We start from the raw sequence: 161501 nt of genomic DNA on the forward strand, positions 1-161501 counted from the left end.
TCGCCGAGCAGCTACTGGGGCTGCCCCGGGACCCGGCGATGCCGACGACCGTGGAAAGGGCGCGATGAGAGCCGCACGCTGCACGGAGTACGGGCCGCCCGGTGGTCTCTCGGTCGTTGAACTCGACGAACTCCGGCCCGGCCCGGGCGAAGTGCTGGTCCGCGTGCACGCGGCCGCGGTCAACTTCCCGGACGTGCTGATCGTGGCGAACAGCTACCAGGTGCCCGCGCCGCTGCCGTTCACCCCGGGCAGCGAATTCGCCGGTGTGGTGGCCGAGTTGGGGCCCGGTGTCACCGGCCCGCCCGTCGGCTCACCGGTGGCCGGGGCGGTGCTCACCGGTGCGTTCGCCGAGCAGGTCGTGGTGCCCGTCGCAGGTCTGCGCCAGGTTCCCGAGGGGCTCGACATGGTGCACGCCGCCGCGTTCCACGTCACGTACGCCACCGCCTACCACTCCCTCGTCACCGTCGGACAGGGCGGCGCGGGGGAGTGGGTGGCGGTGCTCGGCGCGGCGGGCGGGGTCGGCTCGGCCGCGGTCGACATCGCGACCCGGCTCGGGATGCGGGTGGTCGCCGCCGCGTCGAGCCAGGAGCGGCTGACGGTCGCCCGCAAGCTGGGTGCCGAGGCCGGCGTCGACTACGTCCACGAGGATCTCAAGCTCCGCACAAGGGAGTTGACCGGTGGCGAGGGCGTTCACCTCGTGATCGATCCGGTGGGCGGCGACCACGCGGAGGCCGCCCTGCGCGCGCTGCGCCGGGGTGGCCGGTTCGTCACGGTCGGGTACGCCGACGGGAAGATCCCGCGCATCCCGCTGAACCTGGTGCTGCTCAAGGACCTGGTCGTCCGGGGCTTCGAGATCCGTACGGTCCGCCAGTACGCCCCGGACGCGGTGGCCGCCGCCGACCGCGCCCTCGCCGGAATGGTCCGGGACGGGATGCGCCCGCTCGTCTCCCGCGTCCATCCGCTCGCCGACGTCGCGACCGCTCTGACCGACGTCGCCGAACGCAGGACCACCGGCAAGGTGGTCCTGGACATGACCGGTCGGGAGTGAACAGCAGTCAGAACGTGGGGAGTTGGGGGCGCTTGCGCACGTACCCGCCCGCGTCGACCCGCATCTGCATCCCGGTGACGTAGCGGGACTCGTCGGAGACCAGGAAGAGCACGGTGTCGGAGACGTCCTCGGGCTCGACGTAGGGGATGTCCATGCCGGTCGTCGCCGGGAACGACAGCAGCGCGTCCTCACGGGTCGGGTTGTCGAGGTCGGGCCGGAACGAGCGGTACATGATGTCGCTGTTGAGCATGTCCGTGTTGACGTTGGTGGGGTGCAGCGCGTTGACCCGGATCCGCCGGGACAGCAGCACCGTCGCCAAGTCGTGGACGAACGCGGCCACTTGGCGCTTGGCGAAGGAGTAGCCGAGCCCTCCGGGGCCGTTGGACGGGTTGTCGACGGTCGCCGGGGTCAGCGCCGCGATGGAGCCGGTCGCCACGATCGAGGCGCCGTCCGGCAGATGGGGCAGGGCGGCCTCGACGGCGTGCACGACACCGTTGAAGTCGACGGTGACGGCGTCGATGAAGGCCTGAATGCCCTGTTGGGGACCCAGCGGGGCGATACCGGCCTGGGCGACGACGGCGTCCAGCCGCCCCAACTCGGCCACCCCGTCCGCCACGGCAGCCTTGAGCGCCGCCGGATCGCGTACGTCCGCCTTGCGCGCCACGATGCGCCGGCCGAGCTTCTCGACCTGCCGCACGGTCTCGTCCAGGTCGTCCTGAGTGGCCAGCGGATACGCATTCGTGGCGATGTCCTCGCACAGGTCGACGGCGATGATGTCGGCGCCCTCCGCGGCGAGCCGGAGCGCGTGGGCGCGGCCCTGTCCGCGCGCGGCGCCGGTGATGAAGACGACCTTGTCCTGTACTCGGCCCATCGTGGGACTCCTTCCGCCGGAGATAAAAGAGTAGCCTGAATGATGCTGAGTGAGGCTGCTCGTGATCCATGATCGGGGTCAACTGGGGCAGTCGGTGGCCTGTTTCCGTTCAGTGGGACACGAACAGTGCACACAATTCGGCCGGTGCTAGAGAGTCCGTGAGATCGAGGGAGCACATCGATGCCATTGCAGCCATGGATGAAGTTGCTGTCGACCGACGACCACCTGATCGAGCCGCCACGCCTGTGGGCCGACCGCCTGCCGGCGAAGTACCGGGAGGCCGGACCGCGGATCGTGGAGCAGGCGCGCGGAGAGGGCCAGGCCCCGGCCGAGGTGTGGAACTACGAGGGCCGCATCTACCCGTACATCGGCCTGAACGCCGTCGCGGGCAAGTCACCCGAGGAGTTCGGCCTCGAACCGACCCGCTACGACGAGATGATCCCGGGCTGCTACGACCCGAAGGCCCGCCTGCGCGACATGGACCTGGACGGCGTCTGGGGCGCGTTGTGCTTCCCGTCGTTCCCGCGCTTCGCCGGCACGATCTTCCTGGACGGCCAGGACCGTCAACTCGCCCTGCTGTGCGTCCAGGCGTGGAACGACTTCGTGCTCGACGAGTGGTGCGCCACCGCCCCCGGCCGGCTCATCCCGCTGGTCATCCTGCCGCTGTGGGACGTCGACGCCTGCGCGGCCGAGATCCGGCGTACGGCGGCCAAGGGCGCCAAGGCGATCTCGTTCCCGGAGAACCCGGTGCCGCTGGGCCTGCCGTCGTTCCACACCGACCACTGGGACCCGGTGTTCACGGCGGCCGTGGAGACCGACATGCCGCTGTGCCTGCACTTCGGCACCTCCGGCGCGGCCCCCAAGACCGCGCCGGAGGCACCCTTCGCGGTGACCATCTCCCTGTTCGGCTGCAACTCCATGTACGCCACCGCCGACCTGATCTTCTCGCCGGTGTTCCACAACCACCCCGGCCTCAAGGTGGGGCTGTCGGAGGGAGGTATCGGCTGGATCCCCTACCTGCTGGAGCGGATGGACGGCACCTGGGAGCGGCACCGCTTCTACCAGAACGTCAACCAGACCGTGCGGCCCTCGGAGCTGTTCCACAAGCACATGCACGGCTGCTTCATCGACGACCGGTTCGGCGTGGACGTACGCCATCACATCGGCGTCGACAAGATCACCTGGGAGTGCGACTACCCGCACTCCGACTCCTACTGGCCCAAGAGCCGTGCCTACGCCGCCGAGGTCCTCGCCGACGTACCCGACGAAGAGGTGCACAAGATCGTGGAGTTGAACACCCGCCGCCTCTACAACCTCCCCGCATGAGCGGGCGCCCGGAGTCCGAGCGCTCCGACTGGACCGACCTCGACCTGCTGACCCGTGACGAGGCGTACGGCCGCCTCCAGGAGGAGATCGCGCTCACCGCCCGCCGGCTGGCCGAACTCGGCGCGGGCGACGAGGCCGAGCGCGAACTCCTCGCCACGCGGCTGCGCGCCCTGCGTGAGGCCGCCGAGGACCTGAATGTCCGCTGAGCGAAAGGGAGTTGGCGTGGGGCGAGTCGAAGGAATGGTCGCGCTCGTCACGGGGGCGGCCCGTGGTCAGGGCCGTTCCCACGCCGTGCGGTTGGCGGAGGAGGGGGCCGATGTCGTCGTCACCGACGTGTGCCACGACATCAGTGATGAGCTGCCGTATCCACTGGCGTCGAAGGAACAGCTCGAAGAGACCGCGGAGTTGGTGCGGGGGACGGGGCGGCGGTGCGTCGCGGTCCAGGCCGATGTGCGGTCGGTGGGGGAGATGCGGGCCGCCGTCGACGCGGCGCGGGAGGAGTTCGGGCGGCTCGACACGGTCGTCGCCAACGCCGGTGTGATGAGCATCGGCGCCGCGTGGGAACTGTCCGAGGAGGCCTGGGGCGTCGTCATGGACGTCAATCTCAAGGGCCCCTGGAACACGGTGCGTGCCGCCATCCCCTGGATGATCGAGGCGGGGCAGGGCGGTTCCGTCATCATCACCAGTTCGGCCGCCGGTATCCGCGGCCATGTGCCGTACGCCCACTACGTGGCCAGCAAGCACGGTGTCGTGGGCCTGATGAAGGCGCTCTCGAACGAACTCGCCCCGCACCGCATCCGGGTGAACACCGTGCACCCCACCGGCGTCAGCGACACGGGCATCACCGTCGGCGTCCCGATCGAGGAACTCGCCGCGCGGGAACCGCTGTTCGCGCTGGCCGCGATGAACCCCCTTGCCCCGTACGTCGAACCGCGCGACGTGTCGAACGCGGTGCTGTTCCTGGCCTCGGACGAGGCGCGGTACGTCACGGGTCTCCAGTTCACCGTCGACGCGGGCTCGACGAACAAGCCGTAGAACGGAGTTGTGCATGAAGATCACGATCGACTCGTCGCTGTGCTCCGGGCACGCGCGATGTGCGGCGGCGGCGCCGGAGGTGTTCCGGCTCGATGACGACGGCTATGCGCTGCCCTTCGACGGCGAGGTGCCTGCGGAACTCGAACAGGCCGCCAGGGACGGGGAGTTGGCCTGCCCTGAGCGGGCCATCACCGTCGAGCTGTGACGCAGAGGAGCCCCACGGCCGTAGACCGTGGGGCTCCTGTCGTGCTTCTCGGGTCAGCCGGCGGGCTGCGGCGGCGGGGTGAAGTGGTGGCCCCAGAACGCACCGTCGGTGATCTCGTAGACGGGCACCGGCTCCGGCACCTGCAGGCCGTTCCAGCCGAACTCGACGGCGTAGTTCTCCGGGGACCACACGTAGAAGGACACCATGTGGTCGTTGGTGTGCTTGCCGAGCGAGTGCATCATCGGGACGTCGAGTTTCGCGGCCCGGTCCAGGGCGCGGCCCACGTCGTCCAACGTCCTGCCCTCGACCATGAAGTGCAGCAGCCGCCCGGGGCCGGGCGCCGGAGTGACGCCCAGGGTGTGGTGGCGGGGGTTGCAGCCCATGAACCACGTGGTGCCGCCCGGTGAGCGCATCGTGTTGCGCTCGATGAAGCCGAGGGTGTTGACGTAGAAGTCGAAGGTGCCCCGCGCGTCCTCGGCGGAGACGATCGCGTGCCCGAAGCCCATGTCACCGGTCAGGAAGCCCGAGACCAGCGGCGTGTGCACCGGGACATGGTCGAGGATCGCGCCGTAGAACAGCTCGACCGGGTTGCCGCCCGGGTCGTTGAACTTGACGAAGCCGGTGACCCTGCGTTCGGCCGCCTCGTCCTCGGTGCCGGCGGTCACCTTGATGCCGGTCTTCTCGACGTCGGCGACGAGCCGCGCCAACTCCCGCTCGTCGATGACCTCGAAGCCGAGCGCGGTCATCCCGCTCTGCGAACCGGGGGAGACCACGATGCGCGCCGGATAGTCGTCCATCCGGTAGTAGAGGGATTCCGGGTCGCCGCCCTCAACTGGCATGAGGCCGAGGAAATCCGCCCCGAACACCTTCCATTTCCCGATGTCGCTGGACTCCAGCCGTACATACCCGAGTGAGCGCACACCCATCAGGTTCTCCCATCACCGTCGTCAACTCCTGGCAGCCCGACGCTAATCAGCGCGGCGGACCAGGTGCCGTGCACGTCCCACTGATCGGGAGGAGTCGGGCGCCCGGCCGGGACGCGGTGGCACGGTGACGGTCGCCTGTCATCCCGCGACCGGAGGCCACGCACCGTCATGACACTCACCGCTGAGGACACGCTGCGCGAACTGCGCACCGCCGAGGGTACGTTGCGCTACCACGAGGCGGGCGACGGGCCGCCCCTGCTCCTGTTGCACGGCTCGGGTCCGGGCGTCACCGGCTGGCGCAACTACCGGGGAAATCTCCCGGTGTTCGCGCAGCACTTCCGCTGCCTCGCCCTGGAATTCCCCGGGTTCGGGGTCAGCGATCCGACCGACGAGAACCCCATGATGGCGGCGCCCAAGGCCGTCCTGCGCTTCCTCGACGGCCTCGGCCTCGACCGCGTCGACGTCATCGGGAACTCCATGGGCGGCTTCGTCGCCGCCGGACTCGCCGTTGCCCACAAGGACTTGTTCCGCAGGGTCGTCACCATCGGCGGCGTGGGCCGCAACATCCTCTCGCCGGGCCCCAGCGAAGGCCTCAACCTGCTGGTCGAGTTCGCCGAGAACCCGACCCGCGAGAACCTGGTCCAGTGGTTGCGGTCGATGGTCCACGACCCGGCCCTCCTCACCGAGGAACTCGTCGAGGAACGCTGGCAGACCGCCACCGTCCCCGCGACCCTGGAGGCCTCCCGCCGGATCTACGGCCGTCAGGCCATGGCCGCGATGCAGGCCGCGCAGGCGCACTCCGACCAGCCCATCTGGGCCGCTCTCCACAAGATCACCGCGCCGACTCTGCTGACGTGGGGCCGCGACGACCGGGTCACTCCGCTGGAGAGCGCGCTGATCCCGATGCGTACGATTCCGAAAGCGGAACTGCATGTGCTGCCCGACTGCGGCCACTGGGCCATGATCGAGCAGAAGGAGGCCTGGGAGAGCGCCGTCCTGGCCTTCCTGACCCGCTCCGAGGCATCCTGAGCGTCGGCGGGAGCACCGGACGACATGGGGGGCGACGTGGCGAGACCCGCTGAGGGACGGCAGCCCGCGGCCCCGATGTCGAGCAGCCAGATCGCCCGCCGGGTCCGCATCCTCCGCGCCGCCTCCGAACTCGGCGCCCGCGAGGGCCTCGCCAGTGTGCAGATGCACGACGTGGCCAAGGAGGCCGGCGTCGCCATCGCCACGCTGTACCGCTACTTCCCGTCCAAGCCGTACCTGTTCATGGCCGTCCTGGAGTGGCACATCGAGCAGTATCTCGGCAGCCACGAGCACATGGCTGCCGCCGAAGGCACGGACGCCGCCGCCGAGGTCGCCGAGTTGCTCATCACGCTGAGTGTGAAGCTGCTGGACAGCCCCCTGCTCGCCTCGGCCGTGGCGCTCTCGTCGTTCACCGAGTACGCGACCGCCGTCCCGGCCCGCATCGACATCGTCGACAGCGCCCTGGGACAGGCCATCCTGCGCCTCCTCGGCGCCGACGAGGCCTCGGAGACCGACCGCAGCAGGGCGCGGCTGCTCATCTACGGCTGGTGGGGTCTGTTCGTGGCCATGCTCACCGAGGAGATCTCCACCGAAGAGGCGGAGACCAACATGCGCCTGGCCGCGCGGCTGCTCCTCACGCCGTAGCCGGCCGAACGGTGCCCGCGGAGAATGTGAAGCAATTCTTACGTCCCCCCGGTCGCGGGGTCATTTCCCGTATTCCGTAGGTAGCTTGGTTCCCGTCGGCGGCAGCCCGTTCCTCTTGCCGCCGATTCCCAGCGGAATCAAGAACAGGAAGTTCGGCATGCGGAAAATCGGGTTTGTCGGCGTGGCTCTCGTTGCCCTTTCCTTCACGCTCACGGCGTGCGGCGGGTCCGACAACAGCGACTCCACCTCGAAAGCGGCGCCCACCATGTCGGCCACGAAGGCGGCTGTGCAGTCGGCGGACAGGACGGGAATGTTCGCGGGCCTCAACGGCAAGAAGGTGACCGGCGCCGCGAAGGTGAGCGATTCGGGCGTCACGCTCTCCGGCTTCTCCTCCGACGAGGGCCCGGACCTGCACGTCTACCTCACGAACGGCACGGATGAGGCTGCCGTGTCGGCGGGCAAGCAGCTCGGAGCCGTCAAGTTCGACGAGAAGTCCCAGATGTTCGCGCTCAACGGCGTCGACGCGGCCATGTACACCAACGTGGTCATCCACTGCGACAAGGCGAAGGCGGTATTCGGCGCCGCGAAACTGTCATGAAGACGTTCTTTTCGCGCCCGACTCTGATCGCGTCGGCTGTTGTCGGCGCGGCCAGAGTCGCCCTCGGCGTCCTCTGGCTCCATGAGGGGACGTTGAAATACCGGGCGCATTTCGGCGCGGCGGACATCTTGCTGGTGGCGAACAGTGCGAAGTCGAACAGTCGGGTTCCGGGTTTCTTCAAAAGCTTCGCGGATTTCGCTCTCGCCGGCTGGCCGCATTTCTTCGGCTTCGCGATGCCCCTTCTGGAGACAACGCTGGGCGTCGTCCTGGTGATGGGGGTGTTCTCGCTGCCCGCGTCTCTGATGTCCGCCTTCACACTGCTGACGTACTGGAGCGCGGACCAGCTCATCACCGAGTATCCGGTGATGGCGGCCCTGTCGATGGTGGTCATCGCCTGGCCGCTGCTGGCCTCACGCTTCTCCGTGACGACTCTCGCGGAGAGGGCGGTGGTCCGGAGGCGTCCTGACCTGGTGGTGTTCCAGGAGCCGTTCCGCCGCTGGCTCTGAGCGTCAGGTCGTAGCGCTCGCGATGTCCAGCACCGCCAGATAGGAGAACGCGACACTCGAACCGATCGGCGTTCCCGCGCCCGGGTACACGCGTCCCGACATCGCGGCGGCCGTGTTCCCGGACGCGTACAGGCCGTCGATCGGGGTGCCGTCCGGGCGCAGCACGCGCGCGTGCTCGTCGATCCTCAGGCCGCCCTTGGTGCCGATGTCGGAAGGGAGGATGGTCGCCACGTAGTACGGCGGAGTGTCGAGCGGCAGCAGCAGGGGGTTGGGCCAGTCCGGGGTGGGCGGTGCCGGGTAGTTGAGTTCGGGAAGGGCGGGGAAGCCCAGCACGTGGTGGGCGATCCGGTCCCAGGGCGTCTCGCCGCGGTGGAACTTCTCGTCGATCCCGGCGTGCGCGTAGCCGTTGAACTCCTCGACGGTCGCGCGCAGGGCATCGAGCGGTACGTCGATCAGCTTCGCCAACTCCTCAAGGGAATCAGCCCTCTTGAGCGCGCCGGATGCGAACCACTCGGCGCGGACCGGCTCGTCGTACGGGCCGCCGAAGCCGTCCCGGTCCAGCTGGCGTTGGTCGATGATCCAGTGGGCGGGGATGTGCGAAACCCCTGTCGTGGTGTGCAGGCGGACGATCTCGCGGCCCGCCTGGTCGTAGGGGCGGGCCTCGTTGACGAAGCGTTCGCCCGCCGCGTTGACCCAGATTCCGCCCCGCGTGCCGGTGTGGAACAGCGGGAGGCCGTCCGGCCACACCAGTCCCGGCACATACCAGGCCGCGTCGAGCAGATCGGTGTCGGCGCCGATCGCCATTCCGGCCCGGAGCGCGTCGCCCGTGTTGCCCGGCGCGCCGTGCGTCCACTCGCTCGCGCGCTCCGGAACCGGCTGGTACTTCTCGCGCAGCTCCTGGTCGCGCTCGAAACCGCCGGCCGCGAGGATCACCCCGCCCGTGGCACGGAACGTGACCGGTTCGCCGTCGCTCACCGCCCGCACACCGACGACCCGGCCGTTCTCGACGACCAGGCTCTCGAACGCGGTGTTGAGGCGCAGCGAACCGTGGCCCGTCTCCAGGAAGGCCGCGAGCGTCCGGCCGATCAGTGCGCGGCCGCCGCTGAGGACCGGGCCTTCGGCGCGTCCCCATCGCTCGGCGGGCAGACAGGTGCGCACCAGCGGTGCGTGCTCGCCGAGTTCGGCGACGGTGACCTGAGGCGGGAAGATGGTGTGGCCCGCGGGGGAGGCGCCGTCGATCTCCGGGTAGTAGTCCGGCACCGGTCCGTACTCGAACGACCGGAACCACGGGTTCTGCTCCAGCTCGTCGATCACTTGGGCACCGGCCCGCAGATACGCGTCCTGAAGCGGCTCCCGGGAGTCGTCGTCGACGACGGTGCGCAGATACGCCCTTGCGTCTTCGATGCTCTCGTCCAGACCGGCCCGCCTCAGCGGCGCGGAGCCGGGGAACCACAGACCGGCACCGGAGTAGGCGGTCGTGCCGCCGACCTGGTCGGTCTTCTCGACGACGAGCGTGCGCAGGCCGCGCGACGCCGCGGCACAGGCACCGACCAGACCCCCGCCCGACCCGACGACGATCACGTCGTAGATGTCCTCGTTGCTGGTCATCCTGACCTCCTCAGGTGTGCTGACGAACTCGACGGCCGAGCGCGGCTCAACGCCACAACCTTTCGCGATGTGCCGGCGACGGTATCGAGCCACTTCGACGGCTCCGGCCGGTCATCTCGCTGAGCGAGACCGGTTGTCCACGCGCGGAGCGAGTCCCGGTGAGCGGAACGCGCGGGACCGCGATCGGGCACGGATGCCCAGGCTGGAGACCATCACGAGGTGAGGATGCGAATGACTGACATCTGGGAACCGAGGGCCGTGGCGGACCGTGAGGCGGCGGTGGCCGAGGCGGTCGTACGACTCACCCGCGCCGCCCGTGACCGCCAACCCTGCCCGCCCGTACGGGACTTGCTCGGCGCGAGCGACATCAGCCTCGCCTACGCCGTCCAACAGCGCGTCGTGGCCGACCGGATCGCGGCCGGAGCACGCGTCGTCGGCCGCAAGATCGGGCTGACCTCCGAGGCGGTACAGCGCCAAGTGGGCGTCGACCGGCCCGACTTCGGGGTGCTCCTCGCCGACATGGACGTCAGCGCACTGCCGGCCGTGCCGAGCGGGCGGCTGCTGCAGCCCCGGGTCGAGGCGGAGATCGCCTTCGTCCTCGCCGCCGACCTCGACGACGACGGTCTCGACATCGAGCGGGTCCGCTCCGCCGTCGCGTACGCGGTCGCCGCGTTGGAGATCGTGGACAGCCGGGTCGCCGAATGGGACATCGCGATCACGGACACCGTCGCCGACAACGCGTCCAGCGGTCTGTTCGTACTGGGCGCCGAACAGGTCGAGTTGAAGGCGTTCGAACCCCGGGACGTGACCATGCGGCTGTACGCCGACGGCAAGCTCGCGTCGGCGGGCGACGGCACCGCCTGCCTCGGCGACCCGCTTGCCGCGCTGCTCTGGCTGGCGCGCACCGCCCGGGAGTTCGGCGACCCGCTGCGGGCGGGTCAGGTCGTGCTCTCCGGCGCGCTCGGCCCGCTCGTCCCCACCCCGCCAGGAACCACCGTACGGGCCGAACTGACGGGCCTCGGCACGGTGGCCGCGACCTTCTCACCCAAGGACCGAGGATGACGAAGACCAAGGTGGCCGTCATCGGCTCCGGCAACATCGGAACCGACCTGATGATCAAGGTGCTACGCCTGTCCGACACCCTGGAGATGGCCGCGATGGTGGGCATCGACCCGGACTCGGACGGCCTCGCCCGCGCCGCGCGCCTGAAGGTGCCCATCACGCACGAGGGCGTGGACGGGCTGATCCGGATGGACGGCTTCGACGACATCGAGATCGTCTTCGACGCGACCTCGGCGAAGGCGCACGTCGAGAACGCCAAGTGCCTTGCCCCGTACGGCAAACGGCTCGTCGACCTCACCCCTGCCGCCATCGGTCCGTACGTCGTACCGCCGGTGAACCTCGACGAGCACCTCGCCAACGATGTCGACAACCTCAACCTGGTCACCTGCGGCGGCCAGGCCACCATCCCGATCGTGCACGCGGTCAGCCGGATCACACCCGTGCCCTACGCCGAGATCGTCGCCTCGATCGCCTCGAAGTCCGCCGGACCCGGAACCCGCGCCAACATCGACGAGTTCACCGAGACCACCTCCGCCGCGATCGAGAAGGTGGGCGGTGCCCGGCGGGGCAAGGCGATCATCGTGCTCAACCCGGCCGAACCTCCGTTGATCATGCGGGACACGGTGTACTGCCTGATCGGTGACGCGGACCAGGAGCAGATCCGGGCCTCGGTCGAGGGCATGGTGGACGCGGTCGCCGAGTACGTGCCCGGCTACCGGCTCAAGCAGCAGGTGCAGTTCACCCCGATACCGGCCGGCGATCCGATCCACACGCTCTTCAGCGGCGACGCCTCCGAGGTCACCACCAAGGTGTCCGTCTTCCTCGAAGTCGAGGGCGCCGCCCACTACTTGCCCGCCTACGCCGGCAACCTCGACATCATGACCTCGGCCGCCCTGCGGGTCGCCGAACGCATCGCCCGGAGCTTCTCCAGCGAGGTGACCCGGTGACCCCCAGGCTCTACGTCCAGGACGTCACCCTGCGGGACGGCATGCACGCCATCCGGCACCGGATCACGCCCGCGAACGTGGCCGCCATCAGCGCGGCCCTGGACCGGGCGGGCGTGGACGCCATCGAAGTCGCCCACGGCGACGGCCTGTCGGGCGGCAGCCTCAACTACGGCCCCGGCAGCAACACCGACTGGGAGTGGATCGAGGCGGCTGCCGGCGCCATCCACCGCGCGACCCTGACGTCCCTGCTGCTGCCCGGCATCGGCACCATCGCCGAACTCAAGCAGGCGTACTCCCTCGGCGTCCGCTCGGTCCGCGTCGCCACCCACTGCACCGAGGCCGACGTGGCGGCCCAGCACATCGCCATCGCCCGCGAACTCGGCATGGACGTCTCCGGCTTCCTGATGATGGCCCACATGACCGACCCCGCCGAACTCGCCCGCCAGGCACGGCTGATGGAGTCCTACGGCGCACACTGCGTCTACGTCACCGACTCCGGCGGCCGGCTGACCATGGACGGCGTACGCGACCGTATCCGCGCCTACCGCGACGTGCTCGACCCGGACACCCAGATCGGCATCCACGCGCACGAGAACCTCTCCCTCTCGGTCGCCAACTCGGTGACGGCGGTGGAGGAAGGCGTGACCCGGGTGGACGCGTCCCTGGCCGGACAGGGCGCGGGCGCCGGCAACTGCCCGATCGAGCCCTTCGTCGCCGTCGCCAACCTCCTTGGCTGGGAGCACGGTTGTGACCTGTTCGCCCTCCAGGACGCCGCCGACGACCTGGTGCGCCCGCTCCAGGACCGCCCGGTGCGCGTCGACCGGGAGACCCTGACCCTCGGCTACGCGGGCGCCTACTCCAGCTTCCTGCGGCATGCCGAGACGGCGGCCGGACAGTACGGCCTAGACGCCCGCACGATCCTTCAGGAGGTCGGCAGGCGGGGGCTGGTCGGCGGGCAGGAGGACATGATCGTGGACATCGCGCTCGACCTGACGCGCGGCTGTTGATCGCGCGTTGTCGCTGAGCCGCTCCCCGGGTTCGTGCACCGGGGAGCGGCATTTTCGTGCATTGTTTAGACCGGGCGTACCAATAAACTCGTGCACGCCTCTTGGCCGGGCTCCGATGCCATTGATACGTTGACGCAGGCGCCGAACTAGAATTGATTTCAGTTTGAGCAGAGAGGCATTGACGATGACGTCTGCCCTTCGCCTGGACCCGCGATACGAGGCCGACCGGCATGCGCTGCCGCCGTCGATGATGGAGCGCGTGACGCTGATCATGGACCTCTTCGAGCGGCCCCAGACACACCTCACCCTCGAAGTGGTGTCCCGCCGGACCCACCTCCCGCGCTCCACCACCCACCGGATCCTCGACCAACTGGTGCGCCTGGACTGGCTGCACCACACGGTCGCCGGGTACGCGCTCGGGCCGCGCGCACTCGGTCTGGGCGGGCGGGAGATCGGGCACAGCACGCTGCGCGCGGCGGCAGCACCCCAACTCCTCGACCTGGCCGTCCGGACGAAGATGGTCGTCCATCTCGCCGTGCTCGACGGCCCGGAGATCTACTACCTCGACAAGGTGGGCGGCCGGGCGGCGGTCGACATCCCCTCCCGGGTCGGCGGGCGGGCGGTCGCCCACTGCACCGGTCTCGGCAAGGCGATGCTGGCCTGGCTGAGTCCGGAGGAGATCGACGCCCGGTACCAGAAGGCGATGGAGTGCCGCACTTCGCACAGCATCGGCCGACTCGACCTCCTGCACCGGGAGTTGGGCACCGTACGCCGTCGCAACGGGCTGGCGATCGACCGGGGCGAGTGTTTCCCCGACCTCGGCTGCGTGGGCCTCGCCCTGCGCGGACCCGACGGTCCGGTCGGCGCGATCTCGGTCGTCGGGGACGGCCGCGCCCCGCTGGAACTGGTCGCTCCGCTGGTCGTGAATGCAGTGCGGGCCGTGTCCGAGGAGTTGTTCGGGGGCGGGGAGACGTACCGGCGGGAGGTGGTGGAGGCGGTGACCTCGTAGCCGGGCGGGCGGGTCAGGCCGCCGCGGGGTGCACGGAGAGCAGGTCCGCGAGGTCGACGCGGGTCAGGAACTCGCGGCGGATGCGGTCGGCCACGACGGAGACCACCTCGGAGCCGTCCTCGGCCGGGTCGATGTGCACCCGGTACGGACGCTGTCCGGAGGGGAGCGCGACGATGCGGGCGATCTCGTCCGAGACCAATGAGGCGTCCGCGCCCTCGGGCTCCAACGCGGCGAGCTTCTCGGCGACTTGACTCATCAGGCCGGTGTACCGCGTCTCGTACTCCGCCTCGACCGCGCCGTCCGCCGGGTGCCCGGAGTGGGCGAAGTGGTTCGTGCCGCTGGTGAACGAACCGGGCACCACGATGGACGTCTCCACACCCCAACGGGCCAGCTCGGCCGCGTAACTGACGGCGAGGGAGTCCATCGCGGCCTTGGCGGCGAAGTACGGCGCCAGATACGGCGGCGTGCCGCCCTTGACGCTCGAACTCGACACCCAGATCACCAGACCCCGGCCGGCCTCGCGCAGATGGGGCAGCGCGGCGCGGTTGACGCGCTGGGTGGAGAGGACGTTGACGTCGTACAGCTCGGCGAGCTGTTCCGGCGTGAAGGCCTCGGCCGGTCCGGTGACCATGTGGCCGGCGTTGTGGATCAGGACGTCGATGCGGCCGTGTTCGGAGACGACCTGGTCGATCGCCGCGTCGACGGAGGCCTGCGCGTTCACGTCGAGTTCTATGGAGCGCAGGTCGACACCGTGTTCCTTCGCGTAGGCGGCGGCTGCCTGGACCTGCGGCGCGTTACGGGTGCCGGTCTGGCGCATGCCGGCGTAGACGATGCTGCCCCGGCGCGCGAGAGTGCGGGCGGTGAGGGCGCCGAAGCCGCTGGACGCGCCGGTGATGACGACGATGTTGTTCATGGGATTCGCTCCTTGAAGGGGGTGGCTCAGGCCAGCCCGCCGTTGGCGTACAGGACCTGGCCGTTGATCCAGCGGGCCGGGCCCGCGAGGAAGGCGACCGACTCCGCGATGTCGTCCGGGGCGCCGAGGCGCTCCAGCGGGGCGGCCTTGGCGAGGTTCTGGATCGTTGCCTCGTCCTTGCCGTCGAGGAAGAGGGATGTCGCGGTGGGGCCGGGGGCGACCGTGTTGACGGTGATGTCCTTGCCGCGCAGCTCGCGGGCCAGGACCAGGGTCATCGCCTCGACCGCGGCCTTGCTCGCCACGTAGCCGCCGTACGTCGGGAACTTGGTGCGGGTGACGGTGGTGGAGAAGTTGATGATCGCGCCGCCCGCGCGCACCCGGCGGGCCGCCTGCTGGGAGACGACGAACGTGCCGCGGATGTTGGTGCGGTGCATGCGGTCGAGGTCGTCGAGGTCCATGGTCGCGATGGGGGAGAGGACCATGATCCCGGCGGTGTTGACGACCACGTCGATGCCGCCGAACTCCGCCTCGACCGCGTCGAAGGCGGCGGCCATCTCCTGCTCGTCGGCCACGTCGCCGCCGACCGGGACGGCCCGGCCGCCGGCCGCGGTGATCGCGGCGACCGTCTCGTCGGCGCGGGACTTGTTGCCGGCGTAGTGCACGCCGACCGCGATGCCGTCCTTGGCGAGGCGCTCGGCGACCGCGCGGCCGATGCCGCCGGAGCCGCCGGTGATCAGGGCGACGCGGGTGGGGGTGGCGGTGTCAGTCATGGTGAGGGGCCTTCCGTGAGGCGGGGTGCTGCGGGGAGACGGGGATCTGCGTGAGCCACTGCCCGAGCAGGGCCGACTCCGCCGGGGTGAACGGTTCGGGGGTGAGGTCGTCGAGGGACGAGAGCAGCGTGGTCGCGGCGGCGGCGCGGGTGTCAGCGGCCGTGGTGTCCGCCGCGGGGTCGAGCAGGATCGCCTGGTGGATCGCGTCGCGGACCAGCCTCGACAGGCCGGAGTCCGGATACAGCGTGGGACGAGTGATCAGCGCCAGGGACACCCCGGTGTTCGCCGACATGACCATGCGTGCCGCGATCTCCGGTGCGACCCGGAGACGGCCCTGCGCGGCGAGCCGCTCAAGGTCCCCGCGGAGGATGCGCATCGCCTCCTCCGCCGCCGCGGGCACGGAACGGAGCGCCGGGGCGAACATCAGCTTGTAGGCGTTGGGGTGCGCCAGTGCGAACGCGGTGTGGCTGTCCCAGCCGGCCCGGAGGTCCCGCAGTGGGTCCTCGGACTTCTCCGCGGCCCGCTTCGTCTCCAGGTACTGGTCCCACACGTGGTCGACCGTCGCCGCCAGCAGCCCGTCCTTGTCGCCGAACAGCCGGTACAGCACGGGCTGTTGGACCCCCGCCGCCTCACACACCGCACGCGTCGAGACGTCGCCGCTCGGCGACTGGGCGATCAGCTCCGCCGCCGCCTCGATTATCAGCGATCTCGTGTTCATGTAATCGACGATAACAGGGATCCGTATCGCTGACAACAGTCTTCTGTTAGCGGTGAAAATGCGGGCGGCGGTCGGAGCCGGGAGGCAGGGGAGGGGAGAACAAAGGGGCGCCCCCGCCGCATCGACACGCGATACGACGGAGGCGCCCCTGGTCGCCGGACAGGCTCAGGACTGCACGGCGAGTTGGAAGGCCTGCGCGGTGGAGCCGTCGCAGGTCCGTTGGGTGAGCTGGACACTGTTCGTCGCCGCCGTGGCGGCGGTCAGGCACTTACCGCTGTGCCGGGCGACGAAGTGGTAGGCCCCGCTCGTCTCCTTCACGGGCTGCCACTGCTGGTTCGTGCCACCGGAGTACGCCCACAGCTGCAACGGCGCGTTGTCCGCCGTCGAGCGGTCGGTCACGTCGATGACCTGAGCCGGGTTGCCGCGCGCGGTGATCTCCATGTACCCGCTGTCGGTGGAGCGGAACTGGTACTGCTGTGCCGCCGTGCCGTTGCAGGCGTACTGCTGGATCGCCGTCCCGTTGGCCGTGGCCGCCGAACGGGCGTCGACGCACGTGCTGTTGCCGCTGTTCTTCACGGAATACCACGAGGTCTCCGAGATCGGGGTGTCCGTCGGCGGCGTCGAAGTGTCGCCCCCGCCCAGCCACTTGAGCCCGTTCAGCAGGAACTGATTCTGGGTGGCGCTCGCGAACGTCGACGACAGCCGCGTGTTGGTCGTGTAGTTCATCGCGTTGTGGCCGAAGTTCGCGTACAGCATCTTGTACTTCGTGTTGGTCCAGATGATCGGGTAATACCCGCTGTACCAGGACTGGTTGGGATCCGTGCCGACCGGGAAGCTGCTCGGGTCGATCGACGCCAGGATCTTGATGTCCGGATTCTGCCGCAGGTCGTTGGACCAGCTGTACCACTCGCTGACCGACGAGGTGAACGTGGCCGGCAGGTTCGCGGTGGGCGGGATCGAGTGGTCCTCCACCTTCAGGGTGACCGCGGTCGGACCCCAGGTGTTGGACACGAAGTTCCCCGAGCCGAGGAACGTGTTGTGGTACCAGGACCAGCTCGCCGCGTCCGTCGTGAAGGCGGAGACATGGAAGCCCATGAAGCCGCCGCCGTTTCTCATGTACGTCTCGAAACCGGTGCGTTGGGCGGACGTCTGCGGCAAGTCGTCGAGGAACAGCACGACTTGGTAGGCATTGACCCCGCCGTTGGCGAGCAGGTCCCAGTTGGTGCTGGACGTGTAGGTGAAGCCGTTCGCCGCGGCCTGCTGCGGGAACCAGACGTTCGCCTCCTTCTCGAAGTCGATGTGCGCCGCGTCGTACGTCCCGCTGTACAGGCCGAGAACCTTGAACGGCGTGGCCGCGGTGCTCGCGTGGGCGGCGGGCGGTGCCACCGCGAAGCCCAGCACCGTCGCCAGGAGGAGCAGGACCCGCAGGGCCGCGCGGGTGGAACCGGATCTGATGGTGTTCATCTGGTGATCGATCCTTTCCCTGCGGTCTACGGGTAGTTGGTCAAGTAGGCGACGTTGGTACTGGAGTTGGACGGTCCGCCGGTGCTGTTGATGATGTGGCTGATCGTGCCGACCCCGCCCAGCGAGACGGTCACCATGTCGTGGAACTTGACCCCGGACACGCTCGGCACCTCGAAGGAGTGGTCGGCGACCACGCTGGAGTTGGAGCTGAAGTAGCAGTAGCTGCCAAGTCCCCATGCCTCATGGGTGGTTACGTTGGCGGCGACCTTGTAGGCGGGGTAGCCCTTGCCGCTGCCGTTCATCCACGAGGCCTGGTTCGGCGGGTCGTAGGGCATCTCGTTCTGGAAGAAGTACGTTCTGCCGCCGTTGCCGTTCCAGACGACCTGGGTCTTCTGGAAGTGCTCGACGAAGAGGCCGTAGGCCGTGACGTTGGCGCCGTTGACGATCAGCCCGGTGTCCGCCGTGTTCGTGGTCCAGCCGACCGTGCCCGAGTTGCCGTGGTCGGCGCGCCAGATCCAGGTGTGGTCGATGATCGTGTTGGCGCTGTTGATGACAAGGGAGTTGGTGGCCTTGCCGACGGTGGCGCCGCCGATGCGGACGAAGACATCGGACAACTGCGTCGGGTCGGACGCATGCGTGGCGGTCGAACCGGACGGGCCGATCTGCACCAGCGTCCCGGAGTTGGTGGTGCCCGCGTCGATCAGCAGGCCCGCCAGCTCGATGCCGTCCACGTCGGCGGTGGAGATCGCGGTGATCCCGCCGTCCGGCACGAAGGTGGCCAATCCCATGCCCAGCACGACCGTGTCGGGGCGCGTGATGTTGATCGTCTGGTTGAGGTGGTAGACGCCCGGGGTGACCAGCAGGTTCTTGCCGGCCGCGAGCGCGGTGTTCATGTCGGCCGCGGTGGCACCGGGCTTGACGATGTAGAACTGGTCGATCGGCAGGGACTTGCCCGCCGGGGTCTTCCCGCTCCACGTCGTGCCGACGGCGTTGGACTGCAACCCCGGTACGAACACCTGGTAGTTGCCCGCGCTGTCGACGTACAGGAAGGGCTTCTCACGGATCGTCGGGGAGCTGGCCACGTTGGTGTACGTCGGGAAGGACTGGGCGGGTGCGCCCTGGTCGCCGACGAAGACCATGTTCCAGTTGGAGCCGGACCAACTGCCCATCGTGGAGTTCCTGGTGAGGAACTGCTGCTGGGAGCCGGACTGGATCTGGCCGTCGACCTTGGTGTCGGAGATGAAGCCGCCGCTGGACCAACCGCCGTCGTCCAGCGCCAGGTTGCCCCGCACGTGCATGCGTCGGTACGGCGCGGCCTGCGAGACGGCCCAACGGTCGGTCCCACCAGTGGGGTTGACCGACAGGTTCTCGGCGTCGCGCCAGAAGTTCTGCGTCGCGTTGCCCTGGAACCAGTCCGCCTCCGCGTGCACCGCGCCGTTGATCGTCACGTCGTCCGGCGAGAAGCCGAGACCGGCGACCTGCGTGTAGAAGCCGACGTTGGCGTTGGCGCTGTACGTGCCCGGCTTGAACAGCAGGGCCTGGCGGGCCGAGCCGAACTGGTTGGTCTCCTGCTGGGAGAAGACCGAGTCCAGCTTGGACTGGATGCTGGAGGCCGACATCGACGGGTCGAACACCGTCACGTTGGGGCCGAAGTCCGGAGTGCCCGGCGGGTTCGTCGTGGCGCCCCCCAGGGTGAAGGACTGCGCGGCCGTCCCGTTGCAGGTGTACTGCGCCAACTGCACGCTGTCGGCGGTGGATGCGCTCGGGACGTCCAGGCACTTGCCGCTGTTGCGGTTGACGAAGTGGTAGGCGCCGTCGGCCTCGGCGACCGGCAGCCACTGCTGGTTGGCGCCGCTGGAGTACGTCCACAGCTGGACGAGCGCGGAGTCGGCGGTCGAGACGCCGGTGACGTCCCAGGCCTCGGCCGCGTTCAGATTGCTGTTCACGCGGTAGTAGCCGCCGTCGGTGGCGACCAACTGCCAGTTCTGCGCGGTGCTTCCGTTGCAGGTGTACTGCTGGACGGCGGTGCCGTCGGCACTCGCGGCCGAACGGGCGTCGACACATTTGCCGCTGCCCTTGTTGACCACGGTGGTGTAGCCGGTCGGTATCGCCGCGGCTGCCGTGCTCGCCGCACTCGCCGAGCCCTGCGCGGCGAACTCGATTCCGGTCACGGTGGTCGCCACGAGCGCGACGGCCGTGAGCGCTCTCGGTATGGGGTGGCGGCCGGTCAGTCTCTTCCGTCTGAGCACGGATTCTCCTGTGGTGATGGGGGGGGTTGGGGAGAAAAGGTCGGAGGGGGCGGCCGTCAGCCGGTGTACTGGGCGAAGATGCTGGTGAACTGCCAGTTGCTCTGGCTCACGCCCGAGCACGTGTCGTCGTTCGGGTAGGCGCCGGGGCAGGGACGGTCACGGTTGGCCGACCAGAACGTCAGCCGCGCCAGGTGGTGCGCCTGCGCGTAGGCCAGGATCGTCTGGAAGTCGGCGGTGGTGACGGTCTCGCTGTTGTCGGTGATGCCGTTCATGGACGAGATGCCCATGTCCCGGTAAGCCGCGTCGTCGCTGTAGCCGTACGCGTTCTTCAGCGCGGTCTTCAGGCCCTCGGCCGCCCGCTGGGTGAGCGTGCCCATGTTCTGGCCGGCGCCGCCGAAGTCGAACGGCATGATCGTCCAGGCGTCCACGGTCAGCCCGGAGGACGCGGCCCGGTTGATGAGGCTGGTGTCGGGACCGCTCTGCCCGGTGCCGATGGTGACGTACACCTTGATGCCCGGGTTGTTGGCCTTGACGGTCTTCAGCGCGTCCACGGTCCGCTGCTGCACGGTCCCGTTGCTGTACGCGTCGGCCTCGATGTCGATGTCGATGGCCTTGAGCGAGTAGGCGCTGATGACCTTCTGGTAGGCCGCCGCCAGTTCACTCGCGCTGGAGCAGGAGCTCTCCAGCTTGTTGCCGCTGTAGCCGCCGAAGGACGGGACGACGTCGCCGCCGTTGGCGCGCACGGTGTTGATGGTCGACTGGTCGACCCCGCCGGTCAGCGCCCGGCCGCCGTCCCACTGCGGATTGCAGTAGCCGTTGCTCAGGACGAACGCCAGCGTGAACCACTTCACGCCGGTCGCGTTCATGACAGTCGTAGGGCTGGGCGGGTTCCCCCAGCCGTTGTACAGGTACGGGGCCACGGCCATCGGCGCGGTCGTGGGCGGGGTCGTGCCGCCGGCGGCGGGGGCGGTCCACTTCTGGTTGGCGGCGCCTGAGCAGGTCCAGATCTGGGTGCGGGTGCCGTTGGCCGTGGAACTGCCGGTGACGTCGAGGCACTTGTTGGCGGCCGGGTTCACGATGTCGCGTGCGGCGCTGACCGTCCACTGCTGGTTGGCGCTGCCGGCACACGTCCACAGCTGGAGCTGGGCGCCGTTGGCCGTCGAATTGCCGGTGACGTCGAGGCACTTGCCGAGGGCTCGGATGGTTCCGTCGGTGCCGACCGTCCACTGCTGGGCGGCCGTTCCGTTGCAGTCGTAGATCTGTACGGCCGTGCCGTCGGCGGAACTCGCGCCGGCGACGTCGAGACACTTGCCGCCGAGTCCGGTGATGGTGCCGGTCGCGGCCGAGGCGGAGGGGGCTCCGAGGGTGCCGAGGGCGGTGAGGCCGAGGGAGAGCGCGAGGGCGCAGCGCAGGGCGAGGCGTTGCATGACGAGGGCCCTTTCGTCCTGGGGTGGGGGGTGGACGCCGCCGGCTGGAGGGCGGTGAGAGGTGAACACGCGTGTTCACATATGTGAGCGTGGAATGCATTCATGGGAGGTCTGTTGGCTGGTGAACCTAAAGGTCTGCACCAAAGCCGTCAAGAGGTGCGACCGGAGAAGTCCCGCACGTCCTGCCTGAGTTGAGAAGTTGTAGGCGAAGGAAAAGAAATCACCAGGACCATTGAGCGGCCGGTTCTCACAGGTCACACTGTGCGGGATTCGTGATGATCGTCGGGGCGGCGTGTCGGAGGAACCATGACCACAACGGGGACCGCAGAGGTTGCGGTGCGGCACATACTCAGCGACAAGGTCACGGGCGGATTCCTCACACCGAAGACGCGCACGATCACCTGGACCTCCGCGCACTACACCGTCAAGCGGCCCCCGTCGGGCAAGCACACGGTGGAGCTGACCTGCACCGAGTGCTCGGCGTCCCTGCTCGCCGAGGTCCGCGACCAGTCCACCACCCGCACGCTCGCGGCTCTCATGCGTGTCATCGGGATCGTGTGCGGGGTCGTGTTCTTCGCCGCCCTCGCCTACGCGATCCACGAGGGCGGCAAGACCCTCCCCGAGGGCCAGTCGCTCCCGGTGCTCTTCCCGATCAGCGTCGTCGCCGTCGTCGTCACCTTCGTCGCCGGGCCCGTGTTCTACCTCCACGGCCGCAACTACAACGGCGTCAGCATGCTCGACGCCCCCAAGCCGCGCCGCGGGCACCAGATCAGGCCCGTGAAGGCGGCGCGGACGCGCGTACGAACTCGCCGATGAGCCTGGCGAGTTGGGTGGGCCGGTCCAGCGGGAGCAGCGTGTAGCCGTCGGCCACCTCCACCAGCCGTCCCTGCGGCAGGAGTTCGGCCAGTCGGCGCCCGTGCTCCGGCGGCATCACCCGGTCCTCGCTCGCCCACACCACGAGCGCGGGACGGTCGAACTCCCGCAGCCGCAGGGCGGTTTGCTCCAGCAGCCGGCGCCCGTCCGCCGACGCGGCGCGCAGCACCCGTACGGCGTCACGGCGGATCCCCGGCTGCCGCCGGACCGGCTCCGTCCAGCGCGCGGTGACCGCGTCCCCGCGCTTGGTCAGCCACCCGAACGCGAACGGCAGGCGGCGCAGGGCCCGCACCCGCATCTGCCGCATGAACTGCCCGAACAGCCACGGCGACAGACGCCCCGCGAGTACGAGCGTGCGGCCTGTCAGACCCGGCGGGAAGTTGTCGAACGCCTCGCACGAGACCAGCACCACCCGCCCCACGCGCGCGGACCCCTCCGCCATCAGCAACTGCACCAGCGCCCCGCCGGTGTCGTTCCCGACGAGCGTGACGTCCCGCAGATCCAGCTGGTCGAGGAGTTCGACGATGAGCCGCGCCACCCCGGGCAGCGACAGATCGGCGTCCGCGCGCATCGGGTGGCGGTGGGCGCCGAGCGGGAGGGTCGGGGCCACGCACCGGTGGGCGGCGGACAGGTCGGCGATCGGTCCGGCCCACAGCGAGGCGTCCATCAACAGCCCGTGCAGCAGCACCAGGACGGGACCATCGCCGCCGGTGTCCTCGTACGCGACGGGCCCGGCCGAGAGTTCGATCAGGTGCTGCGTGGTCGTGCCGGCCGATTCGGTCCTGGTCATGAGCGCCTCCCGTGAGTGTCCGCACTCAAGAGGGCGACGGAGGGCCGATGTGTGACACCGGTACGGGAGTTGGCCCCGAGTGGCACAATCGGCGACGTGGACCGGGGGATCCTCGAACGCGAGCCCGAGTTGGCACGACTGGCCTCGGCCGCACGTGAGGCGGCGGACGGAGCCGGCTCCGTGGCGCTCGTCTTCGGCGAGGCCGGCATCGGCAAGTCGAGCCTGGTGAAGGCCATGCCGGACCGGCTGCCGCACCGCACCCGCATCCTCCTGGGCCAGTGCGACGACCTCGCCACCCGCCGCCCCCTGGGTCCGTTCCGCGACCTCGTCGGCAGCGTCGGCACCGAACTCGCCCGGGCCGTCATGGAGGGCGGCGACCGCCACCGCGTCCACGAAGCCCTGCAAGGGGAGTTGGCGGGTGTACCGCATCCGGCGGTGCTCGTCGTGGAGGACGTCCACTGGGCCGACGAGGCCTCGCTGGACGCCCTGCGCTTCCTGGTCCGGCGCATGGAGCAGCTGCCCGCCGTACTCGTCCTCACCTACCGCGACGACGAGTTGAGCCGCGAGCACCCGCTGCGGCACCTCCTCGGACAGGTCTCCCGTACGGACCGCGTGCACCGGCTGCCGCTGGCCCGCCTGTCCAAGTCGGCCGTCCGCACGCTGAGTTCGACCAGTGGGCTCGATCCGGCCGAGGTGTACGAGGTGACCTCGGGCAACCCCTTCTTCGTCACCGAGGTCCTCGCGGCGGGCGGCACCGGGGGAGTGCCCCCGACGGTCGTCGACGCGGTACTGGCCCGGCTGCGCGGACTCGACGGCCGGACCGTCGACGCGCTGGAGCAGCTCGCCGTCGTGCCCTCCGCCGTCGAACGGTCCCTCGTGGACACGCTGTTGATCGGCGGCGTCGCCGTGCTGGCCGCGGCCGAACAGTGCGGGCTCCTTACGGTGACGCCCGAACGGGTCGTGTTCCGGCACGAGTTGATCCGCCGCGCCGTCGTCGACTCCCTGCCCGCGGCCCGGCGGATCGACCTCAACCGCAAGGTGCTCACCGCCCTCATGCTCCGGCCGGGCTCCGACCCGGCGCGCGTCGTCCACCACGCCGCACAGGTCGGCGACCAGGACGCCATCGCCCGCTACGGCCCCCGCGCGGCCCGGGACGCCACCGAGGCGGGCGCCCACCGCGAGGCCGCCGCCCATCTCCGGCTCGTGCTGCGGCAACGACAGCGCTACACCCCCGCCGAACTCGCCGACCTGCTCGAACGCTACGCGGTGGAGTGCTACACCATCGCCGACTCCGTTGAGGCCGTCGCCGCCCAGCGCGACGCCGTGGCCCTGCGCCGCTCCCTCGGCGACACCCTCACCCTCGGCGCCGATCTGCGCTGGCTGTCCCGCATCCACTGGTGGGCGGGCCACGCGGCAGAAGCCCAGGACGCCGCGAAGGAAGCCATCGCCGTCCTCGAACACGCCGGAGACGACCGGCTGTTGGCCCTCGCGCTCAGCAACACCGCCCAGCTGCGGATGCTCTCCGACCGGTACGCCGAGGCCGTCGCGCACGGCGAGCGCGCCATCGCCCTGGCCCGTCGCGCGGGCGACGCGGCGATCCTGGCCCACGCCCTCAACAACGTGGGCACCGCCCGCTGGCGCAGCGGCGACCCCAACGGGCGACGACAGGTCGAGGAGAGCCTCACGGTGGCACTGGCCGCGGGCGAGGTCGAACACGCCTGCCGGTCCTACGCCAACATCATCTGGTCCCTCCTCGACAACCTCCGCTACACCGAGGCCGACTGCTATCTGCCCCCGGCCATGGAACTCGCCGACCGCGCCGAGCACTTGGGGTTCCTCAACTACCTCCACGTCGAGCAGGCCATGCGCCGGCTCGCCGCCGCCGACTGGGACGGCGCCGAGCGGCACGCCGAGTACGGGATGCACGACTTCGTACCGGCCCGCTGTCCCGCGCTCACCGTCCTGGCCCGGGTACGCGTCCGGCGCGGCAGGCCGGGCGCCGACGAACTCCTCGTCCAGGCGCGGGAGATCGCCGTACGGACCGGGGAGCTCCAGCGCACCGGCCCGGTGGCGGCCGCTCAGGCGGAGGCGGCGTGGCTGCGGGGCGACCACGCGGCGGTGGCCGAGGCGGCGGCGCCCGTCCACGCGCAGGCCGCCCACCTCGACTACGGGCCGTACCGGGCCGAACTCGGCTACTGGCTCAGCAGAGTCGGGCACCCGGTGGCCGCCGACGCCAGCGATCATCCGTACGCCCTGCAGGCCGCCGGGGAGTGGAAGCGGGCGGCGGACCTGTGGCAGCAGGCGGGCTGTCCCTACGAACGCGCCGCCGCGCTCGCGGAGAGCCCCGACCCGGCCGACAAGCTCACCGCCCTCGCCGAACTCGACGCGCTCGGCGCCGAACCCCTCGCCCGTCTCGTCCGCGCCGAACTGCGCGGGCTCGGCGTCCGCCGTATCCCGCGCGGCCCGCACGCGGCGACCCGGGGCAACCCGGGCGGTCTCACCGGGCGCCAACTCCAGGTCGTACGGCTGCTGGTGGACGGTCTGACGAACCCGGAGATCGCCGACCGGCTCGTGGTGTCGGTCCGTACCGTCGACAACCACGTGCGGGCCGTGCTGGAGAAACTCGACGCGCCCACCAGGCGGCAGGCCGCTGCCCGGGCCACGGAACTCGGGCTGGTGCCGAACGGCGAAACGTAGGTAGCAGGTGCCGCCGAGCTGGGTGACGGGCACGGATGTCCGCGCGGTTCCGGGCGGCGTAGAACGAGCGGGTCATCCAGAGCACCATGAATCGGGGGACCGCATGTCCAGCACGCCCGTACAAGCCGCTCGCCGTGAACTGACCGATTTCGCAGGGGAGTTGATCGGTCCGGACGACTCAGGCTACCCGGAGGCCCGTGCCGTCTACAACGCGATGATCGACAAAAGGCCTGCCCTCATCGCCCGTTGCGCCGACGCGGACGCCGTGGCCCGCGTGATCGCCTTCGCCCGCGCCCATGACCTGCCGCTCGCGGTACGCGGCGGCGGGCACCACGGGGCCGGACTCGGCACCGCCGAGGGGGGAGTGGTCGCCGACCTGTCACCGCTGAAGAGCATCCAGGTGGACCCCGAGGCGCGCACCGTCCGGGTCGGCGGGGGCTGTGTGTGGGGCGAGGTGGACCGGGCCACCAACGCGCACGGACTCGCCACGCCCAGCGGCATCATCTCCACCACCGGCGTCGGCGGACTCACCACCGGCGGCGGGCTCGGACACCTCACCCGCAAGTGCGGGCTGACCATCGACAATCTGCTGGCGGCCGACCTCGTGCTGGCCGACGGCAGCCGGGTGCGGGCCAGTTCGGACGAGAACACCGACCTGTTCTGGGCGGTCCGGGGCGGTGGCGGCAACTTCGGGGTCGTCACCTCGTTCCTGTTCCGGCTGCACGAGGTGAGCACGGTCGTCGCCGGACCCACCTTCTGGCCGGTCGAGATCAGCGCACAGGTCCTCGCCGCCTACCGGGACTTCCTGCCGAACGCGCCCCGCGAACTGAACGCCTTCTTCCTGCACGGCAGCGTTCCGCCCGCCCCGCCGTTCCCCGAGGAGATCCAGCTGCGCAAGACGGCCGGGGTCGTGTGGTGCTACACCGGCGGAGACACCGAGGCCGCCGCCCGCGCGATGGCACCCCTGCTCGACGCACTGCCCGCACCCCTCCTGCACGCGGCCGGACCGATGCAACACCCGGACATGCAGGGCATGTTCGACGGGCTCTACCCGCCCGGCGACCAGTGGTACTGGCGCGCCGACTTCGTCAACGACATCCCCGACGAGGCCGTGGAACTGCATGCCAAGTTCGGCGCGGAGGTCCCGACCCCGCAGTCGACGATGCACCTCTACCCGATCGACGGCGCGGCCCACGACGTCGGCAACGACGAGACCCCGTGGGCCTATCGCGACGCACGCTGGGCGTCCGTCTTCGCGGGCGTCGACCGGGACCCCGCCAACGCGGGCGTCATCAAGCAGTGGACGGTCGACTACTTCGAGGCCCTGCACCCGTACTCGGCGGGCGGCGCCTACGTGAACATGATGATGGACGAGGGACAGGAGCGTGTCCGGGCCAGTTACCGGGGCAACTACGACCGGCTGGCCCGCATCAAGGCCGACCGCGACCCGGACAACGTCTTCCGCCTCAACCAGAACATCCACCCGGCCCCGAAACCGCGCTACGAGACCCGCCCGTGATGCCGGTTCCGAGGCCGGGCCGACGTCACGCGTTCGGGTCGAACGAGATGCCGGACGGCTCCGCGATGGACAGGGCGTAGTTGAAGTCGCTGTCCCTGATCTTCAGGGTGGCCGAGCCGAAGTCGGCGGCCAGGAGCTTGTCCTTGAGGCCGGCCGGGTAGCCGTTCCAGCCCACCAGGCGCGGGTAGAACCAGTTGCCGGTGGCGTTCTCGGCGGGCTCGTCGTTGGTGTTGGCGAAGCGGAAGTCGTGCGAGCCGATGCCGTCCTTGTGGTAGACGATCTTGGGGTGTGTGCCGTCGAAGCGCACCCCCGAGGCCGCCGACACCTGGTACGCGGAGTGCTGCGACACCGACACGTACTGGACCGTGTTGTCCTTGATCCACACCACGACGTGTTCCCAGTCGTGGGTGTGACCGATCGCCGCCGGACCCAGCGTGACCTGGTCCTTCTCGAAGTAGCTGGCGTACATCACCGCACACCAGTCGTTGTTGCACTTCTCGCGGGAGTACGTGTTGGAGTTGTTCAGCTGGGCGAGGTCGTGGCAGTGCCCGTTGACGTCGCCGCCGAGCTTCAGCCCGGGGTTGATGGTGCCGTCGGTGCCGATGGCAGCCGTGGCGTAGCAACCGTCGCCGTCGTAGTCGTAGGCCGGCGAGAAGGTCTGCTCCAGGCCGTCCGCGTTCTGCGGGAGCGCCGTCAGTACGGAGGCCTGGGCGGCCGTCGCCTGACCGACCACGAGGGCCAGCGCACCGAGGACGGTGACGATCGCGGAACGGCGAAGACGCCGGCCCCGGGGCTTCGTGGTTCTCGTGGAGCTGTCGGTGGGGGGTGTCAGTTCAGGCACGCCGACTCCAGTTCTGGGCTGTGGGGGCGCTACTGGATGCGCCAGGTCCAGACCTTCGCAGTCAGGTGTGTGCACGTCAACACCCTTGCGATGTACGGGTCTTGGCCCACCGCTGAACTTTCCGGCCTGTGCTTTTGCTGTGCTCCGGCGGCTCTCGGCGCGACCATGGCTCTCGGCGAACAAGTGCGCTAATTTGAGGGCCAGGGCACAGGTGAATGGGCACCCGTGGCGAGTGCGGGAGGTTCTTTGACCCCGGCGCAACTACGGGCTTTCGCGGCGACCGTACGCCTCGGTTCCGTGAAGGCCGCCGCTGCCGATCTCGCGGTCACCGAGTCCGCCGTCTCCATCCACATCGCGCATCTGCGCAGGGAACTCGGCGACAAACTCTTCGCCCGCACGGCCAACGGACTCGCGTTCACCCCCGGCGGGCTGCGGCTGGCCAGCCGTGCCGCCGAGATGCTGGGGCTGCAGGACCGGACGATCCTCGAAGTGAAACAGGCCGGCTCGGGCCGACGACTGCTGCGCGTCGCCGCGTCGAGCCTGTTCGCCGAACATGCCGCTCCCGGTCTGATCGAACTGTTCGCGGGGCGCGCCGACGACCTCGACGTCGAACTCAGCGTGCACGGCCCGCAGGAATTCGCCTCCCTGCTGCTGACCCGCTCCGTGGACGTGGCCATCGGACCCCGCCCCGCCACCCTCGACGACACCATGACCTGCACGCACTTCCTCAACTACCAGGTGATCGCCGTCGTAGGGCCCGACCATCCGCTCGCGGCGGCGGCGAGTGCCGGGACGGCCGAACTGCGCGGGCAGACCTGGTTGTTGGGTCCCTCGGCGGTCGGGCGGAGCGGGATGGTGCCGTCGGTGCTGCGGCGGCTGGGCATTCCCGAACACAATCAGCGGATCTTTCAGAGTCATGCCGCGTCCGTCGATGAGGCCAAGCGGGGTAAGGGAGTTGCTCTCGCGGTCGCCTTCGCCGTGACGAAGGATCTTGCCGAGGGTGACCTCCGGCGGCTGAACGGGCCCCAACTGCCCGCCCGGGGTTCGTGGAACCTGCTCACCCTTCCCGACCGCGAAGCGCCGCCCGCTGCCGCGGAGTTGCGGCGGTTCGTCACCACGCCGCGGGCTACGCAGGCGATGTTGCGTGGGGCGGGGGTTACGGCGGGGCGGTTTCGGCCGGCGATTCATGTGACGTTGTGGAGTTGAATGCTCCGATGGCTCTGTAGTCGTTCTTCTGCGGGCCGGTGGGGGCTGGGCGCGCCCACGCGGCGGAGCCGCAAATCGGTACAGCCCCGCGCCCCTGTGGGGCGCTTACCGAACCGTGCGATTTCGCTCGGCACCCGCAGCAGCGCGCCGAAGCTGTCGGCCGGCAGGAGCAGGTCGACGTACGGCAGGGCCGCCGTCATCGTCGTCGTGCGGGGGGCGAAACCGGGGGCGGCGGCGCGGGGGTTGAGCCAGATCACCGTGTGGGCGCGGCGCCGTAGCCTCGCCATGGCCGTGGCGAGCCGGTGTGGCGGATCGCCGTCCCAGCCGTCCGAGGCGATCAGCACGACCGCGCCGCGCAGGGTGCCGCCGTGGTGCGAGGCGAGGAGAGTGCCCAGGCAGTGGGCGATGCGGGTGCCGCCGAACCGGTCGGCGACCCGCTCCGTCGCCTCGTCGAACGCCTCCTGGGCCGAGCGGTGCGCGAGCACCGTGGTGAGCCTGGTCAACGACGTGGCGAACGCGAAGACCTCGGCTTGCGTCGTCAGCGCGAGGGCCCGCATCAGATGCAGATACGCCACCGCCTGCGCCTGCATCGACCGGCTCACGTCGCACAGCACGACGACCCGGCGCGGTCGGTCCACCGGCCCGGACCGGACGAGCCGTACCGGTTCCCAGCCGGTTCGCCGGGCCCGGGCCACGGTCTCCCGGATCGCCACCCGGTTACCGCTCGCCCGCACGGTGTGACGCCGGGTACGGCGTACGGGCCAGTCCCGCAGCCGTGCTTCGAGCCAACGGCCGAGCAACTCGGCCTGTTCTGCGTCCAGTTCGCCGAACGGAGTGTCCGCGGCGGACGCCAGCTCGCTCGGCAGACGTTCGGGCACGGTCTGGTCGTGATCCTCTCGCTGCTCCGCAGTGTCCACGGCGGGCGGCAGGGTCACCCACGGCACACCGGAACCACTCACCGGCGCACCCTGGTGAGCGTCGGCACGAGCCGCCTCGCGACCGTTGACACCCGCCCAACCGTGCCCGTCGCGGCGGGCGTTCGGGTCGAGAGCGAGCACGGACTGCCCGAAGACCGCGTCGAAGACCTCGTCGAAGCGGGCCAGTTCGGGACGGTCCCGTACGAGGGTGACGCGGGCCGTCCAGTAAAGCGAGGTCCGTGTCCTGGGCGGGGCCGCGGCGAGCGCGTCCACGAAGTCCCGGGTGGCGGTGAGGCCCACCGGTACGCCGTGTTCCCTGAGCCGTGTGGCCAGCGCGGTGGCGAAGGCCGCCCGGTCGACGGCGGGCAGCAGCGGACCGCTCGGTGTCATCGGACCAGCAGATAGATCACCACGGCGATGACGACGGCCACGCCGACGGCGGGGAGCAGCCGCTTGTACACCGACGCACCGGCGACCTGCATGAGGTCCAGCGGCACGCTCGGCGCCGGCCGCGGTACGGATGCCACCGGGGCCGCCTCCGGCTTCGGTTCCCTCTCCGGCCCCGGTTCCGTCGCCCGTACCGGTTCCGCCTCCGGTTCCTCCTCCCGCGTCGCCAGCAACTGCGTCTCCACGTTCGCCACGAACTGCGCGAACAGCTTCTCCGAGATCTCCTTGATCATGCCGCTGCCGAACTGGGCCAGCCTGCCGCTGATATTCAGGTCCGTGCTGACCGTCACGACCGTGCCCGCGCCCTCGCCGCGCAGCCGGGCATCGACCGTCGCGGACGCGTTGCCGCCCCCGCGCATGTCCTTGCCGGCCGCGCTGATCACGGCGTGATGGGCGCTCTCGTCCCGCTCCACGAAGCGTGCCGTCCCCGCGAACTGGCTGACCATGGGCCCGACTTTGACCCTGACCTTGCCCCGGTGGACGTCGCCGTCGACGCCGGTGAGTTCGGCACCGGGCATGCACGGGGCGAGGGCCTCCAGATCGGTGAGCGCCTGCCACGCCCGCTCGACCGGCACACCGACGCTGAACTCGTTGTCGATCCTCATGGTGTCCTCGCTTCTTCGGGATAGCCGAGTGCGTCGAGGGCTCCGACGACGGCGGTGCGGTCGTCGGGGCTCTTGGCGACCGTGCTGAGCGTGCGGACGATGTCGTCGCGGGCCAGTCGCGCGACCCGCAGCGCCGCCAGGGCGGAGACCCAGTCGATGGCCTCCGCCATGCCGGGCGCCTTGTCGAGGTCCAACTCGCGCACCCGGCCGATGAATTCGGTCGTGGACGCGATCAGCGGCTCGTTCGCCGCCGGTACCGTGCGGCGCAGGATCTCCGCGGTGCGTTCCGGCGTCGGGAACTCGATCCAGTGGTAGAGGCAGCGCCTCCGCAGCGCGTCGTGCAGCTCCCGGCTGCGGTTGGAGGTCAGCACCACGACGGGCGGCCGTACGGCGGTGAAGGTGCCCAACTCCGGGATGCTGATGGCGGATTCGCCCAGGAACTCGAAGAGCAGCGCCTCGAACTCGTCGTCGGCCCGGTCGATCTCGTCGATTAACAGCACGGGCGGCAGCGGACCTTGATGGCGCACAGCCCGCAACAGGGGCCGATCGAGCAGGAACTCCTCGGTGAACAGGTCGGCGTCGGACAGCTCCCTTCCGTGTGCCTCGGTGAGCCGGACGGCGAGCAGCTGGCGCTGGTAGTTCCACTCGTACAGCGCCTCGCCCGCCGTCAGCCCCTCGTAGCACTGGAGCCGGATCAGTGGAGTGTCCAGCGCCTTGGCGAGTGCCTTCGCGGCACTGGTCTTGCCCACGCCGGGCTCGCCCTCCAGCAGCAGCGGCCGGTCGAGCAGCGTGGCCAGGAGGAGGGCGGTCGCCGTACCGTCGTCGACGAGGTGGCCGACCTCGCCGAGCCGCCGCCGTACGTCGTCGGCGTCGGCGAACAGTCCGCTCACTCCGTGGTCCGCCCGGTCGGGGACCAGCGGTCCCGGCAGCCCGTCCCGCAGAACCAGAACTCTCCCTCCCCGGTGGTGAGGTGGGGTGTGCCGGCGCGTACGGTCACGGTCATTCCGCACACCGGGTCCACGGCCTGGGACGGGCGCTCGGGCACGGGGGTCTTCGCCGCATGGACGACTCGCACCACGTCCGCGAGGATCGACAGCGCGATCTCGGCCGGAGTACGGGCGCCGATGTCCAGCCCGGCCGGCGCCTGGACGCGGGCCCGTTCCGCCTCGGTCAGGCCGAGTTCGTCGAGGAGGGCGGCGGCCCGGCGGTGGCTGGCGACCAGCGCGATGTGACCGACACCCGCGTCGAGGGCGGCGCGCAGGGACTCCGCGTCGCCGTGGCCCTGCCCGGCCACGATCACCGCCGACGTGTGGTCGGTGGGCGGGTGGTCGGGCAGGGAGCGTGCCGTGGCGTAGCCGAGCAGACCGGCGAAGGCGATACATGCCTCTGCGACGGGTGTGGTCCCGACGACCTCGATCAGCGGCGGCGGCAGCACCGGCTCCAGGAAGATCTCCAACGCGCCTCCGGACAGGCAGGGGTTGACCACGACCCGCGCCCCCGGCGTCTCGGGGAACTCGGCGTCGCCCAGCGGCAGGACGCGCAGGAGCAGTGGCCCGCCGTCGTGCAGTGCGCCGAGCGCTGCCGTACGCACCGAGCCCTCGGCGCACTGGCCGCCGACGAAGCCGTCGATGGTGCCGTCGCCGTGCACGATGGCCTCGTCGCCCGGGTGTGCCGAGGCGGGTGCCTGGGCCCGCACCACGCGCGCGTGGACGAACGGCACGCGCCGCTCGGTGAGTTCGAGCGCGCGGGCACTCAACTTGCCGGTCATCACAGCCACCTTCAGATGGGCGGAGTCGGTCGGCCCTGCATCGCCTCCCACACCCGCGAGGGCGTGAGCGGCATGTCCGCGTGCCGGATGCCGTACGGCTTCAGGGCGTCGACCACCGCGTTGACGATCGCGGGCGGCGAGCCGACCGTCGCGGACTCGCCGACCCCTTTGGCGCCGATGGGGTGGTGCGGGGAGGGCGTGACGGTGAACCCGGTCTCCCAGTCGGGGACTTCGAGCGAGGTGGGGATCAGATAGTCCATGAGCGAGCCGCTGAGGCAGTTGCCGTCCTCGTCGAAGGAGATCATCTCCATCAGCGCCATGCCGACCCCGTCGGTGAGCCCGCCGTGCACCTGCCCCTCGATGATCATCGGGTTGATGCGGGTGCCGCAGTCGTCGACCGCGACGAAGCGGCGGACGGTCACCTTCGCCGTGCCCGGGTCGATGTCGACGACGCAGATGTAGGCGCCGTGCGGGTAGGTGAGGTTCTCCGGGTTGTAGCAGATCTGCGCCTCAAGACCGCCCTCCACGCCCTCGGGCAGATCGCCCGCGCCGTGCGCCCGCATCGCGATGGCCTGGATGGTGACCGAGGCCTCGGGGTCGCCCGCGACATGGAAGGAGCCCTTCTCCCACTCCAGGTCGGCGACCGACACCTCCAGCATCCCGGAGGCGATCAGCCGTGCCTTGTCCCGCACCTTGCGGGCGACCAGCGCGGCGGCGGCACCCGAGACGGGGGTGGACCGGCTGCCGTAGGTGCCCAGGCCGAACGGCGTCTGGTCGGTGTCGCCGTGCACCACGTCGATGTCCTGCGGCGGGATGCCGAGTTCCTCGGCGACGATCTGCGCGAACGTCGTCTCGTGCCCCTGCCCCTGCGACTGCACCGAGAGCCGTACGACCGCCTTGCCGGTGGGATGCACCCGCAGTTCGCAGCCGTCGGCCATGCCGAGGCCGAGGATGTCCATGTCCTTGCGGGGTCCCGCGCCGACCGCCTCGGTGAAGAACGAGACGCCGATGCCCATGAGTTCACCGCGGGCCCGCTTCTCGGCCTGCTCGACGCGCAGCGCGTCGTAGCCCGCGAGTTCCTTCGCCAGCTCCATGGTGGGCGCGTAGTTGCCGGAGTCGTAGACCCAGCCCGTCTTGGTGCGGAAGGGGAACTGTTCGGGCCGGATGAAGTTCTTCATCCTCAACTCGACTGGATCCATGGCCAGTTCGTACGCCAGGCAGTCGACGATCCGCTCGATCAGGTACACGGCCTCGGTGATGCGGAAGGAACAGGCGTAAGCGACCCCGCCCGGTGCCTTGTTGGTGTAGACGGCGGTCATCTTGCAGTGGGCGGCCTCGATGTCGTAACTGCCGGTGAAGACACCGAAGAAGCCGGCCGGGTACTTCACCGGCGCGGCCGTGCCGTTGAACGCGCCGTGGTCGGCGAGGACTTGGGTGCGGACGGCGAGGATGCGTCCGTCGCGGGTGGCGGCGATCTCGCCGCGCATCACGTAGTCGCGGGCGAAACCGGTGCTGATGAGGTTCTCCGCGCGGTCCTCCATCCATTTCACCGGTTTGCCGATGAGCAGCGAGCCCACGATCGCGCACACGTAACCGGGGTAGATCGGCACCTTGTTGCCGAAGCCGCCGCCGATGTCGGGGGAGACGACCCGGATCTTGTGCTCGGGCAGTCCGGCTACGATCGCGTAGAGGGTGCGGTGGGCGTGCGGCGCCTGGGTGGTGGACCACAGGGTGAGGCGGCCGTCGACCTGGTCGTAGTCCGCGACCGCGCCGCACGTCTCCATCGGTGCCGGGTGCACACGTGGGTACACGATGTCCTCGGTGACCACGACGTCCGCGCGGGCGAAGACAGCCTCGGTCGCGGCCTCGTCACCGGTCTCCCAGTCGAAGCAGTGGTTGTCGGCCTTGCCCTCCAGGTCGTCGCGGATGACGGGCGCGTCGGGGGAGAGGGCGGTGCGGACGTCGATCACCGGGTCCAGTGGCTCGTACTCGACGTCGATCAACTCCAGGGCGTCCCGGGCCGCGTAGCGGTCCTCCGCGACGACGAAGGCGACCTCCTGGCCCTGGAAGCGGACCTTGTCGGTGGCGAGGACCGCCTGCACGTCGTTCGAGAGGGTCGGCATCCACGCCAGGCCCTTTTCGGCGAGCATCGCGCCGGTGACGACCAGGCGGACCTTCGGGTGGGCCTCGGCGAGGGTGGTGTCGACGGAGAGGACGCGGGCGTGTGCGAACGGCGAGCGCAGGATGGCCAGATGGAGCATGCCGGGCAGGTCGAGGTCGTCGACGTAGCGGCCCTTGCCGCGGACGAAGCGGGGGTCCTCCTTGCGGAGCATCCGGCCGTGGCCGCAGGGCTTCTTGTCGTTGTCGACGAACGCTGTGCGGTGGCCGTTCGGGGAGACGGTGGTCATGAGGTACCCCCTGAGACGATCTCCGGGGTCGTGGTTCGCGTTCCGGACTGCTCGGCGGCCGCCCACCGGATCGAGCGGACGATGGTGGCATAGCCTGTGCAGCGGCAGATCTGCCCGGAGATCGCCTCGCGGATCTCCGTGTCGGAGGGGTCGGGGTTGCGGTCCAGGAGCGCACGTGCCGTCATCATCATGCCGGGCGTGCAGAAGCCGCACTGGAGACCGTGGCACTCGACGAACCCGCGCTGCACCGGGTCGAGTTCACCGTTCTGCTCAAGTCCCTCCACGGTGCGCACCTCGTGCCCGCCCGCCATCGCGGCAAGAACGGTGCAGGATTTGACCGGCTCTCCGTCCAACCACACCACGCATGTACCGCAGTTGCTGGTGTCGCACCCCCAGTGGGTGCCGGTCAGCCGCAGGTGGTCGCGCAGGAAGTGGACCAGCAGCAGCCGCCCCTCTATCTCCCGGGTGGCCTCTTCGCCGTTGACGACCATGCTGACCTGCACGATCACACCTCCTGTCCGTCGATGCGGGCCACGGCCCGGCGCAGCACGCGCATGGTCAACTCCCGCGCCAGATGCCGCTTGTACTCGGCACTGCCGCGCCGGTCGGTCACCGGGGAACAGGCCTCGGCCGCGATGTCCCCGGCCTGTCCGTACAGTTCCTCGGTCGGCCTGCGTCCGCGCAGGGCGTCGGCGATGCCGGGGATGCCGGCCGTGTTCGGTCCCACGGCGGCAAGCCCCACCCGGGCGTCGGCGATCAGGCCGTCGCCGTTCAGCCACACCGCAGCCCCGGCCGAGACCACCGCCCAGTCACCGGCCCGGCGTTCGACCTTCTCGTAGGCGCTGGACCCGTTCGGGCGGACCGGGAGGCGGACCTCGGTGAGGATCTCGGCGTCGCCCACGGCGGTCTCGTACGGGCCCCGGTGGAAGTCCTCCATGGACACCACCCGTTCGCCGTCCATGCCCCGGATCACGCAACTCGCGTCGAGCGTCGTACACACGGCGGACAGGTCCTCGGACGGGTCGGCCTGGCAGAGGGAGCCGCCGAGTGTGCCCCGGTTGCGCACCACGGGGTCGGCGATGACGCGTTCGGCGTCACGGAACACCGGGAAGGCGGCGGCGAGTTCGTCCGACTCCAGCAGCTCGCGGTGGCGGGTCATCGCGCCGATGCGGATCAGCCCGGGTTCGACGCGGACGTAACCCAGTTCGTCGTGCAGGTCGTTGATGTCGATCAGGTACTCGAAGTTGGCCAGCCGCAACTTCATCATCGGGATCAGACTGTGCCCCCCGGCCACCAGCCGTGCCGTCTCGCCCAGCCGGTCGAGCAGCGCGACCGCCTCACCGATGCTGCCGACCCGCTGGTACTCGAACGGAGCGGGAACCTGCATACCGCAATCCCCCTGTCCTGCACGGCAGTTGGCCGGTCGGCCGAGCGCCGTGTCCGGGCCCCATTGGGTGCCCGGGGGACAGGGGTGTCAACGGCTGGTTAACCGTTCACTTAAGTCGCTCGTCACGGAGAAGCGGGCAGGTCGTCCAGAAAGTCCGCGGACGGGACGTGGAAAAGACTTCCGGTGACGGCCGTCGAGAAGTCCAGGATGCGGTCGTGGGACGCGGAGTCGGTGCCCAGGAACATGTTGCGCAGCATCTGCTCGGTGACCGAGGGCGTCCGGGAGTACCCGATGAAGTAGGTGCCGAACTCGCCTTGCCCCGCGCTGCCGAACGGCATGTTGTCGCGCAGGATCTTCCGCTCGGTGCCGTCCGGGCCGGTGATGACGTTCAGCGCGATGTGCGAGTCGGCCGGCTTGACGTCGTCGTCCATCTCCATGTTGGTCAACTTGCTGCGCCCGATGGCCCGTTCCTGCTGCTCCACCGGCAGCGCGTTCCAGGCCGCCATGTCGTGGACGTACTTCTGCACGATCACATAGCTGCCGCCCGCGAACTCAGGGTCCTCGCCGCCGATCACCACCGCCTCGCGGGCCGCCCGCCCGACGGGATTCTCCGTGCCGTCGACGAAGCCCAGCAGATCGCGCACGTCGAAGTACTGGAACCCGGACACCTCGTCGGCCACGGAGACCGCACCGCCCAGCCGCCCCATGATCTCGGTCGCCAACTCGAAGCACAGATCGGCCCGGACGGCCTTGATGTGGAACAGCAGGTCGCCGGGGGTGGAGACCGCGGTGTGGCGCTCGCCGACGAGTTCGCGGAACGGATGCAGCTCGGCGGGGCGGGGTCCGGCGAACAGCCGGTCCCACACCTCCGACCCGATGCCCGTCACACAGCTGAGCCGCCCGTCCGGCGCGCGGAACCCGATGGACCGGATCAACCCGCCCAGATCTTCGAGGAGTTGGCGTGTCGTCTCCTCGCCACCCGGCTCCACGGTGACGACGAGAAAGGTCGCGCTGGGGGTCAGGGACTCCAGCACCGCCTGCGTGGTCGGGACGGTCCCCTCGCCGCCGACGGTGCCGTCCATGCCCTCGACCGAGCCGTCAACTGTCATGTACTCCACGCCTCCGCTGTGTCCTGGGAGGTGCCGGCCGGCACCTTGAACGTCAGCCGAGTTTCCCAGTCCGCGCGTCCTGCCACAGATCCACCCCGCCGTCGACGGCGTACGAGTCGATCTCCGTCAGCTCCTCGGCGCTGAAGTCGAGGTTGTCCAGCGCGGCCACGTTCTGTTCGAGCTGCTCCGTGCGGGACGCGCCGATGACCAGCGAGGTGACCCGCTCGTCGCGCAGCGCCCAGGCGAGCGCCATCTGCGCCAGGGTCTGCCCGCGCTTGGCCGCGATGTCGTTGAGCGCGCGCAGCCGGCGCACCATGTCCTCGGTCAGCCAGCCCGCGTCGAACGACGTCCCCTGCGCGGCCCGCGACCCCTCCGGAATCCCGTCCAGATACCGCCCGGTCAGCAGCCCCTGCGCCAGCGCGGTGAAACCGATGACCCCGAAGCCCTCGTCCTGCGCGGCATCCAACAGGCCGTCGTTCTCGATCCAGCGGTTGAGCATGCTGTACGACGGCTGGTGGATGAGGAGCGGCGTGCCCAGCTCGCGGAGGATCGCGGCGGCCTCACGGGACCGCTCGGCGTCGTAGGACGAGATGCCGACGTAGAGCGCCTTGCCCTGGCGGACGGCGGTGTCCAGTGCGCCCATCGTCTCTTCGAGCGGGGTGCCCGCGTCGAGGCGGTGGGAGTAGAAGATGTCGACGTAGTCGAGGCCCGTGCGCTTCAGCGACTGGTCGAGTGAGGCCAGGACGTACTTGCGGGAGCCGCCGCCCTGGCCGTAGGGGCCGGGCCACATGTCCCAGCCGGCCTTGGTGGAGACCACCAGCTCGTCGCGGTACGGCGCGAGGTCCTGCTTCAGCAGGCGGCCGAAGTTGGACTCGGCGGCGCCGTAGGGCGGGCCGTAGTTGTTGGCCAGGTCGTGGTGGGTGATGCCGAGGTCGAAGGCGCGCAGCGCGATCTCGCGCTGGGTCTCGAAGGGACGGTCGTCACCGAAGTTGTGCCAGTAGCCCAGCGACAGCAGGGGCAGGTCGAGCCCCGAGCGGCCGGTGCGGCGGTAGCGCATCGTGCTGTCGTAGCGCCCCGGATCTGCGATGTGGTTCACGACGCCAACTGTGCCCGCGCCCGCCGTGCGCGTCCAACCGATCCCTTGCATCGGATTAAGCAGCGCCGACGCATAATCCGGCAGCGGATCGCTGAGCGGACCGCTGCTGTTCGACGGCCCCTCGTTCGTCCCTAGGGTCTTCCTCATGAACTGCGACATATCGGCGGGCGTCGACGAGGTACCGCTGCGCATCGGCGTGCGCATCCCGCCCTGCGACCGGGCGGACCGCGTGGCCCGGGCCGTACGGCGGGCCGAGGAGCTGGGCTTCGACCAAGTGTGGTTCCCCGACTCGCAGTTGCTGTGGCGGGACGTGTTCACCACGCTCACCGCCGCGGCCTTCGCCACCGAGCGGATCGGCCTCGGCACCGCCGTCACCAACCTGGCGACCCGGCATCCGTCCGTCGTCGCGTCGGCCGCGCGCAGCGTCGCCGAACTCGCGCCGGGCAGGTTCACCCTCGGCCTCGGCGTGGGCAACAGCTCGGTCGCGCCCATCGGCCTGCGGCAGACCGGATCGGCCCAACTGCGCGCAGGACTCGGCATGTTGAGGGCCCTGCTGGACGGGCGCGAGTGGGACTTCGAGGGCAAGGTCCGCTCCCGGCTGCGCGACCCCCAGCCGACTGTGCCGCTGCACCTGGCGGCGAGCGGGCCGCGCAACCTGCGGCTCGCCGGAGAGATCGCCGACGGGATCATCCTGCTCAGCGGTGTCTCACCGCGCACCCTGGCCGCCGCCACCGCCCGGGTGCGCGAGGGCGCCGAGGCGGCCGGCCGGAGCGCCGACACCCTCCCGGTGACGGTGTCAGCGTTCTGCGCGGTGACCGACGACATCGCGGCCGAGGCCCGCCTGATCAAACCGATCTGCGCCTCGATCGCCCAGAACGGAGGCGCGTCCTTCCTCGCCCTCGCCGGCATCCACGTGGACGTCCCGGAGACGGTCGAGGGCGTCTACCCGGATCTCGTGCACGCCGAGGACTGGGACGCGGCCGTCGACATCTGCTCGGCCTGGATCAGCGACGAGGCGGCCGTCCGCTTCGCCGAGGAGTTCTGCCTCTTCGGCACCCCCGCGCAGATCACCCAACGCCTGCGCACCCTGAGGGAGTTGGGCGTGACCGACGTGTTCCTCCAGCACGTCGGCTCCTACGACCTGCCCACCGACCTGATCGAGACCGTCGGCGCCGCGGTCCTGCCCGCCGTCCGCCGGGGATGAGACCGTCAGCGGGTTCCCGCCGCGGGCAGCAGATCCTTGCGTACGACGCCGTCCTGGACGACACACACGATGTTGCCGGGATCGCCGAGCACGCCGATGTCCGTGAGCGGGTCGCCGTCGCACAGGATCAGGTCGGCGGTCTTGCCCACCGTCAGTGTGCCCAACCGGTCGGACAGGCCCAGGAGTTCGGCGGAGACACGGGTACCGGCGACGATCGCGGTCATCGGGTCCATGCCCAGGTCCACGAGGAAGCGCAGCTCCAGCAGGTTCTGGCCGTGCGGGCAGACCGCCGCGTCGGTGCCGAGCGCGATGCGGGCGCCCTGGTCGATGGCGCGGGCGATGTTCTCCTTGGTGATGCCCGACCAGCGGACCTTCTTCTGGTAGTGGTGCTCCGGCATCAGGCTCTTGTCGATGCCCGCGAACACCGTGGACAGCGTCGGCACGACGAAGGTGCCCCGCTCGCCCGCCAGGTCCAGTGCCCGCTCGTCCAGTCCGTAGCCGTGCTCGATGCTGGTGACACCGCCGCGGATGGCGTTGAGGATGCCCGCGGTGCCCTGGGCGTGCGCGGCGACCGGCTTGCCGCCGTGGCGCCGGCACTCGTCCACCACGGCCCGGATCTCCTCCTCCATCAGCCCCTCGTCCTCGGGCTGGTCGTAAGGGCTGGCCATGCCGCCGGACGCGCAGATCTTGACCACGTCGGCACCCGCGCGGATCACCTTGCGCACGGCGAGCCGGGACTCGTCCACGGTGTCGGCCAGTTCGGCCATCTCGCCGCCACTGAGGTCGGTGCCGTCCAGCATGCGGAAGTCGGCGTGCCCGCCGGTGTGGCTGATGATCCGTACGGCGGTGTGCAGCCGGGGTCCCACGATCCGGCCGGTCTCCACGGCCGTACGGAACCCGGTGGACAGTCCGCCCAGGTCACGGGCGGTGGTGATGCCCGCGTCCAGGGTCTGCCGCAGCCGGGTCGCGGTGTCGTAGGTCACCAGGACCGGATCGAGCTCGCCGCGCCGCCCGGGCGGCGAGCCCTGCGCGTACGCGAGGTGGGTGTGGCAGTCGAAGAACCCGGGGAGCACGGTCCGGCCGCCGGCGTCGATGATCCGGACCGGGGAGCCGTCCGATGGGACGGGTGGGGCCGTAGCCGCTGGTCCGGCGTAGGTGAGCGTTCCCTCCGCGTCCGCGACGACGACGGCGTCGGTCACCGGGAGGGCACCGGTACCGTCGATGAGGCGGGCGTTCTCGACGCGCAAAATGGTCCGAAAGGTCTCTTGCGTCTTGGCATCCGTCATGGTGGGGCCGAATCACTCCTCGGTATCAGGAACCTCGGTGTCGGGGAACCTCGCTATCAGGAACAAGCGAAAGGGAGTCTGCAATGGACGAGATGACCCCGCGCTACGGTGCAGCTTCCGATCCCGATTTCACTCGGGCGCGCAGGAATACGCCGTCCCAGGAGGCGCAGGATTTCGCTGCCGCCGATCTCGACGAACTGGACCGGGGCGTCGTGCACGCGCTGCAGATCCACCCCCGGGCCCCCTGGACCCTCGTCGGCGATGTGCTCGGCGTGAATCCGGTGACGGTCGCCCGGCGCTGGCAGCGGCTTGAGGAGGCGGGCCTCGCGTGGGTGACCGCCTACCCAAGGCTGTCGGACTCGCGGATCGTGGTGACGGGCATCGTGGAGGTCGACACCGAACCGGGTGTCGCGGAGGACGTGGCCCGCGCCCTCGCCGCCGAACACGCGGTGGCCAACGTCAAGATCACGGCCGGCGGCCGGGACGTCGTGACCGCCGTACAGACCAGGGACCTCGACGAACTCGCCCACCTCACCACCCGGCTCTTCCAGCAGACCCCCGGCGTCCGCGCCACCCGCACCCACGTCTCCACCGGTGTCCCCACCGAGGGCAGCCGCTGGCGCCTGCGCAGCCTGGACGCGGCGCAGTGCGCCCGCATCGAGGCGAGCCACGCCTCCGACATACCGCCCGACCCGGGCACCGGGACCACCGCGCCCTGGGACGCCCTGGACGCGCAGATCCTCGAACTCCTCAGCTCCGACGGCCGGATGTCGATCCGCGCCCTGGCCACCGCCACCGGCGTCGGTCTGACCACGGTCCGCCGCAGACTCCAGTCGCTGCTGGCCTCCCGCGTGAGCCTGCGCTGCGACCTGGCCCGGCGGCTGTCCGGCTGGCCGCTGTCGGCGGTGTACTTCGCGTCCGTGCCCGCCCAGTACCTGGAGGAGACCAGCCGCGTCCTGTCCGGCGTACGGGAGGTCCGCTCCTGCGCGATCACGGCGGGCCCGCACAACCTCGTGATCGACGTCTGGCTGCGCGCTCTGGCCGACGTGCACACCTTCGAGGCCCACCTTTCGCGCCGGCTGCCGCGTCTGGTGATCGACGACCGCTCGGTGGTCCTGCGCACGGTGAAGCACATGGGCCGCATCCTGGACCGGGACGGCCGCTGCGTCGGCGTCGTACCGCTGCGCGAACCCCAGGGAACCCACACCCCGGCCGACCAGCTGCTCGCCGTCCCGGACGACAGGTCCCGCTGGCGATGACGCCCCGAACTCCCCTTGCCGTCAAGACTGTTGAGGAGCACTGATGCGGTCCACGTACCTCCCCGGCGCGGGCGGCCACCTGCGCTGGATCGACATCCCGGGCGACGGCCCCGCGCGGGTGTACCTCCACGGACTGGGCTGCGCGGGCTCGGCCGACTTCACGGGAATCGCCGCGCATCCGGCGCTCCACGGCGGACGCGCGATCGTCGTCGACCTCCTCGGCCACGGCTTCAGCGACGGCCCGCGGGACTTCCCCGGCACGCTGGAGGCGCACGCGGAGACGGTCGCGGCTCTCCTCGACGACGAGGGCGTCAAGGACGCCGTCCTCGTCGGACACTCGATGGGCGGCGCCGTCGCGATCACCCTCGCCGCGACCCGCCCGGACCTGGCCTCCCGCCTCGTCCTCGCCGAGCCCAACCTCCGCACGGGCGGCGGCCTGTACAGCGGACCCATCGCCGCCCAGCGCGAGGACGACTTCGTCAGCCACGGATTCCGTACGGTCCTGTCGACCCTGGACCCCGAGTACGCGGCCCGCGTCCGCACGGCCGACCCCGCGATCCTCCACCGCAGCGCCGTGAGCCTGGTCCACGGGACCACTCCCGGCACGGCGGAACGCTTCTACGGCCTTCCCCAGCCACGGGTGATGCTGATCGGCGCCCGCAGCCGCCCCTACGCGGACGAGCCCGCCGTACGGCAGGCCGGCATCCCGGTCGTCGAGGTCCCCGACGCGGGCCACCACATGATGCGCGACAACCCCGCGGGGTTTGCGGCGGCCTTGGTCGAGAGCGGCGTGGGGCCCGCCGTCAATCTGGAACGCGGAGGGACTCGTACCGAGCGAGTCGGGTCGTGATGACGGCCGATGCCCGGGTGAGGGCGGTGAGCAGCCGGGTGATCCTGCTGCCCGCCGTGGGCGCGATGACCGACAGCGCACCCAGATAGGCCCCGCCGGTGCCGCGCACGGGCACCGCGACGGCGAGATAACCGAGGCGCCGCTCCTCCACCTCCACGGCGTAGCCCTCCTCCCGAATACGCCTGAGTTCACCGGGCAGTTGGGCGGGGCCGAGCGTGTGCGGGGTGCACCGGACGGCCAGGGGCAGGACGCTTGCCAGCGGGTACTGCTCGGGGAGCAGCGCCAGGGTGAGCTTGCCCGCGGCGGTGCTGTGCAGCTGCAGGCGGCGGCCGTCGGCGGTGGAGCGGGCGTGGTTGCGGTGCGTGCCGAGGTTCTCGACGCAGAGCAGCTCGGAGTCGTGCGGGATCGCCAGGATCACGGCGTTGTCCAGGTTCTGCGCGAGACCCTCGATGACCGGCCTGGCCGCCTCGCGCAGCGTGCGCTGGTGGGGCGAGCGCAGGCCCATCGCGTAAAGCCGTACGCCCAGGCGGTAGTTGCAGCCGTCCCGCTCCAGGAAGTCGGTGGCCACCAGCTCCTGGCACAGCCGGTGCACGGTGGCCTTCGCGATGCCGGTGCGCGACCTCAGCTCGGCGAGGCCCAGCGAGAAGTCGTCGTCACCGAAGGCCGACAGGATCAGACTCACCTTGCCGAGCACCGAGTTGGGCCGCTCACCGGAGTCCCGGACCGCGCCGGCGGTGGTCATCCCGCCGCCACCCAGTCGAGGATGTGCCGGGAGAACTCCTCAGGAAGCTGCTCCGGCACGGGGACATGCCCACCGGGAATGACCCGCGTCTCACAGCCGATCGCCTCGGCGAACCGCTCCAGACCCGGCATGGAGAAGTGGTCCCCGGAAGCGCACACGGCGAGGGTGCGCGCGGTGACGAGAGGCAGCCGCTGGTCCATCATCGAACCGCGCACCGCCACATGCCCTTCCTCCACCCGGTCCAGCACGGTCAGCGCGTCGATCATGAACCGGTTGAGGGCGGCCTCCTCGCCGGGCTCGTAGAACTCCCGCCTGCGGTTCCACAGTTCGATCAGGTGCGAGCCGTCCGGCTGCGGTACGACGTGGTCAACTGCCTTGCGCTGGTCCGCCGAACGCCGCTTCTCTTCATCGATGAACGGCGTCGCGGACAGGAACAGACTCGCGACCCGCTTCTGGTGGCGCGCGGCGAGTTCCACCGCGATCACCCCGCCGGTGTGATGGCCCACGAGATGGAAGCGCTCCAGGCCGAGTTCCTCGATCAACGCGTCGGCCGCGTCGGCCCACCGCTCGATCGTGTGCGGCCCCTCGGGTTTCGCGGAGGCGCCGAAACCCAGGGTGTCCATGGCGATGGCCCGGTGCGTGGCCCCGACGCGGGGGAGTACATCCAGGTACTCGGTCCAGGAGCGCGGTGTCTGATGGAGCATCAGAACCGGTTCGCCCGAGCCGCATTCGACATAGTGCAGCTGGCCGAACGGGCTGGATACATAGCCGCGGTGCAGTGTGTCCGTCATGAGTGACCCCCTGGTTTGTGACAGGCCGTCAGATGGCCGGGTGTCTGTTCGGTGAGTGCGGGGCGTTCGCTGCGGCAGTGGCCGTCGGCCAGCCAGCAGCGCGAGGAGAAGGGACAGCCGGTCGGAATGTCGGTCGGTGAGGGCAACTCGCCCTTGAGGACGATCTGTTCGCCCGGACCGGTGTCGTCGCCGGGTTCCAGGACGGACGAGAGCAGGGCCATCGAGTACGGGTGCTGCGGAGCCTCGAACAACTGCCGCGCCGGGGCGATCTCGACGATCGACCCGAGGTACATCACGGCGACCCTTTGGCTCAGGTGACGAACCACGCCGAGGTTGTGCGAGATGAACAAGTAGGCGATGCGGTCCCGCTGTTGGATCTCCTGGAGCAGATTGAGGATCTGCGCCTGGATGGAGACGTCCAGTGCCGACGTCGGTTCGTCGAGGACGATCACCGACGGCCGCGGGGCCAACGCCCGGGCGAGCGCGAGGCGTTGACGCTGGCCGCCGGAGAACTCGTGCGGGTAACGGCCGGCGGCCGCCGCGTCGAGGCCGACCTCCTCCAGGACCTCCGCCAACCGGGTGCGCCGCTCGGCGCGCTGGACCCCGCGTGCGCGCAACGGCTCCTCGATGCTCGCGCCCACCGGCAGGCGGGGGTTGAGCGAGCCGTTGGGATCCTGGAACACCATCTGCACCGCACGCCGGAACGCCTTGAGGTCGGCGCTCTTCGGCTGGTGCGTCATGTCCTTGCCCTCGAAGCGCACGGCGCCCCGCGTGGGCCGGTACAGCCTGGTCGCGATCCGGCCGAGCGTGCTCTTGCCGCACCCGGACTCGCCGACCAGGCCGACCGTCTCACCGGGGTTCAGGGCGAGCGAGATGTCGTCCACGGCCCGGACACCCGAACGGCCCGGGCGGCGTCCGAACTCGTGGCCGATACCGGCGAGTTCGAGCAGCGGCACCTCGGTGTCCGCGGCGGTCGGGTCCAGCTGTGCTTCAGTCATCGTCTCCTCCGGCTGCGGTCGGGGCGTCGTCGAGGTCACGCCAGCAGCGCGACACCCACCCGTCGCCGACGGGGCGCAACGGCTGGGGCTCGGCGCAGGCGTCGGCGGCCAGCGGACAGCGCGGCGCGAAGCGGCACCCGGGCAACGTGCGGGCGTCGTCGGTGAGTTGGCCGCGGATCGCGGTGAGCGGGGTGCCGTCGCCCTCCCGCATCCGGGGCACCGCCGCGAGCAGCGCCCGCGTGTACGGATGCCGGGGCGCGTTCAGCACCTGCTCGACCGTGCCGGACTCCACCGCCTGACCGGCGTACATCACCTGCACCCGGCTGCACATCGCGGTGATGACACCGAGGTCGTGCGAGATGAGCAGCATCCCCATGCCGTGCTCCTCCTGGAGCGAGCGCAGCAGCCGGAGGATCTCGGCCTGCACGGTGACGTCGAGGGCGGTCGTCGGTTCGTCGGCCAGCAGCAGGCGCGGGTTGCCCGCCATGGCGATGGCGATGACCACGCGCTGGCGCATGCCGCCGGAGAGTTCGTGCGGGAACTGCTTGGCGCGGCGCTCGGGGGAGGGGATCTCCACCAGGCGCAGCAGGTCAACTGCCCGCTCCTGTGCTTCCTTCCGGCCGGCCTTGCCGTGGATGCGCAGCACCTCGGCGACCTGCGCGCCGACCCGCATGCACGGGTTGAGCGAGGTCATCGGCTCCTGGAAGACCATGGCCACGCGGTCGCCGCGCAGGCTCTCCAGTTCGGCGGGGCGGCTGCCCAGCAGATCCGTGCCGCAGGCCTTCAGCCGGTCGGCGCGGACGTCGGCGCCGGAGCCCAGCAGCCCCATGGCGGCGAGGGCGACGCTGGACTTGCCGCAGCCGCTCTCGCCGATCAGGCCCACCACTTCGCCCTGTTCGACGCGGAGATCCACACCGGAGACGACGTCCGAGCCGCCGAATCCGATGTGCAGTCCCGAGACATCGAGGACCGGGCCCGTGCCGTCGGACTCGGTGGCGGCACGGGCGGGCGTCAAGGTGTCGGCTTTCACGCGGACAGCCAGGCGTTCTTGAGGTTGAGCCGGGTCGCCGTGGCGTCCGGCTGGTAGCCGTGCAGCTTGTCGCTCCACGCCTCGCCGCGTACCGCCTTGGCGTACGGCACCAGGAGGTAGGCCTCGTCTGCGATGTACTGGGCGAGCTGGTGGTAGAGCGTGATCCGCTTGGCGTTGTTCTGCTCGGCCTTCGCGGCGGCCATCAGGTCCCACAGGTGCTGGTCCTTGACCTTGGTCGCCGGACTGCCCTTGGCGAACCACAGGTCCAGGTACTGGCTCGGGTCGGCGTTGAGCACGCTGGTCATCATCACCATGTCGGTGTACTCGCCGGCCAACACCTTCGGCACGACGCTCGCGAACGGCACGAGCTTGAGGTTGAGGGTGATGCCCACCTTGGACAGCTGCGCCTTCATCAGCTCCATGGCGGAGATGTCGGGGCCGTAGGCCGGGTCGCTGGGGGCGAGCAGCTCGATGGTGACCTTGCTCTTGCCGGCCTCCTTGAGCAGGGCAATCGCCTTGCTCTGGTTCTGCGTGTACATCGGGTCGGAGGCCGTGGGCGTGATGCCGTACGGGTCCTGCGGCGGGATGACGTAGCCGAAGGTGGCGGAGCCGCTGCCCAGCGTCTTGATCAGGGTCTTGCGGTCGATGGCGAGGTTGAACGCCTCGCGGACCCGCTTGTCGGCGAGCGGTCCGCTGAGGGTGTTCATGTTCAGCCAGACACTGGAGACGATCGGCCCGTTCGCCTCGGTGACACCGGTCGTGGTCTTGACGTCGCTGACCATGCGCAGGTCGCGGAAGGACAGCAGCTGCACCGAGTTGGAGCGCAGCGAGGCGACGCGCGAGGTCTCGTCGGGGATGAGCCGGTAGATCACCGTGTCGAGATACGGCTTCGGCTTGTCCCAGTAGCCCTTGTGGCCGGAGAGCTCGATGGAGATGCCCTTCGACCACTTCTTCAGCGCGAAGGGGCCGGTGCCGTTCTCCGTCTGCTTGAGCTGGTTCCCGGTGCGGGACGTCGTCCACTTCTTGCTCATGATGGCGCCGCTCCACGGGCGGGCCAGGAAGTTGTACAGCGACGGCTGCGGGGTGCTCAGCTTGATCTCGACCGTGCTCGCGTCCACGGCGGTCACCGTCTTGATCTTGTACTGCTGGGTGTACGGCGACTTGATCGCGGGATCCATCAGCCGCTCCAGGCTGAAGATGACGTCGTCGGTGGTGAGCTTGGTGCCGTCGTGGAAGGTGACGCCGTCGCGGAGCGTGAACCGGTGCGTGGTCGGGTCCACCTGTTGGTAGCTCTTGGCGAGCCCGGGCTTGATCTGGCCCTTGCTGTCCAGGCTCAGCAGGCCCTCGTAGAACTGCGCGACGATCTGCTGGTCGAAGTAGGCCTGCGCCACCTGCGGGTCGAAGCCGACCGTGGGCTCCCCGTCGAGCCCGATGGTGAGGGTGCCGCCGCTGACCGGCTTCCCGGAGGTCTTGCTCGCCGTGGTGGCCGTACCGCCGCAGGCCGCCAGCATCAGGCCGGCCAGGGTGCTGCCGCCGAGGGCCAGCGCGTTTCTGCGGGAGAGGGTGTGGTTCGTCATCAGGACCGCCTGTTTCTCAAGAACGTGAGGGTGAAGTGACGTGGTGCGGGCGCCTGTTCAGGGCGTGCGGCGCTTGCCGCGCGGGTTGAGCTGTTCCTGGAGGCCGTCGGAGATGAGGCCGAAGGCCGCGGTGGCGATGGCCAGGGTGATGCCGGGGACGATCACCAGCAGCGGGTCGTCCTTCATATAGCGCTGGCCCTCGAAGATCATCCGGCCCCAACTGGGCGTCGGCGGCTGGATACCGAGGCCCAGATAGCTCAGGGACGCCTCGACCAGGACGCAGGTCGCGGCCGTGTTGGCGTACTGGACGAGCGCGGAGGACAGCACGTTCGGCAGCACATGGCGGCCGATGATCACCGGGGTCGGTACGCCCGCGATGCGCGCCGCCGACACGAAGTCCCGCTCGCGCACGGTGAGCGCCGGAGCCCGCACGATCCGCGCGAAGTACGGCACGAAGATCAGCCCCATGCCCCCGATGAGGACCCACATGCCCGGGCTGAAGACCGACACGAGCACAAGTGCCAGCAGCACGGAGGGAATGGACATCGCGGTGTCCATCGCGGCCATCAGCACCGCGTCCAGCCGCCGGGCGTTGTAGCCCGCGACGAGACCGATCGGGACGCCGATCAGCGCGGCGAGCGTGGTCGCCCCGAAGGCCACCATCAGGGACTGCCGGGCCGCCCCGAAGGTCCGGGTGAACAGGTCGCGGCCGAGGTTGTCGGTGCCCAGCCAGTGGCTCCCGGACGGACCGGTGAGCAGCGTGTCGCTCACGTCCTCCGTCGAGTAGCTGCCGAAGGCGCCGATGAGCAGGGCCAGCACCACGATCGCGCCGAGGATGCAGACACCGGTGGTGAGTGTCGGGTTCCAGCCGAGTCGGGGCCTGCGCCGTCGGGCCGTGGGGACGGTGACGGCAGGCGCGGTGGATTCAACCGTCACGGCGAGCTCCAGTCGTCCGGATGCGAGGGTCGATGAGGGGGTAGACCAGGTCGGTCACCAGGTTGATCAGCACATAGGAGGCGCCCAGCGCGAGGATCGCGCCCTGGATCACCGTGAAGTCGTGCTGCGTGATGGAGTTGACGATCAGCGAGCCCAGGCCGGGCAGCGCGAAGACCTGCTCGACGATGACCGTGCCGCCGACCAGCACCCCGAGCTGGAGACCGCCGGCGGTGACCACGGGCACCAGTGCGTTGCGCAGCGCGTGCCGCAGCATCAGCCGCCGGCGCCCCGCGCCCTTCGCCGCCGCCGTCCGCATGAAGTCCTGGCCCTCCACGTCGAGGACGGCGGCCCGCATGTAGCGGCAGAGCGTCGCCCCGAACGGGATGCCCAGCGCGACGGCCGGGAGCAGCAGCACCTGGAGATTGAGCAGCGGGTCCTGGGAGAACGGCACGAACGAGAACAGCGGCCAGGCCGGAGCCAGCGTGCTCACCAGGAGGACCATCACCGTGCCGACCACGAACGGCGGCACCGCGAGGCCCATGAAGGCCGCGCTGTTGACCACCCGGTCCTTGGCCCGCCCCTGGTGCATCGCCGACCAGATGCCCGCCGGGATGCCCCACAGGACCGCGATCACCGCGGCGTAGACGGCGAGTTCGAGGCTCACCGGGAGACGGGCGGCGACCTGTGTGCCGACGCTCTGCCCGTCCAGCAGGGACGAGCCGAGGTCGCCCCGGACGGCGTGCCCGATCCAGCTCAGGTACTGCGACCACACGGGCTGGTCGAGGCCTAGCTGCTGGGTGATCTGGGCGCGCAGCTGGGGCGTCGAGTTCTCGCCGGCGATCAGGGCCGCCGGATCACCGGGGACCAGATGCGCCAGGGCGAACACGATGGCGCTGAGGCAGAGGACCACCGCGAGCGAGCGGAGCACACGGATCGACAGATAACGCAGCACTGGGTCTCTCCCCTTCAGATCGCGGCGGCCGGCGCCGACGCCCGGGGCGTCGTACGGGTCGGTTCGGAGGGACGGAGTCGCGCGGCCAGCGCGCCGGGGACGGCATCGGCGGCGTTCGGGTCGAAGGCCCGGCCCTCGCGGAACACCGCGCGCAGCCGCCGCCGGTCGGCCAGCACGCCCAGATCGGCGAGCGGGTCACCGTCCACCAGCAGCAGGTCCGCCCATTTGCCCGGGGCGACCGTCCCGGTCCTGGCCCCGAGACCGAGGGCCTCGGCGGCGGCCGAGGTCGCCGAGACCAGGACCTCTGCCGGTGTCATGCCGATCTGCTCGTGCAGCAGCACCAGTTCACGGGCGTGGTTCCCGAAGCGCATCGTGTTGGAGGAGTCGCTGCCCGCGATGATCCGCACCCCGGCCCGATAGGCACGGCGTACGGACATGAGCCGGCGCTCGCGGAGCAGCTCCGCCTTGTCCAACTGCTCGGTGACCAGGCCGCGTTGGCGCCCGTGCTCCGTCATGAACTCGCTGATCGACAGCGTCGGGCACAGGAACGTGCCCTGTTCCAGCATCAGTTCGACGAGATCCTCGTCGAGGTCGGAGCCGTGCTCCAGGGTGTCCACCCCGGCGACCAGCGCCGCCGTGATCCCGGCCCGGGTGTGCGCGTGGGCCGCGACCCGCAGGTCCAGGGCGTGCGCCTCGTCGACGATCGCGTCGATCTCGGCGTCCGTGTAGTTGCGCCACGAGGTCTTGTCGCCCACGGAAAGCGTGCCGCCGCTCGTGCAGATCTTGATCAGGTCCACGCCCATCCGGGCGTACTCCCGGACCCGCTTGCGGCACTCGTCCGCGCCGTCGGCCGGCGGCCACATCCGCTTCTCGTCGAGGGTCGCCGGGCAGAACATGTCGCCGTGCCCCGCCGTCATCCCCACAAGCCCTGACGCGACGACCCGCGCCCCGTCGAGGACGTGCTCGTCCATCACGTGCTTGACCGCCACCTCGGGCAGCGACCCGGCCGTGTCCCGGACCGTGGTGAACCCGGACCGCAGCGCCTCACGGGCGTTGGCCGCCGCGTGCAGGGTCTGCTCCTCGACCGACGTGAGCATGTTCCACAGCTGCACGTCCTGCGGCCGAGTGCCCGCGTTGGAACGCAGGTGCACATGGCAGTCGACGAGGCCGGGCAGCAGGGTCGTCCCCCGCAGGTCGTACACCGTGTCCGACGGGTTCGTCGTCACGGTGTCCGTGTCACCCACCTCGGTGATCACGGCGCCGTCGATCACCACGGTCGCGTTCGGCCGTGCGGCACCTCCGGTGCCGTCGATCAGCGTCATTCCGGCCAGGACTGTTCGCTCCGTCATAGGACCGTGTTCACTCCTCTCCGCGGAACTGGTAAGGAGGAGTGTGGGCGGGCGATGGTATGGCCGTGTTGCGGTGCAGCTTTCGCTTGGAATTCCCTCGGGGCGCGCAGGATTGCGCCACCCCTGGAGACGCAGATTTGCGCCACTCGCCGAAGATCACAGCGAGTTCACGAAGGCCGTGTCGGCGCCCACCGGTCCCAGCGCTGTCGCCCCGCCGGGCGTGCCGAGCGGTGCCGTACGGCCGGACAGGGGCTCCTCGAAGAAGCGGCGGTTGTCGGCGCGGAACTCCGGGTCGGCGAGCCGGTCGACGGTGATCGCCTGCTCCGGGCAGGCCGTCTCGCAGGCGCCGCAGTCGATGCACTCCACGGGGTTGATGTAGAGCTTGCGCTCGCCCTCGTAGATGCAGTCGACCGGGCACTCCTCCATGCAGGACCGGTCCATGATGTCGACGCAGGCCGATCCGATGACGTAGGCCATGACTAGTTCTCCTTCTCGGTGGAATGGCCGGGGAACAGCGCGGCCTCGGGGTCGATGACGGTGGCCGCGTTGTTCACGGCGGTGGCGGCCTCGCCGAATCCGACGGAGATCAGCCGCACCTTGCCGGGGTAGTCGGTGATGTCCCCGGCGGCGAACACGCGCGGCAGATTGGTCGCCATCCGCGTGTCCACGGCGATCCGCCGCGCCTGGAGTTCGAGCCCCCAGGTCTGGAGCGGTCCAAGATCGGCGATGAAGCCGAGCGCGGCGACGACGGTACGGGCGGGCAGCAGCCGGACGGACTTCTCCACCCGGTGCCGCACCTCGACCCGTTCGACCCCCAACTCGCCGTGCAGCGCGCTCACTTCGGAGTCGGTGACGATCTCGATGCCGAGCGCGCGCACCTTCTCCACGCTCGCCGCGTGCGCCCGGAACCGCGCACTGCGATGGACCAGGGTGACGGACTTGGCGATCGGGGCGAGCAGCGCCGCCCAGTCGAAAGCACTGTCCCCGCCACCGACGACGACCACGTCATGACCGGCGTGCTCGGCCGGATCCGGCACGAAGTACACCTGCCCGCGCCCGAGATACGCCTCGCCCGCCGGCAGCGGCCTGGGCGTGAACGTCCCCACCCCGCCCGTGATCACAACTGCCTCCGCCCGTACGGCGGTTCCCGTGTCGGTTCGGACGACGGGACGGCCCTCGCGGTCGTGGGCCAGATCGACCGCCCGTTCCCCGAGGAGATACCGGACGCCGTACGGCGCGGCCTGCGCGACCAGGTTGTCGACGAGGTCGCGCCCCCGCACCGACGGGAACCCGGCGATGTCGAAGATGGGCTTCTCCGGGTACATCGCGCTGATCTGGCCGCCGCACTGGGGGAGGACGTCCAGCACCGTGACGCGCAGTCCGCGGAACCCGGCGTAGTAGGCGCCGTAGAGGCCGGACGGGCCGGCGCCGATGATCAGGATGTCGGTCTCGATCACCGGTGACTCGACCGGTTCATCAATAGGAACGCTCATGTTCAGGAGCGTAGGAACGGACCGCTCCCCGCCCAATGGAACCGGTCCGGCTGCCGGGACGGGGGATCAGACGAGGGCGAGTCGGACCGTTCCCGTCACGCACGGAGTGCCGTCGGCCTTGAGGACGGCGACCTCCAGGGACACCCGTGCGCCCTCCACCGTAAGGACGGTCCCGGTCCAGGTGAGGGGTTCATCGGCCACGGCGGTCGTACGGTTGCGCCAACTCAGCGTCTCCAGACGGGAGTCGGGCCCCGCCCACGCCAACGCGTACCGGGTGAGGGTCTCGCCGTGCAGCGTGGACTGGACGACGGCGCCCGGGAAGCCCTCCGAGGCCGCGAACCCGGCGTCGTAGTGGATGCGGTGGGAGTTCCACGACACGGCGCTGAAGCGGAAGAGCTGGACCGTGCTGTGCGTGTACCGCTGCGGCGGGCAGATGTCACCGGCGACGGGCGGGTTCATGCGGCTCCGGGGGAGTCGAGTGCTTCCATCACGACGATCGTCTCGTCGACGGCGGTCAGTTCGGTGCCGTCCGTCGAGGTGAAGCGGGTGGTGAGGCCGAGCAGGACGAAGGAGCCGGAGCGGCCCTGCTTGCGTTCGGCGGAGATGAGTGCGCGCGAGGCGGTGACACGGTTGCCTGCGACCGGGGCCTTGAGCAGCCGTACGGTCTGGCCGCCGTGTACCTGGCGTACCGGCAGGCCCATGGTGCACGGCGACTCACGGGCGGCGAGCCCGTCGGGCCTCAACTCCCGTTCGGTGGGGCCGTCTTCCCAGCTCATGGTGGCCGCGAGGAAGAGGGCCGGAGCCTGGACCGGCTCACCCGTCGCCTCCCGTTTCCGGGCCCGGTCGATGTAGTCGGCGTCGTTCAGCGCGGCGGCGTAGCGGCAGAAGTCCTTGACGGTGATCGTGCCGCAGTCCTCGTCCTCCCACCGGCCGACGAGATTTCGGGCCCGGGTCAGCACCTCGTCGAGGGCGTTCACAGGGCCGACCGCAGCGACCTGCCGATGCCCAGACCAGCGGTGCGCAGCGCGCTCGCGTGTGCGGCGGCGTCCACGCGGTAGGTCGGGGCGGTGATCGAGAGGGCGCCGGCGAGGGTGTTCTGGCGGCCGAAGACGGGCACGGCCATGCTCATGTAACCGAGTCTGACCTCCTCCGCCTCGGTCGCTATGCCCTCCTCCCGGATGCGCTCCACCTGGCCGCGCAGCCGCCCGGGAGAGGTGATCGTGTGCCGGGTGAACGGTTTCAGCCCGTTCCTGACCACCTCCCCGAACAGCGTGGCGGGGGAGAAGGCCAGGATCGCCTTGCCGGTGGCCGTGCAGTAGAGCGGCAGCCGCCCCGCCACCCGGGACTCCTCGCTCAGGCCCCGGTGCGGCAGGATCTTCTCCAGATAGACGACATCGAGACCGTCGTGGATCGCGAAGTGGATCGTCTCCTGCGTGGCGAGGAGCAGATCCTCCATGTACGGCTGCGCCACCTCGCGCAGGATCCGCTGCCGGTGCACCCGCTGACCGATCTCGAAGAGTCTGAGCCCGAGCCGGTAGTCGCACCCCGCCCGCTCCAGCAGCCCCCAGACCACCAGCTCCTGGCAGAGCCGGTGCACCGTGGCCTTGGCGACCCCCGTACGGCGCACGAGATCCGCGAGGGAGAGCGACTCGTCGTCGACGGTGAACGCCTCCAGGATGGGCCGCACCTTGCCGAGGACGGAGTTCATCGAGTCCGGAGACGCGGACGCGGAGGCAGCGGCGACAGGAGGCGGGGGAGTGTAGGCCGCGGCGCGGGCGATCGGGACGACGGTCATGGCGGGCACCTCACGGTCAACGGTTACGGCGGAATCTCACTGTCAGTGGGCGGACGACGACTCTGCGAGGAACGCGAGACTCAGCGGGTTGTACAGGGTGGCCTTCTCATGTTGCGGCCAATGTCCGCATTCTGTGAAGATCTCCAGCCGCGCTCCCGGGATCGCGGCGGCGATCGCCTCGGCCTCCGGTACGTCCCCGAGCGGGTTCTTGTTGCCCCACACCACCAGCGTCGGCGCCTTGATCCGCGCCATGCGGTCGGGCCGCAGCAGATTCCGCTCGCGCGCCTCGACCTCCTGGAGCGCCAGCAGGTTGTGCAGGTTCTCCTGGAAGTCGGGGTGGTGGTAGATCTCGTAGCGCACCTGGGTCAGCTCCTCGCCCAGGTCCTCGTCCCACGCGGCCCACAGCAGCGCCAGCCGGTCGCGGGTGTACGAGATCTCCGGCTCCATGGCGGCGGCGCGCGTCGAGGTCTTCAGCCGCTCCATCACCGCCGGGTTGATCTTCGTGCCGCCCATGCACAGCAGTTGGAGGGAGGAGACCCGGTCCGGGTACTCGCTCGCCGCCCAGGAACCGACCCACCCGCCCAGCGACTCGCCGACCAGGTGCGCGCGTTCGGCACCCACGGCATCGAGGTACGCCATCAAGTGGTCTACGTACGCAGGGATTTCACCGGGACGGTCGGGCTTGCCGGTGTAGCCGTGGCCGAGCATGTCGATGGCGTGGCAGCGGTAGCCGGCCTCGGCGTGCGCCGGGATGTTGCGGACGAACGCCTCCAGATGACCGGTCGTGCCGTGCAGGAACACGACGTGCTCGCCGTCCTCGGGGCCGGCCTGGAGGGCACGGGTGGTGACATCGCCGGTCTCGACGTACGCGTGGCGGTAGTCGATGCCCGAGAGTTCGGTCCAGATGCTCATGACTGCCTTACTGCCTTTCGGTGGGGGCCTGTTGGGGGTCCAGGACGGCTACGCCCATCCCGGTGAGCCACTCGGGCATCGGTTCGTACGCCAGCCTGCGGCCGGGCACGTGGTCGAGTACGGCCGACATCAGCAGCCAAGTGCGCAGCTCCTGCGCCCCGTTGCCGGCGACCTTCTCCAACTCCTCGGTGCTGTACGCCGTGATCCGTCGGACCTCGCCCTGCTCGACTAGGGACAGGAAGTCGTCGTCGAACTCCGGGTTGAGCGCGGCCTCTGCGGCGCGGATGATCTCGCGGCGCCGGACGTCGTAGTCCTGCCAGTTCTCCCGGCCGTTCAGCCAGGCGCCGACCATGAACTCCTCGTCGTCGCCGTGTGGTTCGCGCCAGTCCGGCCAGGGCAGCCGGTGCGAGAGACCGCCCGAGCCGACCACCGCGACACGGCGGTCGCCGGGGAAGGCGAGGACGGCGTCCCGGATCGCGCGGCCCAGCTCCTCGCAGCGGGTGAGGGTGGGCAGGGGCGGGGCGAAGACGTTCACGACGATCGGCACGATCTCCACGTCCAGGCCCTCGAAGAGGTACTGGATGGCGTGCGACTGACCGTGGTCGATCTGAAGCCTGGCCGAGAACGCCGGGTCGAAACCGCCGCTCTCCACAAGGGAGTTGGCGATGTGCCGGGCCAGCGGGACGTCCACCGGCTGCGGGCCCTTCGGGGTACCCGACTCACCGCTGGCGATGCACTCGCCGACCCCGATCGTGAAGCTCGGGATCAGGTCCAGCCAGAAGCCCCGGAAGTGGTTGGAGCCGATCAGGATCACCGTGTCGGGGCGGGCCGCGAGGAGCGCCTCCCGGGCTTCCGCGAGCGCGTCGCGGAACCGCTCGGCCCGGTCCTTGTGGAAGGTCTCCTCCCAGTGGGTGTTCATCAGCGTGCTGTGCGAGGCGCCCACGCCCAGGACGATCTCGGTCATGCTGCTGTCCCTTCGACCTCGGCGCGGGAGCGCGTGACGGTGTCGACCGCCGTACGGATCAGATGGCGCGTGAGCTTCTCCATCGCCCGCACGGAGACGGTGTTCATGCCGCGCGCGAAGTCGATGTCGAACAGCGAGTCCGTGACCTTCGGCATGCCGACCCGCACGGTCGGGATCCCGCGCCCGCGCAGGATGTTGGCGTCGGTGGCCCCGCTGTTGCCCCGGATCACCTCGTGCTCGCGCCCCTCGAACGCGGCCCAACTCGCCGTCGCGCTACGGCAGATCCAGCTCTCCGGGTCGGTGCGGGTGCTGGGGATGGACAGGACCATGTCGGCGGAGACGTCGATGCCCGGGTTCTTCTCGCGCAGGGCGTCGAGGGCGCTCATGAACTCCCGCTTGGCCTGCATCGGGGTCGTCTCCGGGGCGATGCGCAGGTCCACCATGAGGGTGCAGGACGCCGGTGTCACCGCCGCCATCCGGGGCCAACCTCCTTGTATCGAGGAGACGATGCCCTGCGGTGCGACCGTGCCGCTCGTGTGCCGGTCGGCGTACTCGACGAACCACTCCTCCAGATGCCGGGCGACCTCGCCGGCGCGGGCGACGGCGTTGTCGTAGGGGAGGCGGTGGCGGGAGCCGACGTAGGTGTGGGTGCCGTGCACCGTCACCCTGAACCAGACCAGGCCGACCTCGTCCCAGGAGACCGTCCAGCCGGGCTTGGCGATGAGGGCGTAGTCGGTCCACACGCCCTGTTCCAGGAGGAACGAACAGCCCGCGCCCTGGCCGGTGTTGAGGCGGACGCTGCCGGGGCGGGCGTTGGTGGGCATGCCGCCCGCGCCGAACGCCGCGACCAGGTCGCCGGTGAGGGGGACGCCGGCCAGGGCGATCGCCTCGGCCGCCATCATCACGCAGGCCGCGTGGCCCTTCGGGTTGGAGGCGCCGAGGCCGACGACGAGGTCGTCGTGGACCGTGGCCCGCGGACGCATGTCGTCCCGCAACTCCGGCCCGATCCACGGGAGATCCTCGCTCTCCTCGCCCACCGTCAGGGTGTCGATCGGTGCGTAGAGCATGAGATCGGGGCCGGTGCCGTCGCCGGACAGCCGGGCCCAGGCGTTGGCCTGCCGGTCGTCCAGCGGCTGGACCTGACCACGGCAGCCGGCGGCCGTGAGGGTCGCGGCGATGTGCTCGGCGAGAGGGCGCTCGTCGCCGGTGGGGCTCGGGATGTCGACGAGCCCGGTGATCAGTTCGCGCAGCCGGTCGCCGGAGACCTGCCGCCAGGCGTCCTCGACCCAGCCGCGCCGACGGTCGTCGAGACCGGTCAACTCGCTTGCCGTGGTCACTGGTTGATCCTGTGGACCTGGGTCATGGTGGTGCGCTCGAAGCGCTTCTTGGCGAGCGGGAGCCCGAGGGCGATACCGGCTCCGATCAGCAGGGTGAGCAGGGTGAGCAGGGTGCGGCCCATGGTCATGCCTTCTTCTCGTCGGAAACGGTGCCGGTGTCGGTGCCGGCGAGTTTCTTGCCGTACTCCTCCTCGCTGAGGTTCCGCCAGGCGGTCAGCGAGATGTCGGGGCGGTAGAGCTTCTCCGGGGGCGCGTCGGTGATGTCGACCATCCACGCGTCCTGGCCGGAGAACTGGCCGTGGAACAACCACCGGATCGCACCGAGGTACTTGGCGTAGAAACGCAGGGTGTCCCAGCCCTCGGTGAAGTTGACCATCACGCCGACATAGCGGTGGTTGTCCTCGTCGACGGGGACGTAGAACTCGTAGTGGATGAAGTTCGGGTACGCGATGCGCAGCACGCCCGGCATCGACAGGGACGCGAAGCCGGGGAACTCCTGGGCCTCGATCGTCGGGTTCACCTTGTCGGGCTTGCCCGTGTTGCCGATGTTGAAGGTCTCCTTCGGCGGCCGGGTCTTCCACCAGCGTTTGTTGGTCCAGCGGCCGACGCCGGGGAAGTCCGCCTCCCAGTACACCTCGTCCTGGACCCGGTAGATCCAGCGGCCCTTGGGGACGACGCGGGTGATGTTCCAGGTCGGCATCGGCTTGAAAAGGCGCCAAAGTGCCGTGCGGTGAAGGTACTTGGCGTGTCCCTCGTCGAAGCCGTTCTCGCAGGCGAAGCGCCAGTTGCCGCTGCGCGGGTCGATCCGGCCGCCCATCACGAAGGCGTTCTCGACGAGTTCCTCGGGCAACTGCGAGTCGATGGAGTGCGGTTCCTCGTCGGCGAGGGGGATGTACACCCACACCATGCCGAGGCGCTCCTCCACCGGGTACGTCCGCACCGAGACCTTGCCGGTCAGCCGGCAGCCGGGCCCGTCGGTGATGACCGCGGCGAGCTTGCCGGTCGGCAGGTCGAAGGTCCAGCCGTGGTACGGGCAGCTGATCGTGCCCGGGAACTGCTGGTCACCCTCGGAGAGCGGGACGCCGCGGTGCGGGCAGCGGTTGTGCAGCGCGTAGGCTGTGCCGCCGTCGCGGATCAGGGTGATCTTCTCGCCGCAGATCGTGAACGGGAGCGGGTCGCCCGTGATCTGGCTCGACCAGGTCACCGGGTACCAGTAGCCGCGGAAGCCCGCGCCCGCCGCGTCGTAGTGCGGCCACGACTTCCAGTCCTGGCGGCCGGGCTCACCCGTGGGTCTGCGGCGGCTCCGGACCGGTGGCTGGGTGTCGGGAGAGTCGTCGACCGTCATCGTGCGCGTCCTCCTGCTGCCGGGATGCCTGTCCGGCGAGCATGCGACGGACCGCCGGATCCGCCCAAGGGACCCGTCCCGCTGAGCAGACCGCACCCCGCGGACGTGCCGGGAGACCGGGTCTCACCTGCGCGTCCCGGTCAGCGGACCCTCGTCGATGCGTGGAGGCCACCCGCCGTTCTACGGTGCGCCAAATCCCGTGCCGCCCCCCACCGACCAGCCGAAGCCGGCGGTCTCCCATCGACCTCTGAGGTACTCATGGAGACACGGTCCACGACACGCCACCCCCTCGCAGGCCCCACCGCCCTCGCCGTCGCACTCCTCACCCTCACCGCGTGCGGCGCGGGCACCACCGACTCGGCCGCGGGCTCCGGCTCCGGCAAGAACGCCGCGGGCCCCACCATCCGTATCGGCGTCGGCATCGACGCCTCGTACGCGCCCTTCTTCCTCGCCGACGCGAAAGGCCTCTGGGCCAAGCACGGAGTGAACGTCCAGCTGGTCCAGTTCGGGCAGGGCAGCGAGGGCGTCAACAACCTCGTCGCCGGCCAGGTCCAGCTGTCCGGCAACTCCGACACCACCACGATCAGCATGCTGCCCCAGGACCCGGACCTGCGTTCCCTGTTGGTCTACGAGCAGTCCGGCAAGTACCTCAAGGTCGTCCTCGGCCCGAAGGTCAAGTCCCCTTCGCAGATACGGAAGATGGCCGTGGCGCCCGGACTCTCCGAGCTCGCGGCCACCCGCTTCCTGGAGTCGAAGAACATCGACCCGAAGTCGGTCAAGTTCATCACCGCCGACCCGCCCGAGATCCCGGCCCTGATGCAGAAGGGCGACGTCGACGCGTACGTCCTGTGGGAACCCTGGCCCACGAAGGGCGTCGCGCAGGGCGGCCACATCCTGGAGAACACCGGTGCCTACGGCCTGAGTTACTCCCAGTGGCTGCTCACCAGCGCGGCCTGGCTGAAGGCCAATCCCGACACCGCCACCAAGGTCGCGCAGACCCTGGAGGAGGCGGCCCGGCTCACCGAGAGCGACCCGAAAGCCGCGGCCGACGCGACCGAGAAGGCCGTGAAGGTACCGGCCGCCCAGACCCTGACCGCCATCAAGGAAATCGACTTCGGGACCCGCGACTTCACCGACACGGACCTCAAGGGGTACGCGGACACGGCCAAGTTCTTCGTCGACACCGGCAAGGTCAAGGCCCAGCCCGATGTCACGACGGCGGTCCAACGCGGTTGGTTCACCCAGCACTTGAAGGGAACGTCATGACGGAGGTCGTGGACACCGCCCTGCCGAAGGTCCGTGGCGCCGCCCTGTGCGCGGACGGCGTCGGCATCCGCTTCGACTCCTTCCAGGCCGTCCGGGACATCTCCCTCGACATAGCCGCCGGCGAGTTCCTGTGCCTGCTCGGCCCGAGCGGCTGCGGCAAGTCAACCCTGCTGTCGGCCATGGCCGGCTTCGTGACCGTGGACGAGGGCAGCCTCAGCGTCGGCGGGACCCGGATCACCGGCCCCGACCCGGAGTTGGGCATGGTCTTCCAGAGCAGCGAGGCCCTCTTCGACTGGATGACGGTCCGTCAGAACGTGGCCTACGGCCCGCGCATGCGCGGCGCCTCACGCGCCGAACAGGCGAAACTGGCCGACGAATACCTCGGCCTGGTCGGCCTACGCCACTGCGCGGACCGCTTCCCGGGCCAACTCAGTGGCGGCATGCGTCAACGCGTCCAGATCGCCCGGGTGTTGGCGAACGAACCCGGCGTAGTCCTGATGGACGAACCCTTCGGCGCACTCGACGCACAGACCCGGCAAGTCATGCAGGAGGAGACCGACCGCATCTGGCGTGCCTCGGGCTGCACCGTCGTCTTCGTCACCCACGACATCGACGAGGCGATCCTGCTCGCCGACCGCATCGCCGTGATGACGGCGGGCCCGGCGGCCTCGGTGAAGTGCGTCTACCCCGTCGACCTGCCCAGGCCGCGCGACGAGGACGACCCGGCCGCCGTCGAACTCCGCCGCCAACTCCGGGCGGACATCGGCGAAGAGGTCCGCAAGTCCCTGCGCGACCAGGGCCTCGACGCCCCGTCGCCCGACACCGAGGAGGACGCCCGATGACCGTCGCGACGGCCGCCGCCACAGGAAGCGCGGAGACCAGGAAACACCCGGCCCGGGCGACCGCGGGCCGCCTGCGCGCACTCGGCATGTACACCCTGTCCGTCCTCATCGGCCTCGCCGTCTGGCAACTGCTGGCGACGGCCTACGGCTCCTCGCTGGTCGCCTCGCCGGGCGAAACCCTCAGCGCGGCACGGCAGTTGGCGTCGGACGGCACGCTGACCAACTCGATCATCGCCTCCAGCCGCCGCATCCTGATCGGCTGGGGACTCGGCGTCCTCGTCGGCGCACCGGTGGGCCTGCTCGTCGGACAGGTCCCGGTCGTACGCCAACTCCTGGAGCCCTACATCGAGTTCTTCCGCTTCATCCCGCCGGTCGCCTTCGTGACCCTGGCGGTCGTGTGGCTCGGCATCGGCGAGTCGTCGAAGGTCGTCCTGATCTTCTACACGGCCGTCTTCATCGTCACGGTCAACACCAGCGCCGGTGTCATGGCGGTGAGCGAGTCCAAGCTGCGCGCGGCCCGGAACCTGGGCGCGAACCGCCGCCAGATCCTCCAGAGCATCGTGCTGCCCTCGACCGTGCCGCACATCGTCACCGGCGCCCGCCTCGCCATGGGCAACAGCTTCCTGACCATCGTCTCCGCCGAGATCGTCGCCTCCCAGGTCGGTCTCGGCTCGCTGATCTGGACCTCCCGCAACTACGGGCGGATCGACTGGGTCTTCGTCGGCATCATCACCCTGGGAATCCTCGGGTTCGTCTTCGACCGCGTCCTGCGGATCGTCGCGTCCCGCGTACTGCGTCGATACGGAGTCAAGTTGTGACGACCGCCAAGTCCCGCGCCCTGGTCCTGGAGAGCTTCGGCTCGCTGCCCCGCCTGGTGGAGCGGCCGGTGCCGGAACCCCGCCCCGGCCACACCCTCGTACGGATGCGGGCGGCCCAGGTCGGTCACCTCGATCTGAACGTCGTGGACGGCAAGTTCGGCATCCTCCCCGACCTGCCGGCCGTACCGGGCACCACGGGCTGCGGGGTCGTCCTCGCCTCGGACACCCACCCCGAGGGCGCCCTGGTCCGGCTCGGCGGCAAGGCCCTCGGCCTGCGCCGCGACGGCTGCTGGGCGGAGCACGCGCTGGTGCCGGACGCCGCCGCGGAAGCGGTCGCGGAGGGCACGGACCCTGCGCTGGCGTGCAGTTGGTTCTCGCCGGCGGGCACGGCGTGGGCGGCGGTGCACGCGGTCGCGCAAGTCCAGCCGGGGGAGCGGGTGTTGGTGACCGGCGCGGCGGGCGCGGTCGGCGCGATGACCGTACAGGTCGCCGCGCGGGCGGGCGCCGAGGTGATCGGCGTGGTCGGTCGCTCGGCCAAGCTCGCCCACGTCCCGGCCCCCGCGAAGTCCGTCCTCGCCTCCGACCTGTCCGCCGAGTCGGTGGGCGGCCCGGTCGACGTGGTCGTCGACACGGTCGGCGGCCCGGTCCTGCGTGACGCGCTCCCGCTCGTCCGTCCGCGCGGCCGGGTCGCGCTCGTCGGCTACACCGCCGGACGCGAACTCACCGTCGACCTCGCGGACTTCCTGCTCGCCGATGTGTCCCTGCTGCCGGTGAATCTGATGACGCGGGGCAAGGAGGTCGCGGCCGATGCGGAGGGGCTGTTGGCCGAACTGCGGTCCGGGGAGCTGACGTTGGAGATCGAGAGGCATGGCATCGACGCGTTCGCCGAGGCGGCGGAGCGGCTGCGGAGTGGGGAGGCGGTGGGGAAGGTGGTGCTGGAACTGGGGTGAAGTGCCTGACGAACGCCGACAAGGGCGCCGCCCGCCCGGACCCGGCCCCCGCTACTCCCCGTGCGGGCGCAGCTGATGCTCGTACGCGAAGATCACGACCTGCACCCGGTCGCGGAGCCGCAGTTTCGTGAGGATGCGGGTGATGTGGGTCTTGACGGTGGCCTCGGTGAGGAAGAGGCGCTCCGCGATCTCGGCGTTCGAGAGGCCGGCGGCGATGAGGTGGAACACGTCCTTCTCGCGGGGCGTCAGTAGGGCGAAGAGGGCGCCCGCGTCGTCGGCGTGGGGCCAGGGGGCGATCTGGGCGAAGCGGTCGACGAGACCTCGGGTGATGCGCGGGGTGAGGACGGCGTCGCCGGAGGCCACGGACCGGATCGCCGCCCGCAGCACGGTCGGGACGACGTCCTTGAGGAGGAATCCGCAGGCTCCCGCGCGGAGGCCCTCGAAGGCGTATTCGTCGAGGTCGAAGGTGGTGAGGATCAGAACGCGTGAGGCTGTCGCGGCGGTGATGCGCCGGGTCGCCTCGATGCCGTCCATGACCGGCATGCGTACGTCCATGAGCACCACGTCCGGCAGTGTGCGCCGCGCGAGGTCGACCGCCTCCTGCCCGTCGGCGGCTTCGCCGAGGACGGTGATGTCCGGCATCGTGTCGAGCAGGCTGCGGAAGGCCATGCGGACGAGTGCCTGGTCGTCGGCGAGGAGGACCGAGATCGTCATCGCGGTTCTCCCAGCTTCAGTTCACCCGACACGACCCATCCGGACGGGGTGGGCCCCGCCCGGAGGTCACCGTCGAACATCGCGACCCGTTCCCGTATCCCGGTCAGTCCGTTGCCGGCCTTTCCCTCCGCCCCGGTGTCGGACCCGGGGGACGCCTTACCGTCGTCGGTGACGCTGAAGCCGACCAGGTCACCGTCGCGGAGCAGGACGACATCCACCCTTGACGCGTCCCGGGCGTGCTTGACGACGTTCGTGAGTGACTCCTGGAGGATCCGGTAGAGCGTCGTCTGCGCCTCCGCGCTCAGGGTCGTGCGGTCGCCGGTCTCGGTCAGCCGGACGTCCAGGCCGGTGCCGCGGGTCTCGTCCACCAGGGCATCGAGCGAGCCGAGGTCGGGCTGCGGGGCACGGTCGCCACCGTCCTCGGCCCGCAGGACGCCGAGGAGCCGACGCATTCCGGCGAGGGACTGCCGGCCGGTCGACGCGGCCAGGAGCATCTTTCCCCGGGCGCCCTCCGGATCGGTCGCCGTGGTCGCCGCCGCTGCCTCGGAGAGGGCTACGACGACCACCAGTCCGTGGGCCACGATGTCGTGCATCTCCCGCGCGATCCGGGTGCGTTCGGCCGCTGCCGCGAGCTGCGCCTGCTGGGCGCGTTCCTGTTCGAGCCGCTGCGCGCGGTCCTCGATGGAGGCGAGGTAGCGGCGCTGGGCGCGCACGGTGGTGCCGAGGAAGAACGCCGCCGCGGCCAGTCCGCTGAGGATGACGAAGGCGTCGTTGACGCTCGCGGCCGGAGCGAACCGTACCGCCACCAGCACGACGCCGAGCTCGACGGCCGTCGCGGCACCGAGCGAGTGCCGCAGACCGCGGTGGGCGGCCACGGTGTAGAGGGCGACGAGCACCGCGAACTCGGAGAACGAGACCGTGCCGAGCGTCCAGGTCGCCATCGCTGCGGCCCAGCAGAACCAGAACACGGCGACGGGAGCCCGGCGGCGCAGCAGGAGGGGACAGATCACCGCGGCCGCGAGCACCCAGTCCAGCACCCCGGACCGGTTGTAGAGCAACTCGTGCGACGCGGCGACAGCGCACAGGACGGGCGGCCCGAGGAGCAGGACGAGGGACAGGGACGGGCGGTCCCGGGACGGTCGGTGCGCCGGTCGGAGGTGCTTCACCCCGCCGACAGTACGGAAGGGCGGTCCCGGCGGCATCAATCGAAGGTCTTACATCCGCCGGAAAGTGGCCACCATTGTCGGATGTGCCGCTCCCGGGGCCGCTTTTAGCGTCACGGCATGAGAACACGACCAGCGACCATGGCCATGAAAGTGCCGGAGATCACCCTCATCTTCTGGATCGCGAAACTGTGCACCACCGGGTTCGGCGAGTCCTTCTCGGACTACGTCTTCTTCAACGACTACATCGGACAGCATGCCGCGATGCTGATGGGGCTGGGCCTGCTCCTCATATGCCTGGCCGTGCAGATGAGCACCACGAAATACGTCCCGTGGGTGTATTGGCTCGCGGTGACGGCGGTGAGCATATTCGGGACGATGTCGGCGGACTTCCTGAACAAGGATCTGGGGATGCCGCTCTACGCCTCCACTCTGATGCTGGTGGCCGTCCAGATCGGCGTCTTCGCCGCCTGGTACGCGACACAGCGCACCCTGGACGTGCACAGCATCGACAACCGTCTGCGGGAGCTGTTCTACTGGCTGACCGTTCTGTGCACCTTCGCTCTGGGAACAGCCGCGGGTGATTTCGCGGCCGTGACCCTGGGACTCGGCACGTTGGCCTCGTCCTTCGTCTTCTTCGGAATCATTCTGATTCCGGCGGTCGGATATCGCTGGTTCCGTCTCAACGAGGTCCTGGCTTTCTGGTTCGCCTACACCATCACCCGTCCCCTGGGTGCCTCCGTCGCGGACTGGCTTTCCGTACCCGCCCCTTATGGGGACGGACTGCAATTGAGTACGGGACCGATCAGCCTGGTCCTCGGGATTCTCCTCGCGGGAGTCATCACGGTGATCGCATCACGACACCGCCGGTCCGATCCCCCGAAAGCGGCACCCCCGAACAGCGTGGAAGGCGTTCAGGAAACGTTCAGGAACTGACCGACCGGACCGCGGACCGCAGGGCCCCGGCTGCCCGGCCGGCGCTGCGGCCGTCCGGTCCAGGACGGTGAATTCCCGTCCCGGGTAAACGAGTTGGGCGCTCACGGCTGTATCAGGGTGTCACTGCTCCGATCCTGTGGAAGGGACCCTGAGATGGTTGTCGAACCTGTGGTGGTGGTCGTGGTGCCGGCCTGTACTCAGTTGGTGTACGCGCTGGCGGTGCTGTGGACGCAGCCGGTGCGGGACCGCGCGTGGGCGCACGCGCTGGCCGCGGTCGTGCGGGCGGCCGGGCCCGGCGGCACGGTCGAGGTCACGCGCGCCGACGGCCGGACGCTGATCGCCCGTCCGGCGTCGTCGACGGCCGCCGAGCCGGTCGGGGCTGACCACCGGTGAGCGCGGAACAGGCCCTGGGGCAAAGGGACTTCGAGACCTTCTTCACCTGCGCGTACGGACGTGTCCTGGCACAGGTGATCATGCTCTGCGGCAGTCGCGAGGACGCCGAGGACGTCACCCAGGAGGCGTTCCTGGAGGCCTACCGGTCCTGGGACCGCATCGCGGAGTACGACCTGCCCGAGGCGTGGGCGTACCGGGTCGCGGTCCAGCGACTGTGGAAGACACAGCGCAGGCGCAGAACGGGCCAGGACCGGCTGCCGGACGTGCCGGTGCCGGTCCGGGCGAGCCCCGAACAGAGCGCGGAGGCGCGCGAGGTGCTGCGGTTGCTGGCCGCCCTGCCGCCGCGGCAGCGGGTCACCATGGTGCTGTTCTGTCTGCACGGCTGGTCCCAGAGCGAGATCGCCAAGACGCTGCGGATGACGCGCGGCGGCGTCGCCGCGAACATCTCCAAGGCGCGCCGGACGCTCAAGGAGGCACTGGACATGGCCGCGGACGACACGAGCAGGCACGACCCGTTCATGGCCGGCCCGCAGCCGGCCGGTCCCGGACGCGCGGACCCGAGCCGCGTCGGCCTCGGGCGTGACCCCCTCGTCAGGGCCCTGCGCACCACGGAGGCATGGCTGCGGGCGGCCGTCGAGGCGGATGCGGAAGGGCTCGACCGGGCGCGGGCGGCGCTGGCCCGCAGACGAGGAGAGAGCCGGTGACCGCGGTCCTGGGATGGTTACGCGGGCTGTTCGCCGTGGGGATGCTCGCCGGGTTCTACGTCGTGGCGTTCACTCTCCTGGTGGTCGACACGGCACTCGTCGTCCTCACGCTGTGGGTGATGGTCGAAAACCCCTCACAGGCCGGCAACTGGTCGCTCGCCCTCGGCGGCAGTATCCCGGCAGCCTCCGCCCTGCTGTACGGGATAGCCACGGTGAGCCGCACCGAGGCGCCCCCGCCCGACGCGGTTCTCCTGCGCCGCGCCGACGCCCCCGGCCTGTGGCGGCTGGTCGAGGAGCTGGCCGGGCAGTTGCGCACCCGGCCGCCCAGCCGCATCTACCTGACAGCGCAGGCCAACGCGTCGGTGTCGGAGGACGCGCGGCTGCTCGGCTTCGCGGTCGGGGAGCGGACCATGAGCCTGGGCGTGCCGCTGCTCCGCTGGCTGCAGCCCCTGGAGCTGCGGGCCGTGCTCTGCCATGAACTCGGCCACTACGCGGGCCGGCACACCCGGTTCGGCGCGATCACCTACCGGGGGGCCGCGTCGCTGCGTTCCACCCTGTTCCGGCTGCGCATGACCGCACGGTCCGACCAGGGCCGGGTCGGGTACGCCTGGCTGTACCAGGCGGCGATCGGTGCCTACGCCTGGGTGTATCTGCGCTTGTCGCTGGCGGTGCGCCGACGCCAGGAACTGGAGGCGGACGCGGAGGCGGCCTCGATTGTCGGCCCGGAGGCGACCGCCCAGGCGCTGCGCGCCGTCCACGCGCTCGGCGTCACCTGGGCCGGGTTCGAGAGCCGGTATCTACGGCCCGTGCAGCGGCTCGGGTTCGTGCCCGAGGACGTCTTCGAGGCGTTCGCCGCCATGGTGGGCGACCCGCCGGTGCGGACGCGGATGGCCGAACTGCGAGCGCACCCGGTCGAGTTGGGCCGTTCCCCGCTGGACTCCCATCCACCGTTGGCCCGACGGCTGGCCCTGCTCGAAGCGCTGCCCGCCGGGCACCCCGGGACCGTCGTCGAGGACGAGCCGCTGGTCGCCGACCCGTCACCGGTGCCGAGGGTGCAGCGCAAGATGCTCGGCGAGGCCGGACACTCGGCGACGGCACTGCCCCGGGCGGAGTGGGCCGACCTGGCCGCCGAGGCGTTCGCCGTCGAACTCGCGAGCCTCCTGCTCGACGCGGCACGCGACACCCGCACGACCGAGCGCCCCACGCTCGCCACCGTTCTCGATCTGCTGGAACGAGGAGAGGGGACGGGCCTGATCCGCCGTCTCACCGACGCTCCCGAGCCCGAGGAACAGCTCACCGAGGCCCTGTACGCGCTGACCGGGCAGGCACTGGCCGGCGCGGGCCGTGCGCGCTGGATACTCAGCTGGACCCGGGGCTACTTCCTGGACTGCCCTCGCGACCGGCACGGGCACCTGGACGATCTCGTCGCGGCCGCCGCACGCGACCGTACGGCGGTCCCGGCCCTGCGCGGTGAACTCGCGCGCCTCGGCCTGGACATCGAGGCACCGGTCGTCCTGGCCCTGCGTACCGTGGCCGCACCGGCCGGCCGGACAACGGCCCGGCGGAGTACCAGGAGCGCGCCGGACCTGATCACCCAGGAACTCGCGCGGCAACGCACGGTCGCCAAGGTGACCATGGGTGCCTTGGCCGTCGCGATGGTGGTGTGGGGGGTCGCCCTGCTCGGCTCCGACTCCTCCCAGCCCTACCCGCAGACCTACCGACCGGGGCTGGAGCTGCCGACCACGGAGGCCTCGCCGTACGAGCCGTGGTCCCACTCCACCTATCTGCAGCCGGAGCCGAGCTACGCCGCGTCGCTGCCCGCACCGTTCATCACCCGGCCCCTGATCCCGCTCCCGGTGGCCGATCTCCTGCTCGGCATCCATCACGTCGTATCCGGTGACACGCTCTCCGGCATCGCCTGCGAGTACGGCACCACCGTCAAGGACTTGCAGGAACTCAACGACTTGGGGAAGAGCACCGCCCTCGCGGTGGGACAGACCCTGCTGATCCCGGCGCAAGGGCAGAGTTCCGGGAGCAGGGCCGTCGGCTGCCGGTGACCGGAGCGGGTCAGCGACGGCGTCGGCGTCGCTTCGGCGGCGGTTCGTCGACGGGACTCCACCAGGCGAACCGGTCGGCCCGCCGCCACGAAGAGCCCGGATCGTGCGCCGGGAAGAAACCCTCGTGCATCCCCTGGTCACGGACGGGGCCCGAGGGGCCACCCGTGCGAGGGCCGGCACCGGAGGCCCACTCGAAGGGGTCGGCCGCAGGCGCCGGCTCGGCAGTGGTTCCGGGCGCGCTCCGTGGCACAGCCGCGCGGCGGCGGTCGTACGCCGCACGCCGCACGGGGTCGGACAGCACCTCGTAGGCCCGGCGCACGTCCTGGAAGGCTTCCGCGTCGCCGCCACGGTCAGGATGGTGGGTCAGCGCCCTGCGGCGGAACGCGCGCACGATCTCACCTTTGGCGGCATAGGCCGGGACGCCGAGCACCAGATAGAAGTCCGGTTCGTCCGCCGCGCTCACCGCACCGCCACCTCGGCCTGCCGGCAGACCAGCCGCCACGAGGCGCGGTGCGCGGGACCGGACAGACCCGAGCCGTGCCCGGACACGAAGGTCACCCACCGGCGTCCGGCCAGGTAGCACCAGACGTCCAGCTCGTCGTCGTTGCCGGAGTAGAAGCAGTCCCCCCGGTCGAACACATCGCCGTTCACGAACGGCCACTGCAACCGTGACTGCGCCTCCACGGGCAGATTGCCGAGAAACCCGCGTAACCGCGCCGGCAGCGGCAGTTCCTCCTCCAACCCACGTGGCGCGTCGCCCGCCGACAACGCGGGACGACCGGGGCGCGGCCGTCTCGGCTTCCGCACCACCACCGCGTGCCGCAACGACGACGGTACGAAGGGCACGACCGTGAGCAACTGCGCGGGCCCGCCACGGTCGTTGACGGTCGGCGTGGCCACGGCGAGACCCCGCTCACCGAACACCACCGCGTACGGCCGCTCGTCGTCCGCGCGGTGGCAGTACGCCCACCACTCGACGATCGGACCGACCCTGGTGACCATCCGGTCGCGGGCCGCCTCGCTCAGCCGATGCCACCAGTACTCGCGGCCGGGCCGGTCGACGAACCCGAGCGTCGCGGCGTCGTGCACGGGAGCGTCCACGCTCGCGGCGCGTCCCGGAACTGGAAGCGGCCCGGGCCGACGATCCACCGCACCGCCCGTACCGCCCTCACCGGCCTTCCGCCGAGGCACAGGACTGGACGGCATTCGGCACCTCCCGGGGCTCGGATCCGCCGACACCGGCCGTCCATTGTGACCGTGCCGCCTCCGCCGGGGGAAGGGGTTCACCTCACCCGGGGACCACCACGGCACGCCCCCGGCAACACACCACGTCACCGGCACCGCAGCGTTCGACCAGATCCAGAGTGACCGCACCACTGACCGCGTCCACAGACCGCACCGTGCCCGTCACCACCAGCCGATCCCCGGCATACGCCGGCGCCCGGTTCCGCCACCCCACCTCCCGCACCTCTCCACCCACACCCGCGAACTCCACGGCGGCACGGTGAAACAGACACCCGTGCAGCTGAGCCATGACGACCGCCCCCGCCAGCCCCTCCGACCGCGCGAACTCGGCGTCGTAGTGGATGCGATGGGCATTGCGGGTGACCGCCCCGAACCGCAGCAGACTGATCGCGTCGGGTGTCAGCTCGACGGGCAACACGGCCTGCCCCACGACGACTTGGCGTTTCTGACGGCCTGTCACCGGACGATGAACCTTTCTGTGACTTCGATCAACGTGCCCCGTTCCGCGCCGTAGACCTTCTCCACCGTGAGGAGAAGGAAGCCTTCGCCAACTCCCTTGCGCTCTACGGCAGTCAGCGCGCGCCGCAGCTCGATCAGGTCACCCGCCCGCACCGCGCCGACCCACCGCACGTCCTGCCCGCCGGCCATCAGCCGCACGTCGAGTCCGTCGGTGCCGGGGACCTCGTCGCGGTACATGCCGTCCGGCCGGAACTCCGCCGCATCGGCGCCGGGCGCCCCGCGCAGCAGGCTCACCGCATACATGGGGTGGACGGCGAAGTCGGCGCGAGCGGGATCGACGAAGTGCGGTGCGCGTTCTCCGGCCGCCCGCGCGAACTCCGCCGCGTCCTCGGCCCGTACGACCCCCAACGACCGTTGCTCCCACTTCCCCAACGACGCCCGGGCCCGCTCCTCGACCAGCTCCAACGCGGCGCTCCTGATCATGAGTTGCCTCCCCTCCGGTGCCCGGACGGTAAGGACGGTCCGCCCCCGGCCGCCACGGAACCGGCCCGCTCAGCGGACCGTTCCGCTTGGGCGGAGATCGCCGCCGTCCCACCATCGGGACATGGACCTCATGGACATCCAGGCGCCCCCGGAGGGCACCTACGCGGAAGCGGACGGCGTCAAGTACCACTACGTCGAGCTGGGGAAGGGCAGTCCCGCGGTCAGCCCGACGGTCTTCCTGCACGGCGGCGGCCCGGGCTGCACCGGCTGGTCGGACTTCGGGCAGGTGGCACCGCTCTTCGCGACGGACCGTCGCTGCCTGCTCGTCGACATCCTCCAGTACGGCAAGTCCGCCAAGCCCGTCATCGAGGGCCCCATGTGGGACTACCACGCGGCCAAGACCGTGGCCCTGCTCGACGAACTCGGCATCGACCGCGCCGACTTCGTCTGCAACTCCTGGGGCGGCACCATCGCCCTCAACCTCGCCGCCAAGTACCCCGACCGCGTACGGTCGTTGGTCATCACCGGCAGCATGCCCGTCTTCTACGGCCCGCTCGCGCCGCTCCCGGAAGGCGGCCGGCGTGGCCGCAACGCCCGCGACGTGTACTACGGCGGCACCGGCCCCTCGTGGCAGAAGATGCGTGAACTCATCGCCCGCCTGGAGTGGTTCGACCCGGACGCCATCCCCGACGGCACCGTCACCCTGCGCTACGAGCAGAGCCTCGACCCCGAGGAGACCGCGCTCGCCGGCGCCTCCGACAACCCGCGCGGCGACTGGCAGGACCTCACCGCCGAACTCGGGCAGATCGCCGCGCCGACGCTGTTCCTGTGGGGCATGCAGGACGCGTTCCTGACCCCGGACTACCCGCTGATGCTGGCCCGCATGATCCCCAAGGGCAACCTGCACGTGATGAGCGAGGCCTCGCACCACCCGCAGGAGGAACGGCCCTACGACTACCACAGCGTCGTCTCCGGCTTCCTGAACCAGCAGCACAACTGACTCTCCGGGGAGGAGACACGTGAGCGAGTCCGTGCCGCGCGTCGTCGAACTGTCCAGCCCCTTCACCCGGTTCGCCGGCCGACTGCTGGTCGGCCTCGGCTACGAGGTCGTGCTCGTCGAACCTCCGGAAGGCGACGAGACCCGACGCGAACTCGACGGCGACGCGTTCGTCCACTGGCACGCGGGGAAGCGGTCGGTCGTCCCCGCCTCGCCCGAAGAGCTGCGCGCTCTCCTCACCACCGCCGACGTGCTGCTCGACGGGAGCCCGAACGGCGCCGAGGAGATCGTGGCCGGCCTCGACGACCTCGTCCACGTCCGCGTCACCCCCTTCGGCCTGCTCGGCCCCCGCACCGACTGGCAGGGCACCGACCTCGTCGTGGCCGCGCTGGGCGGAATGCTCGCCCAGGTCGGCGCCCCCGACGGCCCGCCGCTACGGCTCCCTGAGCAGCAGGCCGAGCAACTCGCCGGTGTGAACGCGGCGATCGCCGCCCTGCTCGGTCTCCGCGCCCGGCGCACCGGCCCGGGACAACTCGTCGACGTCTCCGCGCAGGCGTGCGTGGCGGCCGCCCTGGAGGCCGGAACCCTCGCTTACCTCCACGAGGACCGGGTTCCGCCACGCCCCGGCAGCGTCCATCCCCTCGTCCCGCACGGCCTGTTCAGGTCCGCCGACGGTTACCTGGGCGGTGGGCTCGGCGGCAGCCCGCGCATGTGGGACGCGCTGCTCGATTGGCTGCGCGAGGAGGGCGCGGCGGCCGACCTGACGGAACCGCGCTGGCAGGACCCGGTCGAACGCAAGAAACACCAGGAGCACGTGTTCAAGGTCGTCCAGGACTTCGTGGGCACCTGGCCGAAGGCCGAGTTCGCGGAGCGCGCCCAGGCCAGGAAACTGCCCTGGGCCGCCGTCGACCTGCCCCACGAACTCCCCGACAACCCCCAGCTCACAGCCCGCGACTTCTTCACCCGGGTACGGACACCGGAGGGCGAGCGAACCGACCTGGGCTTCCCCTTCGCGTTCCCCGAAGGCCACCGGATACGGGAGTTGGACGTCCCCGCGTTGGGCGCGGACCAGGAGATGCTCGCGGAACACCGCCCGAGGCCCACCCCCGCGGTCGTGAACACCCAGGCCCCTGCCCTCCACGGCATCCGCGTCCTCGACCTGACCTGGGTCCTCGCCGGCCCGTACTGCACCAAGGTCCTCGCCGACCACGGCGCCGACGTCATCAAGGTCGAGTCCATGGGCCGCCCCGACCCCACCCGCTTCGCCCCCTTCATGCACCTCTCCCGCGGCCCCCACACGGACCCGAACACCAACGGCTACTTCAACGAGGTCAACCGCAACAAACGCAGCATCGCCCTCGACACCCGCACCGACGAAGGCGTCGCGGTCCTCCGCGAACTCATCGCCCGGTCCGACGTCCTCGTGGAGAACTTCAGCTCCACCGTCATGCGCAAACTCGGCCTGGGCTACGAGGAGTTGCGCCGCATCAACCCGGACCTCGTCTACGTCAGCATGTCGGGCATGGGCCACACCGGCCCGCGCAACGGCTGGGTGTCGTACGCCGACACGGTCTCGGCGAGCGCGGGCCTGACCGGACTGACCGGCTGGGGCCCGGACCACGTGGTCGGGGTGATCTACGGCCACGGCGACATCGTCGCGGGACTGCAGGCGGCTCTCGCCACGGTCGCCGCACTGGAGCACCGCTCCGTCACCGGACGCGGACAGCACATCGACCTCTCTCAACTAGAGGCGATAGCCGCCCACATGGGCACCAGCCTCCTCGGCGGACCGGCGGTCACACCAAGCGGCAACACCCACCCGAGCTGGAGCCCGCAGGGCGTCTACCGCTGCCTCGGCACCGACCGCTGGCTGGCCGTCAGCGTGCGCGACGACACCGAGTGGGCCGCGCTGTGCGAAGTGATCGGCCGCCCCGAACTCGCCATCGACGTAAGGACCTTGACGGCCGAGGCGCGCAGGGAGTCGGCGCACCTGGTCGACGCCGCGCTGGGGGAGTGGACCCGCACCCTGCCCGCCGACATGGCCGCCGAGGCGCTCCAGGCCCACGGCGTCCCGGCCGGAGCCGTGCAGGACGGGCGTGAACTCGTCGAGCACGACCCGCAGTTGAGGGCCCGCGGCTTCTACGTACGCAAGGAACACCCGATCGCCGGCGCCTTCCTCCACGAGGGCGTCCCCATCCGCCTGACCCGTACGCCCGGCGGGATCCGCGAGGCCGCGCCCGTGCTCGGCGCCGACACCGACGCCGTACTGAGCGAGGTGGCGGGGTTCTCGACGGAGCGCATCCAGCGGCTCCGGGAGGCCGGAGTCCTGCGGTGAACGACACCATCGCCGGCCTCCTCGACGCGGCGGCCGGGGAGTTCGGCGAACGGTCCTTCCTGCGGGTCGGGGGCGTGACGCGGACGTACGCGGAGACCCGTACGGCCGCCGCCACGATGGCCGGAGCGCTCGCCGAGCGCGGCTGTCGTGCGGGTGACCGTGTCGCCGTCATGGCCGACAACCGGATCGAGGTCGTCGACCTCATCCTCGGCTGTGCCTGGCTGGGCGCGGTGCTGATCCCGCTCAACACCGGTCTGCGGGGCGGTGGGCTTCGGGAGGTACTGCGGGCGGCGGGGCCTCAATTCCTGTTGGTTGAGGAGGAGTTGGCGGAGCGGGGCGTAGCGGCCGGGTTTCAGGGGGAGTTGTGGGTCGTCGGCAGGGACGACGTACCGACGCCTGGCGCCGCTCCCGCCCTGCCGGCGGCCCAAGTGCGCCCGGACGACACCGCGTTCGTGTTGTTTACGTCCGGCACCACGGGGGTGGCGCGCGGTGTGCGCTGTCCCCATGCGCAGACCGTCTGGTGGGGGCGCAATGTCTCGGACTCGCTGCGGCTCACCTCCGACGACGTGCTGTACACCTGTCTTCCGCTGTTCCACACCAACGCGCTGAACACCCTCGCGCACGCCATGGCCGTGGGGGCGAGCTGTGTGATCGGTGAGCGGTTCTCCGCCACGCGGTACTGGGAGCGGGTGGCGGAGGCCGGGGCGACCGTCGTCTATCTGCTGGGCGCGATGGTGCCCATGCTGCTGGCCCAGCCGCCGAGCGCCGGTGACCGTGCGCATCGGGCCTGGCGCGGGCTTTCCCCTGCCACTCCCGGCTCGGCGTGGGAGCCGTTTCGGGAGCGGTTCGGGGTGACGCTCGTCGACGGGTTCGGGTCGACGGAGACGAACCTCGTCATCGGGTCGACGCCCGAGGAGCAGCGGCCCGGTTACGTCGGTACCGTGCGCGACGGGTTCTGTGCGCGGGTGGTCGACGAGCGGCTCGATCCCGTCGCGGACGGGGTCGCCGGTGAGCTGGTGGTCCGTAGCGCGCACGAATTCGCCTTCTGCACCGGGTACTTGGGGGAGCCCGAGCCCGGACCCACCGCGTGGCGGCGCACCGGTGACCGGGTGGTGCGGGAGGCCGACGGGTGGTTCCGGTTCGTCGACCGGATCAAGGACGTGATCCGGCGGCGCGGGGAGAACATCTCCTCGCAGGAGGTGGAGGCCGCTGTCCGCTCGCATCCGGCGGTCGCCGATGCGGCCGCTTTTCCGGTGCCCTCGGAGCTGGCCGAGGACGAGGTCATGGTCGCGGTCGTCTCCCGGCCGGGTCAGGTGCTGGACCCGCTGGACCTCGTACGGCACTGCGGGGACGAGCTGCCTGCCTTCGCGGTGCCGCGCTACATCGACACCGTGCGTGAGCTCCCGCTCACCGAGACCGGCAAGGTTCGCAAGGGCGTACTGCGCGAACGTGGGGTCACCCCCACCACCTGGGACCGCTCCACATCACCCACCCCGGCACGACATCAAACTTGAACCGTTTGTTTTCTTGAATCACTCGTGTTTATGGCTGTAGGTTGAGCTCCATGACCGCATCCCAGCCACCGACCACCGCCGAGGAGCTGCGCGGTGCCGGCCTGCGGGTGACGGCAGCCCGCGTCGCGCTGCTGGAGACCGTTCGGCACGGCGACCACCTCGATGTCGAGGCGGTCGCGTCCGGGGTCCGTGAGCGCGTAGGACACATATCGCTCCAGGCCGTGTACGACGCTCTCCACGCGCTGACCTCGGCCGGACTCATACGCCGTATCGAACCGGCAGGCAGTCCCGCCCGCTTCGAAGGACGCGTCGGCGACAACCACCACCACCTCATGTGCAGGTCGTGCGGTGTCGTCGCCGATGTCGACTGCGCGGTCGGCGAGGCACCCTGCCTGACCGCCGCCGACGACCAAGGCTTCTCGATCGACGAGGCCGAGGTCATCTACTGGGGTCTGTGCCCCGCCTGTACCGCGGTCCCCAGTTCCTGAGCCACGTGTTCCACCCCGTTTTGGAAGGATTCCCATGTCTGAGAACCACGACGCAATCGTCACGGACGCGAAGTCGGAGGACGCCGGGGGCTGCCCCGTCGCGCACGGGCGCGCCGCGCACCCCACCCAGGGTGGCGGTAACCGTCAGTGGTGGCCGGAGCGCCTCAACCTGAAGATCCTCGCCAAGGACCCGGTCGTCGCGAACCCGCTCGGCGGGGACTTCGACTACGCCGCGGCGTTCGGTGCCCTCGACCTGGCCGCCGTCAAACAGGACATCGCCGAGGTACTGACCACCTCGCAGGACTGGTGGCCGGCGGACTTCGGCAACTACGGCCCGCTGATGGTCCGTATGGCCTGGCACAGCGCCGGCACCTACCGCATCAGCGACGGCCGCGGCGGTGGCGGCCGCGGTCAGCAGCGCTTCGCGCCGCTGAACAGCTGGCCGGACAACGGCAACCTGGACAAGGCCCGCCGTCTGCTGTGGCCGGTCAAGAAGAAGTACGGCCAGTCCATCTCCTGGGCCGACCTCCTGATCCTCACGGGCAACGTGGCGCTGGAGACGATGGGCTTCGAGACCTTCGGCTTCGCCGGCGGCCGCGCCGACGTCTGGGAGGCCGACGAGGACGTCTACTGGGGTCCCGAGACCACCTGGCTCGACGACCAGCGCTACACCGGCGACCGCGAGCTGGAGAACCCGCTCGGCGCCGTCCAGATGGGCCTCATCTACGTCAACCCCGAGGGCCCCAACGGCAACCCGGACCCGCTGGCCTCGGCCCGCGACATCCGTGAGACCTTCCGCCGGATGGCGATGAACGACGAGGAGACCGTCGCCCTCATCGCCGGTGGCCACACCTTCGGCAAGACCCACGGCGCCGGCCCGGCCGAGTCGGTCGGCGACGACCCCGAGGCCGCCCCGCTGGAGGCGCAGGGCCTCGGCTGGAAGTCCACCTACGGCACCGGCAAGGGCGGCGACGCGATCACCTCCGGCCTTGAGGTCACCTGGACCACCAAGCCCACCCAGTGGAGCAACGACTTCTTCGACATCCTCTTCGGCTACGAGTGGGAGCTGACCCAGAGCCCCGCCGGCGCCAACCAGTGGGTGGCCAAGGACGCCGAGGCGATCATCCCCGACGCCCACAGCGACGCCAAGAAGCTGCCCACGATGCTCACCACCGACCTCGCGCTCCGCTTCGACCCGATCTACGGCGAGATCTCGAAGCGCTTCCACGAGAACCCGGCGCAGTTCGCCGACGCCTTCTCCCGCGCGTGGTTCAAGCTGACCCACCGTGACCTGGGCCCGAAGTCCCTGTACCTCGGCCCGGAGGTCCCCGCGGAGACCCTGCTGTGGCAGGACCCGCTGCCGCAGGCCGAGGGCGAGGCCATCGACGCCGCCGACGTCACGGCCCTCAAGGCGAAGATCCTCGCCTCGGAGCTGACCGTCTCGCAGCTCGTGTCCACCGCGTGGGCGTCCGCCTCCACCTTCCGGGGCAGCGACAAGCGCGGCGGTGCCAACGGCGCCCGTATCCGCCTTGAGCCGCAGCGCGGCTGGGAGGCCAACGACCCCGACCAGCTCGCGTCTGTGCTGCGGGTCCTCGAAGGCATCCAGGCGGAGTTCAACTCCGGCGCCAAGAAGGTCTCCCTGGCCGACCTGATCGTCCTCGGTGGCGTAGCCGCGGTCGAGAAGGCCGCCAAGGACGGCGGCGTCGACGTGGAGGTCCCCTTCACGCCGGGCCGTGTCGACGCGACCGAGGAGCACACGGACGTCGAGTCGTTCGCCGCGCTGGAGCCGACCGTCGACGGTTTCCGCAACTACCTCGGCAAGGGCAACCGCCTTCCCGCCGAGTACCTGCTGCTCGACCGCGCCAACCTGCTCACGCTGAGCGCCCCCGAGCTGACCGTCCTCGTCGGCGGCCTGCGCGTCCTGGGCGCCAACCAGGGCCAGTCCACGCACGGTGTCCTCACGGACAAGGTCGGCACGCTGACCAACGACTTCTTCGTGAACCTGCTCGACCTGGGCACCACGTGGTCGTCGACCTCCGCGGACCAGCAGACCTTCGAGGCCCGTGACGCCTCCGGCGCGGTCAAGTGGACCGGCACCCGTGCTGACCTGGTCTTCGGCTCGAACTCCGAGCTGCGCGCGCTCGCCGAGGTCTACGCGAGCGACGACGCGAAGGAGAAGTTCGTGAAGGACTTCGTCGACGCGTGGGTCAAGGTCTCCAACCTGGACCGCTTCGACCTGATCTGAGCACTCCGCACCACCTGACGTCCGGGTCGGCCCTCGCGGGTCGGCCCGGACGTTTCTCATCTCCTGAACTCGCGGCACAGGCGTGCACGTTCGTCACATAAGCTCCTCCGCATGAACGAGGGGGAGCCCGACAGACGGGTCGTCGACGGCCGCTTCGAGCTGGAATCACGGCTCGGCGGCGGTGGCATGGGCACGGTGTGGCGCGCCCAGGACTTGCTGCTGCACCGCTATGTCGCGGTCAAGGAGGTCCGGCCGCCGGACATCGACCTCGCCGAGTACGACCCCGACGCGGCCGAGATGCTGCGCCAGCGGGTCCTGCGCGAGGCGCGTGCCCTGGCCCGGGTCGAGCACCCGAACGTGGTGACGATCCATCACATCGTCGACGAAGGTGTGGGCACCTACCCCTGGCTCGTCATGGAACTCGTCCAAGGCGGCTCGCTCGCCGACCGGTTGGCCCGTGGACCCATGGCCCCCGCCGAGGCCGCCCACCTCGGCATCGGCGTGCTCGACGCCCTCAACGCGGCGCACCAGGCGGGCGTCCAGCACCGCGACGTGAAGCCCGCCAACGTCCTGCTGCGCACCGACGGCCGCCCCGTCCTCACCGACTTCGGCATCGCCGCCATCCGCGACGCCACCGCCCTCACCGCCACCGGCTCGATCATCGGCACCCCCGACTACATGGCCCCGGAACGGGTCTCGGGCCAGAGCGGCGGTCCCGCCGCCGACCTGTGGTCGCTGGCGATGATGCTGTACGTCGCCGTCGAGGGCTACCACCCGCTCCAGCGCGGTACGACCCTGGCCACCCTGGCCGCCGTACTCCAGGAGGATGTGCCGCCACCGGTACGGGCCGGATCGCTGACGCCGGTGCTGTCCTGTGTGCTGGTCCGCGATCCCGAGACGCGGCCGGACGCCGGGACCGTCGGCCGGATGCTGGCCGCCGCCGCTGTACAACCCGAGGACCGCCGCCCCGAGACCACCTCGTACCGGCTCGCACCGCCGATGCCTCCGTCGCTGCCGCCCACCGACGGCATGCAGACGGCGAATCGGCGGCGGCGCCCGGCGAAGCGGAACCGGGGCATCGCCATCGCCTCCAGCGTCGTAGGCGTCCTGCTCATCGGCACGCTCGCCTGGAAGGTGCTGCCGGGCGGGAACGACAAGAACGACACGAGTACGTCCCCGGGGGCCACCGGTCAGACGCAGCAGCAGAGCACGCCCACCGTCTCGGCGACGCAGAGCAGCGCCGCCGTGAAGACCCAGGACATGCTCACCCCGGCCGGCATCCGGACCGCGATCAAGGCGTTCAAGGAGAAGACGGGCAGCGACCGCTTCGCCGACTTCTCCGTCTATCCGGGGTATGTCATCGCGGACGTGATGGTGAAGGGCAGCCAGACCAAGTACCAGAGCTACACCTACCGTTCCGGCACCGGGTTCGACCCGGACGGCAGCAAGGGGCTGCTGTCGGACGGTGAGGAGTCCGTGGACCTGGACACCTTCAACTGGGACGCCGTACCCGCGCTGTTGAAGACCGCGAAGAAGGAGCTGAAGGTCGACAAGCCGGCGAGCCAGTACCTGCTGCTCCGGCAACCGAACACCATCGAGGGCTCGTCGGCGGGCATGGCGATCTATCTGAGCGACGACTACGGCGCCGGTGGCTTTGTGGACGCCAACACCAAGGGCACCGTGACCAGGGTGGTGCGGTGACGGGTAGGTTCGGCCCGTGCCCACCTTGTTGATCGTGCATCACACCCCCTCGCCCAACTGTCAGGCGATGTTCGAGGCTGTCGTCTCGGGCGCTACGACACCGGAGATCGAGGACGTGCGCGTCGTACGGCGTGCCGCCCTGTCCGCGACCGTGTCGGACGTGCTGGCCGCCGACGGTTTTCTGCTGGGCACGCCCGCGAACCTCGGTTACATGTCCGGGGCGCTCAAGCATTTCTTCGACCAGATCTACTACCCGTGCCTGGACGAGACCCGGGGCCGGCCCTTCGGCTACTACGTGCACGGCGGGAACGACGTGACGGGAGCCGTGCGCGGCATCGACTCGATCACGACCGGGCTGGGCTGGCGGCGGGCCGCGGACCCGGTGACGCTGACCGGCGAGCCGGACAGGGGCGGCGTCGAGGCGTGCTGGGAACTCGGGGCGACGGTCGCCGCCGGACTGACGGGCTGAGCGGGGGGCGGCCCGGGCCAGGGGGCGCCACCCGTTTGGACCCCGAAGAGTGTCGTGACCCCCCGAAGCACCCTCAGCGTGGAGGGACATGCCCCTCTGAGTGACAGGAGTTCTTCATGAGGAAGCGTCTGACGGCCGCGGTGGGTCTGGCGGGTGCGGCGTTGCTGCTGTGCGCCGGTACGGCGAGCGCGGACCCGGAGCCTGTCGGTACCGCCAGCGACAGCCCGGGCGTGCTCTCCGGAAACGTCGTTCAGGTCCCGATCGACCTGGACCTCAACCTGTGCGGCAACTCCATCGACGTCATCGGTCTGCTGAACCCCGCGCTGGGCAACCACTGCGAGACCTCGGACTGACGAGCCGTGCCGTGAACGAGCCGTGGGCCCCGCGTCCGCGGCTCGTTCCGTGTGTCAGGAGACTTGTCGGGAGACGGGTCGGGGGTCGGGTCAGGGGACTTCGGGCAGCCGGTGCAGCGGAGTGCCGTGGGCCCAGCGCCGCAGGCGTGAGCCGTCGATGAGCTGGACGCCGCCCTGCCTGCGCGCCCACTGCACGTCCCGTCGGCTGAAGGTGCCCCGGTGGACGACGAGGCGGAGGTGCGGTCCGGAGCCGACCGAGCGGGCGGAGCGCGTCGGTGTGTCCTCGTCGGGCAGCGGTTCGGCGACCGGGCGGAAGGCCACCTCCAGACGTCGGCCGAGGCGGTCGCGGGCACGGACACGGGGCTGGCCCTGCGCGTCGGGCCGGGCGAGCGCCCGCCAGCCGTCCCGGCGCAGCATCCGGGACACGGCCAGGGCGAGCCCCTCAACATCCAGATCGGCGATCTCCTCGGGCGTGTAGTAGCCCAGGCGGCGACGGGCCAGCGGCTTGTTGTGCCGGACCGCGGCCGCCGTGATCACGGCGAGCAGGGCAAGGCCGGCGGCGAGGGCACCGGTACCGAGAGCGCGGTACGCCTCGGCGAGACCGGCCACGATCCCGCACACGACGAGGACCACCCCGACGAGCGCGGGCAGCACCTCGCGCAGTCCGGGGCCGTAGCGGCCCTGGGCGCGCAGCACGCGGATCGCCTCGCGCCTTCGTGAGCGCCAGGACCCGCGCTTCTCGTGCCTCCGCAGCCTCTGCGGCAACAGAGCCAACTCCCCCCACCCCCAAGCGCGTTGACGCCTGCGGTAGGGATACCCGCCCGATGTGGTCCGCGTGCGCGGGGACGGGAACCGGCCACCAAACCGGCCGAACTGTTTCGGCGGGCGACGTGACACTTCGGGCAGTGAACTCGTCCCTCCTGACCCCTGGCCCCAAGTACCTACCGCCCGGTATACAAGGCCAGTTGAACGAGAGACGACCGCATCGGGTGTGTCCCGTCGCACCGTCTCGTACCTGGGGAGGAACCTCATGAAGCGTGAGACGCATCCGGCCGCGACGGCGCATCACCGGGGCAGGACCGTGGCGGTCGCCGCAGCGGTCAGTGGCTGTGCCCTCGTCGTCGCGTCCGCGGCACCGGCGGCGGCCCACAACTCGGGCCACGGGCACGGCAGTTCCACTCAGTACGTGGCGCTCGGCGACTCCTACACCTCGGGCCCGTACATACCGACCCAGGTGGACGCCAACTGCGCCCGCTCCGACCACAATTACCCCTCGCTGGTGGCGGCGGACCGCAGAGGGACCGTGCTCAAGGACGTCAGCTGCAGCGGCGCGACGACCGCCGAGATGTGGAAGGCGCAGGGCACGAACGGGCCCCAACTCGACGCCGTGCAGCGGAACACGGACCTGGTGACCTTGCAGATCGGCGGCAACGACATCGGGTTCAGCACCATCATCGGCACCTGTGCCAAGCTCAGCGCCACCGACCTGACCGGCAACCCGTGCCAGCGCTACTACACCTCCTCCGGCGTCGACCAGTTGGCGCTGGCCGTCCTCAACACCGCGCCGAAGGTCACCAAGGTCCTCCGTGCGGTGCACAAGCAGGCACCCCACGCGCGCGTGGTCGTCGTCGGCTACCCGGACCTGCTGCCCGACGACGGCAGCGGCTGCTACCCCTCGGTGCCGTTCGCCGCCAAGGACTTCCCCTACCTCCGGGACACCGGCAAGCGCCTCAACCTGATGCTCCGTGTGGTGGCCGCGCTCAACGGCGCGGAGTACGTGGACACTTACGGCCCGACCGTCGGCCACGACATGTGCAAGGCACCGGCCGACCGCTGGATAGAGCCGCTCCAGCCCGCCTCCCCGGCGGCTCCGGCGCACCCCAACGCGAAGGGCGAGGCGGCCATGGCGGGCGCGGTGCTGAAGCAGCTGGACCGGCACCACCGGTACTGACGGACAGCGGCGGCCGGGGTTTTCCACAGGCGGAGGGGGTGTACTCGCTAAACGCGCCCCTGACGAGGAAAGATGGGGCCGTACGCGAAGTCGGTCGATACGGAGGAGCGGGCCACCATGGCACACGAGCGAGCGGGCGAACAGGCCCGCGCGGAAGATCTCGTCGACGTAGCCCGTCTGGTGACCGCGTACTACGCGCTGCACCCGGACCCCGCCGAGCCGGGGCAGCGCGTCGCGTTCGGCACCTCCGGGCACCGGGGCTCGTCCCTGGCGACCGCGTTCAACGAGGACCACATCGCGGCGACCAGCCAGGCCATCTGTGAGTACCGCGCGGACCAGGGCACCGACGGGCCGCTCTTCCTGGGGGCCGACACGCACGCGCTGTCGGAGCCCGCGAAGGTCACCGCGCTGGAGGTGTTCGCCGCCAACGAGGTCACGGTCCTCATCGACAGCGCGGACGGCTACACGCCCACCCCGGCGGTGTCCCACGCGATCCTCGCCCACAACCGCGGCCGCACCTCGGGCCTCGCGGACGGCGTGGTGGTCACCCCGTCCCACAACCCGCCCGCCGACGGCGGCTTCAAGTACAACCCGCCGAACGGCGGCCCGGCCGGTTCCGAGGCCACCTCCTGGATCCAGGACCGCGCCAACGACATCATCGCGGGCGGCCTGAAGGACGTCCGCCGCATCCCGTACACCCGCGCGCTCGCCGCCCCCGGCACGGGCCGCTACGACTTCCTCGGCACGTATGTCGCCGACCTGCCCAGCGTCCTCGACCTGGACGCGATCCGTACGGCGGGTGTGCGGATCGGCGCCGACCCGCTGGGCGGGGCGTCCGTCGCCTACTGGGGCCGGATCGCCGAGGAGCACCGGCTCGACCTGACCGTGGTCAACCCGCTCACGGACCCGACCTGGCGGTTCATGACGTTGGACTGGGACGGCAAGATCCGTATGGACTGCTCCTCGCCGTACGCGATGGCCTCGCTGATCGCGCAGCGGGACCGGTTCGACATCGCCACCGGCAACGACGCCGACTCCGACCGGCACGGGATCGTCACCCCGGACGCGGGGCTGATGAACCCGAACCACTACCTGGCCGCCGCGATCGCCTACCTCTACGCCCACCGCGAGCAGTGGCCCGCCGACGCGGGCGTGGGCAAGACGCTGGTTTCCTCGTCGATGATCGACCGGGTCGCCGCCGACCTCGGGCGCCGGCTCGTCGAGGTGCCCGTCGGCTTCAAGTGGTTCGTGGACGGACTGGTCGACGGCTCGCTCGGCTTCGGCGGCGAGGAGTCGGCCGGTGCCTCCTTCCTGCGCCGGGACGGCTCCGTGTGGACCACCGACAAGGACGGCATCATCCTGGCGCTGCTCGCCAGCGAGATCACCGCGGTCACCGGGAAGACGCCGTCCCAGCACTACAAGGCGCTCACGGACCGCTTCGGCTCGCCTGCCTACGCCCGGATCGACGCCCCGGCGTCGCGCGAGGAGAAGGCGCTCCTCTCCCAGCTCTCGCCCGCGCAGGTCACCGCCGACACCCTGGCCGGCGAGCCCGTCACCGGCGTCCTCACCGAGGCACCCGGCAACGGCGCGGCCCTCGGCGGCATCAAGGTGACCACCGCCAACGCCTGGTTCGCGGCGCGGCCCTCCGGCACCGAGGATGTCTACAAGATCTACGCCGAGTCCTTCCACGGCCCCGACCACCTCGGCCAGGTCCAGGAGGAGGCGAAGGCCGTGGTCGGAGCGGCGCTGGGCGGCTGACCCGGGCTGTCGGCCCCGGCGCCTCCTGTTGCCGGAATGAATGGCGGGACAGCAGGTGTTGGGCCGACACATGAGTCACGACGCAAGGTGGATGTGAGCCCCGTATGTCCTTCGAAACGACCGACTACATGGGGCAGACCTCGTGCGGGGAGGACTCGCACTCCCCGCTGCGCGACTTCCTGCGGACCGAGACCGGCAGCGCCGCCGTGCTGGTGGCGGCGGCGCTCGTCGCGCTCCTGTGGGCCAACGTCACACCATCGGCGTACGAGACGTTCTGGGAGACCCACCTCTCCGTGCGGCTCGGTTCGCACGGGGTCTCGCTCGATCTGCGCGAGTGGGTCAACAGCGGGCTGATGACGCTGTTCTTCCTCGTCGTCGGGCTGGAGGCGCGCCGCGAGTTCGACATGGGCGAGCTGCGCGAACGGCGGCGGCTGGCCCTGCCGATGGTCGCGGGCGCCAGCGGGATGCTCGTGCCGATCGCCATCTACCTGGCGATCAACAGCGGGCACGGGACGGCGAACGGCTGGGGCGCGGTGATGTCCACCGACACGGCGTTCGCGCTGGGCATGCTCGCCGTTGTCGGCCGTCACATGCCGCCCGGGCTGCGGGTCTTCCTCCTCACGATCACCGTCGTCGACGACTTCCTCGCGCTCGTGGTGATCGCCGTCTTCTACAGCGACCACATCGCCGTACCGGCCCTCGCGGTCGCCGTGGCCGCGTTCGCCGTCATCGTGGTGCTCCGGCGGTTCCGGGTGCGCCGGGGCCCGCTGTACGCGCTGCTCGGGCTGGTCGCCTGGGTCGCGCTGCTGAAGTCGGGCGTGGACCCCGTCGTCATCGGGCTCGCCATGGGGCTGATCACGTACGCCTATCCGGCGGGCCGCGACGACCTGGAGCGCGCGACCGGTCTGTTCCGGCTGTTCCGCGAGCAGCCCACACCCGAGCTGGAACGCGACGTACGCGCCGGGATCGCGGCGTCGATCTCCCCGAACGACCGTCTCCAGCGCATCTACCACCCGTGGGCCAGCTACGCCGTCGTCCCGCTGTTCGCGCTGGCCAATGCCGGGCTGCATCTCAGCGGGGAGCAACTGGCCAGGGCCTTCACCTCGCCCGTCGCGCTGGGCATCCTCATCGGGTACGTCGTCGGCAAGCCGCTCGGCATCGTCTCCTCGACCGCGCTGACCAGCGTCCTGTCCCGGGGCCGGATCCGTCCGCCGGTCGGCTGGGGCGCGGTGACCGCGGGCGGCACGCTGGCCGGCGTCGGCTTCACGGTCTCCCTGCTGATCGCGACCCTTGCCTTCGACGGGACCACCCTGGAGGACGCGAAGACGGGCATCCTCAGTGCCGTCATCGGCTCGTTCCTGGTCGGCCGGCTGGTCACGGGGGTGATCGGTCTGCTGCCGCCGCAGATCCGGCCCCGGGTGTTGTTCGGCAGGGCGGAGACCATCGTCGACCTGTCGGTCCCGGTCGACCCCGACCGCGATCACCTGCGCGGCCCGAGGCACGCCCCGGTGACCGTGGTGGAGTACGGCGACTACGAATGCCCGTACTGCGGGCAGGCCGAGCCGGTCGTGCGTGAGCTGCTTGGCTCCTTCGGGGACGAGGTGCGGTACGTGTGGCGGCACCTTCCGCTCGTCGACGTCCACGAGCACGCCCAGCTCGCCGCCGAGGCCGCGGAGGCCGCCGCATTGCAGGGCGCTTACTGGGAGATGCACGACCTGCTCATGAGCCACCAGGGCGCCCTGCGCTTCAAGGACCTGCGGGCCTACGCCGAACAGATCGGCCTGGACACCGCCCGCTTCGCCCGCGACATGCGGGCCCACGAGGGGGCGGGCCATGTCGCCGAGGACGTGGAGTCGGCCGACCTGAGCGGGGTCGCGGGCACGCCGACCTTCTTCGTGAACGGCCGTAGACACCATGGCGCGTACGACATCGAGAGTCTCTCGCAGGCGGTGCGGGCGGCTCGGGAGCGGGCGGCGGTGGTGGCGGCGTAGGCCGTCCCGGGCCGTAGGGACACCGCTCCGGTCGGCGGACAGAGCAGGGAATGGACCGAGGGGTACCGGTGTTGAGACGCATGTAGCTGACATGCTCGGGACAATCTCCCGGGATGTGGGCGGAAGGAGGTCCTCATGGCACGCACCACGAACCGTCGCGTCGTCACCCTGAAGTCGACGGCCGGAACCGGCGTCACCTACGTGACGCGCAAGAGCCGTCGCAACGACCCCGACCGGCTGGTCCTGCGCAAGTACGACCCGGTGGCGGGGGAGCACGTCGACTTCCGCGAGGAGCGTTGAGCCCGAGCGGAGCTGCTGTCCCTCGAACGAAGCAGAGCGGCCGTCCGGAAGTGGACGGCCTGAGGAAGGAAGCACCATGAGGTCTGGCATCCACCCCGTGTCCCGTCCGGTCGTCTTCCGCGACCGTGCGGCGGACACCGCGTTTCTCACCACCTCGACCGCGCAGTCGGCGCGCACGATCGAGTGGGCGGACGGGAACACCTACCCGCTGATCGACGTCGAGATCTCGTCGGCCAGCCACCCGTTCTACACCGGCAACACGCGCGTCGTGGACACCGCGGGCCGTGTGGAGCGCTTCGAGCGACGCTACGGGAGGCAGTCATGAAGGTCCGCAATTCCCTCCGCGCACTGAAGGCCAAGCCTGGCGCGCAGGTGGTGCGCCGTCGTGGCGTGACGTTCGTGATCAACAAGAAGGACCCGCGCTTCAAGGCCCGCCAGGGCTGACGCGGCGCGCACGACCGACGGACCGAACGGCCCGGCCCCGCTTCTCGCGGTGGCCGGGCCGTTGTCGTACGTCCTGTTTGTGCGTGTTTCCGAGGGAAGAAAATCCGTTCTTTATGCTTATAGCGGTATCAACCCCCTTGGAGTGGTCAATGTCCCGCAAGCACCCCATGGACGACGGTGACGAACTGCTGGCCAGACTCGGGACGCTGACCGCCCAGGCACGCGAGCGGGCGGAGCTCCAGCGCTCCCTGCTGGAACTGGCCGTCGCCCTGCAGCGCGGCATGCTGCCCGGGGACATGCCCATCACCCCCCGCTTCCACCTCGCGGTCAGGTACGCGCCCGCCAACCACGGCCTCAACGTGGGCGGCGACTGGTACGACGCGTTCACGATGCCCGACGGGCGCATAGGGCTGTCCATCGGCGACGTCCAGGGGCACAACATCGAGGCGGCCGCGTTCATGGGCCAGGTCAGGGTCGGCCTGCGGGCGCTGGCCTCCGTGACCAGCGAGCCCGGCGAACTCCTCTGCCTCACGAACGACCTGCTGCTCTCCCTCGGCACCGAACTCTTCGCGACCTGTACCTTCATGCGCCTGGACCCGATCACCGGGGTGCTGGAGAGCGCGCGGGCCGGACACATACCCTCCGTCTGGGCCACCGCCGACGGCCGCTCCGGCATCACCGACGACGAGGGCGGACCGCCCCTCGGCATCGTCGCCGGGCAGCGGTACCCGGTCACCGAGCACCGGCTCACCACCGGCGGCGTCTTCGTCCTGGTGACCGACGGCGTGGTGGAAGGTCCCTCGATGAGCGTCGACGAGGGCCTCGACCAGGTGATGCGCCTCGCCGGAGTAGCCGCCGTGGCGGGCATGGAGGCGAGCTCACTCGCGGCCGCCGTGATCAAGGGAGCCGAGCGTGTGGGGCACGAGGACGACGCGGCGGTACTGGTCGTGGGGCACGATGCGCCCGACATCGGGGCGTAGGGCCCGTCCGGCGGGGTGCGGCCCGGCTGTCGCTGACGTCGCTGACGGCGGTGGCATACGCCGAAGCCGCCACCGGAGCGCCTCGACCGTCTTACGGCCGCTCGCGCCGTGCCCCGCTCACAAGCACCGGTCGGATGCCGATTGCCTCCCGCGCGGCTTCACCCCGTGCCGCTCGCCTCGCCGACACGGCCCGGTCAGTGTCTGATGGCTGCTGTGGTGGGTTTCGATGATCTGCGGCGACCGGCCGGGTACGCCCTCCTGACGCTGGCCGTCGCCGGCAGCTACTTCGCCGCGGGGCGGCTCGGCCTGCTGCGGGAGCTCGTCGTCGAGGGCGCCGTGTTCACCCCCATCTGGCCGCCCACCGGCGTCGCGGTGGCCTGCCTGCTGATCTTCGGGCTGCGGGTGCTGCCCGGCATCGCCCTCGGCGTGCTCTTCGTGATCATGTCGATCACCTCGCTCCAGCCGACCGTGCTCGTCGTCCTGGCGGGCAACACCGTGGCGCCCGCCGTCGCCTGCCTCATGCTGCGCCGGGTGGGCTTCCGCACCGACCTCGGCCGGCTGCGTGACGGCCTCGCCCTGGTGTTCCTCGGCGCCCTGAGCGCGATGCTGATCAGCGCGACCTGCGGGGTCGGCATGCTGGTCGTCACCGACAAGCTGGCCGCGCACTCCTTCTGGCCGGTCTGGCTCGGCTGGTGGGTGGGCGACGCGATGGGCGTGCTGATCGTCACCCCGCTCCTGCTCATGCTGCGTACCGTGCGACTGCCCCTGGACCTGCACCGCTGGAAGGAGGCCCTGCTCCTCGCGGCCACCATCGGCGTGATCGTCCCCCTCGTCACCCACAACCACGTCAGCCTGCTGTTCCTGATCTATCCGCTGCTGATCTGGGCGGCGCTGCGGTTCCGGTTCGCCGGCAGCATGCTGTGCGCCCTGTTCGCCTCCGTCATGGCCACCATCGCGGCGACCCAGGAGACGGGCCCCTTCGCCGAGCTGACCCACGTCGAGGTCATGGTGAAACTCCAGGCCTTCAACGGCACGATGGCCCTCACCGCCCTGCTGCTGTCCTCGGTCATCACCGAGCAGCGCAACACCCGGCTCTCGGTGGAGAAGGCCTGCCAGGAACTGGCCGAGGTCCTCGAACACCTCACCGCGGGCGACCCCCGCCAGGGCGGCCGCCCCTGACCCGACGGTCAGGAGAGGCCCGGGTCGCCCCGTCTGCGCAGCACCAGCAGCGCGGTGTCGTCGCGGGGCGTGCCCGCCGTGTGGCGGCGCAGATCGCCGTAGACGGTGGCCGGCACGTCCGTCGGAGGGATGTCGCCCCAGGCCGCCGCCCGCTCCTCCAGGGGATAGAACACGCCGGCCGGATCGCGCGCCTCGGTGACCCCGTCCGTGCAGAGCAGCAGCGTGCCGTCCGACGGGAACGCGAACCATTCGACGGTACGAGGCTCAGGGGCCAGCGCGTCGAGGCCCAGCGGAACGCAGGGCTCCTGCCGCAGCACCGGCTCGGCTCGCTCCCCGTGCAGCAGTAGCGGCGCCACATGACCGCAGTTGATCGCCTGGACCTCCTCCTCGCCGTCGATGCCCAGCACGAGCGCCGTCACGAACCGCTCCCGCTCACCGGTCTGCGCCGCGAAGGAGTTGTGCCGCAGCACCGCCTCCTCCAGGGCGTCGACCACGGCGGTGAGCGTGGGCTCGGCCACGGCCGCCTCGCGGAAGGCGCCGAGCACGGCGAACGCGGCGCTGATCGCCTGGAGGCCCTTGCCCTGGACGTCGGCGATGAAGACCCGGCTGCCGTACGGCGAGGAGACGACCTCGTAGACGTCGCCGCCGACCCGGCTGTCCTCCTCCACCGGCTGGTAGAGGCCGTGGACCAGCAGCTGGTCGGTCATCAGGGGGAACGGGCGCAGGATCTGGCGCTGCAGGGCGGCCGCCGCCGAGCGCAGCCGGGCGATCTCGCCCTCCCAGCGGATCCGCTGCGCGGCCCGCGCCACGCTGAGGCCGTTGAACACCAGGGTGAAGGCGATGACGGCCGCGTCGGCGCCCGCCGTGCCCAGGGGAGTGTCGACGAGGGAGCCCGCGATGACGAGCGTCACCCAGACGGACGCCACCGTGGTCTGCCGTACGGTGCCGCGCCCGGCGATCAGCGCGGGCAGCACCACCAGAAAGGGGGCCGGCCGGGTGTCGCGGCCCAGCACGATACCGGTCGCCGCCACCACCAGGGTGACGACGACGAGCCAGAAGACCACCACGCCCCAGCGGAGCGGAGGCGTGGTCCGGTGCGTGGGGTCGGCCACGGTGGAACCGGCCGGATCTCTAGAGGTACGCACCGGCCCTCCCGTCGCCTTCGGTCGTCGGAACCCTCGCTGTCGCTTCCCACTCTTCAATATCAGCCCCACCTGTACCGACCGCGAGCTGCGGCAACAGCTCCGGCCGACCCGGGACTCACAGGACCCGCACAGGGGGGCTAGATTCCGATCCGTATGTTCGGCCGATGGTGGGGGAGTGGGGGAGCGTTGTTCATCTGGCGCACACTGCGGGGTGAATGGCAGGGCATTGTCGTCGATCCGGTACGACAGCTGCTGCGGCGCGGACTGATGGGGGTGTCCCTGGCGTTCGTCGCCGCCTTCGGCGTCATCTTCTTCCACGCGCTCGCGCAGCGGCCGGCCGGCGCCACGATCGTCCGGCAGCTCGGCGGAGTCCAGGGCGACCTGCCCCTGTGGCTCGCCCTGCTGCGCACCCCCATATCGCTGTACGTCCCCGCCCTGGACCTGCCCGTCTGGGCCGGCATCACCCAGCTGTTCCTCGCGTTCGCGCTGGCCGAGCTGGCCCTCGGCCGGGCCCGCACGCTCGCCGTCGCGTACGCGACCACGCTGGCCGGCACCCTCACGGTGCGCGTGATGCTCCTGATCGGGCCCGGCTGCGGCGGCATCGGGCTGCGCCCGGAGATCGGGCACGTCCTCGACACCGGGCCGTCCGCGGCGGTCGTAGGACTGTTCACGTATCTCGCCGTCGTGCGGCGAGCGCCCGTCGTGTTCGTCCTCACGGGTGGATCGATGGTGTGGGAGTCGATCGTGAAACCCAACCTGGCGGGCCGCGAACACCTGGTCGCGGTGGCCACCGCCGTCGTCCTGGGCGTGGTCCACGAGGTGCGCCACAAGCGGCCGACCGTCGCGACGCTGCTGCCGCAGTTCACGCCGGAGCAGCCGGTCAGGGCCGAGACGCGCTGCCCATCTCCGCGCTGAAGCCCGCCGGTTCGCTGTCGAACCCCCGCACCATCGGGCGGAACTCCCAGGCCCCGGAGGCGTCCTTGGTGAACTCGGCGACCGTCGCGGCGGTGGACCCGGCCACGCCCGCGAAGTCGTCCGACAGCAGTTCCTTGTACCCCTCCACGACCAGCGTTCTGGCGTGCGAGAGATCACCGAACGTCCTGGTCCCGCCGTTCTGGTGGATCGCCACCCCGACGACCACCCGGCCGAACGACGCGGCGAGACGGTCGAGTTCGAGGACCATCACCTCCATGTAGCCGTACCCCTGGCCGCTCTCGCTGTGCCGGCTCATGTTGATCGTGCCGTCCGGCGAGCGGCTCTCGGAGTTGACGACGTACACCGGGCGTCCGTGCGGGGCCTCGGCCGAGTAGGTCGCCGCGACGATGTCCAGATGGCGCGGCTGCTGCCCCCAAGGGCTCGGATCCCAGCGGAGCCGTACTTCGACCTTCCCCGCAACTGTGCTGACACTGCTCACTGAATGCCGCTCCCGAATCAGGCCATCACGGGACGATCCCCCGTATGGTCAAGTATCGCTCCCCGACGGCCTGTTGATGCCGCCCGAACGCACCCGACAAACCCGGGATCAGGCGCTCCGGATCGCGTCCACCAGCCCGGCGACGAGGTCCGCCCGCTCGGCCATCGACGCGACGAGCAGATACTCGTGGTCGGCATGGGCCCCGCCCCCGACCGCCCCCAGCCCGTCGAGCGTCGACACCCCCAGCGCCGCCGTGAAGTTCCCGTCGCTCCCGCCCCCGACCGCCCGCCCTTCGAGCCCGGGCAGCAACCGCCGCGCCACCGCGAACAGTTCGGCCGCGGCCGACTCGGGCATCGGCGGCCGCCCGACACTTCCTTCCACGGTGAGCACGGCCTCGTCGAGATGAGGGGCGAGGGCGGCGAACGCGGACTCGATCCGTTCCTTCTCCTCGGCCGATTCGACCCGCACGTCCACGACGACGGTCGCCCGCGCGGGGACGACATTGTCCAGCGTCCCGGCGGACGCGACGGTCGGCGTGACCGTCGTGCCGACCTCGGGCCGCGCCAACGCGGCGATGTCCAGCACCTGATGCGCCGCTTCCACCAGCGCGTTGACCCCGGCCGCGGGCTCCAGCCCCGCGTGCGAGGCCCGCCCTGCGACGGACACCTCGAACGTGCCGCATCCCTTACGGCCGGTCTTCACGCCCCCGCCGTCGGCGGCCCCCTCGACCACGAGCACGGCACCGCAGGCGAGGGCACGTTCCTCGATGAGCGCCCGGGAGGATCGGGAACCGACCTCTTCGTCGGCAGTCACCAGGATCTCGACACCGGAACGGTCCTCCAGCGCCGCCAGCCCATGGATCGCCTGCACCAGACCACCGAGCATGTCGAAGACCCCGGGTCCGGTCGCCCGACCGTCCTCGACCCGGAAGGGGCGGCGCGCGAGGGTGCCGAGCGGGAACACCGTGTCGTGATGCCCGAGGACCAGCACGCGGGGTGTGCCACCACCGGACCAGTGCACGTGCGGCCCGCCCTCGCTCTCGACGAGCACGGCCCGCCCGCCGAGCCGCCCCTCGATGACGGCGGCGACGGTCCCGGCCGACTTCCGCAGGGCGTCCAGGTCACGCGAGGGGGACTCGACCTCGACGAGGGTCCGGAGGTCGTCGAGCATCGCGTCGACGCTCACGGTGTTGGTGTTGTGCGTGGTCACGGAGAAAGGCTACGCGGGGACTCCGGGGCGGTGCACCGACAGCATCTGTACGGCCGCACAGCTGTCGCGAGCTGGTGCTTTCCGGAACAGCGGCCGTGCCGCGGGAACGGCGGTGCCGTCGCAAGGGTGGTTCTCGGTGAGCGCCGCCGAGGGGGGATCGGTCTCGGCGGGGCCGGGTGACGGCGGAGGACGTGACGTGAGAACACGTCGAGCGGCAACCGGCTCTCGGGCGTGTGCCCGGCGGCGCGGAGTTGGACGGGGTGGCGGTCACGAGCAACTACGGGCGAGGCGTGCTGTGCTCGTCCGCCGGCGGCCCCACCGAGGTGACTCCGACCGGCCTCAGTGATCGCCTGTGGCCAGCGGGAACGACGGGCCCTGAGCAGCCGTGATCGCGGTGAGCAGGCCCTCGGCCGCGTCGAAGGCGATCGCCCCGTCGAGCGGATTGGAGTAGATACGCGACCAGGTGATCAGTCCGGCTCGGATGCGGGCGAACATCACCATGTCGAAGGCGAACCGCTTCCCGGTGGCCAGGACGCGGCCGTGGAGACGGTAGTCGGCGACGACGAGTTCGGGATCGGTCGTCTCGTGCACCTGGACGGGGTCCACGGCCGTGAACTTCTGCAGCTTCGCCCCTTCTCGCAGGTGGGCCCGGAAGGCGTCCCGTCCCGGTTCCTGCACAGGTGCCCCGGGCGGCAGGTAGGGCATCTCGAAGACGGCGTCCTCGGTGAACAGGTCGGCCATCGCCTCGCTGGGACCGTCGGCGGTCAGACGGAGGAAATGCTGGACGACTTCACACGGTGCGGCAGCAGTCATGGGAGACTCCTCTCGACATAACCGGGGCGATGGCCCCGGTTGCGTGATGGAATATACGGGGCGCAGGCCCCGGTTATCAATACGCCAAACCCCCGTCCCTGGAGGGCACTTGACGACCGAGCGACAGCGCCCCTTGCGCGCCGACGCGCGCCGCAACCGGGAGCGCATCCTGCAAAGCGCTCGCACGGCCTTCGCCGCCGAGGGCCTCGCGGTCCCGCTGGACGAAATCGCCCGGCGGGCCGGGGTCGGGCCGGGCACGGTCCACCGGCACTTCCCCACCAAGGAGGCGCTGTTCGAGGCCGTCGTCCGCGAGCACCTGGAGCAGCTGACGCTCGACGCCCGCACCGCACTGGCCGACCCGGAGGCCGGGCCGGCATTCTTCGCCTTCCTCGCCCGGATGATCGCCGAGGCCGATGCGAAGCAGGACCTCACCGAGGCCATCACGGCGGCGGGCGGCCCCATGGGCACCGAGGCCGAGAAACAGGCGGCACAGCTGCGCGAGTTGTTCGGCGCCCTCCTGTCCCGCGCCCAGCAGGCCGGGACGGTGCGCGACGACGTGGACGCGGAGGACGTGCAGGCCATCGTCGTGGCCGCGCTGACGGCCGGCCGCCGACGCGGCACGCGTGAGAGGCCTGGGAAACTGGCGGAGATCGTCCTCGACTGCCTGCTCCCGTGCCACACCCGCACCGACGGGAGTACGGCCTGACGCGCCCGCTCGACGCACCGGAGATCACCGCACGTGCTGGAGAGGGCACGAGTCTCGCGGCTCAGGCCCGACGCGCTTACGTCCTGCGCGGCATGCGGCTGAACGCGTGGAACCGGCGCATGTCCGCCAGGAACCGCGACGGCATCACCTGCTACGGCTGCCAACCCAGGGCAACAACCGGGGCCGCGCCGACGTCTGTCCCGGTCACCCCAAGGCCGTGTTCCTACGTGAGGACGCCCTTCTCGAAGCGATCCAAGGGCCTACGCGCGAAATGCCACGAACTGGACGCCGAGCGGCTCACCGCCATCACCACCCTCGCGGAACTGCTGGCCGGCGCTCCTGATCAGCGCCTGATGCCGCCGACCGCACCCCTCCCCGAACGACGAAGGACCGGCCCGACGGCGAACGCGTCGAACCGGCCCAACGGCATTACTGCTACCCGGAGTTGATCAGTCCGTGCCGGACTCCATCGCCGCGCGGTCGAGGAGCGCGTCGTCCTCGGAGACCTCGCCGCGGGAGGCGATGGCCTCGGCGCCGCCCTCGGGCATGCTGCCGATGAGGCCGGTCGCGGCGGCCTGGGCGGCGCCGATCGCGGTGTTGCCGGTGCCGATGAGGCCGAGGCCGGCGTACTGCTCCAGCTTGGCGCGGGAGTCGGCGATGTCGAGGTTGCGCATGGTGAGCTGGCCGATGCGGTCGACGGGACCGAAGGCCGAGTCCTCGGTGCGCTCCATGGACAGCTTGTCCGGGTGGTAGCTGAACGCCGGGCCCGAGGTGTCGAGCAGCGAGTAGTCTTCGCCGCGCCGCAGTCGCAGGGTGACCTCACCGGTGATCGCCGAGCCGACCCAGCGCTGCAGGGACTCCCGGACCATCAGGGCCTGCGGGTCCAGCCAGCGGCCCTCGTACATCAGACGGCCGAGGCGCCGGCCCTCGTTGTGGTACTGGGCGACCGTGTCCTCGTTGTGGATCGCGTTCACGAGCCGCTCGTAGGCCGCGTGGAGCAGAGCCATGCCCGGGGCCTCGTAGATACCGCGGCTCTTCGCCTCGATGATCCGGTTCTCGATCTGGTCGGACATGCCCAGGCCGTGGCGGCCGCCGATCGCGTTGGCCTCCATCACCAGGTCTACGGGGGAGGAGAACTCCTTGCCGTTGATCGTCACCGGGCGGCCCTGGTCGAAGCCGATCGTCACGTCCTCGGTGACGATCTCGACCGACGGGTCCCAGAAGCGGACGCCCATGATCGGCTCGACCGTCTCCACACCCGTGTCCAGGTGCTCAAGCGTCTTCGCCTCGTGGGTGGCGCCCCAGATGTTGGCGTCGGTGGAGTACGCCTTCTCCGTGCTGTCGCGGTAGGGCAGCTCGTGCGCGAGCAGCCACTCCGACATCTCCTTGCGGCCGCCGAGCTCCGTCACGAAGTCCGCGTCCAGCCAGGGCTTGTAGATCCGCAGATGCGGGTTGGCCAGCAGGCCGTAGCGGTAGAACCGCTCGATGTCGTTGCCCTTGAAGGTCGAGCCGTCGCCCCAGATCTGGACGTCGTCCTCCAGCATCGCCCGGACCAGCAGCGTGCCGGTGACGGCACGGCCCAGCGGGGTGGTGTTGAAATAGGCGCGCCCGCCGGAGCGGATGTGGAACGCCCCGCAGGTCAGCGCGGCCAGGCCCTCCTCGACCAGCGCCGCACGGCAGTCGACCAGACGCGCGATCTCGGCGCCGTAGGCCTGCGCGCGGCCGGGCACCGAGGCGATGTCGGGCTCGTCGTACTGGCCGATGTCGGCGGTGTAGGTGCAGGGGACGGCACCCTTGTCGCGCATCCAGGCGACCGCGACGGAGGTGTCGAGTCCGCCCGAGAAGGCGATGCCGACGCGCTCGCCGGTGGGGAGGGAGGTGAGGACCTTAGACATGGGAAGATTATGCACCCTCGCGCATGGTCATGCAAAGTCCCCTCCTTTAACCCCTTCCGATACGCCGCTGCCGGGCACCCGTGACGCAGGAGGGCACCCGGCAGCAGCGGCAGTGGGACTGTGCTCAACACCCCGCCTTGTAGAAGTACTTGCTGATCGCGGGCTCGTTCATGTTCGCCTTGGTGATGGCGACCATGTTGGTGCCGATCGACTTCTGGACCGTCTTGCCCTCGAAGGCGGCGGCGAGCTGGTCGACGGCCTCCTTGCCGATCGCCGCCGGGTCCTGCGCGACCAGGACCTGGAGGGTGCCCGCCTTGAGCGAGGCGATCTCGTCCGGCTCGGCGTCGAACGCGGCGACCTGCACCTTGCCCTCCTTGCCCGCCTGCTTGAGACCGGTGGCTATGCCCTGACCGGTGTTGGTGTTGCCCGCGAACACGCCACCCAGGTCGGGGTGGGCCGCCAGCGTCGACTGGATCTGCGAGGCCGCGGTGGCCGGGAGGTCGTTGTCGTAGAGGGTGGGCAGCATCTTGATGTTCGGGTACTTCTTCATCTCCTCGGTGAAGCCCTTGATGCGGGCGTCGGTGGTGGAGACGCCGGGCTTGACGCTGATGACGATGGCCGAGCCCTTCTCGTTCATCAGCTTGGCGAGCGCGTCGGCCGCCACCCGGCCGCCCTTCTCGTTGTCGGACGAGATACGGGTGATGCCGATCGAGGAGTCGGAGACTGTGGTGTCCACCAGCGCGACCTTGGTCCCGGACGACTGGATCTGCTTGAGCGAGGGGGTGAGCGCGCTGGTGTCGACCGGCGAGATCAGCAGCCCGTCCGGCCGGGTCGCGGCCACCGAGTCGATGAGCGGGCGCTGGACCGACACGTCCCACTGGGCGGAGCCGTCGGCGCTGAATTCCATGCCCTTGGCCTTGGCCTCGGTCTGCGCCGCGCACGTCATGGTGATGTAGAAGGGGTCGCTCTTCACACCGGTGATCAGCCGGACCTTCTTGCCGGAAGCCCCTCCTTTCGACCCCGAACTGCCGCTGTCGCTCGACGAACTGCAGGCGGCGGCGCCGGTCAGGACCAGCACGGTGCCCGCGGCGACCAGTACTTTGCGTGAGATGCGGATGCTCGACATAAGGGTGTCCTCCTGGGTCATACGAGGGTTGGGGCGAAGGCTGCGGCGGGGGTCGGGGTCATGCGCGTTCCCGGGTCTTCCTGCGCATCTGGTCGATATAGACGGCGGCGACCAGGACGACACCGACGGCGACGTCCTGCCAGTACTGCTGAACGCCGATGACGATCAGCCCGGTGGTCAGCACCGCGGGGATGAAGACGCCGATCACCGTGCCGAGGACCGAACCCCGCCCGCCGAACAGGCTGGTACCGCCCAGGACCACCGCCGTGATCACCTTCAGGTTGTCGGTGGAGTGCCCGGCGATCGACGTCGTGCCGTACGACGCCAGCCACATCACCGCGCCGAGACCGGCGAGGAGGCCCATCAGGCCGTAGACCTTGATCAGGTGGCGGCCCACCGGGATGCCCGCGCGGCGGACGGCGGTCGGGTTGGAGCCGATGGCCAGGGTGTGGCTGCCGAACTTCGTGGCGCCGAGGACCGCGCCGAACAGGGCGGTGACGATCGCGGCGAGGATCACCATCCAGGGGATGCCGAGCAACTTGCCGAATCCCAGGCTGTTCTGGAGATGCGCGGCGGACGCGCCGGACGGGTCCTGGCCGCCGGTGGCGAGTTCGGCGATGCCCAGTGCAGCGCCCAGCCCGCCCAGGGTCACGATCAGCGGCGGCACCTTCCCGGTCGCCACCACCGCGCCCTGCAGAGCGCCCCAACCCGCGCCCACCGCAAGGGCGATGACGACACAGACCGCGACCGTGAACCAGCCGGCGGTGGGGCCGCCGTGGTGGATGTTGTACTCACCGGCGGCCACGGCCGCCAGCACCAGTACCGAGCCGATCGACAGGTCGATGCCCGCCGTGATGATCACGAACGTCATGCCGACGCCGAGCACCAGATAGATGGCCGCGTTCACGGCGATCTGCGTGATGTCGTACGTGGTGAAGAACTTGCCCGGCGCCGCGATCGTGAAGAACGCGACCAGCGCGACGAGGATGACGAACGTCCACAACTCGCTTATGCCGGCGGCCCGTCGGAGCCACGGGGGTATCGCCAGGCGTCCCTCCGCGGCCGGGGGCGGCTCCTGTGCCGGGGCGGCCGGCTTGATGTCCTGGCTGTTGGCGCTCATCGCCCGTCCTCCGCTTCCGTCGCGCCGGCCGGGTCGTGGTTCCCGTTCGGCGCGGGCTCGTCCAGCGATCCGGTCATGGCGCCGACGAGTTTCTCGATCGTGGCGTCGGCCGCGGTGAACGACGCGACCCGGCGGCCCAGCCGCAGTACTTCGATCCGGTCCGCCACCGACAGCACCTCGGGCATGTTGTGGCTGATGAGGACGACGCAGATGCCCCGGTCGGCGACCCTGCGGACGGTCTCCAGGACCCGGGCGCGCTGGACGACGCCCAGGGCGGCGGTCGGTTCGTCCATGAAGATGACCTTGTTGGCGAAGGCGACCGCGCGGGCTACGGCCACCGACTGCCGTTGCCCTCCTGACAACGTTGTCACAGGAGCCGTCACATCTTTCAGCTCCACGCCCAGTTCACCGAACGCCGCGATCGCCTCCCGGCGCATGGTGGGCCGGTCGAGCACGCCCAGTCGGCCGAGCAGGCCTCCGCGTACAAGTTCCCTGCCCAGATAGAGATTTGACGCCGCGTCAAGGTCCGGCGCCAGGGACAGATCCTGGTAGACGGTCTCGACTCCGTGCCGTTGCGCGTCCATCGGCCCCGTGAACCGGACCGGCGTCCCGTCCAGGCGCACCTCGCCCTCGTCCGGGGTGAGGACGCCGGAAAGTACGTTCACCAACGTCGACTTGCCGGCGCCGTTGTCACCGATCAGTGCGACGACCTCGCCGGCGTACGCCGTGAAGTCCGCGCCCGAGAGCGCCTGGACATGGCCGAAACGCTTGACCACACCGTGTGCCGCGAGAAGGGGTTCTCTTGCAGAGGCCATGTTGTGCCTTCTGGTTGGTATCGTTAACAGCTCGTCGATTCTGGGAGGCCCGTGGGTGGGCGTCAAGGGTCGTGAACGAACGGGGATTTGGGCGGACACCGTCGGCCCGCCGGACGGACTCGGGTCCGGTCGCGCTGGATGACCTCGGGAGGACGCGGCGTGACCAGTCGCCCCAGCAGTCCCAGTCGTCCCAGGATGAAAGACGTGGCCGCGGAAGCCGGCGTGAGCGTCATGACGGTGTCCCGGGTGGTCAACGGCGAGGCGGGCGTGGCACCCCTCACCGCCGCCCGCGTGGAGGCCGCCGTCCGCAAGCTGGGCTATCAACGCGACGACGTGGCACGGCAGTTGCGCCGTACGGACCGGTTGAGTCAGACCATCGGGCTGATGGTGGACAACGTTGCCGACCCCTTCATGGCCGCCGTCGCCTCGGCCACCGAAGACGTCGCCCACCGGCGCGGCAACATGGTCCTCATCGGCTCCAGCCGCGCCGACCCGCACCGCGAACGCGAAGTCATCGCGGCCTTCACCGCCCGCCGTGTCGACGGGCTGATCCTGACCCCGGTCGAGGGCAACCACCGCTTCCTGCGCTCGACGCAGGCGCGGGGCACGAAGATCGTGTGCGTGGACCGGGCGGCACCCGGCCTCGACGTGGACACCGTGGTGGTGGACAACTTCGGCGCGGTACGACAGGCCGTACGCCACCTCATCGCACACGGCCACCGCCGCATCTGCTACCTCGGCGACAAGCCGGAGATCTGGACCTTCGGCGAACGGCACCGCGGCTATCTGGCGGCCCTGAACGCCGCGGGCATCGACGCCGATCCGGCGCTCGTCCGGCACGGACTACGGTCCGGCGCGGACGCCGCCCGGGCCGTCACCGGGATCCTCTCCGCGCCGGAGCCGCCCACGGCCGTCCTCGCGGGCAACGAGGTCCTCGCGTTCGGCGTGCGGGCCGTGCTGCCCGCCGGCGTCGCGTTCATCGCCTTCGACGACTTCGCGCTGGCCGCGCAGCTGACGCCACCGGTCACGGTCATCGCGCAGGACCCGGTCGCCCTCGCGACGAGCGCCGCGCATCTGCTGTTCGCCCGCATCCACGGGGACACGTCACCGTCGCGCAGGGTCGTCATGCCGACCGAGCTGATCCCGCGCGGGTCGGGGGAGATCCCGGGCCCCGGTACGCCGTTCCCGCATCGGCGCTGAGTCCCGTCCCCCGTCCCGCGTACGGCATCGGTCGTTACGCGCGAGGCCGCTCGAAGGTGAGGAGCAGGCCCTCGACCGCGCCGGGACCTATGCGGCCCTTGACGTCGGCGGCGGTGATGGCCTTGAGGCCCCAGCCGTCCTCGGCGTGCTTGTTGAGGACCTTCTCCAGCTTGTCGCTGTCCAGCGCGTCGCCGATCAGCGACTCCCGGAAGCTGACGACCTTGTACTCGAACGTGTAGGCGTTGCTCATGCTGCGATGTCCTCCTGTGCGTGCGCACGGTGTGCGGTGGGCGGGGTCAGCCAATCACGAGGGGACGTTCCCGCGCAGGCCGGGGGTGGTTTCGTGGCACAGCTGTCAACTCGGCCCGGGGAATGGTGTGTTGTCCGGGCCGGGCGTCGGAGGCAGGCCCGCGGGTATGCCATGACCGCGCGCTGCGGCCGTCGTGTCACCCGGGACGCGGCGGGGCGGAGACGTAGCGTGACCGAGGCGTACACGAACGGATCCCGTGGAGGCGGCATGTGCTGGAGTGCGAAGGCCGACCTCGTGGCGGGCGCGGCGGTCGCCGCCGTAGGAGTGGCGTGCGTGGTCCGGGCGCGCAGGCGGACCGATCTTCCGATGGCCGCGCTGCCGTTGCTGCTCGGCGCGCATCAGATCGTGGAGTCGGCGGTGTGGGCGGCCGACGGGGGCTCGGGACCCGCCACCCTCGCGTGGGCCGTCATCGCCATGCCCCTGCTGGCGGTGTGGGTGCCGGTGGGCGTGTGGTGTGCCGCGTCCCGGCGGGCCCGGCCCCGGATCGGCGTACTGGTGGCGGTCGGCGCCGCGACCGCTGCGGCCCTCGCCCATGCCCTCGCCGTGCACCCCGTGACGGCCGAGATCCGCGGCCACACCCTCGGCTACGTCGTCGACCTTCCCTACGCCCAACTGGTCATCGCCGGCTACCTCGTGGCGACGATCGGCTCGCTGCTGCTGTCCGGTGAACGTGGGCTGGTGGTGCTGGGGATCCTGGTCACGGCCGGCGCGATGGTCTGCTGGACGCTGTGGGAGCTGGAGTTCGTCTCGACGTGGTGCGCGGTCGCCGCGATGTCCTCGGTGGTCCTCTTCTTCTGGGTGAACGGCCGCGACCGGGAGCCGGGGAGACGGCCCTACGTCAGTGCGGGGCGCGGCGGGTCCACAGGCTGAGGTCGCTGCTCGTGGCGACGGCGAGGGTCTGACCGGAGGGCGAGAAGCCCGCGGCGCGCAGCTCCGAGTAGTTCGCGTCGAAGACGTGCCACCACGTCTCTCCGGCCTGCCCCTTGTGGAAGCCGTGGCCCGTCGAGAGGAGCACCCGGTCGTGCGGCCACTCGGGGCTGACGACGTGCACGGTCCAGCCGTCGGACGTACCGCTGTGCAGACCGCCGCCGAAGAGACCGGCGATGCGCACCGGGACGCCCGCGACCGGTCCGAGGCCGGGGCACACGAGGTCCACGTCGTCGGGCATGCAGGTATCGGGGTCCCGGTCGCGGGCGATCTTCTCACCTGTGAACGCGTCGAAGAGGCCGTGACCGTCGTTCGAGACCACCATCGCGAGATCGTGCCCGGTGCCGGGATCGGTGGCGAAACCGATGCCGAGCAAGCCCCCGATGGGCGTCCTGTTGTCGAGCACCGGCCGCCAGGGCTCGGGCGCCGGCATGACGGGGGCGGCGAGACAGCGGTCGCGCAAGTTCTGCTGGTACTCGGTGAGCAAGGGGTGTCTCCTCGGTGCGGTCGGCGATGAGGATCCCTCAGGAGGACGGCGGGAGTCGAACCGAAGACGACGGGTGCCGCTGTGCGGGCCCCAAATCCCGGCGCGCGCCAAGTCGTTGGTGTCGGCAGGAGATGTCGGGTTGGATGGCTCCATGGAGCGCATAGACGCAGAGCTGTTCACTGACGGCGGGAACGACGCCGTGGTCCGCCTGCCCGGCCGCCGGTTGCCCGGCGTGCTCATCCAGGGCGACTCGCTGCACATCCTCCGCGGCGATGTCGCCGAGGTGGTGGAGGCCTGCGAGCGGGGTGACCTCGCCGAGGCGGGAGAGGCGGCGGGGCTGCTGCTAGCGGGGTTCGACGCGCTGCTGAGCCGCTACTCCGTGGCGTTGGAGGAGCACCGCATCAAGTTGCCCTACTGACGGGGGAGCCCTCGCTCACACCTCCCGGTGCTCGATCCCCAACAGGCTTGCCGCGGCCCGGAAGTCGGCCGTGTGGTGGCCCAGCGCCAGCGACCAGTGGTGGCCTACGCCCGTCGCGCTCCACGCGTCGACCCACTCGCCGGGGTCGCGGCCGAAGTCGACTCGGCTGGTGGTGTTGCCGATGGCGAGGTGCGGGCCGGGGACGACGGTGCCCTCGGACGTGATGAAGGAGAGGGTGCCGTCGGCGTCCTGGCCGACGCCGAGGAGGGTCACGGAACCGTGTTGGACGTCGAACTCCACGCTGACGCCCCAGCCGCGCTTGCCGTGGTAGACGCCCAGGCCGCGCAGGAGCGGGTCGCGGGCGCTCACCGCGAGGTGGGCGGGGCCGTCGTGGCCCATCTCCACCACGCCGGCCTCGAAGTCGAGGGCCTGGATCTCGGTGAAGGAGCCCCCTGCACCGATGCTCTGGGTCGCCAACTGGGCGAGGCTGGTGCGGAGTTCGTACTCGCCGGCCGCCGGTACGCCCCGGGCGGTGAGCAGGGAGGCGCCCAGGATCATGCCGGCGCCGAGCCGTTCGTGCAGCTCGCCGTCGAGTCCTCGGTGGTAGTAGGCGAGGGTGTCGAGGCCGAAGTCCTCGACGAGCCGGTCCAGGGCGACGGACACGGTCGCCCCCCAGGCGAAGTCCTCGTCGACCACGCTGTCGTCCACGGCGAAGATCCGCCGGGCGAGAGCCGTCCGCTCACGGGTCTCGGCCTCGCTCACCTTCTCCACCCGATGCCGTAGGTCGTCGAACTCCAACACCTCGACATGCGAGCCGAACGTCGCCGGGAGCAGCGTCAGATCGGTCGACACGTCGAGCATGCCGGGATACAGATGCCCCATCAGACCGTGCCGGGCATGGCGGAGCGAGGCCCGCACGTGTGCGGCCCGGATCCACTGCTCGATGCGCCGCCAGGCCGACTCCTGGCGCAGCCAGCCCGACACCGACCGGAAGGGGATGCCCGCCCGGCGGAAGACGTTGCCGACCTCGGGCACCGGGCACTGCCCGCAGTACGCGAGCCAGGCGCCCGTGTCGAAGGAGGCGTGGTCCATCCGCTCGGACGGCTGGAGGTCGATGACCAGGACGGGCGTGTGTGAGCGCTGGGCGATCGGCAGCACCATCGACGAGGTCAGGTACGTCGTCAGGAAGAGCACGATCAAGTCGCAGTCAGCGCGCCGCAGTTGCTCCGCCGCGACCGCTCCCTCCTGGGCGTCGGAGATGAAGCCGACGTCGGTCACCTCGGCATCCATCTGCTGGAAGCGCTCGGCGACGTACGCCGACGATTCCTTCAACTGCGGGAGCAGATCCGGGAATTGGGGCCAGTAGGCGCCGAGGCCGCCCGCCACGAGTCCGATCCGCGTGCGGCGCCGGGGCACTGGGGGGAGCAACTCGCGCAGGGCGGCGGCGCGTTCCTCGGTCAGGGTCGTGGGTTCGGTCGTTGCCATGGGGGTGTTCCTTCCGGGAACCGGAGGTGCGGCCGGGGTCCGGTGTTCGTACGGGGGAGCAGTGCGGTTCAGGTCCGGGCCACGCCCAAACTCGCGGGCGCCACGGCTGTGTTGGGGGAACGCCGGATGAGGACATGGATGACGTACACACCCGCGACCCCCGACGCCGCCATGCAGAGCGTGATCAGCCACAGCAGGAGCGACGCGCTGTAGTCCATCAGCGCGGGTGTCACGAAGGCGACGCCCGCGAAGACCCCGCGCGAGAGGGCGTAGGTGAGGCCCTGGGTGGTGCCGCGGGTGTCGGGAGGCAGGGTGAGCTGTGACCAGACCTTGTAACTGGCCTCCCCGGCAAAGGGGTTGGAGATCTGGTACAGCACGAAGAAGACCAGCATGCCGACCAGGGCGCCCGCCGTGAGGGAGGCGATACAGAAGGCCACGACCTGTACGACGGTGAAGACGTAGAACAGCCTGTCCCGCCAGGGGGTGTCGGCGACCCGGACGAAGACGAAGGTCAGGACCAGTGCGATCGGCAGGAAGGCCAGGTTGATACCGGTGGCCAGGCTCTGCGAGGCGCCGCTGACCGTGACCAGGAGGTAGGTGCCGAACTGGCCGAAGGTGTTGGCGCCGATGCCCCAGGTGACGTAGTAGACGAAGGTCGCGACCATCGGCAGCAGCGCGGCACGGTTCCACACGTTCTTGAGCTCGATGCCGCGCGGGGCGGCGAGCGCGGCCGCCTCCTCCCGCTGTGCCGCCTCGGACGGCTCGGCCAGCTCCAGCCGGGCGCGGAGCAGGAAGGTGGCCAGCGCGGCGATGATCAGATGACCGGTGATGATCCGCGCCCCGACCATGCCCGTGTCCGACAGGACGTAGCCGAGGAAGATCACGACGACGATGCCCGCCACCCACATGACCTGGGTGAACGACACGAGACGGGCCCGGCCGTCGGCGGGTGCGGCGTCCGAGACGACGGCCAGGGACGTCGGCAGGTCGGCGCCGGCGGCCAGTCCCGCGACGAGCACGCCGATGAAGAGGACGATGTCGTTCGGGGCGAGGGTGATGACGATCGCGCCGATCGCGTAGCAGAGGATGTCCAGGTTGTAGACGCGGCGGCGCCCGAACATGTCGGCGAGCCGGCCGCCGACGAGGGAGCCGACGGCGATGCAGCCGGTGACGATCGCGCTGATCGCCCCGGCCATCCACACGCCCATGTCGTAGTGGTCGCGGTAGATCGCCAGGTTGACGGCGATGCTGACGATGAGCGCGGCGTCGAGGTAGGAGGCCATGCCCGACAGGGCCGCGACCTTCCACAAGTGCCGTGGGATGGGCGGTTGTTCCGCGTGTTCCGGTGGGGACGGGAATCGGATCATGATGCGGCTCCTCGCGGCTCTGGGCCGGGGTCGCAGTGAATATAGGGTTCAAAAAACGTTCCAACAAGCCCTCTTGCACGTATCCGAAGCAATCTGCGCCAAGCAGGGCCCGCCTCCTTCCCGAGCCTCGGTTCCGGTGCCAACATCGCAGGTGGCGGACAACAGAGCCGACATAAAACGTTTTTTGATCCGTGAGGGTGACCGAGCCGCACCCGGAAGGACCAACACCGTGATCTCACCCGCGCTGCAGCAGCTCTTCGACGCCCCGCCCCGGGACTTCGGCCCCACCCCGCTGTGGTGGTGGTCGGGCGCCAAGGTCACCCGCGAGCAACTCGCCTGGCAGCTGCGCCGGTTCGCGGACGGCGGCGTCCACAACCTCGTCGTCATCAACCTGGCCCCGGCCGGCCCCGCCTTCGGCGCCCGCACCGACGACCCGCCGTGGTTCGGCGAGGAATGGTGGGCCCGCTTCACCGACACCTGCCGCATCGCCCGGGACATCGGCACCCGCCTGTGGTTCTACGACCAGATCGGCTTCTCCGGCGCCAACGTCCAGGGCACCGTCACCCGACACCACCCGGAAGCCGCCGGCCTCGCCCTGCGCTCCCGAAGGGCCACCGTCACCGGCGGGACGATCGAGCTGCGCGGAGCCGAAACCCTGGTCGCCGCCTACGACTTGGAGGGCCGCCGCCTGCCCATGGCCCCCGGCGTACCGGCCGCCGAGGGGACGGACGTACGGCTCGTCGTCGCCGTCCCCACCGCCTTCGACTACCTCGCCCCGCACGCCGTCGGACTGCTGCTGGACGCCGTGCACCACGAGTACGACCGGCGCGTCCCCGAGTACCTGGGCAACGTCATCGCGGGCAGCTTCCAGGACGAGCTGCCCGGCACGAACTCCTGGAGCCACCGCTTCCCCGAGGAGTTCCGGGCACGTCGCGGCTACGACCTCCTCGACCATCTCCCCGCCCTGTTCGGCCCGGTGACCGCCCGCGCGGCGAAGATCCGCGCCGACTACTACGCGGTCCGCGCCGAACTCACCGAAGAGGCCCTGTTCAAGCCCCTCGCCGCCTGGCACGACGAACGCGGGATGATCGTCGGCGCCGACCAGAGCCACCCCGCGCGGGCGGGCTTCCCGGCCCAGTCGACGCAGATCTACACCGACTACTTCCGCACCCACCGCTGGTACGGCGCCGCCGGCAGCGACCACCACGGCGACTCCAAGGTCCACTCCTCGATGGCCCACCTCTACGGCCACGAGCGGGTCTGGATCGAGGCGTTCCACTCCTCCGGCTGGGGCGGCACCCTGGCGGACACCTACGACTGGCTCCTGCCGTTCCTGCGCAGCGGCGCCAACTTGTACAACCCGCACGCCAGTTACTTCGGTACGGCAGGTGGCTGGTTCGAGTGGGCACCACCGTCCACCGACTGGCGCCAGCCCTACTGGCAGCAGTACCCGGCGTTCTCCCGCGCCGTCGCCCGGATCTGCTCGATCATGTCCTGGGGCACCTACAGCGCCGACGTCGCGGTCCTGCACCCCACCGCCACCATGCAGTCCCTCATCCCACTGGACGCCCCCGTCCAGCACTTCGGCGACGGCCGCCTCGGCGACGACCACGCCGACGTCGACGAGACCCAGCGCGACTACCTGGACCTGTGCGGCACGAACAACTGGCTTGCCCCGCACGTCGGTTCACTGGACCGCCACCGCATCGCCTTCGACATCGTCGACGACGCCTCCGTGCAGCGCGCCACGCTCGTCGAAGGAGCCCTGCGCGTCGCGGAGTTGACGTACCGCGCGGTGCTGCTTCCTTCGGCGAGCGTCCTGGAGGAGGAGACGGCACGCCGACTCACCCAACTCCTCGACGCGGGCGGCCGGGTGGTGGTCGTGGGTCGTGCGCCCGCGACGGCGGCGGGGCTGACCGGTGACGACTCCGTCGTCGCGGCACTGCTGAAACACCCGCGACTGGAGCGGGTGAGTGACGCCGAGGCGGGAGCGGCGGCGGTGGCCGACCTCGCCGGGCACGCGACCGGTGAGGTGCCACTGCTGGTCAGGAGAAGGGGAGTTGAGGCGGTCGCCCTGGTGACGGCAACCTTCCCCGACGCCCGCACGCTGCCGGGAGACGCCAACCACGAGGCAGACCCCACCCGTTACGCCGACCACTCGACCGTCACCGTGCACGCCCAGGTCACCGAGGCCGAGATCTGGAACCCGGCGACCGGCGCCCGCCGCCCGGCCCAAGTCACCGTCGCCGACGGCCGTTCGACCATCGAGGTGCCACTCGAAGGCGCCCCCGCCGTTCTCGTCGTGTGGCGCGAAGGTGCCACACAGACGCAGCGGACGGACGCGCCAACACCCGCGTCGGAGCAGGCGATTGATCTGTCGACCGGCTGGGAGGGCCGTCTGGTCCCCACCATGGACAACACCTGGGGAGACCTGGCACTGCCCGCCGGTTCGTCCGTCGCCGAACCGCAGATCTGGACGATGAGTTGGACCGAAACGGACGGCCCCGATCCGAACTGGGAGCAGACGCGGGCGACTTACGGCAATCGGGTCCGCGTCCTCCCACCGGTGCCGTCCGCCCAGGCCCCCGACCCGCTGGACGAGGCCTCTGTCGAACGGGTCCTCTCCGGTGAACTGCCCCTCTTCCCAACGGAGTTGGGATGGCGCTGTTCGCAGTACTCGTCGAGCCGAGGCATCCCGGACCCGGACGGTCTGCTCGGGAACAAGGGCATGGTGCCGGAGGAGTTCGTACGGGTCCCCGTGCCCGGCCCCGGAACGGTCGCCCGGGTCCGTTCGATCGTGGAGACGGACCACCGCGGCCCCGCCGATCTGCACATCGGCGCCGCTGCCAACAAGCGGGTGTGGTGGAACGGCGAGCGCCTGGACATCGGTAACGGGTATCTCGCCACCGCCCGCGTGGAGATCGGCCGGACCCGTAACGTCCTTGAATATGAGCTGGGCGACGCCCAGGACAGGCCGTTGCTGATTTCGGGCGCGGCCGGCACCCCCTTGGGCAGCTACTTCTGTCTGACCCACCCGGCGGGATTCGGGTCGCGCCCGCAGTTCATGTGCCTGCCTGGGGACGTACGGCCGCACGGCGGCGTGACCTATCGGGGGCGGCTGCACGGCCCTGGACAGGCGGTACTTGTCGTGGGTGCGGCGGTGGGCGTCACCGTGCTGCGCGACGGTGAGGTCGTCGCGCGGCAGGAGAAGGTGGAGTACTACGAGTCCGACTGGGGTGCGGTGCCGATGTTCTTCCGGCACCATCTCTCCCTCGGTGAAGGCGAACACGTGCTGGAGGTGGTGGCCGACGCCGTCCATCCACGCGAGGCGGTGTTCGTCGACTGCGTGGCTCGCGCGGACTCCAACGTGAACGTCCTGGTGAGCGGCGCCGGTTGGGAGGCGGAGACGGGGGAGTGGCGCGGTCGTACCGTTGAACACGAGGGCCGGTGGGGGGAGTTGCAGCACTGCTACGCGGCCGTACGACCGCACCCGTTGCCGGACACCGAGTGGCTCTCCGGCGCACCGGTGCTCGGCACCGCCGTATTGCCGCTGAGGTCCACGGACACCGTCCGCGAACGCGCCCAGCGTTTCCGCTTCACCGTGCCGCCGGGCACCGAATCGCTGGAGCTGCCAATGGAGTTGCCCGCGAGAGTGCGGGTCGGTGACGGTGCAGAGACGTGGCTGGACGGACAGTTCCTGACACTGGAGCAGCCGGTCCCGGAGCCGACGGAGGTCGAGGTCGTCACCGCGCCCACGGCCGTACTGCGGGGCGGCTCCGCCTGGCGTGGGTCGGTGCGTGTCCGTACGGTACCGGCACAACTACCTCTGGAGGACTGGCAGTTGTTCGGGTTGGGTGGCTGGAGCGGAGGTGTGACGTACTCGCGGGAGGTGGAAGTACCGGCCGGGCCGGACCCGGTGCTGGATCTCGGGCGAGTCCGCGGCAGCGTGTCGATCGCGCTCGACGGCGAGGCGGTCGGAGAGGCGTTCTGCCCTCCGTATCGGTTCGAACTCCTGGGCGCCGCAGGGAGGTTGGTGCGCATCGACGTGACCGTCAACAACACCCTGGCTCCCTATCTCGCCGAAGCCACCCCCACCGCCTGGGCCTTCCCGTCTCAACTCCCCTCGGGGCTGCTGGGACCGGTGACGCTACGGATTCGGGGCTGACAGGGGGCGAGTGGAGTCCCGTAGAACGAGGTCGGGCGCGAACACCCTTGTCTCGTGGGCGTGTTCGGCGCGGGCCTCGATCTCGTCGAGGAGCATGCCCACGGCCGCGCGGCCGAGTTCCTCGACGGGTTGCCGGACGGTCGTCAGGGTCGTACCGACGAAGCTCGCTATGTCGAGGTCGCCGTAGCCGACCACCTGGACTTCCTCGGGTATTCGTACGCCCCGTTCGCCGAGTCCTCGGCACAGGCCGGCGGCGAGGAAGTCGTTGGTGCAGAAGACGCCGTCGGGGAGTTCGTCGAGGGTGCGGGCGATCTCCAGGCCGTAGGCGACCGTCATCTCGTCGGCGACGACCTGGCGGACCCGTGCCTCGCGGCGGGTGCGGACGGCCTGGCGGGCGCCCTGGTAGCGGTCGGCGCACTGGACGATGCCGCGCTCGCCGTTGACGACGAGGATGTCGCGCGCCCCGCAGTCCAGGAGGTGCTGCACGGCGACCCGGCCGCCGGCGATGTCGTCGACGGAGACGGAACAGCCGTCCTGGGCCGACAGTGCTCGGTCGGCGAGGACGAGCGGGATGCCGCGTTCGCGGAGGCGGGTGAGTCGGGTGGGGTCGGCGCCGAGCGGGACGACGACCGCGCCCACGGCCCGCTGCTCGATCAGCATCGTGAAGTAGCCCTGTTCCCGCTCGGGGGCGTCGCCGCTGTCGCAGAGCACGAGGGAGTAGCCGTGGGCGTAGGCCGCGTCCGCCGCTCCCCGTGCGATGCGGGAGTAGAAGGAGTTCGCCACGTCGGGCAGGACCAGGCCGATCGAGGACGAGTGGCCGGTGCGCAGGCCCGCGGCTCCCGGATGGGGCACGTAGTCGAGTGCGGCGACCGCGTCGCGGACCCGTTCGGCGGTGCGGGCGTTGACGCGTTCGGGCCGGTTCAGGACGTTCGACACCGTGGAGACCGAGACTCCTGCGGCGGCTGCGACATCCTGAATACGGGCGGGGCGAACCTGAATGGCGTCCACCCCCTCGCTGTGACAGCCGTGCGACCAGGCACGACGCGGTTCTCATGGGCGGCGTCAGTCTACCCCGGTGGTGGTTGCAACGTTTTCTGCGGGGTGCCTTGGGGAAGGGTGCGCGCTGGCCAAACCTGCCTGTGATCAACAGGGTTAACATGGGGTTATGGCTGAGGGTTCCGGGGCTGATGCTCCGATGGAGGGCGACCGCCCGCTGAGGCGCGACGCCGCCCTCAACCGGGAGAAGATTCTGCGGGCCGCGCGGGAGGTCTTCGGGCAGCACGGGCTGAAGGTCACGCTCGACGATGTGGCCCGGCACGCGGGGGTCGGAGTCGGGACCGTGTATCGGCGCTTCCCGGACAAAGAGACCCTGGTGCGGGCCCTGTTCGAGCAGGATCTCGGGATCCGGCAGGCGTCGGCGGAGCGGGCGCTCGCTCATCCCGATCCCTGGGAAGGGTTCGTGGACTTCCTGATGGAGATGGGCGCCGACCTCGCCGAGAACCGTGGTCTGCAAGAAGTGATCATGCTGGGGAGCCACAGTTCCGAGCCCATCGAGACGGTGCGCGGCGGGATGCTCCCCTTCCTGGAGGCGCTGATCCAGCGGGCGCAGGAGAGCGGGGATCTGCGTGCGGAGATCACTCCCTCCGACATCCCCGTCGTGGTGCAAATGCTCAGTGCCGCCAGCCAGTTCACCCAGGGCAAGCGGCCCGACGTGTGGCGCCGCTATTTCGAGATCATCCTGAACGGCATCCGGCAGCGTCCCGACAACCCTCCGCTGACGACGCCGAGTCTGAGCAACGAGACGGTGGAGCAGGTGATGGGGCTGGTGCGGCCGGCCCCGGTGCGGGAGTAGCAGGCCCGCCGTACGGACAGACCTGCCACGCCTGTGTGTTTCAGGAGGTCGGCCCCCAGTCGGTGTCGCTGGGTGTGGCCGAACTCGGTGTCGTCAGAGGCAGGTTGACGAACGACGCGGCTTGCGGCGAGCGTTCGACGGTGTAGATGCCGCCGGCCAGGTTCGCCAGTTCCTGCGGGGTCGGCGCGACGGCGAAGTGGAAGTCGGCCGGCGGCTGGCTGTTGATGCTGATCCGGATCCGGTAACCGGCGGGAATCTTGGTGAAGTTGGACAGCAGGGAGATGTCGTAGCGGGTCGTCTGGCCTGGAGTCACCGGGCGCTGGGAGGCCTGCGTGAAGGGGTGACTGGGCTTGAGGAGGCTGCCGTTGTCGCCGTACCAGCTCTCCTGCGGGTCCAGGGCGCGTTGGCTGCCCAGGAGGATTCCGTCGGCCTGCTTGGTCACCGTCCCGTCCGGGGCGACGATGCTCAGCTTCGCCGACAGTTCGGTCTCCGGTGTCGTCGACTTGGCGTAGAGGGTGACGTCGGCCGGGCCGTTGAGCAAGGCTGCCTTGGTGAGCGGGGCGGTGGTGTACGTCAGGGTGTTGGCCGCGCTCGCCGCGCTCCAGGAGAGCGAGTCGCTGCCCTCGTCGGTCGGTTTGCCGGGGGTGAGGGAACCGTCGCCGAGGTAATAGGTGCGGGCGTCGGAGGACAGGGGCCAGGCGGCGCTGTCGACCCAGGTGTTCGCGCCGTTCTCGAACAGGTGCAGGGGAGTCGCGGTGTTGGCCATGCCGGTGGGCGCGTTCTTGAGCCAGGTGTCGAACCACTCCAGGCGGATGCCCTGCAGTGTCGCCTCGTTGACGTGCTCGCCGTGGGTCCAGGGGCCGACGATCGCCTGGTAGCGGCCGGTGACGGGGTCGTCCGACGCGATCGGATCGGTCAACGGCCGGTGGTAGTAGGCGTTTTGGGCCGACACGTAGGCGCCGAGGTTGCCGCCGGGGAAGAGGTCGTTCCAGCCGGCCTCGGTCAGCGCCGGGATGTTGTTGGCGACGATCTTCGGCACGAGCGTCTTCTGGACGTTCAGGGACTGCCAGTAGGCATCGTTGTACGAGCGTGAACCACCCGACGCCTGCTGGACGATGGTCACCGACTGCGGATCGGTGGCGGGGTCGTCCTCGGGGCCGCGCGGTTCGGCCTGGGCGATGCCGGCCACGAAGGGGGTGGGGATCCCGCCGTTGCCGGTCAGGTCGTTGTAGAAGTCCGAGTCGGTGCAGAACGGCGTGATGGCCTTGAGCGCGGAGTTCTTGCCCACGGCCGCCGCGGTGAACCACTGGTTCACCCCGAGGTAGGAGCAACCGTCCAGCCCCACCTTGCCGTTGGACCCCGACAGCGTGTGCGCCGCCCAGTCGACGAGGTCGGCTCCGTCCTTGCCCTGCCGGTCCCCGAACCAGTCGACCTGCCCGCCGGACTCGCCGGTGCCGCGGATCGCGGACGCCACGTAGATGTAGCCGCGCTGCACGAAGTACGTGCCGCTGTCCGCGGGATCGGAGCGCTGCGCGCCGTAGGGATTCTGGGTCAAGAGCACGGGGAACGGGCCCGACGCGCGGGCGCCGGTGCTCGGGTCGGTCGGATAGACGACCTCGACGGCGATCTTCACGCCGTCGTCCATCGTCACGGTGGTGTGGACGGGCGCGCTCGCCGCGTAACTCGCGGCGGGCGGCGTCCAGTTGACCGCGTGTGCGGGGAGCGCGGTGGCTGTCGTCTGGCCTGCCGCCACGAGGAGGAGCACCGCGGTGGCACTGCTCAGTACGGTGACTCTGTGGGGGGGTTTGATCCGGTCTGTTGCCTTGGGCTTTTTCATGCGGCTCCTTGAGACGGGTGGGGGGTTCGTCGTCATGCCGTCCGGGTCAGGCCGTCTGCGCGACGGCCTGGCTGCTGCGGTTCAGGGCGAAGAGCGGGAGCACGGCACGGCCCCGGATGTCGTTGGTCAGCTCCGCCAGGACCAGATAGAAGGCGACGGCGGCCAGCACGATCTCGACGTAACCCGCGGTCTTCAGCACCGAATCGCTCGGCACGCCCGCGCTCGAAGCGCCCAGGTAGGCGGTCACCAGCAGCACGATCGTCAGCGTCAGCAGGGTGAACGCGCTCACGATCACCGCGTTCGTGCCCAGGCTCGCGAGGCCGAAGACCAGCGTGACCACCAGCCAGCCGATGAGGAACAGTCCGAGCGACTGCATCACCGCGTGTCCGCCCGCGGCCGCCGAGGCCTCCGCCGACGCCCCGCCTGCCTTGGCCGCGGCCGCCGCCGCTCCCGCGATGTGCGGTGCCGCCCAGAACTCGATGACGGTGTAGCCGAGCCAGAACGCCCCGTACGCCGTCAGGAACGCGGCCGCGAAGGTCGCGCCGGACGCCAACGCGAAGAATCCCGCGACGAGTTGGACGATGCCGCCGTAGAAGAACGTGCCCGCCAGCACGATCGTGCCGTCGGCCGCGTCGATGATCCCGGCGGTGTGCAGGCCCAGGATGAGCGAGCACCACGCGAATCCGGCCGCCCCCACGGCTGTCGCGTGACCGATGTGTGAGGTGGTGACTGTCGGGACCGGCGGGCTCTGGGCATCGTGAAGCGACACTTCGGTCATGGTGATCAACCCTTCTGGAATGTCGACAGCGGGGGCGCTCGACCCGGGCCGTCAACCGAATGGTCGGTAGTTTGGGAACGCCCGGTTGGGGCTGTCAAGGGATCGAACCGAAGTGGAAAACGCCCTCGACGGCGTCTCGACGGCGACTTTCTACAGGCTGGTCGCGGTGCGAGGGCGGCTTCGGGGGCGGGTCATCGGGGTGCGGATCGCGGGCATCGTCCCTGGTGGGAAGGGGTGGCCGCCGTGCCGTCCGGAGTGGCCTCGCGGGCGGCGGGTGATCCTCCGGGAGGGCCGCGTCGCAGGGCTTCCCGGGCTGAAGAAAGTGGAGATATATTCTCCGAAACGCGGGTGGGGGTGCCCTCAGTGGAGATCGTTCTGGGGGAGCTGCCCGCGCAGACCGCCGAGAATCAGTCCGAGTCCGAACTCGAAGCGGTCGTCGAAGTTGAGGATCTCCTCGACGGGGGTGGAGAAGAGTTGGGGGTAGGTCTGGCTCGCGCCGGGGAACGTGAGCCGGTCGCGGGCGTCGTCGGTCAGGCCCTGCTGCTCCAGGGCTTCCCCGAGGACATAGCAGAAGAGGGTCGACGTGGCCCAGAGGGCGGCGACCCCGTTGAATCCCGCGCCCTGCATGACGCCGACGAGGCGTTCCGCGAGCGTCAGGCTGTGCCGCTTCGCGGCGTAGCTGCCGCCGACGATCCTGGCTCCCTCGCGCTGCGCCAGCAGGGCCTGCCGCAGCTGTCTGGCGAGACGGGTGACCTCGGCCTCCCAGTTGTGCTCGCGGCCGTCCGGTACGGCCTTCGCCAGGATCGCCTCGGCCATCTCGTCCAGGAGGGCCTGCTTGTTGCTGAACACCCGGTAGATGGCGGGCAGTTGAAGCTTGTTGGCGTCCGCGAGCCGGCGCATGGTGAGCGATTCCAGCCCGCCGTCGTCCACGATCCGGAGCGCGGCGGAAACCAGCGCTCGGGCGCGGGTCGCGGGCGGCGGGGGGCCCGGCTGTGCGGGTGGGGAAGCGTCATGACCCAGAGGCATGGTAACGATGTTATCGCCACTTTTGGGGAGTCGCGACGAGGAGAGCCGTGACTGCACGTGATGAGGAGCGGGGGAGCGGGGCCGCGACGGCCCGTGATGAACAATGGGGAGCGGAGCCGGTCGTGCCGCTCCAGCGGGTGCGCAACGCCGACCGGCCCCTAACGGTGTGGCGTGATCAGTCCTCGCTGTCCCCCAACAGCCTGCGCAGCCAGTCCAGTTGGGCGGCGAGCGCCGACTGTGACAGCCGTGCTTGCGGCGCGAAGCCGGCGAAGCTGTGGAAGCCGCCGGGCCAGACATGCAGTTCGGCCGAGCCGCCCGCCTGCCAGAGGCGGTCGGCATAGGTGACGACCTCGTCGCGGAAGGTCTCGGTACTGCCGACGTCCAGGAAGGCCGGCGGCAGGCCCGTGAGGTCCTCGGCGCGGGCGGGCGCGGCGTAGGGAGACACGTCCGGGCCGCCGCGCGATGCGCCCAACAGTGCCGTCCAGCCGGTCTCGTTGGCCGTACGGTCCCAGATGCCGACGCCGGTCATCTGGTGGCCGGACGGGGTGTCGTTGCGGTCGTCCAGCATGGGGCACATCAGCAACTGGCCGATGACGCGCGGGCCTTGGCGGTCGCGGCTCAGCAGGGCGAGTGCCGCGGCGAGTCCACCGCCCGCGCTGGTGCCCGCGATCACGATCCGCTCGGCGTCCGCACCGAGCTCCGCCGTGTGCTTCGCCGTCCAGACGAGCCCGGCGTACACGTCCTCGACCGGCGCCGGATGCGGATGCTCCGGAGCCAGCCGGTAGCCCACGGACACGACGACCGCGTCCAGTTCCTTCGCCCAGCCCAACGGCACGGTCACACCGGACCTGTTGTCGCCGATCACCATGCCGCCGCCGTGCACGTAGTAGACGACCGGGCGCGGATGCGGGGGCGTCGGCGTGGTGGGGCGGCAGATCAGGAGGGGGATGTCCGGCGCGTTCTCGGGCCCGGGTACGGTCCGCTGCTCGACGTCGAAGGCGCCGTCCATCGTGAAGTCGATCTCGGCGAGCGCGGCCGCCGCCGGACCGTTGCGGAGGCCGTCGATGTCCTCCAGGGCCAGACCGGGCGTGAGCACCTCCTTCAACGAGTCGAGAACGGCGGCGAGTTCGGGGTCGAACGGGGGCGGTGCCAGAGACATGACTTCTCCGTACGGGCGGTGGTAGACGTCGTACACGTCGTAGGTGTCGTGGACGTCGTGGGCAAAGGGAAGGGACGGTGGCCGCGGGTGGTCCCGGCTGCCGTCGCGTCAGAGGGTCGCGACGACTTCGATCTCGACCAGGAAGCCGTCCGCGTAAAGGGTCGCGACGCCAACTGCCGTGCTCGCGGGCGGAGTTGGATGACCCTTGCGGGCCGCGGCGATGATCGCGGTCAGCTCGGCGGCGCGGTCGGTCGTGTAACCCACCAGGTAGATCGTCTCCTTGACGATCTTCTCGCGGGAGGAGCCGGCCGCGCGGAGCGCCGCTTCGACGTTGTCGTAGGCCTGTTCGAACTGGGCGGCGAGGTCGTCGCCGCCCACGAGCCGGCCGTCCTTGTCCCAGGCGACCTGGCCCGAGGTGTACACGAGCCCGAGTTCGGGCACGGCGACGGCGTGGGAGAGGATGCCCGGCAGCGGGGGAAGCTCCGGGGGATTGACGCAACTGACCGTCATGATCGGCCCTTTCGAGGGTGCGGGGTAGAGAGGTGAGGGGTGGGGAGTTGTGGCGCGGGGAGGTGCGCCGCGGGGGTTAGGCCGCTTCGAGATGCCGTGAGTAGTCGTCGAGCGTGAACGCGTTCGACCTGTTGATCTGGCTCCTGATCAGAACGTCCTTGCCGGGTACGCGACTTGCCAGGCGGACGAGGTTGTTGCGGAACGCGATGCCGTACGAAGTGCGGGGCGTCATCGTCTTCCCCGAGTCGGGGGCCGACCGCTGGATCTGCCCGATCCACGGGCGCAGTTTCCGCTCGTACCGGGCGAACGCACCCGTGATGTCCCCTGGCGTGCCCGCCAGTTCACCGGCGAGGACGTACGCGCCGACCATGGCGATCGTGGCGCCGTGGCCCGACAGGGGTGAGGCGCTGTAGGCGGCGTCTCCGACCTGGCCGATGCGTCCGGCCGACCACTTGGGCAGCGTGACCTGGCTGCAGGTGTCGAAGTAGAAGTCGGGTGCCGTGTCGAGTTGGGAGAGGAGCGCGGCCGCCTCCCAACCCATGCCGGACGCGCGGGCCTTGACGATGCGCATCTGGGCGTCGACGTCACGCCAGTCGTAGGACGGGGCGCCGGCGCGGAAGCTGAAGAACGCCATCGCCTTCGTGTTGCCGAGGATGGACCGCATGCCGATGGTTCTGCCGGGTTCGCTGTAGGCGACGGTCCAGTCCTTGATGCCGATGTGGTTCCGGGCCGTCCAGAAGGAGATGTAAGTCCCCAGGTGGTGCAGGTGGTTGGCTTCCGGGCCGAAGAGTGACTCGCGCAGTTCGGAGTGGAGGCCGTCGGCGCCGACGACGACGTCGAACGATTCGGCGGGCGCGGTCGCGAACTCGACGTGGACCTTCGTACCGTCGTCGCGCGTCGAGGTGATGCGGTCACCGAACCGGTAGTCGACCCGGTCCCGCGACTGGTCGTGGAGCACTCTCGACAGGGTGCCGCGCAGAATCTCGATCTCGGCGACCGGTCCGTCACCGCCGAACTGATCCGCCCGGAGCGCTCCCTTCGTACGTCCTCGGGCGTCCACGAAGGAGAGGCCGAAGTTGGCCTCGCGCTCGGAGCGGACCTCGGTGTCGACGCCCATCCGGCGCAGGGCCTCTCTCGACACCCCGCGCAGATCGACCAGTTGGCCGCCGGTGCGCAGCTCGGGCCGGCGCTCCACGACGGTGACGTCCGCGCCGTACTTGGCCAGCCACAGTGCCAGTGCGGGCCCGGCGATGCTCGCGCCGGAGATCAGAACCTTGAGTCGCCCCATGGGTTGCCTCGCTTCACCGAAGGGTGTGACCCCCATGTGTTAACAGCGTTATCGCCGACGGTAGCGTTAACGTTGTTACCGTGTCAACGAGGCAAGATCGTCCCTACTGGGCGGCCCGGCCTGTGGTCTCCGCGGGAGCGGGGTCGGTGGCCTTCTGCGACTCCGACGGGACGAAGAAGGCGAGGACGAGGGGGACGGTGCTGAGGCCGAAGATCCACCAGAACGTGCTTGAGAATGCCGCGAGTTGGTCTGTCGTTGTCGTCGCGCCGTCGAGCAGATGCTGCAGGATCACGGCGACGACCGCGACGCCGAAGGGCGCGCCCACCCGTTGGACGACGCTGAACGCCGCGCTGCCTCGGGGCGTCTCGGCATGGCTCAGGCCCGCGAGAGCGAGCGTCATCACCGGGAACGTGGTGGCGGCGAAGCCGAGACCCTGGGCGAACTGCGCGGCGAGCAGCACTGTCGTACCGCCGTGCGTGTCCGCGAGGGCGAACGGCACGGTGCCGATCATGGTCAGCGCCACTCCGGCGGCGATGACGAAGCGGCTGTCGATCCGGGCGGCGACGTTGCGCACGGCCACGACGAAGAAGATCGTGCCGAGCCCCTGCGTGATGAGCAGCAGACCCGTGTGCAGGACCGAATCGCCGCGAACCTGCTGGTAGAAGAGGGGAAGCAGGAACGACAACGCGTAGGTCGAGAACCCGCCCGCGAACGTGATGACGCTCCCCAGGCCGAAGCCGCGCCGCGCGAACATGCGCACGTCGATGAGGGCGGGCCGCCGGGCGCGCAGCGAGTGGCCGGTGAACGCGGCGAGCAGTGCGGCGCCGACGAGGAGCGGGAGCCAGGCCGTCGCGGCCGCGAAGCCGTCCTCGCCGGATATCCCGCTGATGCCGTAGGCGACGGCGACGACGCCGGGCGTGAGCAGGAGGAAGCCGGGGGCGTCGAGTCGGTGGCCGCGCTCGCCCGGGGTCGCGGGCAGCAGGATCCGGCCGAGCACGAGTGCGGCGAGGCAGACCGGCACGTTCACGAGGAACAGCCAGTGCCAACTCAGTGACTGGACGATGGCGCCGCCGAGCACCGAACCGAGGACCGGACCGAGCAGACCGGGCAGCGCGACGGCCGCCGTGGCCTTGTGGATGCGGTCCGGGCCGGCCGCCCGCGTGACGATGGAGAGCGTGATCGGCATGACCATGCCCCCGCCGATGCCCTGCAGCACCCGGAAGGCGATGAGCGCGGGCAGCGAACCCGCGAGTCCGCACAGGAGCGAGCCGCCGAGAAAGGCGCCCACGGCGCACATCCAGGCGTTGCGCGCACCGAACCGTTCGGACAGCCACCCGCTCACCGGGATCACCGACACGAACGCCAACAGGTAGCCCGTGGCGACCCATTGGGTCCGGGCGACCGAGGCATGGAACACCGACTGCAGATGGTCGAGGGCGATGTTGACGATCGTCGTGTCGAGGAGCGTCGTGAACACGCCGAGGGCGAGGACGAGGCTGATGAGGTTCAGCCGGCGATCGGGCACGGGTGTCTCGGCCTGTGAGGCCGTCACTGTCGAGGACATGGCGCGGACACTACACCGTGCAGTGTAGTTGGTACACCGACCGGTGTAGGGTTGCCCCGGAGGTGCTGATGGGCGCGGTGGGCACGGAGAAGACGGTGCGTGAGGGGTCCCTGGAGAAGCGGACGGCGATCCTCGCGGCCGCACGGGAACTGTTCGTGCACCAGGGAGTGGACCGCGTCAGCATGGACGCCATCGCCGCCCGGGCGGCGGTGTCCAAGCGCACGGTGTACGACTACTTCGGCGACAAGCGGCGCCTCTTCCTGGCCATCCTCACGGACGTGTCCCAGTCGCTGCTGGACACCGTGCGCAGCGCGCTCGACGAGCACCTCCCGGAGGATGCGCGGATCACGACGGTGCCCCAACTGGAGCAGGCGCTCACGGAGTTGGCGATCGACCTCGGCACGTCGATCGTCGGCTCGGCCGACTACGCCGCCGGGTTCGCCCTCGTCGCCCAGGAGCGCCTACGGACGCCGACCACCCGGGACGACATCGCGACGGGGGTGGTGGAGGAGGTGTTCGCGGAACGTCTGGCCCACTTCGCCGACGCCGGACTCCTGGACACCGACGACCCGCGTCTGGCGGGCGACCACTTCTTCGCCCTGACCGTCCTGCTGGCCTACGACCGCCAACCGGTGCCCACCAACCCCGACCCGGAACGAGTCCGTCAGACCATGATCGACGGGGCCCACGCATTCATCCGCGCGTACGCCGTGCGCTAGGAGTGCGCGGTGGCGTGATCACTGGGCGTTCTCGCCGGAGTGCGCCTGCTCGCCGTCGGCGTTGGCGCTCGGTTCGTCCGTGTCCGGTGCGGCCGTCCCCGCGTCGGGACCCGTCATGGTTCCGGTGCGCAGCTGCTCCGCGGCCCAGTGGGCCCACTCCTGCTCCAACACCCGTTGCCGGATGCCGTGTTCGAGGACGAGCCTGCCGCACACGGTGAGCATGTCCTTGTCCCACTCCTCCGTGTCGCGGAGGGCGACCAGGGTGTCGTGCTCCTTCGCCGAGGCCTCCGCGTGGTCGAGGAGCCGCTGCACCGCTTCCTCTCTCGGCAGCAGCCCGAGGAAGAAGGTCTGCAGAAGCATCGGGTTGCGCTGCGGCCTGCTCTCCCGGTTCTCGGTGAGCCAGCGCACCGTCTCCGCGCGCCCTTCGGGAGTGAGCGAGTACTGCTTGCGTCCCCGGGGGCCCTCCTCCGTGACCTTGATCAGGCCCGTCGCGTCCAGCTTGGTCAGCTCGCCGTAGATCTGGCTCTGCTTGGCCGGCCAGACGTAGCCGAGCGAGGTGTCGAACATTTTCAGCAGGTCGTAGCCGCTGCCGGGGCGGAAGACGAGGAGGCCCAGGAGGGCGTTGCGGAGGCTCATGCCCACCAGCCTAACGCCTGTCACTCCAATATTGACAGGTCGAAAACTACCCATGCGGATTCTGTGTGCCCGCGAAGGGGGCCGCGTGGAGGGCGGGCGCGGTCGTAGGGGTTTGCGCAGGTGGGGCCCGTTCGGGCCGTCGGGGACGGTCGGGCGGCGGACTTTCGTTCAATATTCCATTCTTGACATGTTGATTGCGGAGCATCTAGCTTCCACCTGTCAAAATTGGAACATCGAGTGGTGAGGAAGTTCAACGTGGGCATCATGGGCTATTTGCGCGGTTTCTATCCATGGATCGCGGCAGGATTCGTCTCCGCCGTCGACTGGCGCTGGGGCGCGGTGGCCGGCGTCGTCGTCGGCGTCCTGCTGCTGCTCCAGGACCGGCGGCGGGGAGTGGCGATGGACGCGATGGTGCTGGAGATCAGCACCATCATCTACTTCGTCATCATCGGGGCGATCGCCTTCAGTTCGCCCGACTCGTCGATCCAGGACCACAGCGACGTCATCTCGTTCGTCTGGCTCGCCGGGACGGCCTGGGGCAGCATGGCGCTCCGCAGCCCCTTCACGCTCGGGATCGCCCGTCGGCAGGCGCCCGAGGAGTACTGGGACACCCCGGGCTTCCTCGCCGTCAACAACCACATCACGGCCGCCTGGGGATCCGGGTTCACGTTCATCGCCGTCGTCCTGGCCATCGGCAACGCGACCGACGCCCCCGCCTGGGTCGGCATCACCGCCCATGTCGTCGGCCTCGTCGCTCCCGCGGTCTTCACCTCGGTCTACCCCAAGCGTGTCCAGGCGCGCCTCGAAGCCATGCAAGCGGCGCAAGCCTGACCAGCTACCCCAAGGACTTCCCCATGAGTACGGACAAGACCCCACCGCCTCCGCACCTGGCGGGCAACTTCGCCCCGGTCCCCGACGAGATCACCGTCACCGAACTCGCGGTGACCGGAGCGATCCCGCCGGAACTCACCGGCTGGTATCTGCGCAACGGCCCCAACCCGCACGAGGCCGCCTCGGCCCACTGGTTCACCGGCGACGGCATGGTGCACGGCGTCCGCCTCGACGCCGGCAGGGCCACCTCGTACCGCAACCGCTGGGTCCGCACCCCCACCCTCGCCACCGGCGAACAGGTCTACGGCCGGGACGGCGAAATGAACCTCGCCGCGGGCGTCGCCAACACCCACGTCGTCCGGCACGCGGGCCGCACCCTCGCCCTCGTCGAGACGTCCTTCCCACAGGAGTTGAGCTGCGAACCCGGACGCGAACTCGACACGGTCGGGCCCTACGACTTCGACGGCCGCCTGCGCACCCCGATGACCGCCCACCCCAAGACCTGCCCGGTGACTGGTGAGTTGCACTTCTACGGCTACGGCGGGCTCGCGGCGCCGTACCTCACCTACCACCGTGCCGACGCCGACGGCGAGTTGACGGTCAGCCGGCCGATCGACGTCCCGGCGCACACGATGATGCACGACTTCTACCTCACCAGGAACCATGTCGTCTTCATGGACCTGCCCGCCGTGTTCAGCATCGAGCGGGCCATGGATCCGAACGGCGGCATGCCGTACGTCTGGTCCGACACCTACGGAGCCAGGCTCGGCGTCCTGCGCAGGGACGACCCGCACGGCGACATCCGCTGGTTCGACATCGACCCCTGTTATGTCTTCCACACCCTCAACTCCTTTGAGGAGAACGACGGTCAGCGCCTCGTCCTGCTCGGCATGCGCTACCCGTCGCTGCGGGACGGTGCCACCGTGGCGACGGCGGCACACCTGTGGCGGTGGACGATAGATCTCACGACCGGGGCGCTCAGTGAGGAGCAACTGGACGACCACCCTGGGGAGTTCCCCCGCATCGACGACCGACTCGCGGGCCTGCCCGCCGACTTCGGCCACGCCACCGCGGCGCCTGTCCCGGAACTCCCGCAGTACGACCCGAACGAGTCGCGTGCCGCGATCCACCGGTACGACCTCCGCAAGTCGAGCGTCGCCAGCCACTACTTCGCGCCGGGACGCTTCCCGGGCGAGGCGGCCTTCGCCCCCGCCGACGACCGGGCGGGCGGCCCCGGCTGGCTCATGACGTATGTCTACGACGCCTCGACCGACCGCAGCGACCTGGTCATCCTCGACGCCGACAACCTCACCCAGGAGCCGGTGGCCACCATCCATCTGCCCCGGCGGGTACCCGCCGGATTCCACGGCAGTTGGCTCGCGGACGCCTGACCCGCCGCACCCTGCCGAAGCCGTGAACGCTGAGCCGTCCTCCGGACCCGAGCCTTCCGGGCTCGGAGGACGGCTCTCGCCAGGGTGCCCAGAACAGCCGTAACCAGGTGTCGAAAGGGACGCACGATGGGGGATGTCGCGGGGGCGGCACGCGGAGAGGACGTGGCGCTGACGCGTGCGGCGCAATCGGGTGAAGTCGCCGCGCTGGGGCTGCTGTTGGAACGACACCGGGCCGGGATGCGCGCCGTCGCGGTGAGCATTCTGGGCCCGGGGGCGGACGCCGACGACGTGATGCAGGACGCGGCGCTCACGGCGCTGCTGCGCATCGGGGACGTCCGTGATCCGGAGGCGGTGGGCGCGTGGCTGAGGATGATCGTGCGCAACGCCGCCCGGCTGGTGCTGAGGGAGTCGGCCGTGGTCCGGCCGGTGGGTGAACTGCCGCTCCCGTCAACGCACTTGGGCCCGGAGCAGTGGCTGGAGCGGAACGCGTTGCGCGACTGGGTGTGGGAGGCCCTGGCGGAACTCACGCCGGCGTTGCGCATGCCGTTGGTGCTCCGTTACTTCGCCACCGGGATCACCTCGTACGAACGGATAGCGGAGGTGTGCGGGGTGCCGGTCGGCACCGTGCGCAGCCGACTGAGCCAAGGACGGACCAAGTTGGCGGAAGCCCTCGCCGTCACGGCGGACGCACCGCACGGCGATGCCGCACAACACGTCCGCGCCAGCCGCGTCGAGGCCCGTGAACTGCTGGCGACGGAAGGAGGCAATGGGCTTCGGCCGAGCCCTCGCCCCGGTCAGGACCGGATCACTGTTCTGCGCTGAACTCCCCGAAGTAATGGCCCAGTTCGATGTCCGGGACCAGCGCGGGGTGCGTCGGCCGCCAACCCGTACGCTGCCGCGTCAGCGCGCTCGACGCCGGGTTGTCGAGCGCGACCAGTGGGGCGAGGAAACCGGCGAAGTGCCGGCTAGCCTCGTCGGGGGTCAGACTGACGGCGGGGACCTTCAACTGTCTGCCGATGGCCTGCGCGATGGCCCGGAACGGCACGCCCTCCTCGGCGACCGCGTGCAGGGGCGTACCGGCCGGCGCGGATTCCAGGGCCAGCCGGTACAGGGTCGCCGCATCCCGGCGGTGCACGGCCGGCCACCGGTTGGACCCGTCGCCGACGAAGGCGGACACGCCGGTGCTACGAGCGACTCCGACGAGCGTCGAGATGAACCCGCGCGCGTCTCCCGGGCCGTGCACGGTCGGGGCCAGCCGTACCGAGGACGAACGCACACCGCGCTCGCCCGCGGCCAGGACGGACAGCTCGACCTGGAGCCGTAGGGCTGTGACGGGGTTGGGGAGGGTGGGGGTCTCTTCGGTGAGCAGCTGTCCCGGTGTGCGGCCGATGACGCCGGAAGTGACCACGAAGGGCTTGCCCGTGCCCTCCAGCTCGGCGGCGATCGCCTCCACCGCGTTCAGTTCGGCCTTCGCGCGGGCGGCCGGGTCGGTGGTTTCGGAGATGTGCTGGTTCGCGGCGTAGACGACACCGTCCGCCGCCGCGGCTCCGGCGCGCAGGCTGTCGGCGTCGTCGATGTCGCCGCGGTGCACGTCGATGCCGGAGCGTGTCAGGGCGTCGGCGGACGGGTCCGAGCGGGCCAGGCCGAGGACCTGGTGCCCCGCGTCGAGGAGTTCGCGGACGACGGCGGAGCCGATGTAACCGGTCGCGCCCGCAACGAAAACACGCACAGTGGAGATCCCCCGGGTCGGTTCGAGTCGACCCGGCGGCACCTGGCGACGGGCTCACGCACCACGCTAGGAAGGGCTCGCGCGGGTGTCCAAGTCCTGTGTCGCATAGGGCGATGCGCGGCAGGCATGACCTCAGGTGGGGGCCCGATGACGGGCGCTTCGGAGGTGAACGGCAGCGGCGCCAGGACCCGTACCCCCGGATCCTGGCGCCGCACTGTCCGCCGAGTTGCCTCCCAACCAGGCGGCAGGACCGGTCAGTTGATGGTGTAACTGTCTCCGTAGACCTTCCAGTTCAGCGGTGTGTTGAGGTCGAAGTTGCCGTTGCGGAGGAAGACGCGCTGTTCGGTGTCGACGCGGGTCGTGTCGCTGTGGGCCTCTTCCTGCTTCATGGCCCAGACGCGTGCGTCGAGGAAGGCGTTGAGGTACGTCGTCTCGTTGCCGCCCTGGGCCGGCGGCTTGGCCGAACGCAGGGCGCGGGCGCGGATGTTGCGGAAGCTGGTGGGGTCGTCGCCGTCGCCGTGCATGACGATGGCGTCGTAGTACGTGAACTGGCCCAGCACGCGCAGCCCGTCGGTCTTGCCCTGGCTGACGGCGGGGTTGAAGTACACGCGATCGCGCTCGTCGTTCTGTGCCTGCTGGAACACCGTGTCCTGGGCCGCCGTGCGCCAGTCCTTGGGGAAGTTCGGGTCGAGCCCGGAGTGCGAGTCGGAGCCGTTGACGTTGCGGAGCGCGGGGAGGTACTTCGCGAGGACGTTGCCGGGCTTGCGGTCCGCGTAGAGCTGGACCAGGTCGAGCATGTCGCCGGTGCCGGAGCAGAAGCCGATGATGCCGGCGGTGTAGCCGCGGCCGTCACCTATGTCCTCGATGTACTTGTACTGCGCCTTCCAGTCGAGCGAGGAGTTCTCCGCGCTCGACACCAGCTTCATGGCGATCTCCTTCTTCGCCGGGTCGTCGAGGCCGGTGGCCTTGGCCGAGGGGGCTGCCGAGGCCTGCGGAGCGCGCAGCAGAGGTGCTGCCGCGAGCGACACGCCGATGAGCGCGAGGAGCGTCCGACGCGAGGGGCTCGTCGGCTCGGAGGTCGCAGCGTCGTGGAACGGGTGGACCACGGGGACTCCAAAGGGTGGTGGGGGGTGGGGAGTTGGTCGTACCGCCGAACTGATAGGAAAGTTAACTATCAGAGGTTCGGCGCCGAAGGCACCCACCTGGAGTCAAATTCGTAGCTATGAACGAGAGTCGCCTGTCCGTGCGAGGGCGATGCTTGACGGTTTGCCCACTCTTGTCGCCCCGGCCACTTCGGCGACGCGTGAACTCCAGTCGTCGCGTGGTCAGTTCACCGATTGGTGCGGTCGGTCGAGTATCGATCACCGGGGTGCCGGGGTGCGTGCCCCTGGCAGGGGCAGGCTGTGCGCGGTCGGCGGCTCCAGACTCGGAGCCCGCACCACCACTCCTAGCGACGACGAAGAGGGAACCACCATGCCCACGCTCTACACCACCGAGGCCCTGTCGACCGGCGACGGCCGCAACGGCGAAGTCCGTTCCGTCGACGGCGTGTTGGACGAACTCCTCGCCGTCCCGAAGGAGATGGGCGGCCCCGGCGGCGACAGGACCAACCCCGAGCAGCTCTTCGCCGCCGGATACGCCGCCTGCTTCCACAACGGACTGCGCCTCATCGCGGGCGAGCAGGGCGTCCAGGTGGGCGCCTCCACCGTCCGGTCGGAGGTCAGCCTGCTCACCCGGGACGCCGGCGGCTTCACCCTCGCCGTGTCGCTCACCGCGCACCTGCCCGGCCTGGAGCAGTCCACCGCCGAGCAGCTGGTGAAGGCCACGCACGAGGTGTGCCCGTACTCCAACGCCACCCGGGGCAACATCGAGGTCACTCTCAACACCACGGTGTAGTACGGGACTTGAGGCCCCGCGCTCTGTAAGGGTGCGGGGCCTTCGGGCTGTCCGTCGTGCCCGGACGAGAGCGGCCCCGTGGTCTGCCCGGTACTCCCGTATTTCGCGGATGTTGCGCGAAGTCTTGACGTGCCCTGTCGCGTTGCGTAGATATGACTGCGCAGTCATGACAGCGCAGTCATAGACCGGAGTCGGGCTAGGATGCGGCTGCCGGAGATCGGGAGACACCATGACACCAGTGGCAGGACGTGGGGCGGGAGCCGCGCCGCGCAGCGTGGACGTGGCACGCCTCGCGGGCGTGTCGCAGAAGACGGTGTCCCGGGTCATGAACGACGAGCCGTACGTCTCCGAGGACGTACGCCGTCGTGTCCTCGCGGCGGCCGGGGAACTCGGCTACCGCTCCAACAACGCGGCCCGCGCGCTCGCCTCCGGACGTACCCGGTCCATCGGCGTCGTCACGCTCGGCACCGCTCTGTACGGTCCCGCCTCGCTGCTCATGGGTGTCGAACGGGCCGTACGGGACACCGGCTACGCACTCCGTGTCGTCAACACGATGGAGGGCGAGTCGGCGGGTATCGCCGGCGCCGTCGATTCGCTCCTGGACCAGGGCGTGGACGGCATCGTCATCTCCGAGCCGATCGACGAGGAGGGTGGGGCGGAGTTGTCGGCGCGGGTCGATGTGCCGGTGCTTGTTCTCGGTGCGCCGCCGCCGTTCGCCGCGCCGCATGTCGTGACCGGTGGGATCGTCTCCGGGCAGATGGCGCGGGCCGCTACCGAGCATCTGTTGGAGCTGGGGCACGCCACGGTTCATCATCTGGCGGGGCCTCAGCGGTGGTACTCGGCGCGGGATCGGCTCGACGGGTGGCGTGCGGCGCTCGCCGCGCACGGGCGGGTGGAGCCTCCGGTTGTCGAGGGGGACTGGTCTGCCGCGTCCGGCTATGCGGCCGGGCTTGAACTTGGCGTCGATTCCACCGTTACCGCGGTGTTCGCCGCCAATGACGACATGGCGATCGGGTTGATTCGGGCGCTTTCGGAAGCGGGGCGGCGGGTTCCGGAGGATGTCAGTGTGGTCGGGTTCGACGACACGCCGGTTGCCGCGTATGTGACTCCGCCGTTGACGACTGTGCGGCAGCCGTTCGATGCGATGGCGCAGGGGGGTTTGAAGTTGCTGGTGCATGCGATTGAGAACCCTGGGTCGGATCCGTTGCCGATGATTGATCCGCCGGTTGAGCTTGTTGTTCGGGCGTCTTCGGCGGCGCCGCGCTAGTTGCTTCTGGGTCCGCCGTTTTTTGTCTGCGGGCCGGTGGGGGCTGGTCGCGCAGTTCCCCGCGCCCCTGAAGGGGCGCTCACCTCGCGCAAGTTTCAGCACGCCGTTGGTCGGTGTGCCGGTCACCCATACCCTCTCTCGGGAGTTCATCATGTCCGGACCCTTCTTCAACTCGCCCTCGTCCCTTAGTCGTCGGAGTTTCCTCGTTGCCGCCGGTGCGGTGTCGTTGGCCGCCTGTGGTGGGGGTGGTGGCGGTACGAGTGGCTCGTCGAGCAAGCCGGTCAGTCAGGCCGATATCGACAAGGCGATGACGACGCCGACCCAACTGACGTTCTGGACCTGGGTTCCGAACATCGACAAGGAGGTCGCGCTCTTCGAGAAGAAGTACCCGGCCGTCAAGGTCAAGGTCGTCAACGCCGGTCAGGGGACGCCTCAGTACACCAAACTGCGGACCGCGCTGAAGGCGAACAGCGGTGCGCCGGACATGGTGCAGATCGAGTTCCAGGCGATCCCGACGTTCACCATCACCGACAGTCTGCTGGATCTGCGTCCCTACGGCGCCTCCGCGCTCAAGTCGACCTTCGTGGACTGGACTTGGGGCCAGGTCAGCGGCAGCGGTGGGGAGATCTGGGCGATACCGCAGGACACCGGGCCGATGGGCATGCTGTACCGCAAGGACATCTTCGACCAGCACGGCATCCAAGTCCCCACCACCTGGGACGAGTTCGCGGCCGCCGCCCGCAAGCTGCACAAGGCCGACCCGGACGTCTACCTCACCAACCTCGCCGCCAACCAAGTCGCCGCCTGGCACGGCCTGTTGTGGCAGGCGGGCGGCAAGCCGTACGTCACCTCCGGCAAGAGCGACATCACCGTCAGCGTCGACGACGCGGTCTCGAAGAAACTCGGTGATTACTGGGGGACGCTCGCCAAGGACGGTGTGATCGGCGTGGAGCCCGACTTCACCGATGCCTGGTACGCGGCTCTCAACAAGGGGAAGTACGCGACCTGGTTGACCGGTGCGTGGGGGCCTGCCTTCCTGTCCGGCTCGGCCAAGGCCACCTCCGGGAAGTGGCGCGCGGCTCCGCTCCCGCAGTGGGACGCGGCCAAGCCCAGTGCGGGCAACTGGGGCGGCTCCACCACCGCCGTCATCCGCTCCACCAAGAACCCCATCCAGGCAGCGGTGTTCGCGCAGTTCCTCAACAGCGATCCCGCCAGCGCCAAGATGTTCGCCACCGAGCAGTTCTTCTTCCCGGCGACCAAGTCCCTTCTGTCCGAGGCGAGTTTCCTCGCCGACGCGCCCGCCTTCTACGGCGGCCAGAAGGTCAACCAGGTCTTCGCCGACATCAGCGCCCAGGTCGACCCCGCCTTCCAGTGGCCGCCGTTCCTCGACCGGGTGGCCACGGACTGGACCGAGACCGTCGGCAAGTCCCTCGCCGACAAGACCGACACCGTCCGCGCGCTCGGCTCCTGGCAGTCGCGCATCACGACCTTCGCCAAGAGCCAGGGCTTCACGGTCAAGGGAGGCTGACGATGGCCACCACAGCCCCCGCTCGTACGGAATCCCCGCCCCGGCGACGCCAACTCGGTTCTGCGGGCGTCCTGTTCATCGCCCCGTTCATGGTCCTGTTCCTGCTGCTCTTCCTCGCCCCGCTCGGCTACGCCGCCTACCTGAGCCTCTTCCAGGAGAAGCTCATCGGTGGCTCGACATTCGTCGGCCTCGACAACTACGTCACCGCCCTCAAGGACCCCCAACTCCTCAAGGGACTGGGCCGAGTTGCCCTGTTCTTCGTCATCCAGGTCCCCGTGATGCTGCTGCTCGCCCTGTGCTTCGCCCTCGCGCTGGACAGCGGCCTGCTACGGCTCGCCCGGGTGATCCGCCTCGGCGTCTTCGTCCCGTACGCCGTCCCGAGCGTGATCGCCACCCTGATGTGGGGCTACCTCTACGGTCCCGACTTCGGCCCCTTCGCCCAGATCAGCCACGACCTCCATCTGCCGGCCCCGCACTTCCTCACCGACGGCTGGATGCTCGGCAGCCTCGCGAACATCGTCACCTGGGAGTTCGTCGGCTACAACATGATCATCCTGTACGCCGCGCTGCGCACCGTCCCCGCCGAGCTGTACGAGGCGGCGGCCATGGACGGCGCCGGCGCCTGGCGGATCGCCTGGTCCATCAAACTCCCGGCGCTGCGACCGGCGTTGACCCTCACCCTGCTGTTCTCGGTGATCGGCAGCTTCCAGCTCTTCAACGAACCGAAGCTGCTCATGAGCGTCGCCCCGGACGTCATCGACAGCTCCTACACCGCCAACCTCTACGCCTACTCCGTCGCCTTCATCAGCCAGCAGACCAACTACGCGGCCACGGTCTCCTTCATCCTCGGACTGGTCATCGTGATCGTGTCGTACGCCTTCCTGCTCACCGCGAACCGAAGGAGGACCGCATGACCACCGTCACGTCCGCCGCCTCAACAGCCGTACCCGTGAAGCGAGTTGACGCCGGGGACCGTGCGCCGCGCCGATCGCCGACCCGCCGCCGCAGCACCCCGCTCACCATCGCCATGCTGGCCGTCCTGGCGTACTTCCTGCTGCCCCTCTTCTGGCTGCTGATCGCCTCGACCAAAAGCACCCAGGACCTGTTCAACAGCTTCGGCCTGTGGTTCTCGCACGCCCCGCAACTCCTGTCGAACATCAAGGCCACCTTCACCCAGGACGACGGCGTGTTCGGCCGCTGGCTGCTCAACACCGTCCTCTACGCCGGGGCGAGCGCGCTCGGCGCCGCGCTGCTCGCGGCGGCGGCCGGCTACGGCTTCGCGAAGTACCGCTTCCGCGGTCACGGCGCCGCGTTCAATCTGGTCCTCGGCGCCATCATGATCCCGACCACCGCGCTGGCGATCCCCACCTACCTGCTCTTCGCCAAGGCGGGCCTGGTGAACACCCCTTGGGCCGTCATTCTGCCCTCCCTCATCAGCCCGTTCGGCCTCTACCTCATGCGGATCTACGCCGAGGACGCCGTCCCCGACAGCCTCATCGAGGCCGCCCGCATGGACGGCGCCGGAGAGTTCCGGATCTTCTGCACGATCGGGCTACGGCTGCTCGCCCCCGGCCTGGTGACGGTCGTCCTCTTCACGCTCGTCGCCACCTGGAACAACTACTTCCTGCCGCTGATCATGCTCAACGACCCGAGCCTGTACCCCATCACGGTCGGGCTCTCCTCCTGGGCCGCCCAGGCGCAGAACGGCGGCGCCGGAGCCAGCAGCGACATGCTCGCCCTCGTCGTGACCGGCTCCCTGATCTCGATCATCCCGCTCGTCCTGGCCTTCCTGCTGCTCCAGCGGTACTGGCAGAGCGGCCTGGCCACCGGCGGCGTCAAGCAGTAACCCCCACAGCAACTCCCCCCCCCAACACCCACTGCTTTCCGGAGGTTTGTCCATGGCGGATCTGCCCGCCCGCGTTCTGTTCGGTGCCGCCTACTACCACGAGTACCACCCCGCGTACGGCCCGGACGTACGGCCCGACGAGCAGCTCAAGACCGACCTCGACCTCATGGCCCAGGCGCACTTCACCGTCATCCGGATCGGCGAGTCGGTCTGGTCGACCTGGGAACCGGAGAACGGCCGCTTCCAACTCGACTGGCTGCAACCGGTGTTGGACGGCGCCCACGAACGCGGCATCTCCGTCATCCTCGGCACCCCCACCTACGCCGTACCGCCGTGGCTGGCCCGCCAGTACCCGGAGATCACCGGCGAGCGGCGCACCGGCGAGCGCATCGGCTGGGGCGCCCGGCAGGAAGTCGACTTCACCCACCCGGCGTTCCGCTTCCACGCCGAGCGGATCATCCGGAAGGTCGTAGCCCGCTACGCCGAGCACCCCGCCGTGATCGGCTTCCAGGTCGACAACGAACCGGGTCTGGAGCTGTTCCACAACCACGGTGTCTTTCAGCGTTTCGTCGACCACCTGCGCGAGAAGTACGGCGACGTCGAGACGCTCAACCGTGAGTGGGGGCTGGTCTATTGGTCCCACCGGCTGTCCACGTGGGCCGACCTGTGGACCCCGGACGGCAACGTCCAGCCCCAATACGACGTCGCCTGGCGGGAGTTCCAGGCCCACCAGTGCACCGAGTTCATCGGCTGGCAGGCCGACATCGTCCGCGAGTACGCGCGCCCCGAGCACTTCGTCACGACCTGTATCTCCTACACCCGCCCGGCAGTCGAGGACGACGAGCTCACCGACCGCCTCGACATCGCCACCGGCAACCCGTACTACGACATGCAGGACGGCCTGCTCCTGCCCGACCCGGCCCCGGACACCCACGAACAGAAGTGGAAGACCACCGGCGTCTGGTCGCTCTACCAGACCGCCGACTGGATGTTCTCCTCCCGCCAGGAGCCGTTCCTGGTCACCGAGACCAACGCCAACTCCATCGGCATGGCCTGGGACAACCGCCCCGCCTACGACGGCCAGTGGCGCCAGGCGGCCTGGGCCCTCGTCGGCCGCGGCGCCCGCATGATCGAGTACTGGCAGTGGCAGACCCTGCGCTTCGGCGCCGAGACGTACTGGGGCGGAGTCCTCCCGCACAGCGGCCGCCCGGGCCGTACCTACGCCGAACTCGCCCGGCTGGGCGAGGAGTTCGAGGCCGTGGGCCCCCTCGTCGCCGGTCTCCAACCGGACGCCGACATCACGATCGTCTACTCCACCCCCAGCAAGTGGCTGATGCAGAAGCACCCGCCCCTCGCGACCCCGGACGGCGAACTGGACCCCGCCGCCTACCACCGCATCCTCGACCCCTTCTACCGCGGCGCCTTCGACGCCGGACGGCAGGTGCGAGTCGTCCACGCCCGCCAACTCCACGACCCGCGTGGGGAACGGGACGGTATGGCCCCGGAGGAAGCCGCCCGCCGCCACCCCGTTCTCGTCGTCCCCGCCCTGTACCTGGCCGACGACACCACGCTCGACTGGTTCGCCGCCTACGCGCAGGCCGGCGGCCATCTGGTCCTCGGCCCCCGCACCGGCTACGCCGACCACGAGGCACGCGCCCGGCATGAACCGGCCCCCGCCCGCCTCACCGACGCGGCGGGAGTGTCGTACGACGAATTCAGCAACCTCACGCAGGCCGTGCCCGTGCGACCCGTACCCGGCGGCCCGCTCGCGCTGCCGGAGACCGCGACGGCGACGCACTGGGCGGACGGGCTGACCGTCGCCGACGCCGAGGTCCTCGCGACGTACGAGCACCCGCACTTCGGGCGTTGGCCCGCTGTGACCACCCGCCGTCATGGCGAGGGGCGGGTCACCTACGTCGGCACCGTGCCCGGCCGTGATCTCGCGCGGGCGCTGGCCGAGTGGCTGGCGCCGGCCGCCCGGAGCGGGTGGGGCGATCTGCCCGCGTCCGTCACGGCGACGACCGGTACCTCGCCCGACGGCCGGCGCGTGCACATCGTCCACAACTGGAGCTGGGAGCCCGCCCGTTCGGCGGTTCCGGTCGATCTCGCGGATGCCCTGGACGGGACGGCCCTCCCCGCGGGCGCGGTGCTGGAGCTGGGCCCGTGGGACGTACGCGTACTCGTTTCCCCGATCGATGCCAAGGAGTAGCTGTGCGAAGAAGCAGAGCGGTGAAGGCGCTGGGTACGTTCGTCGGGGCGGCGGCGATGCTCGCGGTGCCCATGGCCACCGGTGCGCAGGCGTACAACCCGACGGGCGGCATCCTCTATCAGCTCGGCAACGAACCGTGCTTGAAGGGGCGGGGCAATTGCGCCGTCTACCCGAAGTCGGCCCAACTGCCCAGCGGGCGGCTGGTCGCGTCGTTCGAGAAGTCCACCGTCGTGTCCGCCACCGGAAGTGCCGACGGGCAGACGCTCCCGGTCTACAAGAGCGACGACCACGGCACGAGCTGGCAGCCGCTGTCGGAGGTCAAGGCTCCCGCGTATCTCTCCAAGGACCCCAAGTACGCGAAGTACACCAGCAATTGGACCAACCCCTACCTCTACGCACTTCCGCAGAACGTCGGACAGCTGAAGCGAGGCACGCTGCTCCTCGCGAGTGTCGTGTCGGGGGACGACGCGTACTACAAGGAACACAAGGCGGCCGACCCCAACTGGACGCCCTCCAACGACGGTGACCGCAGCGACCTCGCCATCGCGCTGTACTCCAGCACCGACGGCGGCGCGTCCTGGAAGGTCGTCAACGTCATCGCGACCGGCGGCTGGCAGGGCGGCAGCGCGGGCGCGATCGGGCAGAACGTCGCCGCGGCCAACACGCACCAGCAGGTCGACCCCGTCTGGGAGCCGTACTTGATGGTCTACAAGGGCCAACTCGTCTGCTACTACTCCGACGAGAACGACTACACCGGCTTCGACGCGACCACCGGTGCCCTGACACTCGACCCCGCCAACGACACCGCCACGGACTCGCACGGGCAGATCCTCGCCCACCGCACCTGGAACGGCCGCAGCGCCCAGTGGAGCGGCCCCGTCGTCGATGTCGCCGGACTGACCCAGTCCATGGGTGACGGCAAGACCGAGATCGGTGGCGGACGGCCGGGCATGACGAACGTCGTGCGGACCACGGACGGCAAGTGGCTGCTCACGTACGAGTACTGGGGCGGCGGAGCCAACGTCCGTTACTTGCTCGCTGACAACCCGCTTGATTTCTACCGGAGTTCGGTGACCGGTGGTGCCGTCACCTCGCTGCCGGTCGACACCGGATCCCGTGCGCTCGCGACGGGCGGCAGTCCGGTCGTCATCAGGCTGCCCGGGGGAGGCCTGGCCTACAACGCGGCCGGCAGCGGCAACGTCTGGGTCAACAAGAGCGGCCGTAGCGACGGGGTTTGGACGGAGTACCAGACCACCTCGCGGGCCGGATACAGCCGCGATCTGCAGTACGTCGACGGCACCGGACGGATCGCGATCCTCAACAACCAGGGCACCTCGACGATCGCCTATGCCGAGGTCGATCTCGGACGGTCGAAGGGCGCCTACTACCGGTTGGTGAACCGGAAGACCGGCCAGGTGATCGGTACCGGCGGGAAGACGAACGACGCGAACATCGGCAATGGGAACGTCCCCGATGTCGTCCTGGAGGCCCGGGGTTCCGCCGCGAACCCGGACACCCAGTACTGGCACGTGACGACCGAACCCAACGGTGGCGTAACGCTGTTGAACAAGTCGGGCGGCCGGGCGGCGGCGATCTGGACCGGCAACGCGACGGTCGGCCAGCGGATCGGACAGTGGGTCGACAACAGTGCCACCGGCAGCTGGAACCTGGTGAAGAGCGGTGACGGGTTCTATCGCTTGCAGTCGGTCAAGAACACGAGCCTGTACCTGACCGGTGCCTCCGACGGAGCGCCGCTGACCCTGCAGAACACGGCGGCGGACGGTTCGCAGGAGTGGAAGCTCGTACGGTAGGGCGGTGGACGGGCCGGCCGGCTTCCGGGGTGAACTGCCGGTCGGCCCACTACCGTTGGGGACATGAGGGTTCGTCACAAGGCGCGGGTCGTGCTGCTCGACGACGGTCATCTGGTGGTCCTGAAGCGGGGCTGGCCCGGCGGCGATCCGTACTGCACGACCGTCGGCGGGAGCGTCGAGCCCGAGGACGCGGACCTCGAAGCGGCCCTGCGCCGCGAGGCGTTGGAGGAGATCGGTGCCACGATCGGTCCCGCCACGGAGTTCCTGACCCTGACCGAACCGCGCGGCACGAGTACCGTCGTCCAGCACTACTTCCTCGCCGATCTGGTGGCCATGGACCTGGACCTCCGTCACGGTCCCGAACTCGACGACCCCGACACGGGCCTCTTCGAACCGGTCCGGGTCGCGTTGAACCGTCCGGCCGTCGCGGCCCTCAACCTCCAGCCCGCCGAGCTGGCCGACTACGTGCTCGCGCATGTGGAGACCTGGGGCGCCTGACCATCGCACGGCGGTCACAACACCTTGAGCTCGGTGAGGAGTTGGAGGGTGTCGGTGTTGACCCAGTACTCCACGAACCTGCCGTCGCGCATCCGGAGCGTGTCGGTGCCGGTGAACGTGACCACCGTCCCGGGCTCGGCCTTGGCGCCGGGGAAGCCGCCGGCGTAGGTGCCGGTCACCGTCCACCGTATGGACGCGTAACGGCCGTCGATCAGCGGGGCGACCTGCTCGGTGAAGCGGAGATCGGGGAAGGCGGCGCGAGTCTGCTCGATCCACGCGACCAGCCCGTCGACTCCCCGGATGGAGCTGCCGTCGCCGCCGTCCAGGAGCGCGGCGTGGACGCGGAAGGCGGGGGAGATGATGCCCGGCGCCCGGTCGTAATCGCCGTTCCAGAGCCGGAGCCAGTCGTCGAGCATCGCCTTGGGCTTGTGCGCGCCATCGTGGTGGCTCTGGACGGTCGTGATCGCTGTCGTGGAGGGGGACTTGGGTGACGCGTCCGAGGCGCTCGCGGTCACGACCGTGCAGAGCAGGGCGGCGAGCGCCGCCGGGACGAGGAGTCGGGCGCGGGGACGTCGGGTGGTGCGGGCGGGCGGGACGGTGGTCACGGCGGGTCCTTCCGGGAGGAGTGGGGGTGAGGGGAGGGCGGGGCGCGTCACGGTGTCAGGACGACCTTGCCGGCGACCGTGCCGGACTCGGCCAGGCGCAGGGCGTCCGAGACGCGGGCGAGCGGGAGTTGGGCGGCGATCTGGGCGTTGACCTCACCGCGCTCGAGGGCCGCGAAGACCTGGGTGAGGTCGGCGCTGAGCTGGGCGCGGAACTTGTTCTTGTTCAGGGCGCGCCCGGCCCAGACGTTGAAGAAGTAGGCGTGACGGCCGTTCGGCAGCGCGTTCCACGTCCAGACTCGGCCGAGGATCTTGAGCACCGGCAGCTGCTTGGAGCCCTCGTCGTCACGGGTGGAGGCGCTGCCGTAGGAGACGAGGGTGCCGCCGGGGGCGAGGAGGTGCCAGGACCGGACGACGCTGGGGCCGCCGATGTGGTCGAAGACGGCGTCCACGCCGCGCGGGGAGAGCTCGCGGACGCGGGCCGTGAGGTCGGGGGCACGGTAGTCGATGGGCTCGACACCCTGCTCGCGGAGTGCGTCGTGGTGGCGCGGGGACGCCGTGCCGATCACGTTCACCCCTGCGGCATGGGCGAGTTGGACCAGGACGGTGCCGACCCCGCCGTTCGCGCCGTGCACCAGGATCGTCTGGCCGGCGCGGACGCGGGCCTTGCGGTGCAGCATCTGCCAGGCCGTGATGCCGTTGACGACGACCGTCTCGGCCTCGGCCGCGCCTATCCCCTCGGGCACCGGCACCACGTCGGCCGCGTCGACCAGCACATGGCTGGCCCAGCCGCCGACCTTGACCAGCGCGGCGACCCGGGTACCGGCCAGGCCCGGATCGACACCGGCGCCGGTGCTCTGGACGGTGCCGACCAGGTCGTAGCCGGGGACGAAGGGGAACGGGGGCTGGTCGTAGTACTTCCCGCGCCGCATCTGCTGTTCGGCGAAGGAGACCCCGGTCGCCTCCATCCGGATCACGACCTGTCCGGGGCCCGCGACGGGCACTGCTCCGTGCCGGACCTCCAGGCCCTCCGGCTCCACCTTGCCCGGCAGGACTACCTCGACGAGTGCCTCGGTGGTGTTGTCCACGTGGTTCGTGTTGTCGGTGTTGTTCATGGTGACCTCCACTGCGATCCGTTGCGAGCTAGGAGCTTTCGTGTTCGTTATAAGTTGTAACTCACGCGAGAGGGGGTCGTCAATAGCGACCGTGATAGCTTCTAACTGAAGCGTGAGCATGTAGTCGAGCGGGAGTGGAAGGCGGCCGGTCATGGCGGAAGCGGGCACGAAGACCCCACGCGAGCGGTATCGCGACCAGGTCCGCGCGGAGGTCAAGGAACACGCGCGGGAACAGATCGCCACGGCGGGCGCCTCCGCCCTCTCCCTCAACGCGATCGCCAAGCGGATGGGCATGAGCGGACCCGCCCTCTACCGCTACTTCGCCAGCCGCGACGACCTGATCACCGAACTCATCCGGGACGCGTACCGCAGCCTCGCCGACACCTTCCGCGCGGCCGCCGCCTCCGGCGCCGACCTGCCCGGACTGGCCCACGCCCTGCGCGACTGGGCCCTCGCCGACCCGCAGCGCTACTTCCTCATCTACGGCACACCCGTCCCCGGCTACCACGCGCCCGACGACGTCACCGGGATAGCGTCCGAGATCATGGCGGCCCTGCTGGACGCGAGCACGGAGCTGCCCGTGGACGGCCCCACGACCCCGTTCGAAGTCGACCTGCAAGCCCACCGGCACTGGGCCGGCGACCATCCCGCCCCGCCCGCGGCCCTCCACCGCGCCCTGACCTTCTGGACCCGCCTGCACGGCGTGCTGTCCCTGGAACTCGCGGGCCACTTCACGGGGATGGGGTTCGACCCGGCGATGTTCTTCGACTCGGAACTGGCCGTGCTGGCGGACGACACACAGGGAGCGTCATGACCGACTTCGACCCGTTCACCGACCTGCTCGACCCGCCGATGTACGTCGTCACCGCCGAGGCCGCCGGTGAGCGGGCCGGCTGCCTGGTGGGGTTCGGCTCGCAATGTTCGATCCGGCCCGCCCGATTCGTGGTCTGGCTGTCCAGGGCCAACCGGACGTTCCGGGTGGCCGAGCGCGCCGAGCGGCTCACGGTGCATCTGCTCCGCCGTGACCAGGACCGGTTGGCCCGGCTCTTCGGGGGCGAGACCGGCGACCGTACCGACAAGTTCGCGGACGTCCCGTGGCACTCGGGGCCGGGCGGGTCTCCCGTCCTCGACGAGGCGCCGGCCTGGTTCGTCGGGCGCGTGGAGAGCCGGATCGACGGCGGCGACCATGTCGGGTTCCTGCTCGCCCCGGAGTCGGTGGAGAACGGAGAGGGCGGCCACGCCGCGGTGCTGTCGCTGAAGGACGCGCTCGACATCGACATCACCCCGGGCCACCCCGCGAACTGACCGTCAAAGACGGGGTGTTGGTCGCCGACGGCAGCCAGGAGAACCCCGGGCGCAGCATTGCGATCTCGCTCAGCCGGCGGAGGCTCCGCCACCCGTGCCCGCCATCTGGCCCGCCACATACCGGAATTGGGGCCCTCGGCGGCGCCCGAAACGGGGTCGTGCGCGGCTTCGGCGGGCTCTCGTACGCACTCCGGGTGCGGTGCGTGACTGTCGTGTCGTCGGCTTCCCGGTACTCCTTCACCCGCCTGTCTGTGGCCTCGCCGAAAAGCCTCTGACCTGGTGTTTTTCCTGGTTCCGCCTAGGCTGGGGCCAACTGTCGAACGCCATGGGAGGGGTCTTCGTGAGCGCGGAAGGCATGCGGTACGACGCCACGCACATCGAGGTACTGGAGGGCGTGGAAGCCGTTCGGAAGCGGCCCGGGATGTACGTCGGCTCGACCGGTCAACGCGGGCTGTACCACCTCGTGTTGGACGTCGTCGACCGGGCCGTGAGCGAGGTCCTGGCGGGCCGCGCCCGCTCCGTCGACGTGACGCTCACGGCCGACGGCGGGGTGCGGGTCGCCGACGACGGGGCGGGAGGTGATGAGCCCTACAGCCCGGACCTCGAAGCGCAGTTGACCAGTTTCCGTGTCGGTCCGGGCCCCGTCGGCCGACGCACCGCGGTCATTGCCTTCCTCAACCTGGGGCTCTTCGTCGCCAACGCCCTGTCGAGCCGGCTGACGGCCGAGGTGCGGGGCGAGGGGACCCGATGGGTCAAGGAGTACGCGCGCGGTGTCGAGGTCGAACAGCCCGACACCGAGGGGCCGTTGACCGGTGGCGTGGGTTCGGCGACCGGAACAGGGACGACCATCTCCTTCTGGCCCGACACCGAGATCTTCGAGACGACATGGTGCTCGTTCCCCGTGCTGGCGGAGCGCTTCCGTCAACTGGCCTTCCTCAACCGTGGCTTGGCCATCTCACTGACCGACGAACGCCCGGCGGACGGAGTACGCGCGGTGCTGTACCGATTCCCGGACGGAGTACGGGACTTCGTGGCCGCCCTCGACGCGGAGACGGGGACGGCCCTCCAGCCGGACGTCTTCGGCTTCGAGCACGAGGACGAGGCAATGGCGGGGACAATGGAGGTGGCCTTGCTGTGGGGACGCTCCCGCAGGACACAGATACGCGGCTTCGCCAACAGCCTGGCCACTCACGAGGGCGGCACGCATGTCGACGGCTTTCGCGACGGAGTGGTGGCGGCGGTCACCGCGTTCGCACGGGAACGGGAGTTGGCGGCCGCGTCCGACCTCGATGCCTGCGCCGACCGTGTCGTCGAGGGCCTCACGGCAGTCGTCTCGGTGAAGCTCGACCAGCCCGAATACCTCGGCGCCACCCGCACGTTGCTGGGCAATCCCACCGTGCGGGTCCGTGTCGCGGAGGCCGTCCGGGAGCACCTCGGCACATGGTTCGAGGAACGGCCGGAGCGGGCCGCGGACATCGTCGCCGGGATCGTACGAGACATCGGCCAGGACTGACACCCGGGGGTGGTTCGTCCGGAACAACTCGGCTGCCCGAGCCGGACATCAGTCCCCGCACCGGCTCAACCCAGCGCCTGCAACAGGGAGTTGACGTAGGCGTCCAGTCGCTCCTCCACAGCCCGCGTCGTCAGCTCAACTCTCCCCGCCTCCCGCCACGGCCGAGCCACCGGCTCCACACCGGACGCGAACGCCAGCGCGTCCAGCAACCGCCAGTACAACCGCTCGCCCGCAGTGGCGGCCAGCACCCCGCCGGCCTCCTCGTACGCCTCGGCGAACCGCAGACCCCAGTCCGGGCCGTGGAGCAGCGCGAGGTTGGTGGAGCAGTGCGCCACATCCAGGTCCGCCGGCCCCCAGGAGGTCTGAACCCAGTCGACGACACCGGTGACACGGAGACCCGCCTCGTCGTGGGACGGCCCGTCGAACAGCACGTTGCCGGGATGGAAATCCCGGTGCAGGAACCGTCCCTCGTACCGGGGCGCGGGCTTGCGGATCACGTCGGTCGCCGCGGCCCAGGCCACCGCGTCGGCGCCGTGCGGAGGGACGACGGCGTCGGCGGTCGTCCACGCCTGGTACTCCTTGGGCCGGTCGGCGGGGCGCAGTCCGTGGATCGCCACGAGTTGCCGGGCCAGCAGGGGGACCCGCACCGCCAGTCCCTCGTCGGCGAGGACGGTCCGGCCCGGCAGATGGGTCATGAGAAGCGAGGGGTACTCGCAGTGCGCGGCGCTGTCATCCACCGCGACCGGTCCGGGAGCCGGTACGTCGGTCTCCGCGAGCAGGGCGAGGGCGTCGGCCTCGCGGTTCAGCATGTCCTGGGCGCGCTCCACGAAGTACGGGTCGACGAAGGTCCGCAGCACCAGGTCACGGCTGCCTCCGTGCCGCGTACCGATGGTCAGCCGCCGCATCTCGGCGGTGATGCCACCGTGCAACTCCTCGACTCCGACGACCCGTTCGCCGACCTCCAGATGCCAGCTCACCCAGGCCAGGGTCAACGGCCGTACAGCCCCCGCCACTTCGTCGTGCGTCATCGCGCCACCCCTTCATCCTGTCGTGCTGTTCCTACCGTTCCTAGGGCAGCGGCAGCGACCGCAGGATGTGATGGACCATCGTCTCGATGACGACGTAGTCCGGGTCGCCTCCCGGCAGGAGGAAAGCCGGGTACGCGCTGGCCACGGTCTCTGGGTAGGCCGGCGATGTGCGTGGTGCGGCATCACCTTTCGCGTGCGGTCCGGCGCGCAGGTCGATGCTGATCATGTGATCCCGGGTGGCGCGGTCGTTGCGGGGGGTGAAGGTCAGGAATCGCCCGCCGACCAGGTCGGCTTGCTCCGTGGTCGTGGAGTAACTCCACAGTTTCTTCGGGTGGTCGAGGTCGTAGGCGTTCCAGTCCCCGTCGCTGGAATCCTCTGGACTGACCTCGAAGAGCATCAGCACACCGTCGGCCGAGATCAGAGAGCGTTCGGGTTTGTCGTCGGTGGCCTTGGCGGTGGGGAGCGGTCGGAGGTCGCCCGGGTCGAGACGGCGGAGGGGCGGGAAGGTGTCCGCGGTCGTGTACGCGATGCCTGAACAGACGAGGTAGTGGCCACCGGTGACGAGGTGCGGGCACTCGGTGCCGGAGGGCGTGCTCGCGAGCGTCGCGCCGGTACGGGCGGCGCGTGCCGTGACCTTCGAGGAGTCGGTCGTGTAGACGCGCCCGCCGAACGCGGCCGGGCTCTCGTACCGGTCGGCGTCGACGGTCTTGTGCCACAGCGTCGTACCGTCGGACGCCCGGTAGGCGCCGAGCGCGACCTTCGCCTCGCGGTCGAAACTGCTCCACGCGTCGAGCGCGTAGACGATCCCGTCCGCCGCGACGAACTGGGTGTACACGCGGTCGGCGGGCAGTCGGTGGGACCAGGCCGCCTTGCCGGTGCGCAGGTTGGCGGCGCGCAGGGTGCGGCCGCCGCTGGTCACCGCGCGTTCGTCGGCCTTGTCCACGACGAGTCCGAGGTTCTTGCCGGTGGTGGTCGTGGGCACGGTCCAGCTGACCGCGCCGTCGGACCGGGAGCGTCCGACGAAACCGTCCGCACCGGTGGAGCACACGACCTGGTGGGCCGTGGCACCGCAGACCTGTACGCCCTCCGGACCGGAGAGGTCCTGGGTCCAGACACGCCATGAGTCCTGGCCGCCGTCGGACGCCTGCGCCGTCGCGGCGGTTGAAGCGGCGGAGGTCGACGCGGAGGAGTGCGCGGACGCGGTGGTCGTCGTACGCCCCGTCTCGGTGGACCGCGCGTCCCCGGAGCTCGAACAGCCGACCACCATCACCCCGACCAGCGCGGCACCCACCACCCCGCATACCAGTCGAACCCGTCGCATCGGCCGCCCCCGTCGTAAAGCACCCATGCTTTCAGACGCCGCGTCGCACGCACCACGTCAATACACACCCGGTCGGCGAAGGCGACACGCGGCGGAGTGATGACCCGACCGGCTGGTCCTCGGACCCGGACGGTGTGGCGGCACGGCAGGTGGGGCCGGGTTGGGGACACTCGCGGTCCGGCGCCGAGCGGGCGGCGGATCCCCTGTCTGGCTGGAGAAACGTGGTGCGACTTCCCCTGTTCCGGGCCGTGCTGGCGGCCTCGGTGCTCGTGGCGTCCGGAGCGGCCGCCGCGCCGGTCCGGGCCGACGGGACGTCCCGGCCCCGGGCCGTCGACGATCTCGCGCGGTACGTCAACCCGTTCGTCGGCACCGCCCCCGGCGGCCCCGACTTCGGCCACGGCGGCGGCGCGGGCAACACCTTCCCGGGCGCCTCGGCACCGCTCGGCGGGGTGCAGTGGAGCCCCGACACGGTGACGTACCAGCACGGCGGCTACTCCTACGGCGACAACCGCATCCGCGGCTTCAGCCTCGCCCACATCTCCGGAGCGGGCTGCGCCGCCTACGGCAACGTCCCCTTCATGCCCACCCAGGAGACCGCACCGCCGGCCTACGCCACGTTCTCGCACGCCAACGAGCAGGCGGCGCCCGGCAGTTACCACGTCACCTTCGACAACGGCATCGGCACCGACCTCACCACCACCCAGCGCTCGGGCATCGCCCGCTTCACCTACTCGGCGAACGACACCCGCCCCGCCGCCGTGAGCATCGACGCGGCCAAGGCGTTCACCGCGGCCACGGGATCGGTCGACATCGGCGCCAACACACTCTCCGGGTACAGCGACAGCGGTGCCTTCTGCAAGTCCAAGAACCGCTACCGGCTCTACTTCCACGCGACCTTCGACCAGCCTTTCGCCCAGGCCTCCCACCCCGACGGCAAGGCGGGCTCGGCCATGGTCACCTTCGCCCCCGGCGTGCGCACGGTGACCGCCCGGGTCGGCGTCTCCTTCGTCGACGTGGAGGGCGCCCGCCGCAACGCGCTGAACGAGCAGAAGGCACAGTCGTACGACACGATCCGGCAGGACGTGCGCGACGACTGGAACGGGTGGCTGAACCGGATCACCGTCGGCGGTGGTACGGACGCGCAGCGCCGCGTCTTCTACACCGCGCTCTACCACGCCCTCCTGCACCCCAGCGTCTTCAGCGACACCGACGGCCGCTACACCGGCATGGACGGCCTCGTCCACCGCACCCAGGCCGGGCACGTCCAGTACGCGAACTTCTCCGGCTGGGACGTCTACCGCTGCCAGGTCCAGCTCCTGGCACTGCTCGCCCCGCGCGAGGCCTCCGACATCGCACAGTCCGTCCTCAACCAGGGCCTCCAGGCAGGGTACTTCGACCGCTGGACCCTCGCGAACGGCGGCAGCGGCGTCATGGTCGGCGACCCGCTGCCCGCCATCGCGTCCGCGATCCACGCCTTCGGCGGCACCGACTTCGACGCAAGCACCCTGCTGCGTACGGCTCTTGCGGACCGCCAGGACAACCGCCAGCGCCCCGGACACGAGCAGTACGACTCTCTCGGCTACGTCCCCGCCGGCACCAAGGGCGTCTGGGGCTCGGTCTCCACCACCCTCGAATACGCCGTCGCCGACTACGCGCTCGCCCAACTCGCCCACCGGATCGGTGACTTGACGTCCTACGACACCCTGCTGCGGGCCTCCGGGAACTGGCGCAACCTCTTCAACCCCGCCACCGGCTACCTCCAGCCCCGCGCCGCCGACGGCACCTGGCCCGCCTTCACCCCGGCCCAGAAGACGGAGTACGTGGAGGGCAACGCGGCCCAGTACACGTGGATGGTTCCGCAGGATCTGCCCGGCCTGTTCGCGGCGATGGGCGGGGACGCAGCCGTCACCGCCCGCCTCGACACCTTCTTCACCAACCTCAACGCGGGCGCCGGTGAGCCGTACGCCTACCTGGGCAACGAGCCCTCGTTCGGGACTCCTTGGGCCTACGCCTCCGTCGGCCACGCCGACCGTGCAGGGGCGGTCACGCACCGCGCCCTGTCCACGCTGTTCACCGACGCCCCTGGCGGACTCGTCGGCAACGACGACCTCGGCGCCATGTCGTCCTGGGCGGTGTGGGCGAGCCTCGGCCTGTACCCGGAGGTCCCCGGCACCGACCAACTCGTCCGCACAGAGCCCCTGTTCACCACCGCCACCGTCCACCGGGGCAACGGCGCCTCGCTCACGGTTGGCGCCGGGTCGCGCAGGCACTCACGTCGCTAGCGGGGTCCGTACGGGACGGGCCGCCGGTCCGGGCGCGGCCGTGACCTCGGTCGGTTTCAGCGCACCGTGCGGCCCGTCGCACTCCACCACCACGCGGATCGGCGCGCCGCACTCGGTGTGCCGTACGTCGAGAACCGGCCCCTCGGGGTCGGCGGCGTACGTCTCGCCCCACTGCCGCAGCGCCATGAGGATCGGCCACAGATCGCGGCCCTTGCTCGTCAGCCGGTACTCGTGCCGGGTGCGGCTCCCCGCCTGCTGGTAGGGCACCGTCGTCAGGATGCCGGCCGCCACCAGCTTGCGGAGCCGGTCGGCCAGCACCGCGTCCGAGAGCCCGATATGGCGCCGGAAGTCGTCGAAGCGCCGGACTCTGATGAACGCGTCCCGCAGGATCAGCAGGGTCCACTTCTCGCCGACGAGATCGAGCGTGCTCTGGACCGGGCAGTTCTCCGTGCTCACGTCGAGCCATTCCATGCGGCCAGCGTAGCCACCTGGCTCTGTCATTGACAGTCAGCTGCGGGCGGATCTAGCTTCTTTTCAGGAAGCCAGCTGGGAGGTAGCGCCGTATGGGACGGTCACGCACGTACGAGTGGGAGGACCCGGGGGTCTCGGCAGCCGCCGTAGGACAGTCCACGGGGCTGGAATTCCTGCGGGAGCTGATCGGTGGGCGGCTGCCCGCGCCGCCCATCGGGGCCACGCTGAACTTCACGCTCGACGAGGTGGAGCACGGGCATGCGGTGTTCTCGCTGATACCGGGGGAGGAGCACTACAACCCCATCGGCAGCGTGCACGGTGGGGTCTACGCCACGCTGCTCGACTCCGCGGCCGGGTGTGCGGTGCAGTCCACGTTGCCGCAGGGCATGGGGTATACCTCGCTCGACCTGACCGTGAAGTTCCTGCGCCCGATCACGGCCGACACCGGGCGCGTCCGCGCCGTAGGGACCGTGCTGAACGGTGGACGGCGTACCGCGCTCGCCCAGGCCGAACTGTTCGACGAGAAGGACCGGTTGCTCGCGCACGCCACGAGCAGCTGCCTGCTCTTTCCCGTCCCGGGTGTCTGACCCCGGAACGGCGGAAATCCGCCTGTCCCCCGCGCAGGCGGATCCGTACCGTCAACTCCCTTGATCCATACGGTCGCAGGCGCTGCCGGAACGCTGTGCATTCTGCCGGGTGGCGTGGCCGTGGTGGTATGGGGAGAAGTACGTACGTGGGTACGTAGGTACGTGGACGTGACACACGCGGGATCGTGAGGGCGTATGACGGGCGGGCCGGCCGGGGCGTACGAACGCATGCTGGCGGTGGCGGTGGCGGCGCTGCACGAACGGGAACCCGAGCGGTTGTGGCCGTTGGTCGCGGCTGCCCTGCCGGAGGTGTGCGGGGGCGAGGCGCTGATCTACAAGCTCGGTGAGTGGACGGACCGGAGTGGCTCGATGGGGCTGTCGCCCGGCGCCGCGGCGCACTTCGGGCGGATCGACGACGAGGCGATGGCGGTGCTGCGGCGGGGATATCCCTTCGCGGACCACTACGCCAGGGCCGGTGCCGTCCGGCGACCCGGGACCGCGCATCGGATGGCCGGGAAAGGGTGGGCGCGGAGTCGCACCGCGGGGACGATCAGCCGCTTGATGGACGCGGATCACGTTCTGGCGATACCTCTGCCCGGTACGACGACTCCGGTGACCGGTTGCCTGGTGTACCGCGCGGGTGCGGACTTCACCGAGGACCAGGTGCGGGCCGCCGAGGAGTTGCAGCCGCTGTTGGCCGGGGTGGAGCAGCAGCGGCAACTCCTCGAACGGTGGCGTGCGATGGCGGCACCGGCCGAGGCGGCGGAGGTACCGGGGGACTCCCGGCTCACGCCTCGCCAGGTCACTGTCCTGCTGCTCCTCGCGGATGCGCTCACGGCGTCGGCCATTGCTCACCGGCTGGGCATCTCCGTCCGTACGGTCCATAAGCACGTCGAGAGTTTGTATCGGAAGCTGGGTACGCGGGATCGGGTGAGTACGGTGCTTCGGGCGCAGGAGATCGGGCTTTTGCCGCGGCGGGCGGGGCGCTGAGGCTGCGGGGCGGTGCTTCGGGGCTTTGGGTCGGCTCGTGGGTGCGGGTCGGTGGGGGCTGGTCGCGCAGTTCCCCGCGCCCCTAGGGGGTTTGGGTGTGGCGGTGTTCGAGGGGTGCGCCTGCGTGGCTGAGCCGTATATGGATGCAGGCCCGCGTCCCTAGGGGGTCTGGTTGTGCGCGGCGGAGCCGCATGTCGGCACCGCGCCGCGCGCTGCGGAGCAGCGATCTCGACTCGTGCAGCCGTCGGCATCCGCGTTGGATCGGACATCGACCCCCCGCCCACTGCCCCGAACCCCCTCGATGTCCGATGATCGTCCTGGACACCCGGGGCCCCGCGGCCCGTACACGGCATCGACAGGAGCTCACTTCCGTGGTTTACGACATCACCGCCCTGCGCGCCCTGTTTCCCGCTCTGAGTGGTGGGACCGCTCACTTCGACGGGCCCGGTGGCACGCAGACGCCCCGGCCTGTCATCGAGGCCATTACCCGGGCGCTGGCTAATCCGCTCTCGAACCGTGGGCAGGTGACCGTGGGGGAGCGCAACGCCGACGCGATCGTCACCGGGGCTCGTGAGGCCATGGCCGATCTGCTCGGGGCGGAGGCTTCGGGGATCGTGTTCGGGCGTAGCGCCACGCAGCTCACCTACGACTTCTCCCGTACCCTCGCCGCGAGTTGGGCGCCCGGAGACAAGGTCGTCGTCACCCGGCTCGACCACGATGCCAACATCCGGCCTTGGGTACAGGCGGCCGAGCGTGTTGGCGCAACCGTGCGGTGGGCCGACTTCGACCCCGCTACCGGTGAACTGACCCTGGACCACCTCCGCGCCGTTCTGTCCGAGCGGACCCGGCTGGTTGCCGTCACCGCCGCCTCCAACCTGATCGGGACCCGTCCCGCGGTCACCGAGATGTCCCGTCTGGTGCATGAGATGGGCGCCCTGTTCTGGGTCGACGGTGTCCACTACACCGCGCATGCCCTGGTCGACATCGACCGACTCGGCGCGGACTTCTTCGTCTGTTCGCCGTACAAGTTCCTCGGCCCGCACCACGGTGTCCTTGCCGCTCGCCCCGCATTGCTGGAAACCCTGCGGCCGGACAAGCTTCTTCCGTCCTCCGACGCGGTTCCCGAACGCTTCGAACTCGGCACGCTGCCCTACGAGTTGCTCGCCGGCACGAGTACCGCCGTGGACGTCCTCGCCGGGCTGGACTCGGACGCCACCGGTAGCCGGCGCGAGCGGCTGGCCGTGAGTCTCGCCGCGCTCCACCGGCACGAGGAGACCCTGCGCACGCTCATCGACCACGGGCTCGCCGAGTTGGAGGGGGTCATCGTCCACTCGAAGGCCGTCGATCGTACGCCCACCGTGCTCCTGACCCTGGATGAATCGTTCGGCGCGCAGGGTACGCAGGAGGCCTCCCGGTTCCTGGCGGAACGTGACGTACACGCGCCGGCCGGTTCCTTCTACGCCATCGAAGCCTCGCGACGGCTGGGGCTGGGCGACTCCGGTGGGCTGCGCATCGGCCTCGCGCCCTACACCGGCACCGACGACGTCGACCGGCTTCTGAACGGGCTCGCTCTGTTCTTGAAGCAGGCGTCCCGCTGATGGCCTGCGTCCTCAAGTCGCCTTCTTAGTAGGAGAGTTGAGGCGCGCTATACGTGCTTGCCCGACAGTCGTTCCACGCCCCGCAGCAGTGCCGAATGGTCCAGGGCGCCGTCTCCGTTCGCGCGGGCCGACGCCATCAACTGGGCGGTGAGGGCGCCCAGGGGGAGGACGGCGCCGATGGCGCGGGCCGCGTCGGTGACGATGGTCATGTCCTTGTGGTGGAGGTCGATGCGGAAGCCGGGCTTGAAGTCGTGGTTCAGCATGGCGTCCTTCTTGCGGGTCAGGACGGTGGAGCCCGCCAGGCCTCCGCCCAGGACCTCCAGGGCGGAGGGGAGGTCGGCGCCCGACTTCTCCAGGAAGACGACCGCCTCCGCGAGGGCCTGGATGTTGGCCGCGACGATGAGCTGGTTGGCGGCCTTCACCGTCTGGCCCGCGCCGTGCGGGCCCACGTGGACGACGGTCGTGCCGAGGGCGCGGAAGACCGGCTCGGCGTCGGTGAAGTCGGCGCTCTCGCCGCCGACCATGATGGACAGCACGGCGTCCACCGCACCCGCCTCGCCACCGGACACCGGGGCGTCCAGGACCCGTACGCCCTTGGCCCGGCCCGCCTCGGCTACGGCGACCGCTGTGCGCGGGCCGATGCTGCTCATGTCGATGAGGAGACTGCCCGGGCGGGCGTGCGCCAGGACGCCGTCCGGGGCGAGCACGACCTCCGTGACCTCCGCGTCCGCGGGGAGCATCGTGATCACCACGTCCGCAGCGCCGACCGCCAACGCGATGTTGTCCGCTCCCTGGCCTCCCGCCTCGACTAGGCGGTCCACCGCCGGGCGGCTCCGGTTGTATCCGATCACGGTGTGACCGGCCCGGACGAGGTTCGCGGCCATGGGGGAGCCCATGATGCCGAGGCCGATGAAGGCGATGGTGCGGGGCTGGACGGCTGACGTGGCCATGGTGGGGTGCGCTTCCTTCTGGTCGTCGGCGTGCGGGGCGAGAGGGGCGGGTGTTGCGGCAGCGTGCACGATCCGCCCGCGTCGAGCGTAGTGGCGGTACGGATGATGGAAAAAAGATGTGTCCAATGACGGGATAATGATGGATTCCACCCCTTCAACAATGCCCTGCGACGCACCTACCGTTGCGCCCATGTAAACGGCCTGGCCGGCGGCTGATCAGTACGTCTCGGCTGATCAGTACGTCTTTCGGTCATGACGGCTCCTGGAGGGAGAAGGCAATGGCGCCTGCGGAACTACTCATCGGCAGCCGGTGGCAGGCATCGGCGGGGGAGGGACGGACCCGGGAGGTCACGTCGCCCTTCGACGGCTCCACCGTCGGCACGGTCGGGGTGGCCGGTCCCGAGGACGTCGAGCGGGCTCTCGTCGCGGCGGAGCTCGGCGCCGCGATCTGGCGGCGGACGCCGGCCCACGAGCGCATGACGATCCTGCTGCGCGCGGCGGAACTCGCCGACCAGCGCGCCGAGAAGATCGCGCGGACCATCAGCGCCGAGTCGGGCAAGACCATCACCGAGGCCACCGGCGAGGCCTCCCGCTCCGGCGACCTGATCCGTCTCGCGGCCTTCGAGGGCACCCAGCTCTACGGCGAGACCCTGCCGTTGGACGCCAACCGCGGCACCGGCCAGGACAAGGTCGGATTCACCCTGCGCCAGCCGTGCGGTGTCGTCGTGGCCATCACGCCGTTCAACTACCCGGCCCTGCTCGTGCTCCACAAACTCGCCCCCGCGCTCGCGGCGGGCAACGCCGTCGTCCTCAAGCCGGCCACCTCCACGCCGTTGACCGCGTTGGCCCTCGCCGAGTGCTTCGTGGACGCCGGCCTTCCCGAGGGCGTGCTCTCGGTGCTCGTCGGCTCCGGCGGTGTGCTGGGCGACCTCCTCGTCACCGACCCCCGGGTACGGAAGATCTCCTTCACCGGTTCCACCGCGACCGGCGAGCACATCGCACGCGTCGCCGGGGTGAAGAAGCTCTCCCTCGAACTGGGCGCCTCCTGCCCGGTCGTCGTCCTGCCCGACGCCGACCTCGAACTGGCAGCCAGCGCCGTCGCGTTGGGCGGTTACGTCAACGCCGGGCAGGTGTGCATCTCCGTCCAGCGCGTGATCACGCACCCGTCGATCACCGGCGACTTCCTCGACGCGCTCGTGCCGAAGGTCAAGGCCATCACGACCGGCGACCCGTCGTCCCCCGACACGACCATGGGCTCGCTCATCACGACCGCCGAGGCGGAACGCGTGGAGCGCGCCATCGCCCAGGCCGGTGCCGACGGCGCCCGCATCCTGACCGGCGGCGAGCGCGACGGGACCGTGGTGTCCCCGGCCGTCGTGGCCGACGTCGACCCCAACTCCCCGTTCAGCCAGCAGGAGTTGTTCGGCCCCGCCGTCGCCGTCAGCTCGGCCGCCGACTGGGAGTCCGCCATCGCCCAGGCCAACGGCACCGACTACGGCCTCGGCGCCGGCATCTTCACTTCCGACATCGCGGGCGCGGTCCGTGCCATCCGGGAGATGGACGCCGGCTCGGTCCACATCAACTGGACGCCCCTGTGGCGCGCCGACCTGATGCCGTACGGCGGCCTGAAGGGCAGCGGCTACGGCAAGGAAGGCCCCCGCGCCGCCGTCAGTGAGATGACCGAGGTCAAGACCATCGTGCTGCACGGCCGCCCCTGGTGATCCCGTCGCGTCCCCGTACATCCCCGCACTCAGGAGCCGACTCATGACCGACCGGACGCAACAGGGCACGGTGCGCCTCACCGTCGCCCAGGCCGTCGTCACCTACCTCTCCCGCCAGTACTCCGTGGCCGACGGCGAGCGCCGCCGCCTCGTACCGGCCGCGCTCGGCATCTTCGGGCACGGCAACGTGGCCGGACTCGGCCAGGCCCTCGACCAGCTCAGCGACCAACTCCCGTTCGTCCAGGGCCGGAACGAGCAGGCGCTGGTCCACATCGCGACCGCCTACGCCAAGGCCACCAAGCGGCACTCCACCCTCGCGGTGACCGCCTCGATCGGCCCCGGCGCGCTCAACATGGTCACCGGCGCGGGCCTCGCCACCGTCAACCGGCTGCCCGTCCTGCTGCTGCCCGGCGACACCTACGCAACGCGCCACCAGGGCCCGGTACTTCAGCAGCTCCAGCACCCGATCGAGGCCGACGCCTCGGTGAACGACGCCTTCCGGCCCGTCTCCCGCTTCTTCGACCGCATCACCCGCCCCGAGCAGCTGCTGACGGCTCTCCCCGCGGCGATGCGCGCCCTCACCGACGTCGACACCGGCGCGGTCGTCGTCTCGCTCCCGCAGGACATCCAGTCCCACGCCTACGACTACCCGGTCGCGTTCTTCGCCGAGCACGACTGGCCGATCCGCCGCCCCGCACCGGACGCCGACGAGGTCGCCGTGGTCGCGCGCCTGCTCGCCGAGGCGGAGAAACCGCTGATCATCGCCGGTGGCGGGGTAGTGTACTCCGGTGCCACCGAGGAGCTGGAGGCTCTCGCCGACGCGGCTGGCGTCCCCGTCGTCGAGACGTTCGCGGGCAAGGGCGCCGTCCAGCGCCGCGCCTGGTGGCAGCTCGGCGGCATCGGCCTCGAAGGCACCCCGGCGGTCAACACCCTTGCCCGGGAAGCCGACTTCGTGCTCACCGTCGGCTCGCGGCTGACCGACTTCGCGACCGCCTCGCACTCCGTCTTCCAGAACCCGGACGTGCGCTTCGCCAGCATCAACGTCAACGTGCACGACGCGGGCCGCCTCGGCGCGACCGGCATCGTCGCCGACGCCAAGCGCGCCCTCGCCGCGCTGGCAGAGGCCGTACAGGCCAACGGCACGACCACGTCCGAGAGTTGGCAGGGCAAGGTGCGCACCCTGGACGAGCGGTGGCAGGCGGAACGCATCGCCGCGCTCGACCCGGACACCGCCTTCGACTTCAGCGCGCTGCCGGACGACTCCGACGTCGTACGGGGCACCGAAGCCGCCCTGACCCAGGGCCAGTTGATCGGTCTGCTCCAGGAGCACGCGCGGGCCGGAGACACGATCATCGCCGCCGCCGGTGGCCCGCCCGGTGACCTGCAGAAGGTGTGGGACGCCACCGAAGGGCGGTTCGCGCACCTGGAGTTCGGGTTCTCCTGCATGGGCTACGAGCTGCCCGCCGCGATCGGTGTGCGCTTCGCGCAGCCGGACGCGTCGAAGCGCGTGCTGTCCCTGCTCGGCGACGGCACCTTCCTGATGGCGCCGACCGAGCTGGTCACGGCCGCCCAGGAGCGACTCCCAATCACGATCGTGATCCCGGAGAACCACGGCTACCAGGTCATCCACCGGCTCCAAATGGGCCGCAACGGGCGGGAGTTCGGCAACGAGTTCCGCTACCGCGACGGCAGCCTGGGGATCGGCTCGGGCAAGCCCGCGCGTCTGGAGGGCGACTACCTCCAGGTCGACCTCGTGAAAACGGCGGAAGGCCTGGGTGCCCGCGCCCTCCGCGCCACGACCACCGCCGAGGTGCGCGCCGCGCTCGCCGACACCCGGGACCACGACGGCCCGGTCGTCCTGGTCGTCCCCGTGATCCCGCACGCCGACCTCCCCGGCGCCGGTGTCTGGTGGGACGTGGCCCCGGCCGAGGTCTCCGAGCAGGAAGCCGTCGCGCAACTCCGCGACGAGTACGAAGAGGGTCTCGCGTCCCAGAGGTGGTACGGATGAGCAACTCACCCTTGGACCATGGGCGGCTGCGCGCCCGACTCGCCGCCGGCGAGGCCACGTTGGGCACCTTCGTCGGCACCGCCTCCCCGGTCTCCGCCGAGGTGTGCGCCGCCGCCGGTGCCGACTGGCTGCTGCTCGACCTCGAACACGGCGCGGGCGGCGAAGAACAGGCTCGCTACGTCTTCCCGATCGCGGCGTCCTACGGCGTCCCGACCGTCGTCCGCGTGGAGTCCGCGGCCCGCATCCGCATCGGCCGCGTCCTCGACCTGGGCGCCGCCGGCATCATGCTGCCGCGCCTCGACACGGCGGCCGAAGTCGCCGAAGCGCTACGGCACTTGAGGTACCCGCCCACGGGTGACCGGGGTGTGGCCACGTACAACCGTGCCTGCCGCTTCGGGCTCGACTCCGGCGCGCTGGACCGCGAGGGCGAGATCCTCGGCGTGGTCCAGATCGAGTCGGCGAGTTCCCTGTCCGAGGTCGAGGCGATCGCGGCGCTGGACGGCGTCGACGTCCTGTTCGTCGGCCCGCGCGACCTCAGTCACGACCTCGGTGTGCCCGGCGAGTTCGACGCGCCGGTCTACCGCGAGGCCCTGGAGCGCGTCCGCAAAGCCGCCGCCGCGCACGGCAAGGCCTGTGGACTGCTCGTCCCCGACGGGGCGGCGGCCGCCGCGAAACGGGCCGAGGGGTGGACGTTCATCGGCATCGGCTCGGACGCGACGCTGCTCGCGGCGGCGCTGTCCGCTGCGCTCGGCCAGGCCCGGGGGTAGAGGTTGAGGCCGGCTGTGTCGTTATGCGGCTGCGCCGCAGGGCGGTGAGCGTCGTCTTTCGTCCGGCGCGCCGTCGTGGCTGGTCGCGCCGTTCCCCGCGCCCCTGGGGCGTGCGCCCCAAGGGCGCGCCCGCCCCACTTCATGAAGGCTGCTTGGCACCGTCAGGAGACAGCAATGAACCCCAACACCCCGGGCGCCGCCCGTGAGATCGGCGTCGGACTGATCAGTGTCGGCTGGATGGGCAAGCTGCACAGCCGCGCCTACCAGGCCCTCCCGTCCGTCTACCCCGAGCTGGGCATCAAGCCCCGCCTCGTCCACGCCGCCGATACGGCCGAGGACCGCGCCGCGTACGCCCGTGACGTCCTCGGCTACGAGCGGGCGGGCACTGACTACCGTGCCGTTCTCGACGACCCCGAGGTCGAGGTCGTCTCCGTCTGCGCGCCCAATCTCCTGCACCACGAGATAGGGATCGCCGCCGCCAAGGCCGGCAAGCCGTTTTGGATCGAGAAGCCCGTCGGGCGCGGTGCCGAGGAGACCGCCGAGGTCGCCTCGGCAGCCCGCGCGGCCGGGGTCGTCACCTCCATCGGTTACAACTACCGCCACGCCCCCGCCGTCGAGCGCGCCCGCGAGCTGATCGCCGAGGGCCGCCTGGGCCGTATCACCAACGTCCGCGCCACCTTCTTCTCCGGCTACGCCTCCGAGCCCAAGGGCGCCTTGTCCTGGCGGTTCAAGCGGGACCTGGCCGGACACGGCGCGCTCGGTGACCTGCTGAGCCATGTCGTGGACCTGGTCAGCTATGTCGTCGCCCCGATCGACGAGGTCTCCGCCCTCACCAGCACCGTCTACACCGAGCGCCCGATCCTGCCCATGGGCTCGGGCACGCACTTCGCGGTGATCGAGGACGGCGAGCTGGCGCCCGTGGAGAACGACGACTACAGCGCCGCCCTCGTCCGCTTCCACGGCGGAGCGGTCGGCACGCTGGAGGCGTCCCGCATCATCGTCGGCCCGCAGTGCGGCATCGGCTTCGAGATCTACGGCACCGACGGCTCGGTCACCTGGAACTTCGAGCGCATGAACGAACTGCGCGTCGCCCTGGACCGCAGCGGCCCCCAGCAGGGCTACACCACCGTCCTCGGCAACGGCCACATGGGCGACTACGCCAGCTTCCAGCCGGGCCCGGGCAACAGCATGGGCTACGACGACCTCAAGGTGATCGAGGCCAAGAAGTTCCTCGCCGCCGTCGCCGGCATCGAGCACAACAACTCGACGATCGAGGACGCGCACGCCGTCGCCGAGGTCATCGCGGCCGCGGCGGCCTCCGCACAGAACGGTGCCTGGCAGCCGGTGCCCGCCGTGCCGGGCGCCAACTTCGGTCATCCGGTGCGGAGTTGATCGTATGAGCGAGCATGTGGTGGTGGCCCTCGGGCCCGTCGACACCGACACCGTGGGCCCCGTCCTGGGGGAACGGGTCCGGTTCGTCACCGACCCCACGCCCGACGATCTCGCGGTCGCCGAGGGCGCCATCGTCCGCGCCGACCGCCGCGTCGACGAGGACTTCCTACGGCGCGCCCCGCGCCTGCGGGTCATCGCCCGCACCGGGGTCGGCGTGGACCTCGTCGACGTCGAGAGTGCCTCCGCGCGGGGCATCCCCGTGGTCATCACCCCGAACAGCGGCAGCCGGGCCGTCGCCGAGGGCGTCTTCGCCATGGCCCTGCACCTCACCAAGCGCCTCAAGCCGCTCACCGAGCTGGTGCGCGACGGCCAGTGGGCCCGGCGCAACACCGTCCCGGTCGGCGACCTGGACGGCGCCACCCTGGGCATCGTCGGTTACGGCCGCATCGGCCGCCGGGTCGGCGAACTCGCCGCCGCCTTCGGGATGCGCACGCTGGCCTACGACCCGTTCAGCCCGCCGCCGGCCGAGCTGGCCCGCACCGATCTCGGTGAACTTGCCGAGGCGAGCGACGTGTTGACCCTGCACGCCCCGCTCGTGGAGGAGACCCGGCACCTCGTGGACGAGCGGCTGCTCGCCCGCGTCAAGCCGGGCGCGATCCTGATCAACTGCGGGCGCGGCGGCCTGCTCGACCCGGATGCCACCCTGGCGGCACTGGAATCGGGGCGGCTGTCGGGCGTAGGACTGGATGTGTTCGATCCGGAACCCGCCCTCTACCATCCGTTGTTCGATCACCCCGACGTGGTTCTCACCCCTCATCTGATGGGTATGACGCGCCGGGCGATGACCTTGACCTTCGTCGACGCCGCCCGCGGTGTCGCCGACATCCTCGCGGGGCGGCCGCCGGCCGCAGTCGCCAACCCCGACTGGAACCTCAGAAAGGCCACAGCATGACCACCACCCCCCTGAACAGGATCGCCGGTGCCCCCATCTCCTGGGGTGTGTGCGAAGTGCCCGGCTGGGGCTACCAGTTGACGCCCGAGCGGGTCCTGAACGAGATGCGCGAGGTCGGCCTCGCCGCCACCGAGTTCGGCCCCGAGGGCTTCCTGCCCAGCGCGCCGGACGCCATGGCCCGCACCCTCGCCGACCACGACCTGCACGCCGTCGGCGGCTTCACCCCGCTGCTGCTGCACGTGCCCGGACACGACCCGCTGCCCGAGGCCGAACAGCTCCTCGCGGGCTACGACGCCTCCAAGGCCGAGGTGCTCGTCCTGTCGGCCGTCACCGGCCAGGACGGCTACGACTCCCGCCCCGAACTCGACGCCGACGGCTGGAAGTTGCTGCTCTCCAACCTCGACCGGCTCGCCTCGCTGGCCGCCGAGCGCGGGGTGCGCGCCGTCCTGCACCCGCACGTCGGCACGATGATCGAGAACGGCGACGAGGTCCGCCGCGTTCTGGAGCACTCGGCGATCTCGCTCTGTCTCGACACCGGCCACCTCCTCATCGGCGGCACCGACCCGGCCGAGCTGACCCGCCAGGCGCCCGAGCGCATCGCCCACACGCACATGAAGGACGTGGACGCCTCCCTCGCCGCCAAGGTCCAGGACGGCAAGCTCAGCTACACCGACGCCGTGCGCAAGGGCATGTACCGGCCGCTGGGCGCGGGCGACGTGGACGTCGAGGCCATCGTGACCCACCTCAGCGCGCGCGGCTACGACGGCTGGTACGTCCTCGAACAGGACACCATCCTCACCGAGGAGCCCAAGGCGAAGGGCCCGGTCGAGGACGTGTGGGCCAGCGCGGAGCACCTGCGCTCGGTGCTGCGCGGCGTCGCGTAGTCGTATACGGGGCCTGATGCGTTTTTGATGGCTTCTGAGGGATTGACCGATGCGTGACGGCCATCCCAAAATGCCGGAGCGATCGGGTTCCGCCTCTTTTCCGAACGTGAGGAATCCAGGAAACAGAAATGACCGCTGACCAATTTCTGGCCACTTGTTGGACCACGGCGGGCGACACCGCTCCCGACGAGGAGGACCTGCGCAGTCCACTGAATCTGAGGGAGCGGGTGGAAGCGGCGCGGGACGCCGGATTCACCGCCTTCGGGCTGCTGTACGCGGACCTGGTGGAGGCCGAGCGCGAGTACGGGATCGCCGGGATCCGGTCGCTCTTCGCGGACAACGGGATCGACCACGTCGAGCTCGAACTCCTCACCGACTGGTGGGCCGACGGACCCCGGCGGGCCGCGTCGGACACCGTCCGCACCGGCATGCTCAGAGCCATCGAGGCACTCGGCGCCCGCACCTTCAAGATCGGCCCCGACGTCGCGGACGAACCCTGGGAACTCGACGTCTGGGCCAAGGAGTTCGCCGTACTGGCCGCCCAGGCCGACGGCGTGGGCGCCCGCCTCGGGGTCGAGCCCCTGCCCTGGTCGAACCTCAAGACCGTGCACGACGGGCTACGGCTCGTCGAGGCCGCCGGTCATCCGGCGGGCGGGCTCATCATCGACGTCTGGCACGTCGAGCGCGCCCACACGCCGCCGGCCGAACTGGCGGACGTACCCGGGTCACGGATCGTCGGCGTGGAGCTGAACGACGCCCACAGTGACGTCGTCGGCACGCTCTTCGAGGACACCGTGCATCGCCGACTCCTGTGCGGAGAGGGCTCGTTCGACCTGCCGGGGATCGTCGCCGCGCTCCGGACGGCCGGTTTCCGCGGCCCCTGGGGCGTGGAGATCCTCTCCGACACGCACCGTGCGCTGCCGGTGCGGGAGGCCGCCGCGGCGGCTTATCGGAGTGCCGCGGCGCTCGTGAACTGAAAAGGCCACAGGGGTGGCGGGAGCGAAACCACGGTCGCTCCCGTCGCCCCTGTTTTCATTTCCAATTCGATGTACGGGACACGCTTTTGGCGGCCGTCAAGCAATTGTTCAGACATCTTGTCGTGATGGATAAATGATGTCATTACAAGCGTTGACCTCAGGGTGGCGTGACGGTTCTATCTCGTCATAGGCAACAGCCGTGTTAACGGCATGTGATCCGCGGTCTTCGCACGATCAGCCGCCCTTTCCCCTGTAGCACAGTGAGGTGCCGGAAAGATGGACCGTACATCCCACCCCCGCTCCCGCAGAATCCTCCCCGTCGTCGCGGCGGCGGCGACGGCCGCACTGCTTGTGGCCGGCTGCTCCAGCAGCTCCGGAGGCAAGCAGTCCACCGAGAGCGGCAGCGGTGTCTCGGCAGGCAAGGCCACCACGCCCCGCATGACGATCGCGATGATCACGCATGCGGCCCCCGGTGACACGTTCTGGGACACGATCCGCAAGGGCGCCCAGGCCGCGGCCGCCAAGGACAACGTCAAGCTCGTGTACTCCAGCGACCCCAACGGCCCGAACCAGTCGAACCTGGTGCAGAACGCGATCGACCAGAAGGTCGACGGCATCGCGCTCACCCTCGCCAAGCCCGACGCCATGAAGAACGTCGTCGCCACGGCAGAGAAGGCCGGCATCCCCGTCGTCGGCTTCAACACCGGCGTGCAGGACTGGAAGAAGCAGGGCCTGCTGGAGTACTTCGGCCAGGACGAGAGCATCGCCGGTGAGGCGTTCGGCCGGAAGCTCAACTCGGTCGGCGCCAAGCACACCATCTGCGTGATCATGGAGCAGGGCCAGGTCGCCCTGGAGGCCCGCTGCGCCGGCGTCAAGAAGACCTTCACCGGCAAGACCGACATCCTCTACGTCAACGGCACGGACATGCCGTCGGTGAAGTCGACGATCACGGCCAAGCTCACGCAGGACAAGACCATCGACTACGTGACGACACTCGGCGCCCCGTTCGCGATGACCGCCATCCAGTCCATCGCCGATGCCGGCAGCAAGGCCAAGCTCGCCACCTTCGACCTCAACAAGGACGCGGTCGGCGCCATCAAGGCCGGCAAGATCCAGTGGGCCGTCGACCAGCAGCCGTACCTCCAGGGCTACTTGGCGGTCGACTCGCTGTGGCTCTACAAGACGAACGGCAACTACAGCGGCGGCGGCCAGGAGCCCGTGCTGACCGGCCCGGCCTTCGTCGACAAGACGAACGTCGCCAAGGTGGCCGAGTTCGCCGCCAAGGGAACCAGGTGACACCCATGACTCAGCTCACGGCTCCGGCGACGGGCTCCCCGTCGCCGGCTCCGCCGGTCCTCGAAGCGGACGGACGGACCTCCGAAAGGGCCTTGCCGCTACGGCTGTTGGCGCGTCCCGAGGTGGGTGTCTTCCTCGGTGCGGCCGCGGTGTACGTGTTCTTCCTGATCGCCGCTCCGCCGGTGCG

At 70.2% G+C, this 161501-nt stretch carries 156 protein-coding genes and 1 pseudogene (1 of these 157 running past the window's edge); 81 read left to right on the forward strand and 76 right to left on the reverse strand.

Features of this window, described 5'->3' with window-relative positions; translation table 11 throughout:
* A protein-coding gene (locus tag ACIBK4_RS17490) for an acyl-CoA dehydrogenase family protein (RefSeq protein WP_398995623.1) crosses the window boundary here: on the forward strand, nucleotides 1-68 show its end. The gene continues 1138 nt to the left of window position 1, outside the view; only the last 68 of its 1206 coding nucleotides appear in the window; the start codon falls outside the window, past its left edge; the stop codon is at nucleotides 66-68.
* The gene (locus tag ACIBK4_RS17495) at nucleotides 65-1048 is read left to right on the forward strand and encodes an NADPH:quinone oxidoreductase family protein (RefSeq protein WP_398995624.1); all 984 of its coding nucleotides are present in this window, start codon (nucleotides 65-67) and stop codon (nucleotides 1046-1048) included. Before ACIBK4_RS17490 ends, ACIBK4_RS17495 begins: the two co-directional genes overlap by 4 nt.
* A 7-nt stretch (nucleotides 1049-1055) precedes the next feature.
* Here the strand turns inward: ACIBK4_RS17495 and ACIBK4_RS17500 are convergent, their stop codons facing one another.
* Nucleotides 1056-1919 carry a mycofactocin-coupled SDR family oxidoreductase gene (locus tag ACIBK4_RS17500; RefSeq protein WP_033280449.1) on the reverse strand — a complete coding sequence of 288 codons (864 nt, stop codon included), beginning with the start codon at nucleotides 1917-1919 and terminating at the stop codon, nucleotides 1056-1058.
* A gap of 180 nt (nucleotides 1920-2099) precedes the next feature.
* Here ACIBK4_RS17500 and ACIBK4_RS17505 point away from each other — a divergent pair, with 180 nt between their 5' ends.
* From ACIBK4_RS17505 to ACIBK4_RS17520, 4 genes are read left to right on the forward strand one after another with little or no spacing between them, the layout of a single operon-like run.
* Complete coding sequence (locus tag ACIBK4_RS17505; protein WP_398995625.1) at nucleotides 2100-3245, forward strand: amidohydrolase family protein; 1146 nt, start codon at nucleotides 2100-2102, stop codon at nucleotides 3243-3245.
* The gene (locus tag ACIBK4_RS17510; RefSeq protein ID WP_398995626.1) at nucleotides 3242-3451 is read left to right on the forward strand and encodes a hypothetical protein; all 210 of its coding nucleotides are present in this window, start codon (nucleotides 3242-3244) and stop codon (nucleotides 3449-3451) included. The genes ACIBK4_RS17505 and ACIBK4_RS17510 overlap by 4 nt, the downstream gene beginning before the upstream one ends.
* A 16-nt stretch (nucleotides 3452-3467) precedes the next feature.
* On the forward strand, nucleotides 3468-4280 hold the full coding sequence (locus ACIBK4_RS17515) for a mycofactocin-coupled SDR family oxidoreductase (protein ID WP_398995627.1): 813 nt from the start codon (nucleotides 3468-3470) through the stop codon (nucleotides 4278-4280).
* 13 nt (nucleotides 4281-4293) lie between these two features.
* On the forward strand, nucleotides 4294-4485 hold the full coding sequence (locus ACIBK4_RS17520; protein WP_398995628.1) for a ferredoxin: 192 nt from the start codon (nucleotides 4294-4296) through the stop codon (nucleotides 4483-4485).
* 53 nt (nucleotides 4486-4538) lie between these two features.
* Here ACIBK4_RS17520 and ACIBK4_RS17525 read toward each other — a convergent pair whose 3' ends face one another.
* A complete protein-coding gene (locus ACIBK4_RS17525; protein WP_398995629.1) occupies nucleotides 4539-5411 on the reverse strand; it encodes a VOC family protein in 873 nt (290 codons plus the stop codon).
* Between the two features lie 168 nt (nucleotides 5412-5579).
* On the opposite strand from ACIBK4_RS17525, the gene ACIBK4_RS17530 reads away from it, so the two are divergent.
* Nucleotides 5580-6440, forward strand: a complete 861-nt coding sequence (locus ACIBK4_RS17530; RefSeq protein ID WP_398995630.1) for an alpha/beta fold hydrolase — start codon at nucleotides 5580-5582, stop codon at nucleotides 6438-6440.
* A 36-nt stretch (nucleotides 6441-6476) separates the two neighbouring features.
* Nucleotides 6477-7082 carry a TetR/AcrR family transcriptional regulator gene (locus tag ACIBK4_RS17535; RefSeq protein ID WP_398995631.1) on the forward strand — a complete coding sequence of 202 codons (606 nt, stop codon included), beginning with the start codon at nucleotides 6477-6479 and terminating at the stop codon, nucleotides 7080-7082.
* Nucleotides 7083-7142: 60 nt separating this feature from the next.
* On the opposite strand, the gene ACIBK4_RS17540 is transcribed toward ACIBK4_RS17535, so the two are convergent.
* Complete coding sequence (locus ACIBK4_RS17540; RefSeq protein WP_234444410.1) at nucleotides 7143-7358, reverse strand: hypothetical protein; 216 nt, start codon at nucleotides 7356-7358, stop codon at nucleotides 7143-7145.
* Between ACIBK4_RS17540 and ACIBK4_RS17545 the strand changes: the two genes are divergently transcribed.
* Both ACIBK4_RS17545 and ACIBK4_RS17550 read left to right on the forward strand, forming a co-directional pair.
* Nucleotides 7348-7680 (forward strand): DM13 domain-containing protein, encoded by a 333-nt coding sequence (locus tag ACIBK4_RS17545; protein ID WP_398995632.1) that lies wholly within the window; start codon nucleotides 7348-7350, stop codon nucleotides 7678-7680. The genes ACIBK4_RS17540 and ACIBK4_RS17545 overlap by 11 nt on opposite strands.
* Entirely contained in the window at nucleotides 7677-8186 is a 510-nt protein-coding gene (locus tag ACIBK4_RS17550) for a hypothetical protein (RefSeq protein WP_398995633.1), read from the forward strand. The genes ACIBK4_RS17545 and ACIBK4_RS17550 overlap by 4 nt, the downstream gene beginning before the upstream one ends.
* A 3-nt stretch (nucleotides 8187-8189) precedes the next feature.
* Here ACIBK4_RS17550 and ACIBK4_RS17555 read toward each other — a convergent pair whose 3' ends face one another.
* On the reverse strand, nucleotides 8190-9794 hold the full coding sequence (locus ACIBK4_RS17555) for an FAD-binding protein (protein WP_398995634.1): 1605 nt from the start codon (nucleotides 9792-9794) through the stop codon (nucleotides 8190-8192).
* Nucleotides 9795-10025: 231 nt separating this feature from the next.
* Between ACIBK4_RS17555 and ACIBK4_RS17560 the strand changes: the two genes are divergently transcribed.
* The 4 genes from ACIBK4_RS17560 to ACIBK4_RS17575 all read left to right on the forward strand — a co-directional run bounded on the left by ACIBK4_RS17560 (nucleotide 10026) and on the right by ACIBK4_RS17575 (nucleotide 13819).
* Nucleotides 10026-10856: a 2-keto-4-pentenoate hydratase gene (locus ACIBK4_RS17560; protein WP_398995635.1), complete on the forward strand. Its 831-nt coding sequence runs from the start codon at nucleotides 10026-10028 to the stop codon at nucleotides 10854-10856.
* A complete protein-coding gene (locus tag ACIBK4_RS17565) occupies nucleotides 10853-11803 on the forward strand; it encodes an acetaldehyde dehydrogenase (acetylating) (RefSeq protein WP_398995636.1) in 951 nt (316 codons plus the stop codon). Before ACIBK4_RS17560 ends, ACIBK4_RS17565 begins: the two co-directional genes overlap by 4 nt.
* The gene (gene dmpG, locus ACIBK4_RS17570) at nucleotides 11800-12810 is read left to right on the forward strand and encodes a 4-hydroxy-2-oxovalerate aldolase (RefSeq protein WP_398995637.1); all 1011 of its coding nucleotides are present in this window, start codon (nucleotides 11800-11802) and stop codon (nucleotides 12808-12810) included. Before ACIBK4_RS17565 ends, dmpG begins: the two co-directional genes overlap by 4 nt.
* Nucleotides 12811-13057: 247 nt before the next feature.
* Nucleotides 13058-13819 carry an IclR family transcriptional regulator gene (locus ACIBK4_RS17575; protein WP_398995782.1) on the forward strand — a complete coding sequence of 254 codons (762 nt, stop codon included), beginning with the start codon at nucleotides 13058-13060 and terminating at the stop codon, nucleotides 13817-13819.
* A gap of 13 nt (nucleotides 13820-13832) precedes the next feature.
* Here ACIBK4_RS17575 and ACIBK4_RS17580 read toward each other — a convergent pair whose 3' ends face one another.
* From ACIBK4_RS17580 to ACIBK4_RS17605, 6 genes are all read right to left on the reverse strand, one after another.
* Nucleotides 13833-14732: an SDR family oxidoreductase gene (locus ACIBK4_RS17580; protein ID WP_398995638.1), complete on the reverse strand. Its 900-nt coding sequence runs from the start codon at nucleotides 14730-14732 to the stop codon at nucleotides 13833-13835.
* A gap of 26 nt (nucleotides 14733-14758) precedes the next feature.
* Nucleotides 14759-15502 (reverse strand): SDR family oxidoreductase, encoded by a 744-nt coding sequence (locus ACIBK4_RS17585; RefSeq protein WP_398995639.1) that lies wholly within the window; start codon nucleotides 15500-15502, stop codon nucleotides 14759-14761.
* Nucleotides 15495-16220, reverse strand: a complete 726-nt coding sequence (locus ACIBK4_RS17590; RefSeq protein WP_398995640.1) for a TetR/AcrR family transcriptional regulator — start codon at nucleotides 16218-16220, stop codon at nucleotides 15495-15497. The genes ACIBK4_RS17585 and ACIBK4_RS17590 overlap by 8 nt, the downstream gene beginning before the upstream one ends.
* 165 nt (nucleotides 16221-16385) lie before the next feature.
* Nucleotides 16386-17684 carry a ThuA domain-containing protein gene (locus tag ACIBK4_RS17595; protein ID WP_398995641.1) on the reverse strand — a complete coding sequence of 433 codons (1299 nt, stop codon included), beginning with the start codon at nucleotides 17682-17684 and terminating at the stop codon, nucleotides 16386-16388.
* Nucleotides 17685-17710: 26 nt separating this feature from the next.
* Entirely contained in the window at nucleotides 17711-19933 is a 2223-nt protein-coding gene (locus ACIBK4_RS17600; RefSeq protein ID WP_398995642.1) for an RICIN domain-containing protein, read from the reverse strand.
* 56 nt (nucleotides 19934-19989) lie between these two features.
* Nucleotides 19990-21360, reverse strand: coding sequence for a lectin (locus ACIBK4_RS17605; RefSeq protein ID WP_398995643.1), 1371 nt, complete (start codon nucleotides 21358-21360; stop codon nucleotides 19990-19992).
* Nucleotides 21361-21666: 306 nt separating this feature from the next.
* On the opposite strand from ACIBK4_RS17605, the gene ACIBK4_RS17610 reads away from it, so the two are divergent.
* Entirely contained in the window at nucleotides 21667-22176 is a 510-nt protein-coding gene (locus ACIBK4_RS17610; RefSeq protein WP_398995644.1) for a hypothetical protein, read from the forward strand.
* Here the strand turns inward: ACIBK4_RS17610 and ACIBK4_RS17615 are convergent.
* Complete coding sequence (locus ACIBK4_RS17615) at nucleotides 22130-23023, reverse strand: alpha/beta fold hydrolase (RefSeq protein ID WP_398995645.1); 894 nt, start codon at nucleotides 23021-23023, stop codon at nucleotides 22130-22132. The two genes, ACIBK4_RS17610 and ACIBK4_RS17615, sit on opposite strands and share 47 nt — an antisense overlap.
* A gap of 96 nt (nucleotides 23024-23119) precedes the next feature.
* Between ACIBK4_RS17615 and ACIBK4_RS17620 the strand changes: the two genes are divergently transcribed.
* Complete coding sequence (locus tag ACIBK4_RS17620) at nucleotides 23120-25720, forward strand: ATP-binding protein (RefSeq protein ID WP_398995646.1); 2601 nt, start codon at nucleotides 23120-23122, stop codon at nucleotides 25718-25720.
* 103 nt (nucleotides 25721-25823) lie between these two features.
* Nucleotides 25824-27239, forward strand: a complete 1416-nt coding sequence (locus ACIBK4_RS17625) for an FAD-binding oxidoreductase (protein WP_398995647.1) — start codon at nucleotides 25824-25826, stop codon at nucleotides 27237-27239.
* 25 nt (nucleotides 27240-27264) lie between these two features.
* On the opposite strand, the gene ACIBK4_RS17630 is transcribed toward ACIBK4_RS17625, so the two are convergent.
* Nucleotides 27265-28002 (reverse strand): NPP1 family protein, encoded by a 738-nt coding sequence (locus tag ACIBK4_RS17630; protein WP_398995783.1) that lies wholly within the window; start codon nucleotides 28000-28002, stop codon nucleotides 27265-27267.
* Nucleotides 28003-28326: 324 nt separating this feature from the next.
* Between ACIBK4_RS17630 and ACIBK4_RS17635 the strand changes: the two genes are divergently transcribed.
* The gene (locus tag ACIBK4_RS17635; RefSeq protein ID WP_398995648.1) at nucleotides 28327-29286 is read left to right on the forward strand and encodes a LysR family transcriptional regulator; all 960 of its coding nucleotides are present in this window, start codon (nucleotides 28327-28329) and stop codon (nucleotides 29284-29286) included.
* On the opposite strand, the gene ACIBK4_RS17640 is transcribed toward ACIBK4_RS17635, so the two are convergent.
* The 9 genes from ACIBK4_RS17640 to mgrA all read right to left on the reverse strand — a co-directional run bounded on the left by ACIBK4_RS17640 (nucleotide 29265) and on the right by mgrA (nucleotide 39023).
* Complete coding sequence (locus ACIBK4_RS17640) at nucleotides 29265-30593, reverse strand: VWA domain-containing protein (protein WP_398995649.1); 1329 nt, start codon at nucleotides 30591-30593, stop codon at nucleotides 29265-29267. The two genes, ACIBK4_RS17635 and ACIBK4_RS17640, sit on opposite strands and share 22 nt — an antisense overlap.
* Nucleotides 30590-31255 (reverse strand): SRPBCC family protein, encoded by a 666-nt coding sequence (locus ACIBK4_RS17645; protein ID WP_398995650.1) that lies wholly within the window; start codon nucleotides 31253-31255, stop codon nucleotides 30590-30592. Before ACIBK4_RS17645 ends, ACIBK4_RS17640 begins: the two co-directional genes overlap by 4 nt.
* On the reverse strand, nucleotides 31252-32145 hold the full coding sequence (locus ACIBK4_RS17650) for an AAA family ATPase (RefSeq protein ID WP_398995651.1): 894 nt from the start codon (nucleotides 32143-32145) through the stop codon (nucleotides 31252-31254). Before ACIBK4_RS17650 ends, ACIBK4_RS17645 begins: the two co-directional genes overlap by 4 nt.
* Nucleotides 32142-33023 carry an XdhC family protein gene (locus ACIBK4_RS17655; RefSeq protein WP_398995652.1) on the reverse strand — a complete coding sequence of 294 codons (882 nt, stop codon included), beginning with the start codon at nucleotides 33021-33023 and terminating at the stop codon, nucleotides 32142-32144. Before ACIBK4_RS17655 ends, ACIBK4_RS17650 begins: the two co-directional genes overlap by 4 nt.
* Before the next feature lie 11 nt (nucleotides 33024-33034).
* Complete coding sequence (locus tag ACIBK4_RS17660) at nucleotides 33035-35431, reverse strand: aerobic carbon-monoxide dehydrogenase large subunit (protein ID WP_398995653.1); 2397 nt, start codon at nucleotides 35429-35431, stop codon at nucleotides 33035-33037.
* Nucleotides 35428-35940, reverse strand: a complete 513-nt coding sequence (locus tag ACIBK4_RS17665) for a (2Fe-2S)-binding protein (protein WP_398995654.1) — start codon at nucleotides 35938-35940, stop codon at nucleotides 35428-35430. Before ACIBK4_RS17665 ends, ACIBK4_RS17660 begins: the two co-directional genes overlap by 4 nt.
* On the reverse strand, nucleotides 35937-36818 hold the full coding sequence (locus tag ACIBK4_RS17670) for an FAD binding domain-containing protein (RefSeq protein ID WP_398995655.1): 882 nt from the start codon (nucleotides 36816-36818) through the stop codon (nucleotides 35937-35939). Before ACIBK4_RS17670 ends, ACIBK4_RS17665 begins: the two co-directional genes overlap by 4 nt.
* Before the next feature lie 122 nt (nucleotides 36819-36940).
* The gene (locus tag ACIBK4_RS17675) at nucleotides 36941-37927 is read right to left on the reverse strand and encodes a Dyp-type peroxidase (RefSeq protein ID WP_398995656.1); all 987 of its coding nucleotides are present in this window, start codon (nucleotides 37925-37927) and stop codon (nucleotides 36941-36943) included.
* 52 nt (nucleotides 37928-37979) lie between these two features.
* On the reverse strand, nucleotides 37980-39023 hold the full coding sequence (gene mgrA, locus ACIBK4_RS17680) for an L-glyceraldehyde 3-phosphate reductase (protein WP_398995657.1): 1044 nt from the start codon (nucleotides 39021-39023) through the stop codon (nucleotides 37980-37982).
* A gap of 145 nt (nucleotides 39024-39168) precedes the next feature.
* Between mgrA and ACIBK4_RS17685 the strand changes: the two genes are divergently transcribed.
* Nucleotides 39169-40227: an LLM class flavin-dependent oxidoreductase gene (locus tag ACIBK4_RS17685; protein WP_398995658.1), complete on the forward strand. Its 1059-nt coding sequence runs from the start codon at nucleotides 39169-39171 to the stop codon at nucleotides 40225-40227.
* 5 nt (nucleotides 40228-40232) lie between these two features.
* Here ACIBK4_RS17685 and ACIBK4_RS17690 read toward each other — a convergent pair whose 3' ends face one another.
* Nucleotides 40233-41513: an amidohydrolase family protein gene (locus tag ACIBK4_RS17690; protein WP_398995659.1), complete on the reverse strand. Its 1281-nt coding sequence runs from the start codon at nucleotides 41511-41513 to the stop codon at nucleotides 40233-40235.
* An 83-nt stretch (nucleotides 41514-41596) separates the two neighbouring features.
* Between ACIBK4_RS17690 and ACIBK4_RS17695 the strand changes: the two genes are divergently transcribed.
* Together ACIBK4_RS17695 and ACIBK4_RS17700 are read left to right on the forward strand one after the other, a co-directional pair.
* The gene (locus ACIBK4_RS17695) at nucleotides 41597-42772 is read left to right on the forward strand and encodes an Lrp/AsnC family transcriptional regulator (RefSeq protein ID WP_398995660.1); all 1176 of its coding nucleotides are present in this window, start codon (nucleotides 41597-41599) and stop codon (nucleotides 42770-42772) included.
* A 43-nt stretch (nucleotides 42773-42815) separates the two neighbouring features.
* Nucleotides 42816-43622: an alpha/beta fold hydrolase gene (locus tag ACIBK4_RS17700; protein WP_398995661.1), complete on the forward strand. Its 807-nt coding sequence runs from the start codon at nucleotides 42816-42818 to the stop codon at nucleotides 43620-43622.
* Here ACIBK4_RS17700 and ACIBK4_RS17705 read toward each other — a convergent pair.
* From ACIBK4_RS17705 to ACIBK4_RS17790, 18 genes are all read right to left on the reverse strand, one after another.
* Nucleotides 43576-44364, reverse strand: a complete 789-nt coding sequence (locus ACIBK4_RS17705) for an IclR family transcriptional regulator (RefSeq protein ID WP_398995662.1) — start codon at nucleotides 44362-44364, stop codon at nucleotides 43576-43578. The genes ACIBK4_RS17700 and ACIBK4_RS17705 overlap by 47 nt on opposite strands.
* Entirely contained in the window at nucleotides 44361-45155 is a 795-nt protein-coding gene (locus ACIBK4_RS17710; protein ID WP_398995664.1) for an alpha/beta fold hydrolase, read from the reverse strand. Before ACIBK4_RS17710 ends, ACIBK4_RS17705 begins: the two co-directional genes overlap by 4 nt.
* Nucleotides 45152-46153, reverse strand: a complete 1002-nt coding sequence (locus ACIBK4_RS17715; RefSeq protein WP_398995665.1) for an ABC transporter ATP-binding protein — start codon at nucleotides 46151-46153, stop codon at nucleotides 45152-45154. Before ACIBK4_RS17715 ends, ACIBK4_RS17710 begins: the two co-directional genes overlap by 4 nt.
* Nucleotides 46146-47183, reverse strand: coding sequence for an ABC transporter ATP-binding protein (locus tag ACIBK4_RS17720; RefSeq protein WP_398995666.1), 1038 nt, complete (start codon nucleotides 47181-47183; stop codon nucleotides 46146-46148). The genes ACIBK4_RS17715 and ACIBK4_RS17720 overlap by 8 nt, the downstream gene beginning before the upstream one ends.
* On the reverse strand, nucleotides 47180-48760 hold the full coding sequence (locus ACIBK4_RS17725) for an ABC transporter substrate-binding protein (protein ID WP_398995667.1): 1581 nt from the start codon (nucleotides 48758-48760) through the stop codon (nucleotides 47180-47182). The genes ACIBK4_RS17720 and ACIBK4_RS17725 overlap by 4 nt, the downstream gene beginning before the upstream one ends.
* Nucleotides 48761-48817: 57 nt before the next feature.
* Nucleotides 48818-49696, reverse strand: coding sequence for an ABC transporter permease (locus tag ACIBK4_RS17730; protein WP_398995668.1), 879 nt, complete (start codon nucleotides 49694-49696; stop codon nucleotides 48818-48820).
* Nucleotides 49686-50648: an ABC transporter permease gene (locus ACIBK4_RS17735; RefSeq protein ID WP_398995670.1), complete on the reverse strand. Its 963-nt coding sequence runs from the start codon at nucleotides 50646-50648 to the stop codon at nucleotides 49686-49688. The genes ACIBK4_RS17730 and ACIBK4_RS17735 overlap by 11 nt, the downstream gene beginning before the upstream one ends.
* Before the next feature lie 14 nt (nucleotides 50649-50662).
* A complete protein-coding gene (locus tag ACIBK4_RS17740) occupies nucleotides 50663-51997 on the reverse strand; it encodes an amidohydrolase family protein (protein ID WP_398995671.1) in 1335 nt (444 codons plus the stop codon).
* 156 nt (nucleotides 51998-52153) lie between these two features.
* Complete coding sequence (fdxA, locus tag ACIBK4_RS17745) at nucleotides 52154-52474, reverse strand: ferredoxin (RefSeq protein WP_366431622.1); 321 nt, start codon at nucleotides 52472-52474, stop codon at nucleotides 52154-52156.
* 2 nt (nucleotides 52475-52476) lie between these two features.
* Nucleotides 52477-53490, reverse strand: a complete 1014-nt coding sequence (locus tag ACIBK4_RS17750; protein ID WP_398995672.1) for an NAD(P)/FAD-dependent oxidoreductase — start codon at nucleotides 53488-53490, stop codon at nucleotides 52477-52479.
* 66 nt (nucleotides 53491-53556) lie between these two features.
* On the reverse strand, nucleotides 53557-53949 hold the full coding sequence (locus ACIBK4_RS17755) for an acyl dehydratase (RefSeq protein WP_398995673.1): 393 nt from the start codon (nucleotides 53947-53949) through the stop codon (nucleotides 53557-53559).
* Complete coding sequence (locus ACIBK4_RS17760) at nucleotides 53946-54467, reverse strand: MaoC family dehydratase N-terminal domain-containing protein (protein WP_398995674.1); 522 nt, start codon at nucleotides 54465-54467, stop codon at nucleotides 53946-53948. The genes ACIBK4_RS17755 and ACIBK4_RS17760 overlap by 4 nt, the downstream gene beginning before the upstream one ends.
* Nucleotides 54464-55285 (reverse strand): IclR family transcriptional regulator, encoded by an 822-nt coding sequence (locus ACIBK4_RS17765; protein WP_398995675.1) that lies wholly within the window; start codon nucleotides 55283-55285, stop codon nucleotides 54464-54466. Before ACIBK4_RS17765 ends, ACIBK4_RS17760 begins: the two co-directional genes overlap by 4 nt.
* 42 nt (nucleotides 55286-55327) lie before the next feature.
* The gene (locus ACIBK4_RS17770) at nucleotides 55328-56197 is read right to left on the reverse strand and encodes an alpha/beta fold hydrolase (protein WP_398995676.1); all 870 of its coding nucleotides are present in this window, start codon (nucleotides 56195-56197) and stop codon (nucleotides 55328-55330) included.
* 7 nt (nucleotides 56198-56204) lie between these two features.
* Nucleotides 56205-57161 carry a catechol 1,2-dioxygenase gene (locus ACIBK4_RS17775; protein ID WP_398995677.1) on the reverse strand — a complete coding sequence of 319 codons (957 nt, stop codon included), beginning with the start codon at nucleotides 57159-57161 and terminating at the stop codon, nucleotides 56205-56207.
* Complete coding sequence (locus tag ACIBK4_RS17780) at nucleotides 57158-58498, reverse strand: M20 family metallopeptidase (protein ID WP_398995678.1); 1341 nt, start codon at nucleotides 58496-58498, stop codon at nucleotides 57158-57160. Before ACIBK4_RS17780 ends, ACIBK4_RS17775 begins: the two co-directional genes overlap by 4 nt.
* The gene (locus ACIBK4_RS17785; RefSeq protein ID WP_398995679.1) at nucleotides 58495-58626 is read right to left on the reverse strand and encodes a hypothetical protein; all 132 of its coding nucleotides are present in this window, start codon (nucleotides 58624-58626) and stop codon (nucleotides 58495-58497) included. The genes ACIBK4_RS17780 and ACIBK4_RS17785 overlap by 4 nt, the downstream gene beginning before the upstream one ends.
* Entirely contained in the window at nucleotides 58623-59843 is a 1221-nt protein-coding gene (locus ACIBK4_RS17790) for a Rieske 2Fe-2S domain-containing protein (protein ID WP_398995680.1), read from the reverse strand. Before ACIBK4_RS17790 ends, ACIBK4_RS17785 begins: the two co-directional genes overlap by 4 nt.
* 258 nt (nucleotides 59844-60101) lie before the next feature.
* On the opposite strand from ACIBK4_RS17790, the gene ACIBK4_RS17795 reads away from it, so the two are divergent.
* The 4 genes from ACIBK4_RS17795 to ACIBK4_RS17810 are packed head-to-tail and all read left to right on the forward strand — an operon-like array spanning nucleotide 60102 to nucleotide 63719.
* Nucleotides 60102-61109: an ABC transporter substrate-binding protein gene (locus ACIBK4_RS17795; protein ID WP_398995681.1), complete on the forward strand. Its 1008-nt coding sequence runs from the start codon at nucleotides 60102-60104 to the stop codon at nucleotides 61107-61109.
* Nucleotides 61106-61951: an ABC transporter ATP-binding protein gene (locus ACIBK4_RS17800; RefSeq protein ID WP_398995682.1), complete on the forward strand. Its 846-nt coding sequence runs from the start codon at nucleotides 61106-61108 to the stop codon at nucleotides 61949-61951. The genes ACIBK4_RS17795 and ACIBK4_RS17800 overlap by 4 nt, the downstream gene beginning before the upstream one ends.
* On the forward strand, nucleotides 61948-62769 hold the full coding sequence (locus tag ACIBK4_RS17805) for an ABC transporter permease (RefSeq protein WP_398995683.1): 822 nt from the start codon (nucleotides 61948-61950) through the stop codon (nucleotides 62767-62769). Before ACIBK4_RS17800 ends, ACIBK4_RS17805 begins: the two co-directional genes overlap by 4 nt.
* Nucleotides 62766-63719: a zinc-binding alcohol dehydrogenase family protein gene (locus ACIBK4_RS17810; protein WP_398995684.1), complete on the forward strand. Its 954-nt coding sequence runs from the start codon at nucleotides 62766-62768 to the stop codon at nucleotides 63717-63719. Before ACIBK4_RS17805 ends, ACIBK4_RS17810 begins: the two co-directional genes overlap by 4 nt.
* 51 nt (nucleotides 63720-63770) lie before the next feature.
* Here ACIBK4_RS17810 and ACIBK4_RS17815 read toward each other — a convergent pair whose 3' ends face one another.
* On the reverse strand, nucleotides 63771-64433 hold the full coding sequence (locus tag ACIBK4_RS17815; RefSeq protein ID WP_398995685.1) for a response regulator: 663 nt from the start codon (nucleotides 64431-64433) through the stop codon (nucleotides 63771-63773).
* Entirely contained in the window at nucleotides 64430-65599 is a 1170-nt protein-coding gene (locus ACIBK4_RS17820; protein ID WP_398995686.1) for a sensor histidine kinase, read from the reverse strand. The genes ACIBK4_RS17815 and ACIBK4_RS17820 overlap by 4 nt, the downstream gene beginning before the upstream one ends.
* A gap of 117 nt (nucleotides 65600-65716) precedes the next feature.
* On the opposite strand from ACIBK4_RS17820, the gene ACIBK4_RS17825 reads away from it, so the two are divergent.
* The 4 genes from ACIBK4_RS17825 to ACIBK4_RS17840 all read left to right on the forward strand — a co-directional run bounded on the left by ACIBK4_RS17825 (nucleotide 65717) and on the right by ACIBK4_RS17840 (nucleotide 69686).
* A complete protein-coding gene (locus tag ACIBK4_RS17825; protein WP_398995687.1) occupies nucleotides 65717-66532 on the forward strand; it encodes a hypothetical protein in 816 nt (271 codons plus the stop codon).
* 153 nt (nucleotides 66533-66685) lie between these two features.
* Nucleotides 66686-66925 (forward strand): hypothetical protein, encoded by a 240-nt coding sequence (locus ACIBK4_RS17830; protein ID WP_398995688.1) that lies wholly within the window; start codon nucleotides 66686-66688, stop codon nucleotides 66923-66925.
* On the forward strand, nucleotides 66922-67629 hold the full coding sequence (locus ACIBK4_RS17835; RefSeq protein WP_398995689.1) for an RNA polymerase sigma factor: 708 nt from the start codon (nucleotides 66922-66924) through the stop codon (nucleotides 67627-67629). Before ACIBK4_RS17830 ends, ACIBK4_RS17835 begins: the two co-directional genes overlap by 4 nt.
* Nucleotides 67626-69686 carry a M48 family metalloprotease gene (locus ACIBK4_RS17840; protein WP_398995690.1) on the forward strand — a complete coding sequence of 687 codons (2061 nt, stop codon included), beginning with the start codon at nucleotides 67626-67628 and terminating at the stop codon, nucleotides 69684-69686. The genes ACIBK4_RS17835 and ACIBK4_RS17840 overlap by 4 nt, the downstream gene beginning before the upstream one ends.
* Nucleotides 69687-69696: 10 nt before the next feature.
* Here the strand turns inward: ACIBK4_RS17840 and ACIBK4_RS17845 are convergent, their stop codons facing one another.
* The 4 genes from ACIBK4_RS17845 to ACIBK4_RS17860 form a co-directional block, all read right to left on the reverse strand.
* Entirely contained in the window at nucleotides 69697-70149 is a 453-nt protein-coding gene (locus tag ACIBK4_RS17845) for a J domain-containing protein (protein WP_398995691.1), read from the reverse strand.
* Entirely contained in the window at nucleotides 70146-70787 is a 642-nt protein-coding gene (locus ACIBK4_RS17850; protein ID WP_398995692.1) for a hypothetical protein, read from the reverse strand. The genes ACIBK4_RS17845 and ACIBK4_RS17850 overlap by 4 nt, the downstream gene beginning before the upstream one ends.
* A gap of 187 nt (nucleotides 70788-70974) precedes the next feature.
* The gene (locus ACIBK4_RS17855) at nucleotides 70975-71391 is read right to left on the reverse strand and encodes an acyl dehydratase (protein WP_398995693.1); all 417 of its coding nucleotides are present in this window, start codon (nucleotides 71389-71391) and stop codon (nucleotides 70975-70977) included.
* Nucleotides 71388-71873 (reverse strand): MaoC family dehydratase N-terminal domain-containing protein, encoded by a 486-nt coding sequence (locus ACIBK4_RS17860; protein WP_398995694.1) that lies wholly within the window; start codon nucleotides 71871-71873, stop codon nucleotides 71388-71390. Before ACIBK4_RS17860 ends, ACIBK4_RS17855 begins: the two co-directional genes overlap by 4 nt.
* Before the next feature lie 121 nt (nucleotides 71874-71994).
* On the opposite strand from ACIBK4_RS17860, the gene ACIBK4_RS17865 reads away from it, so the two are divergent.
* The 8 genes from ACIBK4_RS17865 to ACIBK4_RS17900 all read left to right on the forward strand — a co-directional run bounded on the left by ACIBK4_RS17865 (nucleotide 71995) and on the right by ACIBK4_RS17900 (nucleotide 81975).
* Nucleotides 71995-72873: an alpha/beta fold hydrolase gene (locus tag ACIBK4_RS17865; RefSeq protein ID WP_398995695.1), complete on the forward strand. Its 879-nt coding sequence runs from the start codon at nucleotides 71995-71997 to the stop codon at nucleotides 72871-72873.
* 19 nt (nucleotides 72874-72892) lie between these two features.
* Entirely contained in the window at nucleotides 72893-75205 is a 2313-nt protein-coding gene (locus tag ACIBK4_RS17870) for a CoA transferase (protein ID WP_398995696.1), read from the forward strand.
* Entirely contained in the window at nucleotides 75202-76719 is a 1518-nt protein-coding gene (locus ACIBK4_RS17875; RefSeq protein WP_398995697.1) for an AMP-binding protein, read from the forward strand. Before ACIBK4_RS17870 ends, ACIBK4_RS17875 begins: the two co-directional genes overlap by 4 nt.
* Before the next feature lie 50 nt (nucleotides 76720-76769).
* Complete coding sequence (locus tag ACIBK4_RS17880; protein WP_366431644.1) at nucleotides 76770-77207, forward strand: Fur family transcriptional regulator; 438 nt, start codon at nucleotides 76770-76772, stop codon at nucleotides 77205-77207.
* 34 nt (nucleotides 77208-77241) lie between these two features.
* The gene (gene katG / locus ACIBK4_RS17885; protein ID WP_398995698.1) at nucleotides 77242-79452 is read left to right on the forward strand and encodes a catalase/peroxidase HPI; all 2211 of its coding nucleotides are present in this window, start codon (nucleotides 77242-77244) and stop codon (nucleotides 79450-79452) included.
* Between the two features lie 111 nt (nucleotides 79453-79563).
* On the forward strand, nucleotides 79564-81153 hold the full coding sequence (locus tag ACIBK4_RS17890; protein ID WP_398995699.1) for a serine/threonine-protein kinase: 1590 nt from the start codon (nucleotides 79564-79566) through the stop codon (nucleotides 81151-81153).
* Between the two features lie 16 nt (nucleotides 81154-81169).
* A complete protein-coding gene (locus tag ACIBK4_RS17895; protein ID WP_398995700.1) occupies nucleotides 81170-81622 on the forward strand; it encodes a flavodoxin family protein in 453 nt (150 codons plus the stop codon).
* A gap of 116 nt (nucleotides 81623-81738) precedes the next feature.
* Entirely contained in the window at nucleotides 81739-81975 is a 237-nt protein-coding gene (locus tag ACIBK4_RS17900) for a chaplin (protein ID WP_398995701.1), read from the forward strand.
* A 90-nt stretch (nucleotides 81976-82065) separates the two neighbouring features.
* On the opposite strand, the gene ACIBK4_RS17905 is transcribed toward ACIBK4_RS17900, so the two are convergent.
* Nucleotides 82066-82671, reverse strand: coding sequence for a hypothetical protein (locus ACIBK4_RS17905; protein WP_398995702.1), 606 nt, complete (start codon nucleotides 82669-82671; stop codon nucleotides 82066-82068).
* Between the two features lie 334 nt (nucleotides 82672-83005).
* Here ACIBK4_RS17905 and ACIBK4_RS17910 point away from each other — a divergent pair, with 334 nt between their 5' ends.
* From ACIBK4_RS17910 to ACIBK4_RS17945, 8 genes are all read left to right on the forward strand, one after another.
* Nucleotides 83006-83926 carry an SGNH/GDSL hydrolase family protein gene (locus ACIBK4_RS17910; protein ID WP_398995703.1) on the forward strand — a complete coding sequence of 307 codons (921 nt, stop codon included), beginning with the start codon at nucleotides 83006-83008 and terminating at the stop codon, nucleotides 83924-83926.
* 117 nt (nucleotides 83927-84043) lie between these two features.
* Complete coding sequence (gene pgm / locus ACIBK4_RS17915) at nucleotides 84044-85684, forward strand: phosphoglucomutase (alpha-D-glucose-1,6-bisphosphate-dependent) (protein WP_398995704.1); 1641 nt, start codon at nucleotides 84044-84046, stop codon at nucleotides 85682-85684.
* A 104-nt stretch (nucleotides 85685-85788) separates the two neighbouring features.
* Nucleotides 85789-87675 (forward strand): Na+/H+ antiporter NhaA, encoded by a 1887-nt coding sequence (gene nhaA / locus ACIBK4_RS17920; RefSeq protein ID WP_398995705.1) that lies wholly within the window; start codon nucleotides 85789-85791, stop codon nucleotides 87673-87675.
* A gap of 135 nt (nucleotides 87676-87810) precedes the next feature.
* The gene (gene rpmG / locus ACIBK4_RS17925; RefSeq protein ID WP_398995706.1) at nucleotides 87811-87975 is read left to right on the forward strand and encodes a 50S ribosomal protein L33; all 165 of its coding nucleotides are present in this window, start codon (nucleotides 87811-87813) and stop codon (nucleotides 87973-87975) included.
* Nucleotides 87976-88051: 76 nt separating this feature from the next.
* Entirely contained in the window at nucleotides 88052-88300 is a 249-nt protein-coding gene (locus ACIBK4_RS17930; protein ID WP_317883668.1) for a type B 50S ribosomal protein L31, read from the forward strand.
* Entirely contained in the window at nucleotides 88297-88419 is a 123-nt protein-coding gene (gene ykgO / locus ACIBK4_RS17935) for a type B 50S ribosomal protein L36 (protein ID WP_200690817.1), read from the forward strand. Before ACIBK4_RS17930 ends, ykgO begins: the two co-directional genes overlap by 4 nt.
* Nucleotides 88420-88568: 149 nt before the next feature.
* On the forward strand, nucleotides 88569-89399 hold the full coding sequence (locus ACIBK4_RS17940) for a PP2C family protein-serine/threonine phosphatase (protein ID WP_398995707.1): 831 nt from the start codon (nucleotides 88569-88571) through the stop codon (nucleotides 89397-89399).
* Nucleotides 89400-89603: 204 nt separating this feature from the next.
* Entirely contained in the window at nucleotides 89604-90578 is a 975-nt protein-coding gene (locus tag ACIBK4_RS17945; protein ID WP_398995708.1) for an MASE1 domain-containing protein, read from the forward strand.
* An 8-nt stretch (nucleotides 90579-90586) separates the two neighbouring features.
* Here the strand turns inward: ACIBK4_RS17945 and ACIBK4_RS17950 are convergent, their stop codons facing one another.
* On the reverse strand, nucleotides 90587-91723 hold the full coding sequence (locus ACIBK4_RS17950) for a PP2C family protein-serine/threonine phosphatase (protein WP_398995709.1): 1137 nt from the start codon (nucleotides 91721-91723) through the stop codon (nucleotides 90587-90589).
* A 186-nt stretch (nucleotides 91724-91909) separates the two neighbouring features.
* Between ACIBK4_RS17950 and ACIBK4_RS17955 the strand changes: the two genes are divergently transcribed.
* Complete coding sequence (locus tag ACIBK4_RS17955) at nucleotides 91910-92638, forward strand: hypothetical protein (RefSeq protein WP_398995710.1); 729 nt, start codon at nucleotides 91910-91912, stop codon at nucleotides 92636-92638.
* Here ACIBK4_RS17955 and ACIBK4_RS17960 read toward each other — a convergent pair.
* The 3 genes from ACIBK4_RS17960 to ACIBK4_RS17970 form a co-directional block, all read right to left on the reverse strand.
* Complete coding sequence (locus tag ACIBK4_RS17960; RefSeq protein ID WP_398995711.1) at nucleotides 92604-93137, reverse strand: TerD family protein; 534 nt, start codon at nucleotides 93135-93137, stop codon at nucleotides 92604-92606. The genes ACIBK4_RS17955 and ACIBK4_RS17960 overlap by 35 nt on opposite strands.
* A gap of 108 nt (nucleotides 93138-93245) precedes the next feature.
* On the reverse strand, nucleotides 93246-94307 hold the full coding sequence (locus tag ACIBK4_RS17965; RefSeq protein WP_398995784.1) for a M20 family metallopeptidase: 1062 nt from the start codon (nucleotides 94305-94307) through the stop codon (nucleotides 93246-93248).
* A gap of 378 nt (nucleotides 94308-94685) precedes the next feature.
* On the reverse strand, nucleotides 94686-95159 hold the full coding sequence (locus tag ACIBK4_RS17970) for a nuclear transport factor 2 family protein (RefSeq protein WP_398995712.1): 474 nt from the start codon (nucleotides 95157-95159) through the stop codon (nucleotides 94686-94688).
* 109 nt (nucleotides 95160-95268) lie between these two features.
* Here ACIBK4_RS17970 and ACIBK4_RS17975 point away from each other — a divergent pair, with 109 nt between their 5' ends.
* A complete protein-coding gene (locus ACIBK4_RS17975; RefSeq protein WP_398995713.1) occupies nucleotides 95269-95865 on the forward strand; it encodes a TetR/AcrR family transcriptional regulator in 597 nt (198 codons plus the stop codon).
* A gap of 227 nt (nucleotides 95866-96092) precedes the next feature.
* Complete coding sequence (locus ACIBK4_RS17980) at nucleotides 96093-96314, forward strand: hypothetical protein (RefSeq protein ID WP_398995714.1); 222 nt, start codon at nucleotides 96093-96095, stop codon at nucleotides 96312-96314.
* Here ACIBK4_RS17980 and argG read toward each other — a convergent pair whose 3' ends face one another.
* The 4 genes from argG to ACIBK4_RS18000 all read right to left on the reverse strand — a co-directional run bounded on the left by argG (nucleotide 96315) and on the right by ACIBK4_RS18000 (nucleotide 100821).
* The gene (argG, locus tag ACIBK4_RS17985) at nucleotides 96315-97760 is read right to left on the reverse strand and encodes an argininosuccinate synthase (RefSeq protein ID WP_033280510.1); all 1446 of its coding nucleotides are present in this window, start codon (nucleotides 97758-97760) and stop codon (nucleotides 96315-96317) included.
* A 124-nt stretch (nucleotides 97761-97884) separates the two neighbouring features.
* Nucleotides 97885-98886, reverse strand: coding sequence for an ABC transporter substrate-binding protein (locus ACIBK4_RS17990; protein ID WP_398995715.1), 1002 nt, complete (start codon nucleotides 98884-98886; stop codon nucleotides 97885-97887).
* A gap of 58 nt (nucleotides 98887-98944) precedes the next feature.
* Nucleotides 98945-100006 carry an ABC transporter permease gene (locus tag ACIBK4_RS17995; RefSeq protein ID WP_398995716.1) on the reverse strand — a complete coding sequence of 354 codons (1062 nt, stop codon included), beginning with the start codon at nucleotides 100004-100006 and terminating at the stop codon, nucleotides 98945-98947.
* Nucleotides 100003-100821: an ATP-binding cassette domain-containing protein gene (locus ACIBK4_RS18000; protein WP_051800941.1), complete on the reverse strand. Its 819-nt coding sequence runs from the start codon at nucleotides 100819-100821 to the stop codon at nucleotides 100003-100005. The genes ACIBK4_RS17995 and ACIBK4_RS18000 overlap by 4 nt, the downstream gene beginning before the upstream one ends.
* Before the next feature lie 195 nt (nucleotides 100822-101016).
* Between ACIBK4_RS18000 and ACIBK4_RS18005 the strand changes: the two genes are divergently transcribed.
* Nucleotides 101017-102021, forward strand: a complete 1005-nt coding sequence (locus tag ACIBK4_RS18005) for a LacI family DNA-binding transcriptional regulator (RefSeq protein WP_398995717.1) — start codon at nucleotides 101017-101019, stop codon at nucleotides 102019-102021.
* Between the two features lie 34 nt (nucleotides 102022-102055).
* Here ACIBK4_RS18005 and ACIBK4_RS18010 read toward each other — a convergent pair whose 3' ends face one another.
* Nucleotides 102056-102271, reverse strand: a complete 216-nt coding sequence (locus ACIBK4_RS18010; RefSeq protein WP_019056094.1) for a DUF4177 domain-containing protein — start codon at nucleotides 102269-102271, stop codon at nucleotides 102056-102058.
* Between the two features lie 267 nt (nucleotides 102272-102538).
* Between ACIBK4_RS18010 and ACIBK4_RS18015 the strand changes: the two genes are divergently transcribed.
* Complete coding sequence (locus ACIBK4_RS18015; protein ID WP_398995718.1) at nucleotides 102539-103201, forward strand: DUF6629 family protein; 663 nt, start codon at nucleotides 102539-102541, stop codon at nucleotides 103199-103201.
* Here the strand turns inward: ACIBK4_RS18015 and ACIBK4_RS18020 are convergent.
* On the reverse strand, nucleotides 103170-103745 hold the full coding sequence (locus ACIBK4_RS18020) for a hypothetical protein (protein ID WP_398995719.1): 576 nt from the start codon (nucleotides 103743-103745) through the stop codon (nucleotides 103170-103172). The two genes, ACIBK4_RS18015 and ACIBK4_RS18020, sit on opposite strands and share 32 nt — an antisense overlap.
* Nucleotides 103746-103896: 151 nt before the next feature.
* Between ACIBK4_RS18020 and ACIBK4_RS18025 the strand changes: the two genes are divergently transcribed.
* A complete protein-coding gene (locus ACIBK4_RS18025; protein WP_327399095.1) occupies nucleotides 103897-104163 on the forward strand; it encodes a DUF6959 family protein in 267 nt (88 codons plus the stop codon).
* A gap of 15 nt (nucleotides 104164-104178) precedes the next feature.
* Here the strand turns inward: ACIBK4_RS18025 and ACIBK4_RS18030 are convergent, their stop codons facing one another.
* Together ACIBK4_RS18030 and ACIBK4_RS18035 are read right to left on the reverse strand one after the other, a co-directional pair.
* Entirely contained in the window at nucleotides 104179-105648 is a 1470-nt protein-coding gene (locus tag ACIBK4_RS18030) for an arabinose isomerase (protein WP_398995720.1), read from the reverse strand.
* A 68-nt stretch (nucleotides 105649-105716) separates the two neighbouring features.
* The gene (locus tag ACIBK4_RS18035; protein WP_398995721.1) at nucleotides 105717-107015 is read right to left on the reverse strand and encodes an MFS transporter; all 1299 of its coding nucleotides are present in this window, start codon (nucleotides 107013-107015) and stop codon (nucleotides 105717-105719) included.
* Between the two features lie 229 nt (nucleotides 107016-107244).
* On the opposite strand from ACIBK4_RS18035, the gene ACIBK4_RS18040 reads away from it, so the two are divergent.
* On the forward strand, nucleotides 107245-111180 hold the full coding sequence (locus ACIBK4_RS18040; RefSeq protein WP_398995722.1) for a glycosyl hydrolase: 3936 nt from the start codon (nucleotides 107245-107247) through the stop codon (nucleotides 111178-111180).
* On the opposite strand, the gene ACIBK4_RS18045 is transcribed toward ACIBK4_RS18040, so the two are convergent.
* A complete protein-coding gene (locus ACIBK4_RS18045; protein ID WP_398995723.1) occupies nucleotides 111163-112188 on the reverse strand; it encodes a LacI family DNA-binding transcriptional regulator in 1026 nt (341 codons plus the stop codon). The two genes, ACIBK4_RS18040 and ACIBK4_RS18045, sit on opposite strands and share 18 nt — an antisense overlap.
* 157 nt (nucleotides 112189-112345) lie before the next feature.
* Between ACIBK4_RS18045 and ACIBK4_RS18050 the strand changes: the two genes are divergently transcribed.
* Nucleotides 112346-113032 carry a TetR/AcrR family transcriptional regulator gene (locus tag ACIBK4_RS18050; RefSeq protein WP_398995724.1) on the forward strand — a complete coding sequence of 229 codons (687 nt, stop codon included), beginning with the start codon at nucleotides 112346-112348 and terminating at the stop codon, nucleotides 113030-113032.
* 40 nt (nucleotides 113033-113072) lie between these two features.
* Here the strand turns inward: ACIBK4_RS18050 and ACIBK4_RS18055 are convergent, their stop codons facing one another.
* The 7 genes from ACIBK4_RS18055 to ACIBK4_RS18085 form a co-directional block, all read right to left on the reverse strand.
* Nucleotides 113073-114869 carry a CocE/NonD family hydrolase gene (locus tag ACIBK4_RS18055; protein ID WP_398995725.1) on the reverse strand — a complete coding sequence of 599 codons (1797 nt, stop codon included), beginning with the start codon at nucleotides 114867-114869 and terminating at the stop codon, nucleotides 113073-113075.
* A gap of 46 nt (nucleotides 114870-114915) precedes the next feature.
* Complete coding sequence (locus ACIBK4_RS18060; protein ID WP_398995726.1) at nucleotides 114916-115647, reverse strand: GPR1/FUN34/YaaH family transporter; 732 nt, start codon at nucleotides 115645-115647, stop codon at nucleotides 114916-114918.
* Between the two features lie 360 nt (nucleotides 115648-116007).
* Nucleotides 116008-116673, reverse strand: coding sequence for a TetR/AcrR family transcriptional regulator C-terminal domain-containing protein (locus ACIBK4_RS18065; RefSeq protein WP_398995727.1), 666 nt, complete (start codon nucleotides 116671-116673; stop codon nucleotides 116008-116010).
* Between the two features lie 175 nt (nucleotides 116674-116848).
* A complete protein-coding gene (locus ACIBK4_RS18070; RefSeq protein ID WP_398995728.1) occupies nucleotides 116849-117832 on the reverse strand; it encodes an alpha/beta hydrolase in 984 nt (327 codons plus the stop codon).
* Nucleotides 117833-117940: 108 nt separating this feature from the next.
* The gene (locus ACIBK4_RS18075) at nucleotides 117941-118342 is read right to left on the reverse strand and encodes a RidA family protein (RefSeq protein WP_398995730.1); all 402 of its coding nucleotides are present in this window, start codon (nucleotides 118340-118342) and stop codon (nucleotides 117941-117943) included.
* 76 nt (nucleotides 118343-118418) lie between these two features.
* A complete protein-coding gene (locus ACIBK4_RS18080; protein ID WP_398995731.1) occupies nucleotides 118419-119630 on the reverse strand; it encodes an FAD-dependent monooxygenase in 1212 nt (403 codons plus the stop codon).
* 103 nt (nucleotides 119631-119733) lie between these two features.
* Nucleotides 119734-121194 (reverse strand): MDR family MFS transporter, encoded by a 1461-nt coding sequence (locus ACIBK4_RS18085; RefSeq protein WP_398995732.1) that lies wholly within the window; start codon nucleotides 121192-121194, stop codon nucleotides 119734-119736.
* Between the two features lie 68 nt (nucleotides 121195-121262).
* On the opposite strand from ACIBK4_RS18085, the gene ACIBK4_RS18090 reads away from it, so the two are divergent.
* Complete coding sequence (locus ACIBK4_RS18090) at nucleotides 121263-121913, forward strand: TetR/AcrR family transcriptional regulator (RefSeq protein WP_398995733.1); 651 nt, start codon at nucleotides 121263-121265, stop codon at nucleotides 121911-121913.
* Between the two features lie 18 nt (nucleotides 121914-121931).
* On the opposite strand, the gene ACIBK4_RS18095 is transcribed toward ACIBK4_RS18090, so the two are convergent.
* A complete protein-coding gene (locus tag ACIBK4_RS18095; RefSeq protein ID WP_398995734.1) occupies nucleotides 121932-122549 on the reverse strand; it encodes a PadR family transcriptional regulator in 618 nt (205 codons plus the stop codon).
* Between the two features lie 240 nt (nucleotides 122550-122789).
* Here ACIBK4_RS18095 and ACIBK4_RS18100 point away from each other — a divergent pair, with 240 nt between their 5' ends.
* The 3 genes from ACIBK4_RS18100 (at nucleotide 122790) to ACIBK4_RS18110 (ending at nucleotide 125593) form a co-directional block, all read left to right on the forward strand.
* Entirely contained in the window at nucleotides 122790-123380 is a 591-nt protein-coding gene (locus ACIBK4_RS18100) for a hypothetical protein (RefSeq protein WP_366431680.1), read from the forward strand.
* A gap of 23 nt (nucleotides 123381-123403) precedes the next feature.
* The gene (locus ACIBK4_RS18105; protein ID WP_398995736.1) at nucleotides 123404-124771 is read left to right on the forward strand and encodes a carotenoid oxygenase family protein; all 1368 of its coding nucleotides are present in this window, start codon (nucleotides 123404-123406) and stop codon (nucleotides 124769-124771) included.
* Between the two features lie 126 nt (nucleotides 124772-124897).
* A complete protein-coding gene (locus ACIBK4_RS18110; RefSeq protein ID WP_398995738.1) occupies nucleotides 124898-125593 on the forward strand; it encodes an RNA polymerase sigma factor in 696 nt (231 codons plus the stop codon).
* Here the strand turns inward: ACIBK4_RS18110 and ACIBK4_RS18115 are convergent.
* Both ACIBK4_RS18115 and ACIBK4_RS18120 read right to left on the reverse strand, forming a co-directional pair.
* Nucleotides 125577-126500: an SDR family oxidoreductase gene (locus ACIBK4_RS18115; protein ID WP_398995740.1), complete on the reverse strand. Its 924-nt coding sequence runs from the start codon at nucleotides 126498-126500 to the stop codon at nucleotides 125577-125579. The two genes, ACIBK4_RS18110 and ACIBK4_RS18115, sit on opposite strands and share 17 nt — an antisense overlap.
* A gap of 254 nt (nucleotides 126501-126754) precedes the next feature.
* Nucleotides 126755-127606, reverse strand: a complete 852-nt coding sequence (locus tag ACIBK4_RS18120) for a chitosanase (RefSeq protein WP_398995741.1) — start codon at nucleotides 127604-127606, stop codon at nucleotides 126755-126757.
* A gap of 367 nt (nucleotides 127607-127973) precedes the next feature.
* On the opposite strand from ACIBK4_RS18120, the gene ACIBK4_RS18125 reads away from it, so the two are divergent.
* From ACIBK4_RS18125 to ACIBK4_RS18160, 8 genes are all read left to right on the forward strand, one after another.
* On the forward strand, nucleotides 127974-128396 hold the full coding sequence (locus ACIBK4_RS18125; RefSeq protein ID WP_398995742.1) for an organic hydroperoxide resistance protein: 423 nt from the start codon (nucleotides 127974-127976) through the stop codon (nucleotides 128394-128396).
* A gap of 274 nt (nucleotides 128397-128670) precedes the next feature.
* Nucleotides 128671-129663 carry a LacI family DNA-binding transcriptional regulator gene (locus ACIBK4_RS18130; RefSeq protein ID WP_398995743.1) on the forward strand — a complete coding sequence of 331 codons (993 nt, stop codon included), beginning with the start codon at nucleotides 128671-128673 and terminating at the stop codon, nucleotides 129661-129663.
* 151 nt (nucleotides 129664-129814) lie between these two features.
* Nucleotides 129815-131191, forward strand: a complete 1377-nt coding sequence (locus tag ACIBK4_RS18135; protein ID WP_398995744.1) for an ABC transporter substrate-binding protein — start codon at nucleotides 129815-129817, stop codon at nucleotides 131189-131191.
* 2 nt (nucleotides 131192-131193) lie between these two features.
* Complete coding sequence (locus tag ACIBK4_RS18140) at nucleotides 131194-132105, forward strand: carbohydrate ABC transporter permease (RefSeq protein WP_398995745.1); 912 nt, start codon at nucleotides 131194-131196, stop codon at nucleotides 132103-132105.
* Complete coding sequence (locus ACIBK4_RS18145; RefSeq protein WP_398995746.1) at nucleotides 132102-133037, forward strand: carbohydrate ABC transporter permease; 936 nt, start codon at nucleotides 132102-132104, stop codon at nucleotides 133035-133037. The genes ACIBK4_RS18140 and ACIBK4_RS18145 overlap by 4 nt, the downstream gene beginning before the upstream one ends.
* 52 nt (nucleotides 133038-133089) lie before the next feature.
* Nucleotides 133090-135246 carry a beta-galactosidase gene (locus ACIBK4_RS18150; RefSeq protein WP_398995747.1) on the forward strand — a complete coding sequence of 719 codons (2157 nt, stop codon included), beginning with the start codon at nucleotides 133090-133092 and terminating at the stop codon, nucleotides 135244-135246.
* A gap of 56 nt (nucleotides 135247-135302) precedes the next feature.
* On the forward strand, nucleotides 135303-137057 hold the full coding sequence (locus tag ACIBK4_RS18155) for an RICIN domain-containing protein (RefSeq protein WP_398995785.1): 1755 nt from the start codon (nucleotides 135303-135305) through the stop codon (nucleotides 137055-137057).
* A 63-nt stretch (nucleotides 137058-137120) separates the two neighbouring features.
* Entirely contained in the window at nucleotides 137121-137555 is a 435-nt protein-coding gene (locus tag ACIBK4_RS18160; RefSeq protein ID WP_398995748.1) for an NUDIX domain-containing protein, read from the forward strand.
* A 14-nt stretch (nucleotides 137556-137569) separates the two neighbouring features.
* Here ACIBK4_RS18160 and ACIBK4_RS18165 read toward each other — a convergent pair whose 3' ends face one another.
* Together ACIBK4_RS18165 and ACIBK4_RS18170 are read right to left on the reverse strand one after the other, a co-directional pair.
* Entirely contained in the window at nucleotides 137570-138160 is a 591-nt protein-coding gene (locus ACIBK4_RS18165; RefSeq protein ID WP_398995749.1) for an ester cyclase, read from the reverse strand.
* Nucleotides 138161-138207: 47 nt separating this feature from the next.
* Nucleotides 138208-139272 carry a medium chain dehydrogenase/reductase family protein gene (locus ACIBK4_RS18170; RefSeq protein WP_398995750.1) on the reverse strand — a complete coding sequence of 355 codons (1065 nt, stop codon included), beginning with the start codon at nucleotides 139270-139272 and terminating at the stop codon, nucleotides 138208-138210.
* 151 nt (nucleotides 139273-139423) lie between these two features.
* Between ACIBK4_RS18170 and ACIBK4_RS18175 the strand changes: the two genes are divergently transcribed.
* The 3 genes from ACIBK4_RS18175 (at nucleotide 139424) to ACIBK4_RS18185 (ending at nucleotide 142090) form a co-directional block, all read left to right on the forward strand.
* Complete coding sequence (locus ACIBK4_RS18175; protein ID WP_398995751.1) at nucleotides 139424-140086, forward strand: TetR/AcrR family transcriptional regulator; 663 nt, start codon at nucleotides 139424-139426, stop codon at nucleotides 140084-140086.
* A complete protein-coding gene (locus tag ACIBK4_RS18180) occupies nucleotides 140083-140577 on the forward strand; it encodes a flavin reductase family protein (RefSeq protein ID WP_398995752.1) in 495 nt (164 codons plus the stop codon). The genes ACIBK4_RS18175 and ACIBK4_RS18180 overlap by 4 nt, the downstream gene beginning before the upstream one ends.
* Before the next feature lie 340 nt (nucleotides 140578-140917).
* Entirely contained in the window at nucleotides 140918-142090 is a 1173-nt protein-coding gene (locus ACIBK4_RS18185; RefSeq protein ID WP_398995753.1) for a DNA gyrase subunit B, read from the forward strand.
* 65 nt (nucleotides 142091-142155) lie between these two features.
* On the opposite strand, the gene ACIBK4_RS18190 is transcribed toward ACIBK4_RS18185, so the two are convergent.
* Nucleotides 142156-143118 carry a phosphotransferase family protein gene (locus ACIBK4_RS18190; RefSeq protein ID WP_398995754.1) on the reverse strand — a complete coding sequence of 321 codons (963 nt, stop codon included), beginning with the start codon at nucleotides 143116-143118 and terminating at the stop codon, nucleotides 142156-142158.
* Between the two features lie 40 nt (nucleotides 143119-143158).
* Complete coding sequence (locus ACIBK4_RS18195; RefSeq protein WP_398995755.1) at nucleotides 143159-144439, reverse strand: PQQ-binding-like beta-propeller repeat protein; 1281 nt, start codon at nucleotides 144437-144439, stop codon at nucleotides 143159-143161.
* 224 nt (nucleotides 144440-144663) lie between these two features.
* Between ACIBK4_RS18195 and ACIBK4_RS18200 the strand changes: the two genes are divergently transcribed.
* A complete protein-coding gene (locus ACIBK4_RS18200; RefSeq protein WP_398995756.1) occupies nucleotides 144664-146721 on the forward strand; it encodes a GH92 family glycosyl hydrolase in 2058 nt (685 codons plus the stop codon).
* Here the strand turns inward: ACIBK4_RS18200 and ACIBK4_RS18205 are convergent.
* A complete protein-coding gene (locus ACIBK4_RS18205; protein WP_398995757.1) occupies nucleotides 146710-147192 on the reverse strand; it encodes a winged helix-turn-helix transcriptional regulator in 483 nt (160 codons plus the stop codon). The two genes, ACIBK4_RS18200 and ACIBK4_RS18205, sit on opposite strands and share 12 nt — an antisense overlap.
* A 92-nt stretch (nucleotides 147193-147284) precedes the next feature.
* Here ACIBK4_RS18205 and ACIBK4_RS18210 point away from each other — a divergent pair, with 92 nt between their 5' ends.
* From ACIBK4_RS18210 to ACIBK4_RS18220, 3 genes are all read left to right on the forward strand, one after another.
* On the forward strand, nucleotides 147285-147779 hold the full coding sequence (locus ACIBK4_RS18210; RefSeq protein WP_398995758.1) for a PaaI family thioesterase: 495 nt from the start codon (nucleotides 147285-147287) through the stop codon (nucleotides 147777-147779).
* 195 nt (nucleotides 147780-147974) lie between these two features.
* Complete coding sequence (locus ACIBK4_RS18215) at nucleotides 147975-148769, forward strand: response regulator transcription factor (RefSeq protein WP_398995759.1); 795 nt, start codon at nucleotides 147975-147977, stop codon at nucleotides 148767-148769.
* A gap of 371 nt (nucleotides 148770-149140) precedes the next feature.
* Nucleotides 149141-150367: a cysteine desulfurase-like protein gene (locus ACIBK4_RS18220; RefSeq protein WP_398995760.1), complete on the forward strand. Its 1227-nt coding sequence runs from the start codon at nucleotides 149141-149143 to the stop codon at nucleotides 150365-150367.
* Nucleotides 150368-150414: 47 nt separating this feature from the next.
* On the opposite strand, the gene ACIBK4_RS18225 is transcribed toward ACIBK4_RS18220, so the two are convergent.
* The gene (locus ACIBK4_RS18225) at nucleotides 150415-151317 is read right to left on the reverse strand and encodes a 2-hydroxy-3-oxopropionate reductase (protein WP_398995761.1); all 903 of its coding nucleotides are present in this window, start codon (nucleotides 151315-151317) and stop codon (nucleotides 150415-150417) included.
* Nucleotides 151318-151595: 278 nt separating this feature from the next.
* Here ACIBK4_RS18225 and ACIBK4_RS18230 point away from each other — a divergent pair, with 278 nt between their 5' ends.
* The 9 genes and pseudogenes from ACIBK4_RS18230 to ACIBK4_RS18270 all read left to right on the forward strand — a co-directional run.
* Nucleotides 151596-153038, forward strand: a complete 1443-nt coding sequence (locus tag ACIBK4_RS18230; protein ID WP_398995762.1) for an aldehyde dehydrogenase family protein — start codon at nucleotides 151596-151598, stop codon at nucleotides 153036-153038.
* Between the two features lie 43 nt (nucleotides 153039-153081).
* Nucleotides 153082-155046, forward strand: coding sequence for a 3D-(3,5/4)-trihydroxycyclohexane-1,2-dione acylhydrolase (decyclizing) (gene iolD / locus ACIBK4_RS18235; protein WP_398995763.1), 1965 nt, complete (start codon nucleotides 153082-153084; stop codon nucleotides 155044-155046).
* Nucleotides 155043-155813 carry an HpcH/HpaI aldolase/citrate lyase family protein gene (locus ACIBK4_RS18240; protein ID WP_398995764.1) on the forward strand — a complete coding sequence of 257 codons (771 nt, stop codon included), beginning with the start codon at nucleotides 155043-155045 and terminating at the stop codon, nucleotides 155811-155813. Before iolD ends, ACIBK4_RS18240 begins: the two co-directional genes overlap by 4 nt.
* Nucleotides 155814-155987: 174 nt before the next feature.
* On the forward strand, nucleotides 155988-157205 hold the full coding sequence (locus tag ACIBK4_RS18245; RefSeq protein ID WP_398995765.1) for a Gfo/Idh/MocA family protein: 1218 nt from the start codon (nucleotides 155988-155990) through the stop codon (nucleotides 157203-157205).
* A 4-nt stretch (nucleotides 157206-157209) separates the two neighbouring features.
* Nucleotides 157210-158157, forward strand: coding sequence for an NAD(P)-dependent oxidoreductase (locus tag ACIBK4_RS18250; RefSeq protein WP_398995766.1), 948 nt, complete (start codon nucleotides 157210-157212; stop codon nucleotides 158155-158157).
* The gene (locus ACIBK4_RS18255) at nucleotides 158154-159041 is read left to right on the forward strand and encodes a sugar phosphate isomerase/epimerase family protein (RefSeq protein WP_398995767.1); all 888 of its coding nucleotides are present in this window, start codon (nucleotides 158154-158156) and stop codon (nucleotides 159039-159041) included. Before ACIBK4_RS18250 ends, ACIBK4_RS18255 begins: the two co-directional genes overlap by 4 nt.
* Nucleotides 159042-159169: 128 nt before the next feature.
* Entirely contained in the window at nucleotides 159170-160018 is an 849-nt protein-coding gene (locus ACIBK4_RS18260; protein WP_398995768.1) for a sugar phosphate isomerase/epimerase family protein, read from the forward strand.
* A gap of 276 nt (nucleotides 160019-160294) precedes the next feature.
* Nucleotides 160295-161314 (forward strand): sugar ABC transporter substrate-binding protein, encoded by a 1020-nt coding sequence (locus tag ACIBK4_RS18265; protein WP_398995769.1) that lies wholly within the window; start codon nucleotides 160295-160297, stop codon nucleotides 161312-161314.
* A 5-nt stretch (nucleotides 161315-161319) separates the two neighbouring features.
* Nucleotides 161320-161501: pseudogene (locus ACIBK4_RS18270) on the forward strand (ABC transporter permease); the annotation flags it as partial.

This window comes from Streptomyces sp. NPDC050528, from assembly GCF_044457795.1.
In the GTDB taxonomy this organism is placed as follows: Bacteria; Actinomycetota; Actinomycetes; order Streptomycetales; family Streptomycetaceae; genus Streptomyces.

Coding starts and splice junctions, on each gene's coding strand:
- ACIBK4_RS17495 (WP_398995624.1), top strand. CDS start 65: ATGAGAGCCGCACGCTGCACGGAGTACGGGCCGCCCGGTGGTCTCTCG.
- ACIBK4_RS17500 (WP_033280449.1), bottom strand. CDS start 1,919: ATGGGCCGAGTACAGGACAAGGTCGTCTTCATCACCGGCGCCGCGCGC.
- ACIBK4_RS17505 (WP_398995625.1), top strand. CDS start 2,100: ATGCCATTGCAGCCATGGATGAAGTTGCTGTCGACCGACGACCACCTG.
- ACIBK4_RS17510 (WP_398995626.1), top strand. CDS start 3,242: ATGAGCGGGCGCCCGGAGTCCGAGCGCTCCGACTGGACCGACCTCGAC.
- ACIBK4_RS17520 (WP_398995628.1), top strand. CDS start 4,294: ATGAAGATCACGATCGACTCGTCGCTGTGCTCCGGGCACGCGCGATGT.
- ACIBK4_RS17525 (WP_398995629.1), bottom strand. CDS start 5,411: ATGGGTGTGCGCTCACTCGGGTATGTACGGCTGGAGTCCAGCGACATC.
- ACIBK4_RS17530 (WP_398995630.1), top strand. CDS start 5,580: ATGACACTCACCGCTGAGGACACGCTGCGCGAACTGCGCACCGCCGAG.
- ACIBK4_RS17545 (WP_398995632.1), top strand. CDS start 7,348: ATGTCGGCCACGAAGGCGGCTGTGCAGTCGGCGGACAGGACGGGAATG.
- ACIBK4_RS17550 (WP_398995633.1), top strand. CDS start 7,677: ATGAAGACGTTCTTTTCGCGCCCGACTCTGATCGCGTCGGCTGTTGTC.
- ACIBK4_RS17555 (WP_398995634.1), bottom strand. CDS start 9,794: ATGACCAGCAACGAGGACATCTACGACGTGATCGTCGTCGGGTCGGGC.
- ACIBK4_RS17560 (WP_398995635.1), top strand. CDS start 10,026: ATGACTGACATCTGGGAACCGAGGGCCGTGGCGGACCGTGAGGCGGCG.
- ACIBK4_RS17565 (WP_398995636.1), top strand. CDS start 10,853: ATGACGAAGACCAAGGTGGCCGTCATCGGCTCCGGCAACATCGGAACC.
- ACIBK4_RS17575 (WP_398995782.1), top strand. CDS start 13,058: ATGATGGAGCGCGTGACGCTGATCATGGACCTCTTCGAGCGGCCCCAG.
- ACIBK4_RS17580 (WP_398995638.1), bottom strand. CDS start 14,732: ATGAACAACATCGTCGTCATCACCGGCGCGTCCAGCGGCTTCGGCGCC.
- ACIBK4_RS17585 (WP_398995639.1), bottom strand. CDS start 15,502: ATGACTGACACCGCCACCCCCACCCGCGTCGCCCTGATCACCGGCGGC.
- ACIBK4_RS17590 (WP_398995640.1), bottom strand. CDS start 16,220: ATGAACACGAGATCGCTGATAATCGAGGCGGCGGCGGAGCTGATCGCC.
- ACIBK4_RS17595 (WP_398995641.1), bottom strand. CDS start 17,684: ATGAACACCATCAGATCCGGTTCCACCCGCGCGGCCCTGCGGGTCCTG.
- ACIBK4_RS17605 (WP_398995643.1), bottom strand. CDS start 21,360: ATGCAACGCCTCGCCCTGCGCTGCGCCCTCGCGCTCTCCCTCGGCCTC.
- ACIBK4_RS17610 (WP_398995644.1), top strand. CDS start 21,667: ATGACCACAACGGGGACCGCAGAGGTTGCGGTGCGGCACATACTCAGC.
- ACIBK4_RS17615 (WP_398995645.1), bottom strand. CDS start 23,023: ATGACCAGGACCGAATCGGCCGGCACGACCACGCAGCACCTGATCGAA.
- ACIBK4_RS17625 (WP_398995647.1), top strand. CDS start 25,824: ATGTCCAGCACGCCCGTACAAGCCGCTCGCCGTGAACTGACCGATTTC.
- ACIBK4_RS17640 (WP_398995649.1), bottom strand. CDS start 30,593: ATGACACCGAGCGGTCCGCTGCTGCCCGCCGTCGACCGGGCGGCCTTC.
- ACIBK4_RS17645 (WP_398995650.1), bottom strand. CDS start 31,255: ATGAGGATCGACAACGAGTTCAGCGTCGGTGTGCCGGTCGAGCGGGCG.
- ACIBK4_RS17655 (WP_398995652.1), bottom strand. CDS start 33,023: ATGACCGGCAAGTTGAGTGCCCGCGCGCTCGAACTCACCGAGCGGCGC.
- ACIBK4_RS17660 (WP_398995653.1), bottom strand. CDS start 35,431: ATGACCACCGTCTCCCCGAACGGCCACCGCACAGCGTTCGTCGACAAC.
- ACIBK4_RS17670 (WP_398995655.1), bottom strand. CDS start 36,818: ATGCAGGTTCCCGCTCCGTTCGAGTACCAGCGGGTCGGCAGCATCGGT.
- ACIBK4_RS17675 (WP_398995656.1), bottom strand. CDS start 37,927: ATGACAGTTGACGGCTCGGTCGAGGGCATGGACGGCACCGTCGGCGGC.
- ACIBK4_RS17685 (WP_398995658.1), top strand. CDS start 39,169: ATGAACTGCGACATATCGGCGGGCGTCGACGAGGTACCGCTGCGCATC.
- ACIBK4_RS17690 (WP_398995659.1), bottom strand. CDS start 41,513: ATGACGGATGCCAAGACGCAAGAGACCTTTCGGACCATTTTGCGCGTC.
- ACIBK4_RS17695 (WP_398995660.1), top strand. CDS start 41,597: ATGGACGAGATGACCCCGCGCTACGGTGCAGCTTCCGATCCCGATTTC.
- ACIBK4_RS17700 (WP_398995661.1), top strand. CDS start 42,816: ATGCGGTCCACGTACCTCCCCGGCGCGGGCGGCCACCTGCGCTGGATC.
- ACIBK4_RS17705 (WP_398995662.1), bottom strand. CDS start 44,364: ATGACCACCGCCGGCGCGGTCCGGGACTCCGGTGAGCGGCCCAACTCG.
- ACIBK4_RS17710 (WP_398995664.1), bottom strand. CDS start 45,155: ATGACGGACACACTGCACCGCGGCTATGTATCCAGCCCGTTCGGCCAG.
- ACIBK4_RS17715 (WP_398995665.1), bottom strand. CDS start 46,153: ATGACTGAAGCACAGCTGGACCCGACCGCCGCGGACACCGAGGTGCCG.
- ACIBK4_RS17725 (WP_398995667.1), bottom strand. CDS start 48,760: ATGACGAACCACACCCTCTCCCGCAGAAACGCGCTGGCCCTCGGCGGC.
- ACIBK4_RS17740 (WP_398995671.1), bottom strand. CDS start 51,997: ATGACGGAGCGAACAGTCCTGGCCGGAATGACGCTGATCGACGGCACC.
- fdxA (WP_366431622.1), bottom strand. CDS start 52,474: ATGGCCTACGTCATCGGATCGGCCTGCGTCGACATCATGGACCGGTCC.
- ACIBK4_RS17750 (WP_398995672.1), bottom strand. CDS start 53,490: ATGAGCGTTCCTATTGATGAACCGGTCGAGTCACCGGTGATCGAGACC.
- ACIBK4_RS17755 (WP_398995673.1), bottom strand. CDS start 53,949: ATGAACCCGCCCGTCGCCGGTGACATCTGCCCGCCGCAGCGGTACACG.
- ACIBK4_RS17765 (WP_398995675.1), bottom strand. CDS start 55,285: ATGACCGTCGTCCCGATCGCCCGCGCCGCGGCCTACACTCCCCCGCCT.
- ACIBK4_RS17770 (WP_398995676.1), bottom strand. CDS start 56,197: ATGAGCATCTGGACCGAACTCTCGGGCATCGACTACCGCCACGCGTAC.
- ACIBK4_RS17775 (WP_398995677.1), bottom strand. CDS start 57,161: ATGACCGAGATCGTCCTGGGCGTGGGCGCCTCGCACAGCACGCTGATG.
- ACIBK4_RS17785 (WP_398995679.1), bottom strand. CDS start 58,626: ATGACCATGGGCCGCACCCTGCTCACCCTGCTCACCCTGCTGATCGGA.
- ACIBK4_RS17790 (WP_398995680.1), bottom strand. CDS start 59,843: ATGACGGTCGACGACTCTCCCGACACCCAGCCACCGGTCCGGAGCCGC.
- ACIBK4_RS17795 (WP_398995681.1), top strand. CDS start 60,102: ATGGAGACACGGTCCACGACACGCCACCCCCTCGCAGGCCCCACCGCC.
- ACIBK4_RS17800 (WP_398995682.1), top strand. CDS start 61,106: ATGACGGAGGTCGTGGACACCGCCCTGCCGAAGGTCCGTGGCGCCGCC.
- ACIBK4_RS17805 (WP_398995683.1), top strand. CDS start 61,948: ATGACCGTCGCGACGGCCGCCGCCACAGGAAGCGCGGAGACCAGGAAA.
- ACIBK4_RS17815 (WP_398995685.1), bottom strand. CDS start 64,433: ATGACGATCTCGGTCCTCCTCGCCGACGACCAGGCACTCGTCCGCATG.
- ACIBK4_RS17825 (WP_398995687.1), top strand. CDS start 65,717: ATGAGAACACGACCAGCGACCATGGCCATGAAAGTGCCGGAGATCACC.
- ACIBK4_RS17830 (WP_398995688.1), top strand. CDS start 66,686: ATGGTTGTCGAACCTGTGGTGGTGGTCGTGGTGCCGGCCTGTACTCAG.
- ACIBK4_RS17860 (WP_398995694.1), bottom strand. CDS start 71,873: ATGATCAGGAGCGCCGCGTTGGAGCTGGTCGAGGAGCGGGCCCGGGCG.
- ACIBK4_RS17865 (WP_398995695.1), top strand. CDS start 71,995: ATGGACCTCATGGACATCCAGGCGCCCCCGGAGGGCACCTACGCGGAA.
- ACIBK4_RS17880 (WP_366431644.1), top strand. CDS start 76,770: ATGACCGCATCCCAGCCACCGACCACCGCCGAGGAGCTGCGCGGTGCC.
- katG (WP_398995698.1), top strand. CDS start 77,242: ATGTCTGAGAACCACGACGCAATCGTCACGGACGCGAAGTCGGAGGAC.
- ACIBK4_RS17890 (WP_398995699.1), top strand. CDS start 79,564: ATGAACGAGGGGGAGCCCGACAGACGGGTCGTCGACGGCCGCTTCGAG.
- ACIBK4_RS17900 (WP_398995701.1), top strand. CDS start 81,739: ATGAGGAAGCGTCTGACGGCCGCGGTGGGTCTGGCGGGTGCGGCGTTG.
- ACIBK4_RS17910 (WP_398995703.1), top strand. CDS start 83,006: ATGAAGCGTGAGACGCATCCGGCCGCGACGGCGCATCACCGGGGCAGG.
- pgm (WP_398995704.1), top strand. CDS start 84,044: ATGGCACACGAGCGAGCGGGCGAACAGGCCCGCGCGGAAGATCTCGTC.
- nhaA (WP_398995705.1), top strand. CDS start 85,789: ATGTCCTTCGAAACGACCGACTACATGGGGCAGACCTCGTGCGGGGAG.
- rpmG (WP_398995706.1), top strand. CDS start 87,811: ATGGCACGCACCACGAACCGTCGCGTCGTCACCCTGAAGTCGACGGCC.
- ACIBK4_RS17930 (WP_317883668.1), top strand. CDS start 88,052: ATGAGGTCTGGCATCCACCCCGTGTCCCGTCCGGTCGTCTTCCGCGAC.
- ykgO (WP_200690817.1), top strand. CDS start 88,297: ATGAAGGTCCGCAATTCCCTCCGCGCACTGAAGGCCAAGCCTGGCGCG.
- ACIBK4_RS17940 (WP_398995707.1), top strand. CDS start 88,569: ATGTCCCGCAAGCACCCCATGGACGACGGTGACGAACTGCTGGCCAGA.
- ACIBK4_RS17945 (WP_398995708.1), top strand. CDS start 89,604: ATGGCTGCTGTGGTGGGTTTCGATGATCTGCGGCGACCGGCCGGGTAC.
- ACIBK4_RS17965 (WP_398995784.1), bottom strand. CDS start 94,307: ATGCTCGACGACCTCCGGACCCTCGTCGAGGTCGAGTCCCCCTCGCGT.
- ACIBK4_RS17970 (WP_398995712.1), bottom strand. CDS start 95,159: ATGACTGCTGCCGCACCGTGTGAAGTCGTCCAGCATTTCCTCCGTCTG.
- argG (WP_033280510.1), bottom strand. CDS start 97,760: ATGTCTAAGGTCCTCACCTCCCTCCCCACCGGCGAGCGCGTCGGCATC.
- ACIBK4_RS17990 (WP_398995715.1), bottom strand. CDS start 98,886: ATGTCGAGCATCCGCATCTCACGCAAAGTACTGGTCGCCGCGGGCACC.
- ACIBK4_RS17995 (WP_398995716.1), bottom strand. CDS start 100,006: ATGAGCGCCAACAGCCAGGACATCAAGCCGGCCGCCCCGGCACAGGAG.
- ACIBK4_RS18000 (WP_051800941.1), bottom strand. CDS start 100,821: ATGGCCTCTGCAAGAGAACCCCTTCTCGCGGCACACGGTGTGGTCAAG.
- ACIBK4_RS18005 (WP_398995717.1), top strand. CDS start 101,017: ATGAAAGACGTGGCCGCGGAAGCCGGCGTGAGCGTCATGACGGTGTCC.
- ACIBK4_RS18010 (WP_019056094.1), bottom strand. CDS start 102,271: ATGAGCAACGCCTACACGTTCGAGTACAAGGTCGTCAGCTTCCGGGAG.
- ACIBK4_RS18015 (WP_398995718.1), top strand. CDS start 102,539: ATGTGCTGGAGTGCGAAGGCCGACCTCGTGGCGGGCGCGGCGGTCGCC.
- ACIBK4_RS18025 (WP_327399095.1), top strand. CDS start 103,897: ATGGAGCGCATAGACGCAGAGCTGTTCACTGACGGCGGGAACGACGCC.
- ACIBK4_RS18030 (WP_398995720.1), bottom strand. CDS start 105,648: ATGGCAACGACCGAACCCACGACCCTGACCGAGGAACGCGCCGCCGCC.
- ACIBK4_RS18035 (WP_398995721.1), bottom strand. CDS start 107,015: ATGATCCGATTCCCGTCCCCACCGGAACACGCGGAACAACCGCCCATC.
- ACIBK4_RS18050 (WP_398995724.1), top strand. CDS start 112,346: ATGGCTGAGGGTTCCGGGGCTGATGCTCCGATGGAGGGCGACCGCCCG.
- ACIBK4_RS18055 (WP_398995725.1), bottom strand. CDS start 114,869: ATGAAAAAGCCCAAGGCAACAGACCGGATCAAACCCCCCCACAGAGTC.
- ACIBK4_RS18060 (WP_398995726.1), bottom strand. CDS start 115,647: ATGACCGAAGTGTCGCTTCACGATGCCCAGAGCCCGCCGGTCCCGACA.
- ACIBK4_RS18065 (WP_398995727.1), bottom strand. CDS start 116,673: ATGCCTCTGGGTCATGACGCTTCCCCACCCGCACAGCCGGGCCCCCCG.
- ACIBK4_RS18070 (WP_398995728.1), bottom strand. CDS start 117,832: ATGTCTCTGGCACCGCCCCCGTTCGACCCCGAACTCGCCGCCGTTCTC.
- ACIBK4_RS18075 (WP_398995730.1), bottom strand. CDS start 118,342: ATGACGGTCAGTTGCGTCAATCCCCCGGAGCTTCCCCCGCTGCCGGGC.
- ACIBK4_RS18080 (WP_398995731.1), bottom strand. CDS start 119,630: ATGGGGCGACTCAAGGTTCTGATCTCCGGCGCGAGCATCGCCGGGCCC.
- ACIBK4_RS18085 (WP_398995732.1), bottom strand. CDS start 121,194: ATGTCCTCGACAGTGACGGCCTCACAGGCCGAGACACCCGTGCCCGAT.
- ACIBK4_RS18090 (WP_398995733.1), top strand. CDS start 121,263: ATGGGCGCGGTGGGCACGGAGAAGACGGTGCGTGAGGGGTCCCTGGAG.
- ACIBK4_RS18095 (WP_398995734.1), bottom strand. CDS start 122,549: ATGAGCCTCCGCAACGCCCTCCTGGGCCTCCTCGTCTTCCGCCCCGGC.
- ACIBK4_RS18105 (WP_398995736.1), top strand. CDS start 123,404: ATGAGTACGGACAAGACCCCACCGCCTCCGCACCTGGCGGGCAACTTC.
- ACIBK4_RS18110 (WP_398995738.1), top strand. CDS start 124,898: ATGGGGGATGTCGCGGGGGCGGCACGCGGAGAGGACGTGGCGCTGACG.
- ACIBK4_RS18125 (WP_398995742.1), top strand. CDS start 127,974: ATGCCCACGCTCTACACCACCGAGGCCCTGTCGACCGGCGACGGCCGC.
- ACIBK4_RS18135 (WP_398995744.1), top strand. CDS start 129,815: ATGTCCGGACCCTTCTTCAACTCGCCCTCGTCCCTTAGTCGTCGGAGT.
- ACIBK4_RS18140 (WP_398995745.1), top strand. CDS start 131,194: ATGGCCACCACAGCCCCCGCTCGTACGGAATCCCCGCCCCGGCGACGC.
- ACIBK4_RS18145 (WP_398995746.1), top strand. CDS start 132,102: ATGACCACCGTCACGTCCGCCGCCTCAACAGCCGTACCCGTGAAGCGA.
- ACIBK4_RS18150 (WP_398995747.1), top strand. CDS start 133,090: ATGGCGGATCTGCCCGCCCGCGTTCTGTTCGGTGCCGCCTACTACCAC.
- ACIBK4_RS18155 (WP_398995785.1), top strand. CDS start 135,303: ATGCTCGCGGTGCCCATGGCCACCGGTGCGCAGGCGTACAACCCGACG.
- ACIBK4_RS18160 (WP_398995748.1), top strand. CDS start 137,121: ATGAGGGTTCGTCACAAGGCGCGGGTCGTGCTGCTCGACGACGGTCAT.
- ACIBK4_RS18170 (WP_398995750.1), bottom strand. CDS start 139,272: ATGAACAACACCGACAACACGAACCACGTGGACAACACCACCGAGGCA.
- ACIBK4_RS18175 (WP_398995751.1), top strand. CDS start 139,424: ATGGCGGAAGCGGGCACGAAGACCCCACGCGAGCGGTATCGCGACCAG.
- ACIBK4_RS18180 (WP_398995752.1), top strand. CDS start 140,083: ATGACCGACTTCGACCCGTTCACCGACCTGCTCGACCCGCCGATGTAC.
- ACIBK4_RS18190 (WP_398995754.1), bottom strand. CDS start 143,118: ATGACGCACGACGAAGTGGCGGGGGCTGTACGGCCGTTGACCCTGGCC.
- ACIBK4_RS18195 (WP_398995755.1), bottom strand. CDS start 144,439: ATGCGACGGGTTCGACTGGTATGCGGGGTGGTGGGTGCCGCGCTGGTC.
- ACIBK4_RS18205 (WP_398995757.1), bottom strand. CDS start 147,192: ATGGAATGGCTCGACGTGAGCACGGAGAACTGCCCGGTCCAGAGCACG.
- ACIBK4_RS18210 (WP_398995758.1), top strand. CDS start 147,285: ATGGGACGGTCACGCACGTACGAGTGGGAGGACCCGGGGGTCTCGGCA.
- ACIBK4_RS18215 (WP_398995759.1), top strand. CDS start 147,975: ATGACGGGCGGGCCGGCCGGGGCGTACGAACGCATGCTGGCGGTGGCG.
- ACIBK4_RS18225 (WP_398995761.1), bottom strand. CDS start 151,317: ATGGCCACGTCAGCCGTCCAGCCCCGCACCATCGCCTTCATCGGCCTC.
- ACIBK4_RS18230 (WP_398995762.1), top strand. CDS start 151,596: ATGGCGCCTGCGGAACTACTCATCGGCAGCCGGTGGCAGGCATCGGCG.
- iolD (WP_398995763.1), top strand. CDS start 153,082: ATGACCGACCGGACGCAACAGGGCACGGTGCGCCTCACCGTCGCCCAG.
- ACIBK4_RS18240 (WP_398995764.1), top strand. CDS start 155,043: ATGAGCAACTCACCCTTGGACCATGGGCGGCTGCGCGCCCGACTCGCC.
- ACIBK4_RS18245 (WP_398995765.1), top strand. CDS start 155,988: ATGAACCCCAACACCCCGGGCGCCGCCCGTGAGATCGGCGTCGGACTG.
- ACIBK4_RS18250 (WP_398995766.1), top strand. CDS start 157,210: ATGAGCGAGCATGTGGTGGTGGCCCTCGGGCCCGTCGACACCGACACC.
- ACIBK4_RS18255 (WP_398995767.1), top strand. CDS start 158,154: ATGACCACCACCCCCCTGAACAGGATCGCCGGTGCCCCCATCTCCTGG.
- ACIBK4_RS18260 (WP_398995768.1), top strand. CDS start 159,170: ATGACCGCTGACCAATTTCTGGCCACTTGTTGGACCACGGCGGGCGAC.
- ACIBK4_RS18265 (WP_398995769.1), top strand. CDS start 160,295: ATGGACCGTACATCCCACCCCCGCTCCCGCAGAATCCTCCCCGTCGTC.